The organism is Nocardioides sp. S5 (assembly GCF_017310035.1).
GTDB lineage: Bacteria > Actinomycetota > Actinomycetes > Propionibacteriales > Nocardioidaceae > Nocardioides.
In genome coordinates this window covers 2,321,096-2,546,038 of record NZ_CP022296.1, presented here as the reverse complement: position 1 = coordinate 2,546,038, position 224,943 = coordinate 2,321,096, and the positions used below count along the sequence as shown (strand labels likewise).

Genomic DNA, 224,943 nt, shown 5'->3' with positions numbered 1-224,943 from the left:
GGGCGCAGGCGAGACCGCCGGGGAAACCGTCGGACTTGCGATGAACAACAGCGCGGCCACAGCGACGAGTTGGTTGGCACCGTGCTGCGGGAGGCGAAACCCGGGAAGCGACGGAGTCGGCACTCCGCGTATGAAGGCGGCGGCTTCGACGACCACGGAGACTGCGACCACGATCCATGCCGTCCAGGCGGACACTGCGATGACGGTGAGGGCGAGGGTGCCGTCGTCCGGACGGGACAGCAGCAGGTTCAGCTCACTGAGCTCGGTGTCCCACGTGTGGGCGCCGATCGCAATCAGCAGGAGCGGCATGCCGATCACGAGGAACAGGATGACGAGCGTGGCAGCGAGTCCCTGGAGTCTCTGGCGGAGGGTGGGCGGAGTCATTGTTCGCTCCCTGCGACGGTGCGGATCAGTCGTGCCGAGGCCTCACCCGTGACGGGCAAGTCGCCGAGGCCGATGATGCTCAGGAACTTGGGGCGATAGGTGTCGGTGACGTTGACGGTGATGGTGGTGCCGTCCGTCACGGAAACGGTCCCGTTCACGCCCGCGGCGGAGAGATAGTCCTGGGCTGCGGTGCGCGCGGCCGCGACGTTGATGGCGACGTAGCGTCCCTGGACTGCCGGTGCTGCCTGGACCTCCTGGCCTCCGGCGCGCGCGGCCTGACCGGCGACATTGTGGGCGCGCTGTTGGGCGTGGACCTGCCCGCCGAGGTCGACGGCGAGCCCGACGACCATCATCATCGCGAAGCTCGCGGTGGCCATCCACAGCGTGATCGAGCCATGTTCGTCGCGGGTCATGAGCGCTCCCGCCACGTGTCGAGCGAGCTGCTCGCCCTGGCCTGGACACTGCGCCTGCCTGGTACTCCCGGCACAGCGAGATCCTCGAGGTCCAGCAGGCAGCCGACGGTGACGTGCACGGCAGCGTTCTGGCCTACTGCTGCGGTGAAGGCGTCGGTGTCGACGTGGACGGTGACCTTCACACAGGCCACGTCCTGATTCGCCAGGCTGCTCGTGGCGGCTGCGGTGGCGGCGGTCTCGGCGGTGGACCGGGTTCGTGCCAGCGACGCGGATCGGGCGGCGTCGACAGCCGCCGACTCGACCGCCTGGTGGGCAACCGTCGTACGGCCACCGAAGATGATCAGGCCCACAAACAGCGCGAAGGCGGGCAGGGCAATCGCTGCCTCGACCGATGCGGATCCACGCTCGCTGCCGTCCCTGCTGACTCGCGGGCCGATCAGCGATCTCATGGCGCAGTCACTCTCTCCACGGGCATGCTGGCGCGTTGTCGCACGACGGGGTTCCACCCGGGCACGACGCTAAGGCTGCGTCCGGTCACGATGACGACCGCGGTGGCGGCGGAGCGGCTCGCCGTGACGGTGGCGCCGGCCAGGACGTCGTCACCGCCGGCATCGGCGACGAATGACGTGGCGGCCGTGGTGCCGGCGGCTTCGCTGCCGCCTTCGCCTGCGGCTGTGCGAGCCCCCTCCTGGGCGGCGGCGATGGCCACCTCGCGCGCGTGGTGGTAGAGCGCGGCCTGAACTCCGATGAACATGACCGCGAACAGTGCGGGCAGCAGGATGACCAGCTCGATGGTGGCCGAGCCGCGGTCGCTGCGCCTACTGGATGTTGCCGGCCTGCGTCGTGACATAGGTCCTCACCGCCGCGACGACGATGGCCACGATCCCGATGACGGCCACGGCCCACAAGACGTGCTCGGTGGTGACCGAGCCACGCTCGTCGGGGCCTGCCCGGGCAGTCAGCTCGACCTTGAGTCTGACCAATGCTGTGCAGATCTGGAGCATCGCTTTGTTCCCTTCCTTCTAGTCGTTCTGATTTAGGTGTTGCTGAACATCCGGAGCAGCGACGGGGCGACGAGCAGCGCCATGAAGATGACGCCCAGCAATGAGCCGGGGATGGTCATCCGCTCGCCAACTGCGTTGGCCTGGGCGAGCTCGTCGTTGAGCATCGCGGTGCGCATCGCTGCGGAGCGGGCACGCAGGTTGGCGTAGACGCTTGCGCCTTCCTCACCAGACAGGCGCATGATGTCGGCGAAGTCGTCCAGCTCGGGGAGTCCGAGCTCGTCGGCCAGGGTGTGCAGGGCCTCCCAGGGTGGGAGCCCTGACCATCGGGAGCGCGTCAGCTCTTCGTTGAGGCGTTGGAAGACCCAGGAGTCCCCGATCTCGGCCGCTGCCTCCATGGCCTGGCGTACACCCGAGCCGTTGTTGCGCTCCAGAGCGACGAGCTCGATGTAGGCACCGAGGGCGCGGGTGAACTCGAGACGTGCCTTCTTCGCCTCATCGATGGCGTTGTAGTTGGGCAGGAAGAACATCACCACGGCCAGCCCCAGGGACGCGAAGGCGGGGATCGTCAGCGGGAGCCCGAGGTCGAGGAACTCGAGGAAGGCGGCGAGGAGGGGTGGGATGAGCAATCCGAAGAACGCGAAGACGATCTTGTCCCCGTAGAACCGTGCGAGCGGGAGGCGCAGTAGCGCCAACTCCCGTGTGGGTGTGCGGACCCACACGCCGGGAGGGAGTGCGCGGATCGCCCAGACCCCGATGCGTTCCTTGCCTGCGGCCGCAGGTCCTGACGTCTCTGTCCGCGGCGCGCGGGTCGGCGTCAGGCGGCGGAGGGCGTCGGCGAGGTCGGGTTCGGCCGGCTTCAGTCGGGCCGTCAGGAGGACGAGCCCCAGCCCGACCATGGCTCCGGCGAGCAGCGCGAGCTGCAGCCCGGTCGTCATCGGTTCGCTCCCGGCTGGTGGTCGAGGAAGCGGGGAAGTGGGCGACCGATCGCCATCTGCCGCATCCACACGAGTGTGGCGACGTAGGCCGAGAGCAGGACCGCGAGGATGATCTGACCGAACGGGCTGCGGTACGGCTCGACGTAGGTCCCCGAAACCGCGAGGATCACGAGGACCCCGACGCTGATGATGGTGACCCACCGTGCCGTCGAGCGGGGCTTGGCTCGGTCGGCCTCGACCTGGCGGCGCGCGCGTACGTCGGCTGCGACCGACTCGGCCAGTCCTTCCAGCACGGCTCCCAGCCCTGCGCCGCGTCTGCGAGCACCGAGGATCAGATTCGCTGCTACGAGGTCGCCGGTGGCGTCGTTGAGCTCGTCGGCGAAGGCACGGATTGCGTCCTCGGTGACCCAGCGAGCGCGGAGCCGAGCCACCAGGCGAGTGACCTCCGGTGCGATCGCGTCCGGGGTCGAGCGCAACGTGGCCACGAGGGCCTGCTCGAGACCGACGCCGACCGTCAGTACGCCGGACAAGGCGCGGGTCCATTCCTCCATCGCCTCCAGCCGGCGGATGCGAGCAGATGCGGGCGGCGAGGAGAGCAGGGTCGGCAGACCGAGGACAGCGACCGGGAGGGTGACGAGGGCGAGGGCCCACCCGGTAATAAGGAATGCCACCAGCCCGGACACCACACCCGCGGCCAGAAGGATCCGCGTTCGCCGGGACACACCACCGAGCCGTACCCAGCGCGCCCTCGATGGCTTGGTTGCGGGCATCTCCACGCGTCGTAGCCCGGCGACGAGTCCAAGGATCCCGGCCACGAGCAGCGCGCCACTAAGTGCAGGGACGAGGACGATCATGAGCGTGCGTCCTGCTGGGCGAGGAAGCCGGAGAGATCGAAGCCGTCCGCGGCAAGACTCCGGTAGGCGTCGGGCAGCACCGCTGGCGCGGCCCTACCGTTGCGGTCGGGGGTAAAGACGTGCGTGGTGGCGTAGCCGGTGTCGCGTTCACCCGGTTCGATGGCGATGATCTCGGCGATCTGACGATGCCGATGGGAGGCCCCGTCGGAGGCCGTCGTGCGCAGGTCGAGGTGCACGATCAGGTCGATCGTGGCGGCGAGCTTGCTGGTCGCCAAGCCGTGGGTGACGTGGGGCCCGGCCTCCATCGCGCAGGTGACGAGCTTGCGGACTGCTGCCACCGCGTCGGAGGCGTGGGTGGTGGAGATGGAGCCGGTCCCGGACTCCATCGCCTTGATCATCGCCCAGATCTCCCTGCCTCGGACCTCGCCGACGATTTGGCGCGACAGGTTGAAGCGGAAGGAGTCGACCAGCGCCTCGTCGAGGGTGAACTCCCCGGCCTGCCTGCCGTCGAGGCTTCGCTCGCCGGAGCCTGGTCGGGCTTCCCAGGCGTGGACGACCTCGTGGCGATCGAGCTCGTGGAGGTGTAGCTCGTACTCGGTCTCGAAGGTTCCGATGGCCTCGAGCGGGTCGATCTCTGCACACAAGGCGCGCACGAGGGTGGTCTTGCCGGCTCCCTGACTGCCGGACACGACGATGCTCTTGCGAGCACGTACGGCGGCGCGGAGGAAGGAGGCCGCGACCGGTGACAGCATGTCCCTGTCGACGAGCTCATCGAGGGTGATGCTCATGAGGCGGTGGCGGCGTATCACGACCGACGGTCGAGGTGTCACCCACGCGGCGGCGGCGAGCCTCGCACCGCCGTCGAGGCGTAGGTGCAACTTCGGTTGGGCCTCGGAGAAGCCGCGGGCGTTGACCTCGCTGCGGGAGGCGAGGAAGACCAGGAAGTCGATGAGCTCCTCGTCGGAGTCCGCGACCGCTGTTCCTCGGGTCAGGGAACCATCGATGAGCTCGAGCATGACTCGGTCGTGCCCGGTGATGATGATGTTCTCAACCCGGTCGTCGTCCACGAGTGGCTGGAGACGACCGAGCCGGAACAGTGCGTCGAAGACCGCACGGGCCATGGCGTCCTGATGGGCGATCGTCCAGGCCATGCCACCGGCGTTGACCTCGTCGGCCAGTGCGCTGTCGATCAGTTCCAGCACGATGGAGCGGCCGAGCTCCTGCTGCGATGCCGGACCAAGACGAGCACGATCGGCAGCGATCGACTGGCTCAGCTGCTCGGACGCTTGAGCACGCAGTGCGGCCACCAAACCCCAGTCGAGGTTCGGTGCTTCTGACGGATCCGGGGGGCTAAGGCCTACCGGCTCACGTCCAACCACGGGGCCTTCAAGCGGCGGGATGGGTTGCGCGAACAGCGGCAGCTTGGCGACGTCGGCCGCCTCGACGGGGGTGTCGATCTCAGCCCGGCTGATCATCGAGTGGCCTCCGCCAGCTCGCCGCGCTTGCTGGCGATGCGTGCCTGGATCGCCTCGATTGCCGCACGCAGACTCCGTACGAGCGGACCGGTATCGAAGCGGCGTGGGGGAGCGGCTCCACGGTGGTAGACAGCGGCGGCGTCCCTGTCGTCGGCGACAGCACCCACCACCGGCAGCCCCAGCACGGACGCCACTTCCTTGCGGGAGTAGGGCTGGCCCTCACCCACGAGCAGGACGCATGCATCACGCCATGCGGCGGCCTTGCGCACCGTCTCAGACCACGATCGCGCCGCAGCCAGGGCTGGGAGTGTGGTCCGGGCGACAAGGAGAGACACGTCTGCGTTCGCGAGCAGCGGTTCGGGCGCCCCGACCAGACCGAGACGTCCGGCGTCGACGATCACGTCCTGACCAGTGGCGTCGAGATCGGCCAACGCTCCCGCCAGTGGCTGCCACAGGTCGCGCAGGCCCGCGGACTGAGCGTGCGAACGGGTGCCAGCGATGAACCCCGCCGCTAAGCCTTCAATCCGCTGGACCACCCCCGGTAGCGCGTCGGTGATGTCGTGCGACGACAAGGCGAGCTCGATCAGTCCTGAGTCGTACTCCCGTGAGCCGCGGAAGAAGCCGGCTAGAACCCCCGAGCCCCCCGTCGGATCGGCCTCGACCAGCAACACAGGTCGCGGCCAGAGGAGCGACAGGCCCAGCGCGGTCGTGGTGACACCCGGCGACCCGGACGCCGAGGTGAGCGCGATGACGGCCACGACCTCACCTCTCCCGGGAATCAAGGATGAGCGCGACGTTGCCGGTGGCGGCACGTGCGGCGAGCACCGTGGCGTCTGCATGCGGGACCAGGACGTCGACGACCAAGACGCCGCTCTCGGAGTCGTAGTTGACCTCCACGACCTCGGCATCGTTGAACGCCGGAGGTCCTGACGACTGCTCACCACCGGGGGGTGGGGTGACCACGACCCGGACGCGGTCTCCGGCCTGCAGCGCCATTCCCGGTGACTGGGCTGGCGAGAGGGCAACCCCGACGATCGAAGCCCCGTCCTCGGGAATCGTCTCCGTGGTGGTGGCCCCAGCAGTGATCAGCGCGCCTTCAGCGATGTCGAGCGCGGCCCGCTTCCCGACAAGGTCATCGAACGCGGAGGCAGCCACGGGGGACAGGGCTGGATCAGCACTGATCCGGACCTGCGCTAGGTCGTCTTCCGTGATCAGTGAGCCGCGCTCGATGGTGGACCGCGCGACCAGGACCTCCTGCGTGTTCGTGGTCGACGTCCACGCCCAGGCAGCGAGCAGTGCCCCGAGACAAATAGCGGCGACGGCCCCCGCCACCAAGGCTGGCCTGCGACGGAGCTTGGGAGGCGGGACCGGCGGAGGGGAGGTCGGTGTCGACCCACGCTCGACGCTCCTACCGTTCCTCGTGGTGGTGCTGGTCATGCTCGATACCTCTCCGGTCGCGGTGCGCGCTACTGCACGAGCACCTGCGCTTCACCGACTGCGATCGCGACCGATCGCCGTAGTCCGTTCAGTCGGATGACTCCTGACTGCCCTGCTCCTGTCCACTCCACGACCCAGTCCGAACTGGCAGTGACGGTGAACTTGGAGTCCGCCTCCTGCGAGCTAGACGACGTGTAGACGTGGCCACAGTCGGGCGATTCCTGCTTGCCGTACTCCGGCCGGTAGGGCGTGCCCCGGTTTCGACACACCACTCGGGTGCCGTCACCCATGTCCCACGTGATCCTGTGCACCTTGGCCGTGGCGGTGATCGTGATCCCGCCGGCCGAGGCGCTTGCTGTGATCGGACCGAACGTGTGGTCGTCCGGGCTTGCCGCCCACATCCACACCGGCATGCCGACCAGGCCGACATTGTCCGGGCCTGGTTCGGGGGCAAGCCCGATGTTGATCGCCTTGAGCTCCATGTCCTCGATCGCGAGCTGGGCGACCTCGCCAGGTGTTGCCGTGGTGCCCGAGTCGGGCGGCGGATCCTGTGACCAGAGGTAGACCAGGATCCCGGTCTGAGGTTGGTAGCAGTGATAAACGGCGCCGTCGCCTGGTTCGTGTCCCTGCCATGCGGGGTCGCCAGCTGGTGGCACGGGCGTCGCCAGCTGGATGTAGCAGTTCAAGCCGTTGGACCAGTAGCCCGCATCCGATGAACACGGCACCGGACCTGGCGGGGGCTGCGTGATGCCCAGAGCCGCGCCATCCCAGACGCAGCCCTGGCCGGCGCCCGTTTGCTCCGGAACGTCATCGCCTTCTTCGCCTGGGGTGCCTGGAGTGCCAGGCACCTCCACCCAGACGAGGCAGACACCCGTCTGCGGGTCATTGACCTGACACTCGGTGTCAGCGAAGACCGGAGCTGGGCCGAGCAGTAACAGAGGTGCCACGACCATGGCGGGAATGAGGACTCGCGTTATGCAGGATCGCACGGCGGACGCTCGAGATTCTGGCTGGAGGCGACACGCCACGAACCGCTCGGGTTCGCCTCAAAGTTGTAGTTGGAGACCAGGTAGCGAATCCACCCGGTGTCGGGTCGGTCGTCACTGACGACCGACCTTCCGTTGCTGTCGAGGATGTCGACGCCCAGAACGTCGTAGCACACGTCGACCTGGACTGTGGGTACGCGACCACCATCGGGATCGGAGTTGTCCAGCACGACTCCTTCAACCGTGAGCTCGGCGATCCTTGTCCGGCCGGTCTGGTGAAGGCCCTGTTCGCGCTCTCTGGTGAATAGGGACCGCTGAGCAGAGAGTTCCCCGCCGATGGCGACGCTACGGAGCGTGGTGAGCTTCACCGTCGGGTCCGTGCGGAGCTCGTCGCGAACGGCATAGAAGGACCGCACCAATGCCGACGCGTCAGCGGCGGCTGCCTCACTGTCTGTTGTGGGCGTCGCCTCTGAGGTCGCCGGTGTTGAGACTGAGTCGGTGGTGCTCGGCCGCTCGCCTGCGGGTGGGTCCGCCTCGTCGCCGGCGCAGGCACTCACCGCGGCCAGCAGGAGTGCTGCTGCCGCTAGTGCGTGTGCTCCCCGCGAAATCGTCATCGCCGAGTTCCTGACTTCCCTCACGAGGGCGCCCCGAGAAGGAACTGGCGGAGAACTTCGTAGCTCCCGGATTGAACTCCGTCAGAACCAATTGACGCACTGACCACCTGCCCCACGCAACTGTCTCCCATGATTCCCCTCGATCCTTTCGATCTGCTCCCTCTCACTCAGGTGTCGACGCCGGTCCACATCCGCCCGTCCTCGCCCTGCAGGTCGTCCTTCTCGACATACACCGTTTGCAGATCGAGGGGGGTTCTGTGGGACGGCGGCTGTGGAGAACTGGTGGTTTGGGCCGCTTGTGGACCTGCGTCGGCACCTGCATGCCGAGGAGGTGTGTGTCGGTGACCGTCTCGATGCGGGTGATGTCGGCTGGCAGGGGATACGACTACCTGCTCAAGAGCGTGGTCCGTGGCGATCGCGAGATGGGCGGGTCGACCGCGCTGACCAGGTACTACACCGAGGAGGGCACGCCGCCCGGTCGCTGGCTGGGCTCGGGGCTCCACGCCTTCGGCAACGGTCGGATCAGGCAGGGCGACGGGGTGACGCCCCAGCAGCTTGCGCTGCTTCTCGGCTCAGGCCGGGACCCCGTGACCGGTGAGCCACTGGGTCGTGCGTTTCCGGAGTACGAGGGAGTGAGGTCGCGAGTCGCGGCTCGAGTAGCCAAGCTGCCCAATGACCTCACCGACGAGCAGCGGCACGAGGCCGCCGCAATGATTACGCACGAAGAAGTGGCGACCGGCACGCGACGGGCAGTCGCGGGTTACGACTTCACGTTCAGCGCCCCCAAGTCGGTCTCTACGCTCTGGGGCGTTGCGGACGCGGGAACCCAGGCACTCATCCTCGAGGCTCACCACCGGGCCCTCGACGAAGTAGTCGCGTTCCTCGAGCGCGAGGTCGCCACGACCCGCAGGGGAGTCGCAGCCGGCGACGGCGCCGTGGCGCAGGCCGACATCGTCGGCATCGTAGCGACGGCGTACGACCATTGGGATTCGCGTCATGGTGACCCGCAGCTCCACACGCACGTGGTCATCTCCAACAAGGTCAAGACCGCAGAGGACGGGCGGTGGCGCAGCCTGGACGGACGGCCGCTCCATGCGGCTGTGGTGGCGCTGTCGGCGCACTACAACGCGGTACTTGCTGACCGCATGACCCGCACCTTCGGGATCGAGTGGGAGCAGCGCGACAGAGGCAAGAACCACAATGTTGCCTGGGAACTGGAGCCCGTCCCGGAGTCGCTCATCCACGCATTTTCAGGTCGCTCTCGGATGGTCGATGAGGAGACCGACCGTCTGATCGAGGAATACGTCGCCCGGCACGGGTGCCGCCCCTCCGCGACGCGGATCATCGAGTTGCGAGCAAAGGCGACCCTGGCTACCCGTCCCGAGAAGGTCATCCGGTCCCTCTTCGATCTCACCACCGAATGGAGGAAACGGGCGCAGACGATCCTCGGGGCGAGCGCACTCGGGTGGGCACGCAGAACCACCGCGGGTCCTTTCGCCCGCCCGACCCTTCGGGCCGACGACATCCCGCTCGACGTCGTCGCTGACGTGGGCGCCTCGGTGGTCGGGTCGGTCAGCGAGGGGCGGTCGACGTGGCGGCACTGGAACCTCTGGGCCGAGGCGTCCCGGCAGACGATGGGGTGGCGCTTCGCCAGTGTCGAGGACCGCGAAGCCGTGATCGGGATGGTCGTCGATGCTGCGAAGCGGGAGTCCGTGTCCCTGACCCCGCTGGAGCTGGCAATCAGCCCCGAGGTCTTCCAGCGGAAGGACGGGTCCACAGTGTTCCGGCCGCGGCACTCGGTGGTCTTTACGGCTGAGGGGCTGCTCGCGGCCGAGGACCGGTTACTGGCTCGAACGACCAACCTCACAGCTCCGTCAGTCAGTCTTGATCTCCTCGAGCGCGTGGCCCTCAGGCAACACGGCCTGAGTGCTGAGCAGGTCGAGACGCTCGCGCGGATTGCCGTGTCCGGGCGGCAGGTCGACCTTCTCGTCGGTCCGGCCGGCGCGGGCAAGACCACCGCCATGCACGCTCTGAAGACAGCCTGGACGATCCAACACGGGAAGGGCAGCGTCGTCGGGCTCGCTCCGAGCGCTGTCGCCGCCCAAGTGCTCGCCGAAGACCTCGGCATCGGGTGTGAAAACACCGCCAAGTGGCTGCACGAGCACGACCGCGGGCGGGCGAAGTTCGAGACAGGACAGCTCGTGATTGTCGATGAAGCCACACTGGCCGGCACCTTGGCTCTCGACCGACTCGCCGCTCTAGCTTCAGAGGCCGGGGCGAAGGTGCTGCTGGTGGGGGACTGGGCGCAGCTCCAGTCGGTCGAGGCAGGAGGGGCGTTCACGCTCCTGGCGTCCGCCCGTCCCGACACTCCGGAGCTCACCGAGGTCCATCGCTTCACCAACGAATGGGAGAAGGCCGCGTCGCTCGACCTGCGCTTCGGCCGCGTCGAAGTCGTCGGCACGTACGCCCAACGCGACCGGGTCCGTGAGGGCACCACCGACGACATGGTGGACGCTGCCTACCTCGCCTGGAGGGATGACGTCCAGGCTGGTCGCGCCGCGATCCTCATAGCAGACGCGACCGAGACCGTGAGGTACCTCAACACGCGAGCCCGCGCCGACCGCATCGCCGGTGGCGATCCGGCGGGAAGCATCGAGGTAAACCTCGCCGACAGCACCCGAACGTCGATCGGTGACCTTGTCATCACCCGCAGAAACGACCGCCGTCTCCCGACGACGCGTGGCGGATGGGTCCGCAACGGTGACCGCTGGCGCGTCACGGGAGTGGGTAAGGACGGCTCGGTGACCGTCCAGCGTCTCGACGTGAAGGGGGAGAGCGTGACGCTGCCAGCGGCGTACGTCGCAGTGCACGTCGAGCTCGGGTACGCCGTGACGGCTCACCGCGCCCAAGGCATCACCGTCGACACCTCACACGTCGTCGTCTCACGCGCCACCACCCGCGAGAACCTATACGTCTCGATGACACGGGGGAGAGAGGTGAACATCGCGTACGTCGCTCTCGACAAGCCAGACGAGATTCACGCCCCGCCAGAGCCCGACGAAGTGAACGGTCGGACTGTCTTGTACGGGGTCCTGAAGCACTCTGGCGCGGACCTGTCTGCCCACCAGATGATCGTGGAGGAGCAAGAGAGGTGGTCATCCATCGCGCAGCTCGCGGCGGAGTATGAAACCATCGCGGCCGTTGCCCAGCGGGACCGCTGGGTCGGCCTGGTGGGGAATTGCGGCTTGACCGACGACCAGGTCGACCTAGTTCTCGGGTCCGACTCGTTCGGTCCGCTCACTGCCGAGTTGCGACGTGCCGAAGCGAACGGTCATGACGTCGGCCGAGTCCTGCCGGCGCTCGTGGCACAGCGATCACTTGAGGACGCTCAGGACGTAGGAGCTGTGTTGATCAGCCGACTCCGCAAGAAGGCACTCCCCGAGCGTGGCAGGAGAGCTGCTCACCATGGACACATTGCCGGTTTGATCCCGGCGGCCAGGGGGCCGATGAGTCCCGAGATGATGACCGCGCTCGCAGAACGACACAGGCTGATGGAGTCGCGGGCCGCCGTATTGGCCCTCAACGCAGTCGGGGCCGACGCGTCCTGGCTCAAGCGCCTTGGGACGCCACCTGTGAGCGACGCAGACCGCAGACGCTGGCTCAACGAGGTCAGGACTGTCGCCGCCTATCGCGATCGCTACCAGGTTGACGGTCCGAGCGCTCTCGGAGAGGTCCGACACACAGTGCAGAACTTCGATGTCGCCCGAGCGCAGCAGGCAATCCGGCGGGCGCGGGCAATCGCTGACGACGCGGACCGCACGCAGAACGGCGGTGACCTCAGCATCGATCGACAAAGACGGGCGCTCGTCTAACCGGGTTCACAACACTGTCGTACGGGACTTGTCCACAGGACCGGCACGCCCGCGCCCGTCCCTTCGAATCTGGTGTGCAAGGTGCGGTGAAACCGTCTCGCGAGGGAGGCCTCCATGCTTGCACTGCTGTGGAACGCCAGCGCTTGCGTGCGCAGCTACCTGCGTTCGCACATGCCCACCAACCGTCTCGTCGACTGGCTCCGCACCCCGGGCGGCACGAGGTGGGCAGTCCCCGTTGCCGTGGTCGCGATTCCGACCTACCTCTTCGCCATGAGCATCTGCGCCACGCTCGTTGAGCGAGGCGGTCCTCGCCTTCTCAACTGTCTGGTGGCGGTCTTCGCTTGGAATTCCATCAAGTTTGCCGTTCTGGGGCTGTGGGCACCAGTGCGTACCTTGACCCGGTGGCTCGCGAAATGTGGCGACCTCGACGTGTGAACCATGTGGCCCCACGCCCGGAGGGTTCGCCGGTTCAGGAAGCCGGTCGCAGGCGGATGTTCGTCTGGTGGTGGAGCCCCCGGCGCCACCCGCTTTCACAACCATCGGCTGAAACATGAACGACATGCCCTGGCATGCGCGAGCGTCGATGTCGGATGCGGCGGCTGCCGGCTTCGCGGCAGTCGTCGCGGACGTCGAGATGTTGGCGACGCGGTGTGTGCAGAGGCACTCATGTGGGGCCGCTGACGTCGGGGACCAACCAATCCGAGCCCCACAGCGCACCGAACATCTTCTGACTTCAGACGTTCCACGGGAAGGCCTTGCACATGCGCAGGACCGCGATGGCGATCGGCGTCGGACTCGTCCTAGCGATCTCCGGTGGGATCGGCGTCGCGACGACGTCCGACGAACCGGCAGAGCGGCCAGCTCCTGCCGTGGCCCGCGTGGTGCCGGACTCCGGACAAGACCTGGAGGCCGCCATCATCTCGCTCCAAGACACCCTGCGCCGAGTGCCGAAGGATCATGCGTCCTGGGCCAACCTCGCGGTCGCCTACGTCGAGCAAGCCCGCCTCACCGGCTTGGCGTCCTACTACGAGATGGCAGAAGAAGCCGCCTCGCGGTCGTTCAGCATCGAGCCCGACGAGAACTTCACTGCCTTGGCTGCCCGCGCGGCGATCGAGTCGGCCAAGCACGACTTCGATGCGGCACTCGCGAGCGCGGAGGAGGCGCTCGGCATCAATCCGTACGACGTGGGCAGCCTCGCGATCCGCATTGACACGCTCACCGAACTCGGCAGGTACGACGACCAGCTACGGGCGCTCAGGATCGCCGATCGGCGTCGGCCGAGCACCGCAATCGCAGCTCGCTACGCCTACGCGTACGAGCTTCGGGGCGAGCTCGACCGGGCCGGCGACATCCTGCGCGACGCAGCAGCGAACGGTGGCGGTGCGGACCGCGGGTACCTGCTCACCCTGCGCGCCGACATCCTGCGCAAGCAAGGGCGTCTTGAAGGTGCGGGACGTGACCTCGAGACCGCGCAGCAAGTAGCGCCGAAGCTCCTCCTGTCGCTCGTCTCCACTGCGCGCCTGCAGACAGCGCGCGGGGACCTTGACGGAGCGGTCGAGACGTGGCAGGCCGTCACTGCCCGACAGCCGCTGCCTGAATACATCACCGAGCTGGGGGAGCTCCTCGATCACTTGGGCCGAACGGAGGAGGCTGAGGCGCAGTACGACGTGGTCCGGGCGACGATCGACCTCCTCGACGCCAGCGGTGTGGGGAGTGACCTGGAGACTGCGATCTTCGAGTCAGACCACGGGTCCGTCGAGCAAGCACTCATTCAGGCCCAGGCAGAGTATTCGCGGCGCACGAGTGTCCACGTCGCTGATGCGTACGCGTGGGCTCTGCACCGCGCCGGTCGTGACGCTCAAGCGCTCCCGATCGCGCGTGCGGCCACGCGCCTCGGCACGCCCGAAGCCAGGTTCTGGATCCACCGCGGCACCATCGAGGCCGCCCTCGGGATGACCGGCGCCGCACGTACGCACCTGCGGCGGGGACTGGCCACCGACCCGGGACTGTCGCCGTGGCAGCGAGACGAAGCCCTCGCGACGCTCTCCAGGGTCCGCAGCGACCGCTGAGGTCCGCCTCAGGTCCGCCGCTCGCCGCTGGGGCGGGTGCGTGCTGGGTGGTCAGCCAGACCGGGTTGCGGGGATCGACCGCTCCTCGGAGGAGACCCGGACGCAACCGATGGCGGGGGAGTGAGCCTGCACGGCTGGAACCTGACCCGAACATCCGTTGGTGCCAGGGATCGGTGCCGGAGGCGGCGCAAGCGGCGTCAGGTCTGCTGAGATTCGCCGCCGAGGCGTTCGCAGTCGCGTTGCGGTGAGTCACCCGACTGGATCGAGGATGCCAGCCGTCCCCTGCACGGCAAGGCCACCATCTGGCGTTCGCCGGGCGCTCAATGTCCCGGTGACGATGGAGGGGAACCGGTAGCTCACGGCGGCGGGAGCGCCGAGCCGCGACGTCGTCCAGAGCCGGTCGGTGAAGTCCATCTGGCCGCGGAACTGGTGGTTCTCGAGCACCAGCTGGCGACGAGTGGCCTGGCCCAGGATGTACGACGCCTCTCCGCGGTAGAACAGGGAGCCGTGCGCTACCTGCATGATGCCGTCCCGGATGTTGACCGACTGGTCATGGACCTCGCCGCAGAGATAGACGTCGACGCCGCCATCGACCATCGCCTTCCACAGCGGGGAGCTCGTCCCGCGCTCGTAGCGGAGCCGGCTCGAGTTGCGGTGACGGACCGGCCCCGTGATCGGGGTGTGGCCCTGGACGACGACCCAAGGAACTCGTGCCTCCCGCGCCCCTCGCAGCACCTGCCGCAACCATCGCAGCTGTGCCGCATCGACTCGCATCCGGACGTCGTCCTTCGAGCGTGTGAACGGATCGATGGTGACGAGCAGCAGGTTGGGGTCCAGGCGGGTCGCATAGGCCGTCCGTCGAGCCTGCCCTGAGCTCGGACGGTCGGGCCATCGCCAGGCGCCATCACGTGTCCGGAGCAAGTGATCGGAGTACAGCTTTTTGAGCTCGTCCACGTGGTCGAGCTTGAAGTCGATCCACTCGTCGCCCCTCTTGACCCATGGATTGTCCCCGATCTCGTGGTCACCTAGCGCCGGAAAGGGCGTCAGCCCGTGTCGAGCGAGACGTCGGGCCCACGACCGGTAGTACACGTCCGCTGCCGCGCGCGCGGCGTTGAACCGCTGGGACGGCGTCTCGATCGGGCCGAAGACGCCGGCGCCGGAGTCGTCGCGACCCCATCGACCCTCCACGAGGTCACCTGCCACGAGGACGTCGCGCGCACCCTGGGATCGCATCTCGTCGAGCATCTTGAGCAGGGCGTCCTCGTAGGACGCACTGGTCGAGTTGGCGACGCGGCCTGAGGTCGGGTCGGGCACTGGTCGGCCACCCCGGTCGGTCAGGTCCGCTACGTCCTGGTTGAGGAAGTCGGGCGCAGAGATGAAGCGGTACGCGCGGGGGAGCCGAGGCGCAGGAGGTACCGCCGGGCGACCCCTGGGGTCGTCCGGTGCCCAGTCGTGGTCCGGTGAGCGGTCGCCACGTGGTGTCTCGTCCTCGGCTGGGGGGACCCCCGCCGAGCCGTCGTCCACCACCTCCGGGGACTGGAAGGCCGGGGCCGCCAGAACCACCGCGCCGACGACAACCGCTGCGACCAGGAGCGCCGCTCGTTTCGTCGCCCGGCGCGATCGCTCGCCTCGCAATGTCACCAAGTCGCCTCGTCGCACGCCTTCGACGCACGAGACTCGACCTGGAGGGTCGCGTGCTCGATCTGGTGCTTCACACGCATCACGCCTCGAGCCTCTTCCAGCACGGCCTGGGCCGACTCGGTGTCGGCCACCACGAGATGGGCAGTAGCGACGTACATTCCCGAGGTGAGTGTCCAGACGTGGAGGTCGTGCACGTCGACCACACCTCGGGTGGACTCCAGGTCCTGGACGATCTGGTCCAGCTCCATGCCCTGCGGGACGTGCTGACCCAGGACGGCGAGCACCTCCCGGCCCAGCACGACGGCACGGACGGCGACGAAGACTCCGATCGCCAAGGCCACGAGAGTGTCCCACCAGCCTCGCCCGGTAGCCGCGACGAGGATGCCTGCGGTGATGACGCCGACGCTGCCGGCGGCATCTGCCACCACCTCGTAGTACGCCCCCTTGATGTTGAGCGACTCGTCGGCGCCGCCGCGCAGCAGCACGATGGACACCACGTTGATGAGCAGACCGATGGCCCCGACCACCAGGACGGGGCCTGCCTGGACCTCCACGTCCTGTCCCAGGCGCGCCAACGCTTCGACTACGACGTACGCCGACACGCCGAGCATGATGAGCACGGTGAAACCCGAGGCGAAGATCTCGGCGCGGTACGAGCCGTAGCTGCGCCGTCCCGACCGGTCGGGACGGGCCGCGAGCTTTGTCGCAGCGAGCGCCGCTCCCAGCGCTACCACGTCGGCGGCCATGTGTCCGGCGTCAGAGATGAGCGCCAACGATCCGGAGATCAGACCGACCGCGAGCTCCACGGCGAAGAACGACCCGACGAGGCCGAAGGCGACCACCAGGCGCCACCGGTGTCGCGCACCGGCGTGGCCCGTCCCGTGTCCATGCCCGGCGCCCATCAGCTGCCCTTCCTGTTCTGCTTGTCGTCGTGGAGTCGGTGCACCAATGCCACCTGTTCGGAATGATCTGCGTGGTCGGCGTGGAACAACGCCTCGTCCAGCAGCCGGTGCACGTGCTCGTCGGCCGCCGTGTAGTAGGCGAAGGTTCCTTCCCGCCTCACCTGCACCAAGCCCGCCAGGCGCAACTTTGCGAGGTGCTGGCTGACTGCGGAGGAGCTCGCGCCCACGCGCTCAGCCAGCTCGTTCACGGATGACTCACCGTGCAACAGGGCCCACAGGATCCTGATGCGCTTGCGATCGGCCAGCATCCTGAACGCCTCGACCGCGAGGTCGACCTGATCGTCCGTCGGCATCTCCATGCGCTCGCTCCGCTTATCCATGAGAGCCACCATATCTGCAAAGACACGCATATACGCAATCAGTTTGCTTCCAGCGAGTTGGCCCGGCCGACCTGTCGTCCATACTATGGCCGATAGTAGGACCTCGGCGAGTGTGCTTCGGGGGAGCGCTCAGATCGTCAGGTCCATCGTCGACACCCATGGCAACATGCGAACCAACAGGAGGCGGAGTGGCGCGCTCTCGACGGACGGCCAAGCACGCGCGGCGGCGGGAGCGATCGCTTCCGCGTGCGGCTTTCGTTGCTGGCCCCGTCGCGATCGTCGCGACTGGCGTGGTGGTCGGACTCGGGGTGCAGAACGTCCCGGTGCCGGCGCCTGACGTTGCGGCGACAGACGCACCGTCGCCACAGGTCTCGGCGACAGAATCACCGCGCGAAGCTACGGCCTTGACGCGCGACCCTCTCGTGTCGCGAAGCGAGCGCCGGCCCGCGCGTCCCGCCGCTGGGGCAGCCGCCAGTCCCGCGAACGCAGCCACGCTGACCCCGGCTGCGAAGATGATGCGCCCAGCGGCGATCAGGCGAGCAGTCGAGTCGGCAGACACCACTCAGTGGACGACCGCGGATCTCAACCTCTGGACCGCGCCAGGCGAGAAGGCGCAGCAGGTCGGCCTGCTGGACGCATCGTTCAAGGTCTTGCTGACCGGCCGTGAGTTCGGGGGGCGCCAGGAAGTCGTGGTCGACGGGAAGGCGCGTTGGGTGACGGCCGGATACCTCAGCGTGGAGAAGCCTTCACCGGAGCGCGGACTGAGCGGACGATGTGACAACGGCACCTCGGTGCCGGCCGGCGTGAGCTCGAACATCCGAGCGGTCCATCAAGCGGTGTGCTCCAACTTCCCGGAGATCACGACGTACGGCACCCTGCGGAGCGACGGCGAGCACGCGCAAGGCATCGCCGTCGACATCATGGTGTCGGGTGCCCGGGGGTGGGAAGTTGCGGAGTTCATCCGTGCGAACAGTTCGGCGCTTGGTGTGAGCTATGCGATCCACGCAAGGAACATCTGGTCCGTGCAGCGCTCGGCCGAAGGCTGGCGGGGGATGGAGGACCGCGGTTCAGTGACCGCCAACCACTACGACCACGTCCACGTGACGACCTTCTGAGGTCAGCGCTCCTCGATAATGACCGACTCGATGAACAATCGTTCCGCGTAGTCCTCGCCGCCCATCCCAACCCGGTCCAGCGAGGTGAGGGTGTCGATGACACCCATTCCGCTCTGCACGCGCCCGAGCACGGTCTGGGTCCGCTGGGTCTCGAAGCCGGCGTCGAACGCTTCGCCGTAGGCGATGTAGAAGTCGCTCCCCGCGGTGTAGGGGCCTTCGCTCGTGGTGGTCACCGTTCCGACGGGGTAACCCCTGCGCTTCGCGAAGGCGAGCTCGTCCGGCAGCCGGTAGCCGATGTCCCATCCGACCGTGTTGTCACCGCTGCCCGCCTGCGCAGCTGTGACCCCTCCGAAGTCACGGAAGAAGAGGAGGCCGTCGTAGAAGCCCTCCCGGGCAAGGAAGACGAACGAGTTGACCGCGACAGGGGCGTGCTTCTCCAACAGGTCGATGGTGATCGGGCCGCAGGAGGTCTCGACTCGTGCGACGTAGTCGATCCCCTCGCGAAGCACCTTCGCGGGACCACCGGGATAGCGGGGGCGGGTGGCCCGCGCATTCGCCGGTGCTCTTCCCGCACACGCCACCGGGCGATCGTCGGGCGGTGGCTTCAGCTCGCTGCGGACCGGGGTGCCGGCTGGGACGGTGTAGTCCTCGGCTATGGCGTCACCGGCTTCGATCGCCTGGTTGACTTCGGCGGCCTGGGCCTCGCGAGCCGCTTCTTCCGGGATCAGCTTCGCCGGCTCACTGGCGGATTCCCCGACCGTCTGCGGCGGAGCGTCGCGACCGGTGGAGATGACTGCCGCTACGACGGCGAGCGTCAGGGTGAGCACCGCTGCTGCGGCCATGAGCAGCACATTGCGACGGCGGCGCTGGGCCAGCTGAAGCTGGTCGCGTTCCCACTGCGCGTGTTCTGCCCTCTGGCGGGCCTTCCGCTGCTTGCTGCTGCTCACGTCTCTCTCCTCGAGGGGCGCCGTGCGGACACATGCGGCCTCGCTCGTGCGGGAGCGGCCTTCTGGTTCAGGGTAACGGGGAGCGCCCGGCGCTGAGCGCCGCGGCCAGTTCCGTGGCTCGACGAGAGCTGAGGAGCCAGTACGGCGCGGGGTCCGTGGGATCGTCGATGGTGATGCGGACCCCGGTGGCGATGTACGGCCTGAGCAGCAGATAGGCGCGGGCATTGGCGTCGCGTCCTGCTGCTAGCCGCATCTGAGGCGCACTCAGTGATGTCGCAGGCCCGAGGAACGACCGTCGGATACGAGCTCGACCGGCGTAGAGCCACTCGTCCGTGACCACGATCTGTGGTGCTCCGAATGAGCCCAACAAGGCGATGAGAAGGAGGAAGAGCAGCCCTGTCACCGACCACGCGAGCGTCTCCGGGACGGCGACCGCCATCGCGAGCCAGAAACTGGCGACCAGGAGCGATCCCAGCGCCCACCAGCGGGTCGGAACTCTGAGCCGCTCGGCGTACACCGGCGCTGTGCTGTCGTTCTCGTTCCGATCCACAAGCCTTCGACGACGCAAGGCGGCTCCTTCGACGGGTCTTGCTGTCCGCCCGCCGCGGCGTGCGCGGGCGCTCCCAAGACGTACTAGGCAGAATAGTAGACGTCGGGACGACCCGGATCCTGCGTGCGTCGCCGGCGACAACCTGCGCTGGGCGCCTGGCCGTCCGCCTGCCGTGGACGGGCCAGGCCGAGCGTCAGGCGTCTCTACTATGCACGATAGTATGTAGTCGATGGACGTCGCACAGCAGGACCACGCGCTTGAGTCGGAGGACGCCTCCGGGTCTGCGATCAGCGATCCCGCGTCCCCCGTTCGACCGCGTCCCACCGAGCTTGCGGGCTGGGCGCGCTGGGCGTGGCGCCGACTTACCTCGATGCGGACAGCCATCGTGCTGTTGGTGCTGCTGGCCCTCACTGCGGTTCCGGGCTCTCTCCTGCCGCAGAGAGGTGTCGCGAGCGACCCCGCGGCGGTGGCGAACTTCTACCGCCAGCACCCCGACCTGTCCCCTTGGCTGGATCGCCTGTCCCTGTTCAACGTCTACAGCGCTCCGTGGTTCGCGGCGGTCTACGTGCTGCTACTGGTCTCCATGACTGGCTGCGTGGTGCCGAGGTGCGCCCAGCTGTGGCGTGACTACAGAGCCGCACCGCCTTCGGCTCCGCGACGCCTGTCACGCGAGACGGGTCATCGACGTGGTGAGGTCGCGGCAACGACCGACCCGCTGAACGCTGCGGCTGCCTACCTGCGTGCCCGCAGGTTCAGGGTCACCAGCACAGGCCACGAGGTGCGAGCCGAGAAGGGGCGCTCGCGCGAGCTCGGCAACCTCGCGTTCCACCTCTCGTTGCTGGTGCTGCTCTTCGGTGTGGCCGGCGGCAAGCTCTTCGGCTACGAAGGTCGCGTCGCACTTGTCGAAGGCACCACGTTCGCCAATGTCGCCTCCTCGTACGACGCCCTGACGCCCGCGCCATGGGCGGACGTGAACGGGCTCGAACCGCTGGAGGTGACTCTCGATGACTTCGAGGCGGAGTTCGAGACTGAGGGCGCCCGGTTCGGCGAGCCGCGCTCGTTCGAGGCGGCGGTCTCCTACGAGGGCGACGAGGAGAACGGCACCTTCACGGTTCGCCCGAACCGGCCCCTCGAAATCAACGGCACGAAGTTCTTCCTGACCGGTCACGGCTATGCGCCTGAGCTGACCGTGCGGGACGGCAACGGGGACGTCGCAGCCTCGGGGCCCACCATCTTCCTGCCCGTGGACCAAGCGTTCACCTCCGACGGTGTGGTGAAGGTGCCCGACGCCCGCCCGGCCCCGCTGGCGCTGCAGGGCCTCTTCCTTCCCACGGCGGTCGAGGGGCCAGACGGCATGGGCGTCTCCGCGTTCCCGGACCAGGTCAATCCGATCGTCCAGCTGATGGCCTTCACCGGCGACCTCGGTCTGGATGACGGGACCACGCAATCGGTCTACGAGCTGGACTTCACCGACCTCGAACAGGTGCGTGATGGAGAGGGGAAGCCGTGGCGGGTGAGGCTGGCTCCGGGGGAGACGGTGCAGCTGCCCGACGGGCTCGGCTCCGTGACCTTCGACGGTTTGTCGCGCTTCGCCAACTTCCAGGTGGCTCGCGACCCGGGCAAGGAGGTTTCGCTGGTCGCGGCGATCCTGCTGATGCTCGGTCTGACGGCGTCGCTCGCTGTGCCTCGCCGACGGATCTGGGTCCGACGCAACGACGACGGGACTGTCGAACTCGCCGCACGGTCGCTCTCTCGACGGCCAGTGCCGCCCGTTGAGCTCCACGCCCTGGCATCTGCGATCGGCCTGTCGCCCGCAGATGCCCGCCAACACAAGGAGGAAGAATGACGTCATTCGACGCAGCGGCACTCTCTGATGCATTCGTGACGTCGGCTCTGGCGGTCTTCTCGCTCGCCCTCGTCGTGTTGGCCCTCGCGGCGGCCCTGTCTCGCACCCGGACCCGGACGGCGCCCCTGTCCGTCCCGGTCCCTGCCCTCGAAGGACCCAGAGACGCACCGGTGCTGCGGTCGGCGCCGACGCACGGCTCGACCCGACTGGCTGGAGCCGGTCAGGCCGGAGTGGTGCTCGGCACGATCCTTGTGTGCCTGGCAGTCGTGGCGCGCGGGGTGGCGGCAGCCAGAGCCCCGTGGGGGAACATGTACGAGTTCGGACTGACAGGGTCCGCAGCGGTCGCAGTGGCCTTCCTGATCTACAGCCGCCGACGGCCTGTTGGAGGTCTCGCGCCGTGGACGGTCGCGCTCGTGCTGGTGCTCCTGGGGGTGTCGGTCACCTCGCTCTACACCCCGGTCGACGACCTGGTGCCGGTCCTGAACTCACGGTGGCTCGTGGTCCATGTCGCGGCGGCCATCGCAGCAGGAGCCCTGTTCACCGTCGGCGCGTTGGCGACCGTCGCCCAGCTCGTCCGCCAACGCCGCGGCGGGAACGACCAGGAGGACCACTTCGGGGCACTCGCCCACACGGTCCACCTCGTTGCGTTTCCCATCTGGACGTTCGCCGTCATCGCTGGTGCAGTGTGGGCCGAGAACGCCTGGGGGCGCTACTGGGGCTGGGACCCGAAGGAGACGTGGGCATTCATCACGTGGGTCTTCTATGCCGCGCACCTGCACGCACTCTCGACCGTCGGGTGGCGACGTCGGGCCGGCCTTCTCGCGATCGCCGGGTTCCTCGCCTTCCTCTTCAACTTCTTCGGGGTCAACCTCTGGATCCCCGGCCTCCACTCGTACGCAGGAGTGTGACCCATGGACGGCAATGCGATCTCCACCATCATCCTCGGTCTGATTGCCGCGATCGGCACGGGCGTCGTGCTCTACCTGGTGTCGAGGGCGAACTGGTGAGCCCCGTCAGAAGGGCCCTCGCCATCCTGATCGCTGCGTTCACCCTCGCCGGTTCCTCCGCAGGACTGGTGATGTTGCCGGCGAACGCGCACACCGATCTAGTCGATTCGGTCCCGTCGGACGGGGCCGTGCTCGATGAGGTCCCACGCGAGGTGCGGCTGCAGTTCTCGGAGGAGATGGACGCGAGGCTCAGCACGGTCAACCTGCGCGCCAGCGACGGGGCGATCGTGACTCTCGAGCTCCGCGGCGGGGCAACCCCCAGCACCCTCGTGGCACTCCTTCCGAGGTCGTTGCGGCCGAACGCCCGTTCGGCGACCAGGTGGAGAACGACCTTCCGGGTCGTCTCCGCCGACGGTCACCCGGTGGTAGGAGCGGTCGACTTCGTCCTACGGGCCGGTGGCGGCCTGCAGCCCGAGGACCCGCAGCCCAAGGACCCACGCCGTGGCGCGACCACTTCGGACGTCGAGACGGATGCGACGCCGACTCCTGCCCGGGATCGTGGGGACTCTTGGCCGCTTGCGGTGCTCGGCGGCGGGGTGCTGGTGCTCTTGGCCCTTTCTGTCTGGACCGTCATGCGGTTGGCGCGCCGCAACCCGGCCGAATGAGATGGGCGCGCCGGGCCGGGGTGCCTTGGCTGGTGATTGCGCCTGTCATGACGGTGATGATGGCGCTCGTCGCCGCGGGTCTGTCGGGCGGGCTGTCGCCGCTCGGCATCGAGGGCCTGCCTGATCCGGGTGCTCTCACCCGCGTGGGCTTGCCCGTGGTCCAGGCGATCCGTGACCTGGCTGCCATGGTGACGGTGGGGGTGCTGGTCGTCGCTGCCGTGTGCGTACCGCCCTCTGACGGCGACACGAAATCGCGCCTTGGGCCGGCGCAGCTGCGCCTGGTGGGATGCGCGCAGCTGGCGGCCACGACGTGGTCCGTGTCGGGGCTCGTCCTGCTGGCGCTGGTCTACTCCGATTCCGCCGGAAGCGCCATCGGGGTGCCCGGATTCGCCAGCCAGGCCGCTTTCTTCGCCTTGGAGTTCGAGCTCGGTCGCTACGGACTCTGGGGCGTCGGCGCGGCCGGTGCGGTGGCGGTGGCATGCACCCTGGTCCGTCGGATCGGGGGCGCGGGCATCGCCGCGTTCATGGGTCTCATGGCCCTCTGGCCGATGGCCCTGACCGGGCACGCAGCCAGCAGCCTCAACCACGACGAAGCCGTCAACCTCCAGTTCTTCCACCTCGTCGGCACCAGCGTCTGGCTCGGCGGGCTCGTCGCGCTGGTGCTGGTGCGGCGACTGCTGGACGACTCGCTGCTCGACTCGGTGCGCCGCTACTCGAGTCTGGCCGGATGGTGCCTGGGCATCGTGACGATCTCGGGAGCCTTCGGAGCGTGGCTACGCCTGCCGTCGGCGGCATCATTGCTGTCCTCCTACGGGGTGATCCTCGGGGCAAAGCTCGCCGCTGTCACGATGCTGGCGGCGGCCGGCTGGTGGCACCGTCGCCGCACCTTCGACGCCGTGGCACGCGGCGCGGACCTCGCATTCTGGCGACTCGCCGGCGTCGAGCTGGCAGTCCTGGCGGGCGCAGCCGGACTGGGCGTCGCGCTCGCCCGCACGGCCCCACCTGTTCCGCAGGAGCCGCCGCGCCCCCTCACCGCAGCCGAGTCCCTGTTGGGGAGGCCGCTGCCCGTGCCGCTCGATGCCTCGCAATGGATCACCGCGTGGAACGTCGACGCGCTCTTCCTCCCGCTCGGGGTCGCCGCGATCGCCTGGTACCTGCTGGCTGCCCGACGCCTGCGACGGCGAGGGGATACGTGGTCGTGGTTGCGCACCGCGTCGTGGCTGGTCGGGTGCTTGCTCTTCCTGTGGGCCACCAACGGTGCGCCGGGGACGTACGGCCGCGTGCTGTTCAGCATGCACATGGTCCAGCACATGACCGTTGCGACCGCGGTTCCGGTCTTCCTGGTTCTGGGGACACCGATCACGCTCGCGTTGCGGTCGCTGGCGCGCCGCGGTGACGGATCGAGGGGACCGCGGGAGTGGGTGGTGAGCGTGAGCCGCTCCCTACCTGTTCACGTGCTCGGGCACCCCGTCGTGGCTGCAGGGATGTTCGTCGTCTCCATGGTGGCGTTCTACTACACCTCGGCCTTCGAGACGTCGCTGGAGTCCCACACAGCGCACGTGGTGATGACCGTGCACTTCCTGCTCACCGGCTACCTCTTCGCCGAGAGCGTGGTCGGCTCCGACCCTGCACCCCGACGTACGCCGTATCCACTCCGCGTGCTCCTCATCTTGGTCACGTTCGGCTTCCATGCTCTTTTCGCCGTCAGCCTGATGTCGAGCTCCACGGTGCTGGCAGCTGGCTGGTTCGAGGCCCTCGGCCGACCGTGGGGTCGGTCGCTGCTCGACGACCAGTACGTCGGCGCTTCGATCGGCTGGGTGATGGGGGAGTACCCGATCCTCATCATGGCTGTCGCCCTGATCGCAGGTTGGGTGAGAGCCGATCGTCGTGAGCGCCGACGCTACGACCGCCAGGAGGAGCGAGGAGGCGACAAGGAGCTGACGGCGTACAACACCTACCTGGGCCAGCTGGCCCAGGCGGACCTGACACACAGACGCCTGCCTCCTACGATGGAAGCTCGTAGCAAGGATCGGGAGAAGGGGCAACGCAGGTGAGGCAGCTGGGTCAGCTCGAAGCCATGGTGATGCAGCACCTGTGGAGAGTGGGGAATCCCGTGTCCGTGAGAGAGATGCGAGAGACGCTCACAGAAGAGCGTGAGCTCGCGTACACCACGGTGATGACCGTCATGGACAACCTTCACTCGAAGGGCCTCGTGACGCGGCAGAAGCACGGCAAGGCCTACCTCTACTCACCTGCCTCCTCGCGGGACGAGCACACCGCGGCCGTCCTGCACGAAGTTCTCGCCGACAGTCAGGACCGCACTGCCGCCCTCCTCCACCTGGTCGGGAAGATGGACCGCGACGAGGCCGCAGACCTGTTGTCGGCGTTATCGGAGCGAGTGGACGACGCGACGTGACCGCCGCACTCCTGCTGGTCGCCTTCGCGTGTCTCGCGTCCTCGCTCGGACGGTGGCTGTTGAGTCGATCATGGGCAGCACGCTCTCCCCGGGTGGCAGTCATCGGCTGGCAAGCACTGTCGACGTCGGTGGTGGCGTCCATCCTGCTGGCCGCGATAGCCCTGGCGCTCCCGTTCCTTCCGCTGAGGTTCTCGTTGGCCTACCTCATGGGCGCCCACACGCTCACGATCGTCGAGCACTACGAGACGCCTCTCGGTAGCTGGCCCGGCGTCCTGGGCCTCGCCATGGTCGCGTGCCTCACGGCGATGCTCGTCACCACGACGGTCCGCAGCTTCGCGCGGACACGCAGGGTGCGTCGATCACAGCTCGATGCACTGGCTCTCATCGGTCGGCGCGATCCGGGTGGCTTCACCGTGATCGAGCACGAGGTTCCCGTCGCCTACTGCCTGCCGGGCAGTGGGGAAGGGACTGTGGTGCTGTCTTCGGCGGCGATCGCCCTCCTGGGCGATCGTGAGCGCGAGCTGGTCCTGGGCCACGAGCGTCGTCACCTACGAGCGCGACACGACCTGGCGCTGGCCTACTCGGGGGCGCTGGCCAAGACCTTCCCGTGGGTCCCGCTCTTCGGGGATGCGCACGAGCAGACCGCCGTGCTCCTCGAGATGGCAGCAGACGACGCCGCCATCAGTCCAGCCGACCGTCGTTCGCTCGCCGCTGCCATCGTGGCACTGGGAACGGGCGCCCGTCCGGAGGCAGCTCTCGCCGCAAGCGACACCGCTGCTCTGGCGCGCGTACGACGACTCACCTCGCCGGCCGGGTCTCCCGTCAGAGGGCTTGGTGCGCTGGCAGGGACTGCCGTGGCGCTGGTGCTCGCGCTGCCGCTCGGGCTTGCGCTCGCCCCCGCAGTGGAGGCCGCCACGATGGATTGCTGCACAGTTGCCGACGTAGCTGCGCACGACTGACAATCCCTCCGGCTCGGCGCTCCAGTCCGAGTCGCCCTCACTGCGCGTCTTCCACGAGGCCGATGAGCGTGGCGGCGTCGATCTGCCCGATCACCCGAGCCGCGACGGTGCCCTCGGCGTCGATCACCACCGTGCTCGGCACCGCAGCCGCAGTCAGCACGCCCCCGAACGCCAGGATGGCGGTGGCGCTGTCATCAGGATGGATGCTGGGATAAGGGATGTCGAAGGCTCGCTCGAACGCTCGGGCGGCGTCAGGACTGTCCCGCACGTTGATCCCGTAGAAGGCAGCGCTGGGACCGAGCTTCCGGGCCGCCTCGACGAGCTCTGGAGCCTCGGCCCGGCACGGACCGCACCACGACCCCCAGACGTTGACGACCGTCACTGTCCCGCGCAGGCTGTCGCTGCTCAGGCGAGAGCCGTCGAGCAGTTCGGCATCGAAGGACCCGACGGTGGTCCGCTCGCCCGTTTCGTACTGCTGCACTACGTCGCGAGCGCCTGAGGAACGGCTCGGGGAAGTCTGATCTGCCGCCATGGACTGCGCGAACACGACCCAGCAGACGATGCCGGTCACGACGACCGTCGAGATGAAGAAGAGGCTCCTGCGTGGACGAGTGTTCACAGCGGGGCCTGCCAACCGAGGACGAGCACCTGCATGGCAGCGATTCCCTGCGACCACAGCCCCGTCGCCTGCAGAAGTCCCACGACGACGAGGAGGACCCCGCCCCCACGAGTGATGAGCGCCGAGCGCTCACGGACCCAAGCGAAGACCCGCATGGAACGCGTGAGCGACATCGCCGCGAGCAGGAAAGGGAGGCCGAGCCCGATTGCGTAACCAAGTGACAGGAGCGCTCCGCGCCCGGCAGTCGCCGTCGTGGTGGCGAGGGTGAGCACCGCTGCGAGCGCAGGCCCGATGCACGGCGTCCAGCCGACGGCGAAGACGGCGCCCAGCAGCGGCGCGCCGGCGAGCCCGACACGAGGGACGATCCGCACGCGCACAGTGCTACCCAGGACGGGGAGTCGCCCGGCGACGCCGGCGAAGAGAATTCCCAGGGCGATGGTCAGCACTCCAGCGAAGCGCACGACCAGCTCCTGATGGACCAGGAGCCGGGCGCCGAGCGATCCGAAAGCCACGCCGTAGCTGGTGAAGACGACAGCGAAACCGAGCACGAACAGCGCTGCGCCGAGCACCGTGCGAGAGCGACCGCTCGGCGCGCCACCACCGAGCTCGCGGGTGACCTGCGACTCGCTGCCGGCCATGCCTGCGACGTAGGACAGGTAGCCCGGTACCAACGGCAGCGAGCAGGGTGTGAAGAACGACAGCAGTCCCGCGGTGAAGGCGATCGGCAACGCGATGAGCATCGAGCCGTCGAGTATCGCGCCCTGGGCGCCGCCGATCACGCTCGCACCCTCACAGGAGCGTGGACCAGTAGGACCAGAACCGCTCGCCGACCAACCCGAGCAGGACGAGGAATGGCACGAGAAGGATCGGCGCGTGCCATTCCGCCGACACCACGGACGCGCGGCTGCGCCGCAGCTTCTCGCCGAACGCTCCGCCAGCCAGGTTGCGCAGAGTGACGTACCAGAACATCGGGATCACGACCGCCCACACGACCATGCAGTAGGGGCACAAGGCACCGATGCGGTAGATGCTCTGGAACGCCAACCAGGCCACGAACGCCAACGCTGCGGTGACGCCGACCTGGAGCCCGAGCCAGTACCAGCGTGCCAGCCGGGCGCCGGCCAGGACGGCCACCCCGGTGGTCACGACGACCGGGAACGCGGCGACGCCGATGATCGGGTTGGGAAATCCCAGCAACGACGCCTGCGCGGTCTCCATCACCGACCCGCAGCTCAGCACGGGGTTGAGGCTGCAGGTGGGCACGTAGTCGCTGTCCTGTGCGAGCCTGATGCGTTCGACGAGGAGCACCGCAGCAGCGATGAAGCCGACGACCCCGCCAGCGGTCAGCCCCCAGGCCAGGCGACGGTCACTGCTCACTCGGCCAGGGCCTCATCGATCACCGCGGTGAAGTCCTCGACGGTGCGCGGCTGGAAGAGCTCGCCGTCGACGAAGAACGTCGGAGTTCCTGACACACCCAGCGACTCACCATCAGCCACGTCGCGGGCGACCCGGTCGGCGACGTCCTCGGAAGCGACGTCGGCGTCGTACTGGTCCATGTCGAGACCCAGGTCCTCGGCGTACGTCCTGAACAGCTCGTCCTTCGGCTCCTGCGACTCGCCCCACTCTGCCTGGGTCTCGTACATCTTGCTGTACATCGCCTCGAGCTCGCCCTGGCGCGCGGCCGACTCCACCGCGCGCGCGGCCGCACCAGAGTTGACGTGCCCGGGGAGCGGGAAGTACCGGATCACGAAGGTGACCTCGCCGGCGTACTTCTCCCGAAGGTCTTCCACGATGGGGTAAGCGGCGCCGCACGCCTCGCACTCGAAGTCGAGGAACTCGACGAAGGTCACGTCGCTGGAGCCCTCCTCTCCCAGCACGTGGCTGTCGTCCCGAACGATCGCTCCGTCGGCGATCGCGCGTGAGACCTCAGCGGATGCCGGCTCGTCGCCTCCTCGCACCTGGTTCACCACGAACACACCGACGATCGCGATCACCACGACCGCGGCGACGGTCAGGGCCGCCTGGCTTTGCTTGCGCACGTCTGTCACCTTCCACGGGGTCTACTATTCGAGATAGTAACAAGGGCGGGAAGCCGTCCTGGTCCGCGGCCACCCACCTACGAGTCGACAAGCCAGTGCGAGAGGATCGGTCCGTGAACGACCTCCTCGTCAGTCCCGTCCTGCGGGCAGCACGGGGAGCGGTGACGGCTGTCGTGGCTGGCGGCCTCGGAGTCGCGGCTCACGTCGCGGGCGGGGGAAATCTCCCGCCTGCGGCCTGGATGACCGCGATCGTGCTGGCGCTGGGCTCGATCTGCATCGCGTCGATGGGTCGCCCGGCGGACTTGCTCCGCCTCGTGGTCCTGGTCGGTGGGGGACAGTTCGCCACCCATCTGGTGCTCACTGCTTCTGCGGGTCACGGCGGAGGCCATCCTTCTCGTGGCCCGGCCTTGGTGCAGTCGATGCCATCGACAGACGTCGGCGCAGGTCGCAGCGGGTCACTCCGGGAGTTGACGGAGGTCCGTGTCGAGCCGGATGCCGGCGGCGACCTCGTCGCACCTCACTGGTTCACCCACGTCGTCAGTGACCTCACCGGCCCCAACGCCGCAATGGCCCTCGCTCACCTGGCGGCGGCGGGCGTCGTCGCGTGGTGGCTCGCGCAGGGCGAACGCGCGCTCTGGACCGTACTGGTGCTAGTGGGCTGGTCCGTGGCCCATGCACTTCTCCGGGTCACTGTCCGGAGTGACTGTGCGGCCGTGGTGGAGCCCGAAGTGGGCCCATGGAGCGTCGGCGCCCAGCGGCCGAGTCGGCTGCGCAACCCCCTCGCCGGTGGCCTCGGGCGACGCGGGCCTCCGTTGACTGCGATCTGACCCACGACTTCTTGCGCACGTACGCCGCGGAGCGGCGTCCGTAGGCGTGCCCTGCCCCGTCACGATCCAGGAGATTTGCTATGTCCACACTCGTCCGTTCCACGAAGACCCTTGCGGCACTCGTCGCTGCCACGACCGTCCTCGCTGCGTGCTCCAGCAGCGAGCCAACCAGTGAGCCGACCACTGAGCCGACCTCGTCCGCCACGCCGTCGATCACCCCAACCCCCACGCCGAGTGACACGGCGACGGCGGAAGAGGAGCCCACGCCGGCCGCACCCGAGCTGCTCGTGAGGATCGATGGCCCGAACGTCCAGCCGAACGCGCAGGAGATCGAGCTGGAGACGGGGGAGAAGCTCATGATCGAGATCCAGTCCGACCGTGCCGGGGAGCTGCACGTCCACTCGACGCCGGAGCAGTACGTCGAGTTCGACGCCGGACGGACCAGCGCACAGCTGGTGATCGAGACTCCGGGCAGCGTCGAGGTCGAGGAGCACGACACCAGTGCTGTGGTCGCCCTGATCGAGGCACGCTGAATGAACCAGTTCATCCTGCCCATGCACGGTCTGGGCGGCGGTTCCGACCTGCCGATCCCGGCCCCGATGGCCATCGCCGCCGGCACCGCGGCGCTGACCCTGTCCTTCGTCGTCCTCCTGCTCGCTTGGCGGACACCGCGCTTCGCCGGCGGCCCAGACCGCCGAGTGCCGATCGTGCTGGTGCGGATCTTCGACACTGCCGGTTGGTCGCTCCTGCTGCGTGCGCTCGGGCTGCTCTTCTTCTGCTTCATGCTGTGGCCCACGCTCTTCGGGCCCGACACCCTCATCAACCCGATCTTCGGTGTGGTCTACGTCTGGCTGTGGGTGGGCCTGGTGCCTGCGTCGTTGTTGTTCGGTCGGTTCTATCGGGCCGTGAGCCCTGTCCGGACGCTTCACCTGCTGGTGTCCAGGGCAACGGGCCAACCACCCTCGCGCGGGCTCCGGGACTACCCGGCACGTCTCGGCTACTGGCCCGCAGCCATCGGGCTGTTCGCCTTCGTGTGGCTCGAGCTGGTCTCTCCGGACTCGACGTACCTGGGCCCGCTCAGGCTGTCCATCGCCATCTACGTGGCGGTGATGGTGGTCGGCAGCGCTGTCTACGGCGATCGCTGGCTCGAACGGGCCGACCCGTTCGAGGTCTACTCCACGCTGCTGGCCCACCTGTCCCCTTGGGGACGGGACGCCCGCGGCCACCTGGTGTGGGTCAGTCCGCTGCGGCACCTGTCCCGCATCCCCGCTGAGGGCGGGCTCGTCGCCGTCGTTGCGGTGTTGCTCGGGAGCACCGCGTACGACAGCTGGCGAGACACCGCGACATGGATCCGTTTCCTACAGGGCAGCAACATCAGCTCGACCGTGTGGGGGACGATCGGGCTCCTGGTCGCTGTCGCCATCGTCGGCGTGACGTTCGCTGCCGCTTCCATGGCCACCGGTGTGGGTGGCGTCGACCGCAGGCAGCTGCCTCGCCGTCTGGCGCACTCCGTCGTCCCGATCATCGTCGGCTACATGGTCGCCCACTACCTCAGCTTCTTCATCCAGACCGGGCAGCTGACGCTGATCCAGCTGAGCGACCCGATGGGGGTCGGAGCAGACCTGTTCGGTACGGCTGACTGGGAGGTGAACTACTGGCTCGCCCAGCACCCGACCTTCCTTGCCACGACCAAGGTCCTGGCCATCGTGGCCGGACACGTGCTCGGGGTGATCGCGGCCCACGACCGTGCGTTGGAGGTCCTGCCCAAGAAACACCAGGTCACGGGTCAGCTCCCACTGCTCCTCGCGATGGTGCTCTACACCTTCATGGGCCTGTTCCTGCTGTTCGGCGCCTGAGAGGCACGCTCGAAAGGCCACCGGTCCGCGGCTCTACCGGTCACGACGCATGCTCGATCACGAGCATGGGAACACTGTTCAGTCGCAGGCCCGAGGCTTCGTCAGACGTCCAAGTCCGGGTAGGAACCGGCCCACGGAGGCCGCGTACGACTCGTAGCTTGTGGCGTGGGTGCGCAGGAGGTAGGGCTCCTCGACGACTCGCACCTGCAGCTGCAGTGCCACGACGAGCAGGACGAACCCGAGCATTGCCACCAGGTTGGGGACCATGAGCCCCAAGCCGAGCCCGGTGGTGGCCATGGCGGTGAAGATGGGGTTGCGAGCCAGCGCGAACGGGCCAGTAGTGACGAGCTCGGTGATCTCGGTGTCGTCAACGCCGATACGCCAGCTGGTGCCCATTGCGAGCTGGGTGGCGAAGGTGGCAAGCACGCCGGCGAACGCCAGGGCGGCGCCCATCAAATGGGTGGTCGCTCCGTCAAGGACCGCGACCGGCTCGAGTCCGAGGAGTGCGGTGATGGGCCCGAGTACGCCGGCTACGAGCGCGACGGTGAACAGGACTCCAGCCCACCACTCGGGGGAGCCGAAGCGGCCGGAGATGCCTCGCCAGCCGGTGTCGCCGGTGCGGCGCCACTGCACCCAGGTGCGCAGCCCGAACCCGACGCCCAGGTAGAGCGCGTAGACGGCCAGTGCGGCCACGGCGACCGCGTCGTTGTCCAGCTCAGTCATCATTCTCGTCCTGCTCGTCGTCGTCCTCGACGAGTTCGCCTTCCCACGCCTCGCGACCCTCGTGGATGGCAAACGCGGCGATGACGAACCCGGCCACCGGGTCCAGCCATGCGGCGCCGGTGAGGGCGTACAGGCCCAGCCCGATGAGCGTGGAAATGCTGAGCAGGACGCAGATGCGGGTCTCTGCGGCGTCGGCCAGGATGAGCGGGTCTCCGCCGAGCTGTTCTCCGACGCGGCGCTTGGCCCGCGCGAGCAGCGGCATCACCACCACCGACGCGGCGAGCAGCACGATGCCGACCATCGAGTTCTCCGGCGGCTCACCCTCGAGCAGCGACCGGATGCCCTCGAACACGACGTACGCGGCCAGCACGAAGAACGTGACCGCGACGGCCTTCAGGGTCCGTCGCTCCTTGGCCTCGTCAGCTTCACCGTGGCGTAGACGTGCCGCGAGCCGCAATCCCACCAGGACCGAGGCAGCGGACTCGATGCCGGAGTCCAACCCGAAGCCGACCAGGGAGACGAGGCCCGCCATCAGGCCGACGGTGATGGCCACCGCACCTTCGACGACGTTGTAGGCGACCGTGAACTGCGCCAGCCGGAGCCCGCGACGCGTGAGCCGCTCGGTCTCTGCGTCGGTCAGCGCAGCAGGCCCGGGAAGGTGGTTCGTGGGTCGCGACATCAGCGCCGCCGGTCGATCTGGAACACCTCGACAGCAGACGTCGTCTGGTCAGTGGGCGTGCAGCAGCCGTCGGTGCAGGTCCCACCGCTGCAGCAACCGTCGGCGGCGTCGTCTGCGCCGAGGCCGACGGGCCCGCAGCCACAGTTCTCCCCACGCCACGCCTCGCGGCCCTCCTTCGCCGCGACCGCGGCGATGATGAGGCCGGCGACGGGGTCGGCCCAGGACCAACCGAGCGTGGCGTTGAGGACCAGCCCGACGAGCAGCACGGCCGACAGGTAGGTGCACAGCAGCGTCTGCGTGGAGTCCGCGACCACCGAGTTGGAGCCGAGTGCCCTGCCGGTGCGCCGCTGGGCCCAAGACAGGAACGGCATGATGACCAGCGACGCCGCAGCCAACGCGATGCCGACTGTCGAGGTGTCGGGATCGTGGTCGCTGAGCAGCGCACGGACTGACTCGAAGGTGACGTAGGCGGCGAGCGCGAAGAACGACAGCGCCATCAGACGCAGCGCCTGTTGTTCGCGGGACTCGGGCAGGCGGTGGCGGAACTGCCACAAGATGATGAGCCCGCTGGAGACCTCGACGATCGAGTCCAGACCGAACCCAACGAGCGCGACCGATCCCGCAACGAGCCCCGCCGCGATGGCGACAACGGCCTCGATCCCGTTGTAGGCCACCGACGCCCCGGCCAGCAGCTGCGCCCGACGGCCCAGACGGCTGCGGTCATCGGGAGAGAGGTCTGCTGCGCGGGAGCGGGCGGTGTCGGGCGAGCTCATCGGACGTCCTTGGTGTCGTCGGGGGAGAGAAGGCTGGCGGTGCCGTAGTTCGGGCAGAGCGTCACCGCCTCACCTGTGGCGGCGAGAAGCCGTTCGGCAGCGACCCACAGGTCCGTCAGGACCTCCGCGTGGTTGAGCGTGTACACGGTGGCGCGGCCCTCGGGCCGGGACGTGACCAAGCCGCAGTCGCGCAAGCACGCGAGATGCTTGGAGACCGTCGACTGGGCCAACCCGAGGTGCGCGGTCAGGTCCACCACCCGGTGCTCGCCCGACGCGAGATGGCGCAGGATCGCGATCCGGGACGGGTCGCTGAACCCGTGGAAGAGACACGCTGCCGCAGCGAGCCCGTTGACTGCTGCCTCGTTGCGCAGCGATTGACCGCTGGGTGCCTTTGTCATCGTCATGTGGCGATGGTGTCGCATGAGTTGCCGTTCGTCAAGACAACCCAGCTCAGCGAGCCGGTCCGATGCGGCCTGCTGCTAGCGCATCGCCGCTTGGCAGGTGGAATGACCGGCGCCATCGGCTCGGCGAGCGTGGCTCCCGTGGCGAACGACCTTGGTGAGAGCGCCCGTGCCGCCGATCGTGGAAGCGCAGATCCTCGCGTCCGGCGCCCCGACGAGTGCCGCGCGGGACTCGACAAGTCTCCACTTACTCTCCAGAAACCATCGCCAAACGTCCCGAGATGATCCCATGTAATCTGGACCAGCAAGTCGCACAAGCCCTTGAAATCACGAGGGAACCCGCAAGAACTCCGGAGTCAGAGGCCTTGAAAAAGAGGGCCTGATCCCTCCAGGGGGTCGCAGGTTCAAATCCTGTCAGCCCGACCAATGTGATGTCGCAAGACATCACGGACACCCGAACCCACGGAAACGTGGGTTCGGGTGTTCTTCATTTCGGGGTTCTGCGTTGGTAGTCGTGGTCGGGGTCGATGGTGAGCTCGCGGAGGAGTTCGCCGGTGATGGCGTTGATGACGCGCACCTGTAGGTCCTGGATGAGCAGGATGACGTGGGTTCGGGTGTGGGTTCGTCCGACGCCGATGTGGCGCAGTTGGCCGGCGATGCGCAGGGTGACGGTGCCGGACTTGTCGACGATGTCGTGTCGGATGCGGTCGTGGGTGTCGGTGTCGCGGCTGGGGCCGGGGACGGCTTTGGGGATGGTGTCGTAGAGCGCTGCGGGGGTGGCCTTGTGTGGTAGCGAGCGGTGGGGCCGGGTGGTGTTGTACTCGCGGCGGAACCGGTCCAGCAGGGCCTGTAGCTCGTCGATGGTGGCGGGCTGTGCGGGTTGGGCGCGTAGCCAGTTCTTCATCGTCTGCTGGAACCTCTCCACTTTCCCGCAGGTGGTGGGGTGGTTGGGCCGGGAGTTCTTCTGGATGACGTGCCAGTCGCGGAGCTGGTGCTCGAATCCGTTGCGGCCGCCGCGGTGTCCGATGCTGGCCAGGCGGACGGTGTAGACCATGCCGTTGTCGGTCAGCGTGGATGCGGGGATGCCGTGCTGACCTGCGGCTTTGCGGAAGGTGGCCGTCACGATCGTGGTGGTGATCGCCCGGTGGGCGGACACGTGGAGTGCGTAGCGGGTGCAGTCGTCGAGCCAGGTGATGATCTCGACACCTTTGGGGAACGTCGCGGTGTCGGTGAGGGGGTAGTGGGTGAAGTCGGACTGCCAGCACTCGTTGGGCATCGCGGCCTGGAACCGGATGTAGGACGACCGGGGTCGTTTCCTCGGTTCGGGGGTGACGGCGTCGTGGCGGGTCAGGATGCGGTGGATCGTGGCACGTGAGAGCTGTACGTCGTGGTGCTGGGCCAGGTGCCAGGCGATGGTGTCGGCGCCGGCGTCGTGGCCGGCCTCGAGGAGTTGTTTGCGCAGGGTGAGGACCAGGTCGACAGTCGCGGGCGGGGTGGCTCGCGGTGAGGTCTTCGGGGCCTTGGAGCGGGGTTCGAAGGCGGCCTCGCCCTCGTCTCGGTAACGGGCCAGCAGTTCGTAGAGCCAGGAACGGGACACCCCGTACGCGGCGGTGACCTCGTCGACTGTTCTTTTCTCGACCACGACAGCGGTGATGACCAGGCGTGCCTTCGACATGGCTGAGCATCAGCGCGGTGTCGCGTATGTCTTGAGACATCTGTCCGGGATGTCGTGAGACAGGTGTCCGGGATGTCCTGAGCCAGCACACTGTCAGCCCGACCAATAAACCGCCTCTGACCTGCGGAAACGCGGGTCAGAGGCGGTTTCGGTTTTTGACGTGGATCCTCAGAATGGTCGTTTACTAGTCGTAAACGCTTTCGAGGCCTACGAATCTGAGCTCGCGTCGTCGCGCTCAGCGAGCCGCTCGAGGAGCTCGGAGAGGTCGGCTGAGACCGGCGGTTTGGCGATGTAGTGGTCCCGAGTGACCTGGCTCGAGGAGTGGCCGAGCTGGCGCGAGGCGAGCTCTGACGTTGTGGCCTCCGAGATCAGCGTCGCCACCGTCTTGCGGAACGTGTGCGGGGTCACCCACTCAAAGCCGGTGTCCTTGCGGATCTGCCGCCACCGCCGCTCGATGTTGACGACCTGGTGCCACGTGCCGTTGCGGGTGGCAAAGACGGCGGCGTTCTCGTTGGGTGTCGCGAACTCCCGGCGCACGCGTAGCAGCTCGGCCGCGAACCGGGGTAGCACCACGGTTCGCCGGCTGGTGTCCGTTTTCGGTGTGGACTTCCGATAGGTGCCCTTTCCGGTCTCGGTCTTGATCGTGCCCGACACCGTGAGGACGGGCAGGTCCCCATCGAGATCCAGGTCGCTCCAGCGCAGGGCAAGGACCTCGCCGATGCGGCACCCGGTGGCGAGCATCAGGTCGATGATGTCGGCCATGTCACCCGTGGCCCTGGGTCCAGGGCGGTCCGCGTTGACCCACCGGCGTACGGCTGCGCGGATCTCGATCAGGTCCTCGACCCGGAGAGCCTTGGTCTCCTGCCTGGGACGGTGGACCCGGGTCGTCCCGCGGGCCGGGTTCGTCGGGATCGCGTCGTGTCTGACAGCGAGGTCCAGCATGGCCCCGAGGACGACCTTGGCCTTGCGTTGCCGGTTCACGCTCTGATCGCGCAACCGCAGCAGGAGCCGGTCCAGGCGCCCCGTGGTGGCCTCGCGGAGCTTCAGCCCGCCGACACTGGGCAGCACCAGGTTGTCCAGCACCCGGCGGTACTCGTTGATGGTGGTCTGCTCGATCCGTCCTTCGGCCTCAAGACCAGTGATCCACTGATTGGCGAGGTCGATCAGCCGGGTCTCTGCTGTGAGGAGTTCTCCTGCTGGCGCGGTGCGCGTGCTCAGGACGTCTCGAAGCGCTCGCTCCGCAGCCGCCTTGCTCGGACCCGTCGCAGTGACACGACGAGTGTTGCCGTCGGTGTCACGGAACCGGGTCAGTGCGCGGTAGCTTCCGTCGCGGATCCTTTCCGTGGTGATGGTTCCCCAGGTGCCGAGGGGGAGTGGCGGCCTGGCCATGGCCCTACTCGCCTGCTGCGGGCTCGAGGTGCTCGACGATCCAGGCGTCGAGGTCCGCGCGGCGGTAGCGCAGGCAACCGCCCATCTTCACGGCGCGTGGTCCAAACCCGGCCCGGCGAGTCCGCCATGTGTACAGCGTCGCCTTCGGGATCGCCAGGTAGGCCGCCGCGTCGTCGATGGTGAGGATCATGCTCCCGTGGCTGGTGTCGACGGTGGTACTCATCGTGTGCTCCTTCGTCGTTACGAGGACAGGTTTGCCCTCGTAACTGAAGGTGTGCAGCCCTCACCGCGCGGCCTGTGGAGAATGGACCCCTAATCGAGCTTCTGGAGCGATCGCAGGTGCATCGCCGGGCAAACGGTGTCCTGGAGCCCGACCTGCAAGACCTCGCGGGGAGCCTCTGCTACTCCGAGACGGCGGTTGTCGGGTTGCGATCGAGCTTGCTGTGTTTTGCGCTCTTAGCCAGAGGGTTTCGGTTCAAATCGGAGCCGCCAAGACCGGCTCTTCATGAATTGCCAGTTCACGCCCCTCACCCGGCCGGTCAACGCCGGAGAGGTCGGTAAGGCCTGGTGCCGGCCTCGAGGTGGCGTGAGTGCCTGGGGTGGGGGACCCGAGGTGGTGCGGGGCCCCTATCGGGCACGCGACCTGATCGCCGGCCCGCCTCCGGGTATCCGCCACATGAATGCAATGAACAGGAAGAACACGTCTATGCCGACCCCAACTCGGGCTCGCTCTGACGGGTGCCTAGCTGCTCGGCGTCGGGGGCGTAGACAGGCACCTACTCAGCGAGGGCCGAGCACGTGCTGCCGCTGTACGCCGAGGTTGTCGACGCCGAGCTCCATCACGTCGCCGGGCTTGAGGAACACCGGAGGCTTGAAGCCCATCCCCACTCCGGGCGGTGTGCCGGTGTTGATGAGGTCTCCCGGCTCGAGAACCATGAACTGACTGAGGTGGTACACGATGAAGTAGGGGTCGAAGACCATGGTCGCGGTCGAGCCGGTCTGGCGCCGCTCACCGTTGACGTCGAGCCACATGTTCAGCGACATGACATTGTCGATTTCCTCCGGGGTCGCCACCCAAGGGCCCGCCGGATTAAACGTTTCCGCCGACTTTCCCTTGGACCACTGGCCCGAGCGCTCCAGTTGAAAGGCGCGCTCACTGATGTCGTTCACGAGGACGAAGCCGGCGATATGTTCACGGGCGTGTTCAGGGCTGTCGAGGTAGCTCGCCCGCCTAGCGACGACGACGCCAAGCTCCACCTCCCAGTCGGTCTTCTCCCCACCACGCGGGAGCCGGACGTCGTCATTGGGTCCAACGATCGTGTTGGGCGACTTGGTGAACAGGATCGGCTCTCCAGGCACGTCCATCCCGGTCTCGGCGGCGTGGTCGCTGTAGTTCAGGCCGATGCACAGGATCTGGTGGGGGCGCGCGATCGGCGCCCCGACTCGCACGTCCTCGAACTGACGCACCTGACCGCTGTCGATACGCCGCGTCACGAGATCTTGGAGCTTGGTGTGACCCTGGGCGAAGAACTCTGCGTTGTAGTCATCGACGACGTCCGAGACGTCGACGTAGCTGTCGTCGTCCACCCGGACGGCTGGCTTCTCCTGGCCGGGCGGGCCGAGTCTCATGAGCTGCACGGGTCTGGTTCTTCCTGTTGTTTCTGGGCTCGATGGGCGCGGAACTACTGGGAGTGGCGTGGCGCGTCTCTCATCCGCCGAGCGGCTCTTGGGTCAATATCAAATCGACGCGCGTGTGAACTCGCCGTCGACTCGACGCAGCACACCGAGCGGGTTGGCGTCCTGCAGTGCAGGAGGCAGCAGCGCGGCTGGGTAGTCCTGGTACACGACGGGGCGGAGGAAGCGACGGATGGCCGAGCCGCCGACGGAGGTGAAGGCGGCGTGGTTCGTGGCGGGGAACGGGCCGCCGTGGTGCATGGCCCGGCTCACGGCGACGCCGGTCGGCCATCCGTTCCAGACCAGTCGACCGGCCCGGTCCCGGAGCAGCTGCACGAGTGGTGCGACCTCAGCCGTCTCGCCCTCCTCGGCGTGGATCGTCGCGGTCAGCGTGCCCTGGAGCGCGGAAGCGGCTGCGAGCGCGCCTTGGGGGCCGTCGTACTCCACCAGGACCGACGTGGGCCCGAAGCATTCGGAGAGCAGTGCGTCACGATGCTCGAGCAGCGTGTCCAGGTCCGTCGCCACCAGCAGTGGACCGCCGAACAGCTCGGCGTCTGCTTCGGTGGCGACAGCGGCGATGGTCCGGACCCCGGGCACCTGGGAGAGCGCGGCCTGGCCCTCGCGGTTCGCCTCGGCGATCCGGGCCACGAGCATGCGCGCGGGCTCGACCTCGGTGACGGCCGCGGCGAGCCGTTCGTCGAGATCGTGTCCGCGTGGGACGAAGAGCAGACCGGGCTTGGTGCAGAACTGGCCGACCCCGAGGGTGAACGAGCTCACGTAGCCGGCGACGATCGCATCCCCGCGGGCGGCCAGTGCTCCCGGGGTCACGAACACCGGGTTGAGACTGCCCATCTCGGCGTAGAAGGGGACCGGCACCTCGCGGTCGGCGGCGATGCGGGCGAGCGCCGTCCCGCCGCTCTCGGAGCCGGTGAACGCGCCCGCCGCGATCGCCGGGTGCTCGAGCGCAGTGACGCCGGCCTGCTGGCCTTCGACCAAGGCGAAGGAGCCCGCGGGCATGCCGGCGCCCTCCCAGGCGTCCACGACGATCTCGGCCGTACGCCGCGATGTCGCCGAGTGGCCCGGATGCGCCTTGACGACCACGGGGCACCCAGCCGCCAGCGCCGAGGCCGTGTCGCCACCCGCGACGGAGAAGGCGAACGGGAAGTTGCTCGCGGCGAAGACCACCACCGGTCCTGCCGCGACCTGCATCCGGCGCAGGTCCGGCCGGGGCAGCGGCTTCGCGTCGGGGTCAGCCGTGTCGATGACGACGTCGAGCCAGCTGCCCTCCTCCAGCTCCCCGGCGAAGAGCCGCAGCTGACCGGTGGTCCGCGCGACCTCGCCGGTCAGCCGGGGAACGGGGAGGCCGGTCTCGTCGTGAGCCAGGGAGACCAGCTCGTCGACGCTCGCGTCGAGGGCGTCGGCCACCGCGGTCAACGCCTGGGCGCGTGCCATCGGACTGCTGCTCGCCAACGCAGGTGCCGCGGCGGCCAGTGCGTCGATGGTGGCGGTCAGCTCGCCCGGGTCGGTCTCGGGGGACGAGTCGGTGATCGCGGTCATCAGGACCTCTCTCTGCGGGACGGGTCGTCGGCGGCGGCCGCGAGCCAGTCGATAGTGGTGGACACTGCGGCCTGGTTGGTGAGGGTGCCGATCTCGTCGATGGTGATCTCCACGACGTCGCCGGGGCACAGCGTGAAGTCGAGGTCGGGGACGATGCCGGTGCCGGTCGCGAGCACCGCGCCGTCCGGGAGCGTGAGGGCCCGGCACAGGTGCTCGACGAGGTCGTCGAGCCGACGGTGCATGCGCGCGGTGCTCGTCCGTTCGTCCATCAGGGTCCGGTCATCGCGCCGCACCACGAGGCGGACCCCGAGCGCCTGGGCGTCGGGCACCTCCCATGCCGGCCGGACGAGCGCGGCGATCGCGCACGAGCCGTCGTAGATCTTGGCCTGCGGCAGATAGAGCGGGTTCACGCCCTCGATGTCGCGGGAGGACACGTCGTCGCAGATCGTGTAGCCCAGGACCTCGCCGTGCGTCGTGACGAGCATCGCGAGCTCCGGCTCGGGCACGGTGACGGTCGCGTCAGGGCGAACGCCGATCGGCTCGCCACCGGTCACCGTGCGCCAGGCCGGGGCCTTGAAGAACAGCTCAGGTCGCTCGGCGTCGTAGACCCGCGCGTAGACATCCTGCGACGCCGTCGTCTCCTCGATCCGGGCATCCATCGACCGCTCGTAGGTCACCCCGGCGGCCCACACCTCGGTGCGGCCGTCGACCGGCGGGAGCAGCAGGACGTCGGCGAGCGCGCAGGCCTCGGTCGCGAGCGGTCGGGCGACCAGGTCCCGGATCTCGGACAGCGGCCGTCGGAGCAGCTCGGCGAAGCCCGACACGTCCGGCAGCGGGAGCAACTCTCCGTCGTCGAGCACGCCGACCCGCTCGCGCCACGTGGAGCGCTCGGCGTACCGGATCAGGTGCATGGGAACTGTCCTTCCGTCACTGGCTGGTCGAAGGGGTGTCGTCGAGCCAGGCGCGAACGGCAGCGTCGTGCTCGCCGAGCAGCGGCGGATGGCGGTGGCTGGCCCGACCGGCCGGCTCCCCGTCGGGGGTCTCGAACCGGAGCGGGGGACCGGGCAGCTGGACGCGTCCGAGGGTCGGGTGGTCCACGTCGATCAGGAGCCCTTGGCTGAGGGTCTGGTCCCACGTGTAGACCTCGTCGAGCGTGCGGATCCTCCCGGACGGGACACCGGCCTCGTCGAGGCGCGCGAGCCAGGTGTCCGCCGGTGCCGTCGCGAGCCGTTCCTCGATCGCATCGATCAGCTCGGGGCGGTGGTCGACGCGAAGCCGCGGAGTCGTGAACCGGAGGTCCTCCGGGTCCAGTCCTAGGCACACAGCGAAGACCCGCCACTGCTGATCGTTGCCGACGGCGGCCTGGATCATGCCGTCGGCGGCCCGGAACGACCCGTACGGCGCGATCGCCGGGTGGTGGTTGCCGCTGGCCCGCGGCACCTCGGCCGCCACGGTCCAGCGGGTCCCCTGGAAGGCATGGACGCCGACGATCGCCGCCAGCAGCGAGGTTCGGACCACGGTGCCTCGGCCGGTCCGCTCCCGCGAAGCGAGGGCAGTGGCTACGCCGAACGCGCCGTTCATCCCGGCGAGGAGGTCCGCGATGGGAACGCCGACCTTCGTGGGGTGTTCCGGGTCCGGGCCGGTGAGGGACATCAGCCCGCCCTCGCCCTGGGCGATCTGGTCGTATCCGGCGCGGCCCCCCTCGGGACCGTCGTGCCCGAACCCGCTGATCGACAGCACCACGAGTCGCGGGTTGATCTCGGCCAGGCGGCTGACCGGGAAGCCGAGCCGGTCGAGCACCCCGGGCCGGAAGTTCTCGATGAGCACGTCGGCCCTGGTGACCAGCGCCGCCAGCGTCGCGCTGTCGGCCTCGGTCTTGAGGTCGAGCCGGATGGACTCCTTGTTGCGGTTCGCCGAGAGGTAGTAGGTCGACACCGGGTCGTCCTCTGGCCCGACGAACGGAGGTCCCCAGCCTCGCGACTCATCGCCCGTGGGGGTTTCCACCTTGATCACGCGGGCCCCCATGTCGGCGAGCATCATGGCGGCGTGCGGCCCGGCGAGGGCCCGCGACAGGTCGAGCACCACGGTGCCGTCCAGCGGACCGCGGACCTCGTTGGTCATCGGCCCTGCCATGTGACCTGCTCCTTGGTGGCGAAGGCAGCGACGGCGCGCCGGAAGTCCTCGCTGCCGAAGGCCCGGGTCACGATGTCGTCGCCGTCCGGGATGGTCATCCGACGGAACCTGCGCACCGCCTCCTTGGCCGCCCACATCGAGATGGGGGCGTGGCCGAGCAGCGTCTGCACGACGCCGTCCGTGGCGGCCTCCAGGTCGTCCTCGCCGCACAGCTCGGCCACGAACCCCGAGGCGTGGGCCTCTTCGCCCGTGAACAGTCGCGCCCGCAGCAGCATGTCGAGGGCGACCGACTGCCCCACCTGCTGGATGAGGATGGAGTAGCCGTTCATCGACAGGCAGTTGCCCAGCGTCCGGGCGATGGGCAGCCCGAACCGAGCCGACGGGGTGGCGATCCTGAGGTCGCAGACGCTCGCCAGACCCAGGCCGCCACCGACGCAGAAGCCCCGGATCGCAGCCACGGTCGGGACGTCCACGTCCTCCAGCCGGTTCGTGATGCGGGCGATCTTCTCCTCGTACGCGACGCCCTCCTCACCGTGGGTGAAGTCGGCGAACTGGCTGATGTCGGTGCCGGCGATGAACGCCTTGTCGCTGCTGCTGCGAAGCACCATGACCCTGATCTCCTCGTCGGCGTCGGCGCGTTCGCAGGCGTCGAACAGCCCTTCGTACATCTCCCACGTCATCGCGTTGCGCTGGCGCGCACGGTTGAACGTGATCGTGAGGACGGCACCGTCCTGCTCGACGAGCAGCTGGGGGGCGTTGGTCATGTCGGGGGTACCTCCGAGGTTGGTCATGCGACGGGTTCCTTGGCTGCCGCACGGCGACCACGGAGCAGACGGGAGAAGATGGCCGGTGCGACCACCTGCATGAGCGCCAGGCCGAGCACGACCATGACGATCGGCCGTTCGAAGATGAGGGCGAGGCTGCCGTCACCCATGGCGGAGGTCTGCACCAGCGCCTTCTCGAACAGCGGGCCGAGTACCAGGCCGAGCACCAACGGAGCCATCGGCAGGTCCAGCCGTTTCATGAAGTAGCCGATGATGCCGAAGACGAGCACGACCCAGACGCTGAACATGCTGTTGGTGACCGAGTACGCGCCGACGAAGCTGGTGAGCAGGATCAGCGGGAACATGTAGCCGTAGGGGACGCGCAGGATCTGCGCGAAGACCGGCGCCAGGGGAAGGTTGAGCAGCAGCAGGATCACGTTGCCGATGAAGAACGAGGCGATCAGGCCCCACACCAGTTCCGGTTGCTCGTCGAAGAGCAGTGGCCCGGGTCTGATGCCGTTCATGAGGAACGCACCGAGCAGCACGGCGGTGGTGGCACCGCCGGGGATGCCAAGGGTGAGTGTCGGCACGAAGTTGGCGTTCGCCGCGGCGTTGTTGGCGGCTTCGGGAGCGGCGACGCCTTCGATCGCGCCCTTGCCGAACTCGGCCTTGTTCTTCGACACGTTCTTCTCGATGCCGTAGGCCATGAACGAGGCGAGCGTCGAGCCGGCACCCGGGAGGACACCGAACGCGAAGCCCAGGAAGCTGCCGCGGAGGATGGCACCACGGGAACGCATGATGTCGGCCTTCGTGATCATCAGCTCCTTGAAGCCGGCCCTGATCGGCTTCGCTGCTCCTTGGTGGATCTGGTTCAGCACCTCCCCGACCGCGAAGAGACCGATCATCACCTCCACGAACGGGATGCCTGAGAGCAGGTAGATCGAGTCGAACGTGTAGCGGGGGGTACCGCTGCCGGTGTCGACGCCTACGCAGGCGATGAGGAGTCCCACGAGCGCCATCAGCAGGCCGAGCGTGCGGTTGTCTCCCGCGAAGCTGATGATCGTCGCGAGGCCCAGGACCATCACCGCCATCATCTCCGGCGGACCGAACTGCAACGCCCACTGCGCGAACGGCGGCGCGAGCAGGATGAGCAGCAGGAGGGAGATGATCGCCGCGACGAACGAACCGATCGCCGCGATGGCCAGCGCTGCTCCTGCCCGCCCTTGTTTCGCCATCTGGTAGCCGTCGATGGTGGTTACCACGCTCGAGGCCTCGCCCGGTGTGGAGATGAGGACGGACGTGATCGTCCCGCCGTACTGCGAGCCGTAGTAGATCCCGGCGAGCATGATCAGTGCGGTGACCGGCTCGAAGGCCAGGGTCAGCGGCAGCAGCACCGCCACGCCCGTGGTGGATCCCAGTCCTGGGAGCACGCCGATGACAGTGCCGACGAAGACGCCTACGAAGCACCAGAGCAGGTTCTCCGGGGTGAACGCGGTTTGGAAGCCCAGCATGAGGTTGTCGAGCATCTGCTAACCACCGATCCCTAGTGCGCCAGTCGGCAGGGGGACTTCGAGGAAGACCGAGAACACCAGGTAGATCACCGTGATGGACACTCCCGTGATGAGCACGGAGGAGAGCCAGGGCCGGCGCTCGACCACGATCGAGGCGAACAGGCAGAACAACGCCAGGGCTCCCAGCAGTCCGACGAGGGGGACGAGCAGGAGGGCGACGATCAGAGCGACCGTCACCATCTGCAATTGTCGCATCCGTTGCGCCGCCGTCCGACCGAAGATGTCGACGTCACCGTCAGCCTCGCCGTCCGGGTCTGCGGTCTCCGCAGACCCGGACCCGACGAGGTTGTCGGGAGCCACGGACTGGGCGACCTCGGCCAGGCCGTGGTCGTGCCGCGCCCGGTGCCCGGTTAGGGTCATTGCCAGCAGTACAGCCGAGATCACCGCGATCAGGCCGCCGAAGATGGCGGGCAGGAGGCCCGGCCCAATCCGGTTCCCCTCGTTGAAGATCGGGTAGTCGAAGGCGTTGATGAACGCGTAGCCTCCGACCGCGGTGAGGAAGCCGTACGCGACGGCCTCCTCGACCGCGATCCGGCGTACTGGCACGTTCACTCGCCCATGACCTCTTGCAGGGCGGCGTTGTTCTCCTCGAGGTAGGCGGAGAAGTCGTCGCCAGCAGCCGTGTTGGGCTGGAGGAAGTTGTCCTCGATGTAGGTGTCGTACTCGTCGGTCTCGACGGCCGCCTCCATCTGCTCGACCCAGTAGTCCTTGGCCGAGTCGCTGATGTCGCCGGGGGCGAGGACACCGCGGAACTGGGCGAAGGACACGTCGATGCCCTGCTCGCTTGCGGTCGGGATGTCCTTGAGCTCTTCGTACTCGTAGCGCTCGTCGGAGTAGGCACACAGGGCCTTGATGTCGCCGGACTCCAGTTGCCCGATCACCTCGCCCGGGTTGAGGGAGGCGATGTCGATCTGCTCTCCGAGCAGCGCGGCGGTGAGCTCGCCACCGGACTCGAACGAGACCCGGTCGAACTCCACGTCGGTCTGCTGCTCGGTGAGGGTGAACACCACGTTGTCGAGGCCCGTGGCGCCGCTGATCCCGGCCACGATCCGGTCGCTCTTCGCCGCCTCGACGACATCGGCGCAGGTCTCGTAGGGGGCATCCGCGCGGGTGACCATCAGCGTGAAGTCATCGGCGACCTTCATGATCGGAGTGAAGTCCTCATAGGTCCAGTCCACGACGCCGCTGAGCGGAAGCGCGAGCAGCGCGGTCTCCGTGGCGAGAAGATACTGGCCGTTGCCGGCCTCACCCTGGAGCTGGGCGTACCCGACGGCGCCCGATCCACCGTCGATGTTCTCCACGTTGATGTTGAGATCCTCGTTGGCCGCCTCCATGGCAGCCGCGGTGGCGCGGCCGGCCAGGTCGCTGCCGCCGCCCGCGGCGAACGGGATCAGCATGGTGACGTCGCCGTCGAGGGTGAACTCCCCGTCGTCCTCGCCTCCGCTGGCACCGCCGCAGCCGGCGAGCAGGGTGAGCGCGGCGGTGGCCGCAAAGGTCGTGCGAATGGTGCGCGTCACGTAGAACTCCTTTTGGTGGGTGGTGCGGAGAGGGTTGGGGTTGTTCAGCCGAGCTGTGAGGTCTTCTGGGCGAGGCGGTCTTCGAAGCCGGGGACGTCGATGATGAAGCGCTCGTGCGTCCCCGACCCGATCTCCTCCACGTCATCGACGACGTTGATCGAGAACACGACGCGGCGACGGTCGACCTCGGTGACCGTGGCGGTCGCGGTCACGGTCTGACCGAGCAGTGTCGCCGCGGTGTGGGCGACCTCGACCTTGGTGCCGACGCTGGCCTGGTCCTCGCGCAGGTACGGCGCGAGCGCCTCGATCGCCGCCTCCTCGAGGAGGAGCACGAGGTTGGGGGTGGAGAAGATGTCGTAGTCGCCGCGCCTGGTGGTGTGCTGCGCTTCGACGGTGCGCTCCAGGACGCCTTCGGTGCCGGGGGCAAGCTCTGTCATCGGGTGGTTCTCCTCGTGTGGGTCCGCGGGTGGGCGCGGGTGGGGTGGTCGGTGCAGGTCATCAGTCGGTCGGCGGCTGCGGGGAGCCGGCCGACCGGTGCGGTGGTGGTCCGGGGTGCTGGGGGTCGGCGACCACGCCGGCCGCGGCCAGCGCGTCGACCTCGTCGGGTGAGAACCCGGCCACGTCTTCCAGTGCGGCGCGGGTGTCCTGGCCGAGGAGCGGGCCGGCGTTGCCGCGGCGCACCGGCGTCCGGGAGAGACGCATCGGCGACCCGAGCTGCCGGACCGGCCCCATGACCGGGTGTTCGGCGTCCCAGAAGTAGCCGCGCTGGTTGAGGTGGTCGTCGTTGAAGACCTGCTCGTAGTTGGCGATCGGCGCGCAGGGCACGCCCGCCGCGTCGAGCCGCTCGATGACCTCGTCGGTGGTGAACGTGGTGGTGACGGCCTCGATCGCCGGGATCAGGGTGGGTCGGTGAGCGTGCCGACTGGACGCGTCGGCGTAGCGTTCGTCGTCGAGCAGCTCGGCCAGGTCGAGCGCCAGGCAGAACGCCTCCCACGTCTTGGAGGTGACTGCGCCGACCGTGACGTGGCCGTCGGCGGTGCGGACCGCCTGGTAGGGGGCGGTGCTCTGGTGGGCCGACCCCAGGGGGGCGCCGACCTCACCGGTGGCGAAGTACTTCCCGGCCTCCCAGATCGCGAAGGAGACGCCGGCCTCGAGGAGTGAGACGTCGAGGTGCTGGCCCTCGCCGTCGAGGTCGCGCTGCCTGAGGGCAGCGAGCACGGCCATCGAGACGTACATGGCACACACCAGGTCACAGATCGGCACCCCGATCTTGACCGGGTCGCCGTCGGCGGTGCCCGTGATGCTCATCAGGCCGCCGCGGGCCTGCGCCATGATGTCGAGCCCCGGCAGCATGGCCAGGGGACCGTCCTGCCCCCACCCTGATGCGGAGGCGTAGATAAGACGCGGGTTGAGCTGGCGGAGCTCCTCGTAGCCGAGACCGAGGCGGCGCATCGTGCCCGGACGCAGGTTCTCCACCAGGACGTCGGCGTGCTCGACCAGCCGTCGGAAGGCCTCCAGTCCCTCGGGGTGCTTGAGGTCGAGGCCCACCGATTCCTTGTTGCGGTTGAGCCGCGCGAACGGCGAGCTCTCCCCCTCGACGAAGGGCCCGGTGGCGCGCACCGGGTCTCCGCCGGTGGCCGGGTTCTCCACCTTCAGGACCCGGGCACCGAGGTCGGCGAGGTGCATCGTGGCGAACGGCGCCGCCATGAAGGCACCCACCTCGAGGACGACGATGCCGTCGAGGGGTCCAGGACGCTCCGTGGTGGGCGTGGTGGATGTGGGCATCGGTTGATCCGGCTCCTCGTGGGTGCGGTGGTTCTCGGGTTCGGTCGGTGAGGCAATTTGCTCGAGGCACTTGCCCTGTCGACCGGCGACGGAATACTGTCTACAGAATACGAGGCGCTGTGGCAAGGGTCACAACAGAAGAACCTCGGAAACGCGTGGCAGCACTTGGCCCAACCGGGGGTGGGAGTTGCGGCATGCGGTCGGAGTCCGGCCCGCGCGGCGGATCGTGCGAGAGAGTGAGTCATGAGTTCACCTGAGGGGCGAGCGGGCATGAACCGCCGCATCGCCACGCCACCCACCATGTCCGTGCTCGCTGCGGAGGCGCTCCGCTCGATGATCCTGAGCGGCGAGCTGCTGCCCGGCGACCGACTCCCGGAGAACAACCTGACCGCCCAGTTGGGCGTGAGCCGGTCGCCGCTGCGCGAGGCGATGGCGGTGCTTGAGCAGGAGGGGCTGATCGTCCAGGCGCCCCGGCGCGGTGCCATCGTCGCCCCGCTCACCGCCCACGACATCTACGAGATCTACACGCTGCGGGCGCAGCTCGAGGAGCTTGCCGTCCGGCTCGGGGTCCCGGTGATCGACGAGACCCGTCTGGACCGGTTGCGGGCGGCGTTCGCCGACCTCGAGGCCGCGACCGGTGACGACCAGAACGAGCACACCCGGCTGGCGTTCGCGTTCCACCTCGCCTTGGTCGGGCTGGCCGGCCACCAGCGGCTCGAGGACTCCTACCGGTCGCTCTCGCTGCAGATGCAGCTGTGCATGGCCATGAACCGTCGTGCGCGTGCCGGCCTGGAGTCGATGCGCGAGGACGCCGATCGGCACCGTCCGCTGCTCGACCTGGCGGTGGCCGGTGACCGCGACGGGCTGCTCGTGGCGGTGCGCGACCACGGACAGCGCACCTTCCTCCTCGATGCCGAGGAGCGCGTCGACGGTCACTCGCCCCAGTCGCGGGCCTGGTTCGCCGAGGTCCGGTCGCAACTGGAGCGTTCCGGGGAGGCGGACGCATGACGGCCAGCCACGAGGCGACGGCGCCGCCGCCGGGTGACACCCCGGCGCTCGCCCGGCTCCGGGAGGCCGTGGGCTGGAAGGGGCCCGAGCGGGTCGACGTCGTCGAGCGCCGTCACCTCGCCGACTACCGCCGCACCCTCGGCCTCGAGCCGGAGGGTGAGGAGGTCCCGCTGGCGATCTGTGCCTGCTTCCTGTCCGAGCCCCCGCCGATGCCAGCAGCCGAGGGCTACGGCCTGGGCTGGATCAACGGCGGCGACCGGTTCGAGTACGTCGGACCGCGGCTCACCCTGGGCGATGAGCTGCGGTCGCAGGTGACGTTCATCGGGGTGAGCGAGAAGCAGGGCCGGAGCGGGTCGCTGGCCGTGCTCACCTTCGAGACCGTGTTCGTCCGCCCGGACGGGACGCCCGCCGTCCGCCACATCGGGACGAGGATCCGCCGATGACCCACGCACCCCCGGAGCGCCTCGAGCGCACCCACGCCGCCACGCTGCGCACCCTGGTCCAGTACGCCGGGGCCAGCGGGGACTTCTACGAGATGCACTACGACCTGCCGTTCGCACGCGAGCGCGGCCACGCCGAGCTGTCCGTCCACGGCCTGCTGAAGGCGGCCTGGCTCGGACAGCTGGTGGACGAGTGGTTCGCGGGCCGGGGCCGTGTCGCCTCGTTCGAGGTCTCCTACCGCGGCATGGACTTCCGCGACCAACCCGTCACGTGCGGCGGTGAGGTGACACGCCGGGAGGGCTCGATCGTCGAGCTCGCCCTCTGGACGAAGAACGCCGACGGCGACACCACGACAACGGGTGCGGCCGTGATCGAGCTCGACGACCCCTCAGGGAGTGACGGATGACCTTGGACGAGATCAGGACGCTCGTGGCCCGGCTCGGGCACCCGGTGGTGACCGGGGAGCCGGAGTCGACGGCCCGGTTCCCGGACGGACGCAGGTACCGCGTCGAGATCCCGAGCTGCGAGGGCCCGGTGGTGATGCGCGCCGTGCTCGACGAGGCCAGCACCCGTGGGGTGTCGATCGACCGTGTGTCCCAGGGCAGCGGCATCATGATGCTCACCGACGACGAGATCGCCACCATGGTCGGGCTCGGCCGCGAGCACGATGTGGAGGTCTGCCTCTTCCTCGGGCCGCGCGGTGCGTGGGACATCGGTGGCCAGGCCAAGGTCTCGGCCGCGGTCGGTGGTGCCGCCCGCGGCAACTCGGCGGTGGCCGCCTCGCTGGCCGACGCCGTCCGTGCTTGCGACCTGGGGGTGCGGAGCCTGCTCATCGGTGACCTCGGGGTCCTGGAGCTGCTCGGGCGGATGAAGGGCGAGGGGCGCCTGCCCGCGGACTTGGTCCTCAAGACCTCCGTCCTGATGCCGCTGGGCAACGGGCCGACTGCCGCGCTGTACGAGCGCGTCGGCGCCACCAGCCTCAACGTGTCCACCGACCTCACGATCCCGCAGCTCGCCGAGATCCGGGCGGCGACGCAGTCGCCGATCGACATGTACATCGAGGTCCCGGACGACCAGGGCGGCAGCGTCCGGATGTACGACGTGGTCGAGGTCGTCCGGGTGGCCGCGCCGGTCTATCTCAAGCTGGGCGTGCGCAACGCGCCGAACATCTACCCCGTCGGGGCGCACGTCGCGAGCGTGGCGGCCAACCTGGGCCGGGAGCGGGTCCGCAGGGCGGAGCTGGTCCTGCGGCTGCTGGCGGAGCTGGCGCCGGAACTGGTCGAGCCCAGCAGCCCGATCCCGACGCACGCCGGTGCGACCGCATGAGAGCCGGCCCGCTGCTGGTCCCGCTGCGCGGCGTCGCGCCGGTCGTCGAACCAGGTGCCTGGCTCGCGCCCAACGCTGTGCTCGTGGGCAGGGTGACCGTCCGTGCCGGCGCCAGCGTCTGGTTCGGCGTCGTGATCCGGGCCGAGCAGGGCACGATCGAAGTCGGGCCGGACGCCAACATCCAGGACAACTCCGTCCTCCACACCGACGACGGCTTGCACCTCAGCGTGGGCCGCAACACCTCGGTCGGGCACGGTGTCGTGCTGCACGGATGCACGATCGGCGACGACGTGGTGGTCGGCATGGGCTCTCGGGTGCTCAACGGGGCCCGCGTCGGATCCGAGTCGCTCCTTGCCGCTGGAGCGGTCGTGCTCGAGGGCAGGGAAGCGCCTCCGCGGTCGCTCCTCGCCGGCGTCCCGGCCAAGGTGCGCGGCGAGCTGGACGAGGAGAAGGTCGAGTCCCTTCGGGAGAACGGTCGGATCTACCAGCGGCTCCGAGACGAGTACCAACTGGCCCAGCCGTGGAAGGACGCCACGTGATCGAGAACGCTCTCGACGAGCTCCTGGCCACGTTGCCCGCGGACGCGGTGGTCGTCGACCCGGCCACCGTCGAGAACCACCGACGCGACCGGGCGGACCTGTGTCCGGCCGGGTCGCCGCTCGCTCTGGTGCGGCCGCGGACGACCGAGCAGGTCCAGGTCGTCATGCGGTGGGCGACCAGGCACCGGGTGCCCGTCGTGCCGCAGGGCGCGCGCACCGGGCTCTCGGGGGGAGCGAACGCGGTGGACGGCTGCCTGCTGCTCTCCCTGGCCCGGATGGACGCCATCATCGAGGTCGACCCCCTCGACCAGGTGGCGGTCGTCGAGCCCGGCGTCGTCAACGCGGTGCTGTCGCGGGCCGCCCTGGAGGCAGGGCTGTACTACCCGCCCGACCCGTCGTCCTGGGAGGAGTCGACGATCGGCGGGAACATCGCCACGAACGCCGGCGGCCTGTGCTGCGTGAAGTACGGCGTCACCGGAGACTTCGTGCGCGGCCTCGAGGTCGTGCTCGCCGACGGCGAGGTCATCCGCGCCGGCCGCCGGACGGTCAAGGGCGTCGCCGGCTACGAGCTGACCAAGCTGCTCGTGGGCTCGGAGGGCACGCTCGGCGTCATCACCCAGGCCACCCTGTCGCTGCGGCCGGCTCCCGAGGAGGCACTGACGATTGTGGCGCTCTTCGACGCAGTGCCACCCGCGCTCGAGGCCGCCATGCAGATCATGTCGTCCGGTGTCCGCCCCTCACTGCTCGAGTTCCTCGACGGGCCCTCCATTGCCGCCATCCAGGACTACCGCGACATGGGCCTGTCCGAATCAGCGCAGGCGATGCTGCTCATGCAGTCCGACCGGGGTCCGCTCGCCGCCGACGACGTCGCAGCGATGGGGGAGCTGTGCGAGCGGCTCGGGGCCGTCGAGGTGGCGGTCGCGGGCGACCGGGAGGAGTCGGAGCTCCTGCTCGCCGCGCGACGGATGATCAACCCCGCGGTCGAAAAGGTCGGCGCGAGCTTCGTCGACGACGTCGCCGTGCCACGAGCCCGGCTCGTCGACCTGCTCGACGGCATCGCGAGGATCGCCGCCGACCACGACGTCAAGATCCTGTGCCCCGGACACATCGGCGACGTCAACATGCACCCGCACGTGGTGTTCGACCGCGGCGACGACGCGGCGGCCGTCCGGGCCGAGGCCGCCTTCGGAGCGATCATGCAGCTGGCAATCGGGCTCGGCGGCACCATCACCGGCGAGCACGGTGTGGGGACGCTGAAGCGGCCGTGGCTCGAGCAGGAGATCGGTGGCGTGGGGCTGCGCCTGCAGCAGCGGGTCAAGGCCGCGTTCGACCCGCTCGGCATCCTCAACCCCGGCAAGGTCGTGTGACCCGTACGTCAACCCGCGTGGCGCGATCGACGCAGCCACGCCACACATCAACCCACCACCTCACAGGAGACGACGCATGAGTGAGCCCATGAACGTCCTAGCCCCCGAGCACCGGCGGCTCCGGATCGGCGACACCTGGCGCGACGCCGCCGGCGGGGCCACCTTCCACGTCGAGGACCCGGCCACCGGCAAGATCATCGCCGAGGTGGCCGACGCCAGCCCCGAGGACGGGCTCGCCGCCCTGGACGCGGCCAGCGATGCCATGGCCGCGTGGGCCGCGACCCCGCCGCGGAAGAGGTCAGAGCTGTTGACCGCGACCTACCGGGCGCTCACCGAGCGGTCCGAGGAGGTCGCCCGGCTGATCACCCTCGAGATGGGCAAGCCCCTCGCCGAGGCTCGGGGGGAGGTGGCCTACGGCGCCGAGTTCTTCCGCTGGTTCGCGGAGGAAGCAGTACGCGTCGAGGGGCGCTACAACGTCGCTCCCGCAGGGGGCTACCGCATCCTCACCGTGCCGAAGCCCGTTGGGCCGTGCGTCTTCGTGACGCCCTGGAACTTCCCGTTGGCCATGGGCGCACGCAAGATCGCGCCTGCGCTGGCGGCAGGCTGCACGACGATCACCAAGCCAGCTGGCCAGACGCCACTCACCATGCTGCTCCTGGCCCGGATCATGGAGGAGGTCGGGGTGCCCCCGGGCGTCGTCAACGTCGTGACGACCGAGCGTTCCGGCGAGGTCGTCTCGGCACTGCTGGCCGACCCTCGGACCCGCAAGCTGTCGTTCACCGGATCGACCGAGGTCGGCCGGGTGCTGCTCCGCCAAGCGGCCGACAACGTGCTCCGCACCTCCATGGAGCTCGGTGGCAACGCGGCCCTGATCGTGTGCGCTGATGCGGACCTCGACGTCGCGGTCGCCGGCGCGATGGTGGCCAAGATGCGCAACATCGGGGAGTCCTGCATCGCGGCGAACCGGATCTATGTCGAGGAGCCGGTGCGCGAGGAGTTCACGGCGCGCTTCGCCGAGCGGATGGGCGCACTGTCAGTGGGCCACGGCCTGGAGGACGGTGTCGAGGTCGGGGCGTTGATCGACGAGGCATCGGTCACCAAGATCGACGAGCTCGTCACCGATGCGGTCGAGCGTGGTGCCCGTGTCTTGGTGGGCGGCGAGCGTCCGGTCGGCCCCGGCTACTTCTATCCGCCGACGGTCCTCGTTGACGTGCCCGACGACGCTCGGATGCTCGAGGCGGAGATCTTCGGCCCGGTGGCGCCGATCATCTCGTTCACGTCCGACGACGAGGTGATCGCGAAGGCCAACGACACCGAGCACGGCCTGGTCGGCTACGTCTTCACCCGTGACCTCCAGCGTGCGCTCCGGTTCACCGAAGGGCTCGAGACCGGGATGCTCGGCATCAACCGTGGTCTGATCTCGGACCCGTCGGCTCCGTTCGGTGGGGTGAAGCAGTCCGGGATCGGCAAGGAGGGGTCGCACGAGGGCATTCTCGAGTACCTCGACGTCACCTACGCGGCGATCGACCTGCCGTGACCGATCTGCTCCGGGTGTCGGTCGAGGAGCACCTCGCCGTGTCCACGAACGTCCTGACCGGCCTGGGGGTTCCGGAGGGGCCGGCGCGTGACCAGGCTGAGCTGCTGCTGGAGGGGGACCTGCGCGGCCACGCCTCCCACGGCATCCGCCGCCTCGACATGCTCGCCCAGCGGCTGCGCAGCGGAGCCGTGCACGCGGCGGCGCGGCCGACGAGCACCTGGACCACGGCCTCGGTCCTCGTGGTCGACGGTGACGGCGGCCTCGGACCGCCGGTCGCCCGGCAGGCCGTCGAGGAGCTGGTCGCCAAGGTCGCAGAGACCGGGGTGGCGGTCGCCGCCGTCCGCAACGCGAACCACCTCGGCATGCTGGCTCCGTACGTCGAGTCGATGGCCTCCGCAGGGGTCATCGGCATCGCACTGACCACGAGCGAGGCACTGGTCCACCCCTGGGGTGGGACGCGGGCCATGGTCGGCACGAACCCGTTGGCCGTCGCAGTGCCGGTGCCCGGGGAGGAGCCGGTCGTCCTCGACATGGCGACCGGTCAGGTGTCCCGGGGCAAGGTGCTCGACCACGCCGCTCGGGGGCTGCCGCTGGCACCCGGCGACGCTGTCGACGCCGCCGGCGTTCCCACCACGGATGCCGCGGCGGCGGTCGACGGAGCGATCAGCCCCTTCGGCGGCCCGAAGGGCTACGCCCTCGGGCTCATCCTCGAGGTGCTTGTCGCGACCCTGACCCGCACCTCGCTCGGCGAAAACGTCCGCGGGACCCTCGACCCGACCGATCCGTCCACCAAGGGCGACCTCTTCATCGCGATCGACCCGACGGCGTTCGGATCCGGCGCCGCCGCAGTCGCCTCCTACCTCGCCGCCCTCCGGGCCACCCCGCCAGCCCCCGGACACGGCCGTGTCCTCGTCCCCGGAGACCGCGCCCGAGCCACCCGCGCCACCAACCTTGCCGACGGCGTCCCGGTCTCCCAGCGGACTTGGACGCGCGCCCGACAGATCGCCGCCGACGTTCCAGAAAGGCACTGACATGCTCGAGACCGTCCGTGGACCACGCCAGCTGATGGTGGGCGAAGGAGTCGCCGAGAACATCCCGCGCGTGGTGGCCGAGTGCGGCCTGCGGGTCCTCATCGTGACCGACCGGGTGCTCCTCGGTCAGCCGAGGGTGGCCGAGCTCATCGCCGCCGTGCAGGACAACGTCGCGGCCGTGGGGGTGTTCGCCGACGCGACACCCGACGTACCTCTCACAGACGTCGATCTGGCCGTCTCCGCCGCCGCAGACGTCGACGCCGACGTGCTGCTCGCCATCGGGGGTGGAACGGTGATCGACCTCGCCAAGATCGTCGGCGTCATCCGGCGGTACGGGGGGACCCCGCGCGACTACTACGGCGAGTCGAAGGTGCCGGGGCCGACGATGCCCCTCGTGGCCGTGCCGACGACGTCGGGCACGGGCTCCGAGCTCACACCCGTCTCGGTGCTCACCGACCCGGAGCGGGAGCTGAAGGTGGGGGTCTCCAGCGTCCACATCGTGCCCGACTTCGCGATCGTCGACCCCGAGCTCACCTACACCTGCCCCGCCACCGTCACCGCCCACTCCGGCATCGACGCCTTCTGCCACGCGGTCGAGAGCTACACCTCGGCCCCCCGCGCCCACGAACCACGCGACCTGGTCGAGCAAGTCTTCCTCGGCCGCAACCCGATCACCGACCACTACTCCCTCCAGGCCGCCGAGCGCATCGCCCGGAGCCTGCGCCGGGCCGTGCGCGACGGCGGGGACGCGCAGGCGCGCGCGGACATGTCCTACGGGTCGGTGCTCGCAGGGCTCGCGTTCTCCCACGCCGGCAACGGCGCCCCGCACGCCCTGCAATACCCGATCGGCGCGGCCACCCACACCCCCCACGGCCTAGGAGTCGGGCTGCTGCTGCCCTACGCGCTGATCGCGGCGCGAGCCGCGATCGAGGACCGGCTGGCCGTCCTAGCGGGCGTGTGCGGGCTCGACGTGTCCGGCGCCTCGGAGTCGGAGGCGGCGAGTGAGTTCCTGGACTGGCTCGTGGGGCTGCTGGCCGACATCGGCATCCCCGCCACCCTGGGGGACATCGGCGTCGATCGCGCCGACCTCCCGCGCTTCGCAGAGATGGCCAGCGGCGTCACCCGCCTCATCCAGAATCACCCCGGCCCGACGGACACCGTCGCGCTGACCGCGATCCTCGAGGCCGCCTGGGCAGGGGACACGTCCGCGCGATGAAGGGATGAGGACACGATGATCCGAGTGCTCGTCGCCCCCGACAAGTTCAAGGGCTCCCTGGCCGCAGCCGACGTTGCCGACGCCGTCAGCCGCGGGATCGTGGCGTACGCCCCGGAGACGGACGTGCGCTGCATGCCGGTGGCCGACGGCGGGGACGGCACCCTGGACGCCGCCGTCGGCGCCGGCTTCGAGCGCGTCCAGGTGACCGCGACGGGACCGACCGGTGAGCCGGTGCGCACGGCGTACGCGGTCAAGGACGGGACGGCAGTCGTGGAGATGGCCGACGTCTCCGGGCTGGCCCGGTTGCCCGGAGGCACGCCGGCACCGTTGACGGCCACCAGCCGGGGGACCGGCGAGGTCATAGCGCGGGCCCTCGACCACGGGGTCACCCGCATCGTCCTCGCCATCGGTGGCAGCGCCTGCACCGACGGCGGGGCCGGCCTGCTGCAGGCGCTTGGCGCCACCCTGCGTGACGAGGACGGCGGGGAACTGGGATCGGGGGGCGCGTGCCTGGGACAGGTCGCCGAGATCGACCTGAGCAGCCTGCACCCTCAGCTCCCCGGGGTCGAGATCGTGGTCGCCTGCGACGTGGACAACCCCCTGACGGGGCGCATGGGCGCCGCGGCGGTTTACGGCCCGCAGAAGGGTGCGACCGACCAGGACGTGGAGCGGCTGGACGCGCACCTGTCCCACTGGGCCGACGCCGTCGCGCGGTGCACGGGCGCCGACCACCGTGACCGGCCGGGGGCAGGCGCCGCGGGCGGCGTCGGGTTCGCCGCGATGGCAGCGCTGGGCGCGACGCTGCGCCCGGGGATCGACCTGATGCTCGACATGCTCGGGTTCGACGAGGCGGTCGGGGGCACCGATCTTGTCGTGGTCGGCGAGGGCTCCTTGGACGAGCAGACCCTTCACGGCAAGGCGCCGCTGGGTGTGGTGCGGCGAGCGCGTGCCGCCGGGGTGAGGGTCGTAGCCGTCTGCGGACGCACGACGCTGGACGACGAGCAGCTGCACGGTGCCGGGATCGAGGCGGCATACGCCTGCGCCGACCTCGAGCCCGACGTCGAGAGGTGCATGGCCGAGGCTGCGGCGCTGCTCGAGCAGCTCGGCTGCCGGCTCGCCCGGGAGCAGCTCCCGGCCGACGTCCGCGCCGCGATTCGCGCCGGTCGCGCAGCCACCGGTCGCCGGATCGCCGTCCTCGACGACGATCCGACCGGGTCGCAGACGGTGCACGGCGTCGGCGTCGTCACGGTGCTGGACCCGGCGGAGTACGCCGCAGCGCTGGCCGAGCCGGGGTCGACGGCCTTCGTCCTCACCAACACCCGCAGCCTGCCGGGGGACGAAGCGGCCGGGCTGACGCGCAGCGTCGCGGAGGCACTCTTTCGGTTCGCGGAGGAGCGCGGACTCCCGGTCGACGTCGTCTCCCGCAGCGACTCCACGCTCCGTGGTCACGTCATCGCCGAGGTCCGCGCGATCGACGCCGCCAGGCGGGCGGTCACCGGTCGCGGCTACGACGGCGTGCTGCTGGCTCCCGGCTACTTCGAGGCCGGCCGTTTCACCTGCGGCGACGTGCACCGGGCCACGGTGGGGGGCACGGTGGTCCCGGTCGGCGAGAGCGAGTTCGCCCGCGACGCGTCCTTCGGCTACGCATCCTCCGATCTCAAGGACTTCGTGGCCGAGGCCAGCGGCGGTGCTGTGTCTGCGGCCGACGTCGTCTCGATCTCGCTCGACGACATCAGGACCGGAGGGCCCGACCGAGTCGCGGAGATCCTCGGCAGTGTGACCGACGGCGGGTTCGTGGTGGTGAACGCGACCGACTACGCCGACTACGAGGTCGTCGTCCTCGCGCTCCAGCGGGTCGAGGCGACCGGCCGGTCGTTCCTCTGTCGCACCGGACCGTCATTCGTGCGGGCGCTGGCCGGTATCGAGCCCCGGGAGCCGCTGACCCGGTCCGACATCTGGCCGGAGAAGCGCCCGCACGGCCACGGCCTCGTGGTCGTCGGCTCCCACGTGGGGCTGACCAGCCGGCAGGTCGTCGTGGCCCAGCAGCGCGGCGGCGTCGCCGAGGTCGAGCTGGACGTGCCGACCCTGACCGACCCCCACTCGCGCGACGCGCACGTCGCGGCGGTTGGGGTGCTGGTCGCGGAGACGCTGGCCACCTCCGACGTCCTGCTGTTCACGAGCCGCGCGCTCGTGCGCGGCGGGGGCGGCGACGACAGCCTCGCGATCTCGCGCGCCGTCTCGACCGCCGTAGTCGAGGTGACCCGGGCCGCACTCGCCGGTCGACCCGCGTGGGTCGTGGCGAAGGGCGGCATCACCTCGCACGACGTCGCCGTCCGCGGCCTCGGCATCCGGCGCGCGGAGGTCCTCGGGCAGCTCTTCCCGGGAATCGTGTCGGTCCTGCGGCCCATCGAGGCTGCGCCCGAGGCCGTCGGGGTCCCGTACGTGGTCTTCGCTGGCAACGTCGGCGACGAGAACACCCTGGCCGAGGTCATCGGTACCTTCGCGCCCGGACCTGGCGCGTGAACCCGTGACGAGAGGCGGCACCGAGATGGCACGAGTGGGATGGATCGGACTGGGAGCCATGGGCGGCCCGATGTCGGCCGTGGTGGCGCGGGCGGGGCACGCGGTAAAGGCCTTCGACACCAACCCCGCAGCGGTGGCCGAGGCCGCCCGCGACGGCATCGTCGCCGCGACCGACGCTACCGATGCGGCCCGCGAGGTCGACGTGCTGGCGCTCATGGTGGCCACGCCGGACCAGGCAGAGTCGGTGCTCTTCGGCGACTACGGGGCGGCGTCCGGGCTCCGGTCTGGTGCGGTCGTGCTGGTGATGGCCACCGTCGGCCCGGGGCCTGTGCTCGCGTGGGCCGAGCGGCTGGCTCCGCTGGGCGTCGCGCTGGTCGATGCGCCGGTGTCGGGGGGCGTGGCCCGGGCGGCGGACGGCGACCTGCTGATGATGGTCTCCGGCAGCACCGACGCCCTCGCCACCGCCCAGCCGCTCTTGGACTCGATGGCGCGCATGGCGCCGGTCGTCGGCCCCGTACCCGGCGACGGCCAGAGGGTGAAGCTCGTCAACCAGCTGCTCTGCGGGGTCCACATCGCCGTCGCCGCGGAAGCCCTGGCATTCGCGGAGGCCCTGGGGCTCGACGCCGGCAGCACGTGGGAGGTGCTCCGCCACGGTGCCGCGGCCTCGTTCATGCTCGGCGACCGTGGCGCGCGGATGGTGGACGACGCCTCGGACGAGGTTCGCAGTGCCCTCGACATCTTCGTCAAGGACATGGGGCTGGTCCTCGGCGCGGCCCGTGACCACGCTTACCCGGCACCGTTGGCCTCCGCAGCCGAGCAGCTGTACCTCGCCGGTCGCCGAGCGGGCCTCGGCCGTCTCGACGACTCCTCGCTCATCGACATCCTCCGCGGACGAGCCGTGGTCGCATAGGCACGTGGCGCCACTTTGACCGACCGCGCCGCCGCTTGCCGGTCCTGGCTCTGATGACCCGGTCTGGGGGAGAGCGCGGAAGCGGCTCCGTCGTCGTGCCGACTGCGGCCAGCACCGGGCCGGGAGTCCTACAACCTGTGGGTAAATCCAGCGCTGATCCCTGCCAGCGATCCGGCCCGGATCGGAGGCGCCTCGGTGAGGTCCTCGAGGGGAGCTGTCGGATGCTCGTGGATGTCAGACTGCTGACATGACCGACGGCGACGTGGATCCGCGCTACTCATTGGCCAATGAGCGGACCTTCTTGGCCTGGATCCGCACCTCGCTCGGCATGCTGGCGGCGGCCGCCGGTCTGGTCGCTCTTGACCTGCCCTGGCCGGCGTTCGCTGAACGCGGTCTCGCGGTTTGTCTCGCGGGGGCGGCGGCAACGTCTGGCTTCATCGCGTGGGATCGCTGGCGGAAGGTCGAGGCGGCGATCATGGAAGGTCGCCCCGCGCCACCGCCTCGAGCCCATGTCTTCCTTGTTGTCGTCGTCGGACTTGTTTCGACAGCGGTCGTCGTCTTGGTCCTCGTCTGAACCGGCAGCCGGGAAACTGGACATTTTCGGTCGACGTCCATGCCTTAACGAACTCGACAACACGACTGCATGCACCGGCGCCGCGATAGGCGGGGGGTTGGCGGTCCAGGGCGAGACGGTCCTCAAGGATGGTCCGCCTGTCGGCACCGACCGGCTCACCGGCAGCGGCCTCATCTGATCCGCGCTTCTCCCTATTCGATGGCTCCATGCCCATAGGGTTCAAGCGTTCCTCCCAACCGGGTGGCCTGATACGTGGCGCCGGTAGAACCGGCGGCAATTCCGAAGAAGCGACGGGGCACTCGCGTGATGCACTTCCGATGCGGATACTCGCGGGTTGCGGAGTGAAGGCGGCGGGCCTAGTGCCGGAACCATGAGGCCCGCCGCGCTGGCTCTTTACTAGTCGTAAACCCCGGCAATGTCGGGCCTGTTTGCGCTACACCGAGCAAGATGGCGCACCCGCCCTGCTGGTGTTCCTGCAGGTCAGGAGGTGTCTCGGCGCCCAAACGCAAGGAGGGGCCAAGTGCCTGCTCAACGTCAGGGGGTCGCAGGTTCAAATCCTGTCAGCCCGACCGATAAATTCAGGGCCCTGATCTGCAAAACCGCAGGTCAGGGCCCTGTCGCATCCACAGCCCAGGAGCGCAGTCGAGCTCCGAGCATGTGACGTCGGGGCAGAGTGGGGGCAGCTTCCGCCTCGTCGTGCGTCGTCTTGACCGCCACGGGGATGGGCGCTCGCACTGGGGTCGGGGTCATTCCCGCGGACCTGCGCGTCGGTCGCCCGAGCGCTGCCGCACGACGATTGCGATCGCGAGCACCGGGCCGGCGACCAGGAGGGCGACGTCGGCCAGCGCCAGGAGCGTCGATGCCTCGAGCACGTCGGCGGGGCGGGCCGCATAGCCCTCCTCGAGTCCCAGGGCGATGTGCAGGTTCACGACGACGATGGTCGCGACGAGCAGCCCCGCGAGCGCCGCGAACGCGTATGCCAGTGCCGCGCCCGGGCGTGGTGCTCTCCTCGACATCGGCGATCTCCTGACGGGGTGGGGCCGTGTGATGGGACCCACCGCAGGGGTGTGCGCGGACCGACAACTTTGTGGGTTCGGGGGGCGTCACTGACAGTAGTACCGCATCCGCTCAGACGAACGTTGCTGCCCGCGGCAACCAGGAAGGCTGAATTCGTGTCGAGATCGTTGGTCCTGCTGTCCCTGTGCCTGGTGCTGGGGGCCCCGCTCTCGGCGGTGCCCTCCGCGACGGCAGCCGATGCCGCGAGCAGTGGGGCGGTGGCGGCCGCGCAGCCGCGTACGGTCGCTGCGACCTCGGTGGCGGCGAAGGTGGACCGCAAGCGGTGGAAGGCGCCGCAGGGCCCGTTCTTCAACGATCCGCGCCGCAAGAAGGGCTGGTTCCGCATCGAGCGGAAGGTCATCGACACGATCAAGCACACGCGCAAGGGATCGACGATCCGGATCGCGGTCTACTCCTTCGACCGCATGCCGGTCGCGAAGGCGCTCATCGCCGCTCACCGGCGAGGCGTGAAGGTGCAGATGATCCTCAACGACCACCAGTACACGCGGGCGATGCGAGCGGTCCGCAGGGAGATCGGTGCCAAGCGCTACCGCTCGAGCTTCATCTACCGGTGCACCGCCGGGTGCCGCAGCAAGCAGAACCAGTACAACAACATGCACACGAAGTTCTACTCGTTCTCCCGGGCGGGCCGGTCGAAGGACGTGCTGGCCGTCGGGTCGGCCAACCTGATGCTCAACGCCGACAAGCACCAGTGGAACGACCTCTACTTCACCTCCGGCGACCACGAGCTGTTCCGGCAGTTCGTCGGACTCTTCAACGACATGCGCAAGGACTACGACACGCGGCAGCCCCCGCAGTTCTTCTGCGGCACGCCCGCCAACGGTGTTGCGTGCGACGACTCGGTCGACAAGCACACGGTCTGGGCCTACCCCAAGCCGTCGGGACCGCGGAACGACCTCGTGCTCGACACGCTCGGCAAGGTGCAGTGCCTGACCCCGGACGGTTCCGGCGGCCAGACGCGCAGCCGCATCGCGGTGTCGATGCACACCATGCGCGGCAACCGCGGTGACTACCTCGCCGAGGCCATCCGGCAGAAGTGGGCCGAGGGATGCAAGGTGCGCGTGATGTACGGGCTGATCGGCTACCACACCAAGCGGGTCATCGGCGCTCCGACGGCGCGCGGGCGGATCCCGCTGCGGTCGACCGGTCTGGACTTCAACCCCGACGACGACTACGACCTCAACAAGGACGGCAAGGACGACCTGATCCTGTCTGTCTACAGTCACCAGAAGTACATCGCGATCCAGGGCAACTACAACGGCAGGCCCGACACGCACATGGTCGTGACGGGTTCGGCGAACTGGGCCAGCCTCAGCCCCGGCAACGACGAGGTCCGGATGACGATCCGCGGCAGGACGCTGACCCGCAAGTACGTCAGGAACTTCAACTACCAGTGGAGGAACAAGCGCAACTCGCGCAACGCCTACACCACGACGTACGTGAACTTCCGGGTCGCGCGACAGGTGCGCGACGAGGACGGCTCCACGCGCACCGTCTGGCGTACGGTCCGCCGCCCCGTGGTGACCATCGAGCCGGACCCCTACCGCCCGGGGCCGTACTGGGAGAACGACTGAGGCTGTGCCTCACGCCAACGAGGTGAGGTCGGTGTTGGCGCCGCACACCACGACGGCCACCCGTTCGCCGGGAGCCGGCACGTAGGCGCCCGAGAGCAGCGCCGCCAGCGCTGCGGCGGCGCCGTGCTCGGAGGCGATGCGGTAGCGCTGCCAGAGGTGGTCGCGCGCGGCGACGATGTCACCGTCGTCCACCAGCACCGACACCGGGGCCTCGAGCCGCGTCGCAGCGAGCGCCAGCTCCCCGACGCGCCGGGCGCCCAGCGAGTCGGCCGCGACGCCGGAGACCTCGACGTCGACGGGTCGACCGGCCGCGATGGCGTCGTGGAGCGTCGGGATCCGTCGCGGCTCGACGGCGACGACCCGCGCCCGTCCCCGCACCGAGGCGGCGACGCCGGCGTAGAGCCCGCCGCCGCCGACCGCCACCACGATGGTGTCGATGCCCGGCTCTTCGTCGAGGACCTCCTCGGCGAGGGTGCCGGCGCCGGCAGCGACCTCGGGCTGGTCGTAGGCGTGGGCGTACGCCGCTCCGGCCTCCCGGGCGAACGCCAGCGCGGCCTGCTGCGCCTCGGCGTACTCCGTGCCGGCCAGGCGTACGTCCGCGCCGTAGCGCCGGATGCGCTCGACCTTCACCACCGGTGCGGTCTCCGGGACGAACACCGTCGCGCGGACGCCGAGCTCCCGGGCGGCGTACGCCTGGGCCAGGCCGGCGTTGCCCCCGGACGCCACCACCACGCCGGCGTCGCCGAGCTCGCCGCGCTCGATCGCCGCGAGCTGGCGGTTGAACGCCCCGCGGGTCTTGAAGACTCCGCAGTGCTGGAGGAACTCGCACTTGAGCCACAGGCCATCGGAGTCCGACGGTGCCAGCAGGGGAGTGCGGCGCACGCGGCCGGCGATCCGCTCGCGGGCGCCCAGGACGTCGTCGCGGGTGATCGTCACAGCACCAGTATCCGGGTCGTCACCGGATCGGATCAGGAGGACGGGGCGGGCACGGGTCCGAAGACCTGGTTGCAGGTCCAGCCCGCGCAACCGACCAGGTCGGTGCGCCTCAGCTCGAGCGCGGCCCGGGCCCCGGCGTAGTCCGGGTCGTCGACGAGGTTCACCGTCTCGTCGGGGTCGAGCAGCCGGTCGTAGAGGAACGCGTCCACGCCGTCGGTGCCGTAGAGGTAGCGCTCGGTGCGTACGCCGCGGTGCGACCACCCGTCCCCGAGGGTGCGGCCGGTCTGGATGAGGGTGGTGTCGCGGAAGGTCTGTTCCTCCCCGCGCAGCGTCGGCGCGAGCGAGGTGCCGTCGACGAGCCACTGCGGGGCCACGTCGGTCAGCGCGGCGAAGGTGGCAGGCAGGTCGACGAGGGTCACCGGCAACGAGGAGGTGGAGCCGGACTCGATGCCGGGCCCGCGCACGAGCAGCGGCACCTGGAGGGCCTCGTCGGTGAGCACGTCCTTGCCGACGAAGCGGTGCTCGCCGAGCGAGTAGCCGTTGTCGGAGGTGAACACGACGTAGGTGTCGTCGAGGACGCCCTGCTCCTCGAGGGTCCGCACCAGGGATCCGACGGCGCGGTCCACGGACTGGAGCGAGCGGAGCCGGGCCGTGTTCTCCTCGGCGACCTCTGCGCGGGAGACCGGGGCGAGCCGACGCAGGTAGGCCGGCTGGTCGCTCACGTCGGTCTCGTTGAAGGCGGGGGAGTCGAAGGCCGAGGGCCGCTGGTCGGTGAACAGGTCGCGGTCCTGGGGCTCGGCGGGTGGCAGGCCGCGCCCCCCTTCGGCGGCGATCCGGTAGTGGGGGGCCAGGTGCCAGGCGTAGACGACGAACGGGTCGCCGCTGGCGGCGAACTCCCGGATGTCGGAGTTGGTGCGCTCCTCGATGACCGAGGTGACGTAGCTGTCGGTGAACCGCTCGGGGTCGCCGTCGCCACTCATCGTGAAGTCGACGTAGTCGTAGACGCCGCGGGTGAGGGCGTTCCAGTGGGTCCAACCGGCCGGGCGGGCGTCACCGGGGTGGTAGCCGTTGAGGAACTTGCCCACGAACCCGGTGCGGTAACCGCTGTCGCGGAACCACGAGCTGGCCTCCTGCGTGGGGTCGAGCGCGCTGAACCCGCCGTGCACGCCGCGGTTGTGCTGCACGCCGTTGTTCTGCGCGTACTGCCCGGTGGCCAGCTGCGCCCGCGCCGGGCAGCACAGCGGGTGCGGCGAGATGGCGTCGGTGAACTCCATGCCCTGGTCCGCGAGGAGGCGGCGCGTGATCGGCATGTGGTCGAGGTCGTCGTCGCGCATGTCGTCGGTGAGGACGAACACGATGTTGGGGCGTGCGACGGCACCGGGCGCCTGCGTCGTCTGGACCATGCGCACCGACTCGGAGCCGCGCGCGTCGCCGTCGGAGGCCGTCACGGTCGCGAGGGTGGCGACGAGCACCACGAGGAGTGCAGCCGTCACCGACTGTGCCCACGAACGCATCTGTGTCATTCCCCCGCCGGGACCGTCTCGGTCCTGTGTCTCGCCCCAGGTGTGGGGGCCAGACTAGGGCGGGCGGGGGTGCGTCCCCAAAGCGACACGACGACTGGGGCGCAGCCGGTTCCGGCCGCTAGTCTGAGGACTCGCCGACGCCGATGCCACTGCCCCGAAGGAACCCACGCGCCGACCATGGACGACAGTCAAAGTCCCCGCACGACCGCACTGAACGACCGGTGCGCGTCGTGACCCCCCTCCTCCTGCTCCTGCTGTCGCTGGCCCTGGTGGCCGCCTGCGGTCTCTTCGTCGCCGCGGAGTTCTCCTTCGTCACCGTCGACCGACCCAGCGTCGAGCGCGCCGCTGCCGAGGGCGACGAGGGCGCACGTGGCGTGCAGCTGGCCCTGCGGTCGCTGTCGACCCAGCTCTCCGGCGCCCAGGTCGGCATCACGGTCACCAACCTCGCGATCGGCTTCCTGGCCGAGCCCGCGATCTCCGACCTCATCGACGGCCCGCTCGCCGCCGCCGGCACGCCCGACTCGGTGGTGACGCCGCTGTCGCTGGCACTCGGCCTCGCGCTCGGCACGGTCGTGACGATGATCTTCGGCGAGATGGTGCCCAAGAACATCGCCATCGCCCGTCCGCTGCAGACCGCCCGCACGACGCAGGGCTTCATGCGCGGCTTCACCGCCCTCACCAAGCGCCCGATCCGGGTGCTGAACGGCTCCGCGAACTCCATCGTGCGGCGCCTCGGCATCGAGCCGCAGGAGGAGCTGCGCTCCGCACGCAGCTCCCAGGAGCTCGCGTCCCTCGTGCAGCGATCGGCCGACCAGGGCACGCTCGACGCCGACACCGCCGAGCTCATGGAGCGTTCGGTCGAGTTCGGCACCCGCACCGCGGGCGAGATCATGACGCCCCGGGTGCGCACCACCACGGTGGAGGACGGGGACCGGGTGTCCTCGATCATCGAGCTGGCGCGCCAGACCGGCCACTCCCGCTTCCCGGTGCTCGACGCCGAGGACGTCGTGGTCGGGACGGTGCACGTCAAGCACGCGGTCGCGGTGCCCGTCCACGAGCGGGCCACGACACGGATCAAGCACGTCATGGTCCGTCCCGTCGTCGTGCCCGACAGCCTTCGTCTCGACCCGCTGCTGGCGCTGCTGCGCCAGGACGGGTTCCAGATGGCGGTCGTGCTGGACGAGTACGGCGGCCACGCCGGGATCGTGACCCTCGAGGACGTCGTCGAGGAGATCGTCGGGGACATCTCCGACGAGCACGACCGCCTCGGCGCGCGCATCCGCCAGCGGCGCGACGGCAGCTGGACACTGTCCGGACTGCTGCGTCCCGACGAGGTCGAGGACGTCACCGACGTCGAGCTGCCCGACCACGAGGACTACGACACGGTCGCGGGCCTGGTGATGCGCGAGCTCGGCAAGATCCCCGCGCCCGGCGACCGCGTCGAGCTGCCCGTGCCCGACCGCAGCGAGCCGCACGAGCCGCGGGAGCGCCTGGTGACGCTCACCGTCGAGCGGATGGACGGCCTGCGCATCGACCGCATCGAGCTCCGCGTCGTCCAGACCGCGGAGCTGGCGAGCCAGCAGGGGGCCTCCGATGAACAGTGACCTCTTCGGCGTCGGCCTGGCCGCCGTCCTGCTCGGCCTCAACGCCTTCTTCGTCGGTGCCGAGTTCGCGCTGCTCGCCGCGCGCCGCAGCCAGATCGAGCCGCTGGCGCAGGAGGGCTCGCGTGCGGCACGCACCACGCTCCGCGCGATGGAGAACGTCTCGCTCGTCATGGCCGGCGCCCAGCTCGGCATCACCGTCTGCTCGCTGGGTCTCGGCGCCATCGGCGAGCCGGCCGTCGCCCACCTGCTGGAGCCCCTGTTCCACGCGGCACGGGTGCCTGACGACCTGCTCCACCCGGTCTCCTTCGTGGTGGCGATGTCGATCGTGGTCTACCTCCACGTGGTCCTGGGCGAGATGGTCCCGAAGAACATCGCCCTCGCCGGTGCCGACCGCGCCGCGATGGTGCTGAGCCCGCCGATGATGGTGATCGTCACGGTGCTCCGACCGGTCATCGCCGGGATGAACATGGTCGCCAACGCGGTGCTGCGTCTGCTGCGCATCGAGCCCAAGGACGAGGTCCACTCGAGCTTCACGCGCGAGGAGGTCGCGGCGCTGGTAGAGGAGTCGCGCGGCGAGGGCATGATCGAGGCAGACGAGTACGACCGCCTCGCGGGCGCGCTCGGCTTCACCGAGAAGTCGGTGGCCTCGATCGTCATGACGCCCGACGGCCTCGCGACCGTGGCGCCCGGCTCGACGGTCGCCGATGTCGAGGCCCTGTGCGCCGCGACCGGTTTCAGCCGTTTCCCGGTCGCCGCAGCGGACGGCACGCTGCTGGGCTACCTCCACATCAAGGACGCGCTCGAGTCCGACGACGACAAGCGTTCGCGGGTCATCGAGGACAAGTGGATCCGCCCCTTCGCGTCGGTGCACCCCGACGACCTGCTCCACGACGCGCTCGAGAGCCTGCAGGCCAAGGGCGCCCACATGGCGCGCGTGGTGCAGCGCGACGGTGAGGTCATCGGGCTCGTCACGCTCGAGGACGTCCTCGAGGAGCTGGTCGGCGAGATCCGTGACGCCGCGCACCACGACGTGTCCACCGTCGACGCCACCTGAGTGCTGGATAGGGTCTGAGCGTGTCCGAGGAAGCGTCGCGCGTCTGGACCGTGCCCAACATCGTCAGTGTGGTGCGGCTCGCCGGTGTGCCCCTCTTCCTCTGGCTCGTGCTCGGGCCGGAGGCGGACGCGATCGCGCTGGTCGTGCTGATGGTGGCCGGCTTCACCGACTTCCTCGACGGGTGGCTGGCGCGCCGGCTGAACCAGTACTCCCGGCTCGGCGAGATCCTCGACCCGGTCGCGGACCGGCTCTACATCCTCGCCGTCGTCATCGGGCTCTACCTGCGCGACATCATCCCGTGGTGGGTGGCGCTCGCGCTCCCGCTGCGCGACCTCCTCCTGTGGGGACTGGTGCCGATCCTGCGCACCCGGGGGTTCTCCGCGCTGCCGGTGCACTTCCTCGGCAAGGCAGCCACGTTCAACCTGCTCTACGCCTTCCCCCTGCTCCTCCTCGGTGAGGGCGACGGCGTCGTCGCCACCCTCGCGCGCAACTTCGGCTGGGCCTTCGCGTGGTGGGGGATCGGCCTCTACTGGTGGGCCGGGGTGCTCTACGTCTGGCAGGTGCGCACGCTCCTGCGCGACACTCCACGACGTACGTCTCCGGCGACCGACCATGGCTGAGCCGCGACCGCACAGCGGGCGGACCACCCAGGAGGCCGCGCGGCCGCTGCCCGACCACGTCACCACGCCGCTGCTCTCCCTGATCACCGCGCGGTCGATGGACGAGGACTACGCCCACGTCGCGCAGAAGCGCGCGGCCGCCGGCCTCGAGCCGGCTCCGGGCCCCCCGCGCCCGCACTGGACGAGCATCGCGGCCGTCGCGCTGCTCGGCGTGATGGCCGCTGTCGTCGCGGCGCAGACCGACCGGCAGGCGCCCGTCAACGAGCTCAGCCGCGCGGCCCTGGTGGAGCAGATCGAGCGTCGCAGCGACACCCTCGAGGCGCTCCAGGGCCAGGTGGGAGAGCTGACGCAGTCCAACGCCGAGACGGCCGTCACCAGCACCCGCACCCAGGGCCAGCTCGACGACATCCAGACGCGGCTGCGTCGCATCGAGCTGGTCACCGGGTTCTCGGCAGCCCGCGGCCCCGGGGTGCGCCTCACGGTGGAGAACCGACCCGACGTCGACGTCAACGACGAGATCCGCGACGAGGACCTGGCGTTCCTCGTCGACGGGCTCTTCGAGGCCGGCGCGGAGGCGGTCGCCGTCAACGACCAGCGGATCAACCTCCTGGGCGGGATCCGCAACACCCTTCGAGCCATCCACGTCAACGGTCGCCCGATCAACCCGCCGTACGTCATCTCGGCCATCGGCGACCCGCAGACCCTGCAGGCGCGCCTGCTCCAGACGAGCCAGGGGCAGGAGTGGTTCAACCGCGTCAACTTCTACGGATTCGTCTACGACGCCGAGAATGTCGACGACATCCGCCTGCCCGCTGCGCGTGAGCGCGTGCTGCGTGATGTGATCGAGCTCAACGCCGACCCGGACGGCGTCCAGGATGGAGGGGGGAGCGCGCCGTGATAGCCGCCCTTGGCCTGCTCATCGGCATCCTCGCGGGGCTGGTGTTCGCCCCCGACGTGCCGCTGAGCCTGCAGAACTACCTCCCCATCGCGGTGGTGGCTGCGCTCGACGCCGTCTTCGGTGGGCTGCGGGCCTATCTCGACGGGATCTTCGACGACAAGGTCTTCGTGGTCTCGTTCGTCAGCAACGTGGTGATCGCGGCCGCGATCGTCTACCTCGGCGACCAGCTCGGCGTCGGCGCCCAGCTGACCACGGGCGTGGTCGTCGTGCTCGGCATCCGCATCTTCTCCAACGTCGCCGCCATCCGGAGGCACGTCTTCCATGCCTGAGCAGGAGCCCGTCCCGACGCGCAAGGACGTCGACCCTGACCCGGGGCGCGACCGGCTGCGAGGTGCGCTGACCCGTCCCTCGCGGCGTCAGGCGGTGGTGGCGGTGCTGCTCGCCGTGCTCGGGTTCGCCGTCGTGGTGCAGGTGAGGGACACCCAGGCCAACGACACCTACGCCGGGCTCCGCGAGAGCGAGCTGATCCAGGTGCTCGACGGCCTGACCGGCACCGCGGAGCGGGCCCGCCGGGAGGTCGAGCGTCTCGAGAGCCGCCGCGACGAGCTGCGCGACGAGAGCACCCGGCGCTCCGCGGCGCTCGACGAGGCCGAGCAACGGGTGCGCACCCTCAACATCATCGCCGGGCTGGTGCCGGTCACCGGGCCGGGCGTGCGGGTGACGATCACGGAGTCGACGACCCGGGTGAGCGTGGGCTCCCTGCTCGACACCGTGCAGGAGCTGCGTACGGCGGGCGCGGAGGCGATGGAGATGAACGACTCCATCCGGCTCGGCGCCGACAGCTCCTTCGAGGACGCGATCGGCGGCATCGAGCTCGACGACCAGGTGCTCGAGCCGCCCTACGTCCTCGAGGTGATCGGCGACGCCCCCAACCTGCGCACCGCGCTGACGTTCTCCTCGGGCCCGGTGGAGACGTTGCAGACCCTCGACGGCGCGACGGTGCGCATCGAGGAGCTCGAGAAGATCGAGATCATGAGCGTCCGCGAACCCACCCGACCTGACTATGCGGAGTTCAGCGCGGACCAGTAGCCTGCCGGGCAGTCCGCCGCAGCACCCCGACCGGCATCCAGCACCAGACAGCTCGAGGAGTCCCACGTGTATCCGGAGAACCTGAAGTACACCAGCGAGCACGAGTGGGTGCGCACGCCCGGCGACGCCGAGGGCTCGGTGCGCGTCGGCATCACGGACTTCGCGCAGGACGCGCTCGGCGACATCGTCTACGTCTCGCTGCCGCAGGTCGGCGACGCGGTGACGGCGGGGGAGACCTGCGGAGAGCTCGAGTCGACCAAGTCGGTCAGCGACATCTACGCACCGGTCACCGGCGAGGTCGTCGCCGTGAACTCCTCGCTCGACTCCACCCCCGAGCTGGTCAACAGCGACCCCTACGAGGCCGGCTGGCTGTTCGAGGTGAGCGTCGGTGACGCCTCCCAGGTCGACGGCCTGATGGACTCCGCCACCTACCAGTCCAGCCTCGCAGGCTGAGTCGTCCGCCGATCCACCGCCGCTGCCCCTGATCGTTCCTGCGCCCCATCGCGGGGCTGATAGGTTCGGAACAACCGTCAACCTCAACCCTCGGCTGAGGGTTGGGTGTCGATCCGCCGAGGAGCCCCCCATGCCGTTCTGCACCGCCTGTGGCAAGCAGAACCCTGACGACGCCCGCTTCTGTGCCCAGTGCGGCACCAAGCTGCTCGTCGGGGAAGACACCGGGTCCAGCCCGGTCGAGTCCACTGCGACGATCACCTTCGGCGTACCGGACCAGCGCGAGTCGTCGGACCGCCAGCTGAGCCCGGTGGACGCCGCAGCCGTCGACGCCCTCCCCGAGGGCCACGCGCTGCTGGTCGTGCAGCGCGGACCGAGCGCCGGAAGCCGTTTCCTCCTCGACACCGACGTGGTCGGTGCGGGTCGTCACCCGGACAGCGAGATCTTCCTCGACGACGTGACCGTGTCCCGCCGGCACGCGGAGTTCCGCCGCTCCGGCGCCGGCTACAGCGTCAGCGACGTGGGCAGCCTCAACGGCACCTACGTCAACCGCGACCGCATCGACTCCGTCGAGCTCAACGACGGCGACGAGGTCCAGATCGGCAAGTACCGCCTGGTGTTCTTCTCCTCCCACCCGAACAGCTGATCCGTGAGTGCCCCGACGCCCTCGGCATCGAGTCGCGGCGCCCGCTTCAACATCGGGCAGGTCCTCGACCAGCTCCGACCCGACTTCCCCGGGGTGACGATCCCCAAGATCCGCTTCCTGGAGGACCAGGGCCTGGTCAAGCCGGAACGCACGGCCGCCGGCTATCGGAAGTTCTCCGGCGATGACGTCGCCCGGCTGCGCTACATCCTGCTGATGCAGCGCGACCACTACCTCCCGTTGAAGGTCATCGGCGACCATCTCGACGCGATCGACCGGGGGCTCGAGCCGCCGGCCATCGAGTCCGTCGTCCCGACGGTGCCGAAGGTGGCGCTCAGCTCCGACGGCCTGCCCAGCCCGGAGTCGTTCCGGCGCACCAGCGACCTGCGGCTCTCGCGCCGGGAGCTGCTGAAGGTCGCCGACATCTCCGAGGACCTGCTCTCACAGCTCGAGCAGTACGGCCTGGTGAGCGCGCGCACCGGAACGGGCCACTTCGACAGCGACGCCCTCGTGGTGGCGCAGACCGCTCGCGAGCTCGCCGACTTCGGCTTCGAGCCGCGGCACCTACGGGCCTTCAAGACCGCCGCCGACCGCGAGGTGGGCCTGGTGCAGCAGGTCGTCGCACCCCTGGCCCGGGGTCGCGACGCAGCAGCGCGCGGGCGCGCCGAGGACGCGACGTCCGAGATCGCGGCGCTCTCCGTACGCCTCCACGCCACGCTGGTGAAGGTCGGTCTCGACCGCGGTTGATCCCGCCCGGGCCGGGTCAGGGGACCTGAGTAGGGTGGGGGACATGCGCGAAATGGACGTCGTCGGAGTCCGCGTCGAGATGCCCTCCAACCAGCCGATCGTGCTCCTGCGCGAGGTGACGGGGGAGCGGTACCTCCCGATCTGGATCGGAGCCGTCGAGGCCACGGCCATCGCCTTCGCGCAGCAGGGCGTCACGCCGCCGCGCCCCTTGACGCACGACCTGATGCGCGACGTGCTGGAGGCGACGGGCCAGCGCCTCGAGGAGGTCCGCATCGTCGACATGCAGGACGGCATCTTCTTCGCCCAGCTCGTCTTCGACGGCGGGGCGGAGGTCGGGGCCCGTCCCTCGGACTCGATCGCACTGGCGCTGCGCACCGGGACCCGGATCGTGTGCGCCGAGGCCGTGCTGGAGGAAGCCGGCCTCGCGGTGCCCGCCGAGCAGGAGGACGAGGTCGAGCGGTTCCGCGAGTTCCTCGACCACGTGTCACCCGACGACTTCGAGGAAGCGCCCTGACGGGCGGCCCGCCGACGCCTCAACACTGACCCTCAGCCTCAGGTTGAGGGTTGCGACACGCCGCTCGATGGATGGACAAGCCGTACTCCCGGGCTTACCTTGAACTGTCTCTGTTGTAACTCCACCGTTGTGGTTGTCGGCCCTGGCCGACTCCGGGCGGGCCCTTCCCCCAGGAGTTACCGCTCAGCGGAGGAACTGACCTGGAGGGTCACTGTGGCTAGCAACGAGAACGAGCAGGGCGCCGACGCCGCCAGGATCAAGGCTGCCGCCGAGGCCGCAGAGGCTGCCGAGGAGCAGGGACTGCTCTTCAGCGACGACGTCTCGCCGCTGCCGAGCGACACCGGCTACCGCGGCCCCACCGCCTGCAACGCCGCCGGGATCACCTACCGCCAGCTCGACTACTGGGCCCGCACCGGCCTCGTCGAGCCGAGCGTGCGCGGTGCGGCCGGCTCCGGCTCCCAGCGCCTCTACTCCTTCCGCGACATCTTGATCCTCAAGGTCGTCAAGCGCCTGCTCGACGCCGGGATCTCGCTGCAGCAGATCCGTACGGCGACCGCGCACCTGCGCGAGCGCGGCACCGACGACCTGACCCGCGTCACCCTGATGAGCGACGGCGCCTCGGTCTACGAGTGCACCAGCAACGACGAGGTCATCGACCTGCTCCAGGGCGGTCAGGGCGTCTTCGGCATCGCCATCGGCGGCGTCTGGCGCGAGATCGAGGGCACGCTCGCCGAGCTGCCCAGCGAGCGCACCGCCGGTGAGCCTGCCGCGCCGGTCGCGGGCGACGAGCTCGCCGCGCGTCGTGCCGCCCGCCAGACCGGCTGACCCCGCACCCCACGACCCTCCGACTAGGCCGCCCGGACCTCCGGGCGGCCTCGCTCGTCCAGCCCACCTGCGGCATGGGTGTGTCGGTGCACCGGGTTAGACTGCTGCTCGCCGACATCCCGTGCGGGAGAGTCACCACGGCTGGTCCACGGACCGACCGGTGTGCGCCGAAGGGGCAATTCCTCCCCGGAACCTCTCAGGCACCCGGACCGCACGGGTTGGCACTCTGGAGGCCACCGGGCCGACAGAGGGGGAGGCCCCACTGAAGCGACCTCAGGGAGCCCCCGTGCCGGACGCCACCCCCTCCACCAGCGACGCGATCTCCCTCGGTGAGTTCGTCGCCCGTCACATCGGTCCCGACGACACGGCGGTCTCGCACATGCTCGAGGCCATCGGCCGCGAGTCGCTCGAGGCCCTGATGACGTCCGCGGTCCCCGGTGGGATCCGCACCGCCGCCTCGCTCGGCCTGCCGGACCCCCTCGACGAGGAGGCGACAGCGCGGGCGCTGCGCACCCTCGCCTCGCAGAACCGTCCTGCCGAGGCCATGATCGGCCTGGGCTACCACGCGACCATCACCCCGGCGGTGATCCGGCGCAACGTGCTCGAGGACCCGTCCTGGTACACCGCCTACACGCCCTACCAGCCCGAGATCTCCCAGGGGCGCCTCGAGGCACTGCTCAACTTCCAGACCGTGGTCGCGGACCTCACCGGCCTGCCGACGGCCAACGCGTCACTGCTCGACGAGGGCACCGCGGCGGCCGAGGCCATGACGCTCGTCCGCCGTGCGCAGCGCAACGCCACCGGCCCCTTCGTCGTGGACGCCGACGCCCTTCCGCAGACCATCGACGTCGTGCGGACCCGCGCTGAGGGGATGGGCATCGAGGTCGTCGTCGCCGACCTCGCCGACGGCCTGCCCGAGGGCCCGGTCAGCGGCGTCCTCGTGCAGTACCCCGGCGCGTCCGGCGCGGTGGTGGACCCCCGACCGGTGATCGACGCCGTGCACGAGCGTGGCGGCCTGGCCGTGGTGGCGGCCGACATCCTGTCGCTGGCCCTGCTCGAGGCGCCCGGGACCATGGGCGCGGACGTGGTCGTGGGGTCGTCGCAGCGCTTCGGCGTCCCCCTCTTCTACGGCGGTCCGCACGCCGGCTTCATGTCCGTGTCCGCGGGTCTCGAGCGCCACCTGCCCGGGCGCCTTGTCGGCGTCTCGGTCGACGCCGAGGGCCGACGGGCCTACCGCCTCGCCCTCCAGACCCGTGAGCAGCACATCCGGCGTGACAAGGCCACCTCCAACATCTGCACCGCCCAGGTGCTGCTCGCGGTCGTGGCGTCGATGTACGCCGTCTACCACGGCCCCGAGGGTTTGCGCCGGATCGCCCAGCGCACCCACGACCACGCCGACCGGATCGCCGGTGCCCTGCGCGCGGGCGGCGTCGAGATCGTCAACGACACGTGGTTCGACACGCTCACCGTGGCCGTGCCGGGCCGGGCCAACGAGGTCGTCGCGGCGGCTCGGACGGTGGGCCTGCACCTGCGGCTCATCGACGCCGACCACGTCGGTGTCTCCACCTCGGAGCGCACCAGCCCGTCGACGGTGTCCGCCGTGCTGCGCGCCTTCGGTGTCGCCGCGAGCGGTGACGAGACGGTCGAGGGGCTGCCGGGCGGCCTGCACCGCACCACCGAGTTCCTCACCCACGAGGTCTTCAACTCCCACCACAGCGAGACGCAGATGCTGCGCTACCTCGCCCGGCTGTCGGGGCGCGACTACGCGCTGGACCGCGGCATGATCCCGCTGGGGTCCTGCACGATGAAGCTCAACGCGACGACCGAGATGGAGCCGGTGAGCCTGCCCGGCTTCGCCGACCTGCACCCCTTCGCCCCGGCGCAGGACGCCACCGGCTACCGCGAGCTCGTCGACGACGTCGAGGGCTGGCTGGCCGAGGTCACCGGCTACGACAAGGTCTCGGTGCAGCCCAACGCCGGCTCGCAGGGCGAGCTGGCCGGGCTGCTCGCGATCCGCGGCTACCACCTCGCCAACGGTGACACCGGTCGCAACATCTGCCTGATCCCGTCGTCGGCGCACGGCACCAACGCCGCGTCGGCGGTGATGGCCGGGATGAAGGTCGTGGTCGTCAAGGCCTCCGACGACGGTTCGGTCGACCTCGACGACCTGCTCGCCAAGTGCGAGCAGCACGCTGAGACGCTGGCTGCGATCATGGTCACCTACCCCTCGACCCACGGGGCCTACGAGGACTCGATCACCGACCTGTGCAAGATCGTGCACGACCACGGGGGCCAGGTCTACGTCGACGGAGCGAACCTCAACGCCCTGCTCGGCTACGCGCGGCCCGGCGAGTTCGGCGGGGACGTGTCGCACCTCAACCTCCACAAGACCTTCTGCATCCCGCACGGGGGCGGTGGCCCCGGCGTCGGCCCCGTCGCCGTACGCGCCCACCTCGCCCCCTACCTGCCCTCCCACGCGTGGCACCCCGAGTCAGCCAAGCGCGAGGGCATCGGCCCGATCAGCGCGGCGCCCTACGGCTCGGCCGGCATCCTGCCGATCACCTGGGCCTACATCCGGATGATGGGCGCCGAGGGCCTGACCCGTGCGACGGCCGTGGCCGTGCTGTCGGCCAACTACATCGCGCACCGGCTGAACGACCACTTCCCTGTGCTCTACCGCGGGCACGGCGACCTCGTCGCGCACGAGTGCATCCTCGACCTGCGCGGCATCACCAAGGCCAGCGGCGTCACGGTGGACGACGTGGCCAAGCGCCTCGTCGACTACGGCTTCCACGCCCCGACCATGTCGTTCCCGGTCGCCGGCACGCTGATGGTCGAGCCCACCGAGTCCGAGGACCTCGCCGAGATCGACCGCTTCTGCGACGCGATGATCGCGATCCGCGGCGAGATCGCCCGTGTGGAGGCGGGGGAGTGGACGCCGGAGGACTCGCCGCTGCGGCACGCCCCGCACACGGCGCGCGCGCTCGTCGGGGAGTGGGACCGCAGCTACTCACGCGAGGTCGCGGTCTTCCCGCAGGGCATCGACCCCGACAAGTACTGGCCGCCCGTCGCCCGCATCGACCAGGCCTACGGCGACCGCAACCTCGTGTGCGCCTGCCCGCCGCCGGAGGCGTTCGAGCAGGACTGAGCCGGACGCGAGCCGCACGTCGTAGGGTCGGCGTCGTGAGCGATCAGCGGCAGCGCCTCCTCGACGTCGCGCAGGCCGAGGGTCGCCTGACCTCGGTGGTCGGCGCCGTCTTCGACCGCTACGGCGCGGTGTGGGCCGGGGGTGCCGGGGACGCGCCCGGCCTCGACGGGCAGTACCGGATCGGCTCCATCACCAAGACGATGACGGCCGTGCTGGTCCTGCAGGCACGCGACGCCGGGGTGCTGCACCTCGACGACCGGTTGGGTGACCACCTCGGAGACGTCGGCTACGGCGAGGTGACCCTCCGCGATGCGCTGGCGCACACGTCCGGCATGCAGAGCGAGCCTCGGGGCCCGTGGTGGGAGCGCACCCGCGGCACCGACTTCCTCGCGCTCGCCGCCGCCAACGACGGCGGTGGCCGGGTCGCCGGTGCGGGGGAGTGGTTCCACTACTCCAACCTCGGCTACGGGCTGCTCGGTGAGGTGGTGGCCCGCCGCCTCGGAGCCCCGTGGCGGGTGCTCGTCGCTGAGAAGCTCCTCCGTCCGTTGGCCATGCGGGCGACGTCGTACCTCCCGCGTCCGGGCGCGCAGCCGGGATGGAGCGTCGACCACTTCACCGGCATCCGGGTCCACGAGCCGCTGACCGACACCGGCGCGATGGCCCCGGCCGGCCAGCTGTGGTCGACCCTGGCCGACCTCGTCACCTGGGGCCAGCTGCTGGGCGGGGGACGCCCGGACGTCCTTGCCGAGGTGTCGCTGGCGGAGATGCAGCGGCCCGTGACCGACGACTACGGCCTCGGTCTGATGCTGGGGCTGCACCCCGGCGGGCGCCTCGTGGGGCACAACGGCTCGATGCCGGGCTTCATGGCGGCGCTGCACGTCGACCCCGACAGCGGCATCGGCGCGGTCGTGCTGACGAATGCCACGACGGGCATCGACCCGCGTGAGCTCGCCGTCTCGCTGATCGCGGGCGACCCCGACGCCGAGGAGACCCGACCGGCGCCGTGGCGTCCCACCCGTTCACTGCCGGGCACCGTGCAGGGCGTGCCGGGGGTGTGGTTCTGGGGCAACACGGCGTACGACGTGCGCTGGCACAACGACGGCCTCGAGCTGCGGGCGATGGCGCGCGGAAACGTCGTCACCGACCGCTTCGAGGTCGTCGACGGCATGCTCGTCGGCGTCACGGGCTACCACCGCGGCGAGCGGCTCGACGTCGTACGCCGTCCCGACGGCACGATCCGCAACCTCGAGTGCGCGACCTTCGTCTACACCCGGGTGCCCTACGACCCCGAGGTGGAGATCCCCGGCGGCCACCCGCGACGGTGACGTCAGACGCCCTGCGACACGCTCGACATGTTGAAGTCCGGGATCCGCAGGGCCGGGGTGGCGGTGCGCGAGAAGTAGTCGTCGCCCCACTCGCGGCTGAAGCTGAGGCTCGACTCGGTGGCGGCGCTGAAGCGGTTGAGCAGGTCGATCGGGCTCTCGTTCCAGCGGAAGTTGTTGGCGGCACCGACGATCTCGCCGTCCTCGACGACGTAGACCCCGTCGCGGGTGAGGCCGGTGAGGAGCATGGTCTGGGGGTCGACCTCGCGGATGTACCACAGGCAGGTGAGCAGCAGTCCCCGCCGCACGCCCGCCACCATGTCGTCCACAGTGCCTGCGCCATCGCCGACCTCGAGCACGAGATTGTCGATCATGGGGGTGACGGGCTGGCCGGTCATGGCGGCCGAGTGGCGGGTCTGGAGCAGACCGGTGAGGAGCCCGTCGCGGATCCAGTCGGTGCGCTCGAGGAGCAGGCCGTTGTCGAAGACCGAGTCGGTGTTGTCGGAGGCGCCCGCGATGACGAACGGCGCACACTCCAACCCGGGGTGGGTGGGGTCGGAGAACAGGCTGACCCCCGGGGCGGCCACCTTGTCACCGATGCGGGTGCCGCCGCCACGGCGGCTGTAGACGGACTCGCCCTCGTGGGCCACGCGGGCGCCGGCGCCCCAGTAGGCGTCGATCATCAGGTCGGCCACCGAGGACGGCGGCAGGATCGTGTCGTAGCGCCCGGCGGGCAGGTCGATGCGTCGCTCGGCCCACCGCAGGCGCTGCGCGACCGTCGCGGCCATCGCGGCTGCATCGACGTCGCGGAAGTCGCGGGTCGCACCACCCGTCCAGGCGCTGCGGGTCAGGGACGTGTCCTTGCCGGTGCAGGCGTAGTGGCCGGTGGGCTGCACGTGGCGCAGCCGCAGTCCCCGGGTGGAGCCGAGGTAGGTCGTGGCGACGTCGTGGTTGACGAAGCCGTAGAGCAGGCGGTCCTCCGCGCTGGCCTCGCGGAACGCCTCGCCCAGGGCGGGTGCGAAGGCGTCGTAGACGCCGATGTCGGTGGTCTCCGGCTCGAGGTCCCACAGGGGGGAGGTCAGGTCGGCGACGAGCTCGCCGGCGTCCTCGGCGGGCGAGCCCGCCCGCGCCGCGGCGTCGGCCCCCTCCACCAGCGCGGTGACCTGGTCGGTGGTGGAGGCGCTGCCGGAGACCGAGCCGGTCGCGATGCCGCCGGCGACCGAGGCGAAGCTGATCACGGTCACCGAGACCTCGGTCATCACGCCGTTGGTGGTCAGCGTGTTGTTGGCCCAGCGCAGGTTGGCGCTGGTGACGTCGCGGACGATGGCGATGCAGTCGTCGGCGGTCGAGGTCGCGAGCGCGTGCTCGACGAGCTCCTGGGCGGTGGTCCTCATCAGTGGCCTGCCTCGTCGATGGTGTTCAGGATGTTGACCCCGCGGAACAGTGCCGACGGGCAGCCGTGGCTCACTGCCGCCACCTGGCCGGGCTGGGCCTTGCCACAGTTGAACGCACCGCCCAGCACCCACGTGTCCGGCCCGCCGACCGCCTCCATGGAGCCCCAGAAGTCAGTCGTCGTGGCCTGGTAGGCGACGTCGCGGAGCATGCCGTCGAGCCGGCCGTCGGTGATCTTGTAGAACCGCTGGCCGGTGAACTGGAAGTTGAAGCGCTGCATGTCGATCGACCACGACTTGTCGCCGACGACGTAGATGCCGCGCTCGACGCGCGAGACGAGGTCGTCGGTGGTGAGGTCGTCGGTGCCCGGCATCAGTGACACGTTGGCCATCCGCTGGATCGGGATGTGGCCGGGGGAGTCGGCGTAGGCGCAGCCGTTGGAGCGGCCCTGCCCCGAGTCGAGCCCCGAGAGCTCGGGCTTGAGGTGAGCCATGGCGCGGTCGAGCTGGTAGCCCACGAGGACGCCGTCGCGGACGATGTCCCACGCCTGGGTCTGCACGCCCTCGTCGTCGTAGCCGACGGTCGCCAGACCGTGCTCCTGGGTCCGGTCGCCGCGGACGTTCATCACCTCCGAGCCGTACTGGAGCGTCCCGAGCTTGTCGTAGGTGGCGAACGAGGTGCCGGCGTAGTTGGCCTCGTAGCCCAGTGCGCGGTCGAGCTCGGTCGCGTGGCCGATGGACTCGTGGATCGTGAGCCACAGGTTGGACGGATCGACCACGAGGTCGTACGAGCCGGCCTCGACGCTGGGTGCCCGGAGCTTCTCGGCAAGAAGGTCGGGGACCTCGGCCAGCTCGGCGTCCCAGTCCCAGTGGGCGCCGGAGAGGTACTCCCAGCCGCGGCCGACCGGCGGGGCGATGGAGGCCATCGAGTCGAAGATCCCGGTCTCCGCGTCCTCGCCGGTGGCCTCGAAGCCCGGCTGGAGGCGTACGCGCTGCTGCGTGGTGCGGGTGCCGGACAGGTCGGCGTAGTACTTGTTCTCCTGCACCTGCTGGAGGAAGGCGGTCGCATGGGCGACCGTGCTGCTCGCGCGCAGGCGCTCGGTCCAGTCGACGAGCAGGTCGGCCTTCTCGCGGGTGGGGACGTCGAGCGGGTTCACGTCGTAGCCGGAGATCCAGGTGACGTCGTCGTGCACCGGCTCGGGGGCCAGCTCGACGGGGGTCGTGGTCATCGCCGCGGCCACGCGTGCCACGGCGACGGCCGTGTCGGCCAGCCGTCGTGCCTCGTCGTCGGTCAGCACCACGCCGGAGGCGAAGCCCCAGGCGCCGCCGTGGACCACACGGACCGCGAACCCGAGGTCCTCGGCATCGCTGGCGGTCTGGAGGTTGCCGTCACGCGCACCGAGGTACTGGTAGCGGTTGCGCTCGAAGCGGAAGTCCGCGTGGGTCGCACCGAGCTCCTGGGCCCTGGCCAGGGCGACGTCACCGAGGCGGCGGTGCGGCAGTTCGCTGAAGGTCGGGTCGAGCCCGGGCGCACTCATGGGAGCGAACCTATCCGAGCCCCGACCGGCGCGACGACCACCTCCGGAGGGCGAGTCCTGACAGGATCCGGGTGGGGGTGGCTCAGGCCAGCTCAAGCGTCGTACGGCTGCCGGTGCGGCCGCGGTGCACGCGCAGCTGGGTGGGGATCCGGGTCTGGAGCTCGGGCACGTGGCTGACCACGCCGACCACCCGACCGCCGTCGCGGAGGGTGTCGAGGGTGTCCATGACGTCCTCCAGCGTCTCGGAGTCGAGCGAGCCGAAGCCCTCGTCGACGAAGAGGGTCTCCAGGTCGGTGCCGCCGGCCTCCTCGGTGATCACGTCGGCCAGGCCGAGCGCGAGGGCGAGCGAGACCACGAAGGTCTCACCCCCGGACAGCGTCGCGGGGTCGCGGTCGTCGCCGGTCCAGTCGTCGCGCACGACCAGGCTCAGTCCGCCCCGTGTCTCACCCGCCCCGCGCTGCCCGGTGTGGACGAGGGAGTAGCGCTGGTCGCTCATCGTGGAGAGCCGGAGGTTGGCGGCCTCGACGACCTGGCTGAGGCGGTGGGCGAGGACGTAGGCCGAGAGCCGCATCTGGAGACGGTTGTCGGGGTGCTTGCCCTCGACCATCGCCGCCAGGTCGGTGACCAGCTCGAGGTCGTCGCGCACGGGGGTCCACGCCGCGAGGGCCGCCTCCACCTCGTCGGCGAGGCCGCGCAGACGCCGGCCGCGGTCGCGCAGGCTCATGTCGCGGTGGCGTGCCGCGGCGGCCGCCTCCTTGGCGCGGTGGTGAGCCTGGGCCAGCGCCTCCAGGTCGGGCGGGTCGGCCGTCGCGGAGCGCACGAGGTCCTCGTCGGCCAGGAGCTCGGCGACCCGGGCCGCCTCGCGCTCGTGGCGCTCGATGAGGCGCTGGAGCTCGGCGACGTCGTCGTCGGACAGCCAGGACGCGGCGGCGGCGGCCGAGGAGTCGAAGCCGGCGCGCCCCGCCAGCTCGTCGGCCGCCTGCTGCGTGCTGGTGGCGGTGGCGTCGGCGCGGGACAGCTCGGCGGTGAGGTCGCAGATGCGCTGGGCCAGCGACTCCACCTGCTGGTGGAAGGCGGTGAGGGCGTCGAGGTCGACCTGGCCCTGCTCGCGGGCGTCGTCGGCGTCAGGCACGACGGCGGCGACCTGCTCCCGCAGCGCCTCGAGCCGGGAGGCCAGGACTGCGGCCTCCGTGTCGTGCTGCGCGGTGGCGGCGACGAGCTCGTCACGGTCGGCCGCGAGCGCGTCCAACTCGGCACGCAGGGAGTCGACGCGTGCCTGGAGGGAGGGGAGGAGCGCGGCGTCGGCACGCGCACGGTCCAGGCGCGCCAGCGTGGACTCCTCCTCGACCAGCAGCTGCTCGACGGAGTCACCCGACTCCGCCAGCGCGGCGGCGAGCTGGGACTCCAGGCCCCGAACCTGCTGGGCGTGGGCCTCGACGACGACCTCGAGGTCGTCGACCTCGCGCCGGACCTCGCGCTCGGCCGCCTCATCGGGAGCACCGGGGGCGGGCGAGGCGAGGGACGGATGCTCGGCCGAGCCGCACACAGGGCAGCAAGCGCCGACGGCCAGCTTGCCGGCGATCTCGGCAGCCATGCCGTCGAGGCGCTGCTCGCGGAGCTCGACGAGGGTCTCGCGGGCGAGGAGTCGGGCCTGGGTGGCCTCGGCGAGGGCGAACCCAGCCGTGGCGAGCTGGGCGCCGATCGCCTCCGCCGAACGAGCGGCGCGGACCCGGACGCGGAGCACCTCGAGGTCACGGGTGAGGGCCTCGGCGGTGACCACCGACTCCTGGGCGGCAGTCAGCGGCACGATCGCCTGCTCGAGCGCGGCGGGCACCTCGTCGGCACGCTCCTGGACCTGTCGTAGCCGGGCCGCAGACTCCTCACGCACCCGCTCCACCCGGGCCAGGTGCCGGGCGACGTCCACGGCCTGGCGCTGGAGGGGACGGACGCGGGCGATGTCGGTCAGGGCCTGGGTCGCTGCCCGCCGATGGTCCGCGACCTGCTGGTCGTCGAGGGACTCCTCCTCCAGCAGCGCGCGCAGGCGTCCACGCGCCGCAGCGGACTGCTGCTCGAGGTCGTCGACGTCGCGACGTGCCTGCTGCGCAAGGTCGTGGAGGGGCCGGACCGCGCCGGCGCGCTGCGCCTTGTCGACGCGGCGCTTGCGGCTCGCGTGCTCCGGTGCGGCCGCCTCGACGGCGGCGTGGGCGCGGCGGGCGGCGGCGTACGTCGCGCGGAGTCCCGCCAGCTCGATGCCGGCGGCGGACGCCTGGGACGCGGCCACCTCCTCCGCGGAGGCGTTCTCCACTGCGATCGCCTGCTCGACGGACGCAGTGACTGCGGCCTGGCTCAGGTCCCGGATCCAGGCCTGGACCGTGGTGGGGTCGGCCGACCAGTCGGCGGGCGCCTCGTGGTGGGCGACCTCGCTCACCCGGCTGACGAGGTCCGCGACCGCGCGGTGGTGCAGGTCGCCGGCGCGGCGCAGCTCGATGCGCCGATCGCGCAACCAGCGCTCGGTGCGGTCGAACCGTCCGGTCTGAAAGACCTGCTGGAGGAGGGCGTGGCGCTCCTCCGAGCGCGCCCGCAGGAAGGCCTGGAACCTGCCTTGCGGCAGCAGTGCGACCTGGCAGAACTGGGGGAGCGTCATGCCGACGAGGCGGGTCACCAGGTGTCCGGTCTCGTCGAGGCGGGTGCTGAGCGGGTGCCAGGCATCGGCCCCGTCGTCGCCTGCCCGGCGCTCTGAGATGACGACGCGGGCCTGCTCGGTGGTGGTGCCCTTGCCCCGGCGCTTGGGGCGCGTCCAGGCGGGGGAGCGGTCGATCCTGAAGCGGCGACCCGACAGCGTCGCCTCGAGCACGACCCGGGGGGCGACGTCGGCGGCGGCGTGGTCGGAACGCAGCCGCTTGGCGGCGGACCGGTCGCCGGGCACGTCGCCGTAGAGCGCGAAGCAGACAGCGTCGAGGATGCTGGACTTGCCGGCGCCCGTGGGACCGCTCAGCAGGAACAGTCCGGCGTCGGAGAGCGCGTCGAAGTCGACGCGGGACGCCTCCGCGAACGGGCCGAACGCGACCACTTCGAGGTGGTGCAGCCTCATGCGGGCCCACCCCCGTCGGTGGCGCCGCCGGCGCTCGCGCCCACGAGGACGTCGAGCTCGGGGTCGTGGCAGCAGGCGTCGAAGGCGTCCTGGAGCAGTGCGGACTCAGCGGGAGTGGCTTCCACGCCGCGCACGTGGCGGATGAAGTCGAGCGAGATGGCGTGGTCGCTGGTGCCGGGAGCAGGACGACCGGGGGCCTGCACGTCGCTGACCGGGGCGGGGAACTGGAGCACGAGCGTGTGAGGGAAGCGTCGCCGCAGCTGCTCCATCGCGCGAGCCGGGCGCGGCGCGTCGGTGAGGGTGGCCTGGACCCAGTCCTGCTCGCGGTCGGCCAGCGAGCGGTCCGCGAGCAGCTCGGCGAGCGAGCCGCTGATGCGTGAGAGCCGGCGCGGGACCGGGGCGTCGATCCACCGCGCCGAGGCGAAGCCCTTCGCGTTGAGCTCGACGAGCCAGCTGCCCTTGACCTGGTCGGCCTCGGAGAAGGAGTAGGCCAGTGGCGAGCCGGAGTAGCGCAGCGCGTCGGACAGCACGTGTGGGCCGTGGAGGTGCCCCAGCGCGGTGTAGTCGATGCCGTCGAAGGTGCTCGTCGAGACCCGGGAGACACCGCCCACGCTGATGTCACGCTCGGACTCCGACGGGGCGGCGCCTGCCACGAACGCGTGCGCCATCACCACCGAGCGGGTCTTCGTGCGCGCCGCCAGGTCGCGGCGGACGCGGGTCATCGCCTCGGACAGCGCCGCCTCGTGGCTGCGGTGGCCCAGCGACCAGGGCTCGAGGAGGGCGGACGGGTCGAGGAAGGGGATCGCGTGGATCGCGACGTCGCCGTGGCGGTCCCTGAGCACGACGGGGCTGCCGACCGAGGCGGCGCTGGTGCGGACGAACACGCCTGCGGCGTCCATCAGGCGGGAGCCGAAGCCCAGGCGCTGGGCGCTGTCGTGGTTGCCACTGCTGACGACGACCTTGGCGCGGGACGCGGCGAGCCGCGCGAAGGTCTCGTCCGCGAGCGCGACGGCGTCGACGTGGGGGAGCGCGCGGTCGTAGACGTCGCCGGAGACCACCACGACGTCGACCTTCTCCGCGTCCACCACCTCGAGCAGGTGGTCGACGAACGCACCCTGGTGCCCGAGGAGGTCCTCGCGGTGGAAGGACCTCCCGAGGTGCCAGTCGGAGGTGTGGAGGATGCGCACGTGACGACCGTAGAACGCCGCACCGACAGCGGCGGGCCACCACGCCGCGCGAGGGTGCTCAGCAGTAGCGGACCGAGCGTCCCGGGGAGGTGAATCCCCACAGGTCGATGCCGGCGTCCTGGGCCAGGCGGGCAGCGAGGCTGGTGGGGGCGCCGACGGCGACGATGGAGCCGATGCCGCTGGCGGCGGCCTTCTGGACCAGCTCGAAGCCGACCCGTCCGCTGAGCACGAGGCACGCAGCGGCCGCGGGCTCGCCGGCCAGCACCCTGGCGCCCACGACCTTGTCGACCGCGTTGTGGCGCCCCACGTCCTCGCGCACCACCAGCAGCGTGCCGTCGGCGTCGGCGAGCCCCGCCGCGTGGACGCCGCCGGTTCGCTCGAAGAGGGTCTGGCGCTCCCGCAGCGCGTCGGGCAGGCGTCGTACGACGTCCGCGTCGGGGCGCGATCCGGACCACGGAGTCGCCGTCCGGGCGGTGAGCGCGTCCTCGACGCTGTCCTTGCCGCAGACCCCGCAGGCCGATGACCCGGCGGAGGCTGAGACGTGCCGGTGCGGGAGGTCCGCGGCATCGGTCAGCGTCACGGTGACGACGTTGAACTCCTGCTCGGGAGCCAGGTCGGTGTCGGTGCAGTAGGCCACCTGGGTGAGCGCACCGGGGTCGGCGACCCCCTCGTGCACCAGCCAGCCGGCCGCGAGCTCGAAGTCGTGGCCGGGGGTGCGCATCGTGACCCAGGCGCGGCGCGGCGGCAGCGCCCTGGCACGTACACGGATCTCGAGCGGCTCCTCGGTGATCAGCCGGTCCTCACGGGGGACCTCGCGCTCGGCGAAGTGCTCCACGACCCGGGTCCGGACCGAGGGGCCGGGACGTCTCACGCGCTCACTCACCACTCGACGACCCTAGCCGCCGGGCGGTCACGGACCAGGGGTCGGCGGGTGGTCGAGATCACCCTGTCAACGATGCAGCGCCGAGCCTGCGGGCTCACTAGGATGTAAGAGCCGCGATAGCGCGAGCACACCTTACATTCACTGCTCATCACGTGGAGGGCCGGATGCCCTCGGAAGGAAGATCCCCATGATCTCGCAGCTGCACCTCGCCCTGAGCCTCGTCGATGCACGGGCCCACTCGGTCGAGGACCAAGCCCTCCTGCGGAGCGTGGAGATCGCTCGACGTGAGGAGCGCCGCGCCCGTCGCGCCGTGCGTCGCGCACCACGCTGACCCGGCGCCAGAGCCCCCTCTGGCAGGGTGTCCTGCATGACGGACGAGACCCTGCGCAGCGTCGACATCACCCGCATCGGCCCGGCCCGCTTCAAGGCCACCAACGCCCGTGGCGGGGAGACCTTCTTCGGCACCGGGGGAGATGACCCCGACTTCACGCCGGTCGAGCTCCTCCTGGCCGCGATCGCCGGTTGCAGCGCGCTCGACGTCGAGGCGATCACGCACAAGCGCACGACGAGCACCCGCTTCGACGTACGAGCCGAGGGGGAGAAGGTGCGCGACGCGCACGGCAACCACCTGACCGGGCTGCGGGTGTCCTTCGAGGTGGAGTTCCCCGAGGGACCCGACGGCGACGCCGCACGCGACAGGGTGCAGTCGGCCATCGCGATGTCGCGCGACCGCCTGTGCACGGTCTCGCGGACCGTGCAGCTGGGTGAGGACGTCGTCTACGACGACCTCGGTCCCGAGGAGCCCGTCAGCCGACCGTGACGGACTCGATGGTGACGTCCTCGTTGGGCGCACCGCCGCCGGCAGGGTTGGCGTTGTCGTTGCCGACCGCGGCGATCTCGTCGAGCACCTCGAGGCCTGCGGCGTCGATCGTGCCGAACACGTTGTAGCTCGGCGGGAACTGCGAGTCGCGGAAGACCAGGAAGAACTGCGAGCCGTTGGTGTCGGGCCCGGCGTTGGCCATGGCCAGGGTGCCGGCGGGGTAGGTCTCGTCACCGCTCAGCTCGTCGGCGAAGGAGTACCCCGCGCCACCCGCCCCGGTGCCGGTCGGGTCGCCGCACTGGAGGATGCCGAAGCCCTCCATGTCGCCGATGCGCGGGCACGGCGTGTCGTCGTAGAACCCCTGCTCGGCGAGCGAGACGAACGAGTTGACCGTGCACGGCGCGCTCGCGGCGTCCAACGTGAGGCCGATGTCGCCGAAGTTGGTCGTGATGGTCGCGGCGATCGTGCCCTCTGCCTGCGCCTCGGCGTCCGGCACCTCGACCTCGCGCGCGGCCTCGCGGCCGTCCTCGGGGTAGTCGCACGTCGTGGTCTCGCCGGAGGCCGTGGTCTCCGAGGACGACTCCGAGCTGCTCGCGGGGTCCGACGCGGTGTCGTCGCCGTTGTCACCGCACCCGGCGAGGACGAGGACGGACAGGCACGCCAGGACGGCGGCAGGACGCTTCAGTGCGGGTCGCTTCGACATGCGGGCGATCGTAACGAGCCGCGCCTCACATCTCCTCGTGGGTGTCGGGGTCGCCACCGAACAGGCGCCCGTCGTCCTCGCCGAGCGCGGTGATGGCCGACATCTCCTCGGCGGTGAGCTCGAAGCCGAAGACGTCGAGGTTCTGCGCCTGGCGTCCGGCGTCGGCCGACTTGGGGATCGGCAGCGACCCGAGCTGGACGTGCCAGCGCAGGATGACCTGGCCGGGGGAGACGTCGTGGGCTCGTGCGGCCGACGTCACGGCGTCCTCGTCGAGCGGGGCGCGACGCTTGCCCATCGGGCTCCACGCCTCGGTGCGGATGCCGAGCCGCTCGTGGACCTCGCGCATCCGGGCCTGCGGGAAGCGGGGGTGCAGCTCGACCTGGTTGACCGCCGGCGTGACGCCGGTGTCGTCGATGACGCGGCCGAGGTGCTCCTCGGTGAAGTTCGAGACACCGATCGAGCGGACCAGGCCGTCCTTCTGCAGCTGCACCAGCGCGCGCCACGCCTCGACGTACTTGCCCTGGCTGGGGTTGGGCCAGTGGATGAGGTGCAGGTCGGTGTGGTCGACGCCCAGGCGCTCCAGCGAGCCACGGACCGAAGCGATGGCGTCGTCGTAGCCGTGGTGGCGACCGGGGATCTTGCTGGCCACGAGCACCTCGTCACGCGCGAGCCCGGAGCGACGCAGCGCCTCGCCGACCTCGAACTCGTTGTCGTAGTTCACCGCGGTGTCGAGCAGCCGGTAGCCGGCCTCGAGCGCGCTGAGGATCGCGCCGGTGCCGGCCTCGCCGCGCAACGGGTAGGTGCCGAAGCCGATCGCCGGGATCGTGGTGCCGTCGTTGAGGGCGTACGTCGGGATGTCAGCCATGCGTCCACCGTAGCGACGTCCGACACCGGTGTAGTTCGTGGAGGGGAGGCTCGACCTGCACTATCTGACATAATATCAGTTATCGGCGATATATTCACGCGCTGATCCCACCGGTGGCTGCTCTCAGGGTGTCAGCGCTCCGGACAGCAGTTCGATCGAGCGTGACTCGACCTCGTCGTGCGTGTTGCGGTGCCACAGAGTTCTCAGGAGGACCTCTGCCGGGGCTACGACGTCGACCGGATCACCGTCGCCGATCACGATGCTCTCGTCGAGGTCCGATGGCGTGAGCCGGACGGCGGTCGTCCGAGCTGTCGTACGCCCCAGCCGTACCTGACGCGGGTACAGGATGTGGACGACCTCCGCCACGCCGTCCCAGCGAGCGCCGGCTCGATCGGCTGCGCCATGCCCAGGGCGTGCTCGGCGTCCCAGAGGTGCATCGTGACCTCGTGGACCTGGCGCCGCCGCCAGAAGCCAGCGGTCCTGTCGTCGCGATCCAGGGTCCACGCGGGCGCCTCCGCTGGTCGAGCCGTGAGGACGTCGACGAGGGTCGTGGCGTACCGGCGGTACCAGGCGGCCAGTCCGGCGGCGCCTGCAGGCGGTGCCGGCTCGGGCTCGAGGCTCGGGTCGCCCTCGACGACAGCGTGGGCGGCCCACTGGTGCACGCCGCCGAGGTGGTCGGTCAGGTCACGCAGCGTCCACCCCGGGCACGAGATGACCTCCCGGGCTGGGTCGCCGTGCTCGACGACCTGGGCGAACCGCTCGGCCTGCGTGCGCAGCAGGTCGAGCCAACTGCGGTCGGGCGCCGGGGTCACGCGAACTTCCCGTACTTCTTGTGCATGGCCTGCTTGCTGACGCCCAGCATGGTTCCGATCTCCGCCCAGCTGTAGCCGTGGATCCGGGCGCGGCGGACGGCCACCGCCTCGGCTGCGGCGAGCTCGTGCTTGGCACGTGCGATCCGCATCAGCTCCCCCAAGGGGCTCTCCTCCCCCGAGTCCTCGGCATCCACGGCTGTTCTCATATCGTCAATCTTGATTGACGACCGACGATCTGTCAACCCACGTTGACGGTTTGGTCCTTGGTCAGGTGCAGCAACCACTGCGTGCCTTTGGTGTGGATCAGCGCATAGCGGCGTACGCCGTCACGTCCGTGCAGCGAGAACACGAGCCGACGTTCGTCGCGGTCGTGCTCCTCCCAGGTGCCGGTGTCCGCGACGGACTTGTGCTCGTCCTCGAAGTCGACGTGGCCCAGCGCGTGGTCGTCGACGGCGATGGCCAGCCGGTCCCGCGCCGGGTCGTCCGGCAGCCCCTTGGGCACCGCCCAGCTGCGCAGCACACCGTCCTCCTCGAGCCGGAGGTCGAAGTGCGGCGACGGCTTGCGGTGGTCGTGGAGGACGAAGCGGGCCGGTGTCGGCATGCGGACGACCCTGCCACGGGAACCCTTGTGACGCACGGTGCGTTGGACACTCGCCCGTCGTACGTCGAGAGGAACCCATGCTGCCCAGTCCCACCGTCCAGGCCGACCGACTCATCTCTCTCGGTGTGCACGAGCACGCCGGCATTGCTGCCGACCAGCTGCGAGCCGCCGCCGCGACAAGTCAGGACGGACTCCTCGTCACCGCGGCACCGGCCTCCGTCCTGGCCGCGCTGATGACCCGGGGCGAGCGGACCGGCTTCGTGGTCGAGGACATGACGGACGTGGACTCCTTCGACGCCACCGACGCCGCTCCCCTGCCTTCGGCGCCGTACGTCGTGGGCGGCCTCGACCGCGGCGACGAGCACGCGAACCGGAGCCCCGAGGAGTGCCTGCCGAAGATCCTGGCGGCGGGCCGGTCGCCGCTCACCCTCGTCGAGGGCGTGCACTGGGTGCTTCAGGGCCCGGACGTGCTCGAGCGCAACCGGTGCTTCATGACCATCGGGTCGAGGTTGCGCAAGGCCAACGGGACCTACGACGCCCGCACGCCGGCGCTGTGGATCAGCAACGGCACCGGTCGTGACGGGCGCGAGCGCAAGGACGCACCCAAGGTCGGTTGGTGCTGGTGGGGCAACCGGCACACGTGGCTCGGGATGGCGTCGTGCTCCGGGCGGACTCCCCTCGGCTGAGCGTGCCGCGCTAGCGCGGCTCCCAGGCCAGCACCGCGTCGCGCAGCTCGTCCGGAGGTGCGGCGCTGTCGAGCGTCAGCACGGGCCGTCCCACCTCGGCGAGCCACTCCTCGTGCGCCCAGAGGCTGCGGCCGGTGAACTCCGGGTCGTCGTAGCCGCTCGCCCAGGTGAGGAACTCCTCCCAGGCGTCCGGGTCGACCGTGCGTCCCTCCCGGCGCAGCTCCTCGCGGGCGTGCAGCCGGCGCATCCGCTCGGCCGGGTCGAGCCGCAGGAACACCACCGCGTCGCACTCCGCGACGACCTCCTCCCCCCAGCCCAGCATCGAGCCCGACAGCACCCACGCCTCGCGCGGGACGAACACCTGTCGCATGAGGGCCATCCGGTCAGGCTCCGGCCGCTTCTCGGCGTACGGCGGGTCGGTGGGCACCCAGAAATAGTCGTCGGCGTCCGCGTGCGGGACCGACCACCACGACGCGAGCGTGCGCGCGAGCGTCGTCGTGCCCGACCCGCTCGCGCCCATCACGTGCAGCCTGCAGCGCCGCATCAGAACCGCCGCAGCTGGTAGGTCCCGACCGTCGTGGCGACGACCGCGCCCTGCGCATCGGTGATCGTCGCCTCCAGCACGAACTCCCCCTTGCCGGTCGCGAGCGCGTCGTCGCGCACCCGCGCCACCTCGTCCTCGGACAGGCTCGTCGAGGCGCGTACGACGCCCAGCGCGGGCCGCCGGAAGCGGATGCTCGCCTCCTTGACGAGCGGCACGAAGCCCGCGAGCTCACCGTCCGCGTCGAGGTCGAAGGTCGCCAGGCTCAGCACGCCGCCGAGCATCTCGGCAACGCTGAAGAGGGAGCCGGCGTAGGTGACGCCGAAGTGGTTGACGTTGGGCTCGGCCGGCAGGTCGGCGACCGCGCGGCCCGGGCCCACGTCGACGAGACGGATGCCCATCGCCTGGAGGATGGGCATCGAGGCGACGGCGTCGGCGAACCGGTCGGACACGTCAGGCCTCCAGCGTCGTGCGCAGGGCCGTGACGTCCTCGGGCCCGACGCGGCAGCACCCGCCGACGAGCCGGGCGCCCGAGACCACCCACGCGTCGACGTCCTGGGCGGTGAAGGCCGAGCGCCCCTCCCACTCGCGGGTCACGGCGTTCCACGACTGGCCGGAGTTCGGGTAGACCACGACGGGGCCGTAGGGGCCGGCGAGCTGGACGGCGTCGCGGGCGTCGGCCGGTGTCGTGCAGTTGACCCCGACCGCCAGCACCTCGGCCACGTCGGCCGCCATCGCGAACGCCTCCTCGAGCGGCTCCCCCGCCCGGGTGCGTCCGTGCGCGGCCGAGAGGGACAACCACGCCGGGACGCCGGTGCCGTCGACCTCGGCCAGCACGGCCTCGACCTCCGCCAGGCACGGGATCGTCTCCACCGCCAGCACGTCGGCGCCTGCCCCCACGGTCGAGGCCAGCACGTCGAGCCGGGGTCGGTGGAAGGCCCGCAGCCCGTCGACGTCGAGGTCGTAGTCGCCGCGGTACTCCGAGCCGTCGGCGAGCACGGCGCCGTACGGCCCCACGGACGCGGCGACCCAGCCTTCCGGGGCTGCAGCGTCACGGGCGGCGGCGGCCAGCGCGACGCTGCGGCGCAGGATGGTCTCGACCTCGTCACGGTCGGCACCCGCGGCGCCGAAGCCCTCGAAGGAGACCTGGTAGGACGCGGTCGTCGCCACCTCGGCACCCGCGGCGAAGAACTCCCGGTGGGCCGCCTCGATCGCGGCCGGGTCGTCGCGCAGCAGGCGCGCGGACCACAGGTCGCTCGACAGGTCGTGACCGTGCTGCTCGAGCAACGTCGCGAGCCCCCCGTCGAGGACGACGGGGCGGGAGGCGATGGTCTCGCGGAGGCTGTGCGGGCTCATGTCCCCCATGCTCGCAGGTGCAGGCGAGCCGTCCGGTTGGACCCGTCGGTCACGATCGCGGAGTGCCAGAGGGACACACCATCCACCGACTCGCCCGCCGCCATGCCAGGCTGCTGGTCGGCCAGCGCGTCGCGGCCGACAGCCCGCAGGGACGCTTCGACGACGGCGCGCGGCTGCTCGACGGCCGGGTGCTCGACGCGACCGACGCGTGGGGCAAGCACCTGTTCCACCGCTACGACGACCTCTGGCTGCACGTGCACCTCGGCCTCTACGGCAAGTTCCGCGACGGCGTCCTGCCCGCGCCGGAGCCCCGGGGCGCGCTGCGGCTGCGGCTGGTCGGTGCAGAACACTGGCTGGAGCTGCGCGGACCGACCGCCTGCGAGGTGATGACCGACGCCGAGCGCGCGACGGTCCTGGCTCGCCTCGGTCCCGACCCCCTGCGCCGCCGACCGGACGCCGAGGCGTTCGTGGCCCGCGTGCTGCGCAGCCGGGCGCCGATCGCCACCCTGCTGATGGACCAGTCGGTCGTCGCGGGCGTGGGCAACGTCTACCGCGCCGAGGTCCTCTTCCGCCAACGCCTCGACCCCTACCGCCCGGGTCGCGAGCACGACGCCGGGACCCTGCGGCTGCTCTGGGACGACCTCGTCGTGCTCCTGCGCGCAGGGGTGCGCGCCGGACGCATCGTGACGACCCTGCCGGACGACCGGGAGCGTCCGGCGGGCCGGCCGCGGAGGGTCGACTCGCACTACGTCTACGGCCGCGCCCAGCTTCCGTGCCGGCTCTGCGGGACCCCGGTGCTCGACGCACAGATCGCCGCGCGGCGCCTGTTCTGGTGCCCGGTCTGCCAGGCCTGAGCCGCCCGTGACCTCACGCGCCGACGTACGCCGCGAGGTGCTTGCCGGTCAGGGTCGGCATCCGAGCCGCCACCATCTCGGAGGGCGGTCCCTCGAAGACGATGGTGCCGCCGTCGTGCCCGGCGCCCGGGCCGAGGTCGATGATCCAGTCGGCGTGGGCCATCACGGCCTGGTGGTGCTCGATGACGATGACGGACTTCCCGGAGTCGACGAGGCGGTCCAGCAGGCCGAGCAGGTTGGCCACGTCGGCGAGGTGGAGTCCGGTGGTCGGCTCGTCGAGGATGTAGACGTCGCCCTTCTCCCCCATCTGCGTGGCGAGCTTCAGCCGCTGGCGCTCGCCGCCCGACAGCGTCGTCAACGGCTGGCCGAGCGTGACGTAGCCCAGCCCGACGTCGGCGAGGCGTTCGAGGATCTTCACCGCGGCCGGGATCCTCGCCTCCCCCTCGCTGAAGTGCTCCAGCGCGGCGACCACCGACATCTCGTGCACCTCGGCGATGTCCTGGCCGCCGAGCGTGTGCTCGAGCACCTCGGCGCGGAACCGCCGGCCCTCGCACTCCTCGCACGGCGACTCGACCGTCGCCATCGGACCGAGCTCGGTGAAGATCACGCCCGCGCCGTTGCAGGTCGCGCAGGCTCCCTCGGAGTTGGCGCTGAAGAGCGCCGGCTTCACGCCGTTGGCCTTGGCGAAGGCCTTGCGGATGGGCTCGAGAAGACCGGTGTACGTCGCCGGGTTGCTGCGTCGCGAGCCCTTGATGGCGCCCTGGTCGATCACGATGACCTCGTCGCGGCCGGCCAGCGAGCCGTGGATCAGTGAGCTCTTCCCGGACCCGGCCACCCCCGTGACGACGGTCAGCACGCCCAGGGGCACGTCGACGTCGACGTCGCGGAGGTTGTGCGTCGAGGCGCCCCGGACCTCCATCACCGCGGTCGCCTCGCGGACGGACTCCTTGAGCCGGGCCCGGTCGTCGAGGTGCCGGCCGGTGACGGTGTCGCTGCGGCGCAGCCCGTCCACGTCGCCCTCGAAGCAGATCGCCCCTCCGGCAGCGCCCGCGGCCGGCCCGATGTCGACGACGTGGTCGGCGATCGCGATGGTCTCGGGCTTGTGCTCCACCACGAGCACGGTGTTGCCCTTGTCGCGCAGCTGGAGCAGGAGGTTGTTCATCCGCTCGATGTCGTGCGGGTGCAGGCCGATGGTGGGCTCGTCGAAGACGTAGGTGACGTCGGTGAGCGAGGAGCCGAGGTGCCGGATCATCTTCGTGCGCTGCGCCTCGCCGCCCGACAGCGTGCCGGCCGGGCGGTCGAGCGAGAGGTAGCCCAGGCCGATCTCGGAGAAGGAGTCGAGCAGGTGCTGCAGGCCCTTGAGCAGCGGGGTGACCGACGGCTCGTCGAGCGCGCGGACCCACTCGGCGAGGTCGCTGATCTGCATCTCGCACAGGTCCGCGATCGACTTCCCGCCGATCTTCGATCGCCGCGCCTCGGGGGTGAGCCGCGTGCCCTCGCAGTCCGGGCAGGTCTGGAAGGTCACCGCGCGGTCCACGAAGCGGCGTACGTGCGGCTGCATGGCCTCGGGGTCCTTGGACAGCATCGACTTCTGGATCTGCGGGATGATGCCGTTGAAGGTGAGGTTGACGCCCTCGACCTTGATCTTGGTCGGCTCCGACCACAGCATCGTCTCGAGCTGCTTCTTCGTGAAGGACCTGATCGGCTTGTCCATCGGCAGGCCCATGCCCTCGAAGAGCCGGCCGTACCACCCGTCCATCGAGTAGCCCGGCACGGTGAGCGCCCCGTCGGCGAGCGACTTGTCGGCGTCGTAGAGCGCGGTCAGGTCGATGTCGTTGACCTTGCCCATGCCCTCGCAGCGCGGGCACATGCCGCCGAGGTAGACCTCCTGCTTGGCGACCTTGCGCTCGGTTCGCCCACCCTTCTCCGTGGTCATCATCCCGCTCGCCTTGCGGGTCGGGACGTTGAAGGAGTACGCCGTCGGCGGGCCGACGTAGGGGTGGCCGAGCCGGCTGAAGAGGATCCGCAGCATCGCGTTGGCGTCGGTCGCGGTGCCGACGGTCGATCGAGGGTTGGCGCCCATCCGCTCCTGGTCGACGATGATCGCGGTCGTCAGGCCCTCGAGGTGGTCGACGTCCGGCCGGGCCAGGGACGGCATGAAGCCCTGCACGAAGGCGCTGTAGGTCTCGTTGATCAGCCGCTGCGACTCCGCAGCGATCGTGGCGAAGACGAGCGAGCTCTTGCCCGAGCCGGAGATGCCGGTGAAGACCGTCAGGCGACGCTTGGGCAGCTCGACGGTGACGTCCTTGAGGTTGTTCTCGCGCGCTCCCTCGACCCGGATCAGGTCGTGGTCGTCGGCCGGGTGCGTGGTGCTCATGCGTCCTGCTCTCCCCTGTGTGCGCGCCCCGGGCTCCCGCCCGGCGGCTGCCGGTCATCCTGCCAGTACGACGGCCCGCGTGGCAGGGATGTGACAGCGCACGCCCCGCAGGATGAGGCCCGCCCCTGGGGTGGCGTGCCATCGTCGTGGCATGACCTCACACGACGACCAGCTCGAGACCGTCGCCCGGATCATGGAGGACACCCGGATCGCGGTGCTGACCTACGTGAGCCCCCAGGGCGCGCTCGTGTCCACGCCGATGGGGACGCAGGACTTCGAGCACCCCGGCACCACCTGGTTCCTCACCGAGCGCGACACCGACAAGGTCCGCGCCATCGAGGCCGACCCGCGTGTCAACGTGTCCTACTCCAGCGACGCCGGCTGGGTCTCCCTCTCGGGCACCGCGCGCGTCAGTGACGACCGCGCCAAGCTCCAGGAGCTGTGGGACGCCTCCGCCGGCGCGTTCATGTCCGGCGGCCCCGAGGACGCCTCCAACGTGCTCCTCGAGATCGACGGCGCGACCGCTGAGTACTGGGAGTCGCCGGGCAAGGTGAAGGCCGCCGTCGAGCTCGCCAAGGGCCTCGTCGGCAAGCACACGCCCGACATGGGCGACAACGACACCGTCAGTCTCTGATCCCGTGCTGGTCGACGCGCACGGTCCCGCCGGCGCCGGCGAGGCATGGCGGCTCTTCACCACACCCGACCTGTGGCCGACCTGGGCCCCGCAGATCAGCTCGGTCGAGGCCTCCGACACCGTCCTGACGACCGGCACGACCGGTCGCGTCCACGGCCCGGCCGGGCTGGCGGTCGACTTCACGGTCACCCACGTCGACCACGCCGAGCGCTCGTGGTCCTGGCAGGTCGGACGCGGACCCCTCGAGGTGGGCATGGACCACCACGTGCTGTCGGCTCCCGACGGCTGCCGCGCGGTGCTGCGCGTCCCGGGCCGCTCGGCCGCCGTGGCGCAGCCCTACCGCGTCCCTGCGGCGATCGCCCTGCGCCGGCTGGTGGCCGGCGCTCCTGGCGGCAGCGACGGGGACCCCGTGGAGGAGGTCGAGGCCTTCGACTTCGCCTTCGCTCCGTCGTACGCCGTCGCCGGTCGCGCCTTCGGCATCACCCCGCGGACGACGACCGTCGAGGTCGGGCCCGAGTGGCTCTTCGTCCGCTACGGCCCGTGGCGCCTGGTCACCCCGCGCAGCAACATCGCCTCCGCCGAGGTCACCGGCGGGTTCTCCTGGGTGAAGACCGCCGGGCCTCCGCACCTGTCGCTCAGCGACCGCGGGATCTCGATGACCACCAACGGCGACCGCGCGCTGTGCCTGTCCTTCCACGAGCCGGTGCCGTCGATCGACCCGACCGCCTCGATCGCGCACCCCGGCGCGACGCTCTCGGTGGCCGATCCCGACGGCCTCGCCGCCGCGCTGGGCCTCGGCGCCTGACGGGCCTGCGTCAGGCTCGGACGACCTCGAGCGCGAGCCACTCCCCCAGCGCCTCGATCTCGGCGTCCACCCGGGCCCGACGGCCGGCCGACCAGTCGTCGTCCTCGTGCACTGCGTCCACGGCGAGCACGCCGGCCTCGCGGTCGGCGGTCGCGTCGACCTTGCCGACCAGCTCGTCGCCGTCGAGCACGGGCATGGCCCAGTAGCCCCAGCGCCGCGCCTCGACCGGCTTGTACATCTCGAGCTGGTAGTCGAAGCCGAAGAGGTCCGCCATCCGCTTGCGGTCGAACACCAGCCGGTCGAGCGGCGACAGGATCGCCGTACGCCCCTCGAAGCCGTCGCCGTCGCCGTCGTCGAGCAGCGCCGGGTCGACCCGCCACTGGCCGCGGGTGCCCTCGACACGCGCGGGCTCGCCGACGTCGCGGACGGCGTACGGCTCGTGCCAGGCCTCCAGCGCCCGAGGACGTGCGAGCCCGAGGGCACGCAGCCGGCGTCCGGCGAGGATGCGGTGGGCCTCCTCGGCAGGCACGGCCGGGTCACCCGGGTGGACCCGCTCGGCGAGGTCCCACCGGCGCTCGCGGCCCTCGCGGGACGCGACCGCGACCTCCCCGCGCGCCTCGAGGCACTCGAGGAGCTTCATGACGTTCTTGTTGTCGGTCCAGCCGGTCGAGCGCCATGGCACCTCGCACGTGTCGGGCAGGTCGCGGGCGGGCGTCGGACCCTCCGCCCTCAGGTGCGCCAGGACGTCGCGACGGCACCCGTCGTTGGCCGCCACCCAGTCCGCGAGGTCTTCCTGCCACGGCCTGACCGGCGGCTCCCCCGGCCACGCGTCCATGTCGGCGCGCAGGAGCGCGACGTCCTCGCCCGGGCGGAGCAGGCCCTGCACCTCGACGACGGCGCCGTTGCCGACCAGCTCGTCGAGGTGGTCGGTGTCGTAGCCGGCCCCCAGGCGGGTCCACAGCACGAGGTCGGCGTGCTGGGCGACCACCGAGGTGAGGTCGACCTGGAGGAAGCCGAGGTGGCGGATCGTGTCGAGGACGTCGGTCGGGCGGTGCGCGTCGAGCAGCTGGGCGCGTACGACGACGCGCCGGGCCTGCTGCCTCGTCAGCTCGTGCACCCCACCCATGGCGTGATCCTAGGGCGCGCGGACCGCTGCTCCTCGCGCGTGGCCGGGCCACCCGCGCATGGCCCGATCGGGTCATTCGGGTGCCAGATCGGGTAAACCGGCGGGTGTTGGGCCCCGAACGGCGTCATCCGGTGACACTCTCGACGTCACAAGGACGAGGGGCAACCGATGTCCCCGCCACCCCGAAGCGGGACGGAGCCAGACCATGTGGGACACCGTCGAGACCACCACGGACCACCTGTCGCACGACCTGCCCTGCACGGGGTGCGGGCACGGGCGCCACACCTACCTGCCGTGCTCCGACACGTGCAGCTGCGCCGAGGGGCGCGACCGGCTCCTCAGCACCGTCTGACCGGCGCGGTCAGGGCGCCCTCAGCGCTGCTTGACCCGGTCGACGACCTTCGCCCGCAGCCGCCGCTTCATCCCGCGCCGGAACCGCTGGTGGACGCGCTCGTGCACGGGCGGGCGACCGTGCTCGTCGAGGGCGTAGCTCGCGACCTTGGCCAGCCGGGGGCGCTCGTGGTCGTCGATCACCTCGCCGGTGACCCACCACATGCGCAGGCTGGGGCCGTCGAGCTGGAGGCACGCGAGGTTGTTGTCGAACCACGGCCCCTCGGCATAGCGCCAGGTGAGCGGCGCGTCCGGCACCCGGGCCGACCTCGAGGCCAGCCGGCCTACCGGGCCAGCGACGCCGTAGGACAGCACCGCGGTGGCGAAGCGCATGTTGCGCGACAGCGGGTTGCGGATGGGTGAGCAGACCGCCTGGAGGATCGTCGAACGCATCGGCGGGCCGTGCCGGAGTGGCTTGGCCTCGCTGACGTAGCTGTGGTGCACGTCGCCGGACAGGAAGGTCACCGTCGACGGCGCGGGACCGCGCTCGCCCGCGGCCACTTCCATCACCTGGTGCGCCACCTCCTGGAAGCTCTTCTGGAAGGCGCCCCAGTGCTCGAGGTCGACGAGCTGGCGCAGCCACTCCCCTGCGCGACCGCCGCGCTCGCCCCACGCGCCGTCGGCGAGGGCCTCGCTGAAGGCCTCGAGGTGGTGCAGCCCGCGCGCGAGCATGAAGGGCAGCGACGTGCCGACGAGCAGGTGGTCGACGCCACCGCGGAGCTGCTCGTCGAGCCAGGCCGCCTCGTCGGGGTCGAGCAGCGCACGGGCCTCGGGCTCGAGCTCGCGGGCGGCCCGCGAGTCGACGACGACGAGGCGCGCCTGGGTGTCGAACTCGCGCACGTAGCTCCAGCGGTAGGTGCGCGGCTGCTGGTCGACGCGCTCGGCGAAGGCGTCGAGCACCTGTCCGAGGTCCATCTCGTCGTCGCCGGAGTGTGCGAGCACCTGGGCCCAGACCTCGTCCTGCGCGCGCTCCTGCGGCGACATGTTGCCGAGGTGCTGGTAGACCCAGTAGGACCCGAGGCCGGCGACGATGCGCCCGTGCCACCACGAGGTGGCCTCCATCTCGCGCCGCCACTCCTGCGAGGTGTTCCAGTCGTCGCGGATGTCGTGGTCGTCGAAGATCATCGCGCTCGGCACGGTCGACAGCAGCCACCGGTTCGCCGGGTCGGACCATGCGAGCGCGTAGAGGTGGGCGTACTCCTCGTAGTCCTGGAGCTCGGTCCACGGCGCCTGCTCGATGTCGCGTCGCGCGCTGATGAACTCGCGCATCGCCTGGGTCGTCTCGTCGGCGTAGACCTGGTCGCCGAGGAAGAGCACCAGGTCGGGCAGCCGGGTCGGGTCGAGGTCCTCGTCGTCGGGATCCATCGGCGCGACCTGGCCGGCGAGCTCGAGGGCCCACGCGCGCATGGCGTCGACGCCGTGGGTGCGGTTGCCCTTCTCGTCGTGGGAGACCGACGTGCGGCACGAGCCGAACGCCAGCCGCAGCGGCCGTCCGGCCTCCAGCGTCGCGATGACGGAGGCCGGGAACGGCGAGGACGGCTCGGGCCAGACCGGGTGCCCGTCGATGTCGACGGAGTAGGTCCCGGTGCTGCCCGGCTCGAGGCCCTCGAGGCAGACGAGGGCGTAGTGGTGCCCGTGGACGGTGAAGGTCGGCGCGCTGGCCGATGCGGTGCCGCGGGTGACGGTGACCGTCCCGCGATCGCGGGTCTCCACCCACACTGCTGCGGAGGTCTCGTCGACGTGGCGCAGGAGCGGGCCGAGGAGCAGGAGGTCGTCCGAGGTGCTCACGGCTGGAGGAGGACCTTGGTCGCGCGGCGCTCGTCCATGGCGCGGTAGCCCTCGGCCGCCTCCGCCACGGGCAGCGTCAGGTCGAAGACACGTCCGGGGTCGATGGCGCCCGACAGGACGCGCTCGAGCAGGTCCGGCAGGTAGCGGCGCACGGGTGCCATGCCGCCGGCGAGTCCGACGTTCTTCTGGAACATCCGCCGCACCGGCAGCTCGACGCCGTGCGGCACGCCGACGAAGCCGACCGTCGAGCCGGGCCGAGCCACGGCGAACGCCGTCTTCATCGCACCGTCAGTGCCCACGCACTCCAGCACCGCGTCGGCGCCGACACCCCGGGTGAGCTCGGCGATGATCGCCTCGCCCTCCTCGCCGCGCTCGGCCACGACGTCGCTGGCCCCGAAGGCGCGCGCGATCTCCTGGCGCGACTCGTGGCGCGACATGGCGATGACACGTCCGGCGCCCATCTGCGAGGCCGCGAGCACGCCGCACAGGCCCACGGCCCCGTCGCCGACCACGACCGCGGTGCCACCGGGGCGTACGCCGGCGGCGACCGCCGCGTGCCAGCCGGTGGCCATCACGTCGGTGAGGGCGAGCAGGGACGGGATGAGCTTCTCGTCGGGCATGCCGTCGGTCACGACGAGGCTGCCGTCGGCCTGGGTCACCCGGGCGTACTCCCCCTGCCCGCTGGTGGTGAAGCCGAGCTGGGTGCACGCCGACTGCACGCCGGCGCGGCAGTGGACGCAGGTGTTGTCGCTGTGGCAGAACGGGACGACGACGAAGTCCCCGACGCGCACGTCCGTCACGTCCGCGCCGACCTCCTCCACCACGCCCACGCACTCATGGCCGATGGTGGAGCCCGCGTCGATGTCGTTGTGGCCGCGGTAGGGCCAGAGGTCGGAGCCGCAGATGCAGCCGGCGACCACCTTGACGATCGCGTCGGTCGGCGCCTCGATCCGGGGGTCGGGCACCTCCTCGAAGCGGATGTCGCCGGGGGCGTGGATGGTGGTTGCTCGCATGGCGGCGATCCTGCCACGCAGGCCCACACCCGCCCACACCCGCGCGGGGCCCGTCGGAGTGGCGTTATCTCATATCTGAGATACCGTTGTCGCCATGGCTGACTACAAGGGTCGCATCGGCAACCTCATCCGTGACGCGCGCAAGCACCGGGGCCTCACCCAGCACCAGCTGGCCGAGCTGCTCGGCACCAGCCAGAGCGCGATCAACCGGATCGAGAAGGGCCACCAGAACCTCTCCCTCGAGATGCTCGCGCGCATCGGCGCGGCGCTCGACTCCGAGATCGTCGCGCTCGGCGCCGGCCCCACGCACCTGCGCGTGGACGGCCCCACCACGCTGTCCGGCTCGATCGACGTGAAGACCTCGAAGAACGCCGGCGTGGCGCTGTTGTGTGCCTCCCTGCTCAACAAGGGACGTACGACGCTGCGCAAGGTCGCGCGCATCGAGGAGGTCAACCGGCTGCTCGAGGTCCTCAACTCGCTCGGTGTCGCGACCCGCTGGCTCAACGACGACAACGACCTCGAGATCATCCCGCCGGCCGAGCTCAACCTCGCCGCCATCGACGAGACCGCCGCACGCCGCACCCGCTCGGTGATCATGTTCCTCGGCCCGCTGCTGCACCGCTACGACGAGTTCGACCTGCCCTACGCCGGAGGTTGCAACCTCGGCGAGCGCACCGTCGAACCGCACATGTCCGCCCTGCGCCCCTTCGGCCTCGACGTGAAGGCCAGCGACGGCAGCTACCACGCCAGCGTCAACCGGACCATCGAGCCCGAGCGCCCGATCGTGCTCACCGAGCGCGGCGACACGGTGACCGAGAACGCGCTCATGGCCGCCGCGCTCCACCCGGGCACGACGGTGATCCGCAACGCCTCGTCCAACTACATGGTCCAGGACCTCTGCTTCTACCTGCGCAAGCTCGGCGTCGAGGTCGACGGCATCGGCACCACCACGCTCCGCATCACCGGCCGGACCTCGATCGACGTCGACGTCGACTACTCCCCCTCCGAGGACCCGATCGAGGCGATGTCCCTGCTCGCGGCTGCCATCGTGACGAAGTCCGAGATCACCATCCGACGGGTGCCGATCGAGTTCCTCGAGATCGAGCTGGCGACCCTCGAGGAGATGGGCTTCCGCTACGACCGCTCGGAGGAGTACGTCGCCAACAACGGCGAGACCCGCCTGGTCGACCTCACGACCCACGCCTCCGACCTCCGCGCGCCGCTCGACAAGATCCACCCGATGCCCTTCCCGGGCCTCAACATCGACAACCTGCCGTTCTTCGCCGTCATCGCGGCCGTCGCGGACGGGCAGACGCTGCTGCACGACTGGGTCTACGAGAATCGCGCCATCTACCTCACCGAGCTCAACAAGCTCGGAGCGCAGGTCAAGCTCCTCGACCCCCACCGGGTGCTCGTGGAGGGCCCGACGCACTTCTCCGGCGCCGAGATCGTCTGCCCGCCGGCCCTGCGCCCCGCCGTCGTGCTGCTGATCGCGATGCTCGCGTCCAAGGGCCGCAGCGTGCTGCGCTCGACGTACGTCATCCACCGCGGCTACGAGGACCTCGCCGAGCGGCTCAACGAGCTCGGCGCGAACATCGAGACCTTCCGGGATATCTGAGGCCGGGCTGGCCCATTCTCCATCGGTGGTCGAGTAGCCGAGCGAGGGACGAGCGAGGCGTATCGAGACCTGGCGAGGTTCGGATCTCGATACGGCCTTGCGCGGCTTCGTTCCTCAGCCGCGGGCCTACTCGATCTGCTCTCGCGACGCCGACCGCTCGTTCCTCGCGGTCGACTGCTCAAGCAAACAGTGTCTCCACCCAGGCCCGCGACTGCTTGCCGACCGACGGCGGGGCGGTCATGTCGGCGGTGATCCGCGGCATCGGGGCCGTGTGCTGACCGGCGTTGCGGTGCCAGTCGGTCTCGGCCTCCACCAGCACGCCGAGGTCGGCGCGCGAGAGGAAGACGCCGTGCCCCTCGGGGCACTGGTGGACGGTGGCCTCGCCGAGGGTGCGCTCGTCCATCTCGGCATCGCATCGAGGACAGGTCATGCTCTCCATCCCTCGACGGTACTCCCGAACCCCATACTTACGCCGTGACCGTGCCGCGCACGCCCGAACCGGGCTACCTCGACTCGCCCCGACCGCTCGCCTTCGCCCACCGCGGGGGCGCCTACCACCCCGAGATCGAGGGGCTGGAGAACACGCTCGCGGCCTTCCGGCACGCGGTGGCGCTCGGCTACACCTACCTCGAGACCGACGTCCACGTGACCAGTGACGGCGTGCTGCTCGCCTTCCACGACACGGTGCTCGACCGGGTCACGGACCGCACCGGCAGCATCGCCACCTCGACGTACGCCGAGGTGCAGCGCGCGTTGATCGGTGGCTCGGAGCCGGTCCCGACGCTGGGTGAGCTCTTCGACGCCTTCCCCGACGCGAGGTTCAACATCGACCTCAAGTCCGAGGGCGCGGTGGAGGCGCTGGCCGCGTTCATCGAGGAGCGCGACGCCTGGGACCGGATCCTGGTGGGCTCCTTCTCGGTCAGGCGGATGGAGGCGTTCCGGCGCCGCACCGCGCGACGGGTCGCCACGTCGGCGCACCCGCTCGAGGTGGCCGCCTTCGTGCTCTCTCCCAGCGCCCGGCTGGCGCGGCTGCTCACCCGCGGGCGCCCGGTGGCCCTGCAGGTCCCGCACCGGCAGGGGCGGCTCCTGGTGGCCTCCGCCGGGCTCGTACGCCGTGCGCACGCCGCCGGAGTCCAGGTGCACGTGTGGACGATCGACGACCCAGTTGAGATGAACACCCTCCTCGACCGTGGTGTCGACGGCATCATGACCGATCGCACGGACATACTCAGGGACGTGCTCCGCGCCCGCGGACAGTGGAACGCACCACGTGGAGGATGAGGCATGAGCAACGTAGGCGGCGTCGCCAACCTGGAGCCGTTGGCGCAGGCCAAGGAGCAGAGGGCCTGGTACTTCTACGACTGGGCCAACAGCGCCTTCGCCACCACGGTGTCCGGCGTGCTCTTCGGGCCCTACCTGATCGCCATCGCCGAGGAGGCGGCGGTCGACGACCGCGTCTCGGCGCTCGGCCTCTCGATCGCGCCCGGCGCGCTGCCGGCGTACGTCATCACCTTCTCGACGTTGATCTCCGCCCTCGTCCTGCCGTTGCTGGGCGCTGTGGCCGACCGCACCGCGCGCAAGAAGGACCTGCTGGCGGGCTTCGCGTGGTCGGGCGCGTTCTTCGCCGCGCTGCTCTTCTTCATGACGGGCGACAACTGGCAGCTCGGCGCGATCACGTTCATCCTCGCCAACCTCTGCTTCGCGGCGTCCGCGGTCGTCAACGACTCGATCCTGCCGATCATCTCGAGCGAGTCCGACCGCGACCGCGTCTCCTCCCGTGGCTGGGCGTACGGCTACGCCGGCGGCGGCCTGCTGCTGGCCCTGAACTTCGTGCTGGTGAGCTTCCACGACACGTTCGGTCTCACCGAGGGCATGGCGGTGCGCATCTCGCTGCTGTCCGCAGCCGTGTGGTGGGCGGCGTTCACCTTCATCCCGTTCCGCGGGCTCCGCAACCATCCGCCGGCCGACGTCGAGCACGTCGAGGGCGGGGTGCTGCAGCGCAGCTTCGGCCAGCTCTGGATCACGCTGAAGGAGCTGCGCAACTATCCGGTGGCCCTCACCTTCCTGCTCGCCTACCTGTTCTTCAACGACGGGATCCAGACGGTCATCAGCCAGGCCTCGGTCTACGGCGTGGAGGAGCTCGGCTTCGACCAGGGCACGATGCTGGGCGTCTACCTGCTGGTGCAGTTCGTGGCGGTCGGCGGAGCGCTGCTGTTCGGGCGCATCGCGGCCACCCGCGGGGCCAAGAACACGATCCTCGGCGGCCTGGTCATCTGGATGATGATCGTGACCGCCGGGCTGTTCATCCCGGAGAAGTCGCTGCTCCCGCTGCTGCTGCTCGGCGCTGCCATCGGCCTCGTGCTGGGCGGGACCCAGGCGCTGGCGCGCTCGTACTTCTCGCTGCTGATCCCACGGGGCAAGGAGGCCGAGTTCTTCAGCTTCTACCACGCGATGGAGCGGGGGACGTCGTGGTTCGGGACGCTGGTCTTCGGCCTCGTCTACACCTTCACCGGGTCCTACCGGCCGGCGATCTTCGCGCTGATCATCTTCTTCGTCATCGGCGGGCTGCTGCTGATGCGCGTCGACACCGCCAAGGGGATCCGCGACGCCGGGAACGACGTGCCGGCCGTGATCTGACGTCACCGAAAGCCCGGATCTGCGCGTAACCGTGACCACCTCCACCCCTGAGGGTGAAGTGGCTCACGCGTGAGCGTGGGTTCCGACACCATGAATCCACGGAATTGTGGCGACCCCGCTACGGTTGAAAGATCACAGAGGGGCGAGCCCCGTCGCCAAGAGCGGCGTCACGGATTGCGGTCCTGCTCGTCCCCCTACCAGCCCGGCACACAAGTCAACGGGTGTCAGCAACCCAACTGGAGGTGGTCACGGTGGCGGAGCGCACACTGCGTGGCGCGAGGCTCGGCGGCCAGAGTTTCGAGGACGAGCGCGGGATCGAGTTCGCGGCTCGGCAGCAGGTCGGCTATGCATGCAAGCAGGGCCACGAGTTCGAGGTCACGATGTCGGTCGAGGCCGACATCCCGGCCGTGTGGGAGTGCCCGCGCTGCGGCGCCGAGGCGCTCAGCACGGCGGGCATCCTCCCCGAGGAGAAGGTCGAGAAGCCGGCTCGCACGCACTGGGACATGCTTCTCGAGCGTCGCTCGGAGAAGGAGCTCGAGGACATCCTCAAGGAGCGGCTCGACCTGCTCCGCGGCGGAGAGATCGGCCCGGCGCACCTGCACCGCGCCAACCGCAAGAAGCGGGTCTCCTAGGCCGCACGCCAGCTAGTCGACCACGTCGCCCCGGACCACCGGCCCCTCGGCCCCCGGCCCGGGGCGTCGTGCGTCCCAGCCAGGTGCGCCGGGGAATCCCCCGAGGCCTGCACCCGGTACGACGACCAGGCGGCGCTCCACGACCGAGGTCAGCAGCCGGCGCGCGACGGGTCGGGTGAACGGCAGGATGAGAAGGATCCCGAGCAGGTCGAGCAGGAAGCCCGGGCTCAGCATGAGGGTGCCGCCGATGAGGATCAGTGCACCGTCGGCGATCTCGCGGGCCGGCATCCGCCCGCCCTGCAGCGCCTCGCGCAGCGCCAGCCAGGCACGCCCGCCCTCGCGCTTGATCAGCCACGCACCCACCATGCTGTCGAGCACCAGCAGCACGATCGTCCACCAGGGGCCGACCAGCTGGCCGACCTGGAGGATCGCCCAGATCTCGGCCAGCGGGACGACGACGAACGCGAGCGCCAGCACGGGGCGCAGCCACCGGCGGCGGGCGGTGCGGGGGCCCAGGGGTTGGCTCATGCGTCGACCTTGGTCCGGTGCAGGCGGGCACGACGCTCGGACAGGCCCCAGCGGGTGATCTTCTTCAGCGACTCGCTGGCCACCTGGCCGCTCATCTTGGAGTCACCGCGCACGCGCTCGATGAACTCGATCGGCACCTCGGTGACCCGGAGGCCACGCGAGACGGTGCGGTAGGCGAGGTCGGTCTGGAACACGTATCCAGTAGACAGCACCGACTCAAGGTCGATCGCCTCGAGCGTGGTGCGCCGGAAGAGCCGGAAGCCGGCGGTCGCGTCCTTGACGCGCATGCCGAGCAGGAGCCGGACGTAGAGGTTGCCGCCTCGCGAGAGCAGCAGGCGCTGGAGGGGCCAGTTGACCACGGAGCCGCCGGGCACGTAGCGCGAGCCGATCACCAGGTCCGCGGTGTGCAGCGCATCGATGAGCCGGTGCAGCTGCTCCGGCTGGTGGGAGCCGTCGGCATCCATCTCGCCGATGACGTCGTAGCCGGCCCGCAGCGCGACGTCGAACCCGTTGAGGTAGGCCGCGCCGAGCCCGGCCTTCTCCGTGCGGTGCACCACGCTGATCGCGGGGTCGCGGCTGGCGAGGGCGTCGGCGATGTCACCGGTGCCGTCGGGGCTGTTGTCGTCGACGACCATCACGTCCACACCCGGCTGGGCACGACGCAGTCGCTCGATGATCCACTCGATGTTCTCCGACTCGTTGTAGGTCGGGATGACCATCACGACCCTGCCGAGCCCTTCGACACTCACGCCCGCTGACCTCGTCCCGGTGACGGTGCGACGGCGCGGTCGCTCCGTCGGCCACGACGATAGGCGATCAGGACGGCGAGCGTGTGCACGACGAGGAAGACGAGGGTGAACCTCGCCGGCCACACCCCCAGGCGTACGGCCGGGGTGATCGTCGTGCTGAGCCCCACGGTCTCCACCAGCACCTCCTGGGTGCGCGCGGGCGCCGAGGCGACGACCGACCCGTCGGGGCGCACGACGCCCGACACGCCGTTGATCGCGGCCACGACGACCCAACGTCCGGTCTCGAGCGCACGCAGCCGGCTGATCTCGAACTGCTGGTCGAGCTGGGCGGTCTTGCTGAAGAGCACGTTGCTCGTCTGCACCGTCACCATCCGGGCCCCCCGGGCGACCTGTCCGGAGATCACGTCGTCATAAGCGACGTCGAAGCAGATCGCGTCGGCCACCAGCAGGTCGCCGACCCTGATCGGGACGAGGCTGGTGCCGCGGACCATGTCGCGCGGCACCAGCCGGAGCTGGCCGTAGGTGTCGGGGATCAGGCTGCCCCGGAAGGGGATGTACTCGCCGTACGGCACGGGGTTCCGCTTGGTGTAGCGGTCGCCGCCGCCGAGCCCGGGGCGGAAGACGATGCCCTGGTTGAGGACCTGTGTGTCGTCGAGCGGGTCGTCGGCGATGGCGCCCACCAGGATGGGCACGCCGACCGCATCGGAGGCGGCGACGATGCCCTGGTTGGCGCGCGCGTCGGTGAACGGGTCGACGGCCGTGGAGTTCTCCGGCCACACGACGAAGTCGGGCGCGGGGACCAGCCCGGCGGCCACGTCCTCGGCGAGCTGCTGGGTGGCCCGCACGTGGTTGTCGGTGACCTCGCGGTTGACCGCGACGATGTCGGTCCCGTCGCCGGGGATGTTGCCCTGCACCGCGGCGACGGTCGCCGTGCCGGTCTCCTCCAGGGGGACGGTGACGACCACGGGCGCGAACGTCACCACGGCCAGCGCGCCGACCGCGGCGTACGTCGTGCGCGTGGGCGCGCGCAGACCGAGCAGCAGCCAGGCGAGCACCGTCCCGGTGAGGGCGACGAGGAAGCTCACCGCGGTCATCCCGATCCACGGGATCGCGTCGGCCCAGGGCGTGTCCGCGGTCGCGTAGACGAGGCGCCCGAAGGGCATGCCGCTGAACGGGAAGCCGCTGCGCCAGGTCTCGATGCCGACCCACCACAGGGCCGCCCAGACGGGCCACCCGCGCTGCCGGAGGCTCCAGGACAGCCCGATGCCCAGCGGCACGAAGAACGACGCCTCCAGGGCGCACATGGCGATCCAGGCGTCGGTGCCGACCGACCGCATCCACACCATCACCGCATAGGTGAACGTGATGCCGAACAGCAGGCTCGGGAGCCATGCCCGCCGCGCACGCAGGCCACGCACGGAGAAGACCAGCGACGCGATCGCCGGCGGCATGAGCCACGACCAGCCGATCGGCTCGAAGGCCGCTGCCAGCACGAGGCCGCCCACGAGGGCGAGGAGGCAGCGCTGCAGCACGCCCAGACCGTAGCCGACGGCTGCGCACCTGCAGCGGAGCGGGAGGGACGCAGGGGCTTCGGACCAACACGCGACCGGCTGGCTGGCGATCGCGCGAAGTTGTCTAAGGCCCCGTGGTCCCTCCCGCATCCGGCCCCCGCGGGGCGCTGTCGACGGGACGCCGGACGGAAGGCATCGCTGGCTTCGCGTACCCCACGTCGGACCTCCCGGTGTCGAAGGCGCCACCCACGAGCTGCACAGGCGGACCCCGAGACCCTCCCTCCACGGCTGCGGAGTGTCAACACGCGCCTGACCTGCCAGAACGCGCGTTGTCGCAGGTCAGCGACGTGCGGTCGCCGAGAACTCGCGGCGAAAATTTCACCTGGATCGGCGTGTCGTGATGTGACACGCCGAGGACTACTGCGGTGCGGGAGGTACGACGACAGTGCCGGTGGCAGTGGTCGCCACGACCGGCGGATCGAGCACCGTGGCGGCGCCGGGTGCGGCCTCGCTCGGCGCGCCGCGTCCGACCACGTGCACGGCGAAGTCCATCACCCGGCTGCGGGTCCCCTCCCTGACGAGGGTCGCGGTGATCTCGAGGACGTCACCGGCGCGCACCGGGGCCTTGAACTGGACGTCGGAGTAGGAGGCGAAGAGGCCCTCGTCGCCGTCGAGGACGATGCACAGCTCGGTGGCGACGTCGCCGAACAGCCCGAGGCTGTAGGCCCCGTCGACGAGGTTCCCGGCGTAGTGGGCGTGGGAGTAGGGGACGTAGCGGCGGTGGGTGACGACCGTGCCGACGCGGTCCTCGGACGGGCGGGTGTCGCTCATGAGGCCTTCTCCTGGGTGGGGGTGCGCGGGCCGGTGAGGCGGTGCACGATGAAGGACGCGACCTCGCCGGGCGTCGTGCCCCGGCTGAAGACGCGGTCCACGCCGAGCTCGTCTGCCATGGTCTCGTCGAAGCGGGGGCCGCCCACGACCAGCAGCGGCCGTCGCGCCGCGGGGTAGGCCTCGCGGAAGGCAGCCGACATCTCGCGGGTGTTGAGCAGGTGCGCGTCGCGCTGGGTGACGACCTGCGAGACGAGGACCGCGTCGGCCTTCTCCTCACGCGCGGCCTCGACGAGCTGTGGGACGGAGACCTGCGCGCCGAGGTTCACGACCTTCAGCTCGCGGTAGTACTCCAGGCCCTTCTCCCCCGCGAACCCCTTGATGTTGAGGATCGCGTCGATGCCGACGGTGTGGGCGTCGGTGCCGATGCAGGCACCCACCACGGTGAGCCGGCGCCTCAGCGAGCGCTTGATCGAGGCGTTGGCCTCCTTCGGCGTGAGCAGCGGGTAGTCGCGCTCCACGACCTCGACCGTGCTGGGGTCGACCAGGTGGTTGACCCGGCCGTAGACGACGAAGAAGGTGAAGCCCTCCCCCATCGGCTTGGCGTGCACGACCAGCGCGGGGTCCATGCCCATCTTGTTGGCGAGCTGGACCGCGGCGCCCTCGGCGACCTTGGAGTGCTCGATCGGCAGCGTGAACGACAGCTGCACCATCCCGTCGCCGGTGGTGTCGCCGTAGGGCCTGATCAGGCTCATGGACGTACTCGCTTCGCTCCGTGCGCCCATGAAGCACGGGGGGCGCTGTGCTGACTGGTTCGCTCGCTGCGCTCGTTCACTTCTCCTCCTCGAGGATCTCGGTCGCCGGGTTGTAGTAGTCGCGGGTCTTCCTGGCCACGCCGTCGAGGCCCCTGCCCTTGTCGGCGGGCCGCTTCATCAGGCCGAACGTCCCGTCGGCGATCGCGGCGAGCAGCGGCGGGTCGCCCGCTGCGTCGGTGTCGTCCTTGATCTCCTGGAGCAGCCCGATCGCCTCGCCGAGCACCTCGCGGGCCCGGTGGGCGATGAAGCCGTCGGGAGCGGGCCGGAAGTCCTCGTGGAGCTTGCCCGCGGCGTTCATGACGTAGCGGACGTTCTGCAGGGCGAGGTCGCGGTCGGAGATCCAGGGCGTGACGACGGCCTCGGTCATCATCCCGACCAGCAGGATGCCCTGGCCGGTGAGCGCCCCGACGAGGTTGAAGAAGCCGTCGAGGAGGTAGCCCTTGAAGATGTCTCCGGTCATGTGGCGGGTGGGCGGCATCCACTTGAGCGGAGCATCCGGGAACAGCTCGCGGGCGAGCATCGCGTGAGCCAGCTCGAGACGGAACGAGTCGGGCACCTCGGGGTCGATCTCGAAGGCGTGGCCCAGACCGAGCTGCCAGTCCGCGAGCCCGGCCTCCTTGGCGAAGTACTCGTTGAGCAGCTGGCTGGTGGTCACCGTGTGTGCGGCCTCGACGGCGTCGGCGGTGGTGAGGTAGTTGTCCTCGCCGGTGTTGATGATGATGCCGGCGCGGGCGTGGACCTGGCGGCTGAACCGCTGGTCGACGAAGGTCCGGATCGGGTTGATGTCGCGGAAGAGGATGCCGTACATCGAGTCGTTGAGCATCATGTCGAGGCGCTCGAGCCCGGCGAGCGCTGCGATCTCCGGCATGCACAGGCCCGAGGCGTAGTTGGTGAGCCGGACGTAGCGGCCGAGCTCCCTCGACGTCTCGTCGAGCGCCGCGCGCATGAGGCGGAAGTTCTCCTGGGTGGCGTAGGTGCCGGCGAAGCCCTCGCGGGTGGCGCCCTCGGGCACGAAGTCGAGCAGCGACTGGCCCGTCGAGCGGATCACCGCGATCACGTCGGCGCCCTCGCGGGCCGCGGCCTGCGCCTGCGGGATGTCCTCGTGGATGTCGCCGGTGGCGACGATGAGGTAGATCCACGGCTTGCTGGGGGCGTCACCGACCTTCGCGATCATCTTCTCGCGAGCGGCGCGCTGACGGTCGATCTGCTTGATGCCGGCGCCGACCGCCTTGCGCGAGGCGGTCCGCGCGCGGGTGGCGTCCTTGCCGTCGGGGACGCGGAAGGTCACCGACCCCGCGGCTGCCTTCTGGGCGAGGGTGAGGAGGTCGTCGCCGTCCCCGCGGAGCAACGCGTCCCACACGGGCAGGCTGACACCGTGCTCGAGCCCGACGTCGGCCCGGACGGCGTCGGTGAGCCGGTTGACCCACGGGGTGCCGTCGGGGTCCGCGCCGCCGAGGCCGGCCAGGCGCAGCGTCGCTCGCTCCACCGACACGGTGGTGTGGCGGGTGGCGAGGTCTACGATCGGCTTGCCGACCTGGCGCGCGAGCGTGCGCGCGCGGCGTACGTCCGCGCGGTCGATGCCGAGCTGGCTGGCGGGCCTGCGGGTCGCCATCACAGCCTCCGCTCGAACAGCGCGCGGACGCCGGCGTCGGCACGCAGCAGCTCCATGGCGTACGCCGCGTGGCCGGGGACGTAGCCGTTGCCGACGAGCATGCGCACGTCGGCGGCCAGGCCCTCCGCGCCGAGGGCAGCGGCGCTGAAGCTGGTGGCCATGGAGAAGAAGATCACGGTGCCGGACTCGGCGGTCGCCAGGATCGCGCCGCCCTCGCAGCCGGGGACGTCGACGCAGACGACCGTGACGTCGGCCGGGCCGCCGGCAGCGGTGACCGCCTCGCGCAGCGCGATCGGGTCGCGGGCGTCGGCGACCGCCACGGCGTCGGCCAGCCCGGCACCGGTCAGCAGGTCGTGCTCACCCTGGTGGGGCACCACGCCGATGGTGCGGGCCGCGCCGGCGGCGCGTGCGGCGGCCAGGCTGAGCGAGCCCGACTTGCCTGCTCCGCCGATGACGGCGACGACCGGGGCGCTTGTCCCTCTGAGCGTGGCGCGGGCGGCGTACTCCTCCACGACGTGGGCGGTCAGGGCGGGCGCGCCGCACACGTCCATCACGCTCAGCGAGAGGGCGGGGTCGAGGTCGTCGGGGATCACGGCCGCGATGGAGCGGCCGAAGAGGATCGCGTAGCCGTCGCACGGCACCTGCTCGCTGCGACCGTCCCAGGCGGCGAGGCCGTCCTCGATCACGAGCGGGGTCAGCGTCAGGCTGACCAGGGTGGCGACGCGGTCGCCGACCACCAGGCCCAGGGGCGACTCGGGGCCGACCTCCTCGACCGTGCCGACGAGCATCCCGCCGGACCCGGTGACCGGGTTCTGCATCTTGCCGCGCGTGGCGACGATGTCGAGCACCTCGGCGCGCACGCCGTCGCCGCTGGTCTCGCCGTACGTGGTGTGCGCCCGCTCGAGCTGACGGAACGACGCGGCGTCGAGGTTGAGGCGCTCGACCCGCACGCGGACCTCGTCGGGCCACAGCTCGCGCCGGGTGTCGAGGCGCTGGGCGGCCTGCGGCAGCACGACGGCGTCGTCGAGGACGCGGTGCAGGCCGGTCGGATCGCCGGCGCGCAGGCCGGTCTGGAGGTCCGAGGTGGGGGTCATGCGGTGCATCCTTCTATGTTCCAGCAGTTCGGCCGCAAATCTTGCGGCGTGGCATTGGACTCGCCGCAGGTTCTCCGCGTAGTCTCCCAGATGTGTCGCCGGCCACACAACCGGCGCGCCGCACGGCCACACCACGACCCGCTCGGGTCGGCATCAAGGAGATCTCATGAGCATCGAGACCGCCACCCACCTCGGGCCAGGCCTCGCCAACGGACAGCCCTACCCCTACCAGCGCGTCGAGCTCGTCGAGCCCGACTGGACGCGGTTCCCGGGCTGGGTGGGCGTCACCGCCGAGGAGTGGGCGTCGGTCCAGTGGCAGCGCGCCCACTGCATCAAGAACGTCAAGCAGCTGCGCGAGCTGATGGGCGACCTGGTCGACGACCGGTTCTACGCCGACCTCCAGCGCGACCAGGCCGAGCGGGCCACGATGTCGATGCTCGTGCCGCCGCAGATGATGAACACGATGGTCCCGACCGCGTCGCCGGCCGGTCCCGGGTCGCTGACCGAGGCGTTCTACGCCGACCCGATCCGTCACTACATGATCCCGGTGTTCAGCGACCGGCGCACGGACTGGCCCTCGCACCCGCACGCCGCCCGCGACTCGCTCCACGAGCACGACATGTGGGCCACCGAGGGCCTCACCCACCGCTACCCCACCAAGGTGCTGGCCGAGCTGCTGCCGACCTGCCCGCAGTACTGCGGCCACTGCACCCGCATGGACCTCGTCGGCAACTCGACGCCTGCCATCGCGAAGCTGAAGTTCGCCGGCAAGCCCAACGACCGCCTCGGCGACATGCTCGACTACCTGCGGCGCACGCCGTCGGTGCGCGACGTCGTCGTGTCCGGTGGCGACGTGGCCAACATGCCGTGGCCCCGCCTCGAGGCGTTCCTGATGTCGGTCATGGAGGTCGACAACATCCGCGACATCCGCCTCGCCACCAAGGCGCTGATCGGCCTGCCGCAGCACTGGCTCCAGCCCGACGTGGTCGAGGGCGTCTCCCGAGTGGCCGGCGTGGCGCGCTCGCGCGGCGTCTCGCTCGCGATGCACACCCACGCCAACCACGCGGCCTCCGTCACGCCGATCGTCGCCGAGGCGACCCGGGCGATGCTCGACGCCGGCCTGCGCGACGTACGCAACCAGGGCGTGCTGCTCAACGGCGTCAACGCCGACCCGCACGCGCTCCTCGACCTGTGCTTCCGCCTGCTCGACGGCGCGCAGATCATGCCCTACTACTTCTACATGTGCGACATGATCCCGTTCTCGGAGCACTGGCGGGTCTCCCTCGCTGACGCCCAGCGGCTCCAGCACCACATCATGGGCTACCTGCCGGGCTTCGCGACGCCGCGCATCGTGTGCGACGTGCCGTTCGTCGGCAAGCGCTGGGTGCACCAGAACGCCGACTACGACACCGAGCACGGCATCTCCTTCTGGACCAAGAACTACCGCACCTCGATCGAGGCCGACGATGCCGAGGCGCTCTCGCGCTTCTACGAGTACTACGACCCGATCCACACGCTGCCCGAGTCCGGCCAGCAGTGGTGGGAGGAGCACGGGCGCCTCGACGAGGCCTCGCTGAAGGCTGCGGAGATGGCCGAGGCGTCGCGGCGTACGGCGGCGCTGCAGGCTTGGTGAGGGTCGGGGGTTCCTGCACCCGTCTCGGGATCCCCGGCTGGCCGGGGATCCCCTACGTTGTCGGCCTATCCAAAGCCTGACAACCTGCGGGAGTCCCTGACAACCGTGCGGTGGCTGGTCCGCGCTTGACCAGCTTCGCCCGTCTGGTGGTGGGCCACCGACCGTCCACAGGCTGCGCTGATCGCCGTTCCTCCACATGCAGAGCGCTCGTCGGCGGCGAGCTGTCGGCGTGAGCGACAAGCCTGTGTGCATGGAACCTCGACTTCGCGCACTCATCGCCGCGAACGGTGTCTTCACACGCAAGGACGCCAACGCGCTCGGCTACCACGACGCCGCTATCGCTGCCCACGTCAGGTCAGGAGCGTGGATCCGGATCCGGCGCGGTGCCTATGTGCTCGGACCCGAATGGTCCGACCTGGGTGCCAAGCAGCGCTATGCGACCCTGTGCCGAGCTGTCGTCCACCAGGCCCAGACCCGGGTCGTGCTCAGTCACCTCAGCTCGGCGAACGAGCACGGCGCGCCGCTGTGGGACTGCGACCTGGCTGCGGTGCACCTGACGCGTCCCGACGGGCGAGCCGGGCGAGCCGAGGCCGGCGTGGTCCAGCACCGAGGTGCGATCGAGAAGGACGACGTCGTACGCCGTCGCGGGCTCGAGGTCATGAGCGCGACGCGAACCGCGCTGGAGTTGACCATGCTCCTGGACGCCGAGCATGCGCTGGTCGAGATCGACCACCTGCTTCACCACAACCTCACCACCATCCCAGAACTGCGCAAGCGCTACGAGGCAATGACCTTCTGGCCGCGAACGCTCACGACTGAGCACGTGCTTCGTCTTGCCGACTCACGGTCGGAGTCCGTGGGCGAGACCCGGGCCCGCTACCTGTGCTGGAGCGAGCGCCTTCCGGCACCCGTGCCCAACTACCCCGTCCTGGACAACAGGGGCGTCGAGATAGCGCGAGTCGACCTCGCGTGGCCCGAGCTCGGCGTGTTCCTGGAGTTCGACGGGAAGGTGAAGTACGAGGAGCACCGGCGTGAGGGCGAGTCAGTGATCGACTGCGTGCTGCGGGAGAAGCGGCGTGAGTCGCTGATCTGCGAGCTCACCGGCTGGCGGTGCATCCGCATCGTGTGGGCCGACCTCTACAAGCCGGCTGAGACTGCGGCTCGCATCCGCCGGCTCTTCTGCATCAGCGCCGCCTGACCCCCGCGGGTTGTCAGGGCCCTCCGCAGGTTGTCGGCCTCTGCGCGGCCTGACAACCTGCGGGATCCCCGGATGACCGGGGATCCCGAGAACGGGCTGAGCCCCAGCAGCACGACGATGTCCCTCAGTCGACCGTCCGGTTCTCGTACGGCGTGGAGAGCACGATCGTCGTCCGCGTCGAGACGCTGGCGGCGCCGCGGATCCGGGCGAGCAGCTCCTCGAGCGCGAGGGGGGTGGCGACGCGGATCTTGAGGATGTAGGACTCCTCCCCCGCGACCGACCAGCACGACTCGATCTCCTTGATGCCCACCAGCCGCTCGGGGTAGTCGTCGGGCTGCGAGGGGTCGATCGGCGTGATCGAGATGAAGGCAGTGAGGGGGCGCCCGAGCTGGTCGTGGTCGACGGTCGCGCCGTAGCCCTTGATCAACCCACGCTGCTCGAGGCGCTTGACGCGCTGGTGCACCGCCGAGGTGGACAGGTCGGTCGCCTTGCCGAGGTCGGTGAACGACATGCGGCCGTCAGCGGCCAGCAGGGCCAGGATCTGGCGGTCCTTGGACTCGACCTCGGGGGGGCTCACGCCGTTCACCCTAGTGCGAGCCGGACATGGCCTCCACCAGGCGCACGGCTGACGAGCCCAGGCCCCACTGCTCGTCCAGCGCCACCAACGCTGCGTGGTCGACCGGGGTGCGCGGGCGGGTGAGGTCCGGGGATCCGAGATCGAGGTCGCGACGTACGGCGACCACCTGGGGTGCCACGGCCAGGTAGTCGGAGGCGGCCTTGATCTTGCCGCGCGGTCCGGGGCCCATGTCGGAGTCGGGGTCGTGGGCGGCCGCGAGGATCGACCCGACGTCGCCGAACCGCCCCAGCAGGGTGGCAGCGGTCTTGTCCCCCACCCCGGCGACTCCGGGGAGGCCGTCGGAGGCGTCGCCGCGCAGCGTGGCGAGGTCGGCGTACTGGTGGGCGTCGACGCCGTACTTGGCGCGGACCCACGCGTTGTCGACGCGCTCGTGCTTGCTGACCCCGCGGGCGACGTAGAGCACGCGGACCCCGGCATCGTCGTCGACGAGCTGGAAGAGGTCGCGGTCACCGGTGACGATGTCGACCGCCATGCCGGCGTCGGTGGCCAGGGTGCCGATGACGTCGTCGGCCTCCATCTCGGGGTGTCCCACCACCGGGATGCCGTAGGCCTCCAGGACCGAGATGATGATCGGGATCTGCGCCTCGAGCGGGTCGGGCACCTCCTCGACGTCCGGCCGCGGTCCGGGGACCTCGGCCACGACGCGGTGGGCCTTGTAGGACGGGATGAGGTCGACGCGCCACTGCGGGCGCCAGTCGTCGTCCCAGCAGCAGGCGAGGTGCGTGGGGTCGTACTCCCCCACCAGCCGGCTGATGAAGTCCATCAGGCCACGCACCGCGTTCACCGGTGTCCCGTCGGGCGCCTTCACCGAGTCCGGCACCCCGAAGAACGCGCGGAAGTAGAGGGAGGCAGTGTCGAGGAGCAGGAGGCGGTCGCCGGTGGCCATGGCGAGAGCCTTCCACACACGTCCGACGGCTACGGGATGTCGGTGAGCTGCAGCGTCACGCTGCCGGACGCGCTCGGCGCGAAGGTGAGCTGGAGCTCGTGAGGTGCAGCGCTGAAGAAGTAGCCGTCAGCCGTCAACGCGTCAGGGCCTGCTGACAGGCCCGGGTACATGCAATCCCGCGGGCAGAAGACCGGCGGCACCCACGTCTGCCACCTACCGGTGGTCGACACGTCGGTGGCACTCAGGCGCACGGCGCCGACCGCTGGGACCGGTATCGCCGCGAAGAAGCGGGTGCCCGGCTCCACGGACGAGAACGTGACCGGCGGCCCTCCCACCACGAGGTCCGGGACACGCACCGTGCGCCGCATCCGCACCTGCAGGGCCTCGGGTCCGGCTCCCTCGGGGTCACTGGCGACGATCGTCCGACGCAGCGTCGGGTCGTCGGGATCGGCGCATCCGGTGTAGGTCCGCCACGGCCACCACGTCGGGTCGTCGATGTCTCCCGCGTTCTCCGGGATGCCGAGCGGGAGGACGTAGGGACGATCCTCGGCGGTGGCGGCGTAGACCAGCACGTGCTCGCGGCCGGGCTCCGCCGGCAGCGTCAGGGCCGGTCCGTCGAGCTCCACGCGGTGCTCCCGCGCCCGCAGGGACTCCGCGTAGCCCTTGGCAGGAGCGACGAGTCCGACGCGCATTCCTGTTCTGAGCTGCGGGCCACGGAGCGGGAGGAGGATCCGCTGGCCGGCCTCGACCGAGACCGAGCCGACGAGGGAGTCGCGGAACACCCGGTCGCCGACGACGACCCTGCTCCTCTGCACCCGCTGGACGGTGCCGTCACTGGTCCGGAGGGTCAGCGTGTCCCGTCCGTCGCGGGCGACGCGGACCCACGCCACGTCGAGGTAGCCCGGTCGCTCACCGCGCACGGCGGTGCGGTCGTCGCGGGCCACCTCGCGGCTGCGGACCTTGACCAGCCGGACGCTGACCGGGTGCGGATCCCTGCCCGCGTCGAACCCGCACGCTCCGCGGAAGCGCAGCTCGACACGACCGGTGCTGCGCACCCGCATGATCCGTGCGGACGTGGAGTAGTCGACCCTGGCGGTCCGACGGCCTCGCGCGTCCGCGATCGTCTGGGTGAAGGAGCAGGGAGCGAAGCGATCTCGGCGACTGCGCACCTCGATCATCACCTCGTCGCCGCGCCGGGCACGGAACCCGATGTCGAGGCCCTGTCGCGGTGCGAGGCGCACGGCTCCGGCACCGTACGAGCGCTCGACGTGCTTCACGCGCGGAGTCGGTGCCGTCTCGGGGGCCGCCACGGCGGGCTGCTCGACGACGACGCCCAGCAGTGGCAACAGCAGTGCCGCAACGACGCCGGCGATGAATCTCCGCATGAAGCCTCCTGATGTCCCACGTTCCTGCGAGGGGAGACGCTCCGGGCGACCATCTGGTTGCCGCGTGGTCTCCCGGGTCACTCCGCCAGCACGCTGTAGGCGATGACGCCGCGCTTCAGCAGCTTGGCCGTGGCCCGGGCCGTGGAGCGCAGGTCGGTGTCCCCGGCCGCGTCGGCGACCTGGCCGCAGAGGTCGAGCAGCTGCTTCATCCAGCGCACGAAGTCTCCGGCCGAGAGGCCAGTGACCATCAGGACGTCGTCGAGGTCGTCGCCCTCCGCCCAGCGCCACGCCGCCCACGCGAACCCCATGTCGGGCTCCCGGAGGAAGTCGAGCTTGTGGTCGCGCTCGAGAGCGTCGAGCTGGCCCCAGAGGCGTACGACCTCGGCCAGCACCGGACGCACCTGGCCACCCGGCATCTTGGGCGAGGTGGCGTCGTCGGCCCGTCGCGCCTCGAAGACCAGCGCCGACAGCACCGCGGCGAGCTCCGAGGGCGCCAGCTCGTCGAGCGCTCCGGCCCGGATCGCCTCGGCGGCGACGAGGTCCATGTCGGTGTAGATCCGGCGCAGGTGCGAGCCCCGCTCGGTCACCTTGTCGCCATCGAGGTAGCCGAGGGCGGTGAGGACGTCGCAGACCCGGTCGAAGGTGCGCGCGACGGTGTTGGTGCGGTTGTCGACGCGACGCTTGAGCGTCTCGGTGTCGCGCTCGAGCTTGAAGTAGCGCTCGGCCCACCGCGAGTGGTCCTCGCGCTCGGGGCACTGGTGGCACGGGTGGGACTTCAGCTCGGCGCGCAGCCGCCCGATCTCGCGGTCGGTGGGCGAGTCGCTGAAGGACTCCTGCTTCGTACGCCGTGGGCCGGGCGCGTCGAAGGAGTCGGCGCGCGAGCGCAGCGCGTTGGCGAGCTCGCGGCGCTGGGCCGGGTTGCGGCCGTTGAACGACTTGGGGATCCGGAGCCGGCCGATCGACTGCACCGGCACGGGGAAGTCCATCATCGCCAGCCGACGCGCCTGGCGGTCGGCGGTCACGACGTAGGGCCGCGGCTCGTCACCGGAGGTCCCGGGGTCGACGACGACGGCGAGCCCGCTGAACTTGCCGGCCGGCACCTGGATCACGTCGCCGGGCCGCAGCTTGCCCAGGGACGCAGCCGCCTCGCCGCGGCGGTCCTGCCGGCGCTCGCGGGAGGCGCCCTTCTCGAGGTCGGAGATGAGGCGGCGCAGTCCGGCGTACTCCATGAAGTCACCGACGTGGCACGTCGCGGCCTCGCGGTAGCCCTCGAGCGCCTCCTCAGCCTTGTGCACCTGCCGCGCGAGACCGACCACGGCCTTGTCGGCCTGGAACTGGGCGAAGGACTGCTCGAGCAGCTCGCGCGAGCGCGCCCGGCCGAACTGGTGCACGAGGTTGACGGCCATGTTGTAGGACGGCCGGAACGACGAGCGGAGCGGATACGTACGCGTGGAGGCGAGGCCGGCGACCTCGCCCGGGTTCATGCCGGGCTGGTAGAGCACGACGCCGTGGCCCTCGATGTCGAGCCCGCGCCGACCGGCGCGACCCGTGAGCTGGGTGTACTCCCCCGGCGTCAGGTTGGCGTGGCTCTCGCCGTTCCACTTGGAGAGCTTCTCGATGACCACCGTGCGGGCGGGCATGTTGATGCCCAGGGCAAGGGTCTCGGTGGCGAAGACCACCTTCACCAGCCCTTCCTGGAACAGCTCCTCGACCACCTGCTTGAACGCCGGCAGCAGGCCGGCGTGGTGGGCGGCGATGCCGCGGGTGAGGCCGTCGAGGAACTCGTGGTAGCCCAGGACGTGGAGGTCCTCCTCGGGCAGCGAGCGCGAGGCCTCCTCCACCCGGGCGAAGATCTCGTCGCGCTCGGCCGCCGTGGTGAGCCGCGTGTTGGCCTGGACGAGCTGGCTGACCGCCGCGTCGCACCCGGCGCGGCTGAAGATGAACATGATCGCCGGGAGCAGCCCCTCCCGGTCCAGCCGCTCCACGACGTCCACCCGGCTCGGGATCCAGACGCGGCGCCCGTTGCCGACCGACCGCGGGTTCTTCGACGAGCCCGGCTTGCCCTTGCGGGGAGAGCGGCGGTCGCGCATGAGGCGGGTGCTGGCCCAGTCGTCGCGGGCGATGCGGGTGAGCTCCTCGTTGACCGGGGCGCCCTCCTTGACGAAGCCGGCGCTCGCGTCGACGTCGGAGGAGGCGAAGAGGTCGAGCAGCCGGCGCCCCACCATGACGTGCTGGAACAGCGGCACCGGCCGCTTCTCCTCCAGGATCGTGGTGGTCTCACCGCGCACGGTCGCCAGCCACTCGCCGAACTCCTCGGCGTTGGACACCGTCGCCGACAGCGACACCAGGGTCACCGACTCCGGCAGGTGGATGATGACCTCCTCCCAGACCGCGCCCCGCATCCGGTCGGCGAGGTAGTGCACCTCGTCCATGACCACGTAGCCCAGTCCCAGCAGGGTCCGCGAGCTCGCGTAGAGCATGTTGCGCAGCACCTCCGTGGTCATCACGACCACGGGCGCCTCACCGTTGATGACGTTGTCGCCGGTCAGCAGACCCACGTTGTCGGCGCCGTAGCGCTTGACCAGGTCGTGGTACTTCTGGTTCGACAGTGCCTTGATGGGCGTGGTGTAGAACGCCTTGCGACCGGTCTGCAGGGCGAGGTGGATGGCGAACTCGCCGACGATGGTCTTGCCGGAGCCGGTGGGCGCCGCGACCAGCACCCCGCGCCCCTGCTCGATCTCCTGGCAGGCCCGCACCTGGAAGTCGTCGAGCTCGAAGCCGTAGAGGCCCGAGAAGTCCTTCAGCATCGGGAAGGACTGCTCGCGCCGGAACGCTGCGTAGCGCTCGGCGGGCGTCTGCTGGTCCTCGGACGGGGTGCTGGACGGGGTGCTCATGCGATGACCTCCAGGGCGCCGGGGACGCACTCGACGGTGAGGGGCAGCGGGCCGAAGCGCTCGCCGTCGGCGTACGACACGATGCCGGGGGCGGCGACGGTGACCGAGCGGACCCGCCGGTGGACGTACTCCGCGACGCCGTCGATGCGCCCGGTGAACAGCCGCGGGTAGGACCGCACCAGCTTGGACTTGCTCATCTGGGTGATGACCACGACGTCCAGCATGCCGTCGTCGAGCAACGCGCCCTCGGTGATGCGCAGTCCACCACCGAAGGACGGGCCGTTGCCGACCGCCACGAGCATGGCGTCGTGCTCGACGGTCTCGCCGTCGAGCTGCAGGACGTAGTGGATCGGCCGGAAGGTGCGCAGCTCGGCCAGCGTGGCGAGGTTGTAGCGCATCTGGCCGTGCGGCCACGTCATGGCGTTGGCGCGCTCGTTGACGATGGCGTCGAAGCCGGCCGCCAGCACGGTGACGAACCAGCGGTCGCCGCTGCGGGCGAGGTCGATGGTGCGCGTGCGGGAGGCGATGATGCGGTCCGCCGCAGCCACCGGATCGGTGCGCGGGAGGGCGAGGTAGCGCGCGACGTCGTTGCCGGTCCCGCTGGGGATCAGGCCGAGGGGTACGCCGGTCCCGGCCACCGCCTGGACACCGAGGTGCACCAGTCCGTCGCCGCCGCACACCACGAGCGCCTCGACCCCGTCGGCCACGCAGCCGGCCGCGAGGTCGGCCGCCTCGTCGGCGTCACGGCCCTGGAGGTTGCGCACCACGAACCCGCTCTCCCGCAGGCGGGCGAGCGCGACGTCACGGTGCCGGGCGCCTCGGCCCCGGCCCGACGTGGGATTCGTCAGCAGCGCGATCTCGCGGCCCCGGACCGAGTCGGGTGCTGAGGGGTCGTGCATGAGCGCGACCCTATCCCCCGGTGCTACGCCCCGAGCCGCAGCAGGGCGGCGTAGCGATCGGCGTGTGCGCCCACGGCGCGAGCCAGGCGTCCGAGTGCCTCGAGCACGAGGTCGGGACCGAAGCGGGTGCCGGGGACCGCGAGGACGAGTCGGGAGTCGATCTCGCCGATGACGACCTGGCCGTGCCGCCAGGCCTGGTGCACGCGGAGCCGGCCCGCGTCGTCGACGACGGGCTCGGGGTAGGCCTCGTCGACGGCCAGCAGGTCGCAGGCGATCTCGAGCGCCTCGTCGCTGTCCGCCTTCAGTCGACCGCGGACCAGGTGACCGGTCCGCAGGCCCTGGTCCGCGCGCCACACCACGTCGTGGGTGCCCAGCCAGTCGGGCAGGTCGAACGGGTCGACATCGGTGATCGCGGCCTGCATGGGACCAGCCTCTCAGAGCCGGATCAGATGGCAGACAGCTCGTCGGGGCCCAGCCCGGCGTTGGGGGCCTTGCGGGCGCGCCGACGGTCGTTGAACCGGGCGATGGCCTCCGAGAGGAAGAACAGCACCACCATCGGCACGGCCATCAGGGTCATCGTGAAGGGGTCCGCGGACGGCGTCGCCACCGCGGCGAAGATGAAGGTGCCGATGACGATCCAGGGCCTGTACGCCTTGAGCGACGCGCCCTTCACCACCCCGGCGAAGTTGAGCAGCACGACGAAGACCGGGATGTTGAAGGCAAGGCCGAAGACGAACAGCGTCCGGGTGAAGAACTGGAGGTAGTCGTTGAAGTCGATGAGGTTGGTGACGTTGTCAGGGTTGAACCCGATCAACACCTCCAGCGCGACCTGCAACGTGACGTAGCCGAGGACCACGCCGGAGATGAAGAGCGGGCCGGCGACTCCGGCGAAGATGCGGCTCATCCGGCGCTCCTGCGCGTACAGCCCGGGCAGCACGAACGCCCAGATCTGGTAGAGCCAGTAGGGCGCCGTCACGATGCCGGCGGCGAAGCCGCACAGCGTGAGCCAGAGCAGCAGCCCGCCTCCGGCCCCACGCGTGGTGGCGTTGGTGGTGCCCTCCGGGAGGGTGGCCTGCGCGGCTTCGTAAGGGCCGACGACGAGGTCGAGCAGAGCGTGCCGGAACACCAGGGCGACCACGAGCGCGACCGTGAAGACGAGCATGACCCGCAGCAGGCGCGCGCGGAACTCGCGGAAGTGGTCCGAGAGCGCCATCCGACCGTCCGGGCCGACGGCCTCTGGCGACGGTCCCTTGAACAGACCGATGAGGCCGGAGATCCTCACCCGGGTCAGGCGGTGGTGTCGTCGCGCCGCTCGCGCAGCACCTCGCCCGAGGCCTCGTTGTGTGCCGTGGCCTGCGTCTGGTCACGGTGCTCGATCTCGAGCTGCTCGGGCGTCTTCTGCTCGTCGGCGTCGTCCTTGTCGTCGCGCAGGCCCTTGGTCTCGGTCTTGAAGATGCGCAGCGCCTGACCGGAGCTGCGGGCGAGGTCGGGGAGCTTGGCCGCGCCGAAGACGAGCACGACGATCGCGAGGATCACCAGCCACTCCAGACCCTGCGGCATGCCGACCATGGGGTTGATCATGAGGTCACTCCGTCGTTCTCGGGGTCGTTCTCGGTCTCGTGCGGACGCATCGTAGCCACGTCAGGAGAAGTCTACGCCGTTCGCCTCATAGTGGCGGAGCGCCGCACGTGCGGACGCCGAGATCGTTGCGGCCAGGTCGGTGGGGGCCAGCACGGTGGCGTGGGGCGCCAGGCGCAGGAGCAGCGACCGCACCCACTGCTCGCTCGCGACCTCGAGGTCGACGTCGACCGTGTCGTCGGGACCGGGGCGTTGCGCGCGCACCTGGTAGTACTCGATCACCCAGCGCGCCGGCGGGGCCAGGCGCAGCGTGACGGTGGTGGTCTCGGCGTCGCTGAACCAACCGCCGGTCAGGTCCCGCGCGCGGGCACCGGGATCGGCGACCGGGGTGTCGAGCTCGGTGGCGGCGAGGATGCGGTCCACCCGGAAGGCCCGGTCCCCCTGCGCGGTGTGGCACCACGCGTCGAGGTAGAGCAGGTCCTCGACGCGGGCGAGCCCCCGCGGGTCGACGACACGACGTGACTCCTCGTCCCGCGAGGCGACGTGGTAGGTGATCTCGACCTGGCGTCCGTGGCGCACGGCGGACTCGAGCACCGGCACGACCGCGCTGGTCTCCAGCGGCGTGGGCGCCACGTGGAGCCGGAGCAGCCCCTCGCCGTCCTGGCCGGCGGCCTGCTCGAGCTTGGCCAGGGTGCGCTCGATGACGTCGCGGGCCTCGTCGGGCGCCGCCTCGACCATCGTGCGCAGCGCCACCACGAGTGCGGTGGCCTCGGCCGGCGAGAAGCGCACCGGACGAGCGAGGTAGTCGGCGTTGTCGACGCGGATGACCCGGTCACCCTCGAGCGCGTCGAGGTCGACCTCGATGAGGTCCCCGGGGAGGCCCGGCGAGAGGCCGGTCATGAACAGCAGCCGCAGGTCGCGCTCGATCTGGTCGGCGTCGGTGCCGAAGTGGGTGGCGGCGTCGTCGAGGCGCACCTCACCGCGTGCGAGCAGGTAGGGGACCAGGGCGAGCAGCCGGGCGACCTGGTCCGGTGCGGTGTCGCCGGCCTGGACGCTCATCGGGCCTCCCCCGCCACTGCGCGCAGACGGGCCACCACGTCGGCGCGCAGCGCCTCGGGTCCCTGGACGACGACGTCAGCGCCGTAGGTCAGCACCTCGTCGGAGAGCTCGTGGACCGGTCCCTCCACCACGAGCAGGTCCCACCCTGGACGGTCCGTCTCCGCGGTGACGCTCTCCGCGCGCCGTCGCAGTCCCACGCCGGTGCCCTGCCGCAGGAGGACCTCGGCCCGCACCGACGGGAACGACGGGGACAGCCGCCGGGCGACAGCGCGTACGTCGGTGCCGGCCGGGACGTCGTACGCCCCGGACTTGCCGGTGGCGCGGACCGGACCCACGATGCGCGAGAGGCGGAAGACCCGCTCAGCACCGCGGTCGACGTCGAGGCCGACGACGTACCAGCGTCCCGAGGAGCGCGCGAGGCCCCACGGCTGGATCCTGCGGGTGGTGGGCTCGGTCTCGTCGGCACGCCGGTAGGGGAAGCTCACCTGGCGGCGCTTGCCGACCGCGTCCCAGAGCGGCTCGAACGCCGGCTCGTCGGCGGCGATCGCCGGGGCGACCACCTCCAGGCGGGACGGGTCGATCTCGACGCCCTGGCCCTTGAGCTTGGCCAGCGCGCGACCGGTCGCCTTCGCCAGGGTCGCCTGCTGCCAGACCTGCGCGGCGAGGCCCAGCACCGCGGCCTCGTCGGACTCGAAGCGGATCTCGGGCAACGAGGTCTGCTCGGTCGGAATGCGGTAGCCGATCTCGTCGTCGAAGAACGCGTCGGCGCTGCCGACCTCGATCACGGCCCCGATCTGGCGCAGGGCGTCCTTGTCGCGCTCGAAGGCTCGCTCGAACGCCTCGTCACCGGCCGGTCCGCGGGCGTGCTCGGGGTAGCACGCCTCGCGGATCGCGTCCTTGCTGATGAAGCGTCGCGCGCCCAGCAGCAGGATGTGCAGGTTCATCAAGCGCTCGGCCCGAGGCTGCGCCATCCGCTGCTCCCCCTCTGTCCGCTGGCGGTGTGTGGACCCGGAGGTCGGTCAGGAGACGCCGAGGATGTCGACGACGAAGAAGAGCGTGTCGGTCTTCTCGATGCCCGCGTCGGGATTGCCCTCGGGGTAGCCCTTGGCCGGCGGGATCTCGAGGATCACGCGGGAGCCGACCGTGCGGCCCACCAGGCGCTCGTCCCAGCCGGCGATGACCTGGCCGACGCCGATCGGGAACTCGGCCGGCTGGGCGCTGTAGGACTCGTCGAAGGGCTCCTCGGCGTTGTAGACCTGGCCGAGGTAGTCGACGGTCAGGGTGTCGCCGGCCTTGACCTTCGCACCGTCACCCTTGATGAGGGTGGTGGCGATCAGCTCGCCGGTCGGCTCGTGGGCGGTGCTGAAGTCCAGGCCGGTGACGACGCCACCCTCCTCGATCAGCGTGGGCGCCCAACCGGCGGGCTTCTTCTCCTCGCCCTGGGGGCCGTCGAGCGCGGGCTCCGGCGGCACGGTCTCGGAGCGGCCGAGGATGTCGACGACGGCGAGGACGGCGTCCTTGTTGCCGATGCCGATGCTGGGGTTGCCGAGCTCGCCGAAGGCCTGCTCGGCGGAGGTGAGCAGCACGATGCGGTCACCGACGGTGCTGCCGATCATCGTCTCGCGCAGGAAGGGCAGCACGTCCTCGGAGAGCTCGACCTCCTGGGTGCCCTGCTCGAAGGTGCTCTGGGCCTCCTCCTGCGTGAAGCCGTTGCCGATCCACCAGTTGGCCTCGACGGTGTCGCCGTCGGCGACGGTCTCGCCGTCACCCTCGACGAGGACCTCCTTCTCCTCCTCGGAGCCGTCGAGGCGACCGTCGAAGGTCACCTTCGGGGCCTTGCCCTGCTTGCCCTCGATGGTCACCGAGCTCAGCGGGGCGCCTCCCTCCTGGGCGTCACTGGAGTCGGAGCCGCACGCGGCGAGGCCGAGCATGCTGAGGACGAGGACACCGCTGACGGCAGCGGAACGTACACGAGACACAGGTTCACCTAATCGATCGGTCGGCGTTGCCCGGACACCCTATCCAGCAGGTCCCACCCGCGGTGGGGCCGGACCGCGGCTGTGCACGACCCGTGCGGTTCACATGCCGTCGATGAGCCTCTGGACCCGTTCGTCGTACGCCTTGAAGGGGTCCTTGCACAGCACGGTCCGTTGCGCCTGGTCGTTGAGCTTGAGGTGCACCCAGTCGACCGTGAAGTCGCGGCGGCGCTCCTGCGCCTTGCGGATGAACTCGCCCCGGAGCCGCGCGCGCGTGTTCTGCGGCGGGACGCTCTTGGCCTCGAACACCTTGAGGTCGGTGGTCACGCGCGCCACCGCGCCCCGCTTCTCGAGCAGGTAGTAGAGGCCGCGGCCGCGGTGGATGTCGTGGTAGGCGAGGTCGAGCTGCGCGATGCGTGCGTCGCCCAGCGAGAGCCCGTGCTTGGCGCGGTAGCGCTCGATCAGCTTGTACTTGATGACCCAGTCGATCTCCCGGTCCACCAGGCCGAGGTCATCGGACTCCACCGCCTTGAGGCCTCGCTCCCACAGGTCGAGCGCGCGCTCGATCGTCGGCGTCGAGATCTGGCGCCGGTCGACGAAGTCGCGGGCCTTGCCGAGGTACTCGGCCTGGATCTCCAGGGCGCTCGCCTCACGGCCGTTGGCCAGGCGCACCTTGCGCCGGCCGGTCGGGTCGTGGCTGATCTCGCGGATCGCGCGGATCGGGTTCTCCATCGTGAGGTCGCGCATCACCACGCCCTCCTCGATCATCCGCAGCACCAGGTCACAGGAGGCGACCTTGAGCATGGTGGTGGTCTCGCTCATGTTGGAGTCGCCCACGATGACGTGCAGGCGGCGGAACCGCTCGGCGTCGGCGTGCGGCTCGTCGCGGGTGTTGATGATGGGCCGACTGCGGGTGGTGGCGCTGCTGACGCCCTCCCAGATGTGCTCGGCGCGCTGGCTCACGCTGTACGACGCCCCGCGCGGGGTCATCACGACCTTGCCCGCCCCGACGACGATCTGGCGGGTGACGAGGAACGGGATGAGGATGTCAGCGAGCCGGCTGAACTCCCCCGCCCTCCCGACGAGGTAGTTCTCGTGGCAGCCGTAGGAGTTGCCGGCGGAGTCGGTGTTGTTCTTGAACAGGTAGATGTCGCCGGCGATGCCCTCTTCGTGCAGCCGGTTCTCGGCGTCGAGCAGCAGGCCCTCGAGGATGCGCTCCCCGGCCTTGTCGTGGGTGACGAGGTCGACGATGTCGTCGCACTCCGGGGTGGCGTACTCCGGGTGGCTGCCGACGTCGAGGTAGAGCCGGGAACCGTTGCGCAGGAAGACGTTCGACGAGCGGCCCCAGCTGACCACCTTGCGGAAGAGGTAGCGCGCGACCTCGTCAGGACTCAGCCGGCGCTGCCCCTTGAACGTGCACGTGACGCCGTACTCGTTCTCGATGCCGAAGATGCGCCGGTCCATGCGCCCACCCTAGGACCGTGCACCACGTCCGGTGCGTCATCCGGCGCCGAATCCCACCGGCGCGCCGCCCTTGACGCCAGCCTTGACTCGGTGGCCCCGGCCGGGTGAGCGTTCCTCCATGGGACCCCGCCACCTCGTCGCGACCGTCCTGGTCGAGCCCGGCACCGTCGAGGACCTCGAGCTCCGGGTGATGACCGACGACCTGTGGCTGTGGCCCGTGCGGACGGCGCCCGTGGTCGTCGACGGTGTCAGGCTGGAGAGCCAGGTCCGTCGCCGCCTGGTCGAGCAGCGGCGCGGTGAGTGGGACGACGCGGCGGCCTGGACCCCGGCCTGGGTGGGCTTCGGTCCTGCATGGCACGAGTTCGGCCCGCACGGCGACGTACGGCCTCCCGGCCCGCTGCCCTGGGCCGCGCACCAGAGGCTGTGGGCCGCGCTGGACGAGTTCGGATCGCTCGTGCGCTACCGGCGACGGCTCACCGGCATCCCGACCGTCGCGACGGCAGAGTGGCCGGGCCTCTACCTCCGCTGAGCCGCTGCTCGGTCAGACCTGACCCGGCCCCGTCGGCGGGGTGCCGGTCGACCCGGGTGCACCCGGGCTGTCGGGCGGGGCCACGGGCGGCGCGACCGGGGGCTCCCCCGTCACCGGGTCCTCCAGGGGCGGCGTCGCCCCCGAGACCTGGTCGGTCGGGTCGGCGGGGTCGTCCTGGCCGGAGTGGCGCGGACCGGACCCGGCCAGCGCGTCCTCGGGCGAGGCCCCGTCGGGCTCCTCGGCGCCGCGACGGCCGAGCACCTCGACGAGACGGGTCTCGCGCAGCCGGAGGAACTTGCGCGGCTGGGTGCGGGTGCGGTCGAGCACGGCGACCTCGAGGTCCCCGGTCGGGATCACGCGGTCGTCGCTCTCGCTGTGGCCGAGGGCAGCCACGGCGACGCGGATGGCGTCGTCGAGCGAGGCGCCGGCGGTGTAGTGCTCCTCGAGGTGGCCCGCGACGACGTCGGCGGCACCGCCCATCACCGCGAAGCCGTGCTCGTCGGCGACCTGACCGTCGTAGGTGAGGCGGTAGAGCTGGTCGTCCGCCGCCGAATCGCCGATCTCGGCGACGAAGATCTCAACCTCGTAGGGCTTCTCGCCGCCGGAGGAGAAGATCGTGCCGAGCGTCTGGGCGTAGGCGTTGGCCAGGCCTCGGCCGGTCACGTCACGTCGGTCGTAGGCGTAGCCGCGCATGTCGGCGAGGCGTACGCCGGCGATGCGGAGGTTCTCGAACTCGTTGTAGCGACCGACCGCCGCGAAGGCGATGCGGTCGTAGATCTCGCTGACCTTGTGCAGGGCCTGTGACGGGTTCTCCGACACGAACAGCACACCGTCGGCGTACTGCAGGGCGACGACCGAGCGCCCGCGGGCGATGCCCTTGCGGGCGAAGTCGGCGCGGTCCTTCATCATCTGCTCGGGCGAGACGTAGAACGGCATGCTCATGGGTGGGATGACTCCTACGTCGAATCAGGTGAGCGCCGCGGCGGGGCCGTCGGGGCGCTGCATGCGGGAGGCCAGGATGCGGTCGGCGATCACGGACACCTCGTCGTCGGGCATCCGGCGCCCGCCGTCGGGGGTGATCACGTGGACCACCGGGAAGATCCGGCGGGTGATGTCGGGGCCGCCGGTGGCGGAGTCGTCGTCGGCGGCGTCGTAGAGCGCCTGGATGACGGCGGTGACGGCCTCCTCGGCGTTGAAGTCGTCGCGGTAGAGCTTCTTGAGCGAGCCGCGGGCGAACAGCGATCCCGAGCCGACGGAGTGGAAGGCGGTCTCCTCGTAGCGGCCGCCGGTCACGTCGTAGCTGAAGATGCGGCCCTGATCGGCGGCGAGGTCGTAGCCGGCGAAGAGCGGCACCACGGCGAGGCCCTGCATGGCCATGCCGAGGTTGGCGCGGATCAGCGCGGCGAGCCGGTTGGCCTTGCCGTCCATCGACAGCGTGCTGCCCTCGATCTTCTCGTAGTGCTCGAGCTCGGTCTGGAACAGCCGCACCATCTCGACCGCGAGCCCGGCCGTGCCGGCGATGCCGACCACGGAGTACTCGTCGGCGGGGAAGACCTTCTGGATGTCGCGCTGGGCGATGATGTTGCCCATCGTGGCCCGGCGGTCACCGGCCATCACCACGCCGTCGTCGAAGGTCGCAGCCACGATCGTGGTGCCGTGGGGCGCGAGGTCGGCGGCGTTGCCCGCGGGGACGGCGCGGCGCGACGGCAGGAGGTCGGGGGCCTCGATGCCGAGGAAGTCGGCGAAGCTCGAGGTGCCCGGGGTCATGAAGGACGCGGGCAGGCGGGAGTCGGTCACTGTCCGCCCTTCTGGATGAACGACTTCACGAAGTCCTCGGCGTTGGACTCCAGGACCTCGTCGATCTCGTCGAGGATCGCGTCGACGTCCTCGTCGATCATCTCCTTGCGCTCGGCGACGTCCGTCTCGGCGACCTCCTCGGTCGTCGTCTCGTCCTGGGAGGACCTGCGGGGTTGCTTCTGCTCCTGGGCCATGACTCGACCCTATCCACTCGCACCGACGCCACAAGGACGTTCGCCCTCGGAGGACCCGCGCGAGTCGCCCGCGCGGTCACACGAGGCCCTCAGCGGGTGATCGCAGCCACCAGCGCCTGCGCGGTGTCGCTGCGGTCGATCAGCTCCCCGACGTGGGCACGGGTGCCACGGAGCGGGTCGATCGTCGGCACCCGCTGGAGCGACTCGCGGCCCGGGAGGTCGAAGATGACCGAGTCCCACGACGCGGCGGCCACCGAGTCGGCGTACTTGTCGAGGCAGCGGCCGCGGAAGTAGGCGCGGGTGTCGACCGGCGGGTCGTGCATGGCGGCCTCGATCGTCGCGTCGTCGAGCAGGCGCCGGATGCGGCCCGAGGCCGCGAGGCGGTGGTAGAGCCCCTTGTCGGGACGTACGTCGGCGTACTGGAGGTCGATGAGGTGCAGCTTGGCGTCGTCCCAGTCGAGCTGGTCGCGGTCGCGGTACTGCTGGAGCAGCTTGAGCTTGGCCACCCAGTCGAGCTCCTCGGCGCACTCCATCGGGTCGCGCTCGAGGCGGTCGAGGACGGACTCCCAGCGGGCCAGCACGTCGACCGTCTGGTCGTCGGCGTCCGCGCCGTGGCGGTCCTCGACGTACTTGCGGGCCAGCTCGAGGTACTCCATCTGCAGCTGCACGGCCGTGAGCCGCCGACCGTCGCGCAGGGTGAGGAGGTGCTTGAGGGTGGGGTCGTGCGAGACCTCGCGCAGCGAGCGGACCGCGCCCTCCACGCTGAGGTCGCGGTCGATGAACCCGTCCTCGATCATCGCCAGGACCAGCGAGGTGGTGCCGACCTTGAGGTAGATGGAGATCTCGGCGAGGTTGGCGTCGCCGAGGATGACGTGGAGGCGGCGGTAGACCGCGGGGTCGGCGTGCGGCTCGTCGCGGGTGTTGATGATGGGACGCTTGAGCGTGGTCTCGAGCCCCACCTCGACCTCGAAGTAGTCCGAGCGCTGGCTGACCTGGAAGCCCCGCTCCGGCGTCGTGTCGCGCCCGTCCTGACCGATGCCGACGCGGCCCGCTCCGGTCACGACCTGGCGGGAGACGAAGAACGGCGTCAGGTGCCGGACGATCTCGGCGAACGGCGTCGAGCGCCGCATCAGGTAGTTCTCGTGGGCGCCGTAGGAGGCTCCCTTGTTGTCGGTGTTGTTCTTGTAGAGCAGGATCGGTGCGGTGCCGGGGACCTGGGCTGCCATCCGGGAGGCGTCCAGCATCACCTGCTCCCCCGCCTTCTCCCAGCGCACCACGTCGAGCGGCGTGGTCACCTCGGGCGAGGAGTACTCGGGGTGCGCGTGGTCGACGTAGAGGCGCGCGCCGTTGGTGAGGATGACGTTGGCCAGCCCCAGGTCCTCGTCGGTGAGCTGCGTGGGGTCGGCGATCTGGCGGGCCATGTCGAACCCGCGGGCGTCGCGCAACGGCGACTCCTCCTCGAAGTCCCACCGGGCCCGCCGTGCCTTCGCCGTCGAGCTCGCGTAGGCGTTGACGACCTGTGAGGAGGCCACCATCGGGTTGGCCGTGGGCTGGCCCTGGACCGAGATGCCGTACTCGACCTCCGTGCCCATCACGCGTCGTACGCTCATGCCCATGAGCCTACGGGTCTGGGACGAGCGTGTGGTGCCGCGGCTGACGGACTGGAGCCTGCGCGGTCACGAGGTCGGCGAGCTCCGCGAGGTCGCCTGCGCGGGCCTGTCCGGGCGTGTCCTGGAGATCGGCTTCGGGAGCGGGCTCAACATCCGGTGGTACCCGCCCGGGGTCACCTCGGTCACCGCCGTCGAGCCGTCCGACGTCGGCTGGGAGATCTCCGCGCGCCGACGCGACCGCACGGACGCACGGATCGAGCGCGCCGGCCTCGACGGGCAGCACCTCGACCTCGCGGACGACTCGCACGACCACGCGCTCGTCACGTTCAGCCTGTGCACGATCCCGGACCCGCTGCTCGCCCTGCGGGAGGCGCGTCGCGTGGTGCGCCAGGGTGGCCGGCTCCACGCGCTCGAGCACGGGCTGGCGCCGGACGAGTCCGTACGCCGCTGGCAGCGCCGGCTGGAGCCGGTGCAGCGGGCTGTGGCCGGGGGGTGCCACCTGACGCGCGACATCCCGGCCCTCGTGGAGGGCGCGGGATGGCACGTCGAGGAGGTCGAGCAGCAGTACCTGCCCGGGCCGGGCGTGTCCCGGCCGTGGACCTACGGCTACCGGCTGGTCGCCGGTTGAGCCCCGAACGGGGCTCGGCCGAGGCGGGTGGGTCAGCGACCGCGACGCAGGAAGCCGACGAGGAAGAGGACGATGAGGACGACGACGACGATGATCAGAATGGTTCGCATCTGGCCAACCTAGCGCCAGCGAGCCCCGTGGCACCCCCTCCCGAGGGGTGTCGGGGCGGCGTGTCGCGCTGCCGTCAGTCGCGGTCGCGCCGGCCGTTCATGGCGGAGGCGTGCGCGGCGTTGACCGCGGCGATGCCCAGCCAGGCGACCGCGACGGCGGGGAGGCCGTTGTCGGTGGCGACCATCGGGACGATGGTGACCGGCACGCCGACCCCGAGCGAGATGACACCGAGGACGAACTGCCGCAGCCTTCCGCCGTCCGCACCCGCCGTACGCCGCTGGCGCAGCGCGACCTCGTCGGAGACCCGCCGCTCGACCGCGCGCTCGATGCGCTCGGCGAAGCCGTCGACGAGCTCGGCGTCATAGCGGGCGCCGAGCTCGCGGCGGGCGGCGAGTGCGGCCTCGATGTCGCCGCGGCCGAGGTCGTCCTCGCGGCTCACCCAGGGCTCACAGGTACTGGCCGGTGTTGGCGACCGTGTCGATCGACCGCCCCGGCTCGGTGCCCTGCTTGCCGGTGATGAGCGTGCGGATGAAGACGATGCGCTCGCCCTTCTTGCCCGAGATCCGCGCCCAGTCGTCCGGGTTCGTGGTGTTGGGCAGGTCCTCGTTCTCCTTGAACTCGTCCACGCACGCCTGGAGCATGTGCTGGACGCGCAGGCCCCGCTGGGCAAGGTTGAGGTCGCTGTCGAGGAAGTCCTTGATCGCCATCTTCTTGGCCCGGTCGACGATGTTCTGGATCATCGCGCCGGAGTTGAAGTCCTTGAAGTAGAGGACCTCCTTGTCGCCGTTGGCGTAGGTGACCTCCAGGAAGCGGTTCTCGTCGGTCTCGGTGTACATCCGCTCCACCGTCGCGCGGATCATCGCGTTGACGGTCGCGGTGCGGTCCTGGCCGAACTCCGCGAGGTCGTCGGCGTGGAGCGGCAACGTCGGGGTGAGGTACTTGGAGAAGATGTCGCGCGCCGACTCCGCGTCCGGGCGCTCGATCTTGATCTTCACGTCGAGCCGGCCCGGCCGCAGGATCGCGGGGTCGATCATGTCCTCACGGTTGGAGGCACCGATCACCAGGACGTTCTCCAAGGCCTCGACACCGTCGATCTCGCTCAGCAGCTGCGGGACGATCGTGTTCTCGACGTCGGAGGAGACGCCCGAGCCGCGGGTGCGGAAGAGCGAGTCCATCTCGTCGAAGAACACGATGACGGGCGTGCCGAGGGAGGCCTTCTCCCGCGCCCGCTGGAAGACCAGCCGGATGTGGCGCTCGGTCTCGCCGACGTACTTGTTGAGCAGCTCGGGACCCTTGATGTTGAGGAAGTAGGACTTGCCCGACGCGCCGGTGCGCTCGGCGACCTTCTTGGCCAGGGAGTTCGCCACCGCCTTGGCGATCAGCGTCTTTCCGCACCCGGGCGGACCGTAGAGCAGCACGCCCTTCGGCGGCTTCAGCTCGTGGTCCTTGAAGAGCTCGGGGTGGAGGTAGGGCAGCTCGACGGCGTCGCGGATGGCGTCGATCTGGGTGGTGAGGCCGCCGATCTGCGTGTAGTCGATGTCGGGCACCTCCTCCAGCACCAGCTCCTCGACCTCCGACTTCGGCACGACCTCGTAGACGTAGCCGGCGCGGGTGTCGAGCAGCAGCGAGTCGCCGGCGCGGATGGTGACGTCCTCGGCGCGCAGCGGCTCGGCGAGGCGGACGACCCGCTCCTCGTCGGCGTTGGCGATCACCAGGGCGCGCTCGCCGTCGGCGAGGATCTCCTTGAGCATCACGACCTCGCCGACCTGCTCGAAGTCGAGCGCCGCGACGACGTTGAGCGCCTCGTTGAGCATGACCTCCTGGCCGCGCACGAGACCGTCCAGCTCGACCGCCGGGCTGACGCTGACGCGCAGCTTGCGGCCGCCGGTGAAGACGTCGACGGAGTCGTCGTCGTTGCGGCCGAGGAAGGTGCCGAAGCCCGCCGGCGGCTGCGCGAGCCGGTCGACCTCCTCCTTCAGCGTGGTGATCTGGTCGCGGGCGTCGCGCAGCGTCTGCGCGAGGCGCTCGTTCTGGCTGGACACCGCCGCGAGGGATCGCTGGGCGTCGGCCAGGCGGCTCTCGAGACCTCGGGACTGCCCCGGTGCGTCCTCGACGCGACGGCGCAGGTCCATGACCTCGGCCTCCAGGTAGCGCACCTGCGTGGCCAGCTGCTCTCGGGTGGGCTCGGACATCTCGCACCTCCTGTCCAGTGACACTACCCACTGACCGATGGGACGGAAGTGAATGTCTCGCCGTGTTGGTCGCAGGTTTGCCGGGGCGGGCCCGGCCACCCGTGGCTCAACCCCCGTTGAGCAGCCGGATGGCGAGGAGCTCCTCGTCGCTGAAGCGTCCCGAGGCCTCCAGCACCTGCTGGAGCACGGCCGACTTGCCGGCGATGTAGGTGTCGATGTCCATGTCCGGGTCCTCGGCCAGCGCGAGCTTCGCGGCGGCGTACGCCTCGCGCAGGTCGGCCCGCGAGCGCAGCACGTCGCGCACCGCGAGGTGGTTGCGCACGCTGGCGGTGCCTGCGGTGCAGACGTAGACGTTGCGGCGCGGCGGTCCCGGGGCGTGGAACGCCTCGCGGCCGGGCACGCCGAGGTCACCGCGGTGGACGTGTCCGACGGACTCCAGCGCGGCGACGGCAGCATCCACGTCGGTCGCGTCCACGATCACGTCGACGTCGAGGATCGGCTTGGCGGCCAGGCCCGGGACCGACGTCGACCCGACGTGCTCGACGACGGCGGACCGGACGTCGGCCAGCGCCTCGCGCAGGACGGCGGCGACCTCCTCGAAGTCCTCCGCCCACCGGGGCGAGTGCTCGACGACCTCGACCCCGCTCATGCCTCGCTGTCGGCGTCGGTGCCCGTGTCCATGTCCCGGCCGACCTCGACCGGCGGGATGTCGGCGGGGCGCGGCCCGGTGTAGTCGGGGCCGTACGCCCCGGGCGCGGGCCGGCGGGTCTTGCGCGGGGGCCGCTCTCCCGGTGCCATCCGCCGAGCGGTGACCAGGAAGGCGGTGTGGCCGATCATCTTGTGGCCCGGTCGCACCGCGAGCCCCTCGACGTGCCAGTCGCGCACCAGCGACTCCCACGGCTGCGGCTCGGTGAAGCCGCCGTGCACGCGCAGGGTCTCGACCACCCGCGAGAGCTGGGTGGTGGTGGCGACGTAGGCGCAGACGATGCCGCCCGGCACGAGCGCGTCGGCCACCGCGTCGACGCAGTTCCACGGGTCGAGCATGTCGAGGATGATCCGGTCGACCTGGGCGCCGAGCCCGGGCAGGCCCTCCTTGAGGTCACCGAGGCGGAGGTCCCACGCCGGGTGGGTCCGGCCGTCGGGGGCGGAGAAGAACTGGTTGACGTTGCGCCGGGCGACGTCGGCGAACTCCTCGCGCAGCTCGTAGGACGTCACGCGGCCCCACGGACCGACGGCGCGCAGGAGCGAGCAGGTGAGGGCACCCGATCCGGCGCCCGCCTCGACCACGCGCGCGCCGGGATAGATGTCGGCCAGCGCGATGATCTGCGCGGCGTCCTTGGGGTAGACCACGGCCGCGCCGCGCGGCATGGAGACGACGAACTCGTTGAGGAGCGGACGGAAGACGAGGTACTGCCCACCGGCCGACGAGGTGAGGGTGAAGCCCTCCTCGCGCCCGATCATCTCGTCGTGGTCGAGGTGGCCCTTGTTGGAGAAGAAGCGCTTGCCGGCGACCAGCTCGAAGTTGTGCTTGCGCCCCTTCTGGTCGGTCAGCCGCACCCACTCCCCCTCGCGCAGGGGACCGCGGTGGACGCCGGACCAGGCCTCGGCAGGGACGTCGGGAGAGGTCTCGGGCATGGCGCGCAGACTAGTGCGCGAGGGCCCGATCCACCCACCCGGCGACGTCGTCCACCTGACCTGAGCGGCAGGCTCAGCGACGGGCGTTCTCGCGGAAGGCGCGGTCGACGTCGGCGGTCGACAGCACGCCGTAGATGTGACCGTCCTCCTCGACGAGGAGGTACTCCTCGGCCGGTCGCCTGCTGATCGCCAGGATCAGGTCCTCGCCCGCGACGGTGGCGGGGAGCGTGAGCCCGTCCTCCAGGGCCCGGGCGACGGTCGAGACCGGCACCCAGGGCCGGCGGTCCTCCGGCATGGCCGTCACCGCGGCCTCGCTCACGATGCCCATCGGGCTCCCGTCGCTGCCCACGGTGACGATGCTGCCCGCCTGCGCGTCCTGCGCACGGCGTACGGCCTCGGCGAGCGGGAGGTCGGCGGGGACGGTGAGCGTACGCCGGGCGAGCGGGCGTGCGACCAGGGCGGGCAGTCGCTCGCGGAGCCGGGCGTGCGCCATCGCGGCGGTGGCGCCGGTCCAGAGGAACAGGCCCAGGATGAAGACCAGGACGACGTCGAGGATGGTGGGCGACTCACCCGTCAGCGGCTCCATCACGACCGGCCAGGCGAGCAGGGCCAGCGCGGTGAGGCGGCCGCCCCAGCCCGCGACGATCGTGGCGCGGTGCTGGTTGCCCGAGGCGCCCCAGACTGCCGCCTTGAGGACCCGGCCGCCGTCGAGCGGCAGACCGGGCACGAGGTTGAGGACGCCGATGATCAGGTTGGCACCGGCCAGGCCCTGGACGGCGGCGCGCACCAGGCCATCGGGGACCACGAACCACAGCGCCGCGGCGGCGATCCCGACCCCGATGGAGGTCAGCGGGCCCACGACGGCGATCCAGAACTCGTGGCGGGGCCGGCGCGACTGCCCGTCGATCTCGGTCATGCCGCCGAGGAAGTGCAGGGTGATGGAGTTGACGCCGTAGCCCAGCCGCTTCGCGACGACTGCGTGGGAGGCCTCGTGGAGCAGGACGGAGAGGTAGAGCACGACGGCGAAGACGAAGCCGGCGACGTACTTCCAGAAGCCCAGGCCGGGCTGCACCTGCTCGATGCGCGGGGCGAAGGTCAGCGAGATCAGCAGCGCGACGATGAGCCACGAGCTGGTGATGAGCACGTCGATGCCGACGATCGACCCGATCCGCCACGTGCCCGGAGGGCGCGGCGCGGGGCGCGAGGACCCCTGGGGCGGGGCCGGATCGGTCGGTTCGGGCACACCACGACCCTAGCCAACGCCGCCCACGGCGCTGCGCGCGACGGGAGGGGTGTCGTACGCCTCGCCTAGGGTGAGCCGCGCCATGACGATCCCCGCCACCGACTCCCCCGCCGAGCGCGTCTCCACCCCCGTGGACGGCGTCGAGGTCCTCGGAGCGCTGTCGCCCAGCCGGGCCGGCGACTTCATGGCCTGCCCGTTGATGTACCGGTTCCGCACCATCGACCGACTCCCGGAGGAGCCCTCGCCCGACGCGGTGCGGGGCACCGTGGTCCACAAGGTGCTCGAGGACCTCTTCGACCTGCCGGCTGCCGGTCGGACCGCCGAGGCGGCCGCGGACATGCTCGAGCCGACGTGGGAGGCGCTGCTGGAGGCGGAGCCGGCGCTGGCGGCGATGTTCGGCGACGAGGGTCCCGACCTGACCGCGTGGCTGTCGTCGTGCCGCACCGTCCTGGCTCGCTACTTCGACCTCGAGGACCCGCGGCGCCTCGAGCCGGCCGAGCGCGAGCTCTACGTCGAGGCACTCCTCGACTCCCGGCTGCTCCTGCGCGGGTTCGTCGACCGTGTCGACGTCGCGCCCGACGGCCGGATCCGGATCACGGACTACAAGTCCGGACGGAGCCCGGCCGTCGGCTTCGAGGCCAAGGCGCTGTTCCAGATGAAGTTCTACGCCCTGGTCATCTGGCGCCTGCGCGGCGTGGTGCCGTCGGTGCTCCAGCTGGTCTACCTCGGCAACGGCGAGATCCTGCGCTACGAGCCCGACGAGGACGACCTGCGCGCCACCGAGCGCAAGGTCGAGGCGCTCTGGACCGCGATCCAGCTGGCCCACGAGACCGGCGACTGGCAGCCCAGCCCGTCGCGGTTGTGCGACTGGTGCTCCTACCACCAGTTCTGCCCGACCAAGGGCGGCACGGTCCCGCCTCTGCCGCAGCGCGACGCTCCGGATCCGTCCTGCGATGTCGAGGCGGACGGGATCGTCCCGACGTCGCTGCCCTGAACGTCCTGGGTCAGGGCACGGGCGGACCGTCGGGTGCGAGGAAGGCCGAGTCCGCCTCTCGGGGGCGCGCGTCAGCGGACCTGGGGTCGACCAGCTCGGCCGCCACCTCGTGCGGCTGGAGTTCTCCGCGGGCGATCTCCTCGGCCCAGTGGCACGCGGCACGGTGTCCGGCACTCGTGCCCGCGACGTCGACGACGCGCAGCAACGGGCGCTCGCTGTCGCAGCGTGTCGGCTGCTTCCACGGGCACCGGGTGTGGAAGCGGCACCCGGTCGGGGGGTTCGCCGGAGAGGGCAGGTCGCCGGTGAGCAGGATCTGCTCGCGCGAGTCCTCGACCTCCGGGTCAGGCACGGGGACGGCCGACATGAGGGCGCGCGTGTAGGGGTGGAGCGGGACGTCGTACAGCTCGCCGGCCTCGGACTCCTCGACCAGCCCGCCGAGGTACATGACACCGATCCGGTCGCTGATGTGGCGCACGACGGCGAGGTCGTGGGCGACGACGAGGTAGGTGAGCCCGAGCTCCTCCTGGAGGTCCTGGAGCAGGTTGATCACCTGTGCCTGGATCGAGACGTCGAGCGCGCTCACCGGCTCGTCGGCCACGATGAGCTCGGGGCCCACGGACAGGGCCCGGGCGATGCCGATGCGTTGGCGCTGTCCGCCGGAGAACTCGTGGGGGTACTTCCTGAGCCCCGCCGGCGGCAGCCCCACGGCCGACATCAGCTCCCGCAGCCGAACCTGGGTCGCTGACGTGTCCGTGTCCAGCCCGTGCGCCCGCATGCCTTCGAGCAGCAGCGCCTCGACCGTCTGGCGTGGGTCCAGGCTCGACATGGGGTCCTGGAACACCATCTGGAACCGCTTGCGCTGGGTGCGCAGCTCCTCGCCCTTGAGCGAGGCGATGTCCACGCCGTCGAAGCTGACCGAGCCCGCGGTCGGTGTCTCGAGGTTGAGGATCGCCTTCCCGAGGGTTGACTTGCCGCAGCCCGACTCCCCCACCAGCCCGTACGTCTCCCCCCGGTGGATCCTGAGGTCGACCCCGTCGACCGCCCGCACGTGACCAACGGTCCTGTCGAAGATCACGCCCCGCTTGATCGGGAAGTGGACCTCGAGGCCGCGGACGTCCACCAGGACCTCGGGCCGGCCGTCGGGCCGGGTGCCGGGGTGCAGGTCGGACCGGGTCGCACCGGTCATCGGGTCACTCCCATCGGGTTGAAGCACCGCAGGCCGACCACGTCGTCGCCGTCCCACTCGGGCGTCTTCTGCACGCACACGTCCAGCTGGTTGGGACACCGCGGCGCGAAGGCGCACGCCGAGTCCCACGGCAGGTTGTCCGCCACGGAGCCCGGGATGGGAGAGAGCGCCTCGCCCCTCGGCGCGTCGAGGCGCGGGATCGAGTTGAGGAGGCCGACCGTGTAGGGGTGGCGGGGCCTCGCGAACAGCGTGTGGCGGTCGCCGCGCTCGACGATCTTGCCGCCGTAGAGCACGTTCACCTCGTCACACAGCCCGGCCACGACGCCCAGGTCGTGGGTGATCATCACCAGGGCCGTGCCGGTGTCGACCACCAGCTCCTTCAGGAGCGCCAGGATCTGCGCCTGGATCGTCACGTCGAGCGCGGTGGTGGGCTCGTCGGCGATGAGCAGCCGGGGCTGACAGGCCAGCGCCATCGCGATCAGGGCGCGCTGGCGCATCCCACCGCTGAGCTGGTGGGGGTAGTTTGCCAGGCGTGCCCTGGGGTCGGGGATGCCGACGCGCTCCAGCAGGTCGGCCGCCTTCGGCATGGCCTGCTTGCGGCTCAGGCCCTGGTGTCGCTCCATCACCTCGGTGACCTGCCGACCGATCTGGACGACCGGGTTCAGCGACGACAGCGGGTCCTGGAAGATCATCGCGATGTCGCGGCCGCGACGATCGCGCATCTGCGAGCGCGACAGTGACAGCAGGTCCTCGCCGTCGAAGATCGCTGCGCCCTCGACGGTGTTGCCGCGGGTGGGCAGCAGGCCCATGACGGCGAGCGAGGTCACGGACTTCCCGCAGCCGGACTCCCCCACCAGGCCCACCGTCTGCCCCGGACGTACGTCGAAGCTGATGCCGTCCACGGCTCGGAAGGGTTCCTCCCCGCGGCGTCCGAACGTCACGCGCAGGTCGCGCACCGCGAGGAGCGGCTCTGCCGATCGGGCAGCAGGATGGACCGGTTGCGTGCTCATCGCACTCACCTCCGCGTCTTGGGGTCGAGGGCCTCGCGCAGCGACTCGCCCATCAGCGTGAAGCCGAGGGCCACGACGATGATGCATGCGGCCGGGTAGAACGCGAGATGGGGCTCCTGCCCGAGGTACTGCTGGGCCGCGCCGAGCATCTGGCCCCACTCGGGCCGGCGGTCGTCGGGATTGCCGAGCCCGAGGAAGGACAGGGCAGCGGCGTCGATGATCGCCACCGCCAGGACGAGCGTGGCCTGCACGATCACCGGACCGAGAGCGTTGGGGAGCATGTGGCGGAAGACGATGGCGTGCGGCTTCACCCCCAGTGACCGCGCCGCGAGGACGTGATCGCTGGCGCGCTGCGCCAGCATCGAGCCCCGCAGGAGACGCGCGAAGATCGGCACCTGCACCGTGGCGATCGCGATGATGAGCGTCCACTGGCTCGGCCTGCTGGCCAACGCCGCGATCGAGAAGGCGAGCAGCAGGGACGGGATGGAGAGCATGACGTCGACGATCCGCATCACCAGGGAGTCGATCCAGCCGGCGAATGCTCCCGCGAGGGTGCCGAGCGTGACACCACCCACGAGTCCGAAGAAGGTCGCGAGGACGCCGACCAGCAACGTCTGCTGGCTGCCGACCAGGAGCCGTGACAGCAGGTCGCGGCCCTTGTCGTCACCACCGAGCGGGTGGCCTGCCTCAGGCCCCGGGACGGGGTTGGACTGAGGCCGGATGTCGTCGAGCAGGGGACGCGCCGCCGGATCCCACGGTGCCAGCCACGGCGAGACGACCGCCAGGACGAGGAAGGCGACCGTGATGGCGAGACCGACGAGGAACACCGGGTTGCGGCGCAGCCGGCGCCACGCGCTGAGGATCAGGGAGACGCCCCCTTCCTCGTCGGCCGACGCGGCGGCCAGGGCGTCGACGCGTTGCTTGCGCCGGTCGGCGTACGACGTCCGCTCGGGCGGCAGCTGGGGAGTCTGGCTCGGGGGCACGGCGTTCACCTCGTCCTGATCCGGGGGTCGATGAGGGCGTAGGTGATGTCCACCAGGAGGTTGACGAAGACGTAGATGGCTGCCGCCGCCATGATCAGCACCTGCAGCACCGGGTAGTCCTTCTGCGAGAAACCTTCGTACAGCGCCTGACCGACACCGCGCCAGGAGAACACGGTCTCGGTGAGCACCGCCCCGGACAGCAGCGCGCCCACCTGGAGACCGACAGTGGTCACCACCGGCAGCATCGCGTTGCGCAGCACGTGGCGACCGCGGATGACCTGGGCGGTGAGCCCCTTGGCCTCGGCCGTGCGGACGTAGTCCTCGTCGACGACGTCGAGCACCGACGCCCGGGTGATGCGGAAGACGACGGCGAACGGGATCGTGGCCAGGGCCAGGGACGGCAGCACGAGGTGCTTGAGGGCGTCCCACGCGGCATCCCACTCCCGGGTGAGGATCCCGTCCAGGACGAACATGCCCGTGACCCTGGTGGCGTCGAGCCCGATGCTCTGCCGGCCGGAGACCGGGAGCAGGTTCCACTCCACGGCGACGAAGTACTTCAGGAGGAACGCCGTGAAGAACACCGGAACGGCCACTCCCACCAGCGAGAAGATCACCGTGGCCGTGTCGAGCGGCGTCCCCTTGCGCCGGGCCGCCATGTAGCCCAGGGGAATGCCGAGGGCGACCGCCAGCACCAGCGCGAAGAACGACAGCTCGATGGTCGCGGGGAGGCGTGAGAGGAAGATGTCGAGCGCGTCCTCCCCCGGCAGCACCTGCGTCGAGACGCCGAAGTCGCCCTGCGCCGCGCGCTGCATGTAGCGCCAGTACTGCACCGGCAGGGGCTGGTCGAGCCCCAGGGCCTTCTCCAGCGCCTCTCGGCGCTCGGGGGTGCCGCGTTCTCCCAGCAGGGCCGACACCGGTCCCCCGGGCAGCGACCTCAGCCAGACGAAGACCAGCACGGACAGGACCAGGAGCACGCCCGCCATCTGGATCAGACGGCGCACGATGAAACGAAGCATGGCTCTCCTCAGACACCAGCGTGGGCCAGGGGATCATCCGACGGACGACCCCCTGGCTCACTCAGGACGCATCACACGAAGGCGGCAGAGCCTCACTCACCACTGACGGTGACCGTGTCGAACTCCTCGGCGGTCAGCGGGCTGGGGATGACGCCCTCGACACCCGGGCCCACGACGAGGGCCGGCGGCGAGTGGCTGATCGGCAGGCCGGGGAGGTACTCCTCCATGATCTGCGCGTTGATCTCCTCGAAGGCCGCCGCTCGCTCCTCGTCGTCGACGATCGCGTCGGCCGACTTGAGGTCGTCGGCGAGCTGCTTGCCCCACGGCATGGCTTCGGTGCCGAAGTCGTTCTCCTTCAGGTTGCCGAAGAACGTGCCGATGAAGTTGTAGGGCGAGTCGTAGTCACCGGTCCAGCCCAGGATGTAGGCGTCGTACTTGCCGGCGGTCACGTTGTCGAGGTAGCCGCCGTTCCAGGAGGCGGTCTTGACGTCGACCTTGATGCCTGCGGCCTCGAGGTCGGTGCGCAGCGCCTCGTAGAGCTTCTGCGGGTCGGGCATGTAGGGCCGGCTGACCTCGGTCGGGTAGGCGAAGGTCAAGGTCATGCCCTCGGCCCCGGCCTCTGCCAGCAGCTGCTTGGCCTTCTCCGTGTCGTACTCGGGAGCCTGGAGCTCGGTGTTGTAGCCACTGACGGTCTTCGGCATGAACTGCGTCGCCACCTCGGCGCCCTCGGGCAGCTGCGTCTGGACCAGCTGCTCGCGGTTGATCGCGTGGTTGAGCGCCTGACGGACCTTGAGGTCCTTGAGCTGCGGGTTCGCCTCCGGGTTGAGACCGAGGTAGAGGATGTTGAACGCGTCGCGGATCTCGACGCTGTTGCCCGAGTCCTCCAGCGCCGCCCAGTCGACCGGGTTCGGCAGGTCGTAGCCGTTGATGCTGCCCGCCTCGAGCTCCTGGCGACGCGTGCTCTCGTCAGGAATCACCCGGAAGACCAGCTCGCTGACCTTGGCTGCATCGCCCCAGTAGTCGTCGTTGCGGTCCAGGCTGATCGTGCCGTTCGCCTCGTCGTACTCGCCGAAGGTGAAGGGGCCGGTGCCGACGGGGTTGTTCGCGTAGTCGGGGAACGAGAAGCCTTCGCCCTCGGCTGCGATGCCGTTGGCGTCACCCTCCTCGAGCGCCTTCGGCGACTGCATCGACAGCGACTCGAGGGTCAGCATCGTCGGGAAGCCGGAGGTGGGGCCGCTGGTGGTGATCACGGCCTCGAACTCGTCGGTGGCCTCACAGCCCTGGTAGAGCGAGCTCTCGGCATCGTTGGAGAACGCGCCCATGACGTAGCCCCAGTACTCGCCCGCGACCTGGCCGGCTTCGTTCTGGTCGAACATCCGCTCGAAGTTGTAGCAGACGGCGTCGGCGTTGAACGGCTCACCGTCGTGGAAGGTGACGTCGTCACGAAGCGTGAACGTCCACTCGGTGCCGTCCTCGTTGGGCGTCCACTCGGTCGCGAGCTCCGGCACCACCTCGGCGCTGCCGGGCTCGATGCCGAGGAGGCCCTCGAACATCTGGCGGGTGACGCGGAAGGTCTCGCCGTCGGTGGCGTAGAAGGGGTCGAACATCTCGGGGGCGCCGGCGGCTCCGAAGACGAACGTCCCGTCGTCACCACCACCTCCCCCGTCGCCGGCGTCGCGCTCGCTCTCCGCACAGCTTGCAAGGGTGGCGGCTGCGAGCAGTGCCGCGGTGAGTGACGCCATGGTGCGCTTCGGGGTCATCCGAGGGCCTTCCGTCCGATATGCGTTCTGGGGATGCGCAGAACCCTAGACCGCCGGACGTGACCCGGGCCACACCGCCAGGGTCACGGTCGTGTCACGGCTGCCTTGACGGGTCGGTCGGCCGCTGCAGCGAGGGAATCGGTGTCCAGGCCGTCCAGCGTCTCGACGAAGACCCTGCGCTCCCCCTCCTGCATCGGGACGTGGTTGGGGACGCAGACGACGGTGCAGCCGGCCGCAGCCGCGGACGTCGCCCCGGTGTTGGAGTCCTCGATGGCCACGCAGTCCTCGGGCGCCAGGCCCAGGTCGGCCGCAGCCTTGAGGTAGGGCTCGGGATGCGGCTTGCCGTGCTCCACCCGGTCGCCGGTCACGACGCTGGCGAACGTGCCCGCCGGCAGCTGGGCGAGGATCGGGTCGACGAAGCGCTGCCACGACATCGTCACCAGCGCGCACGGCACACCGCGGCGCACGAGGTCCGCCAGGAGCTCCTGCGCACCGGGACGCCACGGCACGCTCTCCTCGACCCGCGCGACGACACCGTCCAGGAGCTCGTCGACGATCTCCTCGCGGGTGCGGTCGATGCCCATGTGCGCGCGGATGTAGTCCGCCGAGTCCAGGAGCGCGTTGCCGACGAGGTTCATGGCGTGCTCGTGCGACCAGGCGCCGCCGTACTTCGCGGCCATCGCGAACTCGGTCTCGACCCAGTAGGGCTCGGTGTCGACGAGGGTCCCGTCCATGTCCCAGAGCACAGCCTCCACGTGACTCAGTCCTCCGGGTCGTAGCCGAGGTTGGGCGAGAGCCACCGCTCGGCCTCGGCGAGGGTCCAGCCCTTGCGCTCGGCGTAGTCGGCGACCTGGTCGCGACCGACGCGGCCCACGACGAAGTACTGCGACTGCGGGTGGGAGTAGTAGAAGCCGCTCACCGACGCGCCGGGCCACATCGCCATCGACTCGGTGAGCTGGATGCCGGTGTGCTCCTCGACGTCGAGGAGCTCCCACAGCGTCTGCTTCTCGGTGTGCTCGGGGCACGCCGGGTAGCCGGGCGCGGGGCGGATGCCGTCGTACTGCTCCTTGATGAGCCCGACGTTGTCGAGCTGCTCGTCGGGCGCGTAGCCCCACATCTCCTTGCGCACCTGCTCGTGCAGCTGCTCCGCGAATGCCTCGGCCAGCCGGTCGGCGAGCGACTCGAGCAGGATCGCGTTGTAGTCGTCGAGCTCGGCGCGGAAGGCCGCCACCCGCTCCGTCACGCCGTCGCCAGCGGTCACCGCGAAGGCACCGACGTGGTCCGGCAGCCCGCTCTCCTTCGGTGCCACGAAGTCGGCCAGCGAGCGGTTGGGCACGCCGTCACGGTGCTGGCCCTGCTGGCGCAGGTGGTGCAGTCGTGCGTGCACCTGGGTCCGGTCGTCGTCGAGGTAGAGCTCGACGTCGTCGCCCACCGAGCTGGCCGGGAAGAAGCCGATGACGCCGTGGGCGCGGACCCACCTCTCCTCGATCATCTGGTCGAGCATCGCCTGCGCGTCGTCGTACAGCTTGCGTGCGGCCGGGCCTGAGCTGGGGTTGTTGAGTATGTCGGGGAAGGCGCCCTTCATCTCCCAGGCGTTGAAGAACGGCTGCCAGTCGATGTAACGGCGCAGCACCGACAGGTCCTGGTCCCGCAGCACCCGCACGTGCTGGCCCTCGTGCTGCAGCTGGCGCGGGCGCGGCGGCTCGTAGTCCGTCCAGTCGATCGGCGTCGCGTTGGCGCGCGCCTGGTCGAAGGTGACCATGGGTCGGTCGTTCTTGGCTGAGTGACGCTTGCGCAGGGAGTCGAAGTCGGCCTTCACGTCGGCCATCAGCTTCCCGCGGCCGGTCTCGTGCAGCAGCGCGGCGGCAGTGGGCACCGAGCGCGAGGCGTCCTTGACCCACACGACCGGACCGTCGTACTTCGGGTCGACCTTGACCGCGGTGTGGGCGCGCGAGGTGGTGGCCCCGCCGATCAGCAGCGGGATGGTGAGCCCCTGGCGCTGCATCTCGGTCGCGAAGTTCACCATCTCGTCGAGCGAGGGCGTGATGAGGCCGGAGAGTCCGATGATGTCGGCACCGACCTCGGTGGCCGTGTCGAGGATCTTCTGCGCGGGCACCATCACCCCGAGGTCGATGACCTCGTAGTTGTTGCACTGGAGCACCACGCCGACGATGTTCTTGCCGATGTCGTGCACGTCGCCCTTGACGGTGGCCATGACGATCGTGCCGTTGGTGTCCTTGGCGGTGGCGAGCGCGGGGTTGTCGAGCTTCTCCTGCTCGATGAAGGGGATGAGGTAGGCCACGGCCTTCTTCATCACCCGGGCGCTCTTGACGACCTGCGGCAGGAACATCTTGCCGGCACCGAAGAGGTCGCCGACGACGTTCATGCCGTCCATCAGCGGTCCCTCGATCACCTCGATCGGGCGGCCTCCGCGCGCAGCGATCTCCTGACGCAGGATCTCGGTGTCCGACTCGACGTGCGCGTCGATGCCCTTCACCAGGGCATGGGTGATCCGCTCTCCGATCGGAAGCGCGCGCCACTCGTCCTCGGCCACGTCCTCGGCGTCCGCCGAGCGGTTGTGGGCCTCCGCGATCTCGAGGAGCCGCTCGGCTGCGTCCGGGCGGCGGTTGAGCACGACGTCCTCGATGCGCTCGCGCAGCTCGGCGTCGACCTCGTCGTAGACCACGAGCGCGCCGGCGTTGACGATGCCCATGTCGAGCCCCGCGCGGATCGCGTGGAAGAGGAAGACCGCGTGGATCGCCTCGCGGACCGGGTTGTTGCCGCGGAAGGAGAAGGACACGTTGGAGATGCCGCCGCTGACCTTGGCGCCGGGCAGATTCTGCTTGATCCAGCGCGTGGCCTCGATGAAGTCCTGGCCGTAGGTGGCGTGCTCCTCGATGCCCGTCGCGACCGCGAAGACGTTGGGGTCGAAGATGATGTCCTCGGGCGGGAAGCCGACCTCGTCGACGAGGATCCGGTAGGCCCGCTCGCAGATCGCCTTGCGGCGCTCCAGGTTGTCGGCCTGTCCGTCCTCGTCGAAGGCCATGACCACGACCGCGGCGCCGTACTTGCGGCACAGGCGGGCCTGGCTGCGGAAGGCCTCCTCGCCCTCCTTCATCGAGATCGAGTTGACGATGGCCTTGCCCTGGACGCACTTGAGGCCGGCCTCGATGACCTCCCACTTCGAGGAGTCGACCATCACCGGGACGCGGCTGATGTCGGGCTCGGAGGCGACCAGCTTGAGGAAGCGGTCCATCGCGGCGACGCCGTCGATCATGCCCTCGTCCATGTTGACGTCGATCACCTGCGCGCCGGCCTCGACCTGCTGCGCCGCGACGCTGACGGCGGTGTCGTAGTCGCCGTCCTTGATGAGCTTGCGGAAGCGTGCCGAGCCCGTGATGTTGGTGCGCTCACCGACGTTGACGAAGAGGCTCTCGTCGGTGATGGTCAGCGGCTCGAGACCGGACAGCCGCATCACCGGCTCGTGCGGCACCGGCTCGCGCCGCTCCTTGCCGTCCACCACCCCCGCGATGGCGGCGATGTGGTCCGGCGTGGTGCCGCAGCAGCCGCCGACGAGGTTGAGGAACCCGGCCTCGGCGAACTCGGCCAGGACCGATGCCGTCTGGTCGGGCGTCTCGTCGTACTCGCCGAAGGCGTTGGGCAGCCCGGCGTTGGGGTAGACCGAGACGAACGAGTCAGCCAGGCGCGAGAGCTCGGCGACGTAGGGGCGCATGTCGCGCGCACCGAGGGCACAGTTGAGGCCGACCGCCAGCGGACGCGCGTGGCGTACGGAGTCCCAGAACGCCTCGGTGACCTGGCCCGAGAGCGTACGACCGGACGCGTCGGTGATCGTGCCGGAGATGATGACCGGCCAGCGGCGCCCCTGCTCCTCGAACAGCGTCTCGACGGCGAAGATCGCCGCCTTGGCGTTGAGGGTGTCGAAGATCGTCTCGATCATCAGCAGGTCCGAGCCGCCGTCGACGAGGCCGCGGGCGGCGACGAGGTAGGCCTCGGCGAGCTGGTCGAAGCTGACGTTGCGCGCGCCCGGGTCGTTGACGTCGGGAGAGATCGACGCCGTACGCGTCGTGGGGCCGAGCGCGCCGGCGACCCAGCGCGGGCGCTCGTCAGTGGCGACCGCGTCGGCTGCCGCGCGGGCCAGGCGCGCGGACTCGAGGTTGAGCTCGTAGGCCAGGTCCTCGAGGCCGTAGTCGGCCAGTGAGACCGCGTTGGCGTTGAACGTGTTGGTCTCGATGATGTCGGCGCCCGCGCGGAGGTACTCCTCGTGGATCGTGCGGATGATGTGCGGCTGGGTGAGCGTGAGCAGGTCGTTGTTGCCGACCAGGTCGCTCGGGTGCTCGGCGAAGCGCTCGCCGCGGTAGCCGGCCTCGTCGGGCCGGTCCCGCTGGATGGCCGTGCCCATCGCTCCGTCCAGCACCATGATCCGCTTGCTCAGGATCGCCGTGAGGGCGTCGGTGGCATCAGGGCGGTGCTGCGGGTTCACGTGGAGCCTTCCTCTTGCCGGCGAACGACCAGCCTAGGAAGGTCGTCCGACACGCGGACGGTGTTCCCACATGGTGGCACTCGGCGACACGGCCGGCGAAATCACGACGGCAGGCTGGGCGGCGCGCCCTAGGCTGGGGCGGTGATCGAGTTCGACGACGTGCAGGACCTGGTCTCCCCCGTGGTGATCGCCGCCTTCGAGGGGTGGAACGACGCGGCCGACGCGGCGTCCGGTCTGGTCGACCACCTCATCGAGGAGTGGAAGGCCGAGGTCATCGGGGCGATCGACCCCGAGGAGTTCTACGACTTCCAGGTCAACCGCCCGATCATCGCCACCGACCACAACGGTCACCGCCGGCTCACCTGGCCCACGACCCGCATCGCGGTCGCCCGCCCGGCCGAGCTGGACCGCGACGTCATCCTCGTGCGCGGCATCGAGCCCAACATGAAGTGGCGCCAGTTCTGCGCCGAGCTGCTCGCCGCCTGCGACGACCTCGGCGCCGAGCTCGTGGTCACCCTCGGTGCACTGCTCGCCGACAGCCCCCACACGCGTCCGATCCCCGTCAGCGGCACCGCGACCGAGCCCGAGCTGGTCGACCGGCTCAACGTCGAGCAGTCGAGCTACGAGGGCCCCACCGGGATCGTCGGCGTCTTCAACGACGCGTGCAGCCAGCTCGACATCCCGGCCGTGTCCTACTGGGCCGCGGTCCCCCACTACGTCGCCCAGCCGCCCTGCCCCAAGGCCACCCTCGCGCTGCTCGGCCAGCTCGAGGAGCTGCTGGAGGCTCCGATGCCCCTCGGCGACCTCGTCGAGGACGCCAAGGCCTGGGAACGCGGTGTCGACGAGCTCGCGGCTGAGGACGAGGACGTGGCCGACTACGTCCGCGCGCTCGAGGAGACCCGCGACACCGCCGAGCTCCCCGAGGCCAGCGGCGAGGCGATCGCCCGGGAGTTCGAGCGCTACCTCAAGCGTCGCGACACCGACTGAGCTCCCGCCTCGAGCGGTGGGTGACGCAGGTTCCTTCGCCTCGGAAGGTGTCTCACGCACCGCCCGAGCGGGAGGCGTACGTCAGAGCGAGAGGCCCAGCGCCGCGTCGAGGAGCCGGTGGATGGTCGCGGCCGCCTCACGGTCGGAGGTCTCGGCGAGCCCGGTGGTGCCGAGGGTGGCCTCGACCCACTCCTGGACGGCCGCCACCGCGGTGGGGGCGTCGAGGTCGTCGGCGAGAGCGGAGAGGACGCGATCCACGACCGGAGCGGCTTGCGCGCCCGCGCCCAGGGCCAGCGCACGCCGCCAGGTGGCGAGGGTGTCGACGGCGTCCCACAGCTGGTCGTCGGTCCACTCCCAGTCACTGCGGTAGTGGTGGCGCAGCAGCACGAGCCGGATGGCCATCGGGTCGACCTCGCTCATCCGCAGCGCGGACACGAAGACGAGGTTGCCCTTGGACTTCGACATCTTCTCGCCGTCGTAGGCGACCATGCCGGCGTGGGCGTACGCCTGCGCGAACCGCTCGCCGGGGTGCGCGACCTGGCCGTGGCCGGCCGACATCTCGTGGTGCGGGAAGACCAGGTCGCTCCCACCCCCCTGGACGTCGAAGGCGGTGCCGAGGTGGTCGAGGGCGATCGCGGTGCACTCGATGTGCCAGCCGGGACGCCCCGGACCCCACGGGCTGTCCCACGCGGGCTCGCCCGGACGCTCGGCACGCCACAGCAGGCAGTCCAGCGGGTCCTTCTTGCCTGCGCGGTCAGGGTCGCCGCCTCGCTCGGCGAAGATCTGCAGCATGGTCTCGCGGTCCATGTGTGAGACCGACCCGAAGTCCGCGTCGGCGGTCACGGAGAAGTAGAGGTCGTCGTCGACGCGGTAGACCGCACCCGCCTGGTCGAGGCGCTCGATGAGCGTGATCACCTGCGGGATCGACTCGACGGCGCCGATGTAGTGCGCCGGCGGCAGGACGCGCAGGGCCTCCATGTCGTCGCGGAAGAGCTGCGTCTCGCGCTCGGCCAGCTCGACCCAGTCGACCTTGACCTTCGCGGCCCGCTCGAGCAGCGGGTCGTCCACGTCGGTGACGTTCTGGACGTAGGTCACGTCGTGGCCGGCGTTGCGCCACGCGCGGTGGAGCAGGTCGAAGCCGACGTAGGTCGCGGCGTGGCCCATGTGGGTCGCGTCGTAGGGCGTGATGCCGCAGACGTAGAGGCGGGCCGGGCCCTCGGGACGGGTCTCGACGAGGGAGCCGGCGGCGGTGTCGTGCACGCGAACCACCGGGCCCGTCACGGGCAGTCGGGGAACGTCGGGGGACGACCAGGCACGCATGGCTGGCAGCCTATCGGCCGGTCGTGAAGGTCTCGTGGCCACGGGGCGCGTCTCGATCTCGATGGGCCCTTGCGCGGCTTCGTTCCTCAGCCGCGGGGCTACTCGATCTGGCCCGGCCCACGCCGCCGGCTCGTGCCTCGGTCGACGCTGCCGGTCTCAGAACGGCGGCCAGGGGATGACGGGGTACGACGAGGTGGCGGGACCCGGGAACTCGCCACGCGCCAGCATCCGCTCGACGCGCGCCACGGTCATCGCCACCTCGGCCTCGGCCAGCAGGTCGGTGAGCGTGGTGCCGAGCGGTCCCTCGAGCGCGGCGGCGAGGCGCCGGAGCCCGGAGGCCTCGTCGTCGGTGATCGGCTCGCCCACCCAGCCCCACAGCACCGTGCGCAGCTTGTGCTCGAGGTGGAAGGTCAGCCCGTGGTCCACGCCGTGGCGGTGGCCGTCGGGCATCGGCAGGACGTGGCCACCCTTGCGGTCGGCGTTGTTGACCACCACGTCGAAGAGCGCCATCCGCCGCAGCGCGGGAGTGTCCTCGTGGACCAGCGCGACGGGCTGGTCGTGGGCGTCGAGGCCGTCGAAGACGTGGCGGTAGCCCGGGGGCAGCTCGCCCTCGGCGACGATGTCCACCGGCGCCTGGTCCTCGTCCTCCTCGCGCCACAGCTGCACCATGCCGGGCCCGTGCGGGCCGTCGCCGAGGACCGTGGGCGGCACGATGTCCCAGCCGAGCGCCTCGGAGACGGCGTACGACGCCACCTCACGCCCGGCCAGGGTGTGGTCGGGGAAGTCCCACAGGGGTCGCTCCCCCGCGACCGGCTTGTAGACCACGCGCACCCCGCCGAGCTCACCGACGAAGGTCGCGTTGGAGGCCGGCAGGACGCGCCCGTGGAGCGTCAGCTCCCCGGTCGGGAAGCCCTCGGGAAGGTCAGGGGTCACGGCGCCGGAAGCCGTTGGCGCGCACGCACAGGTGGCCGTCGGGGTCCACGGGCTCGCCGCAGAACGGGCAGTCCGGCCGGCCCGCGCCGATCACCGAGCGGGACCGCTCGACGAAGGAACGGGCGGCAGCGGCGGTGATGCGGACGAGGAAGATCTCCTCCGGCTCCGGCTCGAGCAGGTCCTCGAGGTCCTCCTGGAGCTGCTCGGGCGACACGACGGCGGCCTCGGTGAAGGGGAACACCTCGATGACCACGCGCTCGTCGGTGCCGTCCCACGAGAGCGTCATGGTGCCGGCGCGGAACTCCTCCTCGATCGGCTGCTCCAGCGGCTGGCCGTCCACCATGTCGCGCGGGGCGATCGCGGGGATCAGGAGCTCGCCGCCGGCCGCGCGCATGAGCTCGTCGAGGAGCTGGTCGATGCGCTCGGCGAGAGCCGCCACCTGCTGCTTCTCCAGCGACACGCTGACCAGCCGGGTGCCCTCGCGGGCCTGGAGGAAGAAGGTGCGCTGGCCGGGCTCGCCAACGGTGCCGGCGACGAAGCGCTCGGGCGGGTCGAAGCGGTGCACGACGGGCATGTCACTCACCCTAGGACGTCGCTGTCTGGGTCTCGGGGGTGGCCTGCGGGCCCGCACCGCCGCCGACTGCGGCGTCGCTGCTGCGACGACGGCGGGACTTCTTCGGCGGGGTCAGCCACGACAGGTCACCTGCGTGGGTGTTGGTGCCGAGCACGAAGGGGCGCGAGTCGGTGTAGCGCACGATCGACACCGACGCCGGGTCGACGTGGATGCGCTGGAAGAGGTCGAGGTGGGTCCCCAGCGCGTCGGCGAGGATCGACTTGATGACGTCACCGTGACTCACGGCCAGCCACACCGCGTCGTCACCGTGCTCGGCCGAGATCCGCGCGTCGTGGCGTCGGATCGCCGCGACCGCGCGGTCCTGCATGGCGCGCATCGACTCCCCGCCGGGGAAGGTCGCGGCCGACGGCTGCGTCTGGACGGTCTTCCAGAGCTTCTCCTTGGCCAGGTCCTTCAGTGCCCGGCCCTGCCAGTCGCCGTAGTCGCACTCGGAGAGCTGCTTGTCGGTGCTGGCTCGGAGCGGCGTCACCTGGGGCCGGGTGACCTCGCGGCACGTCTCGCGGCAGCGCTCGAGCGGGCTCGTGACGGCTGCGGAGAGGCGTACGCCTGCCAGCCGCTCGCCCACCGCGACGGCCTGCTTCACGCCGGCGTCGTCGAGGTGCACGCCGGGCAGGCGTCCGGCCAGGACGCCGGTCGCGTTGGCGGTCGAACGACCGTGTCGGACGAGGATGACGGTAGCCACGCCAGCGACCCTAGCCAAGACGGGGTAGGACTAGCCTGACCGCGTGATCGTGGACAACGCCCTCTACCACCGGGGCAAGCGGGTGCCCCTCGGCGAGGGCGACCAGAGCCTGGGCCACGCGCGCGTCCCGTGCGCGCCCGGCGACTTCCAGTGGATCGGCATCCACGACCCGAGCCCCGACGAGCTCCAGCTCATCGCGGACACCTTCGACCTGCACCCGCTCGCGGTCGAGGACGCCGGCGACTCCCACCAGCGCCCGAAGCTCGAGCACTACGGCGACACGCTCTTCCTGGTCCTCAAGACGCTCTGGTACGTCGACGAGGAGGACGCGGTCGAGACCGGCGAGATCAACATGTTCGTCGGCGCCGACTTCGTGGTGACCGTGCGCCACGGCGAGGGCATCGACCTCGCCGACTCCCGCAAGGACCTCGAGGAGCGCGCGCAGGTGCTCGAGCACGGCCCGATGGGGGTCATGTACGCCATCTGCGACCGCGTCGTCGACGAGTACGAGCGCGTCGGCGCCGCCCTCGAGGAGGACGTCGACGAGGTGGAGGAGTCGGTCTTCTCCCCCGCCCGCACCGACGACTCGACCCGCATCTACGTCCTCAAGCGCGAGATCGCCGAGGTGCGTCGCGCGGTGGGACCGCTGCGCGAGCCGATGCGGAAGTTCTCGATGCACTCCGACACCGTGCCGACGATCCGCACGCCCATCCCGATCACGGCCGAGACCGCGACCTACTTCCGTGACGTCTCCGACCACCTCCAGCGGGTCTCGGAGGTGATCGACAGCCTCGACATCCTGCTGTCGACGGCCTTCGACGGCCACCTGGCACGGATCTCGGTGCAGCAGAACGAGGACATGCGCAAGATCTCCGCGGGCGCCGCCCTCGTCGTGGTGCCGACGCTGATCGCCGGGATCTACGGCATGAACTTCGACCACATGCCCGAGCTGCACTGGACCTACGGCTACCCCTTCGCGATGGCGCTGATGGCCGGGGTCGCGGCCGGGCTGTTCGCGCTGTTCAAGAAGTCCGGGTGGCTGTGACGCCTCCGTCCCCGACGGCCTGGCGTGTGGTGTGGTGGTTCGGCTTCGTCAGCCTGGCCGCCGACATGGTCTACGAGGGCGCCCGCTCGGTCTACGGACCGCTGCTGGCGGCGCTGGGGGCCTCGGCGGTCGTCGTCGGGCTCGTCACGGGGGCGGGCGAGGCGGTGGCGCTCGTGCTGCGGCTGGCCTTCGGCCCGATCGCGGACCGCACCAGGCGCTACTGGACGCTGACGATCGTCGGCTACGGGCTGACCGCGATCTGCGTGCCGCTGCTCGCGATAGCCCCACGGCTCGGCGTTGCCGGACTCGGCTTCGCCACGACCATGATCCTGCTCGAACGCTTCGGCAAGGCCGTCCGCTCGCCCTCGAAGTCGGCGCTGCTGGCGCAGGCGGCGAGCGGGGTCGGCCGCGGACGCGGGTTCGGCGTCCACAAGGCGCTCGACCAGGTCGGCGCGTTCGCCGGTCCCCTGGTGGTCGCGGGCGTGGTGGCCATCAGCTCGCTCTGGGCGGGGATGGCGGTCCTCGCCGTGCCGGGGGCGATCGCGATGGTCCTGCTCCTGGCGCTGAGGCGTCGGGTGCCGGACCCGGGGGTGTACGACGTCGCGCCCGCCCCACCGCGTCCGGGCGCCGGCGAGCGACGAGGGTGGTGGGCCGAGGCCGTCGGGGCCGGTCTCTCGGGCGACTTCTTCCGCTATGCCGTCGCCGCGTCCTTGACGACCGGGGCGCTCGTCACCTTCGGCATCATCGGCTACCACCTGACGGTGGAGGGGCTCGTGCCGGTCGCCGCCGTCCCGGTCCTCTACGCCGCCGCGATGGGGGTCGAGGCCGTCGCGGCACTGGTCGTCGGCGCGGTGTACGACCGTGCTGGCCCCCGCGTGCTGCTCCTCGTGCCGTTTCTCGTGGCCCTGGTCCCCGCCCTGGCGCTCGGCTCGGCGCTGGCGGCGGTGCTCGCGGGCGTCCTCGCGTGGGGCATCGCCCAGGGCGTGCAGGACTCGACGGTCAAGGCCGTGGTGGCCGACCTGGTCGAGGCGCCGCGCCGCGCGACGGCGTACGGCGTCTTCGCGGGGATCCAGGGGCTCCTGGCCATCGTCGGCGGGGTGGGCGCGGGCTGGCTCTACGAGCGCTCGCTGGTGGCACTGGTCGTCGTCGTGGCGCTCACCCAGCTGGTGGCGCTGGGGCTGCTGCTCGACACGTTCAGGCGCTCAGCACGCCTGCACCGAGCAGGATGAGCGTGCCGGCGCCCAGGAGGATCCGGTAGACGACGAACGGCGTGTAGGAGCGGGTGCTGACGTAGCGCAGCAGCCAGGCGATGGCGGCGTACCCCACGACGAAGGAGACGACGGTGGCGGTGATCGTCGGGCCCCAGCCGTAGGTGTTGTCGCCGTTCGGGATCTCCTTGAGCTCGAACAGGCCCGCACCCACGACCGCCGGGATCGCCAGCAGGAAGGCGAAGCGCGTGGCGGCCTCGCGCTCGAAGCCGAGGAAGCGGCCCATCGAGATCGTGGCGCCCGAGCGCGAGACGCCGGGGATGAGGGCCATCGCCTGGGCGGCGCCCATCAGCACCGCGTCCCTCATCGTGAGCTTGCCGAGCGGGCGGTCGGTGCGGCCGACGCGGTCGGCGATGCCCAGCACGACACCCATCACGATCAGCGTGGTGCCGATGATCCAGAGGTTGCGGAAGTCGTCCTCGATGATGTCCTTCAGCAGCACTCCGAGCACCACGATCGGCAGCGAGCCGACGATGATGTACCACCCCATCCGGGCGTCGAGCGTGCCGCGGTACTCCGGCTGGAAGAGCGAACGCACCCACGCGCTGCCGATGCGCCAGATGTCCTTGCGGAAGTAGATGAGCACCGCGAGCTCGGTGCCGATCTGGATGACGGCGGTGAAGGCCGCTCCCGGGTCGCCCCAGCCGAACAGCTCGGGGAAGATCCGCAGGTGGGCGCTGCTCGAGATCGGCAGGAACTCGGTCAGCCCCTGGATGATGCCGAGGACCACTGCCTTGAGGAGATCGATCACAGGGGGTGAGCCTACGGGCGCGTCACCGCCCGTCGGTGCAGGCCCCGTGGCTACCCTCACCTCCATGCAGCAGCGATCCGTCGGCGCCACCGGGCTCAAGGTCTCCCGTCTCGGCCTCGGCACCATGACCTGGGGTCGCGACACCGACGAGCACGAGGCGCGCGACCAGCTCATCGCCTTCACCGAGGCCGGCGGGACCCTGCTCGACACCGCGGCCGGCTACGGCGACGGCGCGAGCGAGGAGCTGATCGGCACGCTGATCGGCGACGTGGTCTCCCGCGACGAGGTCGTGCTGGCCACGAAGGCCGGCATCTCGCGGCGTACGGGCGAGCGGGTCACCGACACCTCGCGCGGCACCCTGCTGACCACGCTCGACGCGTCGCTCGCGCGTCTCCGCGTCGACCACGTCGACCTGTGGCAGGTGCACGTGTGGACCGACGAGACGCCGGTCGAGGAGACCCTCTCCGCGCTCGAGCTGGCCGTGTCGTCGGGCCGGGCGTCCTACGTCGGCATCTCCAACTACAGCGGGTGGCAGACCGCGCAGGCTGCGACGTGGCAGCGCGCCTTCCCCGGGCGTACGCCGCTCGCGTCCACCCAGGTCGAGTACTCCCTGCTGAACCGCCAGGTCGAGCACGAGGTGCTGCCCGCCGCGCAGGCGCTCGGCCTCGGCGTGCTTCCGTGGTCGCCGCTCGGTCGTGGCGTGCTCACCGGGAAGTACCGCACCGGCACGCCCTCGGACTCCCGTGCGGCCAGCGAGCACTTCGCGAGGTTCGTCGGCGCCTACCTCGACGACCGCGGTCGCGGCATCGTCGAGGCCGTCGCCCGCGCCGCGGACGGCCTCGGGTGGTCGCCGCTCGAGGTGTCACTGGCGTGGGTGCGCGACCGCCCCGGCGTCACCGCGCCGATCGTCGGCGCCCGCACCGCCGCCCAGCTCGACGGCGTGCTCGGGGTGGAGGAGCTGACGCTGCCGCCCGAGATCGTCTCCGCCCTCGACGACGTGTCCGCCGACTGACCGATCCCCCGACCAGACGGAAGAAGACCATGGCCAGGATCCAGCGCCGTCCCCCCGGGCGGGGCATCGAGTGGGAGTACGAGACGCTCGTGCTCCCGAAGGACTTCTCGCGCAACGTCGTCACGCGCCTGCTCGTCGATCGCGCCGAGCACGGCGGCTGGGAGCTCGACCGCCTGCGGATCGGCCACGACGGCAAGCGCCGCGTGGTGCTGCGCCGCAAGATCATCCGCCAGCGGTTGACCCTCTTCGCCGGCTGAGAGGCCGTCCATGGGGTCCGGACCCCATGTCGTCCCCCGCCGACGCGTGCTCGACTCGAGGAACGGGACCGGACGGTCCCACTGAGGGGGCACTGGCATGGCACGACGCAACCGCAACCGGCCCGAGCTGGCGATCGTGGAGCTCGCCGTCGACCCGGTCGACGTGGACCGGCAGACCTACCCCGTGCGGATCCGGCTCACGCGCCCGATGACGGCGTACGAGGCCGAGGGTCTGGCCGTGATGGAGCCGGGGCTGCGCACCGAGGGTGATGCGATCGTCGTGCCGGACGCGCGGCTCGACGACGTGGCGCGCGAGTGCGACACCTGGGCCCACCGTCTCGAGCGCGTGCAGTCACGCGCCGACGAGCTCGAGGGCGAGGCCCTGGTCGCGGAGAGTCGGCGGATCGACGAGCAGTCGCGCCACGGCTCCCACCTGCGGAGCCAGCAGGCCGACGACCGCGGGCTCCATTGATCCCACCGCGCACTCACCAGCCGGAGGTGCCGGGTGCTCCCTTGAAGGGGCCGGTCACCCGCGAGGTGATCCAGCCGCCGTAGAAGTGCCCGGGCTGCGGCTCGACGACCTCCCCGTCGACGGTGCACCGATCGACGCGTCCCGGGTAGAGCGCGACGTGGTCGAGGAGCTGCTCGAAGCCCTTCGACGGCGTCGGGTAGGTCCACGCGATGGCGGCCAGCACCTCGTCGCCGACGACGACGTCGAGGTAGTCGGCCTGCCCCTTCCACTCGCACCAGGAGGCACCCTCGCCCGGGCGCAGCACGCCGTCAGCGAACGCGTCGCGCGGGAGGTAGTAGGTCGGCGGGTGGCTGGTCTCCAGCACGCGCAGGCTGGCGCGGGTCTCGGCGATCACGACACCGCCGTGCGTCACGACGACGTGCTCGGCGCTCGGTTCGACGCGGGGCGGGCGGGGGTAGTCCCAGACGGACTCGGTCTCGACGGCGCTCATGCGACCAACCTACGGAGTGGGAGGTCGGCTCGTGAGCCACGCCTGACCACGCCTGGCCGAGGCCTGGGCGAGCCACGCCTCCTCCACGAGCTCGACCAGCTCGTCGCGGTCCACCTCGCCGACGCGCGAGGCCCTCAGCAGCACCGACGGGTGCCCGTCGAAGTGCGGGGTGGTGAAGAACGGCAACCGGTCGTCCTGGAGCAGCGCCTGCTTGTCGCCTTCCGAGGCGACCCACAGGACGATCACGTCGTCGTAGCGCTCCCCCGTGTCCGGGTCGACCGCATCGGGGCGTGGAGTCCGGAAGAAGACGAAGGACTTGCTCCCGACCTGGTAGACGGGATTGCTCTCGGGCCTGAAGACGGTGACGTGGGGCATCGCCTGCGCGGTGGCGTGGATGTCGTCGACCGTCGCCGGACGGGTCACGGAGCTGCTGCCTCGGCCTTCGCCCTGAGCTCGCGCACCATCGCGTCCGGGTCGTCGGCGGAGTAGACGGCCGATCCCGCGACGAACACGTCTGCGCCGGCCTCAGCGCAGCGCTCGATGGTCTCCAGCGAGACCCCGCCGTCGACCTGCAGCCAGGTCTCGAGGCCGTGCTTGCGCACCAGCTCGCGGGCGGTGCGGATCTTCGGCAGGCACAGGTCGAGGAACTTCTGGCCGCCGAAGCCGGGCTCCACTGTCATGATCAGCACCATGTCGAGCTCGGGCAGCAACGCCTCGTAGGGCTCGATCGGGGTGGCCGGCTTGAGCGCCATCGACGCGCGGGCACCCTGCGCGCGGATCTCGCGAGCCAGCCGAACCGGCGCCCTCGCCGCCTCGGCGTGGAACGTGACCGACCCGCAGCCCGCCTCGGCGTACGCCGGCGCCCACCGGTCGGCGTCCTCGATCATCAGGTGCACGTCGAGCGGCTGGGTGGCGTGCTTGCTGAGCGCCTCGATCACCGGCAGCCCGAGCGTGAGGTTGGGGACGAAGTGGTTGTCCATCACGTCGACGTGCACCCAGTCGGCGCTCGGGATCCGGGCGACTTCGTCGGCGAGGTGCGACAGGTCGGCGTTGAGGATGCTCGGAGTGATCTGGATGCCCACGGGGACGATCCTAGGGACCTGGCACGTCGTCCGCCCGGGCGGCTCGGCCCGGGCGGCCCGCGTCGGGTCTACGCCTCGTCCGGCTCCGGCGGCGCGGCAGCGCCCGCGGCCTCGTCGCGGTCCGCCCACTCCAGCAGCGGCGCGATGTCGAAGGGGTGCGCGTCGATGTCGGCGTGCAGGTCTCCGATCCGCGCAAAGCGCTCGGGCATCGTGAAGATCGTGAAGTCGTCGGGCTCGCAGTCGTCGACCTCGTCCCAGCGGATCGGCGCCGAGACGCGCGCCTCGGGCACCCCACGCACCGAGTAGGCCGCGGCGATCGTGTGGTCGCGGGCGTTCTGGTTGTAGTCGACGAACAGCTGCGCGGGGTCGCGGTCCTTGCGCCACCACGCCGTGGTCACCTCTCCCCCGGCCCGCCGCTCGACCTCGCGCGCGAACGCCAGCGCCCCTCGGCGTACGTCCTGGAAGCCGTGGTCGGGCGGGATCCGGACGTAGACGTGCAGCCCCGACCCGCCGCTGGTCTTGGGGAAGCCGGTGGCGCCGAGCTCGTCGAGCACCTCGTGGGCGACGTGCGCCACGCGCTGCACCGTGGCCCAGTCGCAGTCGGGTCCCGGGTCGAGGTCGATGCGCCACTCGTCGGGCTTCTCGGTGTCGGCGCGGCGGCTGTTCCACGGGTGGAACTCGACCGTCGACATCTGCACCGCCCAGATGACGCTGCCGAGCTCGGTCACGCACAGCTCGTCGGCGGTGCGCTTCCAGCGTGGGAAGAAGAGCTCGACGGTCTCGACCCAGTCGGGCGCACCGGCGGGCAGCCGCTTCTGGTGGACCTTGTCGCCGGCGAGGCCCTTGGGGAAGCGGTGCAGCATGCACGGGCGCTCGAAGAGCGCGTTGACGATCCCGTCGCCGACGGCGAGGTAGTAGTCGACGAGGTCGAGCTTGGTCGCCCCCGGCCCACCGTCGACGGGTGGGAAGTAGACCCGGTCGGGGTTGGTGACCTTGACGACGCGACCGTCGACCTCGACCTCGGTGAACGGCGACGGCATACCTCGACCCTAGCCGCGCGGTCGCGCTACTGCCCGGCGCCGTCCGTGGGCGTGGCGGGCTGCGCGACGGTGACGGTCACCGGCTCGGACCAGCCCTCGTCGGCGTACTGGCTCTGCGGGCGGTGCCAGCGCAGTTCGGTCGTCTCGGTGAGGGGTACGTCGACCCGGGCGAGACCGTCGGGTCCGGACAGGACGGGCTCGCCGACGGGCGCCCACTCCCCGCCGGGCCGGCGCGACTCCAGCACGAGCGTGTCGCCCGTGGCGCGTCCACCGCCCTCGGTGACCCGGCCGGTCACGGCCACGGACTCGCCGGCAGGGACCTGGGGTCGGTCGACCGCGACCGTGGTGGTGAGGGTGACGCCCTCGAAGTCGAAGGTGCTGCCCGATGCCGTCACGGCGTCGACGTTGAAGGCCCGGCCGTCGCAGCCGAAGCCCGTCACCACGAAGCCGGGCCCGTCGCCGTGACGGGCGGCGAGCTCGCCGGTCGTGGCGCGGCCCTCCTGGGCCAGGGGCGCCTGCGTGGTGAGGTCGACCAGCGTCCAGTCGTAGGCCAGCGACGAGGTGGCCACGGTCGTCCAGGAGCCCGCCTCGACGTCGACGTCGGCGCGCCCGCTCCAGGCGGTGCCGGGCGGGCTGTCGGGCGTCACGGCCATCACGTAGGACACGCCGCGGGTGCCGCCGGTCGCAGCGACGGACACCGACGCCTCGACGCCGTTGAGCGAGTCGAACGCGGCGTAGGGACCGGAGGCGGTGCCCGTGCCCGTCGGCACGATGCCGAGGGACCGGCGTCCCAGGGGCGCTGAGTAGGGACCGAGGTTCAGTCGGGATCCCGGCGCAGAAGTGGTGCCGTCGAGCGAGTCGCAGCCGACATAGGTCATGAAGACGTCGGCATCTCCGGTGACCGGACCGGTCAGGGTGCGCGACCCGTCGGCGTACGCCGTGCTCGTCCCCGCGGCAGCCAGCGCCGCCATCGTCACGACGGCTGTCGCCCTGCTCCGCACTCGCATCCGTTCCTGCTCCCCGTCGCCCGCCGCACCCCTCCGGTGCGCCGCACTGCGACCATCATGGTGGGGTTCGGAACGGATGTGAACAGGTGGTGCGCAGATGTCCCCCGAATGTCACCTGTCGGGGTGGATGTCGGCGCGGCTGGCTAGGTTGGCGCCATGTCGTTCAGGGGCGTCGACGTCCCGCGCCACCCGGTGCGTCGCGTCGAGCCGCGCTGTGACCGCGGTGCCGTGGTCCTACCTGCGGCACCTCGAGGGCGACTGAGGCGCGAGCCGTCGGCTCAGCGGCGGCGCAGGGTCGCCGCGAACATCGCGTCCGTGCCCTCGCGGTGAGGCCACAGCTGGAAGCGGTCGACCTCCTCGGTGTCGTCGCGACGGCCCAGCACGGCCGTCACGACGTCGGTGGTCTCGGCGACCACGGGCGAGCAGGTCGCGTAGACCACGACACCGCCCGGGCGCACCGACTCCAGCGCCACGTCGAGCAGCACCTGCTGCAGGGCCGTCAGCAGGAGGATGTCGTCGGGGGTGCGCCGCCAGCGCGACTCGGGCCGTCGCCGAAGCGCGCCGAGGCCCGTGCACGGGGCGTCGACCAGGACGCGGTCGAAGGTGCCGGGCAGCCACGCGGGACGCGCGCCGTCGCCGGCCAGCACGTCGAACGACCCGGCCGGAAGGGCGCGCATGGCCGAGGCGACCAGGGCGGCGCGGTGGGGCTGCCGCTCGTGCGCGACCAGCCGGGCACCTCGCTGGGCGGCCAGCGCGGCGAGCAGCGCCGCCTTGCCGCCGGGACCGGCGCACAGGTCCAGCCAGCGCTCGTCGCGTCCCTCGAGCGGGGCGTCGGCCATCGCCAGGGCGACGAGCTGCGAGCCCTCGTCCTGCACGCCGGCACGGCCCTCCGACACGGCCGGGACGCCCGACGGGTCGCCGCCCTCGAGCACGACGCCGTACGGCGAGAGGCGGGTGCGGGTGCCACTCACGGCCTCGAGCTCCTCGACCGACGCCAGACCGGGGCGGGCGACCAGCGTGACCCGCGGCGCCGCGTTGTCGGCCGCCAGCAGGTCCGCGAGCTCGTCGTCGTCCCCCAGTGCCTCCGCGAGGGCGTCGACGACCCAGCGCGGGTGCGACTGGGCCACCGCGAGGTGACCCCGACGATCCGTCTCGGCGTCAGGCGCGACCTGGCTCACCCAGTCGGCGAGGTCGCGCCGGCTGATGGCGCGCAGCACCGCGTTGACGAGCCCGGCGGGGCCCTGTCCGACGCTCGCGCGGACCAGGTCGACGCTGGTCGAGATCGCCGCGTGGTCCGGCACCCGCATCGACAGCAGCTGGTGGGCGCCCAGGCGCAGCACGTCGCGCACCTCGGCCTGCAGCTTCGGTCGCGTCAGGCAGGCGTCGATGATCGGGTCGTAGAGGCCCTGCATGCGAATGGCGCCGGAGGAGAGCTCGGTGGCGAGCCCGGCGTCACGACCCTCGAGCCGGTGCTTGCGCAGCACCTGCGGCAGCACGAGGTTGGCGTAGGCGTCGTCGACCCGCACGGCGGTGAGGACGTCGAGCGCTGCCCGGCGCGGCCGGTCGACCGGACGTCGGCGACGCTCACTCACCGAGGTGCTCCCGGACGAGCGCGCGCGGGGCCTTCGCCGCCCACGCGTCGGTGATCACCTCGGCGAGCTCGGCGCGACCGATCTCGTCGAGGCGGGACTGCTGGACCAGGACGGCGTTGTAGCCCTTGAAGTGGTCGATGGTGAAGAACGGCGTCGACGCGTCCTCGACGAGGGCGTGCTTCTCGACCTCCGTCGGCGTCATGATGACCACGAGGTCGTCGTACATCTCCCCGGTCTCCGGGTCGATCGCCGTCCTGCCCGGGGCGCGGTAGAGCACGAAGCCCTTGCCCTTGTCCCCGCGCGGCACCTTCCACGTGGGTCGGTCACCCCACGAGGTGCCGAGCTCGGTCTCGGGCAGCGACGCGCAGATCTCGTCGATGTCCTCCGGGCGTGCGGGCCGGTCCTCGGGGGTGCTCACCCGGTCGGCTCCTCGGCGCCGAGGCGCACCCCGGACTCCAGGCGTACGCCACGGGCCCAGTCCGCGGCGGCCATCTCCTTCTTGCCGAACGCCTTGACCTGCCCCAGCCGGACGGGCGTGGTGCCGGTGCCGACGTGGACCGCGTTCTTGGTGACCTCGATGACGCCGGGCTCGAGCTGCGGGTGGTCGGTCGGGGTGACGGGACCGATCTTCATCCGCTCGCCGGCGTACGTCGTCCACGCACCGGGCGCGGGCGTGCAGGCCCGGACCTGTCGGTCGATGCCGACCGCCGGGTGGGTCCAGTCGACGCGGGCGTCGTCGACCAGGATCTTCGGGGCGAAGGACACCCCCTCGGCCTGCTGCTCGCGGGCCTCCAGGCTGCCGTCCTCGATGCCGTCGAGGGTCTGCACGAGCAGGCCGGCGCCGCCCTCGGCGAGCCGCTCGAGCAGGTCACCCGCTGTGTCGCCGGGACGGATCCTCTCGGTCATGACCCCGAAGACCGGACCGGCGTCGAGCGCCTTGACGATGCGGAAGGTCGTGGCGCCGGTGACCGCGTCGCCGGCCCACAGCGAGTGCTGGACCGGTGCGGCGCCCCGCCACGACGGCAGGACCGAGAAGTGCAGGTTGATCCAGCCGTGCGGCACCAGGTCGAGGGCCGACTGCGGCAGCAGCGCGCCGTAGGCGACGACCGGGCAGGCGTCGGGACGCAGGTCGGCGAGGGCTGCCTGGAAGTCCGGGTCGCGCGGGTGCTCGGGCTTGAGGACCGGTACGCCGAGCTCCTCGGCACGCTGGGCCACCGGGCTGGCGACCAGCCGGCGCCCGCGACCGCTGGGGGCGTCGGGGCGGGTGACCACGCCGACGAGCTCGTGGCGGCTCGCGGCGACGGCCTCGAGCGCGGGGACGGCGACCTCGGGGGTGCCGGCGAAGACGACGCGCATCAGTCCTGCTTCCTGGTGGGGCGGGTTCGGGTCACGGGGTCGGTGGTGCTCAGCGGGCGAACCCGTGGGTCGGGTGCGGGCTGACCCGGACGGTGGGCCTCTCGAGGCCGAACCACTCGGACTCGCGGATCTCCTTCATCGCCGCCTTGCGGGCGTCGGTGTCGAGCTTGTCGATGAAGAGGATGCCGTCGAGGTGGTCGGTTTCGTGCTGCATCGCGCGGGCGAGCAGCTCCGAGGCCTCGATGCGCACCGGCTCCCCGTGCACGTCGAAGCCCGTGGCCACGACCGAGAGCGCGCGCAGGCAGTCGTAGGTCAGCTCCGGCAGGGACAGGCACCCCTCAGCGCCGTCCTGCGTCTCGTCGGAGAGCTGGAGCGTCGGGTTCACCAGGTGGCCGACCTCGCCGTGCACGTTCCAGGTGAAGACCCGCAGCCCCACGCCGATCTGCGGCGCAGCGAGGCCGGCCCCGGGCGCGGCCAGCATCGTGTCGGTGAGGTCGGTGACGAGCTGGCGCAGCTCGCGGTCGAAGCTGTCGACCTCGATCGCGCGCTGGCGCAGCACGGGATCGCCGAAGAGGCGGATGGGCTGGACGGCCACGGAACTCCTTGGGACCTGGGGACTGCTGGGCTCGGAAGGCACCCAAGTCTAGGGACGGAGCCGCAGCGGGTCCCATCGGCGCTAGAGGCTGAGCGGATCGACCTGGATGCGCACCGCCTCCAGCTTGCGGGCCGAGCGCAGTCGCTGCAGGTCGCCGAGCGCCTCCGACAGGGCCGTCGCCCGCGACCGTGGCACCCGCAGCACCACGCGGTGCTCCCCGGGGTCGTGCTCGAGCGGCACCGGGCCCAGCACCTCGGCCCCGTCGGGCAGGTCCAACAGGTGGAGCACGTCGTCGAGCGCTCCCAGCTCGCCGGTGACGGTCGCGATCCTCGCCGCCGGCGGCAGGTGGGCGGCGGCGCGCTCCTCGCCCTCGCGCCGCGCGAAACCGGCCGGGTCCCAGCGCACGAGTGCCTGGAGCGCCGGGTGGGCCGGGTCGCCGACCGCCACCACGTGGCCGCCGGCGCGGACGAGGACCGCGGCGTTGAGCCAGCGGCGCAGGGCCTCCTCCCCCGCCCTGAGGTCGTCGCGGGCCAGCGTCAGCCAGGTGTCGAGCAGCAGCACGGCGGCGTAGCCCTCCTCCGCCACCGGCTCCGCGCCGACCGTGGCGACGACGATGTCGTGCGCGGGTCCGACCTGGTCGAGCACCCGCTCGCCGCTGGAGCTGCGCACCGTCGTGCCGGGGAACATCCGGCCCAGCTCCTCGGCAGTGCGCGCCTCGCCCCGGACCGGGGCCCGCAGGCCGCGGCCGCGGCAGGTCGGGCAGGACCACGCGGACTCGACGTGCCCGCACCACCGGCACTGCGGCGGCACCGCCGGTCCGGGGATCGTCAGCGGTCCCGTGCAGGCCGTGCAGCGCGCCGGCGTACGGCACGTGTCGCACGCCAGGGACGCGGCGTAGCCGGCCCGCGGGGTCTGCACGAGCACCGGACCCGACTCCAGCCCGGCGCGGAGCGCGTCGTAGGCGGCGCGCGGGACGCGGGTGCCGATCGAGCGGTCCTCGCCCGGCACGGCCTCGACGCGGACCCGGCGCCGGAGGTCCGGGCGCGGCACGGACAGCTCGTGGACCCACCCGGAGGCCACCAGCTGCTGCACCTCGGGGGTGCGGGCCACCCCGGCGAGCAGGACGGCCGTCGACTGCTGCGCAGCGCGGGTGAGCAGCACGTCGCGGGTGTGGGGGTAGGGGGCGCGCGGCTCGGCGTGGAGGTCGTCGCCGTCGTCCCAGACCACGACCAGGCCGAGGTGGTGGACGGGCGCGAAGGCCGCGGCTCGGGTGCCGACGACCACGCGGCGGGCCCCACGCGAGACCGCGAGGAACTCGCGGTAGCGCGCGGACGGGCCCGCGTCGGCGGTGAGGCACACGTGGTGGCCAGGACCGAGCTGTGCGTCGAGCGCTGCGCCGACCCTGGCCACGTCCCGGGCGTCGGGCACGCACACCAGCGCGCCCTGACCCGCGGCGTACGCCGTCGCGACGACCTCGGCCAGCATCGCGGGCCAGTCGTCCGCGGGCGCGGCCGACCACGCAGCGCGGGGCGACTCCCCCGCAGCCAGGCGGCGCAGCAAGGCGTCGGCGTGCTCGACACCCGACCATCGGGACGGGCCGGTCGGCGCGACGGGCGTCGGAGCCGGCTCAGAGGCGGCCTTCTCCGCGGTCGCGTGCCGTGGCGGCACGGCGAGCCGGAGCACGTCGGAGCGGGCTCCGGCGTAGCGGTGGGCGAGCGTCCGGCTCAGCTCCGCGACCTCGGGGGCGAGGACGGGCTCGGGGCTGACCACGCGCCGCAGCGGCTGGAGGGTGCCGGTGTGGTCGGTCCGGCTGGAGCGCTCCACGACGAAGCCGTCGACGTCCTGGCCGGCGAAGCGCACCTTCACCCGCGCTCCGGGGACGGCCGTGTCGGCCATCGCGCGCGGGACGGCGTAGTCGAAGGGGCGGTCGAGGTGGGCCAGCGCGATGTCGACGAGGACCCGCGCCACCGGGTCGGTCTCGGCCGGTTCCCACGACGCGGCCTTGCTGCGTCGGGTGGCGGCCGCCTTGGCGCGGGCGTCGTCGACGGCAGCACGAAGCCCCGGGAGCATGTCTGCTTCCGGGGCCTCGTGATCGCTCATGCGGTGGATTGTGTCAGCGACGTACGACGGTCCGACCGCCGCCGCCTCGCCCGCTCGGGGTTGTCAGGCTCTCGCTGAGGTTGTCGGCCCGTGCACGGCCTGACATCTTCAGCGATCCCCGGCCAGCCGGGGATCCCGAGCAGCAGGGCCTCAGATCCCCGCAGCAGCCTTCAGCTTCTCGGCGCGGTCCGTCGACTCCCAGGTGAACTCCGGCAGCTCGCGGCCGAAGTGGCCGTAGGCCGAGGTCTGGGCGTAGATCGGGCGGAGCAGGTCGAGGTCGCGGATGATCGCGGCCGGGCGCAGGTCGAAGACCTCGAGGACCGCGTCCTGGATCTGCTCGTCGCTCACGACACCGGTGCCGAAGGTCTCGATGAAGACGCCGACGGGAGCCGCCTTGCCGATCGCGTAGGCCACCTGCGCCTCGCAGCGGCGGGCGAGGCCGGCCGCGACGACGTTCTTGGCGACCCAGCGCATCGCGTAGGCCGCGGAGCGGTCCACCTTCGACGGATCCTTGCCGGAGAAGGCGCCGCCGCCGTGACGGGCCATGCCGCCGTAGGTGTCGACGATGATCTTGCGACCGGTCAGGCCCGCGTCGCCCATCGGACCGCCGATGACGAAGGTGCCGGTCGGGTTGACCAGCATCCGGTAGCCCTCGGAGGGGATGTCGAAGGACGCGAGGACCGGGTCGATGACGTGCTGCTTGATGTCGGCCTCGAGCTGGGCGTGCTCGATGTCGGGGCCGTGCTGGGTCGACAGCACGACGGTGTCGATGCGCACCGGGCGGTCGTCCTCGTCGTACTCGATGGTGACCTGGGTCTTGCCGTCGGGACGCAGGTAGTCGAGTACCCCGTCCTTGCGGACCTGGGTCAGGCGCTGGGCGAGACGCTGCGCGATCGTGATCGGCAGCGGCATCAGCTCGGGCGTGTCGTCGCAGGCGTAGCCGAACATCAGGCCCTGGTCACCGGCTCCGCGCATGTCCAGCTCGTCCTCGCTGGAGCCGACGCGCGACTCGTGGCCGGCGTCGACGCCCGCGGCGATGTCGCTCGACTGGGCGCCGATGGCGACCTGCACGCCGCAGGTGGTGCCGTCGAAGCCCTTGTCCGAGGAGTCGTAGCCGATCTCGAGGATCGCCTTGCGGACGATGTCCGCGACCGGGGCGTACGCCGTCGTGCGGACCTCGCCGGCGACGACGACCAGGCCGGTGGTGAGCAGTGTCTCCACCGCGACGCGGAGGTTGGCGCGGTCGGGGTCCTCGGCCATCAGGTGGTCGAGGACCGAGTCGCTGATCCGGTCGGCGATCTTGTCCGGGTGACCCTCGGTCACGGACTCGGAGGTGAAGAGGCGTCCAGCCACAGTGCTCTCAATTCTCGTGTGGAAAAGTCGGGTCAAACCTACCTGCTGCCCAGCATCCGGGACGCATGTCTCACCCGGCGAATCGCCGGAGGACCTCGTCCCAGATCACGTGCGCGAGGGCGTTCTTGCTGCCGTGGGGCACCTCGACGACGCCGCCGTCGCCACCGAGGATCACGGCCTCGTTGTCGCTGCTGCCGAAGACCGCCCCGCCGCTCACGTCGTTGACGACGAGGAGGTCGCAGCCCTTGCGGGCGAGCTTGGCGCGGCCGAGCTCGAGCACCGACCCGGTCGCGTCGCCCGTCTCCGCGGCGAAGCCGACCACGACCGCTCCCGCGCGCGCCCGCTCGTGGGAGATCTCGGCGAGGATGTCGGGGTTCTGGACCAAAGCGATCGACGGTGCCGAGCCGTCCTCGGCCTTCTTGATCTTCGCGTCGCTGACCGTCGTGGGACGGAAGTCCGCAGGCGCGGCGGCCATGACGACGGCGTCCGCGGTGGCTGTCGCGGCGACCACGGCGTCCCGCAGCTCGTCGGTCGTCTCGACCCGTACGACGCTCACGCCGGCCGGGTCGGGCAGGGACACGTTGGCGCTGACCAGCGTGACGTGGGCGCCGCGCGACGCCGCCGCACGGGCGAGGGCGTAGCCCTGGAGGCCCGAGGAGCGGTTGCCGAGGAAGCGCACGGGGTCGAGGTACTCCCGGGTGCCACCGGCCGAGACGACGACCTTCAGCCCGGAGAGGTCCGGTGCGCCGACGCCGCGCTCGAGCACGCCACGAGCGAGCTCGAAGATCTCCGCGGGGTCAGGCAGGCGCCCCTTGCCGGTGTCGGCGCCGGTGAGCCGGCCCTCGGCCGGCTCGATGACGACGACACCGCGCTGGCGCAGCGTGGCCACGTTGGCCTGGGTGGCCGGGTGCTCCCACATCTCGGTGTGCATCGCCGGGGCGAGGACGACCGGGCAGCGCGCCGTGAGGAGCGTGTTGGTGAGCAGGTCGTCGGCCAGGCCGTGGGCCGCCTTGGCGATCAGGTCGGCGGTCGCCGGGGCGACCACGACCACGTCGGCGGCCTGCCCGATCTTCACGTGCGGCACCGCGTGCACGTCGGTCCACACCTCGGTGGACACCGGCTTGCCCGACAGCGCCGCCCAGGTGGGCGCCCCGACGAACTCCAGCGCCGCAGCCGTGGGCACGACGGTGACGTCGTGCCCCGACTCGGTGAACCGGCGCAGCAGCTCGCAGGCCTTGTAGGCCGCGATCCCGCCGGAGACGCCCAGGACGACCTGTGCGGTCATCGAGAGGCTCGCGTCACTCCGTGGCGTCGCCGGCGGCAGCGGCCTCGGCGGCGGCGGCCTCAGCGGCGGGGTCGATGTCCTCGCAGGTCAGGAGGTCGTCATTGATCTCGCGGAGCGCGATCGAGAGCGGCTTCTCCTGCACGTGGGTGTCGACGAGCGGGCCGACGTACTCCAGCAGGCCCTCGCCGAGCTGGGAGTAGTAGGCGTTGATCTGGCGGGCGCGCTGGGCGCTGTAGAGCACCAGCTTGTACTTGCTGTCGGTCTTGGTGAGCAGGTCGTCGATCGAGGGGTTGGTGACGCCCTCGGCGGCGATGGTGGGAGATGCCACGGTGTTGGTGCCTCGCTAGTCAGATCGGGCGGTGCGGATCGGGTCCAACCATCAAGGCTACCAACTCGTCGGCAGCAGCGTGAACTTCGTGGTTCACGATGGTCACGTCGAACTCGCTCTCGGCGGCCAGCTCGGCACGCGCGGTCTCCAGACGGCGCTCGCGCTCCGCCTCGGTCTCGGTGCCGCGGCCGACGAGACGGCGTACGAGCTCGTCCCACGACGGCGGCTTGAGGAAGACGAAGAGCGCCTCGGGCATCGTCTCGCGCACCTGGCGCGCGCCCTGCAGGTCGATCTCAAGCATGGCGGGCTGGCCGGAGGCCAGGGCGAGGTCGACCGGACCACGGGGCGTGCCGTAGCGCGCGGCCTTGTGGACCACCGCCCACTCCAGCAGGTCGCCCTTCTCGATCATGGCGTCGAACTCCTCGTCGGAGACGAACCAGTAGTGGACGCCGTTCTCCTCGCCGGGGCGCGGCGGGCGTGTGGTGGCGGAGACCGACAGCCAGACCTCGGGGTGGGTCTCGCGCACGGCGGCGGCGACGGTGCCCTTGCCGACGGCGGTGGGACCGGCCAGGACGATCAGGCGCGAACGACGGGTGGGGGTGGCGGGAGCTGCTTCGGTCACGACGCGTCGGGGCCGAACTCGCGCTCGAGCGCGGCGACCTGCTTGACCCCGAGCCCGCGCACGCGGCGGCTCTCGGCGATCCCGAGGCGCTCCATCACCTGTCGCGCCCGCACCCGGCCCAGGCCGGGCACCGACTGCAGGAGCTCGACCACCCGCATCTTCCCGATGACCTCGTTGGTCTGGCCCTCCTTGAGCACGTCGAGGATGGAGCCACCGGAGTTCTTCAGGCGGTTCTTCACCTCGGCCCGCTCGCGTCGGGAGGCCGCAGCCTTGTCCAGGGCTGCCTGGCGCTGCTCGGGCGTCAGAGGGGGCAAGGCCACGAAAGCTGTCCTTCAGGGTCGCGAGGAATGGGTCCGGCGGGAGGTTCGGCTCAATCTAGTCAGGTCCCGACGAGGCAGGCAATCGAGCCGGCAGGATCGCGACCGCGAGGTGACGTGCGCGACAGGCGCGACCCGCCTCAGCGCGACAGCGGCGTGCCGCAGACGTCGAGCGCGTGCTGCTCGACCGCGGCCATCGCGGTCACCGTCCGCTCCGAGCCCACCGCGCGTGCGGCGGCCTCGATCTCGTCCCGGGCCGCGTCGTCGAGGCCGGCGGGCGGCTCGTCCGCGGAGTACGTCGAGGCGTCGACGTCGTGCTCGCCGAGCACGTCCTCGAGGGCGTGGAGCGGGTCGACCACGGCGTCCCAGTCGTCCACGACGTCGCGTGGCGCATGCTCGGCCAGGTCGTCGTAGGCGTCGAGGGCGTCGAAGATCGCCGCCATGTCCTCGGACGCGGCCACCTCGGACAGCGTCGCCTGGTGCCCCTCGACCCGCTCGCAGTAGTCCGCCTGCGGGTCGCCGGAACATGCCGCGGCGAGCGGGAGCAGGAGGAGCACGGCGAGCAGTCTCACGCCCCCAACCCTCGCACGGCGTCGTTGCCACGCAGTGCGGCGTCGCGGAGCGCGGAGACGTCGGGTCCGGCGGCCAGCACCTCGCGCGAGGAGCTGGGCAGCGCCCACCTCGCGGAGTCGCCGAAGATCCGGAGCAGGTCGGCGACCGTGCCGCCCTGGGCGCCGTAGCCCGGCACGAGGAAGGGGCCGTTGATGTCGAGGTCCTCGTCGGTCGCACCGATGGTGGCGCCGACGACCGCGCCGAAGGAGCCCACCGGCTGCACGCCCGCGTTGAGCGCCCGGAGGTGGTCCAGGACGGTCCCGGCCACGGTGCGCCCACCGGAGCGAGCGTGCTGGACCTCGGGACCCTCCTTGTTGGAGGTCAGGGCCAGGACGAACAGCCCGCCGCCGTGGCGGTGGCACGCCTCGACCATGGGGTCGAGCGACCCGAAGCCGAGGTAGGGGCTGGCGGTGATCGCGTCGGAGCCGAGCGGCGAGGCCGGGTCGAGATAGGCATCGGCGTAGGCCTGGCTGGTCGAGCCGATGTCGCCGCGCTTGACGTCGAGCAGCACCAGCGCGCCGGCGTCACGGGACTCGGCGATGACGCGTTCGAGCACCGCGATCCCGCGGCTGCCGAAGCGCTCGTAGAACGCGCTCTGCGGCTTGACCACGCTGACCAGCGGGGCCACCGCCTCGACGACGCTCAGCGCGAAGCGCTCCAGCGAGGCGACGTCGTCGGACAGGCCCCACTGCTCGAGCAGCGCCGCGTGCGGGTCGATGCCGACGCAGAAGCGGCCGCGCTCGTCGATCGCGCGGGCGAGGCGGGTGCCGAACGGTGTCATGCGTCCTCCTGGTGGTGGGCTGCGAGGTCCGCGCGCAGCCGGGCGACGGTGGTCGGGTCGTGGAGCAGGGCGGTGCCGACCTGCACGGCGGTGGCGCCTGCAGCGAGGTAGGTGCGGGCGGAGGCGAGGTCGCGTACGCCGCCGCAGGCGATGACGGGCACGGCGGGCAGCGACCGGTGCACCTCCGCGACGCAGCGCAGCGCGATGGCCCCGACGGCGGGGCCGCTGAGGCCGCCAGCACGTCCGTCGAGGAACGCGGCGGGCACGGCGTTGCCGACGACCACGGCGGTGGCGCCCGCCTCGTGGCAGGACCGCGCTCCCTCCACGATCCGGGAGACGTCGGGCCGCAGCTTGGCGAGCACCGGCCGGTCGGAGGGGAACTCGCGTCGCACAGCCGCGATGACACTGGCCGCGTGGTAGGGCTCGCGCACCTCGAAGAGCCCGGCCCCGACCTCGTCCGGAGCGCCGACGTTGACCTCGAGGCCGGCCACCCCGGGGGCGCGGCTCAGGCGCCGCGCCAGGTCGGCGTACTCCCCCATCGTCGCGCCCGCGATCGACACCAGGACCCGCGCGCCGGCCCGCACCAGCCACGGCAGCTCGGTGGCCAGGAAGTGTTCGAGGCCGGGGTTGGGCAGGCCGACGGCGTTGATCAGCCCGCCCGGGACCTCGACGAGACGCGGGCCGGCGCCGCCCGCGCGCGGGTCGAGCGTCAGCGAGCGGGTGACGAAGTCGAGACCGGCCAGGCCGTCAGGACCTGCGAAGGGCTCGAGCTCACGACCGGTGCCACCGCAGCCGGCCGCGACCATGACCGGTCCGGGGACGTAGGCGCTCACAGGTCGTCCCACCGCACGCGGTCGCCCCGGACGACGGGACCCTCGGTGCACGCGCGCACGACGCGGTCGACGCCATCCTCGCCGACCACCGGGAGCGGGCACCCGTGGCACAGCCCGGTGCCGCACGGCGTCGGGACCTCCAGCCCGACCTGGCTCCACGCACCCGCCCGCTCGGCGGCCGCGGCGCAGGCGCGGAGCACGTCGGCGGGCCCGGCGGCGTAGACGACGTCGGCGTCGGCGCGCCGAAGCAGGTCGTCGACGTGGTCGGCGACCCCGCCGCGCTGTCCGACCGAGCCGTCCGCGGTGAGGACGGTGACGGACCTGACCGCGCGGCGTGCCTCCAGGGCCGACAGCAGGTGGGACTCATCCGGTGCCGAGACCACGAGGGACACCGCACATCCCCGCTCGCGGAGGCGCTCGGCGAGGGGAAAGAGTGGCGCCGCGGCGTAGCCCTCGCCGACGAGCAGGCAGGAGACCGCCTCCTTCGGCAGCGCGAACGCGCGACCCAGTGGGCCGGTGATCGACACCCGCGTCCCGACGGGCTGTGCGGCCAGCCAGGAGGTGCCCTCCCCGCGGGGCTCGAGCACCACGTCGAGGGTCGGGCCGAAGGCGCTCGAGGCGCGCACGCGGTGGATCCACAGCGGACGGCGCGCGACGTGGCCCGGGACGGTGACCGCGACGAAGTTGCCCGCCCGGAACCGCTCGGGCACGCCCGGCGCCGTGAGGGTCAGGTGGCGGTGGGCGCCGACGCGCTTGGTCGCCACCACCTCCCCCTCGACGTGGACGGGAGTCCTCACCTCAGCCACGGGCATCAGGCATCCGAGGCGAGTCCCCGCACGATCCGGCGCGGCCACAGCGGGCCCTCGTAGACGAAGGCGGTGTAGGCCTGCAGCAGGTCGGCGCCTGCGTCGAGGCGTCGCCGGGCGTCGTCCACGGTCGTGATGCCGCCGACACCGATCAGCGTCAGGTCGCGGCCCACGCGCCCGCGCAGGAGGCGTACGACGTCCTCGGAGCGCTGCGTCAGCGGCCGGCCGCTCAGCCCGCCGGCGCCGACCCGTTCGACGTCGGCCGCGCTGCTCGCGAGGCCGTCGCGGCTGATCGTGGTGTTGGTGGCGATGATGCCGTCGAGGCAGCTGGCGAGCGCGAGGTCGGCGACCGCGAGGACGTCGTCGTCGCTGAGGTCGGGCGCGATCTTCACCAGCAGCGGCACCCGCCGCGCGGGGCTGACCTCGTCGGCGCGACGGCGTACGGCGGCGAGCAGGGGCTCGAGCTTCTCCACGGCCTGGAGGTCGCGCAGTCCGGGCGTGTTGGGCGAGGAGACGTTGACGACGAGGTAGTCGGCGTGGGGTGCGAGCAGGCCGGCCGACTTCTCGTAGTCGGCGACGGCCTCGTCCTCGGGCACGACCTTGGTCTTGCCGATGTTGACGCCCAGAACGGGCGGACCGAGGAACGAGGCCCGGCCGTGATGCGAAGCAGCCTCAGCCACCGCGGGGTTGCTCGACCGCCACGCCTGCAGTCGCCGCGCGACGACCTCGGCACCGTCGTTGTTGAAGCCCATCCGGTTGACGATCGCGCGGTCGGCGGTGAGCCGGAACAGGCGCGGCTGCGGGTTGCCCGGCTGCGCCTCCCCGGTGACCGTGCCGACCTCGACGTGGCCGAAGCCGAGCGCGGCCAGCCCGTCGATGCCCACCGCGTTCTTGTCGAACCCTGCCGCGAGGCCGAGGGCGTGCGGAAAGGTGATCCCCATCGCCTGCACCTGCGCAGGTGCGCCGCCTCGACCCTCCGGGCGGGCTCCGAGGAGCCTGCTCGTCACGGGCTGGGCCGCCCGGATCGCCCGGAAGGCTGCGTGGTGGATGCGCTCGGCGTCGAAGCGGGTCAGGCCCCGCTCGAAGAGCACGTCGTAGGGACGCACCCTCACGCCTCCCCGGCCGGGGTCGACGGGCGCAGCTGCGCGGCCCAGTCCTGAAGGGAGCGCACGCCGATGTCGCCGCGCCGCATCGCCTCCAGACCCTGCACGGCTGCCCCGAGGCCCTGGATCGTGGTGATGCAGGGGATGTCGGTCGAGACCGCGGCGGTGCGGATGTCGTAGCCGTCCATGCGCGGGGAGCCGCCGCTGGTCGCGCCGTGGGGCGTGTTGATGACGAGGTCGACCTCGCGGGCCCAGATGCGACCCACGATGGTCGGCTCGCCGTCGGGGCCCTCGCCCTCGGAGTGCTTGCGCACGACCGTGGCGGTGACGCCGTTGCGCCGCAGCACCTCGGCGGTCCCGGCGGTGGCGAGGATCTCGAAGCCCATGTCGGCGATCTGCTTGACCGGGAAGATCATGTGGCGCTTGTCGCGGTTGGCGACCGACACGAACACCTTGCCCGACAGCGGCAGCGAGCCGTATGCCGCGGCCTGGGCCTTGGCGAAGGCGGTGCCGAAGAACGCGTCGAAGCCCATCACCTCGCCGGTCGAGCGCATCTCCGGCCCGAGCAGCGCGTCGACGGTGCGACCGTCGGCGGTCTTGAAGCGGTCGAAGGGCATGACCGCCTCCTTGACCGCGATGGGCGAGCCGTCGGGCAGGTGCCCGCCGTCGCCGGTGGCCGGCAGGACGCCGATCGCGCGCAGGTCGGCGATCGACTCCCCCAGCATCACGCGGGCCGCGGCCTTGGCGAGCGGGGTCGCGGTCGCCTTGGACACGAACGGCACCGTCCGCGACGCCCGCGGGTTGGCCTCGAGGACGTAGAGCACGTCGGAAGCCAGCGCGAACTGGATGTTGAGCAGGCCGCGGACGTCGAGCCCGCGGGCGATCGCCTCGGTCGAGCGGCGGATCCGGTCGATCTCCTCACGCCCCAGCGTGATCGGCGGGAGCGCGCAGGACGAGTCGCCGGAGTGGATGCCGGCCTCCTCGATGTGCTCCATCACGCCACCGAGGAAGAGCTCCTCGCCGTCGAAGAGCGCGTCGACGTCGATCTCGACCGCGTCGTCGAGGAAGCGGTCGACCAGCACCGGCTGGCGCTCGTTGATGAGCCCGTTGGCGACGTACTTCTCCAGGTAGGCCTCGAGCGCGGCGTCGTCGTAGACGATCTCCATGCCGCGCCCGCCGAGGACGTAGGAGGGGCGCACCAGCACGGGGTAGCCGATCTCGTGCGCGATGCGCTGCGCCTGGGGGTACGACGTCGCGGTGCCGTGCTTGGGCGCCGGCAGGTTGGCGTCGGCCAGGACGCGGCCGAAGGCGCCGCGCTCCTCGGCGAGGTGGATCGACTCCGGCGAGGTGCCGACGATCTTCACGCCCGCGTCGGCCAGGCCCTGGGCGAGCCCGAGGGGCGTCTGGCCACCGAGCTGGCACACCACGCCGGCCACCGGGCCGGCCTGCTGCTCGGCGTGCACGATCTCGAGGACGTCCTCGAGCGTCAGGGGCTCGAAGTAGAGCCGGTCGGAGGTGTCGTAGTCGGTGCTCACGGTCTCCGGGTTGCAGTTCACCATGATCGTCTCGTAGCCGGCCTCGGCGAGCGCGAGCGAGGCGTGCACGCAGCTGTAGTCGAACTCGATGCCCTGCCCGATGCGGTTGGGCCCGGAGCCCAGGATGATCACGGCCTCCTTGCCCTCCGCGCGCGGCTGCACCTCGCTCTCCTCGTCGTAGGACGAGTAGTGGTAGGGCGTGCGGGCGGCGAACTCGGCGGCGCAGGTGTCGACGGTCTTGAAGACCGGCCGGATGCCGAGCGCGTGGCGCACACCACGCACGACGTCGGCGCTCAGCCCGCGGATGCGGCCGACCTGCTCGTCGGAGAAGCCATGGCGCTTGGCCAGGCGCAGCAGGTCGGGCGTGAGCTCGGGGGCGTCGATGAGCTGCACGGCGACCTCGTTGATGAGCGCGAGCTGGTCGACGAACCACGGGTCGATCGCGGTCGCGTCGAAGATCTCCTCCGCCGTCGCGCCGGCACGGATCGCGTCCATGACCTTCTTGAGCCGGCCGTCGTGCGGGACGCTGATCTCCTCGAGCAGCGCCGTCTTGGTCGTCTCCGAGGCGAGGTCGTCGTCGAAGTGCTTGTGCCAGTCGAAGGGCGCGTGCTTGCTCTCCAGCGAGCGCAGCGCCTTCTGCAGGGCCTCGGTGAAGTTGCGCCCGATCGCCATCGCCTCGCCGACCGACTTCATGTGCGTGGTCAGCGTCGGGTCGGCCTCGGGGAACTTCTCGAAGGCGAAGCGCGGGACCTTCACCACGACGTAGTCGAGCGCGGGCTCGAAGGAGGCGGGGGTGCTCTGCCCGTCCTCGCGCGCGGTGATGTCGTTGCGGATCTCGTCGAGGGTGTAGCCGATGGCGACCTTGGCCGCGATCTTGGCGATCGGGAAGCCCGTCGCCTTGGAGGCCAGCGCCGAGGAGCGCGAGACGCGGGGGTTCATCTCGATGACGATCAGGCGACCGTCGGCGGGGTTCACGGCGTACTGGATGTTGCAGCCACCCGTGTCGACGCCCACCGCGCGGATGATGCCGATCGCGAGGTCGCGCATCTTCTGGTACTCGCGGTCGGTCAGCGTCATCGCCGGCGCGACCGTGATCGAGTCGCCGGTGTGCACGCCCATCGGGTCGAGGTTCTCGATCGAGCAGACGATGACGGTGTTGTCCGCGCTGTCGCGCATCACCTCGAGCTCGTACTCCTTCCAGCCGAGGATCGACTCCTCGAGGAGCACCTCGGTGGTCGGGCTGGCCGCCAGGCCGGACCCACCGATGCGGCGCAGGTCCCTCTCGTCGTAGGCCATGCCCGAGCCGGTGCCGCCCATGGTGAAGGACGGGCGTACGACCATGGGGTAGCCGAGGTCGTCGGCCGCGGCCAGCAGGTCGTCCATCGAGTGGCAGATCACGCTGCGGGCGGACTCGCCGCCGAGCTGCTCGACGATCTTCTTGAACTGCTGCCGGTTCTCGCCGCGCTCGATCGCCTCGATCGAGGCGCCGATCAGCTCGACGCCGTACTTCTCCAGGATGCCGGCCTTGTCGAGGGCCATCGCGCAGTTGAGCGCGGTCTGGCCGCCGAGGGTGGCCAGGAGCGCGTCGGGGCGCTCCTTGGCGATGACCTTCTCGACGTACTCCGGCGTGATCGGCTCGACGTAGGTGGCGTCGGCGAACTCGGGGTCGGTCATGATCGTGGCCGGGTTGGAGTTGACCAGGACGACCCGCAGGCCCTCCTGGCGCAGCACCCGGCACGCCTGGGTGCCGGAGTAGTCGAACTCGCAGGCCTGGCCGATGATGATCGGTCCGGAGCCGATGACCAGGACGCTCGTGATGTCGGTGCGCTTGGGCATGTCAGGCGTCCTTCCGCTCGGTGCGCTGATCGGTCATGAGGTCGCAGAAGCGGTCGAAGAGGTACGCCGCGTCGTGCGGGCCGGCCGCTGCCTCCGGGTGGTACTGCACGGAGAAGGACGTCAGCTCGCCGGAGGCGCCGCGGAGCTCGAGGCCCTCGACGACGTCGTCGTTGAGGCAGACGTGGCTCACCGTGGCCTCGCCGAACTCGGTGGTGGTCGCACCCTCCAGGGGAGCGTCGACCGCGAAGCCGTGGTTGTGCGCGGTGACCTCGACCTTGCCGGTGGTGCGGTCCATCACCGGCTGGTTGATGCCGCGGTGCCCGTACTTCAGCTTGTAGGTGCCGAAGCCGAGCGCGCGGCCGAAGAGCTGGTTGCCGAAGCAGATCCCGAAGTAGGGGATGCCGGCGCGCAGGGCGCCCTGGAGCAGCTCGACCTGCGCGGTCGTGGCTGCCGGGTCACCGGGGCCGTTGGAGAAGAAGAGACCGTCGGGGGCGACCGCCTGCACCTCGGCGAGGCTCGCCGTCGCGGGCAGCACGTGCACCTCGATGCCGCGCTCGCTCATCATCCGCGGGGTGTTGGCCTTGATGCCGAGGTCGACCGCCGCGACGGTGAAGCGCTTGGGGCCCTGCGCCGGGACGACGTACGCCTCGGCGGTGGAGACCGACTCGCTCAGGTTCAGGCCGGTCATCTCCCCCGACGCGCGCACCCGCTCGAGCAGGCGCTCGGGGTCGGTCTCGGTCGTGGAGATGCCCACCCGCATCGCACCGCGCTCGCGCAGGTGCCGGGTGAGCGCACGGGTGTCGACACCGCTGATCCCGACCACGCCCTGCTCACGCAGGTCGTCGTCGAGGGTGCGCTGGCTGCGCCAGTTCGACGGCACCCGGGCGGGGTCGCGGACGACGTAGCCGGCGACCCAGATGCGCGAGGACTCGCGGTCCTCGTCGTTCATCCCGGTGTTGCCGACGTGCGGAGCCGTCATGACGACGACCTGGCGGTGGTAGCTGGGATCGGTGAGCGTCTCCTGGTAACCGGTCATGCCGGTGGAGAAGACCGCTTCGCCGAAGGTCTCGCCCTCGGCACCGAAGGACTCACCGCGGAAGGTGCGCCCGTCCTCGAGGACCAGGAGCGCTGCGGTCTGATTCCTGTTCTGATTCCTGGCAGGCAGAGCCATGCCGTACCTCCTTCTCCGCCTCACGGGACGGATCGTTAAAGGATGTTCGAGCCGCCGCCGACCCTACCAGCGCGACGACGTCACGACGGCATCGTGTCCACGCCCGCGAGGCGTCCGGCGAGGGCGCCCGACCCCGGTGTCAACGCCAGCTCCGGTCCCTCCCAGCGCCGGCGCAGCCAGCGGTCGTGCGAGGCCACGACGATCCCGCCCGGAGAGGTCGCCAGCGCCTGCTCGAGCTCGCCGGCCAGGGCCAGCGACACGTGGTTGGTCGGCTCGTCGAGCAGCAGCAGGTCCGGTGCGGCGGCGATCGCGACGGCCAGCGCGAGCCGGCGCCGCTGGCCCACGGACAGGTGGCCGACGGGGGTGCGGTGGTCGCGCGGGTGGAGCAGCCCGAGCTCGCGCAGGGGCGGCGGGTCGGCGAGCGCGCGCACCGCGTCGTCGTACGCCGCCAACGCGGAGCGCGCCGGGTCGGCGACCGGCGGGTCCTGGGTCAGCTCGCGCACGGTGCAGGCGGCCACCTCGACCGAGCCTGCCGTCGCCGCGAGGCGGCCGGACAGCACACCGAGCAGGGTGGACTTGCCCGATCCGTTGGCGCCCGTGACGAGCAGGTGCTCCCCGGCCGCCAGGTCGACACGGTCGACCCAGAGCCGTCCGGCCACCTCCACGCCGCGCACGTGCACGAGGGCTCCGGTGGCGCCGGTCGTCAGGTCGCCTCGGAAGACCAGCAGTGCCGGCGGCCTGCGGACCTGGTCGCGCTCGGCCTCCTCCAGGCGGCGGCGCGCGTCCTTCCTGCGACGCGCCAGGGTCCGGTCGACCCGTCCGCCCTTGAAGGAGTAGATGAACTTGTCGCCATCGCTCGGTCCGCGGTCGTGAGCGATCGCGTCGGAGCCGATCCGGGTGCCGGCACGGAGCCGGTGCAGCTCTTCCTGCTGGGCGGCGTACGTCTGCTCCCACCGGCGGCGGGCGTCGGCGCGGGCGGCCTCGTAGGCGCTCCAGCCACCACCGAAGCGTCGTCCACCGGCGCCGTCGGTGCCCAGCGCGCCCGCGTCGAGGTCGACGAGGTCGGTGCACACGTCGTCGAGCAGCACGCGGTCGTGGCTGGCCAGCACGACCACCCCGGGCAGGTCGCGGAGGAAGGCGGTGAGCACGTCGACGGCGTCGTCGTCGAGGTGGTTGGTCGGCTCGTCGAGCAGCAGACAGGCAGGACGGGTCGTCATGATCGTGGCGAGTGCCAGGCGGGTGCGTTGGCCGCCGGACAAGGTCCGGACCGGACGCGCGGGATCGAGGCCGTCGAGCCCGAGGCGGGCTGCGGCCTGCGCCGCCCGTCGGTCGGCGTCCCACGCGTCGTGGGCCAGCGCCAGCTCGAGCGCCCGGTCGTAGGCCCGGGTGCCCTCGACCGTCGTGACGCCGGCGGCGAGTCGCTCGACGTCGACCACGGCCCGGCGCAACGGGGCGAGCGTCATCGCGAGGACCTGCTCCACCGTCGCCGAGCCACGGAACGGCGCCTCCTGGCCGAGCAGCACGAGATCGTCGGGCGCGGTGACGGTGCCGGAGACCCGCGCGGGGGTGGGCAGCCGTCCCGCGACGGCGCGCAGCAGGGTCGACTTGCCGACGCCGTTCTCACCGACGAGGCCGATCCGCCGACCGGGTTGGGCGACGAGGTCGATCCCGGACAGCACCGTGCGATCGGGGTAGGTCACCGACAGTCCGGTGACGACGAGGGGGGCGAGCGGGGCGGTGGCAGGCATGCGGACGACCTTCGACAGGAGGGTGACTCGCCGGGCTCGGGCGCACTGGTGCGCCGCCGCGGACGCGAGTCGGGTCAGTCCTGGATCCACATGATGACCAAGAGCCTAGGACGGACGGGCCGGACGGCCCACCGATTTCCTGCCGCTTGCTGGCACGCTGGGCCCATGCGCGTCGTCGAGATCGACCAGGCCGTCCGTGAGGTGCGCGAGCACTGCGCCACCCTCCCCCACTCCCCGCGGGTGGTCACCAGCGGCAACTTCGCCACGCCGGTGACCGTGCTCGCCCCCCTTCTGACCGAGCTGCCGGAAGCCCGCCTGCACGCCCTCAACGCCCAACGGGACCTGCCGATGCACGACGGGATCGTCCCGGAGACGACCTTCGTGGGGCCGGGGTTCCGCCGCCACCCGCGCCTGGCCTACGTGCCCTGCCGGCTGTCCATGGTGCCGCGCCTGTTCCACGGGCCTCTCGCACCCGACGTCGTGGTCGTGCACACGACGCTGCCGCACAACGGCCGGGTCTCCCTGGGCCTGGAGGTCAACGTGCTTCCGGCGGCCATCGAGGCCGCCCGCGAGCGCGGCGCCGTGGTCGTCGCCCAGCTCAACCCGCGGATGCCGTGGACCTTCGGCGACGCGGAGATCTCGATCGACGACGTGGACCTCGGGGTCGAGGTCGACGCCCCGCTCACCACCCACGTCGCCCGTGCCCCCAGCGACGACGCCCGGCTCATCGGGTCACGCGTCGCCGCGGAGATCGGTGACGGCGCCACGCTCCAGGCCGGGATCGGGGAGGTCCCGGACGCCACCATCGCCGGCGTCCTCGACCGCCGCGACCTCCGGATCTGGACCGAGATGTTCAGCGACGGGGTCCTCACCCTCGAGAAGGCCGGCGCGCTCGACCGCGGCACCCCGGTGCGTACGTCCTTCGTCTTCGGCAGCCAGGAGCTCTACGACTGGGTCGACGACAACCCTCGGGTGCGGATGCTGCGCACCGAGACCACCAACTCCCCGGCCGCCATCGCCCAGCAGCCCGCGATGACCTCGATCAACACCGCGCTGCAGGTCGACCTCTTCGACCAGGCCAACGCCTCACGGATCGGGGCCCGGATCTACAGCGGCTTCGGCGGGCAGACCGACTTCACCGTCGGCGCCAGCCACTCCCCCGGCGGCCGGGCCTTCATGGCGCTGCGCAGCTGGCACCCGCGCGCCGACGTCTCGACGATCGTGCCGCTGGTCGACGAGCCGGTGACGTCCTTCCAGCACGGAGCCGTTGTGACCGAGCAGGGCGTGGCGTGGATGTGGGGCCGGAGCGAGCGCGAGCAGGCGCACAACCTCATCGAGCACGCCGCGCACCCGAGCGTGCGCGACGACCTCTGGGAGGAGGCGCGGGAGCTGGGCCTGGTGTGAGGCTCAGGTCCAGCGGGCGCGGATCACGTCGTAGGGTCCCGCCGGCCCGTCCTGGTCGTCCTGACCTTCGGGGACGACGTTGCGCATGACCATCCCGACGGTCGGCGCGTCGAGCACCACGTCGATCTCCCAGCGCCACCCCGGCGCGTAGTCGTAGCCGACGGTGGTCACCGACCCGCGCGTCGCGCCGGTCAGCAGGGTCAGGTCGCGCTGGTGCCAGGTGTCGGTCCACGCGGCGCTCACCGCGCCGTCCGCCGCGGGGGCGCCGAGGAGCAGGCTGCCGGCCTGCTCGCCGTCGTCGGGGTGCAGCCAGGTGTAGGTCAGCAGCTGCGCACCGCCTGCCGCGGCGCCGACGGCGAGGGTGGACGGCGCGGCGACGAGGTCGTCGGTCGGCATCAACCGGAAGGCGCAGGTACCGGTGAGCGCGCGGCGCGGCATGTCCGCGGGCGGCGGCGCCACGAAGACGCAGAAGACGTGACCGGCGGGGCTGGCGTAGGCCCGCAGCGGCTCGTCGGGGTCGTCGGTGCGGTCGAGGCGGAGCTCACCGCCCAGCCCCAGGACCCGCTCGTGGGCGGTGTCGAGCTCCAGGCGGGTCGCCACGGTCGTGTCGAGGTGGCTCACCGACGGGTGCCCCGGCTCCGGCCAGCGGGTAGGCGTCAGCGCCTCGACCTCCTGGACCGCCAGCCCGCGCCCGCCTGCTTCATCGACCAGCACCAGCCAGTCGGCGTCGTCGCTGCCGTCGGGCGCCTCGTCGCCGGGTCGGTAGGTGAGACCCAGAAGCCCTCGCCAGAACTCCGCCTCCGCGCGCACGTCGACGGCGTCGAGGACGGTGTGGAGCAGGCGTGGGACGTCACTCATCTCGTGACTGTACGACGTGTGGGGATCGGCGCAGGGTGCCCTGCGGGCAGGTCTACTGCCTCACCGACCGGGATCCCTCGACGGGGATGGTGCAGCCGCGGGTGTGACCCGACCCACGCTCCCGGGTGTCGTCATGCGTACCCTCAGTATGTAACTCTCGTTTGCACGAACCCCGACCCGGACGAGGACCCCGTGACCCGAACGCCCGGCGCCCTGCGCCTCCTGCTCCTGGCCCCGCTCCTCCTCATGGCGCCGACCCTCGCCGCCTCGCCTGCGCAGGCGGTCGGCCTGGCGCTCCCCGTGCAGTGCGAGGTCGGCGAGGAGACGGTGCTGGCCTGGGACGACGTCGCCTACGACCTCCGCGGCACGTGCGGCGTCGTACGCGTCACCGCGGACGGCGCCACGGTCACCATGCCGTCGGCCACCCGCCTGGTCGTCGAGGGCGCCGGCAACGCCATCACCGCCAAGCCGCTGGCCGACCTCGAGGTCCTGGGCGGCGGCACCACGGTCACCACGCCCAGCGTGCAGCACCTGACGGTGTCCGGGACCGGGTCGAGCATCGAGGTGGCCGGCCTCGTCGAGCACGCCGACCTGGCGGGCACCTCCTCCGCCCTCTCCGCGGACACGATCAACGTCCTGCGGCTGCGGGGGTACGACACGGTCAGCGCCCGCAAGGCGTTCCGCACGCGCATCACCGGGTCGGACAACGTGCTGCGCCTGACGCGGTCCGACCGGCTCGTGCTCACCGGCGACCGCAACGCGGTCACCGTCGCGCGAGGGCGTACGACGCTGCGCGACCGCGGCGAGGACAACGTCCTCGACCTGCGGCCGCGGCGCCGACGCTGACGTCAGGCCAGGCGGCCGTCGCGGACGGTGACCCGACCGCCGAAGACGGTGTGCACCACCCGTGACGTCAGGCTGCGACCGTGCCACGGGTTGTTGCGCGACAGCGACGCCGACGCGTCCCGGTCGACGGCGACCTCGACGTCGGGCTCGACCAGGACCACGTGTGCAGGAGCACCCGGCGCCAGCGCCTGGCCCTGGTCGGCCAGGCCGGCGATCTGCGCCGGCGTGGTCGACATGACCCTGGCGATGTCGGCCCACGTCAGGTCAGGCATCGCCGTGCGCACGACCGCCAGCGCCGTCTCGAGCCCGACCATGCCGAAGGCGGCGTCGACGAAGGCGTGCTCCTTGTCGTGGCGCGCGTGCGGCGCGTGGTCGGTGGCGACGGCGTCGATCGTGCCGTCGGCCAGGGCCGCGCGCAGCGCCTCGACGTCCTCCTGCGGGCGCAGCGGCGGGTTGACCTTGAAGGTCGGGTCGTAGCCGGCGAGCAGGTCGGTGGTCAGCAGCAGGTGGTGCGGCGTGACCTCGGCGGTCACCTCGATCCCCTGGTCCTTCGCCCAGCGGAGCACCTCGACCGAGCCCGCGGTCGACACGTGCGCGACGTGGACGCGCGAGCCGGTGTGGCGCGCCAGCATCACGTCGCGGGCCACGATGACCTCCTCGGCGATCCCGGGCCAGCCCGGCAGCCCGAGCCGACCGGACAGCTCGCCCTCGTGGCAGCAGGCGGCCGGTCCGGCCAGGGCCGGGTCCTGCGAGTGCTGCGACACCACGCCTCCGAATGCCTTGACGTACTCCAGCGCACGCCGCATCACGCGGGCGTCGTGGACGCACTTCCCGTCGTCGGAGAAGACCGTGACACCCGCGCGGGAGCGGTGCATGAGACCGAGCTCGGCGAGCTCCTCGCCAGCCAGTCCGCGCGTCACCGCGCCGACGGGCTGCACGTGGACGAGGCCGGCCTCGCGCCCGAGCTCCCAGACCCGGGTGGCGGCCTCGGCGGTGTCGGTCACCGGCGAGGTGTTGGCCATCGCCAGGACGGCGGTGTAGCCGCCCAGTGCCGCGGCCTGCGAGCCGGTGAGGATCGTCTCGGCGTCCTCGCGTCCGGGCTCGCGCAGGTGGGTGTGGAGGTCGACGAGCCCGGGCAGCGCGACGAGCCCGTCGGCGTCGATCACCTCGGCGCCGTCCGGCGCGGAGTCGACGAGTCGGCCGGCGTCGTCGACGTACAGGTCCGTGGTCTGCTCGCCGAGCAGCGAGGCCCCCTTGATCACCAGCGACATCAGGCAATGCCTCCTTCGGACTCTCCTGCGAGCAGGTGGTAGAGCACGGCCATCCGGATCGCCAGGCCGCTGGAGACCTGCTCCAGCACGGCCGACTGGGCCGCGTCGGCGGCGTCGGCGGCGATCTCGAGGCCGCGGTTCATCGGACCGGGGTGGCAGATCGGGACGTCGGGCCCGAGCAGGGCGAGCCGGTTGCGGGTGAGTCCGTAGCCGACGGTGTACTCCCGCGCGCTCGGGAAGAACGCGCCCGACATCCGCTCGCGCTGGACCCGCAGCATCATCACTGCGTCCGCCTCCGGCAGCACGGCGTCGACGTCGTACGACGTCTCGAAGCCCGCCGCGTCCGACCAGGCCCCGATGCCACTGGGCATCAGCGTCGGCGGGGCAACGGCCGTGACGCGCGCACCGAGCTTGGTCAGGCACTGCACGTTGGAGCGGAAGACCCGGCTGTGGGTCAGGTCGCCGATGATCGCGACGTGTCGTCCCTCGAGGGACCCGAGCCGGCGCTGCAGCGTGTAGGCATCGAGCAGGGCCTGCGTCGGGTGCTCGTGCATGCCGTCGCCGGCGTTGACCACCGACGCGTCGACCCACTCGCTGACCTGGAGCGCCGCACCGCTGGCGGGGTGACGGATGACCAAACCGTCGACACCCATGGCGCAGACCGTGAGCACCGTGTCGCGCAGGCTCTCGCCCTTGGACGCGCTCGACCCCTTCGCGCTGACGTTGATGACGTCGGCGGAGAGCCACTTGCCGGCGATCTCGAACGACGACCGCGTGCGGGTGGAGTCCTCGAAGAACATGTTGACGACCGTGCGCCCGCGCAGTGCGGGCAGCTTCTTGACCTCGCGGTTCTGCACGTCGTGCATGTCGGCCGCGGTGGCGAAGAGCATGTCGATGTCGTCGCGCGACAGGTCGTCGACGGAGAGCAGGTGCTTCACGAGATCGTCACCTCGTCGGTCCCGTCGACCTCGCTGAGGTGCACGCTCACGCGCTCGGCCAGCGCGCTGGGCAGGTTCTTGCCGACGTGGTCGGCGCGGATCGGCAGCTCGCGGTGGCCGCGGTCGACGAGCACCGCCAGGCGTACGGCAGAGGGCCGTCCGAGGTCGGCGAGGGCGTCGAGCGCGGCGCGGATCGTGCGTCCGGAGAACAGCACGTCGTCGACCAGCACGACAACCTTGCGGTCGATGCCGCCAGGCGGCAGCGCGGTCTTGTGGGCGCGACGCGTGGGCTGCGAGCGCAGGTCGTCGCGGTACATCGTCACGTCGAGCTCGCCGACGGCCACCGGGGTGCCCTCGACCGCGGCGATCTTGTCCGCGATGCGGCGGGCCAGCGGCACGCCGCGGGTGTGGAGCCCGAGGAGCACCAGGTCGTTGGCGCCCTTGTTGCGCTCGAGCAGCTCGTGGGAGATGCGCGTGAGCGCCCGGGAGATGTCACGGGCGTCGAGGACGGTGCGATCCGCCCTCTCGGGACTGGTGTCGCGGGCCGGGTGGTCGGCCTTGTCGGGGGCAGGCATCTGCGCGCCGGACCTCCTTCTCCGCCTCACGGGACGGCTCGTTAAAGGATGTCGATCGGCTCAGACCCTAGCAGCCGGAAGCAGCGCATCGGCTGCGGCGGGAGTACCGTCGAGAGGGAGCGGTACTTTCCGTCTCACGCAGGTCAGGAACTGAACATGGGCATCGGCTACGCCACCGCATACCGCACGGGGATCATCCCCTGGGAGAAGGCAGGCCGTGCCGGCCGCCCCACCCTCGAACGACTCCTCGACCGCGAGGAGGCCGCCCGCCCCGACGGCATCCGCCGGGCCATCGACCTCGGCTGCGGCCGCGGCGCGCACACCAAGCTGCTGCTCGACCGCGGCTGGGACGCGATCGGTGTCGACGACGTACGCCAGGCCGTGGACGTCGCGGTCCACCGCAACGGACTCGACGACGCGCGCTTCGTGATCGGCGACGTGCGGCACCTGGTCCACTCCGGGGTCGGCTCCGGCTTCGACCTCTTCCTCGACGTCGGCTGCTTCCAGGGCCTCGACGACGCGGGCCGCACGCTCATGGCCGGTGGTGTCACGGCGCTCGCGCTGCCCGGCGCCACCGTGCTGGTGCACGCCGCCCCGCCGCGGCCGTGGCCGCTGAAGACGCGGGGGGCCACCCAGCACGACCTCGAGCGCGCGTTCCGCGGCTGGACGGTCGCCGTCGTGCCGGACGACCCGGCGACCCCCGACGGCTCGAACACGCACGGCCGCACGAGCACCTGGTTCCGGCTCACCCGCTAGGTGCTCCGTGGCGGAAGGAAGCGCCCGCTCAGCGCTCGAGGATCGCGACGACGCCCTGCCCGCCGGCGGCGCAGATCGAGATCAGCGCACGGCCCTTGCCCTTCTGCGCGAGCAGCTTCGCGGCGACCGGCAGGATCCGGCCACCGGTGGCGGCGAACGGGTGCGCGGCGGCCAGCGACGAGCCGGTGACGTTGAGCTTCTCGCGGTCGATCGACCCCAGGGGTGCGTCGAGGCCGAGACGCTCCTTGCAGAACACCGGGTCCTCCCACGCCGCCAGTGTGGAGAGCACCTGCGAGGCGAAGGCCTCGTGGATCTCGTAGTAGTCGAAGTCCTGGAGCGTCAGGCCGTTGCGCTCCAGCATCCGCGGGACGGCGTACGCCGGCGCCATCAGCAGGCCCTCGTGGCCGTTGACGTAGTCGACGGCAGCCGTCTCGGCGTCGACGAGGTGCGCCAGCACCGGCAGGCCGCGCTGCTCGGCCCACTCGTCGCTCGCGAGCAGCACCGCCGAAGCGCCGTCGGACAGCGGCGTGCTGTTGCCCGCGGTCATCGTCGCCGCGGCCCCCTTGCCGAAGACCGGCTTGAGGGTGGCGAGCTTCTCGACCGAGGAGTCGGGGCGCAGGTTGTTGTCGCGCTCGACACCGCGGAAGGCGGTGATGAGGTCGTGCTGGAAGCCCTCGTCGTAGGACCGGGCGAGGTTGTGGTGCGAGCGCGCGGCGAGCTCGTCCTGCGCCTCGCGGGTGATGCGCCACTCCAGCGCCGTCAGCGCCGCGTGCTCGCCCATCGACAGGCGGGTGCGGGGCTCGCCGTTCTGCGGGATGTCGAGCCCGATGTCGCCGGGCCGGATCGCGCCGAGGGCCTTGAGCCGGCTGACGGTGTCCTTGGCCGAGTTGACCCGCATCAGCTTCTTGCGCAGCTTGTCGCTGATCGCGACCGGCGCGTCCGAGGTGGTGTCCGTGCCTCCGGCGATGCCCGCGTCGATGACGCCGAGTGCGATCTTGTTGGCGACCTGGATGGCAGCCTGGAGACCGGTGCCGCACGCCTGCTGGATGTCGGTGGCCGGCGTCTCCGGGGCGAGCGCCGATCCGAGCACCGCCTCGCGGGTCAGGTTGAAGTCGCGCGAGTGCTTCAGCACCGCGCCGGCGACGACCTCGCCCAGGCGCTCGCCTCGCAGGTCGAACCGGTCCACGAGCCCGTCCAGGGCGGCCGTCAGCATCTCCTGGTTGGAGACGCCGGCGTAGACGGTGTTGGAGCGGGCGAAGGGGATGCGGTTGCCGCCGACGACGGCGACGGGGCGCGTGGAGGTCTGCATGTCCATATCCTTGCCGGTGCGGCCCTCCGCGCCAACCACGTGAGGGCCACGTCACGAAAAGTGGACGACGAGTTGCACACCCAGTTACATGTCGTCTGTCCACCCGAGCACCCGCACCCAGCGAAGAGGGATCCCGCCACCATGAGCGACCGTTACCAAGGCTTCGTGTCCACCTCGATCGGCCAGCTGTTCGTCAAGAACCTCGGGCTGCCGAACCCGACCGCGCTGGAGCGCTGGAGCGACGGCGACGCCCTCGTCGACGGGCTCGTAGTGCTGGGAGGGCAGGGACGCCTGACCGAGGTGCTCCCCACCACCCTCGACGGCCTGGGCATCGCCTCGGCAGCCGACCTCGCCGAGGGTGCGCGCGCCAAGGCGCTCGTCTTCGACGCCACCGGCATCACCGACACCACCGGACTGCTCGCGCTCCAGGAGTTCTTCACCCCCCTGATGCGCCGCCTCGAGTCGTGCCCCCGCGTGGTCGTGCTCGGTACGCCGCCGGAGCTGGTGTCCGGCTCCGAGCGCGTCGCACAGCGCGCGCTGGAGGGCTTCACCCGCTCGCTCGGCAAGGAGATCGGCCGCGGCGGGACCGTCCAGCTCGTCTACGTCGCTCCGGCCGCCGACGGCGCGATCAGCTCCACGCTCGCCTTCCTGCTGTCGCCCAAGTCGGCGTACGTCTCGGGCCAGGTCGTGCGGATCGGCGCCCACGGCGCCACCGCGGCCTCGAGCGACCAGGTGGACGACTGGACGCAGCCGCTGGCCGGGAAGGTCGCGCTCGTCACCGGCGCCAGCCGCGGCATCGGCGAGGAGATCGCCCGCGTGCTGCGCCGCGACGGCGCCACGGTCGTCGGCGTCGACGTGCCGCAGGCCGCGAGCGAGCTGCAGACCCTGATGGCCGAGCTCGACGGGGACCACCTCGTCCTCGACATCACCGCCAAGGACGCACCCCAGCGCATCGCCCACCACCTGCGCGAGCACCACGGCGGCGTCGACGTCGTCGTGCACAACGCCGGCATCACCCGCGACAAGAAGCTGGCCAACATGGCCGAGGACCGCTGGAGCAGCGTCGTCGCGGTCAACCTCACCGCCCCCGAGCTGATCACCCGCGAGCTCCTCGACACGGGCGTGCTCAACGACGGCGGTCGCATCATCGGCGTCGCCTCGATCGCCGGCATCGCGGGCAACGTCGGCCAGACCAACTACGCCACGTCCAAGGCGGGCGTGATCGGCCTCGTGGAGAGCCTGCGCGACGAGCTCGACCGCGGCATCACCGTCAACGCGGTCGCCCCCGGCTTCATCATCACGCAGATGACCGCGGCCGTGCCGTTCGCGACCCGCGAGGTCGGCCAGCGCCTCAACGCCATGTCGCAGGGCGGCCTGCCGGTCGACGTCGCCGAGACGATCGCATGGTTCGCCAGCACCGGCTCGGGTGCGGTCAACGGCAACGTGGTCCGCGTCTGCGGCCAGATGATGCTGGGCGCCTGATGGTCGCCGCCAAGGAGCTCACCGGCGAGCCCGGTCGCCTCGGCACGCTGCTGCGCGCGGCGCTGCCCGTCGTTCCGGGCGCCAACCTGCTGCCCGGCGTGCGCAAGGCGCCCGCCGCCGACTTCACCGGGCTGGCCTACCGGCGCGAGGGCGTCGTCGCCGAGCGCGCCCGCGTCGACGCGTACGCCGCCGTGTGCGGCTTCCCGCGCAAGGACGTCGTGCCGCTGACCTTCCCCCACATGCTCGCCTTCCCGCTGCACATGGCGATCATGAGCGATGCGGCGTTCCCCTACCCCGCCATCGGCATGGTCCACGTCGAGAACGCGATCACCGCCCACCGAGCCATCGGCGTCGGCGAGGCGCTCGACGTCACCACCGAGGTCGGGGCCCCGCGGCCGCACGCCAAGGGCGTGCTCCTCGACTTCGTCACCACCGCCTCGGTCGACGGGAGCGCAGTGTGGGAGTCGACGTCGACCTACCTGCGCCGCGGCCGCGCCGTGGACGGCGACGCGGCGCCCGGCCTGGTCGTCACCGACCCGCCCGCCGGTGGCATCGAGTGGCGCCTGCCAGCCGACCTGGGCCGCACCTACGCCGCGGTCTCGGGCGACGCGAACCCCATCCACCTCTACCCGCTGACGGCGAAGGCGCTCGGCTTCCCGCGACAGATCGCCCACGGCATGTGGACGCTGGCGCGCAGCGTGGCGGCCATCGAGAACCGGCTTCCCGACGCGGTCACGGTCGAGGTGGCCTTCAAGAAGCCGGTCTTCCTGCCGGGCACCGTCACGTTCGCGGCACGGCAGGACGAGGCCGGCTGGACCTTCGCCCTGACCAGCCCGCGGGACGGCTCGCCGCACCTGGTGGGGCGTGCGACCCCGCCCTGATAACCGGAGACGCCGTCAGCGGTCGTCGCGCAGGCGGATGAGGCCCTCCTGGGCCACCGTCGCCACCAGCTCGCCTGACTGCGTGAAGACCCGGGCGAGCGCCAGACCGCGGGCGCCACCGGCGAACGGGGAGAACTGGTCGTAGAGCCACCACTCGTCGGCCCGGAACGGCTTGTGGAACCAGATCGTGTGGTCGAGCGAGGCCGGCTGGAGGCGGGGCGAGGCGATGTGGATGCCGTGCGGCACCAGTGCTGCGCCCAACAGCGTCAGGTCGCTGGCGTAGGTGAACGCAGCCGTCTGCGTGGTCGGGTCGCCGGAGAGCGCGCCGTCGACCTTGATCCACAGGCGCGCCCGCGCGGGGGCCTCGGGGTCGTCGGGGATCCCGTGGCCGGTGATGCCGACGTGGCGGATGTCGAGCGCCGACCACTCGCGCTCCCAGTGCGTCGCCGCCTCGTCGCCGCGCTGGCGCGCCAGTTCGACCAGCGGCATCCCCTCGTCCGGGCCGGCGACCTCGGGCATCCGGTCCTGGTGCTCGAGGCCGGGCTCGGGGATCTGGAAGTTGGCCGTCATGTAGTAGATCGGACGACCGTGCTGGCGCGCGGAGACCCGGCGAGTGGCGAAGGAGCGCCCGTCGCGGATCCGCTCGACGTCGTAGACGATCGGCACGGTGGGGTCGCCGGGGCGCAGGAAGTAGGAGTGGAGCGAGTGCAGCACGAACTCGCCCTCGACGCTGCGGGTCGCGGCGACCACGGCCTGCGCTGCGACCTGTCCCCCGAAGACGCGCTGGCGCTCGGTGCGCGCCTGGGCGCCCCGGAAGAGGTCGACCTCGAGCTGCTCGAGCTCCAGGAGCTTCACGAGCTCCTCGGCACTGCCGGCCATCAGCGGTCCTCCCATCCGGTGGCAGGTCCGTCGCCGTCGTCCTTGGGCCGGTCGTCGAGCTCGGCGAGGAACGCCTCGAAGTCGCGGCCGATCTCCTCACCCGTCGGCAGCGGCTCGTCGCCGGCCAGCAGGGAGGTGCCGGCGGCCTCGGCCTCGCGGAAGGAGTCGTACTGCTGCTCCAGGCCGCGTACGACGTCGCCCACCTCGTCGTGGCTGGAGAGGTAGCGGTCGACCTCGGTCTCGGTGATCTCCGCAGCCTCGCGGAGATCGCTGAGGTCGACGGTCAGCCGACCGCCGATCTCGACGTGCTCCAGCAGCACCAGCGCGGCCTGGGGGTACTCCATCTGCGCGAGGTAGTGGGGGATGTGCGCCACGAAGCCGAGTGCGTCGAGCCCCCACTCCCCCAGCCGGATCTCGAGCAGCGCCTGGGCGCTGGCCGGGACCCGGAGCTCGCCCTGCCACGGGCTCTCACCGGGCACCAGGTCGGGCCGGTTGGCGTGCGGGGTGATGGCGATCGGGCGGGTGTGCGGCACCGCCATCGGCACCGCACCCAGGGTGACCACGCGGGACACGCCGAAGTGGTCGACCACCTCGCGCACGGCGCGCGCGAAGGCCTCCCACCGGATGTCGGGCTCGGGACCGGTGAGCAGCAGGAAGGGCGTGCCGCCGGTGTCGCGCAGCGCGCGCACCACCAGTCGCGGCGCCTCGTAGTCGGTGTAGTGGTCCCGCACGAACGACACGGGCGGGCGCCGGGCGCGGTAGTCGTGGAGCGAGTCGACGTCGAAGGTCGCCACGACCTTGCCGTCGGACAGCTCGGCGAGGTGTCGCGCCGCGAGCTCGGCCGACTTGCCCGCGTCGAGGAACCCGGTGAGGACGCAGACCATGGTCAGGTCCTCACCCGACACCTCGGCGTCGTCGACGATGTGCACGAGTCGTTCGGCCATGGGGGGAAGCCTAGTGACACCGGACCAGTGACCCGACACACACCCGCCCCTGTGGGCAGGCGTTGTTACTCAGGGGTAACCTGACCACGCCCTGTCCCCCTCCACCTGGGAGTAGCCAGTGTCCCGTCCACAGCGTGAGGTCGTCTTCGTCGACGGCGTACGCACCCCGTTCGGCAAGGCCAAGGGCCAGTACGCCGAGACGCGTGCCGACGACCTCGTCATCAAGTGCATCCGTGAGCTGATGCGCCGCAACCCCTCCCTCCCGCCCGAGCGGGTCGACGAGGTCGCGGTCGCCGCCACCACCCAGATCGGCGACCAGGGCCTGACCATCGGCCGCACCGCCGCCCTCCTCGCCGGACTGCCCCAGAGCGTCCCCGGCTACTCCATCGACCGCATGTGCGCCGGCGCGATGACCGCGGTGACCAACACCGCGTCCGGCATCGCCTTCGGCGCCTACGACGTCGCCATCGCCGGCGGTGTCGAGCACATGGGACGCCACCCCATGGGGGAGGGCGTCGACCCCAACCCGCGCATCCTGTCCGAGCGGATCGTCAACCCCGACGCCCTCGTGATGGGCAAGACCGCGGAGAACCTCCACGACCGCTACCCCACGATCACCAAGCAGCGCGTGGACGAGTACGCCGTCCGCAGCCAGCAGAAGACGCAGGCCGCCTACGACGCCGGCAAGATCCAGCCCGACCTCGTGCCGGTCGCGACCCGCTCGGCCGAGGCCGGCTGGGGCCTGGCGACCACCGACGAGCCGATGCGCCCGGAGACGACGCTGGAGTCCCTCGCGGGCCTCAAGACGCCGTTCCGCTCGCACGGCAACGTCACCGCCGGCAACGCCGCCGGCATCAACGACGGTGCCACCGCCGCGCTGCTCGCCGACGAGGAGACCGCGCGCGAGCTCGGCCTGCCCGTCAAGATGCGCCTGGTGACCTACTCCTTCGTGGGCGTCGAGCCCGAGGTGATGGGTGCCGGCCCGATCCCGGCCACGGAGAAGGCGCTGAGGCTCGCCGGCCTCACCATCGACGACATCGAGGCCTTCGAGGTCAATGAGGCCTTCGCCGTGCAGGTGCTGGCCTTCCTCGAGCACTTCGGCATCGCCGACGACGACACCCGGGTGAACCCCTACGGCGGCGCGATCGCGATGGGCCACCCGCTGGCCTCGTCCGGCGTACGCCTGATGAACCAGCTCGCGCGCCAGTTCGAGGAGCGCCCCGAGGTCCGCTACGGCCTCACCACCATGTGCATCGGCATCGGCATGGGCGGCACGGTCATTTGGGAGAACCCCCACTGGCGGGGCTCGACGAACGAGGGAGACAGCAAGTGAGCACCATCCCCGACTCCAGCATCTTCGAGCGCGCGCAGGCGATCGTGTCCGACGCCGAGCGCGTGACGCAGGCGCACCTGCGCACCGTCTCGCTCCCCGGGGCGACGATCGGCCTGATCACCCTCGACAACGGCGAGGACCACACCAAGCCCAACACGTTCGGCCCGGGCTCGCTGCTCGCGCTCAACACGGCGATCGACGCGGCGCTCGCCGACGACTCCATCGACGCCATCGCGGTGACCGGCAAGCCGTTCATCCTCGCGGCGGGCGCCGACCTCACCTCGATCCAGGGCGGCGGCCCCGACGCCGTACGCACCGTGGCCGAGCTCGGTCACGCGGTCTTCCGCAAGCTCGGCGAGGGCGGCAAGCCGTCGTTCGGCCTCATCAACGGCCTCGCCCTCGGCGGGGGCCTCGAGGTGGCGCTGCACTGCACCTACCGCACCGTCATGGACTCCGCGCCCGCGCTGGGCCTGCCCGAGGTCATGCTCGGCCTCGTGCCCGGCTGGGGCGGCGCGTGGCTCGTGCCGAACCTCGTCGGCGCCGACAAGGCCGTCACGCTGATCCTCGAGAACCCGCTCAACCAGGGCAAGACGCTCGGCGGGCAGGCGGCCTACGACTTCGGCCTGGCCGACGCCGTCTTCGGCGGTGCCGACTTCCTCGAGCAGTCGCTGCTCTGGGCGGCGTCGGTGCTGCGCGGCGAGACCGTCGTCGAGCGCCCCGAGGTCGACCGCGGGGACGCCTGGGACGCCGCGATCAAGCGCGCCGAGGGCCTCGTCGCGGCCAAGACCGGTGGCGCCTCACCGGCCGCCGCGAAGGCGGTCGAGCTGATCGCCGCGGCGCGTGACTCGGACCGCGACGCCGGCTTCGCCGCCGAGGACGACGCCCTCGAGGCGATGTCCCAGACGGCCGAGCTGCTGGCCTCGCTGTACTCGTTCGACCTGGTGCAGAAGCGGGCGAAGCGTCCTGCCGGTGCCCCCGACAAGTCGCTGGCCCGCCCGGTGACCAAGGTCGGCATCGTGGGCGCCGGCCTGATGGCCAGCCAGCTCGCGCTGCTCTTCGTACGCCGCCTCGAGGTGCCGGTCGTGCTGACCGACCTCGACCAGGAGCGTGCCGACAAGGGCGTGGCCTACGTCCACGCCGAGATCGACAAGCTGCTCGCCAAGGGCCGGATCAACCAGGACAAGGCCAACCGCCACAAGGCGCTGGTGTCCGGCGAGACCGACAAGCAGGTCGCCTTCGGCGACGCCGACTTCGTCATCGAGGCCGTCTTCGAGGAGATGTCGGTCAAGAAGACCGTCTTCGCCGACGTCGAGAAGGTCGTCAGCGCCGAGTGCGTGCTGGCCACCAACACCTCGTCGCTGTCGATCACCGAGATGGCCGCCGACCTCGAGCACCCCGAGCGGGTCGTCGGCTTCCACTTCTTCAACCCCGTCGCGGTGATGCCGCTGCTGGAGATCGTCAAGGGCGACGCCACCGACGACGCGGCGCTCGCCACGGCGTTCGCCACCGGCAAGGCGCTGAAGAAGACCTCGATCCTGGTCAAGGACAGCCCGTCCTTCATCGTGAACCGCCTGCTGGGGCGCTTCATGAGCGAGGTCGGCCGCATCGTCGACAAGGGCACCCCGGTCTCCGTGGCCGACAACGCCTTCGCCGGCATCGCGCCGATGCCGCCGTTCGTGCTGCTGTCGCTGGTCGGCCCGGCCATCGCGCTGCACAACAACGAGACACTGAAGGGCGCGTTCCCCGACCGCTTCTACGTCTCCCCCGCCCTGGAGCGGATCGTCGAGGCGCGGAAGTCCGCCTACTACGGCCCCGACGGCAACCTCGACCCCGAGGTCGAGGCCATGCTGGAGAAGCCGGCCTCGCCGGTGGTCCTCACCGCCGAGGAGGTCCGCGACCAGACGCTGGCCGGCCTCGCCGCGGAGGCCCGCCTGATGCTCGACGAGGGTGTCGTCGCCGCGCCGCAGGACATCGACCTGGCCATGATCACCGGCGCCGGGTTCTCCTTCTGGAACGGCGGGCTGACCTTCATGCTGGACGTGAAGGGCATCTCGGAGAAGGCGACCGGCAAGCGGTTCCACTGATCCCGCCTGAGCGGTGAGTGACGCAGGTTCGCAGCCTCCAGAACCTGTCTCACTCACCGCTCGACGGGGCGTTTCGCACGCCCGACGAACCAGAACGCATGGTGGGATCGTCGGTAGGGGTGACCCACTCCCATCCACGAGGAGCACCCGATGACCCGACGCGACCCGGCGGCCTTCGCCGAGTTCGTGGCTGCGCGGTCCGCGGCGCTGCACCGCACGGCGTACCTGATGGTCGGCGAACGCCAGCTGGCCCAGGACCTGTTGCAGGAGGCGCTGACCAAGACGTACGTCGCCTGGCCGCGGCTGCGCGACCCCGCGAACGCCGAGGCCTACACCCGCAAGGCGATCACGACGACCGCCATCACGTGGTACCGCCGGCGCAGCTGGGGCGAGCGCCCGACTGACGTGGTGCCCGAGCAGCACCGCGCCGACCACGTCGAGGACCTCACCACCCGCGAGCTCCTCTGGGAGGCGCTGCAGTCGCTGCCACCGCGGCAGCGGGCCGCGATCGTGCTCCGCTTCTATGAGGACCTCTCGGAGGCCCGCACCGCCGAGCTCCTCGGCTGCGCCCCCGGCACCGTCACGAGCCAGGTGCACGCCGGGCTCCGCAAGCTCCGTGACCACCTGGGCGAGCGCGCCGACGACGCCGGCCTGCCCCTGCACCTGCTGGAGGTGTCCCGATGACCGGGCTCCTGACCGACCTCATGCACGACCGCGCCGACCACCTCGACGCCCCCGACCTCGACCTGGCCCGCATCACCCGCGACGGGGACCGGCGCGTACGGCGTCGGCGTACGGCGCTCGTGGGCGGCGTCGCGGCATCGGTCGCCATCGGCGTCATCGCCGTCCCGTCCCTCACCGGCGACGGCGACGGCGCCGCGCGGGACCTCGTGGCCGACGGCACCGCGGCAGCGCCCGTGCCCCTGTCCTGGACCACCGGCAGCACGCTCCGGCGTGCCGGCGCACCCGACGTCGACCTGGGAGTCGACGTACGCGCCTGGGTGTGGGTCGGCGACGCCATCGCCCTCACCGACGACGAGCGCCGGGTCCTGCTCTGGACCGACGGCGTGCTCGAGGAGGTGGGCACGGCGGCGAAACCGGACCCCGACGACGCCGAGCTCGTCGCCGACGGCGCACGCGTGGCGTGGGTCGACCCGGACCGACGACTGGTGCTTCTCGACACGACCGCCGGCGAGACGACCACGCAGGACGTCCCGGGCGCGGGTGACGTCCGCATCACGGCGCTGGACGGTGACATCGTCTACGCCGTCGGCGGCGACGGCGTGCTGGCCTGGGACATCCGCACCGGGGAGATCGAGGTCCTCGACCCCTCCGGCGAGGGCATCGTCATCGACGCCGAGGACGGCACGCTGCTGCGCGCCCTGCCGGGACGCAGGGCGCGGGTCGAGGGCCCCGGACGCGACCTCACCCTGACCACGGACAGCTTCGCCAACCTCTCACCCGGTGGCGCCCACGTGGTCGCGGAGAGCAACGACGAGGGCATCCTCCTCGACACCTCGACCGGCGAGCGGGTGCCGCTGGCGACGGGCTACGACTGGGCGTTGCCCTTCCAGTGGCTGGACGGCGACGCGGTGGCCGTCCTCGCGTTCTCGTTCGGCGAGGACTCCGAAGAGACGTTCCTCGTGAGGTGCGTCGTGTCCACGGGGGCGTGCGACGAGGGCGAGCCGCTCGAGCCGGGCTTCCAGCTGCCGGCGGGACTCCACTTCGGGGGGTGACCGGCGTGGGCGGCGACGCGGAACCCGGCAGGTCTCTGACATGCTGGCCCCTCCGACGTCGTCGTCTGCCAGGAGGCACCATGAGCCAGGTCGTCGAACACTCCGAGGAGCACCGCGGGGCGTTCAGCTCGCGGAAGGTCTTCATCCTCGCCGCCATCGGATCCGCCGTCGGTCTCGGCAACATCTGGCGTTTCCCCTACGTCGCCTACGAGAACGGTGGCGGGGCGTTCCTGATCCCCTACCTCGTCGCGCTGCTGACCGCGGGCCTGCCGTTCCTGCTGCTCGACTACGGCCTCGGCCACCGCTACCGCGGCTCTGCCCCGCTGGCCTTCCGTCGGGTCCACCGGGCGGCCGAGGGGCTGGGCTGGTGGCAGGTGGGGATCTGCTTCGTCATCGCGGTCTACTACGCCGCCGTCATCGCGTGGGCGGCGCGCTACGCGTTCTTCTCCTTCGACAAGGCCTGGGGCGACGACCCCGAGGGCTTCCTCTTCGGCACCTACCTGCAGGCCGGCGACCCGGGCATCGGGCTCGACTTCGTCAGCGGCGTGACCATCCCGCTGGTGCTCGTCTGGGTGGCCGTGCTCGCGATCATGGCCCTCGGCGTCCAGAAGGGCATCGGCGCCGCCTCGGTCGTGTTCATCCCCGTGCTCTTCATCGCGTTCATCGCGCTCGTGGTGGTCGCCCTGACCCTGGACGGCGCCTCCGCCGGCCTCGACGCGCTCTTCACGCCCAACTGGAGCGCCCTGGGCGAGACCAGCGTGTGGATCGCTGCCTACGGGCAGATCTTCTTCTCGCTGTCGGTCGGCTTCGGCATCATGATCACCTACGCCTCCTACGTCGGTCGGCGCAGCGACATGACCGGATCCGGGCTGGTCGTCGGCTTCGCCAACTCCGGCTTCGAGCTGCTCGCCGGCATCGGCGTCTTCGCGGCGCTGGGCTTCATGGCCACGGCCGCCGGGGTGCCGGTCGACGAGGTGGCGACCGACGGCCTCGGCCTGGCGTTCATCGCCTTCCCCGCGATCATCAGCGAGGCGCCGGCAGGAGCGCTGATCGGGGTGCTGTTCTTCGGCTCGCTCGTCGTGGCGGGGGTCACCTCCCTGGTCAGCGTCATCGAGGTCGTCATCTCCGCGGTGCGCGACAAGTTCGAGATGTCGCGGGTGGGCGCCTCGATGGCCGTCGGCGTCCCGGCCGCCCTGATCAGCATCGTGCTGCTCGGCACCACCACCGGCGTCTACGTCCTCGACATCATCGACCACTTCATCAACCGCTTCGGCATCCTGCTGGTCGCGGTGGTGAGCATGCTGGCGCTGTCGTGGGCCTTCCGGAAGACGGGCCTGCTGCGCGAGCACCTCAACCGCGACGGCTCGGTGCAGATCGGGCGCTGGTGGGAACTGCTGATCGGGGTCGTCGCCCCGGCGGCGCTGACCTTCATCCTCGTCAACGAGCTCATCGACAACTTCCGCGAGCCCTACGAGGGCTACCCGACGTGGATGCTCACCACACTGGGCTGGGGCCTGGCCGTGGCCGTGATCCTGATCGGTTTCCTGGCCGCCCGGCTCCCCTGGCGCGACCGCACCTTCCTGGGCGATCCCGAGATCAAGGCCCAGCAGGACGAGAGGAGCAACTGATGTCCACCTCGGCCATCGTCATGATGCTGGTCGCGATGCTCGTCCTCTGGGGAGGCCTGGCGCTCGCGATCTGGAACATCAACCGCTACACCGGCGAGGAGCCGGGGCAGGTCAACCGCGACCTCTGACGGCGTACGCCGCCCTCGCCGGCGGCGGACGGGTCAGGCGGGGTGCTCGACCTCGACCAGCGTGAGGCCCTGCTCCAGCGCGGTGACGTCCTCGACGATCGTGCGAGCGATCGTCTGCGCGTCGAGGCCGATGCGGGCGAGGATCACGTCGCGCTTGGCGTGGTCGAGGAACTCCTGCGGGATGCCGTGGAGGCGGAAGGGCGTGCGCACGCCGGCGTCGTTGAGCGTCTGCAGCAGCACCGCGCCGCAGCCGCCGACGCGTCCGTTGTCCTCGACGCTGACCACGAGGCGGTGCTCCCGGGAGAGCTCGATGATCGCCGGGTCGACAGGCTTGACCCAGCGCGGGTCGACCACGGTCACGCCGATGCCCTGGGCCGTCAGGCGTGACGCGACCTCGACGGCCGTGGTGGCCATCGACCCGACGGCCACGATCAGGACGTCCTGCTCGCCCTCGCGCACCAGCACGTCGGCGCCGCCGGCGCGGTCGATGGCGGGCACGTCCGCCGGCGGCGGTCCCTTCGGGAACCGGAGCACGGTCGGTGCGTCGTCGACCTCCACCGCCTCGTCGAGCAGCTCGTGGAGCCGGGCCACGTCACGCGGCGCGGCCAGGCGCAGGCCCGGCACGACCTGGAGGATCGACATGTCCCACATGCCGTTGTGGCTGGCGCCGTCGTCTCCGGTGACGCCGGACCGGTCGAGCACGAAGGTCACCCCGCACCGGTGCAGCGCCACGTCCATCAGGACCTGGTCGAAGGCGCGGTTGAGGAAGGTCGCGTAGACGGCGAACACCGGGTGCAGCCCGCCCATGGCCAGGCCTGCGGCGGAGGTGACGGCGTGCTGCTCGGCGATGCCGACGTCGAAGGTGCGCTCGGGGAACTTCCGGGCGAAGGCGTCGAGCCCGACCGGGTGCATCATCGCGGCGGTGATGGCCACGACGTCCTCGCGGCGCTCGCCGAGCTCGACGACCGCCTCGGAGAAGTGGTCGGTCCAGATCTTGCCCTTCGGCTTCTCCGCGCCCGTCTGGACGTCGAAGGGTCCGGGGGCGTGGAACTGGTCGGCCTCGTGGCGCAGCGCGGGGTCGTAGCCCTGGCCCTTGCGGGTCAGCGCGTGCACGATGACCGGCCCGCCGAAGCGCTTCGCCTGGGCCAGCGCGTGCTCCATCGCGACCCGGTCGTGCCCGTCGACCGGCCCGACGTACTTCAGGCCCAGGTCCTCGAAGAGACCCTGCGGTGCCAGGGCGTCCTTCATGCCCTTCTTCACCGCGTGGAGCGCGTCGTAGGCCGCATGGCCGACCCCCGGCACCTGGTTGAGGCGCTTCTTGACCAGGTCCAGGACCTGCTCGTAGCGCGGGTTCGTTCGCAGCGAGGTCAGGGCGGTCGCGAGGCCGCCGATGGTCGGGGTGTAGGAGCGCTCGTTGTCGTTGACCACGATCACGAGGCGGCTCGACCGGGCGATGGCGATGTTGTTGAGCGCCTCCCACGCCATCCCGCCGGTCAGGGCGCCGTCACCGATGACGGCGACCACGTGGCGGTCGTCGCCGCGGATGGCGTACGCCTTGGCGAGGCCGTCGGCGTAGGACAGCGAGGTGGAGGCGTGGGAGTTCTCCACGATGTCGTGGTCGGACTCGGCCTGGCTCGGGTAGCCGCTCACGCCGCCCTCCTTGCGGAGCGTGGAGAAGTCGGCGTAGCGGCCGGTGACGAGCTTGTGCACGTAGGACTGGTGGCCGGTGTCGAAGACCACGCGGTCGTGCGGGGACTCGAAGACGCGGTGGATCGCGAGCGTCAGCTCGACCACGCCGAGGTTCGGGCCGAGGTGTCCGGAGTTGGTCGCGACCGTGCGGATCATCACGTCGCGGATCTCCGCGGCGAGCTCGTCGAGCTGCTCCGACGAGAGTCCACGGAGGTCGCGCGGGGAGCCGATCGAGTCGAGGAGTGCCATGGGGCCTGAGTCTATTTCATGGCAGGTCGAGGACCGCCACCGACGGCTCGTGCAGGCTCCCCACCCACACCTTCCCGTCGTGCTCCCGCACCCCCGTGACCATGTGGTAGCCGGGCCCGCTGGCGGGTGGCCGGAGGTCGAGGTCGTGCACGAGGCGGCCGTCGTCGTCGTAGGCCTGGACCCGGATCGTCTGCTTCGGCTTCGGCTGGAGCGCCGCCGGGATCCGCGTGACCGCCTTGCGCAGCACCATCGGCGCCGAGCCGAGGCGCTCGACGAGCGGGTCGACCGGGCTGGCCACGGCCACCCAGATGAGGCCGTCGCTGCCGCGGCTGATGTTGTCGGGGTAGCCGGGCAGGTCGGTGACCAGGTGGTCGCGCTCCCCCGCGCGCGGGCCGGTCAGCCAAAGGCGTACGACGGTGCGCCCGCGGCACTCGGCGACCGCGACGAAGGACTCGTCGGCCGCCAGCGCAACCCCGTTGGCGAACCGCAGGCCCTCGAGCACCACGGTGAGGGTGCCGTCGGGGTCGAGCCGCAGGAGGCGGCCGGTGGCGGTGTCCTGGACGAAGTCGTCCTTCCACTGCGCGACGCCGTAGTGCAGGGACGAGTCGCTGAACCAGACGGTGCCGTCGCTCGCCACGGCCGCGTTGTTGCAGAACCTCATCGGCCTGCCGTCGACCCGGTCGAGCAGCAGCTCCACCTCTCCGGTCGACCGCGAGACGCGGAGCACGCCGCGCTCGGCGTCGCAGACGAGGAGGTGGTCGTTGCCCAGGAGCTCGAGGCCCAGCGGGCGTCCTCCGGTGTCCGCGACGCGCCGCACAGCGCCCGTCGCGGGGGCGAGCGCCCAGATCGCTCCGTCCTCGGTGCCGGTCCAGACGGTGCCGTCGGGTGCGACGACCACGTCCTCGGCACCCATCGACGGGACGGGGTGGACGGTGAGGACCGGTTGCGGGGTCATGGCGCCATCGTGGCGTAGAGAGCGCTGTCGAGGAAGGCCGGGACGATGTCGGTGGCGGCGGAGGTGAGGTCGAGCCCGCGCGCGACCTCGGGGTCGACGAAGACGATCTGGCGTCCCTCGCGGCAGTCGATGTCGGCGTCGGTGAGGTCGGTCGCGGCGACGAAGACCTGCATCCGGTCCCAGGTGCCGTAGGCCTCGCGGTGGTCGACGACGAACTCGCCGAGGAGCTCGAGCGCGCCGGGCTCCAGGCGTACGCCGGTCTCCTCCTCCAGCTCGCGGAAGGCGGCGGGCTCGAAGTCCTCGCCCGGGTCGAGATGACCGCCGGCCAGGCCCCACTTCTCCGGGTCGATGCGCGGGTGCTCGTCACGCTCCTGGAGCAGGATCCAGCCGCGCCGGTCGACCAGGATCACGCCGGCGAAGCGGTGCTGCTCCGCGGCCGGGACGAAGGGGTGCGCCTCGGCCCAGGTGGCCAGCACCGGCGCGACCATGGCCGTGGACGGGACGAGGTCCACGTCCGGCAGTGGATCAGGGTCGACGAACACCATCTGACGACCCTCGTGGCACTCCACGTCGCGGTCGCTCAGCGTCGTACGCGCGGCGAAGGCGTGGAACCAGAAGGTGCCGCGGTCCTCGGTGACCAGCTCGAAGCGACCCAGGTCGGTCAGGTCCTCGGGAGCGAGCACCACGCCCGTCTCCTCCGCCAGCTCACGGACGGCACCGTCGACGGGCTCCTCGCCCTCCTCGAGGCCGCCACCAGGGAAGCACCACATGTCCGGCCAGACCGGCGCGTGCTCGTCGCGCTCCTGCATCAGCACGCGCCCGCGCGGGTCGACCAGGGTCACCTGGACGAAGTCGGTGCGGACCGCCGTCGCCCGCCACGCCAGGACCTCGTCGAGCGTGAGCTCGAGGGCGCGGTGGAGTGGACGTCCCGCGAGGTCGTGCGGGTCGACGAACACCATCTGCCGTCCCTCGCCGCACACCACGTCGTCGTCGCCGACCGCCATCCGGACGGCGAAGAGCTCGAACTCGTCGTCCCCGCCGCACCCCTCGCTGCGGAAGCGCCGCACGCCGAGGGAGTCGAGGCGCTCCGGGGCGACGACCAGCCCGGTCTCCTCCCGGAGCTCGCGAACCGTGGCGGCGCGGAAGTCCTCGCCGGGCTCGAGGTCACCACCGGGATAACCCCAGCGGCCCGGCTCGTGGAGCGCGTCGTCCCCCCGCTCCTGCACCAACAGGCGACCGCGCGGGTCGATGACGGCGACAGCCCCGAAGCGATGCATCGTGCGACCCTAGCCAGCCCTCACATCCGCGCCCGGTAGCGACGCCCGCGCAGCGCGTCCTCGACCAGGCCGACCTCGCGGCGTACGCCCTGGAGCCGGGCGTCCTCGAGCTGGAAGGTCTGCACGGCCGCGAGGACGACGGCCTCGTCGGCCACGTCCTTGAGGTCGCCGCGGATCTCGCTCAGCCCGCGACTCGTGGCGAGCTGCTGCGCCTCGACGTGGAGCACCGCGAAGCGGGCCAGGACGACGACGTGGCGCCGCAGGCCCGGGAAGCGGCGGTAGTCCGGCGGGCACAGGTCGAGCAGCCAGCTCGCCGCGGTCGCCTCCCAGTCGGGAGCGTCCGGTGGTCGCACCTGCCGCGGCCAGCCCGGCGGGGCCACCCCGCGGTGGCCCGGTGGCGGCGTGGGCCGCTGGCGGGGCTGCGGAGCGGGGAACATGTCCTTACTCTATCGAACGCCTGTTCGACCGTCCTGGGCTCCGACGCCATCGGCGCGCGACAATGGATAGGGCGGGCCGGTCACCCCTCCAGGAACGACCAGCGCACCTCGCGCTCGGCGTTGTCGACGTTGAGGTCGACCAGGCAGATGCTCTGCCACGTGCCGAGGGCGAGCACCCCGTCGAGCACCGGAACGGTGCAGTGCGGCGGCACGATCGCCGGCATCACGTGGGAGCGGCCGTGGCCGGGCGAGCCGTGGCGGTGACGCCAGCGGTCGTCGGCCGGCAGCAGGTCCTGCAGCGCGGACAGCAGGTCGTCGTCGGAGCCGGCCCCGGTCTCGATGATCGCGATGCCCGCGGTCGCGTGCGGGACGAAGACCTGGAGCAGCCCGTCGCCCCGACCGGCCACGAAGTCCGCGGCGTCGCGGGTCAGGTCGAGCACCACCTCGTCACCTCCGGTGCGGTAGGTCCGGACCTCACTCTCCATCGCGCAGCACCTCCTCGATCCGCTCGACCTTGGCGGTGAGCTGCCCGTCGTAGCCGGGGCGGATGTCGGCCTTGAGCACCAGGCCGACGCGGGGGGAGACCTCGGCGACGACGTCGACGGCCCGCTTGACCACGGCCATCACCTCGTCCCACTCCCCCTCGATGGTGGTGAACATCGCGTTGGTCTCGTGGGGCAGGCCCGACTCGCGAACGACGCGTACGGCGGCGGCGACCGCCTCGGTGACCGACCCGCTGGGGTCCTGGGCGACGGGTGAGATGGAGAAGGCGACGAGCATGCGGGCCACGCTAGGACATCGCCGTGCAGCGGCGTCCCCCGGTCGAGCTTCCGAGTCTTCTCCTTCGCTGGTCGAGTTGCCGAGCGAGGTACGAGCGAGGCGACGGTCCTATGCCGCGTCAAGTGGTCATGAGGTCTGTTCGGAGGGCTCTGTAGACGCTGCGGGCGAGGTGGCGTTTGAGGCAGCGGATGATCTCGGGGGTGGATAGTCCTTCGGCGCGCCGTCGCTCGACGTAGGCGCGGGTTTCCTCGTGGCGGCCCATCCGTCCGACGGTGATCATGTAGAGCGCGGAGTTGGCTTGGCGGTCGCCCCCGGGATTGAGTCGGTGGCGGCGGGTCTTGCCGGAAGAGGCGGGAAGCGGAGCAACCCCGACGAGCTTGGCGAAGCTGGCTTCGGACCGCATCCGGTCGATGTTCTCGCCAGTGCTGATCGCCAACTGGGCGGCGGTCTGGACTCCGACCTGGGCCATGGCAAGCAAGGACGGGCAGGCCTGTTGCACGAGGGTCGCCAGGTGCTTGTCGGCCTCAGCGATCTCGCCGTCGAGGTAGGCGATGCGTCGCGCCAGCGCTCGTAGTGCATGGCGCACCGCGTGGTCGGGATCAGCGACCCGGCTCGGGTCGGGGCGCATGGCCAGGACTTTGGCTACCCGCTTCTTCCCGCTCAGCCCGATCAGGTCGTCGTGAAGGCGCCCGGATGCAGCGGTGATCAGGTCACGCAGCTGGCTGTACGCGGCGGTGCGGTTCTTGACCGCCGCATCGCGGGGGACCTTGATCACGCGGATCGCCTCCACGATCCCGGTCTTGACCTTCGGCCGACCGCTCGCGCGCCCGGCCAGGACCTGCTCGGCTGCCGAGTAGGCGTCGAGCGGGTCGGACTTGCCGTGTCTGACCCGGGTGGCCCTTTCCGGCCGGTTGACCTCGAACACCTCGAACGCACCCGCCCCGTGAGTGAGCAGGTGGCGGGTCAGCCCCGCACCGTAGGAACCGGTCGACTCCACTCCGACCGCGAGGACCGGACCGTAGGTCGCGGCCCACGACACCAGTTCGCCAAAGCCAGCCCTGGTCGCGGGGAACTCACGATCTGCCAGCCGGCCGAAACGAGCGTCGATCACGGCCGCGACATGGACCAGTTGGTGGGTGTCAACACCCACCACCACGCCGGCCCCATCAAGAACTTGTTCTTCAACAGACACATCACTCATGCTGGAAATGTCTCCTTCACCATCGTGTGAAAGATGACCTTCCAGGTCGGGCGGACAGTACAGCGACGGGAACTTCTTCAGGGTCCTATGAGGTCACGCCCGCCCGGCCTGGCCACCAGAACAGACAAGCCCTGCCGGGGCCGACACGTCGCACTTCAAGGCAGCCACACCAAGCAGCGCCAGTATCGAGATAGGTCAGACCCCGACCGGGTAACCCATCCTCCCTGTATCGAGACCCAGCTACCGAAGATCGGTCTCGACACGCCCGCTCGCTGGCGCTCGCGACCTACTCGACCACCGAGGGCTGGGGATCAGGCGTTGGCACCCTGGCCGGGCAGCGCCCCCTGCGGGTCGGGCGTACCGCCCTGGCAGCTCGCACCGAACTCCGGCGCGGTGTGCCCGTCGCCGTACTCCTCGAGGAAGAGCCCGAGCCGCTCGTCGTCGGCGCCGTCGAGCGCGAGCTGGGCCTCCCAGACCGTGACGACCACCGCGGACGGCAGGTCCTCGTGCGGCGACATGATGCCGTTGTCGGGAAGCTGTGCGGCGAGCGCGTCGAGGTCGGACTGCGGCAGCTCCGGGTCGTGGGTGATCCAGACCGTGCCGTGCTCGAGGTCGTGGACGGCGTTCTCGTCACGCACCGGCTCGTCGTAGACGCCGCACGCCAGCCAGATGGGGGCGTGGGCTCCCCCGGCCGGAGGCGTCTGGGAGTAGGTCACGTCGCCGCTGGTGTGGGCGCGGTCGTCGATGACGAAGGTCTCGACCGCGCTGAGGTCCATCGCCCGCTGGTCCGCCTCGTCCCCGCGGATCGCCCGGTCGACGAGGGGTGCGGCGAGGGCCGCGCCCATCACCAGGGCGGCGGCGACGCTGGCGAGCACGAGCGGCAGGCGGCTCGGACCGGACGTGACCACCTCTGTCGCGGGCGGCGGCACGTCGTACGAGGTGTCGGGGTCGCTCACGGCGTCAGGCTACCGACGTACGCCCAGCGCCTCGGCGTCGTCGCCCGCGGGCAGCGCCTGCCTCAACCGTGCGATCCCGTCGCGGGCCTGCGACTTCACCGTCCCCGGCGCGATCCCGAGCGCCGAGGCGATCTCCGCCTCGGAGAGCCCCTCGTAGTAGCGCAGCACCAGCACGGCCCGCTGGCGGGGCGCGAGGGCGGCCAGCGCATCGCGTACGGCCAGCAGCTCGGCGTGGTCCGGGTCCTGCGCCAACACCTCGGGCAGCTCGTCGGTGGTGTGCTCGCGCCAGCGCCTGCGGCGCCAGCGCGAGATGTTCTCGTTGACCATCACCCGGCGGACGTAGGGCTCCGGGTTGTCGCTGATCCGCCGCCACTGAGGGACGACCTTGACCAGCGCCACCTGCACGAGGTCCTCGGCGTCCTGGGCGTGCCCGGTCAGGAGGTACGCCGTCCGCAGCAGCGCCGCCTGTCGGGCGAGGACGAACTCGCTGAAGCCCTCAGGCGTCGCCACGTCGCCTCCTGACCCGTACGACAAGACGCCACGCCACGAACGAGCCGACGAGGAGCGCCAGCCCCACCACGCGAGGGTCGGGCGCGAACGGTGCGTCGGGGGCGGGCACGACCTCGGCTGCCCACGCCTCGGCTGCGACCTGCGGGGTGTTGCCGGAGAACTCCAGAAGGTCGGTGCGCTCGCCCGTCGTGACGTCGACCGTCGAGGCGCGCAGCGCTCGCCGCGGACGGCCCTCCTCCACGTCGGCGAGAGAGGCCAGGACGACCTTGCTCGACGACCGCCACCCCGCGACGCTCTGGGCGTCGATCCCATCCACCGGCGCCAGCGGGATCACACCGCCTCCGATCGGACCGACGAGCAGGGACAGCTGGGCATCGTCGAACGTTCCGTAGACGGGTTGGAGCAGCGTCGCCAGTCGCTTCCCGTCGGTGCTGACGGCGAGGTCCATGACTCCGGCCGACGCGGGAGTGCCTGCCGGGAGCTGCAGGCGACGCGTCCTCGAGTCCTTCCCCGACACCAGGACGACCCGTCGCGCGCCACGCTGCTCGACGAAGCCCCCGGGCGCGTCGCCCGTCGAGTTCCCGCTCACCCCCTGCGCGCCGCTCGGGGAGTCGTCGCGCTCGCCCGTCGACACGTCCCAGGTGCGGGCGACGACGCCCGACGCTCTCACCCCGGTTTCGCCGGCGGGCGAGATGGGCCCTGCCGTCCACCACAGCACGTCGCCCGCCCAGGCCAGGCCGCTCGTCGCCAGCCCGTGGTCCGACTCGACGGTCCACACGTCCCGGGAGCCGATGCGCAGGTCAAGCACCGCCACACCGACCGCCGGAGCCGCGTCCTCGTCGGACGGTCCACCCATTGTCAGGGGATCCCCGGGCACCTCCCCGGTCACCCAGTACGCCAGCCGCCACCCGTCCGCCGAGAGCGCCGGGACGTCGAACACGTCCGCTGCGCCGGGCAGCTCGAGGAAGCGCGACTCCCCCGTCGACGCCGAGACCCCCCACCAGCCGTTGCGGGACCCCCAGAGTCCTTCCCTGACCCCGCTGCCCACCGCCGAGAGTCGTCCCGGGTTGCCTGGGAAGGCCGGCTCCCAGCCTCCCGGCTGCCGGAGCACGTCCGGGAGCACCATTCGTTCGTCGGTGCGCGCAGGCTCGACCTGCTGAGCGCGCTCCACCAGCAGCGGGGTCGTCGTGGCCCCGATGAGACCGACGACCACGAGCACGGCCGCGACAGCGCCGGCCCGCACACGCTGCCGGCGTCGCCCGCGCGTCCACAGACGGTCGGGGTCGACACCTCCGCCGGGCGCACCCGCCGCGAGTCGTTGGAGCCTGTCGACGACGTCGGTGGGCGGTGCGGACATGGGTGCTCCTCGGATGGACGGTCAGCCTCACACGACTGCACGCCACGAGGACGCGGTCCGGAGGGGTCGCGTCCCGGAACTTTCCGGGCATCTGGGGACGTTCTGGCTAGCGAATCAGCCAATCGACCCACCAAATCGTCCCCAGATACCCGGGCTGCGACCGTCGAGGAAGAGATCAGGCCAGTGCGGCGCGGACCACCTCGGCCCGCGCGGCGAGCTCCTCGAGAGGAGTCGGGGGGAGCATGTCGGCCCAGACCGGCAGGTTGGACCCCCGGAGCTGGAGCACGCCGAGGGGGCGGGCCAGCAGGGTCACCGACAGGTGGCCGGCGCCGTTCTCCCACTTGTTGATGTGCACGCTGCCGACCCCCTCGAGCGCGCGGAGGGCGGCGTACGTGCGGCCGAGGAGGCGGCCGAGCTCGACGTGCCCGTCGTCGTCGAGTTCGTCGAGCACCTCGTGGGTGCGGGACACCACGTTGGCGACGAACGGCAGGGAGGTGCCGCCCGGGCGGATCACGGCGAGCCGTTCCCCCATGTGCAGCACCAGGTCGTCACGGCCGAGCGCTGTGCACGTCTTGCAGTCCTCCGGCGCCTTGCGACGGTCGGGCTCGGGGTCGGCGTAGTCGACGAGCGGGCGCGGCCGCAGGCCCTCGCGCTCGAACGGGAAGACCTCCCAGTCGGCCATCGGACCGAGCGGCAGGCGACCGCCGTCCCCACCGGTGGTGGTGGGGTCGACGGCCGCCTGTGCCCTCGTGAGGAACTCGCGCAAGGGGTCAGCCCTTGAGCAGGTTCCGCAGGACGTACTGCATGATCCCGCCGTTGCGGTAGTAGTTCGCCTCGCCGGGGGTGTCGATCCGGACCGTCGCCTCGAACTCGCTGGTCTCGCCGTGCGCCTGGTCGGTGCCGGGAGCCGGCTCGACCTTGACGGTGACGGTCTTCGGCGTGGTGCCGTCGTTGAGCTCGGTGATGCCGGAGATCGAGATGATCTCGGCACCGGTGAGGCCGAGGTCGTCGGCCGTCTTGCCCGCGGGGAACTGCAGCGGGATGACGCCCATCCCGATGAGGTTCGAGCGGTGGATGCGCTCGTAGGACTCGGCGATGACGGCCTTGACGCCCAGCAGGGCCGTGCCCTTGGCCGCCCAGTCGCGCGACGAGCCCGAGCCGTACTCCTTGCCCGCCAGCACGACCAGCGGCGTGCCGGCCTCCTGGTAGCTCGCGCTCGCCTCGTAGACACTGGTGACCTCGCCGTCCTTCGTGAAGTCCTTGGTCACACCGCCCTCGGTGCCGGGCGCCAGCTGGTTGCGCAGGCGGATGTTGGCGAACGTGCCGCGGATCATGACCTCGTGGTTGCCGCGACGCGAGCCGTAGGAGTTGAAGTCACGCTGCTCGACGCCGTGCTCGGCGAGGTAGTGACCCGCGGGGCTGTCCTTCTTGATCGCACCGGCCGGGCTGATGTGGTCGGTCGTGACCGAGTCACCCAGCTTGAGCAGCACGCGGGCCCCGACGATGTCGGTGACCGCCTCCGGCTCGTCCGGCATGCCGTCGAAGTAAGGAGGACGGCGGACGTAGGTCGAGTCCTCGTCCCACTCGAAGGTGTTGCCCTCCGGGGTGGGGAGCGACTGCCAGCGCTCGTCGCCCTTGAAGACGTCGGCGTAGGACTCGCCGAACATGTCGGAGGTGATCGCGCTGGCGATCGTCTCCTCGATCTCCTGCGGGCTCGGCCAGATGTCCTCGAGGAACACGTCGTTGCCGTCCTGGTCCTGGCCCAGCGGGTCGCCGAACAGGTCGACGTCCATCGAGCCGGCGAGGGCATAGGCCACGACGAGCGGCGGGGACGCGAGGTAGTTCATCTTCACGTCGGGGTTGATCCGACCCTCGAAGTTGCGGTTGCCCGACAGCACCGATACGACCGCGAGGTCGGCCTCGTTGACGGCTGCGGACACCTCGGGGATGAGGGGGCCGGAGTTGCCGATGCAGGTCGTGCAGCCGTAGCCGACGAGGTTGAAGCCGAGCTTGTCGAGGTACGGCGTGAGCCCGGAGCGGTCGTAGTAGTCCGAGACGACCTTGGAGCCCGGCGCGAGCGAGGTCTTGACCCACGGCTTGCGGGTCAGGCCCTTCTCGACGGCCTTCTTGGCCAGCAGCGCGGCGCCGATCATCACGCTCGGGTTGGAGGTGTTGGTGCACGAGGTGATCGCGGCGATCACGACGGCGCCGTGGTCGATCTCGACCTCCTGGCCGTCGAGCGAGACCTTCGTCTTCTTCGTGGGTCGACCGGCGTCGTGCGGCGCGTGCACGTGTGCGGGCTTGCCGTTGCCGCCCTCGTGGCTCGGCGAGTCGGAGGCCGGGAAGGACTCCTCGACCGCCTCGTCGTAGCCGGTCGCCTCGGCGGCGTCGTCCGGACCGGTGTCCTGCGGGGCGGTCTCGCCCTCGTCGACGTAGTCGGCCAGCGCGGCGCGGAAGGAGTCCTTCGCCGCCGAGACCTCGACGCGGTCCTGCGGGCGCTTCGGGCCGGCGAGCGACGGCACCACGGTGGAGACGTCGAGCTCGAGCCGCTCGCTGTAGCGGGGCTCGGCGGCCGGGTCGTGCCACAGCCCCTGCTCCTTGGCGTACGCCTCGACGAGCGCGAGCTGCTCGTCGGTGCGGCCGGTGAGGCGGAGGTAGTCGATCGTCTGGTCGTCGATCGGGAAGACGGCGATCGTCGAGCCGAACTCCGGGCTCATGTTGCCGATCGTGGCGCGGTTGGCGAGCGGCAGCGCGGAGACGCCCTCGCCGTAGAACTCGACGAACTTGCCGACCACACCGTGCTCGCGGAGCATCTCGGTGATGGTGAGCACCAGGTCGGTGGCGGTCGAGCCGGCGGGCAGCTCGCCGGACAGCTTGAAGCCGACCACGCGCGGGATGAGCATGGAGACCGGCTGGCCGAGCATCGCGGCCTCGGCCTCGATGCCGCCGACGCCCCAGCCGACCACGCCGATGCCGTTGACCATCGTGGTGTGGGAGTCGGTGCCGACGCAGGTGTCGGGGTAGGCGACGCCGTCGCGCACCATGACCACGCGGGCGAGGTGCTCGATGTTGACCTGGTGCACGATGCCGGTGCCGGGCGGGACGACCTTGAAGTCGTCGAAGGCACCCTGGCCCCAGCGCAGGAACTGGTAGCGCTCACGGTTGCGCTCGTACTCGATCTCGACGTTGCGCTCGAACGCCTGCGGCGTGCCGAAGACGTCGGCGATGACGGAGTGGTCGATGACCATCTCGGCCGGGGCGAGCGGGTTGATCTTCGTGGCGTCGCCACCGAGCTCGGCCATCGCCTCGCGCATGGTGGCGAGGTCGACGACGCAGGGCACGCCGGTGAAGTCCTGCATGATCACGCGCGCCGGCGTGAACTGGATCTCCTGGTCGGGCGCGGCGCTGGCGTCCCAGCCGGCGATCGCCTTGATGTGGTCGGCGGTGATGTCGGCGCCGTCCTCGGTGCGGAGCAGGTTCTCCAGCAGCACCTTGAGCGAGAAGGGCAGGCTCTCGACGTCGAGACCCTCACCCTTCACCGCGTCGAGGCGGTAGATCTCGTAGGACTGTCCGTCCACGTCCAGGGTGCTCTTGGCACCGAAGCTGTCCTGACTGGCCATCAGCCACATCTCCTCGGGAGTTCGCGGGTCTGCGTCCATCTTGCCGTCGCACCCTGAGGTGCGGGAAGGAAGGCGACCCTTAGTTCTGACGTCGCAATATCTTGACGTCAAGATATCACAGCCGGTCTAGCCTCTGCCCGTGCCCACGCTCCTCCACCTCAACGGACCCTCCGGGGTCGGCAAGTCCACCCTCGCGCGCGCCTGGGCCGACCGCCACCCCGGGACGCTGCTGTGCGACATCGACGAGCTGCGGTCATGGGTGTCGGGCTGGGAGTCCGACTTCGTCGGCACCGGTGAGGCCGTCCGCCAGACCGCACTGGCGATGATGACGGCCTACCTCCGCACCGGTCGGGACGTGGTCCTCCCCCAGCTCATCGTCACGCCTGCCCAGGTGGAGAGGTTCGAGGCGGCCGCTGCCGAGGCCGGAGCGGCGTACGTCGGTGTGGTGCTCACGGTCGAGCCGGAGGTCCTGCTCCCCCGGTTGCACTCGCGTGCCGTCACGCCCGTGAACACGGTCGTCTCCCGCATCATCGAGGAGCGCGGCGGCGACCCGCTGGTCCTCGAGGGGCGCCAGCAGCTGCTCGACCTGGCAACGGTCCACGGGTGGACGGTCGTGGACGCGACCGACGAGGAGTCGGCGCTGGCTGCGATGTCGCACGCCGTCCGATCGTGAGCCGAGCGGCGGGTCAGTCGGTGCGGGCCACCTCGTCGAGGCGTTGCAGCAGGTCGTGGGCAGCCAGCTCGACCGCCTTGTGCCGCCACTCCGAGGCCCGGTAGACACACGCGATCAGCCCGCTGCGGTGGACCCGCCGCAGGTCCCCGTAGACGAACGCGTACCGAGCCTTGGTGTGCTCGTTGGTGCCCTCGGTCAGGCCGAGGTGCCAGGCGGCGTAGTCGTCCCACGAGTGGCGTTCGAGGTAGGCGTTCTCCGCCTCGGCCCTCGGCTGGACCTCGGCCCAGTCGCTGTCCAGGACGTACTGCCTGCCGTCGATGAGCCTGCGGGCGTGGGTGACAGCGGCGTCGTTGACGGCGTACCTGGCCATGGCGCCACCCTGCCAGACTCGGACGCGCCCGCCCGACTCCAGTTCGGGGTCACTGTCCTGCCCGGAGGTCTGCCGCACTCGACGTGGCGCGTCGTCAGGATCAGGCTGGACCCGTGGTCACCGAGAACCCTGCCGTCCAGTTCTTCGCCGGGCGTCCCGACGGCTCGGCCGTGGCCGCCGAGGTCTCGCGGGTGGTCAGCGCCCTCGGACCCCACGACGTGCGGGTCTCCCGCAGCCAGGTCGCCTTCCGCCGACGCACCGGGTTCGCCTACCTGTGGCGTCCCGGGCAGTACGTCGCCAGCGACGTCCCCGCCGTGCTGTCGATCGCCCTCCCGCGCGAGGTCGCGAGCCCGCGGTGGAAGGAGGTCGTCCACCCCTCCGCCCGTGCCTGGATGCACCACCTCGAGCTCAGGACCCCCTGCGAGGTGGACGCCGAGGTGCGCGACTGGCTCGGCGAGGCGTACGACGCGGCCGGGTGAGGGCTCAGCGCGCCCGCGGGGCGAAGCTGCGCACCCAGACCCGGGAGGAGTCCGGGTCGGTCTCGTCGCCGGCGTTCCACAGCACGAGCGCACCACCGTCCGGCGCGATCACAGGCGCACCGAGGAAGCCGTCGACGCCTCCGGCGGACAGCCGCGCGACACGGCCCCAGGTCCCGTCCCGGCGGCGGACGGCCGCCTCGATCGGGTGGTCGTCCCCCATGACCGAGTCCCAGACCGCCACCGCCTCTCCGGACGGGTTGGCCACCACCTGCATGCCGTAGTAGACCGACACCTCGGGGAGCAGCCGCGTGCGCGTCACCAGGCCCGAGCGCGAGACCGATGCGGCCCAGGCGGCGTCACGGCGGTCGGTGTAGGCGACGACCGCGTCCGTGCGGCCCAGCCCGACGTCGACCCAGCTCGCGATCCGCGCTCCCCTGATCCGCGCAGGGGACGACCAGCGTGGCCCGGACGAACCGTGGCGCACGGCGATGCCCTGCGCCTCCTCCGAACGGAACGCGTAGGCCACCGCCACCCGGCCGGACGGGAGTCCCGCCAGGTGCGGCACGCCGGCGCGCTCGCCCTCGGCGCTCAACCGCTCGCCGGTCCCCCAGTCCTCGCCGGCGGGTCGCGAGGCGGCGCGCACGGACCACGCGCGACCGTCGCGCTCGCCCCACGCCGCGGTCATCCGTCCGGAGCGGGCGACGACGACCTCGGGCCGGATCCCGGGCACCCCCTCGGAGGACAGGGTCAGCGCGGGGCTCCAGGGTCCGCCCGCGTCACGAGCGACCACCTGCGCGACCGGTTCGGCGTACGGCGGGGCCTCGTCGTCGTCCATGGTCTCCCAGGCCACGACCGTGGCGCCGGTGGCGTTGACGGCGAGCCGCAGGTAGGCCGGACGCGTCCCCAGCGGTCCACCGGGAGTGCGGTGCAGGACGACGGGTCGACTGGTGGAGCCGTCGGTCCGCAACCTCGCGGTCAGCACCCGCCGGCCCACCGTCCACGCCAGCCGAACCCGCCCGCGCGCGTCCGCGGCGACCTCCGCCTCGACGACCTGCCCGGTGCCCGGGAGCACGCCCGGGCGTGACCAGCTGCCGTCACGTCGCTGTCGCGCGACCAGCAGCCGGGTGCGATCGTCCGTCCAGTGCACCCAGGTGGCCATGCCGCTGCCCTCGACCAGGCTCAGCTCGAGGTCCCAGACGTCGGCGCCGCTGCGGGTGAGCGGTACGGCCGCCTCCCAGCCGTCGGCAGCGGTACCGGCAGCGGGTGCGACCAGCGCACCTGCCGCCAAGGCCAGCGAGGCCACGGCGATCTCGACGGCTCTCATCATGCCCTCCCCGACGACGTGCGGACACTCCCAGTGGAGCCGTCGGCACCTCGATGTGGCAAGGGTCGAAGGACCCGTACGGGCTCAGCGGCGGCGCGGCTCCAGCAGGGCCACGCACTCGACGTGGTGCGTCATCGGGAACAGGTCGAAGGCCCGGACCGCGGTGAGCTCGTAGCCGTGCTCGGCGAAGATCGCCACGTCGCGCCCGAGCGCGGCGGGGTCGCACGCGACGTACGCCACCGCGCGGGGACGGCGGTCGACGACCTGCTCGACCACGGCCCGCTTGGCGCCCTCCCTGGGAGGGTCGAGGACGACGAGGTCGAACGGCTCGTCGAAGCCGTCGCGCAGGACCTTGTCGGTGGGGCCGCACTCGACCGCCGCGGCCTCCAGGGCGGAGAGGTTTCCGCGCGCGTGCTGGCACGCAGCGCGGTCACCCTCGACGGCCACCACGCGGGCTCCGGTCGCCTCGCCGACGAAGCGCGCGAAGAGACCGACACCGGAGTAGAGGTCGAGCGCCCGCTCCCCCGACTGCGGCGCGAGCAGGTCGAGCACTGCCTCGACGAGCACGCGGGGCGCCTCGGGATGGACCTGCCAGAAGCCGTCGGCAGCGGCGGTGAACGAATGGGACCGCCCGGCGGCGCTCACCTCGTGGTGGACGAGCCCGGGCACAGATCCCTCCGCCCCCCCAGGGACCTCCACGGCGTCACCCGGACGCGCGCCCTCGGCGGCGATGAGGCAGTCGTCGATCGCGACGAGCTCGTGGGAGCGGTGCGCGCGCATCGCCGGGCGACCGTCGGGGAGCGCGGCGTAGCGCTGGCGGGTGCGCCACCGCAAGCCGTCGTCGGGGCGACCCGGCACCGGCACGGACTCCACCCGGAGGTCGGTGACGAGCGGAGACGACGCGTCGAGACGGCCCAGGCGCACGAGCTGCTCGCGGACCACGGCGGTCTTCAGGTCGCGCTGGGCCGGCACCGCGACGTGCTGGAAGTCGCAGCCGCCGCACAGCCCGGGACCGGCGTACGGGCACGGCGCCTCGACCCGGTCGGGCGAGGGCGAGAGGACCGACACGGCGTCGCCGCGCCAGAAGCGGTCACCGTCGGTTCCCTCGGTGATCTCGACGACCACGCGTTCCCCGGGGATCGCGTGGCGCACGAAGACGACCCGCGAGTCGGGCTCCGGCAGCCGGGCGACGCAGTGGCCTCCGTGGGCCACCGGACCGACCTCGGCCTCGAAGCGCTCCCCCACCCGCGAGCGCCCGCGGGGCTTGCGGGGGCGGTAGGAGCCGCGGCTCACCGGTCGTCCCGGATGTCGGAGGGACGATCGGAGGCCACCCGGCCGCGGCGGAGGTCACCGGCGTGGATGCGTACCTCGTCGCGTTCCTCGCGCTCGCGAGCCGCGAGCGAGGAGCGGAGCTGGTAGGGCACCGAGATGACCATGACTCCGGGGGTGAAGAGCAGGCGGCCCTTGAGGCGCAGGGCGGTCTGGTTGTGGAGCAGCTGCTCCCACCAGCGCCCCACGACGTACTCCGGGATGTAGACCGCGACCACGCCGCGCGGGCTGGCCCGCCGGATCTCCTGCGTGTATTCCACGATCGGGCGCACCACCTCGCGGTAGGGCGAGTGCAGCACCTTGAGCGGGATGTCGAGGTGGCGCTCGTCCCACTCCTCGAGGAGCCGGTTGGTGGCCTTGGCGTCGATGCTCACGTAGATCGCCTCGAGCACGTTGGGGCGTGTCGCGCGGGCGAAGGCCAGCGCCCGCAGCGTGGGCTTGTGCAGCTTGGAGGCAAGCACGATCGCGTGCACGCGCGTCGGCATCACCTTGTCCTGCTCGTCGGCGGCGAGCTCGAGCTCCACGCGGTCGTAGTGGCGACCGATCGCCCGCATGACCAGGAAGAAGAAGCCCATCGCCAGGATGGCGATCCAGGCGCCGGCGAGGAACTTCGTGATGATGACGATGACCAGCACGACGGCGGTCATGCCGAGGCCGAAGGTGTTGATCGCCCGCGAGCGCATCATCCGACGGCGCGCCGTCGGGTCAGTCTCGGTCCTCAGGTGGCGCGTCCAGTGGCGGATCATGCCGAGCTGGCTGAGGTTGAAGGAGACGAAGACGCCGACGATGTAGAGCTGGATCAGCTTCGTCACCTCGGCGTCGAAGACCCAGATCAGCAGCATCGACATGGCGGCGAGGAAGACGATGCCGTTGCTGTAGGCCAGCCGGTCGCCCCGCGAGCCGAGCGAGCGCGGCGCGAGCCCGTCCTGGGCCAGGATCGACCCGAGCACCGGGAAGCCGTTGAAGGCGGTGTTGGCGGCGAGCACGAGGATGATGCCGGTGACGGTGACCACGAAGTAGAAGCCCGGCTGGAACTGGTCGAAGACTCCGGCCGCGATCTGGGAGATCACCGGGTGCTGCTCGTAGCCGCTCGGGAGCGCGTCGCCCGACGCCGTCCGCAGCCGGTCGAGCTCGTGCGGGTCGACGTAGCGGATGGCCATCTGGTTGGCGAGGACGATGACGCTCATCATCATGGAGATGGCGATGAGGCCCAGCATGAGCAAGGTGGTGGCCGCGTTGCGGCTCTTGGGCTTGCGGAAGGCGGGTACGCCGTTGCTGATCGCCTCGACGCCGGTGAGCGCAGCACAGCCGGACGAGAAGGCGCGCGCCAGCAGGAACATCAGGCCGATCTGGGTCAACGGCTCGTCCCAGCCGGGCTGCGCCTCGATCAGGAGGCCGGCGCTCTCCGCCTGCGGGAGGTCGCCCGACAGCAGCCGGAGCAGGCCGTAGGCGCACATGCCGAGGATGGCCACCATGAAGAGGTAGGTCGGCAACGCGAAGACGGACCCCGACTCACGCACACCGCGCAGGTTCATCGCCGAGAGCAGTGCCACGGCGACCACGCCGACGGTCGCCTCGTGCCCGATCAGCGCCGGGATCGCGCCCGCGGCGTACTGCGACGCCGACGAGATCGACACCGCGACGGTCAGCACGTAGTCGACGAGCAGCGCGCTGGCCACCGTGAGGCCGGCGTTGCGACCGAGGTTGACCGACGCCACCTCGTAGTCGCCGCCGCCGGAGGGGTAGGCGTGGACGGTCTGGCGATAGCTCGCGATGACCGTGAGCATCACGACGGCGACAGCGAGGCCGATCTTCCACGACCAGACGTAGGAGGACGCGCCGGCCACGGCCAGCATGATGAAGATCTCGTCGGGTGCGTAGGCCACCGACGACAACGCGTCGCTGGCGAAGACGGGCAGCGCGATCCGCTTGGGCAGCAGGGTCTCCCCCAGCTGGCTGCTGCGCAGCTTGCGACCCAGCAGGATCCGCTTGGACACGTCGCCGACACTCACAGGCCGGAAGCCTAGACCCGCAACCGCCGATGTCCCCGCTGGGATACGGTTCCCGTGTGCACGTCGTGATCATGGGCTGTGGCCGCGTCGGTTCGACGCTCGCCCGCAGCCTCGAGGACCGCAACCACACCGTGTCGATCATCGACAGCGAGCCGGACGCGTTCCGGCGCCTGGGTCCGGAGTTCAACGGCGACAAGATCACCGGCTACGGCTTCGACCAGCAGGTGCTCGAGAAGGCCGGCATCCGTCGCGCCGACGCGTTCGCCGCGGTGTCCAGCGGCGACAACTCCAACATCATCGCCGCTCGGGTGGCCCGCGAGACCTTCGGTCTCCAGCAGGTCGTGGCCCGCATCTACGACCCGGGCCGCGCCGAGGTCTACCAGCGTCTGGGCATCACGACGGTCGCCACGGTCAAGTGGACCGCCGACCAGGTGCTGCGCCGGATCCTGCCCGCCGGCGCCGAGCCCGACTTCCGCGACCCCTCGGGCACCATCCGCGTCGACCACGTGCCGATCCCGGAGGCGTGGATCGGCAGCCGGACGGTCGAGTTCCAGATGCAGTCGCGCAGCCGCATCGCGTGGATCGACCGGCTCGGCGAGGGCATGCTGCCCACCCGCGAGACCGTGCTGCAGGAGGGCGACATGCTCCACCTGGTGATGCGCGAGGAGCACGCGGCGCACGCCTACGCCGTGCTCGAAGCCGGCCCCGAAGCCGACTGACCCGACCCCCGACTGAAGCAGGAGCACCACACATGCGCGTCGCCATCGCCGGAGCCGGAGCCGTGGGTCGCTCGATCGCCCGGGAGCTGATCGAGAACGGACACCAGGTCCTGCTCATCGACAAGAGCTCGTCGGCGATCCGCCCCGAACGGGTCCCGCACGCGGAGTGGCTGCTGGCCGACTCCTGCGAGCTGTCCTCCCTCGCCGAGGCGCAGCTGGGCAAGTGCGACGTCGTGATCGCCGCGACCGGCGACGACAAGGCCAACCTGGTGACCTCGCTGCTCGCCAAGACCGAGTTCGGCGTGCCGCGCACGGTGGGGCGGGTCAACCACCCCAACAACGAGTGGCTCTTCACCGAGGCGTGGGGCGTCGACGTCAACGTCTCCACCCCCCGCATCATGTCGGCCCTGGTCGAGGAGGCCGTCTCCATCGGCGACCTCGTGCGCCTGTTCACCTTCCGCCAGGGCAACGCCAACCTGGTCGAGCTCACCCTGTCGGCCGACTCCCCCTACGTCGGGACCCCGAGCGGGCTGGTGCCCTTCCCCGACAACTGCGCGCTGGTGACGATCCTGCGCGACGGGCAGGTCTACACCCCCGACGCCGAGCAGCCGCTGGAGTCCGGCGACGAGCTGCTCTTCGTGGTCCCGACCGAGGTCGAGACCGAGCTCGAGCAGCTGCTCTCCCCCGGCCACCGCTGAGCGCAGCGGCGTACGCCGTCAGGAGGACGTGCGCCGTCAGGCAGGCGTCGCGTCGCCGGCAGCCGGCGTGACCGGTGTCCGGTTGCGCGAGAGCAGCCACACCATGGTGCCCAGCGCGGCCAGCTGGAGCGGCCAGCCCAGCGCGATCTTGAGCACGCCGAGCGCCGCGACGGCGGCGTCGGGGTCGATCGACCCGGAGCTGCCGGCGAGCCAGATCGGCGCCTGGATGACCACGCGGAGCACGCAGGGGGCGACCAGCAGCCACGTGAGGCGGCTGCAGAGCTTCACGACCTGCCGGTCGGAGTGCCAGGCCGTCGGGTCGCCGGTGATGCTGCCGACCATGAAGCCGACCAGTGGCCACCCGATGATGCACGTGAATCCCAGCACCAGGGCGTAGCCGCCGTTGTAGAGGATGCCGGGCAGGAAGTAGGCCAGCGCCTGGTCCTGCTCGGAGCCGCCGGCCGCGGCGGATCGGTGCACGAAGTACCACCCGATCGCGATGCCGAACAGCGCGTTGACCACGAACTGCACGGTCGAGCGCTGCACGAGCCGGATCACGAGCAGCACCAGCGCCGCGCCGACACTGACGTAGATCGCGGTGTCGAGGTCGCGCATCGTGAGCCAGACGAGCGTGAACAGGATCGTCGGGACGGCCGCCTCGGCCATGCCCCGGCGCCCACCGAGGGCCCTGGAGAGCTGATGGCGCACCACGGCCTCGACCGTGTCGGTGTCGGCCGTGGCGGCGGTCTTCTGCGTCGGCTCGCTCACGGGCGCAGCTCGTAACGGGGGTTGAACATGATCGGCACACCGCTCTGGCGACCGATGCACCCGGCCACGGTCATCGCCCGGCCGGGGCCGATGCCGGAGATCCGGCGTCGCCCGAGCCACACGACGGTGATGACCCCGGAGCCGTCGTCGAGCTCGGCCTCCA

General features: G+C 70.9%; 223 protein-coding genes and 1 riboswitch (2 of these 224 only partly in view). Of the genes, 76 read left to right on the top strand and 147 right to left on the bottom strand.

All coding sequences use genetic code 11. The annotated features are described in order from the left end of the window. From CFI00_RS12575 to CFI00_RS12520, 12 genes are all read right to left on the bottom strand, one after another. A protein-coding gene (locus CFI00_RS12575) for a LysM peptidoglycan-binding domain-containing protein (protein WP_207081495.1) crosses the window boundary here: on the bottom strand, positions 1-384 show its start. 2,718 nt of this gene lie to the left of the window's left edge; 384 of the gene's 3,102 nt are visible here — the first part of the coding sequence; the start codon lies at positions 382-384; the stop codon falls past the left edge of the window. Further along, positions 381-797, bottom strand: a complete 417-nt coding sequence (locus CFI00_RS12570) for a pilus assembly protein TadG-related protein (protein ID WP_207081494.1) — start codon at positions 795-797, stop codon at positions 381-383. Before CFI00_RS12570 ends, CFI00_RS12575 begins: the two co-directional genes overlap by 4 nt. Continuing rightward, positions 794-1,246 (bottom strand): TadE family protein, encoded by a 453-nt coding sequence (locus CFI00_RS12565; protein ID WP_207081493.1) that lies wholly within the window; start codon positions 1,244-1,246, stop codon positions 794-796. Before CFI00_RS12565 ends, CFI00_RS12570 begins: the two co-directional genes overlap by 4 nt. Further along, positions 1,243-1,647: a TadE/TadG family type IV pilus assembly protein gene (locus CFI00_RS12560; protein ID WP_207081492.1), complete on the bottom strand. Its 405-nt coding sequence runs from the start codon at positions 1,645-1,647 to the stop codon at positions 1,243-1,245. Before CFI00_RS12560 ends, CFI00_RS12565 begins: the two co-directional genes overlap by 4 nt. Beyond that, complete coding sequence (locus CFI00_RS12555) at positions 1,616-1,801, bottom strand: hypothetical protein (protein ID WP_207081491.1); 186 nt, start codon at positions 1,799-1,801, stop codon at positions 1,616-1,618. The genes CFI00_RS12560 and CFI00_RS12555 overlap by 32 nt, the downstream gene beginning before the upstream one ends. Before the next feature lie 32 nt (positions 1,802-1,833). Then, positions 1,834-2,736 (bottom strand): type II secretion system F family protein, encoded by a 903-nt coding sequence (locus CFI00_RS12550; RefSeq protein ID WP_207081490.1) that lies wholly within the window; start codon positions 2,734-2,736, stop codon positions 1,834-1,836. Continuing rightward, positions 2,733-3,590: a type II secretion system F family protein gene (locus CFI00_RS12545; RefSeq protein ID WP_207081489.1), complete on the bottom strand. Its 858-nt coding sequence runs from the start codon at positions 3,588-3,590 to the stop codon at positions 2,733-2,735. Before CFI00_RS12545 ends, CFI00_RS12550 begins: the two co-directional genes overlap by 4 nt. Beyond that, entirely contained in the window at positions 3,587-4,897 is a 1,311-nt protein-coding gene (locus CFI00_RS12540; protein WP_242532364.1) for an ATPase, T2SS/T4P/T4SS family, read from the bottom strand. Before CFI00_RS12540 ends, CFI00_RS12545 begins: the two co-directional genes overlap by 4 nt. 164 nt (positions 4,898-5,061) lie before the next feature. Then, positions 5,062-5,823, bottom strand: a complete 762-nt coding sequence (locus tag CFI00_RS12535; protein ID WP_207081487.1) for a hypothetical protein — start codon at positions 5,821-5,823, stop codon at positions 5,062-5,064. A 4-nt stretch (positions 5,824-5,827) separates the two neighbouring features. Next, positions 5,828-6,502 carry an SAF domain-containing protein gene (locus CFI00_RS12530; protein WP_207081486.1) on the bottom strand — a complete coding sequence of 225 codons (675 nt, stop codon included), beginning with the start codon at positions 6,500-6,502 and terminating at the stop codon, positions 5,828-5,830. A gap of 29 nt (positions 6,503-6,531) precedes the next feature. Continuing rightward, a complete protein-coding gene (locus CFI00_RS12525) occupies positions 6,532-7,455 on the bottom strand; it encodes a hypothetical protein (protein ID WP_242532363.1) in 924 nt (307 codons plus the stop codon). A gap of 20 nt (positions 7,456-7,475) precedes the next feature. Next, the gene (locus CFI00_RS12520) at positions 7,476-8,102 is read right to left on the bottom strand and encodes a hypothetical protein (RefSeq protein ID WP_207081484.1); all 627 of its coding nucleotides are present in this window, start codon (positions 8,100-8,102) and stop codon (positions 7,476-7,478) included. Positions 8,103-8,443: 341 nt separating this feature from the next. Here CFI00_RS12520 and mobF point away from each other — a divergent pair, with 341 nt between their 5' ends. From mobF to CFI00_RS12505, 3 genes are all read left to right on the top strand, one after another. Beyond that, positions 8,444-11,974 (top strand): MobF family relaxase, encoded by a 3,531-nt coding sequence (gene mobF, locus CFI00_RS12515; protein WP_207081483.1) that lies wholly within the window; start codon positions 8,444-8,446, stop codon positions 11,972-11,974. Positions 11,975-12,088: 114 nt separating this feature from the next. Further along, complete coding sequence (locus CFI00_RS12510) at positions 12,089-12,409, top strand: hypothetical protein (protein ID WP_207081482.1); 321 nt, start codon at positions 12,089-12,091, stop codon at positions 12,407-12,409. Positions 12,410-12,735: 326 nt separating this feature from the next. Beyond that, entirely contained in the window at positions 12,736-14,043 is a 1,308-nt protein-coding gene (locus CFI00_RS12505; protein ID WP_207081481.1) for a tetratricopeptide repeat protein, read from the top strand. A gap of 249 nt (positions 14,044-14,292) precedes the next feature. On the opposite strand, the gene CFI00_RS12500 is transcribed toward CFI00_RS12505, so the two are convergent. The 3 genes from CFI00_RS12500 to CFI00_RS12490 form a co-directional block, all read right to left on the bottom strand. Next, on the bottom strand, positions 14,293-15,357 hold the full coding sequence (locus CFI00_RS12500) for a metallophosphoesterase (protein ID WP_347401858.1): 1,065 nt from the start codon (positions 15,355-15,357) through the stop codon (positions 14,293-14,295). Between the two features lie 323 nt (positions 15,358-15,680). Then, the gene (locus CFI00_RS12495; protein WP_207081479.1) at positions 15,681-16,586 is read right to left on the bottom strand and encodes a cation diffusion facilitator family transporter; all 906 of its coding nucleotides are present in this window, start codon (positions 16,584-16,586) and stop codon (positions 15,681-15,683) included. After that, on the bottom strand, positions 16,586-16,966 hold the full coding sequence (locus CFI00_RS12490) for a metalloregulator ArsR/SmtB family transcription factor (RefSeq protein ID WP_207081478.1): 381 nt from the start codon (positions 16,964-16,966) through the stop codon (positions 16,586-16,588). The genes CFI00_RS12495 and CFI00_RS12490 overlap by 1 nt, the downstream gene beginning before the upstream one ends. A gap of 404 nt (positions 16,967-17,370) precedes the next feature. On the opposite strand from CFI00_RS12490, the gene CFI00_RS12485 reads away from it, so the two are divergent. Then, a complete protein-coding gene (locus CFI00_RS12485) occupies positions 17,371-18,081 on the top strand; it encodes an SH3 domain-containing protein (RefSeq protein WP_207081477.1) in 711 nt (236 codons plus the stop codon). 2 nt (positions 18,082-18,083) lie between these two features. Here the strand turns inward: CFI00_RS12485 and CFI00_RS12480 are convergent, their stop codons facing one another. Then, positions 18,084-19,028 (bottom strand): peptidylprolyl isomerase, encoded by a 945-nt coding sequence (locus CFI00_RS12480; protein ID WP_207081476.1) that lies wholly within the window; start codon positions 19,026-19,028, stop codon positions 18,084-18,086. A 67-nt stretch (positions 19,029-19,095) separates the two neighbouring features. Then, positions 19,096-19,545: a DUF3093 domain-containing protein gene (locus tag CFI00_RS23615; RefSeq protein ID WP_242532362.1), complete on the bottom strand. Its 450-nt coding sequence runs from the start codon at positions 19,543-19,545 to the stop codon at positions 19,096-19,098. A gap of 262 nt (positions 19,546-19,807) precedes the next feature. Between CFI00_RS23615 and CFI00_RS12470 the strand changes: the two genes are divergently transcribed. The 6 genes from CFI00_RS12470 (at position 19,808) to CFI00_RS12445 (ending at position 26,411) form a co-directional block, all read left to right on the top strand. Further along, positions 19,808-21,424: a cytochrome c biogenesis protein ResB gene (locus CFI00_RS12470; RefSeq protein ID WP_242532361.1), complete on the top strand. Its 1,617-nt coding sequence runs from the start codon at positions 19,808-19,810 to the stop codon at positions 21,422-21,424. Further along, entirely contained in the window at positions 21,421-22,332 is a 912-nt protein-coding gene (ccsA, locus tag CFI00_RS12465; protein ID WP_207081473.1) for a cytochrome c biogenesis protein CcsA, read from the top strand. Before CFI00_RS12470 ends, ccsA begins: the two co-directional genes overlap by 4 nt. A 95-nt stretch (positions 22,333-22,427) precedes the next feature. Next, positions 22,428-23,036 carry a copper resistance CopC family protein gene (locus CFI00_RS12460; protein WP_207081472.1) on the top strand — a complete coding sequence of 203 codons (609 nt, stop codon included), beginning with the start codon at positions 22,428-22,430 and terminating at the stop codon, positions 23,034-23,036. A 32-nt stretch (positions 23,037-23,068) separates the two neighbouring features. After that, the gene (locus tag CFI00_RS12455; RefSeq protein WP_207081471.1) at positions 23,069-25,090 is read left to right on the top strand and encodes a cytochrome c oxidase assembly protein; all 2,022 of its coding nucleotides are present in this window, start codon (positions 23,069-23,071) and stop codon (positions 25,088-25,090) included. Then, positions 25,087-25,452, top strand: a complete 366-nt coding sequence (locus tag CFI00_RS12450) for a BlaI/MecI/CopY family transcriptional regulator (RefSeq protein WP_207081470.1) — start codon at positions 25,087-25,089, stop codon at positions 25,450-25,452. The genes CFI00_RS12455 and CFI00_RS12450 overlap by 4 nt, the downstream gene beginning before the upstream one ends. A 92-nt stretch (positions 25,453-25,544) precedes the next feature. Then, positions 25,545-26,411, top strand: a complete 867-nt coding sequence (locus CFI00_RS12445) for a M56 family metallopeptidase (RefSeq protein WP_207081469.1) — start codon at positions 25,545-25,547, stop codon at positions 26,409-26,411. Positions 26,412-26,448: 37 nt separating this feature from the next. Here the strand turns inward: CFI00_RS12445 and CFI00_RS12440 are convergent, their stop codons facing one another. From CFI00_RS12440 to CFI00_RS12425, 4 genes are read right to left on the bottom strand one after another with little or no spacing between them, the layout of a single operon-like run. Beyond that, on the bottom strand, positions 26,449-26,982 hold the full coding sequence (locus tag CFI00_RS12440; protein WP_207081468.1) for a TlpA disulfide reductase family protein: 534 nt from the start codon (positions 26,980-26,982) through the stop codon (positions 26,449-26,451). A gap of 44 nt (positions 26,983-27,026) precedes the next feature. Further along, a complete protein-coding gene (locus CFI00_RS12435; protein ID WP_347401857.1) occupies positions 27,027-27,809 on the bottom strand; it encodes a cytochrome c biogenesis protein CcdA in 783 nt (260 codons plus the stop codon). A 10-nt stretch (positions 27,810-27,819) separates the two neighbouring features. Continuing rightward, positions 27,820-28,407 carry a vitamin K epoxide reductase family protein gene (locus tag CFI00_RS12430; RefSeq protein ID WP_207081467.1) on the bottom strand — a complete coding sequence of 196 codons (588 nt, stop codon included), beginning with the start codon at positions 28,405-28,407 and terminating at the stop codon, positions 27,820-27,822. After that, entirely contained in the window at positions 28,404-29,069 is a 666-nt protein-coding gene (locus CFI00_RS12425) for a thioredoxin domain-containing protein (protein ID WP_207081466.1), read from the bottom strand. The genes CFI00_RS12430 and CFI00_RS12425 overlap by 4 nt, the downstream gene beginning before the upstream one ends. A gap of 239 nt (positions 29,070-29,308) precedes the next feature. On the opposite strand from CFI00_RS12425, the gene CFI00_RS12420 reads away from it, so the two are divergent. From CFI00_RS12420 to CFI00_RS12410, 3 genes are all read left to right on the top strand, one after another. Further along, positions 29,309-29,896, top strand: a complete 588-nt coding sequence (locus tag CFI00_RS12420) for a hypothetical protein (RefSeq protein WP_207081465.1) — start codon at positions 29,309-29,311, stop codon at positions 29,894-29,896. Positions 29,897-29,976: 80 nt separating this feature from the next. Beyond that, positions 29,977-30,429, top strand: coding sequence for a hypothetical protein (locus tag CFI00_RS12415; protein ID WP_207081464.1), 453 nt, complete (start codon positions 29,977-29,979; stop codon positions 30,427-30,429). Next, entirely contained in the window at positions 30,430-31,752 is a 1,323-nt protein-coding gene (locus CFI00_RS12410) for a hypothetical protein (RefSeq protein ID WP_207081463.1), read from the top strand. Positions 31,753-31,830: 78 nt separating this feature from the next. Here CFI00_RS12410 and CFI00_RS12405 read toward each other — a convergent pair whose 3' ends face one another. The 17 genes from CFI00_RS12405 to CFI00_RS12325 all read right to left on the bottom strand — a co-directional run bounded on the left by CFI00_RS12405 (position 31,831) and on the right by CFI00_RS12325 (position 48,393). Continuing rightward, positions 31,831-32,478: an isoprenylcysteine carboxylmethyltransferase family protein gene (locus CFI00_RS12405; RefSeq protein WP_242532360.1), complete on the bottom strand. Its 648-nt coding sequence runs from the start codon at positions 32,476-32,478 to the stop codon at positions 31,831-31,833. Beyond that, positions 32,468-33,154: a cation transporter gene (locus tag CFI00_RS12400; protein WP_207081462.1), complete on the bottom strand. Its 687-nt coding sequence runs from the start codon at positions 33,152-33,154 to the stop codon at positions 32,468-32,470. The genes CFI00_RS12405 and CFI00_RS12400 overlap by 11 nt, the downstream gene beginning before the upstream one ends. After that, positions 33,154-33,927: a cation transporter gene (locus CFI00_RS12395; protein WP_207081461.1), complete on the bottom strand. Its 774-nt coding sequence runs from the start codon at positions 33,925-33,927 to the stop codon at positions 33,154-33,156. Before CFI00_RS12395 ends, CFI00_RS12400 begins: the two co-directional genes overlap by 1 nt. Next, positions 33,924-34,325: a metalloregulator ArsR/SmtB family transcription factor gene (locus CFI00_RS12390; RefSeq protein WP_207085496.1), complete on the bottom strand. Its 402-nt coding sequence runs from the start codon at positions 34,323-34,325 to the stop codon at positions 33,924-33,926. The genes CFI00_RS12395 and CFI00_RS12390 overlap by 4 nt, the downstream gene beginning before the upstream one ends. 490 nt (positions 34,326-34,815) lie before the next feature. Next, positions 34,816-36,003 (bottom strand): IS481 family transposase, encoded by a 1,188-nt coding sequence (locus CFI00_RS12385; RefSeq protein ID WP_207081460.1) that lies wholly within the window; start codon positions 36,001-36,003, stop codon positions 34,816-34,818. 207 nt (positions 36,004-36,210) lie between these two features. Beyond that, a complete protein-coding gene (locus CFI00_RS12380; RefSeq protein WP_207081459.1) occupies positions 36,211-37,392 on the bottom strand; it encodes a site-specific integrase in 1,182 nt (393 codons plus the stop codon). Between the two features lie 4 nt (positions 37,393-37,396). Next, positions 37,397-37,615, bottom strand: a complete 219-nt coding sequence (locus CFI00_RS12375) for a helix-turn-helix domain-containing protein (protein WP_207081458.1) — start codon at positions 37,613-37,615, stop codon at positions 37,397-37,399. Positions 37,616-38,172: 557 nt separating this feature from the next. After that, on the bottom strand, positions 38,173-38,979 hold the full coding sequence (locus tag CFI00_RS12370) for a fumarylacetoacetate hydrolase family protein (protein ID WP_242532359.1): 807 nt from the start codon (positions 38,977-38,979) through the stop codon (positions 38,173-38,175). A gap of 150 nt (positions 38,980-39,129) precedes the next feature. Next, a complete protein-coding gene (locus tag CFI00_RS12365) occupies positions 39,130-40,623 on the bottom strand; it encodes an aldehyde dehydrogenase (NADP(+)) (RefSeq protein WP_207081456.1) in 1,494 nt (497 codons plus the stop codon). After that, complete coding sequence (locus tag CFI00_RS12360) at positions 40,623-41,534, bottom strand: fumarylacetoacetate hydrolase family protein (protein WP_207081455.1); 912 nt, start codon at positions 41,532-41,534, stop codon at positions 40,623-40,625. The genes CFI00_RS12365 and CFI00_RS12360 overlap by 1 nt, the downstream gene beginning before the upstream one ends. Positions 41,535-41,550: 16 nt before the next feature. Then, the gene (locus CFI00_RS12355) at positions 41,551-42,756 is read right to left on the bottom strand and encodes a CoA transferase (RefSeq protein ID WP_242532358.1); all 1,206 of its coding nucleotides are present in this window, start codon (positions 42,754-42,756) and stop codon (positions 41,551-41,553) included. Continuing rightward, entirely contained in the window at positions 42,741-43,547 is an 807-nt protein-coding gene (locus CFI00_RS12350; protein ID WP_207081454.1) for an enoyl-CoA hydratase/isomerase family protein, read from the bottom strand. Before CFI00_RS12350 ends, CFI00_RS12355 begins: the two co-directional genes overlap by 16 nt. Then, positions 43,544-45,046, bottom strand: a complete 1,503-nt coding sequence (locus CFI00_RS12345) for a tripartite tricarboxylate transporter permease (protein WP_207081453.1) — start codon at positions 45,044-45,046, stop codon at positions 43,544-43,546. Before CFI00_RS12345 ends, CFI00_RS12350 begins: the two co-directional genes overlap by 4 nt. 3 nt (positions 45,047-45,049) lie before the next feature. Next, complete coding sequence (locus CFI00_RS12340) at positions 45,050-45,637, bottom strand: tripartite tricarboxylate transporter TctB family protein (RefSeq protein ID WP_207081452.1); 588 nt, start codon at positions 45,635-45,637, stop codon at positions 45,050-45,052. 2 nt (positions 45,638-45,639) lie between these two features. After that, positions 45,640-46,608 (bottom strand): tripartite tricarboxylate transporter substrate binding protein, encoded by a 969-nt coding sequence (locus CFI00_RS12335; protein WP_207081451.1) that lies wholly within the window; start codon positions 46,606-46,608, stop codon positions 45,640-45,642. 44 nt (positions 46,609-46,652) lie between these two features. Continuing rightward, positions 46,653-47,045 (bottom strand): hotdog domain-containing protein, encoded by a 393-nt coding sequence (locus tag CFI00_RS12330; protein ID WP_207081450.1) that lies wholly within the window; start codon positions 47,043-47,045, stop codon positions 46,653-46,655. Positions 47,046-47,106: 61 nt separating this feature from the next. Further along, entirely contained in the window at positions 47,107-48,393 is a 1,287-nt protein-coding gene (locus tag CFI00_RS12325) for a CoA transferase (protein ID WP_207081449.1), read from the bottom strand. A gap of 243 nt (positions 48,394-48,636) precedes the next feature. Here CFI00_RS12325 and CFI00_RS12320 point away from each other — a divergent pair, with 243 nt between their 5' ends. The 12 genes from CFI00_RS12320 to CFI00_RS12265 all read left to right on the top strand — a co-directional run bounded on the left by CFI00_RS12320 (position 48,637) and on the right by CFI00_RS12265 (position 60,865). Next, positions 48,637-49,401: a GntR family transcriptional regulator gene (locus CFI00_RS12320; RefSeq protein ID WP_242532357.1), complete on the top strand. Its 765-nt coding sequence runs from the start codon at positions 48,637-48,639 to the stop codon at positions 49,399-49,401. Continuing rightward, positions 49,398-49,844: a MaoC family dehydratase N-terminal domain-containing protein gene (locus CFI00_RS12315; RefSeq protein WP_207081448.1), complete on the top strand. Its 447-nt coding sequence runs from the start codon at positions 49,398-49,400 to the stop codon at positions 49,842-49,844. The genes CFI00_RS12320 and CFI00_RS12315 overlap by 4 nt, the downstream gene beginning before the upstream one ends. Beyond that, positions 49,841-50,248, top strand: coding sequence for a MaoC/PaaZ C-terminal domain-containing protein (locus tag CFI00_RS12310; protein WP_207081447.1), 408 nt, complete (start codon positions 49,841-49,843; stop codon positions 50,246-50,248). The genes CFI00_RS12315 and CFI00_RS12310 overlap by 4 nt, the downstream gene beginning before the upstream one ends. After that, a complete protein-coding gene (locus CFI00_RS12305; RefSeq protein ID WP_207081446.1) occupies positions 50,245-51,168 on the top strand; it encodes a U32 family peptidase in 924 nt (307 codons plus the stop codon). Before CFI00_RS12310 ends, CFI00_RS12305 begins: the two co-directional genes overlap by 4 nt. After that, positions 51,165-51,707, top strand: a complete 543-nt coding sequence (locus tag CFI00_RS12300) for a gamma carbonic anhydrase family protein (RefSeq protein WP_207081445.1) — start codon at positions 51,165-51,167, stop codon at positions 51,705-51,707. Before CFI00_RS12305 ends, CFI00_RS12300 begins: the two co-directional genes overlap by 4 nt. Further along, positions 51,704-53,074: an FAD-linked oxidase C-terminal domain-containing protein gene (locus CFI00_RS12295; protein WP_242532356.1), complete on the top strand. Its 1,371-nt coding sequence runs from the start codon at positions 51,704-51,706 to the stop codon at positions 53,072-53,074. Before CFI00_RS12300 ends, CFI00_RS12295 begins: the two co-directional genes overlap by 4 nt. 76 nt (positions 53,075-53,150) lie before the next feature. Next, the gene (locus tag CFI00_RS12290) at positions 53,151-54,611 is read left to right on the top strand and encodes an NAD-dependent succinate-semialdehyde dehydrogenase (protein ID WP_242532355.1); all 1,461 of its coding nucleotides are present in this window, start codon (positions 53,151-53,153) and stop codon (positions 54,609-54,611) included. Next, positions 54,608-55,642: an Ldh family oxidoreductase gene (locus CFI00_RS12285; protein WP_207081444.1), complete on the top strand. Its 1,035-nt coding sequence runs from the start codon at positions 54,608-54,610 to the stop codon at positions 55,640-55,642. The genes CFI00_RS12290 and CFI00_RS12285 overlap by 4 nt, the downstream gene beginning before the upstream one ends. 1 nt (position 55,643) lies before the next feature. Beyond that, positions 55,644-56,858, top strand: coding sequence for an iron-containing alcohol dehydrogenase (locus tag CFI00_RS12280; RefSeq protein WP_207081443.1), 1,215 nt, complete (start codon positions 55,644-55,646; stop codon positions 56,856-56,858). Positions 56,859-56,873: 15 nt separating this feature from the next. Next, complete coding sequence (locus CFI00_RS12275) at positions 56,874-59,381, top strand: glycerate kinase (RefSeq protein WP_207081442.1); 2,508 nt, start codon at positions 56,874-56,876, stop codon at positions 59,379-59,381. Positions 59,382-59,406: 25 nt separating this feature from the next. Further along, positions 59,407-60,291 (top strand): NAD(P)-dependent oxidoreductase, encoded by an 885-nt coding sequence (locus CFI00_RS12270; RefSeq protein WP_207081441.1) that lies wholly within the window; start codon positions 59,407-59,409, stop codon positions 60,289-60,291. Positions 60,292-60,538: 247 nt separating this feature from the next. Further along, complete coding sequence (locus CFI00_RS12265; protein WP_207081440.1) at positions 60,539-60,865, top strand: DUF202 domain-containing protein; 327 nt, start codon at positions 60,539-60,541, stop codon at positions 60,863-60,865. A 746-nt stretch (positions 60,866-61,611) separates the two neighbouring features. Here CFI00_RS12265 and CFI00_RS12260 read toward each other — a convergent pair. Further along, entirely contained in the window at positions 61,612-61,881 is a 270-nt protein-coding gene (locus CFI00_RS12260) for a hypothetical protein (protein ID WP_207081439.1), read from the bottom strand. Positions 61,882-62,037: 156 nt separating this feature from the next. Here CFI00_RS12260 and CFI00_RS12255 point away from each other — a divergent pair, with 156 nt between their 5' ends. Beyond that, the gene (locus CFI00_RS12255; RefSeq protein ID WP_207081438.1) at positions 62,038-63,516 is read left to right on the top strand and encodes a phospholipase D-like domain-containing protein; all 1,479 of its coding nucleotides are present in this window, start codon (positions 62,038-62,040) and stop codon (positions 63,514-63,516) included. A gap of 9 nt (positions 63,517-63,525) precedes the next feature. On the opposite strand, the gene CFI00_RS12250 is transcribed toward CFI00_RS12255, so the two are convergent. Next, positions 63,526-64,452 (bottom strand): threonine/serine dehydratase, encoded by a 927-nt coding sequence (locus CFI00_RS12250; RefSeq protein ID WP_207081437.1) that lies wholly within the window; start codon positions 64,450-64,452, stop codon positions 63,526-63,528. A gap of 32 nt (positions 64,453-64,484) precedes the next feature. Further along, a complete protein-coding gene (locus CFI00_RS12245) occupies positions 64,485-65,966 on the bottom strand; it encodes a sulfatase (RefSeq protein WP_207081436.1) in 1,482 nt (493 codons plus the stop codon). 239 nt (positions 65,967-66,205) lie between these two features. Here CFI00_RS12245 and CFI00_RS12240 point away from each other — a divergent pair, with 239 nt between their 5' ends. The 13 genes from CFI00_RS12240 to CFI00_RS12180 all read left to right on the top strand — a co-directional run bounded on the left by CFI00_RS12240 (position 66,206) and on the right by CFI00_RS12180 (position 78,892). After that, complete coding sequence (locus CFI00_RS12240; protein WP_207081435.1) at positions 66,206-67,579, top strand: hemolysin family protein; 1,374 nt, start codon at positions 66,206-66,208, stop codon at positions 67,577-67,579. Next, positions 67,569-68,633: a hemolysin family protein gene (locus tag CFI00_RS12235; RefSeq protein ID WP_207081434.1), complete on the top strand. Its 1,065-nt coding sequence runs from the start codon at positions 67,569-67,571 to the stop codon at positions 68,631-68,633. Before CFI00_RS12240 ends, CFI00_RS12235 begins: the two co-directional genes overlap by 11 nt. Positions 68,634-68,647: 14 nt before the next feature. Further along, positions 68,648-69,253, top strand: a complete 606-nt coding sequence (locus CFI00_RS12230; protein ID WP_207085491.1) for a CDP-alcohol phosphatidyltransferase family protein — start codon at positions 68,648-68,650, stop codon at positions 69,251-69,253. Continuing rightward, a complete protein-coding gene (locus tag CFI00_RS12225) occupies positions 69,246-70,151 on the top strand; it encodes a DUF881 domain-containing protein (protein WP_207081433.1) in 906 nt (301 codons plus the stop codon). The genes CFI00_RS12230 and CFI00_RS12225 overlap by 8 nt, the downstream gene beginning before the upstream one ends. After that, the gene (locus tag CFI00_RS12220; protein ID WP_207081432.1) at positions 70,148-70,480 is read left to right on the top strand and encodes a DUF1290 domain-containing protein; all 333 of its coding nucleotides are present in this window, start codon (positions 70,148-70,150) and stop codon (positions 70,478-70,480) included. The genes CFI00_RS12225 and CFI00_RS12220 overlap by 4 nt, the downstream gene beginning before the upstream one ends. Then, positions 70,473-71,240, top strand: coding sequence for a DUF881 domain-containing protein (locus tag CFI00_RS12215; protein WP_207081431.1), 768 nt, complete (start codon positions 70,473-70,475; stop codon positions 71,238-71,240). The genes CFI00_RS12220 and CFI00_RS12215 overlap by 8 nt, the downstream gene beginning before the upstream one ends. Positions 71,241-71,306: 66 nt before the next feature. Next, a complete protein-coding gene (gcvH, locus tag CFI00_RS12210; RefSeq protein ID WP_207081430.1) occupies positions 71,307-71,693 on the top strand; it encodes a glycine cleavage system protein GcvH in 387 nt (128 codons plus the stop codon). 130 nt (positions 71,694-71,823) lie between these two features. Further along, entirely contained in the window at positions 71,824-72,336 is a 513-nt protein-coding gene (locus tag CFI00_RS12205; protein ID WP_207081429.1) for an FHA domain-containing protein, read from the top strand. 3 nt (positions 72,337-72,339) lie between these two features. Then, positions 72,340-73,080, top strand: coding sequence for a MerR family transcriptional regulator (locus tag CFI00_RS12200; protein ID WP_207081428.1), 741 nt, complete (start codon positions 72,340-72,342; stop codon positions 73,078-73,080). A gap of 43 nt (positions 73,081-73,123) precedes the next feature. Continuing rightward, entirely contained in the window at positions 73,124-73,594 is a 471-nt protein-coding gene (locus CFI00_RS12195; protein WP_207081427.1) for a bifunctional nuclease family protein, read from the top strand. Between the two features lie 255 nt (positions 73,595-73,849). Further along, complete coding sequence (locus CFI00_RS12190; protein ID WP_277988378.1) at positions 73,850-74,419, top strand: MerR family transcriptional regulator; 570 nt, start codon at positions 73,850-73,852, stop codon at positions 74,417-74,419. A 114-nt stretch (positions 74,420-74,533) separates the two neighbouring features. Next, positions 74,534-74,641, top strand: a riboswitch (glycine riboswitch). Between the two features lie 64 nt (positions 74,642-74,705). Beyond that, positions 74,706-77,567, top strand: coding sequence for an aminomethyl-transferring glycine dehydrogenase (gcvP, locus tag CFI00_RS12185; RefSeq protein WP_277988298.1), 2,862 nt, complete (start codon positions 74,706-74,708; stop codon positions 77,565-77,567). Positions 77,568-77,602: 35 nt separating this feature from the next. After that, positions 77,603-78,892 (top strand): serine hydrolase domain-containing protein, encoded by a 1,290-nt coding sequence (locus tag CFI00_RS12180; RefSeq protein ID WP_207081425.1) that lies wholly within the window; start codon positions 77,603-77,605, stop codon positions 78,890-78,892. A 2-nt stretch (positions 78,893-78,894) separates the two neighbouring features. On the opposite strand, the gene CFI00_RS12175 is transcribed toward CFI00_RS12180, so the two are convergent. From CFI00_RS12175 to CFI00_RS12155, 5 genes are all read right to left on the bottom strand, one after another. Then, on the bottom strand, positions 78,895-80,283 hold the full coding sequence (locus tag CFI00_RS12175; protein WP_207081424.1) for a metallopeptidase TldD-related protein: 1,389 nt from the start codon (positions 80,281-80,283) through the stop codon (positions 78,895-78,897). Further along, positions 80,283-81,818 carry a TldD/PmbA family protein gene (locus CFI00_RS12170; RefSeq protein ID WP_207081423.1) on the bottom strand — a complete coding sequence of 512 codons (1,536 nt, stop codon included), beginning with the start codon at positions 81,816-81,818 and terminating at the stop codon, positions 80,283-80,285. The genes CFI00_RS12175 and CFI00_RS12170 overlap by 1 nt, the downstream gene beginning before the upstream one ends. Before the next feature lie 82 nt (positions 81,819-81,900). Continuing rightward, a complete protein-coding gene (locus CFI00_RS12165; RefSeq protein WP_207081422.1) occupies positions 81,901-84,909 on the bottom strand; it encodes an SMC family ATPase in 3,009 nt (1,002 codons plus the stop codon). Beyond that, positions 84,906-86,096 (bottom strand): exonuclease SbcCD subunit D, encoded by a 1,191-nt coding sequence (locus tag CFI00_RS12160; protein WP_207081421.1) that lies wholly within the window; start codon positions 86,094-86,096, stop codon positions 84,906-84,908. The genes CFI00_RS12165 and CFI00_RS12160 overlap by 4 nt, the downstream gene beginning before the upstream one ends. A gap of 58 nt (positions 86,097-86,154) precedes the next feature. Further along, a complete protein-coding gene (locus CFI00_RS12155; protein ID WP_242532354.1) occupies positions 86,155-86,979 on the bottom strand; it encodes a formate dehydrogenase accessory sulfurtransferase FdhD in 825 nt (274 codons plus the stop codon). 187 nt (positions 86,980-87,166) lie between these two features. Here CFI00_RS12155 and CFI00_RS12150 point away from each other — a divergent pair, with 187 nt between their 5' ends. Both CFI00_RS12150 and CFI00_RS12145 read left to right on the top strand, forming a co-directional pair. Then, positions 87,167-87,310 (top strand): hypothetical protein, encoded by a 144-nt coding sequence (locus CFI00_RS12150; protein WP_207081420.1) that lies wholly within the window; start codon positions 87,167-87,169, stop codon positions 87,308-87,310. A gap of 36 nt (positions 87,311-87,346) precedes the next feature. Next, positions 87,347-87,799, top strand: a complete 453-nt coding sequence (locus tag CFI00_RS12145; protein ID WP_207081419.1) for an OsmC family protein — start codon at positions 87,347-87,349, stop codon at positions 87,797-87,799. Here the strand turns inward: CFI00_RS12145 and CFI00_RS12140 are convergent. From CFI00_RS12140 to CFI00_RS12120, 5 genes are all read right to left on the bottom strand, one after another. Continuing rightward, a complete protein-coding gene (locus CFI00_RS12140) occupies positions 87,786-88,502 on the bottom strand; it encodes a peptidylprolyl isomerase (RefSeq protein ID WP_207081418.1) in 717 nt (238 codons plus the stop codon). The genes CFI00_RS12145 and CFI00_RS12140 overlap by 14 nt on opposite strands. A 25-nt stretch (positions 88,503-88,527) precedes the next feature. Continuing rightward, positions 88,528-89,367: an aldo/keto reductase gene (locus tag CFI00_RS12135; protein ID WP_207081417.1), complete on the bottom strand. Its 840-nt coding sequence runs from the start codon at positions 89,365-89,367 to the stop codon at positions 88,528-88,530. A gap of 254 nt (positions 89,368-89,621) precedes the next feature. After that, entirely contained in the window at positions 89,622-90,179 is a 558-nt protein-coding gene (locus CFI00_RS12130; RefSeq protein ID WP_207081416.1) for a maleylpyruvate isomerase family mycothiol-dependent enzyme, read from the bottom strand. After that, positions 90,176-90,373 (bottom strand): sigma factor-like helix-turn-helix DNA-binding protein, encoded by a 198-nt coding sequence (locus CFI00_RS12125; RefSeq protein ID WP_242532353.1) that lies wholly within the window; start codon positions 90,371-90,373, stop codon positions 90,176-90,178. Before CFI00_RS12125 ends, CFI00_RS12130 begins: the two co-directional genes overlap by 4 nt. A 44-nt stretch (positions 90,374-90,417) precedes the next feature. Continuing rightward, a complete protein-coding gene (locus CFI00_RS12120; protein WP_207081415.1) occupies positions 90,418-90,780 on the bottom strand; it encodes a DNA polymerase ligase N-terminal domain-containing protein in 363 nt (120 codons plus the stop codon). 77 nt (positions 90,781-90,857) lie between these two features. Here CFI00_RS12120 and CFI00_RS12115 point away from each other — a divergent pair, with 77 nt between their 5' ends. Continuing rightward, entirely contained in the window at positions 90,858-91,466 is a 609-nt protein-coding gene (locus CFI00_RS12115) for a DUF5701 family protein (protein ID WP_207081414.1), read from the top strand. Positions 91,467-91,476: 10 nt separating this feature from the next. On the opposite strand, the gene CFI00_RS12110 is transcribed toward CFI00_RS12115, so the two are convergent. From CFI00_RS12110 to mmuM, 3 genes are read right to left on the bottom strand one after another with little or no spacing between them, the layout of a single operon-like run. Beyond that, on the bottom strand, positions 91,477-92,010 hold the full coding sequence (locus tag CFI00_RS12110; RefSeq protein ID WP_207081413.1) for an AAA family ATPase: 534 nt from the start codon (positions 92,008-92,010) through the stop codon (positions 91,477-91,479). Continuing rightward, positions 92,010-92,459 carry a YiiD C-terminal domain-containing protein gene (locus CFI00_RS12105; RefSeq protein ID WP_207081412.1) on the bottom strand — a complete coding sequence of 150 codons (450 nt, stop codon included), beginning with the start codon at positions 92,457-92,459 and terminating at the stop codon, positions 92,010-92,012. Before CFI00_RS12105 ends, CFI00_RS12110 begins: the two co-directional genes overlap by 1 nt. 1 nt (position 92,460) lies before the next feature. After that, the gene (gene mmuM / locus CFI00_RS12100; RefSeq protein ID WP_207081411.1) at positions 92,461-93,363 is read right to left on the bottom strand and encodes a homocysteine S-methyltransferase; all 903 of its coding nucleotides are present in this window, start codon (positions 93,361-93,363) and stop codon (positions 92,461-92,463) included. A gap of 62 nt (positions 93,364-93,425) precedes the next feature. Between mmuM and CFI00_RS12095 the strand changes: the two genes are divergently transcribed. Next, the gene (locus tag CFI00_RS12095) at positions 93,426-94,217 is read left to right on the top strand and encodes an Fpg/Nei family DNA glycosylase (protein WP_207081410.1); all 792 of its coding nucleotides are present in this window, start codon (positions 93,426-93,428) and stop codon (positions 94,215-94,217) included. Between the two features lie 13 nt (positions 94,218-94,230). On the opposite strand, the gene CFI00_RS12090 is transcribed toward CFI00_RS12095, so the two are convergent. Then, positions 94,231-96,594, bottom strand: a complete 2,364-nt coding sequence (locus CFI00_RS12090; protein WP_207081409.1) for an excinuclease ABC subunit UvrA — start codon at positions 96,592-96,594, stop codon at positions 94,231-94,233. Positions 96,595-96,745: 151 nt separating this feature from the next. Between CFI00_RS12090 and CFI00_RS12085 the strand changes: the two genes are divergently transcribed. Together CFI00_RS12085 and CFI00_RS12080 are read left to right on the top strand one after the other, a co-directional pair. Continuing rightward, positions 96,746-97,228, top strand: a complete 483-nt coding sequence (locus CFI00_RS12085; RefSeq protein WP_207081408.1) for a pyridoxamine 5'-phosphate oxidase family protein — start codon at positions 96,746-96,748, stop codon at positions 97,226-97,228. Positions 97,229-97,232: 4 nt separating this feature from the next. Beyond that, entirely contained in the window at positions 97,233-98,033 is an 801-nt protein-coding gene (locus CFI00_RS12080) for an SRPBCC family protein (protein WP_207081407.1), read from the top strand. A 10-nt stretch (positions 98,034-98,043) separates the two neighbouring features. On the opposite strand, the gene CFI00_RS12075 is transcribed toward CFI00_RS12080, so the two are convergent. Beyond that, positions 98,044-99,159 carry a crosslink repair DNA glycosylase YcaQ family protein gene (locus CFI00_RS12075; protein ID WP_207081406.1) on the bottom strand — a complete coding sequence of 372 codons (1,116 nt, stop codon included), beginning with the start codon at positions 99,157-99,159 and terminating at the stop codon, positions 98,044-98,046. 205 nt (positions 99,160-99,364) lie between these two features. Between CFI00_RS12075 and CFI00_RS12070 the strand changes: the two genes are divergently transcribed. After that, positions 99,365-99,511, top strand: coding sequence for a hypothetical protein (locus CFI00_RS12070; RefSeq protein WP_207081405.1), 147 nt, complete (start codon positions 99,365-99,367; stop codon positions 99,509-99,511). Positions 99,512-99,531: 20 nt separating this feature from the next. Here CFI00_RS12070 and CFI00_RS12065 read toward each other — a convergent pair whose 3' ends face one another. Together CFI00_RS12065 and CFI00_RS12060 are read right to left on the bottom strand one after the other, a co-directional pair. Then, complete coding sequence (locus tag CFI00_RS12065; RefSeq protein ID WP_207081404.1) at positions 99,532-101,337, bottom strand: alkaline phosphatase D family protein; 1,806 nt, start codon at positions 101,335-101,337, stop codon at positions 99,532-99,534. Then, entirely contained in the window at positions 101,334-102,350 is a 1,017-nt protein-coding gene (locus tag CFI00_RS12060; protein WP_207081403.1) for a zinc-dependent alcohol dehydrogenase family protein, read from the bottom strand. The genes CFI00_RS12065 and CFI00_RS12060 overlap by 4 nt, the downstream gene beginning before the upstream one ends. Positions 102,351-102,444: 94 nt before the next feature. Between CFI00_RS12060 and CFI00_RS12055 the strand changes: the two genes are divergently transcribed. Beyond that, positions 102,445-103,968, top strand: coding sequence for a UDP-N-acetylglucosamine 1-carboxyvinyltransferase (locus CFI00_RS12055; RefSeq protein WP_207081402.1), 1,524 nt, complete (start codon positions 102,445-102,447; stop codon positions 103,966-103,968). A gap of 178 nt (positions 103,969-104,146) precedes the next feature. Here the strand turns inward: CFI00_RS12055 and CFI00_RS12050 are convergent, their stop codons facing one another. After that, the gene (locus CFI00_RS12050; protein WP_224273701.1) at positions 104,147-104,398 is read right to left on the bottom strand and encodes a zf-TFIIB domain-containing protein; all 252 of its coding nucleotides are present in this window, start codon (positions 104,396-104,398) and stop codon (positions 104,147-104,149) included. Positions 104,399-104,442: 44 nt separating this feature from the next. Here CFI00_RS12050 and CFI00_RS12045 point away from each other — a divergent pair, with 44 nt between their 5' ends. The 3 genes from CFI00_RS12045 to CFI00_RS12035 all read left to right on the top strand — a co-directional run bounded on the left by CFI00_RS12045 (position 104,443) and on the right by CFI00_RS12035 (position 107,237). After that, on the top strand, positions 104,443-105,249 hold the full coding sequence (locus tag CFI00_RS12045; RefSeq protein WP_242532352.1) for a glycerophosphodiester phosphodiesterase: 807 nt from the start codon (positions 104,443-104,445) through the stop codon (positions 105,247-105,249). A 3-nt stretch (positions 105,250-105,252) separates the two neighbouring features. Then, a complete protein-coding gene (locus tag CFI00_RS12040; protein ID WP_207081400.1) occupies positions 105,253-106,605 on the top strand; it encodes an MFS transporter in 1,353 nt (450 codons plus the stop codon). Positions 106,606-106,856: 251 nt separating this feature from the next. Continuing rightward, positions 106,857-107,237 (top strand): RNA polymerase-binding protein RbpA, encoded by a 381-nt coding sequence (locus tag CFI00_RS12035; protein ID WP_207081399.1) that lies wholly within the window; start codon positions 106,857-106,859, stop codon positions 107,235-107,237. Between the two features lie 12 nt (positions 107,238-107,249). On the opposite strand, the gene CFI00_RS12030 is transcribed toward CFI00_RS12035, so the two are convergent. The 7 genes from CFI00_RS12030 to CFI00_RS12000 all read right to left on the bottom strand — a co-directional run bounded on the left by CFI00_RS12030 (position 107,250) and on the right by CFI00_RS12000 (position 114,374). Then, positions 107,250-107,765, bottom strand: coding sequence for an FxsA family protein (locus CFI00_RS12030; protein ID WP_207081398.1), 516 nt, complete (start codon positions 107,763-107,765; stop codon positions 107,250-107,252). Beyond that, on the bottom strand, positions 107,762-108,484 hold the full coding sequence (locus CFI00_RS12025; protein WP_207085486.1) for a polyprenol monophosphomannose synthase: 723 nt from the start codon (positions 108,482-108,484) through the stop codon (positions 107,762-107,764). The genes CFI00_RS12030 and CFI00_RS12025 overlap by 4 nt, the downstream gene beginning before the upstream one ends. Positions 108,485-108,510: 26 nt before the next feature. Next, on the bottom strand, positions 108,511-110,046 hold the full coding sequence (lnt, locus tag CFI00_RS12020) for an apolipoprotein N-acyltransferase (RefSeq protein ID WP_207081397.1): 1,536 nt from the start codon (positions 110,044-110,046) through the stop codon (positions 108,511-108,513). Positions 110,047-110,442: 396 nt separating this feature from the next. Beyond that, entirely contained in the window at positions 110,443-110,856 is a 414-nt protein-coding gene (locus CFI00_RS12015; protein ID WP_207081396.1) for a hotdog domain-containing protein, read from the bottom strand. Beyond that, complete coding sequence (locus CFI00_RS12010; RefSeq protein WP_207081395.1) at positions 110,853-111,608, bottom strand: OAM dimerization domain-containing protein; 756 nt, start codon at positions 111,606-111,608, stop codon at positions 110,853-110,855. The genes CFI00_RS12015 and CFI00_RS12010 overlap by 4 nt, the downstream gene beginning before the upstream one ends. Before the next feature lie 76 nt (positions 111,609-111,684). Further along, on the bottom strand, positions 111,685-113,280 hold the full coding sequence (locus tag CFI00_RS12005; RefSeq protein ID WP_207081394.1) for a lysine 5,6-aminomutase subunit alpha: 1,596 nt from the start codon (positions 113,278-113,280) through the stop codon (positions 111,685-111,687). Further along, positions 113,280-114,374: an L-erythro-3,5-diaminohexanoate dehydrogenase gene (locus CFI00_RS12000; protein ID WP_207081393.1), complete on the bottom strand. Its 1,095-nt coding sequence runs from the start codon at positions 114,372-114,374 to the stop codon at positions 113,280-113,282. Before CFI00_RS12000 ends, CFI00_RS12005 begins: the two co-directional genes overlap by 1 nt. Before the next feature lie 166 nt (positions 114,375-114,540). On the opposite strand from CFI00_RS12000, the gene CFI00_RS11995 reads away from it, so the two are divergent. Together CFI00_RS11995 and CFI00_RS11990 are read left to right on the top strand one after the other, a co-directional pair. Then, positions 114,541-116,007 (top strand): lysine 2,3-aminomutase, encoded by a 1,467-nt coding sequence (locus CFI00_RS11995; RefSeq protein ID WP_207081392.1) that lies wholly within the window; start codon positions 114,541-114,543, stop codon positions 116,005-116,007. A gap of 250 nt (positions 116,008-116,257) precedes the next feature. Continuing rightward, complete coding sequence (locus tag CFI00_RS11990; protein ID WP_207081391.1) at positions 116,258-117,205, top strand: type IV toxin-antitoxin system AbiEi family antitoxin domain-containing protein; 948 nt, start codon at positions 116,258-116,260, stop codon at positions 117,203-117,205. 124 nt (positions 117,206-117,329) lie between these two features. On the opposite strand, the gene CFI00_RS11985 is transcribed toward CFI00_RS11990, so the two are convergent. The 12 genes from CFI00_RS11985 to pafA all read right to left on the bottom strand — a co-directional run bounded on the left by CFI00_RS11985 (position 117,330) and on the right by pafA (position 129,983). Beyond that, complete coding sequence (locus CFI00_RS11985) at positions 117,330-117,782, bottom strand: Lrp/AsnC family transcriptional regulator (RefSeq protein ID WP_207081390.1); 453 nt, start codon at positions 117,780-117,782, stop codon at positions 117,330-117,332. Between the two features lie 10 nt (positions 117,783-117,792). Then, positions 117,793-118,728 (bottom strand): 5'-3' exonuclease, encoded by a 936-nt coding sequence (locus CFI00_RS11980; RefSeq protein ID WP_242532351.1) that lies wholly within the window; start codon positions 118,726-118,728, stop codon positions 117,793-117,795. Between the two features lie 29 nt (positions 118,729-118,757). Continuing rightward, positions 118,758-120,113, bottom strand: a complete 1,356-nt coding sequence (locus CFI00_RS11975) for a hypothetical protein (RefSeq protein ID WP_207081389.1) — start codon at positions 120,111-120,113, stop codon at positions 118,758-118,760. A 77-nt stretch (positions 120,114-120,190) separates the two neighbouring features. Continuing rightward, positions 120,191-123,007, bottom strand: coding sequence for a DEAD/DEAH box helicase (locus CFI00_RS11970; protein WP_207081388.1), 2,817 nt, complete (start codon positions 123,005-123,007; stop codon positions 120,191-120,193). Continuing rightward, a complete protein-coding gene (locus CFI00_RS11965) occupies positions 123,004-123,906 on the bottom strand; it encodes a diacylglycerol kinase (protein WP_207081387.1) in 903 nt (300 codons plus the stop codon). The genes CFI00_RS11970 and CFI00_RS11965 overlap by 4 nt, the downstream gene beginning before the upstream one ends. 23 nt (positions 123,907-123,929) lie before the next feature. After that, entirely contained in the window at positions 123,930-124,328 is a 399-nt protein-coding gene (locus CFI00_RS11960; RefSeq protein ID WP_207081386.1) for a hypothetical protein, read from the bottom strand. 23 nt (positions 124,329-124,351) lie between these two features. Next, positions 124,352-125,188, bottom strand: coding sequence for a twin-arginine translocase subunit TatC (gene tatC / locus CFI00_RS11955; protein ID WP_242532350.1), 837 nt, complete (start codon positions 125,186-125,188; stop codon positions 124,352-124,354). Positions 125,189-125,193: 5 nt separating this feature from the next. Beyond that, positions 125,194-125,487 carry a Sec-independent protein translocase subunit TatA gene (gene tatA, locus CFI00_RS11950; RefSeq protein ID WP_207081385.1) on the bottom strand — a complete coding sequence of 98 codons (294 nt, stop codon included), beginning with the start codon at positions 125,485-125,487 and terminating at the stop codon, positions 125,194-125,196. 60 nt (positions 125,488-125,547) lie between these two features. Next, complete coding sequence (locus tag CFI00_RS11945; RefSeq protein ID WP_207081384.1) at positions 125,548-126,543, bottom strand: WYL domain-containing protein; 996 nt, start codon at positions 126,541-126,543, stop codon at positions 125,548-125,550. Next, positions 126,540-127,514: a WYL domain-containing protein gene (locus CFI00_RS11940; RefSeq protein WP_207081383.1), complete on the bottom strand. Its 975-nt coding sequence runs from the start codon at positions 127,512-127,514 to the stop codon at positions 126,540-126,542. The genes CFI00_RS11945 and CFI00_RS11940 overlap by 4 nt, the downstream gene beginning before the upstream one ends. A gap of 48 nt (positions 127,515-127,562) precedes the next feature. After that, a complete protein-coding gene (locus CFI00_RS11935) occupies positions 127,563-128,522 on the bottom strand; it encodes an FKBP-type peptidyl-prolyl cis-trans isomerase (protein WP_207081382.1) in 960 nt (319 codons plus the stop codon). A gap of 99 nt (positions 128,523-128,621) precedes the next feature. Then, positions 128,622-129,983 (bottom strand): Pup--protein ligase, encoded by a 1,362-nt coding sequence (pafA, locus tag CFI00_RS11930; RefSeq protein WP_207081381.1) that lies wholly within the window; start codon positions 129,981-129,983, stop codon positions 128,622-128,624. 118 nt (positions 129,984-130,101) lie between these two features. Between pafA and CFI00_RS11925 the strand changes: the two genes are divergently transcribed. Next, positions 130,102-130,512, top strand: a complete 411-nt coding sequence (locus CFI00_RS11925; protein ID WP_207081380.1) for a hypothetical protein — start codon at positions 130,102-130,104, stop codon at positions 130,510-130,512. 12 nt (positions 130,513-130,524) lie between these two features. On the opposite strand, the gene prcA is transcribed toward CFI00_RS11925, so the two are convergent. The 4 genes from prcA to dop all read right to left on the bottom strand — a co-directional run bounded on the left by prcA (position 130,525) and on the right by dop (position 134,113). Next, complete coding sequence (prcA, locus tag CFI00_RS11920) at positions 130,525-131,454, bottom strand: proteasome subunit alpha (protein ID WP_207081379.1); 930 nt, start codon at positions 131,452-131,454, stop codon at positions 130,525-130,527. 24 nt (positions 131,455-131,478) lie between these two features. After that, complete coding sequence (prcB, locus tag CFI00_RS11915; RefSeq protein WP_224273734.1) at positions 131,479-132,309, bottom strand: proteasome subunit beta; 831 nt, start codon at positions 132,307-132,309, stop codon at positions 131,479-131,481. Further along, complete coding sequence (locus CFI00_RS11910) at positions 132,306-132,503, bottom strand: ubiquitin-like protein Pup (protein WP_207081378.1); 198 nt, start codon at positions 132,501-132,503, stop codon at positions 132,306-132,308. The genes prcB and CFI00_RS11910 overlap by 4 nt, the downstream gene beginning before the upstream one ends. Positions 132,504-132,592: 89 nt before the next feature. Continuing rightward, positions 132,593-134,113, bottom strand: coding sequence for a depupylase/deamidase Dop (gene dop, locus CFI00_RS11905; RefSeq protein ID WP_207081377.1), 1,521 nt, complete (start codon positions 134,111-134,113; stop codon positions 132,593-132,595). 4 nt (positions 134,114-134,117) lie between these two features. Here dop and CFI00_RS11900 point away from each other — a divergent pair, with 4 nt between their 5' ends. Beyond that, positions 134,118-134,741 (top strand): class I SAM-dependent methyltransferase, encoded by a 624-nt coding sequence (locus tag CFI00_RS11900; RefSeq protein ID WP_207081376.1) that lies wholly within the window; start codon positions 134,118-134,120, stop codon positions 134,739-134,741. A 184-nt stretch (positions 134,742-134,925) separates the two neighbouring features. On the opposite strand, the gene CFI00_RS11895 is transcribed toward CFI00_RS11900, so the two are convergent. From CFI00_RS11895 to CFI00_RS11875, 5 genes are all read right to left on the bottom strand, one after another. Continuing rightward, complete coding sequence (locus CFI00_RS11895; protein WP_207081375.1) at positions 134,926-135,291, bottom strand: hypothetical protein; 366 nt, start codon at positions 135,289-135,291, stop codon at positions 134,926-134,928. Positions 135,292-135,298: 7 nt separating this feature from the next. Then, entirely contained in the window at positions 135,299-137,044 is a 1,746-nt protein-coding gene (gene arc / locus CFI00_RS11890; RefSeq protein WP_207081374.1) for a proteasome ATPase, read from the bottom strand. A gap of 106 nt (positions 137,045-137,150) precedes the next feature. Next, positions 137,151-137,693, bottom strand: a complete 543-nt coding sequence (locus tag CFI00_RS11885) for a GrpB family protein (RefSeq protein ID WP_207081373.1) — start codon at positions 137,691-137,693, stop codon at positions 137,151-137,153. Then, complete coding sequence (locus CFI00_RS11880) at positions 137,690-138,679, bottom strand: tRNA (adenine-N1)-methyltransferase (protein ID WP_207081372.1); 990 nt, start codon at positions 138,677-138,679, stop codon at positions 137,690-137,692. The genes CFI00_RS11885 and CFI00_RS11880 overlap by 4 nt, the downstream gene beginning before the upstream one ends. Before the next feature lie 73 nt (positions 138,680-138,752). Then, positions 138,753-139,922, bottom strand: coding sequence for a site-2 protease family protein (locus CFI00_RS11875; RefSeq protein WP_207081371.1), 1,170 nt, complete (start codon positions 139,920-139,922; stop codon positions 138,753-138,755). Between the two features lie 82 nt (positions 139,923-140,004). Here CFI00_RS11875 and CFI00_RS11870 point away from each other — a divergent pair, with 82 nt between their 5' ends. Continuing rightward, the gene (locus tag CFI00_RS11870) at positions 140,005-140,916 is read left to right on the top strand and encodes a PD-(D/E)XK nuclease family protein (protein WP_207081370.1); all 912 of its coding nucleotides are present in this window, start codon (positions 140,005-140,007) and stop codon (positions 140,914-140,916) included. A 10-nt stretch (positions 140,917-140,926) separates the two neighbouring features. Here CFI00_RS11870 and CFI00_RS11865 read toward each other — a convergent pair whose 3' ends face one another. The 7 genes from CFI00_RS11865 to metH all read right to left on the bottom strand — a co-directional run bounded on the left by CFI00_RS11865 (position 140,927) and on the right by metH (position 151,372). Next, complete coding sequence (locus CFI00_RS11865; RefSeq protein WP_207081369.1) at positions 140,927-142,102, bottom strand: oligopeptide/dipeptide ABC transporter ATP-binding protein; 1,176 nt, start codon at positions 142,100-142,102, stop codon at positions 140,927-140,929. Further along, positions 142,099-143,112, bottom strand: a complete 1,014-nt coding sequence (locus CFI00_RS11860; RefSeq protein WP_207081368.1) for an ABC transporter ATP-binding protein — start codon at positions 143,110-143,112, stop codon at positions 142,099-142,101. Before CFI00_RS11860 ends, CFI00_RS11865 begins: the two co-directional genes overlap by 4 nt. A gap of 5 nt (positions 143,113-143,117) precedes the next feature. Continuing rightward, the gene (locus tag CFI00_RS11855; RefSeq protein ID WP_242532349.1) at positions 143,118-144,095 is read right to left on the bottom strand and encodes an ABC transporter permease; all 978 of its coding nucleotides are present in this window, start codon (positions 144,093-144,095) and stop codon (positions 143,118-143,120) included. A 5-nt stretch (positions 144,096-144,100) separates the two neighbouring features. Then, entirely contained in the window at positions 144,101-145,111 is a 1,011-nt protein-coding gene (locus CFI00_RS11850) for an ABC transporter permease (RefSeq protein ID WP_207081367.1), read from the bottom strand. Positions 145,112-145,203: 92 nt separating this feature from the next. Further along, positions 145,204-146,871: an ABC transporter substrate-binding protein gene (locus CFI00_RS11845; RefSeq protein WP_207081366.1), complete on the bottom strand. Its 1,668-nt coding sequence runs from the start codon at positions 146,869-146,871 to the stop codon at positions 145,204-145,206. Between the two features lie 83 nt (positions 146,872-146,954). After that, positions 146,955-147,626, bottom strand: a complete 672-nt coding sequence (locus CFI00_RS11840) for an HAD family phosphatase (protein WP_242532348.1) — start codon at positions 147,624-147,626, stop codon at positions 146,955-146,957. Between the two features lie 5 nt (positions 147,627-147,631). Beyond that, the gene (gene metH / locus CFI00_RS11835; RefSeq protein ID WP_207081365.1) at positions 147,632-151,372 is read right to left on the bottom strand and encodes a methionine synthase; all 3,741 of its coding nucleotides are present in this window, start codon (positions 151,370-151,372) and stop codon (positions 147,632-147,634) included. Positions 151,373-151,513: 141 nt separating this feature from the next. On the opposite strand from metH, the gene CFI00_RS11830 reads away from it, so the two are divergent. Beyond that, entirely contained in the window at positions 151,514-152,359 is an 846-nt protein-coding gene (locus CFI00_RS11830) for a PAC2 family protein (RefSeq protein WP_207081364.1), read from the top strand. Between the two features lie 81 nt (positions 152,360-152,440). On the opposite strand, the gene mshC is transcribed toward CFI00_RS11830, so the two are convergent. The 4 genes from mshC to CFI00_RS11810 form a co-directional block, all read right to left on the bottom strand. Next, a complete protein-coding gene (gene mshC / locus CFI00_RS11825) occupies positions 152,441-153,679 on the bottom strand; it encodes a cysteine--1-D-myo-inosityl 2-amino-2-deoxy-alpha-D-glucopyranoside ligase (protein WP_207081363.1) in 1,239 nt (412 codons plus the stop codon). Between the two features lie 156 nt (positions 153,680-153,835). Continuing rightward, complete coding sequence (locus CFI00_RS11820) at positions 153,836-154,612, bottom strand: SCO1664 family protein (protein WP_207081362.1); 777 nt, start codon at positions 154,610-154,612, stop codon at positions 153,836-153,838. Then, complete coding sequence (locus tag CFI00_RS11815; RefSeq protein WP_207081361.1) at positions 154,602-155,186, bottom strand: DUF3090 domain-containing protein; 585 nt, start codon at positions 155,184-155,186, stop codon at positions 154,602-154,604. Before CFI00_RS11815 ends, CFI00_RS11820 begins: the two co-directional genes overlap by 11 nt. A gap of 10 nt (positions 155,187-155,196) precedes the next feature. Beyond that, on the bottom strand, positions 155,197-155,928 hold the full coding sequence (locus tag CFI00_RS11810) for a histidine phosphatase family protein (RefSeq protein ID WP_207081360.1): 732 nt from the start codon (positions 155,926-155,928) through the stop codon (positions 155,197-155,199). Positions 155,929-155,971: 43 nt separating this feature from the next. Here CFI00_RS11810 and corA point away from each other — a divergent pair, with 43 nt between their 5' ends. Both corA and CFI00_RS11800 read left to right on the top strand, forming a co-directional pair. After that, on the top strand, positions 155,972-156,973 hold the full coding sequence (gene corA / locus CFI00_RS11805; protein WP_207081359.1) for a magnesium/cobalt transporter CorA: 1,002 nt from the start codon (positions 155,972-155,974) through the stop codon (positions 156,971-156,973). Next, a complete protein-coding gene (locus tag CFI00_RS11800; protein WP_242532347.1) occupies positions 156,964-158,202 on the top strand; it encodes an MFS transporter in 1,239 nt (412 codons plus the stop codon). Before corA ends, CFI00_RS11800 begins: the two co-directional genes overlap by 10 nt. On the opposite strand, the gene CFI00_RS11795 is transcribed toward CFI00_RS11800, so the two are convergent. Further along, positions 158,168-158,992, bottom strand: a complete 825-nt coding sequence (locus CFI00_RS11795; RefSeq protein WP_242532346.1) for an undecaprenyl-diphosphate phosphatase — start codon at positions 158,990-158,992, stop codon at positions 158,168-158,170. The genes CFI00_RS11800 and CFI00_RS11795 overlap by 35 nt on opposite strands. A gap of 64 nt (positions 158,993-159,056) precedes the next feature. Here CFI00_RS11795 and CFI00_RS11790 point away from each other — a divergent pair, with 64 nt between their 5' ends. The 3 genes from CFI00_RS11790 to CFI00_RS11780 all read left to right on the top strand — a co-directional run bounded on the left by CFI00_RS11790 (position 159,057) and on the right by CFI00_RS11780 (position 160,733). Beyond that, positions 159,057-160,004 carry an aldo/keto reductase gene (locus tag CFI00_RS11790; RefSeq protein ID WP_207081358.1) on the top strand — a complete coding sequence of 316 codons (948 nt, stop codon included), beginning with the start codon at positions 159,057-159,059 and terminating at the stop codon, positions 160,002-160,004. 29 nt (positions 160,005-160,033) lie between these two features. Continuing rightward, positions 160,034-160,261, top strand: a complete 228-nt coding sequence (locus CFI00_RS11785) for a DUF5703 family protein (protein WP_207081357.1) — start codon at positions 160,034-160,036, stop codon at positions 160,259-160,261. Between the two features lie 97 nt (positions 160,262-160,358). Further along, positions 160,359-160,733, top strand: a complete 375-nt coding sequence (locus CFI00_RS11780) for a hypothetical protein (protein WP_207081356.1) — start codon at positions 160,359-160,361, stop codon at positions 160,731-160,733. A gap of 13 nt (positions 160,734-160,746) precedes the next feature. Here CFI00_RS11780 and CFI00_RS11775 read toward each other — a convergent pair whose 3' ends face one another. The 23 genes from CFI00_RS11775 to CFI00_RS11665 form a co-directional block, all read right to left on the bottom strand. Then, positions 160,747-161,223 carry a DUF427 domain-containing protein gene (locus CFI00_RS11775; protein WP_207081355.1) on the bottom strand — a complete coding sequence of 159 codons (477 nt, stop codon included), beginning with the start codon at positions 161,221-161,223 and terminating at the stop codon, positions 160,747-160,749. Between the two features lie 9 nt (positions 161,224-161,232). Further along, the gene (locus CFI00_RS11770; RefSeq protein WP_242532345.1) at positions 161,233-161,646 is read right to left on the bottom strand and encodes an MmcQ/YjbR family DNA-binding protein; all 414 of its coding nucleotides are present in this window, start codon (positions 161,644-161,646) and stop codon (positions 161,233-161,235) included. Then, positions 161,643-162,305: a ribulose-phosphate 3-epimerase gene (rpe, locus tag CFI00_RS11765; protein ID WP_207081354.1), complete on the bottom strand. Its 663-nt coding sequence runs from the start codon at positions 162,303-162,305 to the stop codon at positions 161,643-161,645. Before rpe ends, CFI00_RS11770 begins: the two co-directional genes overlap by 4 nt. A gap of 68 nt (positions 162,306-162,373) precedes the next feature. After that, positions 162,374-163,345, bottom strand: coding sequence for a non-homologous end-joining DNA ligase (gene ligD, locus CFI00_RS11760; protein WP_207081353.1), 972 nt, complete (start codon positions 163,343-163,345; stop codon positions 162,374-162,376). A gap of 26 nt (positions 163,346-163,371) precedes the next feature. Next, complete coding sequence (locus tag CFI00_RS11755; RefSeq protein WP_207081352.1) at positions 163,372-164,352, bottom strand: hypothetical protein; 981 nt, start codon at positions 164,350-164,352, stop codon at positions 163,372-163,374. A gap of 278 nt (positions 164,353-164,630) precedes the next feature. After that, positions 164,631-165,944: a transcription antitermination factor NusB gene (locus CFI00_RS11750; RefSeq protein WP_207081351.1), complete on the bottom strand. Its 1,314-nt coding sequence runs from the start codon at positions 165,942-165,944 to the stop codon at positions 164,631-164,633. Beyond that, positions 165,937-166,362: an MmcQ/YjbR family DNA-binding protein gene (locus CFI00_RS11745; protein WP_207081350.1), complete on the bottom strand. Its 426-nt coding sequence runs from the start codon at positions 166,360-166,362 to the stop codon at positions 165,937-165,939. Before CFI00_RS11745 ends, CFI00_RS11750 begins: the two co-directional genes overlap by 8 nt. After that, the gene (gene fmt / locus CFI00_RS11740; protein WP_207081349.1) at positions 166,359-167,300 is read right to left on the bottom strand and encodes a methionyl-tRNA formyltransferase; all 942 of its coding nucleotides are present in this window, start codon (positions 167,298-167,300) and stop codon (positions 166,359-166,361) included. The genes CFI00_RS11745 and fmt overlap by 4 nt, the downstream gene beginning before the upstream one ends. Positions 167,301-167,349: 49 nt before the next feature. After that, complete coding sequence (gene def / locus CFI00_RS11735; protein ID WP_207081348.1) at positions 167,350-167,895, bottom strand: peptide deformylase; 546 nt, start codon at positions 167,893-167,895, stop codon at positions 167,350-167,352. Between the two features lie 81 nt (positions 167,896-167,976). Then, positions 167,977-169,995 (bottom strand): primosomal protein N', encoded by a 2,019-nt coding sequence (locus CFI00_RS11730; protein ID WP_207081347.1) that lies wholly within the window; start codon positions 169,993-169,995, stop codon positions 167,977-167,979. Positions 169,996-170,145: 150 nt separating this feature from the next. Beyond that, complete coding sequence (gene metK, locus CFI00_RS11725; protein ID WP_207085297.1) at positions 170,146-171,348, bottom strand: methionine adenosyltransferase; 1,203 nt, start codon at positions 171,346-171,348, stop codon at positions 170,146-170,148. Positions 171,349-171,418: 70 nt separating this feature from the next. Next, positions 171,419-172,633 (bottom strand): bifunctional phosphopantothenoylcysteine decarboxylase/phosphopantothenate--cysteine ligase CoaBC, encoded by a 1,215-nt coding sequence (gene coaBC / locus CFI00_RS11720; RefSeq protein WP_207085296.1) that lies wholly within the window; start codon positions 172,631-172,633, stop codon positions 171,419-171,421. A gap of 13 nt (positions 172,634-172,646) precedes the next feature. Then, a complete protein-coding gene (gene rpoZ, locus CFI00_RS11715; protein WP_207085295.1) occupies positions 172,647-172,961 on the bottom strand; it encodes a DNA-directed RNA polymerase subunit omega in 315 nt (104 codons plus the stop codon). 19 nt (positions 172,962-172,980) lie between these two features. Beyond that, entirely contained in the window at positions 172,981-173,583 is a 603-nt protein-coding gene (gene gmk, locus CFI00_RS11710; RefSeq protein ID WP_207085294.1) for a guanylate kinase, read from the bottom strand. Continuing rightward, positions 173,580-173,903 (bottom strand): integration host factor, actinobacterial type, encoded by a 324-nt coding sequence (gene mihF, locus CFI00_RS11705; RefSeq protein ID WP_207085293.1) that lies wholly within the window; start codon positions 173,901-173,903, stop codon positions 173,580-173,582. Before mihF ends, gmk begins: the two co-directional genes overlap by 4 nt. A 137-nt stretch (positions 173,904-174,040) precedes the next feature. Then, positions 174,041-174,472 carry a hypothetical protein gene (locus CFI00_RS11700; RefSeq protein ID WP_207085292.1) on the bottom strand — a complete coding sequence of 144 codons (432 nt, stop codon included), beginning with the start codon at positions 174,470-174,472 and terminating at the stop codon, positions 174,041-174,043. After that, positions 174,469-175,293: an orotidine-5'-phosphate decarboxylase gene (gene pyrF / locus CFI00_RS11695; protein WP_207085291.1), complete on the bottom strand. Its 825-nt coding sequence runs from the start codon at positions 175,291-175,293 to the stop codon at positions 174,469-174,471. The genes CFI00_RS11700 and pyrF overlap by 4 nt, the downstream gene beginning before the upstream one ends. Further along, on the bottom strand, positions 175,290-176,126 hold the full coding sequence (locus CFI00_RS11690; RefSeq protein ID WP_207085290.1) for a tRNA-dihydrouridine synthase: 837 nt from the start codon (positions 176,124-176,126) through the stop codon (positions 175,290-175,292). The genes pyrF and CFI00_RS11690 overlap by 4 nt, the downstream gene beginning before the upstream one ends. Beyond that, positions 176,123-176,938 carry a hypothetical protein gene (locus tag CFI00_RS11685; RefSeq protein ID WP_207085289.1) on the bottom strand — a complete coding sequence of 272 codons (816 nt, stop codon included), beginning with the start codon at positions 176,936-176,938 and terminating at the stop codon, positions 176,123-176,125. Before CFI00_RS11685 ends, CFI00_RS11690 begins: the two co-directional genes overlap by 4 nt. Beyond that, positions 176,938-178,038 carry a quinone-dependent dihydroorotate dehydrogenase gene (locus CFI00_RS11680; RefSeq protein ID WP_242532819.1) on the bottom strand — a complete coding sequence of 367 codons (1,101 nt, stop codon included), beginning with the start codon at positions 178,036-178,038 and terminating at the stop codon, positions 176,938-176,940. Before CFI00_RS11680 ends, CFI00_RS11685 begins: the two co-directional genes overlap by 1 nt. 2 nt (positions 178,039-178,040) lie before the next feature. Next, a complete protein-coding gene (carB, locus tag CFI00_RS11675; protein ID WP_207085287.1) occupies positions 178,041-181,406 on the bottom strand; it encodes a carbamoyl-phosphate synthase large subunit in 3,366 nt (1,121 codons plus the stop codon). Position 181,407: 1 nt separating this feature from the next. Further along, positions 181,408-182,577: a glutamine-hydrolyzing carbamoyl-phosphate synthase small subunit gene (gene carA / locus CFI00_RS11670; protein ID WP_207085286.1), complete on the bottom strand. Its 1,170-nt coding sequence runs from the start codon at positions 182,575-182,577 to the stop codon at positions 181,408-181,410. Between the two features lie 80 nt (positions 182,578-182,657). Then, entirely contained in the window at positions 182,658-184,325 is a 1,668-nt protein-coding gene (locus tag CFI00_RS11665) for an ATP-binding cassette domain-containing protein (RefSeq protein ID WP_207085285.1), read from the bottom strand. A gap of 240 nt (positions 184,326-184,565) precedes the next feature. Here CFI00_RS11665 and CFI00_RS11660 point away from each other — a divergent pair, with 240 nt between their 5' ends. Beyond that, on the top strand, positions 184,566-185,729 hold the full coding sequence (locus CFI00_RS11660; RefSeq protein WP_242532874.1) for an acetyl-CoA hydrolase/transferase C-terminal domain-containing protein: 1,164 nt from the start codon (positions 184,566-184,568) through the stop codon (positions 185,727-185,729). A gap of 3 nt (positions 185,730-185,732) precedes the next feature. On the opposite strand, the gene CFI00_RS11655 is transcribed toward CFI00_RS11660, so the two are convergent. Then, entirely contained in the window at positions 185,733-186,587 is an 855-nt protein-coding gene (locus CFI00_RS11655) for a VOC family protein (RefSeq protein WP_207085283.1), read from the bottom strand. A gap of 192 nt (positions 186,588-186,779) precedes the next feature. On the opposite strand from CFI00_RS11655, the gene CFI00_RS11650 reads away from it, so the two are divergent. Further along, entirely contained in the window at positions 186,780-187,433 is a 654-nt protein-coding gene (locus CFI00_RS11650; RefSeq protein WP_207085282.1) for a hypothetical protein, read from the top strand. A 2-nt stretch (positions 187,434-187,435) separates the two neighbouring features. Here the strand turns inward: CFI00_RS11650 and CFI00_RS11645 are convergent, their stop codons facing one another. The 3 genes from CFI00_RS11645 to pyrR are packed head-to-tail and all read right to left on the bottom strand — an operon-like array spanning position 187,436 to position 190,217. Next, positions 187,436-188,704, bottom strand: a complete 1,269-nt coding sequence (locus CFI00_RS11645; RefSeq protein ID WP_242532818.1) for a dihydroorotase — start codon at positions 188,702-188,704, stop codon at positions 187,436-187,438. Continuing rightward, complete coding sequence (locus CFI00_RS11640; RefSeq protein WP_207085281.1) at positions 188,704-189,642, bottom strand: aspartate carbamoyltransferase catalytic subunit; 939 nt, start codon at positions 189,640-189,642, stop codon at positions 188,704-188,706. The genes CFI00_RS11645 and CFI00_RS11640 overlap by 1 nt, the downstream gene beginning before the upstream one ends. Next, complete coding sequence (gene pyrR / locus CFI00_RS11635) at positions 189,639-190,217, bottom strand: bifunctional pyr operon transcriptional regulator/uracil phosphoribosyltransferase PyrR (RefSeq protein WP_207085280.1); 579 nt, start codon at positions 190,215-190,217, stop codon at positions 189,639-189,641. Before pyrR ends, CFI00_RS11640 begins: the two co-directional genes overlap by 4 nt. A 156-nt stretch (positions 190,218-190,373) precedes the next feature. On the opposite strand from pyrR, the gene CFI00_RS11630 reads away from it, so the two are divergent. Beyond that, complete coding sequence (locus CFI00_RS11630; protein WP_207085279.1) at positions 190,374-190,973, top strand: methyltransferase domain-containing protein; 600 nt, start codon at positions 190,374-190,376, stop codon at positions 190,971-190,973. A gap of 28 nt (positions 190,974-191,001) precedes the next feature. Here CFI00_RS11630 and CFI00_RS11625 read toward each other — a convergent pair whose 3' ends face one another. Beyond that, on the bottom strand, positions 191,002-192,288 hold the full coding sequence (locus tag CFI00_RS11625) for an acetyl-CoA C-acetyltransferase (RefSeq protein ID WP_347401898.1): 1,287 nt from the start codon (positions 192,286-192,288) through the stop codon (positions 191,002-191,004). Positions 192,289-192,423: 135 nt separating this feature from the next. Here CFI00_RS11625 and CFI00_RS11620 point away from each other — a divergent pair, with 135 nt between their 5' ends. Continuing rightward, positions 192,424-193,764: a 3-oxoacyl-ACP reductase gene (locus CFI00_RS11620; RefSeq protein ID WP_207085277.1), complete on the top strand. Its 1,341-nt coding sequence runs from the start codon at positions 192,424-192,426 to the stop codon at positions 193,762-193,764. Beyond that, positions 193,764-194,645, top strand: coding sequence for a MaoC/PaaZ C-terminal domain-containing protein (locus CFI00_RS11615; RefSeq protein WP_207085276.1), 882 nt, complete (start codon positions 193,764-193,766; stop codon positions 194,643-194,645). The genes CFI00_RS11620 and CFI00_RS11615 overlap by 1 nt, the downstream gene beginning before the upstream one ends. 15 nt (positions 194,646-194,660) lie before the next feature. Here the strand turns inward: CFI00_RS11615 and CFI00_RS11610 are convergent, their stop codons facing one another. Together CFI00_RS11610 and CFI00_RS11605 are read right to left on the bottom strand one after the other, a co-directional pair. Continuing rightward, a complete protein-coding gene (locus tag CFI00_RS11610) occupies positions 194,661-195,524 on the bottom strand; it encodes an acyl-CoA thioesterase II (protein WP_207085275.1) in 864 nt (287 codons plus the stop codon). Next, positions 195,524-196,468, bottom strand: a complete 945-nt coding sequence (locus CFI00_RS11605) for a PAC2 family protein (protein ID WP_207085274.1) — start codon at positions 196,466-196,468, stop codon at positions 195,524-195,526. The genes CFI00_RS11610 and CFI00_RS11605 overlap by 1 nt, the downstream gene beginning before the upstream one ends. A gap of 118 nt (positions 196,469-196,586) precedes the next feature. Between CFI00_RS11605 and CFI00_RS11600 the strand changes: the two genes are divergently transcribed. The 6 genes from CFI00_RS11600 (at position 196,587) to CFI00_RS11575 (ending at position 203,377) form a co-directional block, all read left to right on the top strand. Then, positions 196,587-197,801 carry a thiolase family protein gene (locus CFI00_RS11600; protein ID WP_207085273.1) on the top strand — a complete coding sequence of 405 codons (1,215 nt, stop codon included), beginning with the start codon at positions 196,587-196,589 and terminating at the stop codon, positions 197,799-197,801. Further along, positions 197,798-199,885 carry a 3-hydroxyacyl-CoA dehydrogenase NAD-binding domain-containing protein gene (locus CFI00_RS11595; RefSeq protein ID WP_242532817.1) on the top strand — a complete coding sequence of 696 codons (2,088 nt, stop codon included), beginning with the start codon at positions 197,798-197,800 and terminating at the stop codon, positions 199,883-199,885. Before CFI00_RS11600 ends, CFI00_RS11595 begins: the two co-directional genes overlap by 4 nt. A 150-nt stretch (positions 199,886-200,035) precedes the next feature. After that, a complete protein-coding gene (locus tag CFI00_RS11590; protein WP_207085272.1) occupies positions 200,036-200,569 on the top strand; it encodes a SigE family RNA polymerase sigma factor in 534 nt (177 codons plus the stop codon). Then, on the top strand, positions 200,566-201,621 hold the full coding sequence (locus CFI00_RS11585) for a hypothetical protein (protein ID WP_207085271.1): 1,056 nt from the start codon (positions 200,566-200,568) through the stop codon (positions 201,619-201,621). The genes CFI00_RS11590 and CFI00_RS11585 overlap by 4 nt, the downstream gene beginning before the upstream one ends. An 80-nt stretch (positions 201,622-201,701) precedes the next feature. Further along, the gene (locus tag CFI00_RS11580) at positions 201,702-203,249 is read left to right on the top strand and encodes a sodium-dependent transporter (protein ID WP_207085270.1); all 1,548 of its coding nucleotides are present in this window, start codon (positions 201,702-201,704) and stop codon (positions 203,247-203,249) included. Then, entirely contained in the window at positions 203,249-203,377 is a 129-nt protein-coding gene (locus CFI00_RS11575; protein ID WP_207085269.1) for a methionine/alanine import family NSS transporter small subunit, read from the top strand. The genes CFI00_RS11580 and CFI00_RS11575 overlap by 1 nt, the downstream gene beginning before the upstream one ends. Before the next feature lie 33 nt (positions 203,378-203,410). Here CFI00_RS11575 and dxs read toward each other — a convergent pair whose 3' ends face one another. The 12 genes from dxs to CFI00_RS11510 all read right to left on the bottom strand — a co-directional run bounded on the left by dxs (position 203,411) and on the right by CFI00_RS11510 (position 216,408). Next, positions 203,411-205,315 (bottom strand): 1-deoxy-D-xylulose-5-phosphate synthase, encoded by a 1,905-nt coding sequence (gene dxs, locus CFI00_RS11570; protein WP_207085268.1) that lies wholly within the window; start codon positions 205,313-205,315, stop codon positions 203,411-203,413. A 16-nt stretch (positions 205,316-205,331) separates the two neighbouring features. Further along, complete coding sequence (locus tag CFI00_RS11565) at positions 205,332-206,270, bottom strand: SMP-30/gluconolactonase/LRE family protein (RefSeq protein ID WP_207085267.1); 939 nt, start codon at positions 206,268-206,270, stop codon at positions 205,332-205,334. Then, positions 206,267-207,547, bottom strand: a complete 1,281-nt coding sequence (locus tag CFI00_RS23610; RefSeq protein ID WP_242532815.1) for an NUDIX domain-containing protein — start codon at positions 207,545-207,547, stop codon at positions 206,267-206,269. Before CFI00_RS23610 ends, CFI00_RS11565 begins: the two co-directional genes overlap by 4 nt. Before the next feature lie 20 nt (positions 207,548-207,567). Further along, positions 207,568-207,984 (bottom strand): hypothetical protein, encoded by a 417-nt coding sequence (locus CFI00_RS11545; RefSeq protein WP_207085266.1) that lies wholly within the window; start codon positions 207,982-207,984, stop codon positions 207,568-207,570. Between the two features lie 80 nt (positions 207,985-208,064). After that, on the bottom strand, positions 208,065-208,469 hold the full coding sequence (locus tag CFI00_RS11540; protein WP_207085265.1) for a YjbQ family protein: 405 nt from the start codon (positions 208,467-208,469) through the stop codon (positions 208,065-208,067). Continuing rightward, on the bottom strand, positions 208,459-208,764 hold the full coding sequence (locus tag CFI00_RS11535; RefSeq protein ID WP_207085264.1) for a thiamine-binding protein: 306 nt from the start codon (positions 208,762-208,764) through the stop codon (positions 208,459-208,461). Before CFI00_RS11535 ends, CFI00_RS11540 begins: the two co-directional genes overlap by 11 nt. Positions 208,765-208,882: 118 nt before the next feature. Continuing rightward, the gene (locus CFI00_RS11530; RefSeq protein ID WP_207081523.1) at positions 208,883-209,965 is read right to left on the bottom strand and encodes an IS110 family transposase; all 1,083 of its coding nucleotides are present in this window, start codon (positions 209,963-209,965) and stop codon (positions 208,883-208,885) included. 311 nt (positions 209,966-210,276) lie between these two features. Beyond that, the gene (locus CFI00_RS11525) at positions 210,277-210,921 is read right to left on the bottom strand and encodes a DUF3105 domain-containing protein (protein WP_207085263.1); all 645 of its coding nucleotides are present in this window, start codon (positions 210,919-210,921) and stop codon (positions 210,277-210,279) included. A 9-nt stretch (positions 210,922-210,930) separates the two neighbouring features. Next, on the bottom strand, positions 210,931-211,431 hold the full coding sequence (locus tag CFI00_RS23605; protein ID WP_242532812.1) for a SigE family RNA polymerase sigma factor: 501 nt from the start codon (positions 211,429-211,431) through the stop codon (positions 210,931-210,933). Continuing rightward, the gene (locus tag CFI00_RS23600; protein WP_242532811.1) at positions 211,418-212,788 is read right to left on the bottom strand and encodes a hypothetical protein; all 1,371 of its coding nucleotides are present in this window, start codon (positions 212,786-212,788) and stop codon (positions 211,418-211,420) included. Before CFI00_RS23600 ends, CFI00_RS23605 begins: the two co-directional genes overlap by 14 nt. Before the next feature lie 175 nt (positions 212,789-212,963). After that, entirely contained in the window at positions 212,964-213,554 is a 591-nt protein-coding gene (locus tag CFI00_RS11515; protein ID WP_207085261.1) for a hypothetical protein, read from the bottom strand. Between the two features lie 4 nt (positions 213,555-213,558). Continuing rightward, the gene (locus tag CFI00_RS11510; protein ID WP_207085260.1) at positions 213,559-216,408 is read right to left on the bottom strand and encodes an aconitate hydratase; all 2,850 of its coding nucleotides are present in this window, start codon (positions 216,406-216,408) and stop codon (positions 213,559-213,561) included. Between the two features lie 139 nt (positions 216,409-216,547). Between CFI00_RS11510 and CFI00_RS11505 the strand changes: the two genes are divergently transcribed. Continuing rightward, positions 216,548-217,081 (top strand): AAA family ATPase, encoded by a 534-nt coding sequence (locus CFI00_RS11505; RefSeq protein WP_207085259.1) that lies wholly within the window; start codon positions 216,548-216,550, stop codon positions 217,079-217,081. 13 nt (positions 217,082-217,094) lie between these two features. On the opposite strand, the gene CFI00_RS11500 is transcribed toward CFI00_RS11505, so the two are convergent. After that, positions 217,095-217,451, bottom strand: a complete 357-nt coding sequence (locus tag CFI00_RS11500) for a hypothetical protein (protein ID WP_207085258.1) — start codon at positions 217,449-217,451, stop codon at positions 217,095-217,097. Between the two features lie 113 nt (positions 217,452-217,564). Between CFI00_RS11500 and CFI00_RS11495 the strand changes: the two genes are divergently transcribed. Continuing rightward, on the top strand, positions 217,565-217,930 hold the full coding sequence (locus tag CFI00_RS11495; protein ID WP_207085257.1) for a DUF5655 domain-containing protein: 366 nt from the start codon (positions 217,565-217,567) through the stop codon (positions 217,928-217,930). Positions 217,931-217,934: 4 nt separating this feature from the next. Here the strand turns inward: CFI00_RS11495 and CFI00_RS11490 are convergent, their stop codons facing one another. From CFI00_RS11490 to CFI00_RS11480, 3 genes are all read right to left on the bottom strand, one after another. Further along, a complete protein-coding gene (locus tag CFI00_RS11490) occupies positions 217,935-219,254 on the bottom strand; it encodes a hypothetical protein (protein ID WP_207085256.1) in 1,320 nt (439 codons plus the stop codon). Between the two features lie 84 nt (positions 219,255-219,338). Continuing rightward, positions 219,339-220,547, bottom strand: coding sequence for a TRAM domain-containing protein (locus tag CFI00_RS11485; protein WP_207085255.1), 1,209 nt, complete (start codon positions 220,545-220,547; stop codon positions 219,339-219,341). Then, complete coding sequence (locus tag CFI00_RS11480; RefSeq protein ID WP_207085254.1) at positions 220,544-222,595, bottom strand: APC family permease; 2,052 nt, start codon at positions 222,593-222,595, stop codon at positions 220,544-220,546. Before CFI00_RS11480 ends, CFI00_RS11485 begins: the two co-directional genes overlap by 4 nt. A gap of 56 nt (positions 222,596-222,651) precedes the next feature. Between CFI00_RS11480 and CFI00_RS11475 the strand changes: the two genes are divergently transcribed. Together CFI00_RS11475 and CFI00_RS11470 are read left to right on the top strand one after the other, a co-directional pair. Continuing rightward, positions 222,652-223,314, top strand: a complete 663-nt coding sequence (locus CFI00_RS11475; protein WP_207085253.1) for a TrkA family potassium uptake protein — start codon at positions 222,652-222,654, stop codon at positions 223,312-223,314. A 32-nt stretch (positions 223,315-223,346) separates the two neighbouring features. Continuing rightward, entirely contained in the window at positions 223,347-224,012 is a 666-nt protein-coding gene (locus CFI00_RS11470) for a TrkA family potassium uptake protein (RefSeq protein WP_207085252.1), read from the top strand. 36 nt (positions 224,013-224,048) lie between these two features. Here the strand turns inward: CFI00_RS11470 and CFI00_RS11465 are convergent, their stop codons facing one another. Further along, complete coding sequence (locus CFI00_RS11465) at positions 224,049-224,780, bottom strand: DUF3159 domain-containing protein (RefSeq protein WP_242532809.1); 732 nt, start codon at positions 224,778-224,780, stop codon at positions 224,049-224,051. Continuing rightward, positions 224,777-224,943, bottom strand: the 3' end of a protein-coding gene (locus tag CFI00_RS11460; RefSeq protein ID WP_207085251.1) for an OB-fold nucleic acid binding domain-containing protein. Its footprint extends 196 nt past the window's final position; 167 of the gene's 363 nt are visible here — the last part of the coding sequence; its start codon lies off the right edge, out of view; its stop codon occupies positions 224,777-224,779. The genes CFI00_RS11465 and CFI00_RS11460 overlap by 4 nt, the downstream gene beginning before the upstream one ends.

Coding starts and splice junctions, on each gene's coding strand:
- CFI00_RS12570 (WP_207081494.1), bottom strand. CDS start 797: ATGACCCGCGACGAACATGGCTCGATCACGCTGTGGATGGCCACCGCG.
- CFI00_RS12565 (WP_207081493.1), bottom strand. CDS start 1,246: ATGAGATCGCTGATCGGCCCGCGAGTCAGCAGGGACGGCAGCGAGCGT.
- CFI00_RS12560 (WP_207081492.1), bottom strand. CDS start 1,647: ATGTCACGACGCAGGCCGGCAACATCCAGTAGGCGCAGCGACCGCGGC.
- CFI00_RS12555 (WP_207081491.1), bottom strand. CDS start 1,801: ATGCTCCAGATCTGCACAGCATTGGTCAGACTCAAGGTCGAGCTGACT.
- CFI00_RS12550 (WP_207081490.1), bottom strand. CDS start 2,736: ATGACGACCGGGCTGCAGCTCGCGCTGCTCGCCGGAGCCATGGTCGGG.
- CFI00_RS12545 (WP_207081489.1), bottom strand. CDS start 3,590: ATGATCGTCCTCGTCCCTGCACTTAGTGGCGCGCTGCTCGTGGCCGGG.
- CFI00_RS12530 (WP_207081486.1), bottom strand. CDS start 6,502: ATGACCAGCACCACCACGAGGAACGGTAGGAGCGTCGAGCGTGGGTCG.
- CFI00_RS12525 (WP_242532363.1), bottom strand. CDS start 7,455: ATGGTCGTGGCACCTCTGTTACTGCTCGGCCCAGCTCCGGTCTTCGCT.
- CFI00_RS12520 (WP_207081484.1), bottom strand. CDS start 8,102: ATGACGATTTCGCGGGGAGCACACGCACTAGCGGCAGCAGCACTCCTG.
- CFI00_RS12510 (WP_207081482.1), top strand. CDS start 12,089: ATGCTTGCACTGCTGTGGAACGCCAGCGCTTGCGTGCGCAGCTACCTG.
- CFI00_RS12505 (WP_207081481.1), top strand. CDS start 12,736: ATGCGCAGGACCGCGATGGCGATCGGCGTCGGACTCGTCCTAGCGATC.
- CFI00_RS12495 (WP_207081479.1), bottom strand. CDS start 16,586: ATGGGCGCCGGGCATGGACACGGGACGGGCCACGCCGGTGCGCGACAC.
- CFI00_RS12490 (WP_207081478.1), bottom strand. CDS start 16,966: ATGGATAAGCGGAGCGAGCGCATGGAGATGCCGACGGACGATCAGGTC.
- CFI00_RS12470 (WP_242532361.1), top strand. CDS start 19,808: ATGGACGTCGCACAGCAGGACCACGCGCTTGAGTCGGAGGACGCCTCC.
- ccsA (WP_207081473.1), top strand. CDS start 21,421: ATGACGTCATTCGACGCAGCGGCACTCTCTGATGCATTCGTGACGTCG.
- CFI00_RS12420 (WP_207081465.1), top strand. CDS start 29,309: ATGACCGCGATCGTGCTGGCGCTGGGCTCGATCTGCATCGCGTCGATG.
- CFI00_RS12415 (WP_207081464.1), top strand. CDS start 29,977: ATGTCCACACTCGTCCGTTCCACGAAGACCCTTGCGGCACTCGTCGCT.
- CFI00_RS12410 (WP_207081463.1), top strand. CDS start 30,430: ATGAACCAGTTCATCCTGCCCATGCACGGTCTGGGCGGCGGTTCCGAC.
- CFI00_RS12405 (WP_242532360.1), bottom strand. CDS start 32,478: ATGATGACTGAGCTGGACAACGACGCGGTCGCCGTGGCCGCACTGGCC.
- CFI00_RS12400 (WP_207081462.1), bottom strand. CDS start 33,154: ATGTCGCGACCCACGAACCACCTTCCCGGGCCTGCTGCGCTGACCGAC.
- CFI00_RS12395 (WP_207081461.1), bottom strand. CDS start 33,927: ATGAGCTCGCCCGACACCGCCCGCTCCCGCGCAGCAGACCTCTCTCCC.
- CFI00_RS12390 (WP_207085496.1), bottom strand. CDS start 34,325: ATGACAAAGGCACCCAGCGGTCAATCGCTGCGCAACGAGGCAGCAGTC.
- CFI00_RS12385 (WP_207081460.1), bottom strand. CDS start 36,003: ATGTCGAAGGCACGCCTGGTCATCACCGCTGTCGTGGTCGAGAAAAGA.
- CFI00_RS12380 (WP_207081459.1), bottom strand. CDS start 37,392: ATGGCCAGGCCGCCACTCCCCCTCGGCACCTGGGGAACCATCACCACG.
- CFI00_RS12375 (WP_207081458.1), bottom strand. CDS start 37,615: ATGAGTACCACCGTCGACACCAGCCACGGGAGCATGATCCTCACCATC.
- CFI00_RS12365 (WP_207081456.1), bottom strand. CDS start 40,623: ATGACCGCGATCACCGACTCGTCCCCCGAGACCGACCCGGGCGAGCTG.
- CFI00_RS12360 (WP_207081455.1), bottom strand. CDS start 41,534: ATGCACCTGATCCGGTACGCCGAGCGCTCCACGTGGCGCGAGCGGGTC.
- CFI00_RS12355 (WP_242532358.1), bottom strand. CDS start 42,756: ATGGCAGGGCCGATGACCAACGAGGTCCGCGGTCCGCTGGACGGCACC.
- CFI00_RS12350 (WP_207081454.1), bottom strand. CDS start 43,547: ATGACCAACCTCGGAGGTACCCCCGACATGACCAACGCCCCCCAGCTG.
- CFI00_RS12345 (WP_207081453.1), bottom strand. CDS start 45,046: ATGCTCGACAACCTCATGCTGGGCTTCCAAACCGCGTTCACCCCGGAG.
- CFI00_RS12330 (WP_207081450.1), bottom strand. CDS start 47,045: ATGACAGAGCTTGCCCCCGGCACCGAAGGCGTCCTGGAGCGCACCGTC.
- CFI00_RS12325 (WP_207081449.1), bottom strand. CDS start 48,393: ATGCCCACATCCACCACGCCCACCACGGAGCGTCCTGGACCCCTCGAC.
- CFI00_RS12320 (WP_242532357.1), top strand. CDS start 48,637: ATGAGTTCACCTGAGGGGCGAGCGGGCATGAACCGCCGCATCGCCACG.
- CFI00_RS12315 (WP_207081448.1), top strand. CDS start 49,398: ATGACGGCCAGCCACGAGGCGACGGCGCCGCCGCCGGGTGACACCCCG.
- CFI00_RS12310 (WP_207081447.1), top strand. CDS start 49,841: ATGACCCACGCACCCCCGGAGCGCCTCGAGCGCACCCACGCCGCCACG.
- CFI00_RS12305 (WP_207081446.1), top strand. CDS start 50,245: ATGACCTTGGACGAGATCAGGACGCTCGTGGCCCGGCTCGGGCACCCG.
- CFI00_RS12300 (WP_207081445.1), top strand. CDS start 51,165: ATGAGAGCCGGCCCGCTGCTGGTCCCGCTGCGCGGCGTCGCGCCGGTC.
- CFI00_RS12290 (WP_242532355.1), top strand. CDS start 53,151: ATGAGTGAGCCCATGAACGTCCTAGCCCCCGAGCACCGGCGGCTCCGG.
- CFI00_RS12280 (WP_207081443.1), top strand. CDS start 55,644: ATGCTCGAGACCGTCCGTGGACCACGCCAGCTGATGGTGGGCGAAGGA.
- CFI00_RS12275 (WP_207081442.1), top strand. CDS start 56,874: ATGATCCGAGTGCTCGTCGCCCCCGACAAGTTCAAGGGCTCCCTGGCC.
- CFI00_RS12270 (WP_207081441.1), top strand. CDS start 59,407: ATGGCACGAGTGGGATGGATCGGACTGGGAGCCATGGGCGGCCCGATG.
- CFI00_RS12265 (WP_207081440.1), top strand. CDS start 60,539: ATGACCGACGGCGACGTGGATCCGCGCTACTCATTGGCCAATGAGCGG.
- CFI00_RS12260 (WP_207081439.1), bottom strand. CDS start 61,881: ATGTCGAGGAGAGCACCACGCCCGGGCGCGGCACTGGCATACGCGTTC.
- CFI00_RS12245 (WP_207081436.1), bottom strand. CDS start 65,966: ATGCGTTCGTGGGCACAGTCGGTGACGGCTGCACTCCTCGTGGTGCTC.
- CFI00_RS12235 (WP_207081434.1), top strand. CDS start 67,569: ATGAACAGTGACCTCTTCGGCGTCGGCCTGGCCGCCGTCCTGCTCGGC.
- CFI00_RS12225 (WP_207081433.1), top strand. CDS start 69,246: ATGGCTGAGCCGCGACCGCACAGCGGGCGGACCACCCAGGAGGCCGCG.
- CFI00_RS12215 (WP_207081431.1), top strand. CDS start 70,473: ATGCCTGAGCAGGAGCCCGTCCCGACGCGCAAGGACGTCGACCCTGAC.
- CFI00_RS12205 (WP_207081429.1), top strand. CDS start 71,824: ATGCCGTTCTGCACCGCCTGTGGCAAGCAGAACCCTGACGACGCCCGC.
- CFI00_RS12195 (WP_207081427.1), top strand. CDS start 73,124: ATGCGCGAAATGGACGTCGTCGGAGTCCGCGTCGAGATGCCCTCCAAC.
- CFI00_RS12175 (WP_207081424.1), bottom strand. CDS start 80,283: ATGAGGACCACCGCCCAGGAGCTCGTCGAGCACGCGCTCGCGACCTCG.
- CFI00_RS12170 (WP_207081423.1), bottom strand. CDS start 81,818: ATGAGTGCGCCCGGGCTCGACCCGACCTTCAGCGAACTGCCGCACCGC.
- CFI00_RS12165 (WP_207081422.1), bottom strand. CDS start 84,909: ATGAGGCTGCACCACCTCGAAGTGGTCGCGTTCGGCCCGTTCGCGGAG.
- CFI00_RS12150 (WP_207081420.1), top strand. CDS start 87,167: ATGATCTCGCAGCTGCACCTCGCCCTGAGCCTCGTCGATGCACGGGCC.
- CFI00_RS12145 (WP_207081419.1), top strand. CDS start 87,347: ATGACGGACGAGACCCTGCGCAGCGTCGACATCACCCGCATCGGCCCG.
- CFI00_RS12140 (WP_207081418.1), bottom strand. CDS start 88,502: ATGTCGAAGCGACCCGCACTGAAGCGTCCTGCCGCCGTCCTGGCGTGC.
- CFI00_RS12135 (WP_207081417.1), bottom strand. CDS start 89,367: ATGGCTGACATCCCGACGTACGCCCTCAACGACGGCACCACGATCCCG.
- CFI00_RS12120 (WP_207081415.1), bottom strand. CDS start 90,780: ATGCCGACACCGGCCCGCTTCGTCCTCCACGACCACCGCAAGCCGTCG.
- CFI00_RS12115 (WP_207081414.1), top strand. CDS start 90,858: ATGCTGCCCAGTCCCACCGTCCAGGCCGACCGACTCATCTCTCTCGGT.
- CFI00_RS12110 (WP_207081413.1), bottom strand. CDS start 92,010: ATGCGGCGCTGCAGGCTGCACGTGATGGGCGCGAGCGGGTCGGGCACG.
- mmuM (WP_207081411.1), bottom strand. CDS start 93,363: ATGAGCCCGCACAGCCTCCGCGAGACCATCGCCTCCCGCCCCGTCGTC.
- CFI00_RS12090 (WP_207081409.1), bottom strand. CDS start 96,594: ATGAGCACCACGCACCCGGCCGACGACCACGACCTGATCCGGGTCGAG.
- CFI00_RS12085 (WP_207081408.1), top strand. CDS start 96,746: ATGACCTCACACGACGACCAGCTCGAGACCGTCGCCCGGATCATGGAG.
- CFI00_RS12075 (WP_207081406.1), bottom strand. CDS start 99,159: ATGGGTGGGGTGCACGAGCTGACGAGGCAGCAGGCCCGGCGCGTCGTC.
- CFI00_RS12070 (WP_207081405.1), top strand. CDS start 99,365: ATGTGGGACACCGTCGAGACCACCACGGACCACCTGTCGCACGACCTG.
- CFI00_RS12060 (WP_207081403.1), bottom strand. CDS start 102,350: ATGCGAGCAACCACCATCCACGCCCCCGGCGACATCCGCTTCGAGGAG.
- CFI00_RS12055 (WP_207081402.1), top strand. CDS start 102,445: ATGGCTGACTACAAGGGTCGCATCGGCAACCTCATCCGTGACGCGCGC.
- CFI00_RS12050 (WP_224273701.1), bottom strand. CDS start 104,398: ATGACCTGTCCTCGATGCGATGCCGAGATGGACGAGCGCACCCTCGGC.
- CFI00_RS12040 (WP_207081400.1), top strand. CDS start 105,253: ATGAGCAACGTAGGCGGCGTCGCCAACCTGGAGCCGTTGGCGCAGGCC.
- CFI00_RS12030 (WP_207081398.1), bottom strand. CDS start 107,765: ATGAGCCAACCCCTGGGCCCCCGCACCGCCCGCCGCCGGTGGCTGCGC.
- CFI00_RS12025 (WP_207085486.1), bottom strand. CDS start 108,484: ATGGTCATCCCGACCTACAACGAGTCGGAGAACATCGAGTGGATCATC.
- CFI00_RS12015 (WP_207081396.1), bottom strand. CDS start 110,856: ATGAGCGACACCCGCCCGTCCGAGGACCGCGTCGGCACGGTCGTCACC.
- CFI00_RS12010 (WP_207081395.1), bottom strand. CDS start 111,608: ATGAGCCTGATCAGGCCCTACGGCGACACCACCGGCGACGGGATGGTG.
- CFI00_RS12005 (WP_207081394.1), bottom strand. CDS start 113,280: ATGGCGACCCGCAGGCCCGCCAGCCAGCTCGGCATCGACCGCGCGGAC.
- CFI00_RS12000 (WP_207081393.1), bottom strand. CDS start 114,374: ATGACCCCCACCTCGGACCTCCAGACCGGCCTGCGCGCCGGCGATCCG.
- CFI00_RS11995 (WP_207081392.1), top strand. CDS start 114,541: ATGAGCATCGAGACCGCCACCCACCTCGGGCCAGGCCTCGCCAACGGA.
- CFI00_RS11990 (WP_207081391.1), top strand. CDS start 116,258: ATGGAACCTCGACTTCGCGCACTCATCGCCGCGAACGGTGTCTTCACA.
- CFI00_RS11980 (WP_242532351.1), bottom strand. CDS start 118,728: ATGGCCACCGGCGACCGCCTCCTGCTCCTCGACACTGCCTCCCTCTAC.
- CFI00_RS11975 (WP_207081389.1), bottom strand. CDS start 120,113: ATGCGGAGATTCATCGCCGGCGTCGTTGCGGCACTGCTGTTGCCACTG.
- CFI00_RS11970 (WP_207081388.1), bottom strand. CDS start 123,007: ATGAGCACCCCGTCCAGCACCCCGTCCGAGGACCAGCAGACGCCCGCC.
- CFI00_RS11965 (WP_207081387.1), bottom strand. CDS start 123,906: ATGCACGACCCCTCAGCACCCGACTCGGTCCGGGGCCGCGAGATCGCG.
- CFI00_RS11960 (WP_207081386.1), bottom strand. CDS start 124,328: ATGCAGGCCGCGATCACCGATGTCGACCCGTTCGACCTGCCCGACTGG.
- tatA (WP_207081385.1), bottom strand. CDS start 125,487: ATGATCAACCCCATGGTCGGCATGCCGCAGGGTCTGGAGTGGCTGGTG.
- CFI00_RS11945 (WP_207081384.1), bottom strand. CDS start 126,543: ATGAGCGTCCAGGCCGGCGACACCGCACCGGACCAGGTCGCCCGGCTG.
- CFI00_RS11940 (WP_207081383.1), bottom strand. CDS start 127,514: ATGGCGCAGCCTCGGGCCGAGCGCTTGATGAACCTGCACATCCTGCTG.
- pafA (WP_207081381.1), bottom strand. CDS start 129,983: ATGGACCGGCGCATCTTCGGCATCGAGAACGAGTACGGCGTCACGTGC.
- CFI00_RS11925 (WP_207081380.1), top strand. CDS start 130,102: ATGGGACCCCGCCACCTCGTCGCGACCGTCCTGGTCGAGCCCGGCACC.
- prcA (WP_207081379.1), bottom strand. CDS start 131,454: ATGAGCATGCCGTTCTACGTCTCGCCCGAGCAGATGATGAAGGACCGC.
- CFI00_RS11910 (WP_207081378.1), bottom strand. CDS start 132,503: ATGGCCCAGGAGCAGAAGCAACCCCGCAGGTCCTCCCAGGACGAGACG.
- dop (WP_207081377.1), bottom strand. CDS start 134,113: ATGAGCGTACGACGCGTGATGGGCACGGAGGTCGAGTACGGCATCTCG.
- CFI00_RS11900 (WP_207081376.1), top strand. CDS start 134,118: ATGAGCCTACGGGTCTGGGACGAGCGTGTGGTGCCGCGGCTGACGGAC.
- arc (WP_207081374.1), bottom strand. CDS start 137,044: ATGTCCGAGCCCACCCGAGAGCAGCTGGCCACGCAGGTGCGCTACCTG.
- CFI00_RS11885 (WP_207081373.1), bottom strand. CDS start 137,693: ATGAGCGGGGTCGAGGTCGTCGAGCACTCGCCCCGGTGGGCGGAGGAC.
- CFI00_RS11880 (WP_207081372.1), bottom strand. CDS start 138,679: ATGCCCGAGACCTCTCCCGACGTCCCTGCCGAGGCCTGGTCCGGCGTC.
- CFI00_RS11870 (WP_207081370.1), top strand. CDS start 140,005: ATGACGATCCCCGCCACCGACTCCCCCGCCGAGCGCGTCTCCACCCCC.
- CFI00_RS11865 (WP_207081369.1), bottom strand. CDS start 142,102: ATGACCGGTGCGACCCGGTCCGACCTGCACCCCGGCACCCGGCCCGAC.
- CFI00_RS11860 (WP_207081368.1), bottom strand. CDS start 143,112: ATGAGCACGCAACCGGTCCATCCTGCTGCCCGATCGGCAGAGCCGCTC.
- CFI00_RS11850 (WP_207081367.1), bottom strand. CDS start 145,111: ATGCTTCGTTTCATCGTGCGCCGTCTGATCCAGATGGCGGGCGTGCTC.
- CFI00_RS11845 (WP_207081366.1), bottom strand. CDS start 146,871: ATGACCCCGAAGCGCACCATGGCGTCACTCACCGCGGCACTGCTCGCA.
- mshC (WP_207081363.1), bottom strand. CDS start 153,679: ATGCGTGCCTGGTCGTCCCCCGACGTTCCCCGACTGCCCGTGACGGGC.
- CFI00_RS11815 (WP_207081361.1), bottom strand. CDS start 155,186: ATGCCCGTCGTGCACCGCTTCGACCCGCCCGAGCGCTTCGTCGCCGGC.
- CFI00_RS11790 (WP_207081358.1), top strand. CDS start 159,057: ATGCAGCAGCGATCCGTCGGCGCCACCGGGCTCAAGGTCTCCCGTCTC.
- CFI00_RS11785 (WP_207081357.1), top strand. CDS start 160,034: ATGGCCAGGATCCAGCGCCGTCCCCCCGGGCGGGGCATCGAGTGGGAG.
- CFI00_RS11780 (WP_207081356.1), top strand. CDS start 160,359: ATGGCACGACGCAACCGCAACCGGCCCGAGCTGGCGATCGTGGAGCTC.
- CFI00_RS11775 (WP_207081355.1), bottom strand. CDS start 161,223: ATGAGCGCCGTCGAGACCGAGTCCGTCTGGGACTACCCCCGCCCGCCC.
- ligD (WP_207081353.1), bottom strand. CDS start 163,345: ATGCCGTCGCCGTTCACCGAGGTCGAGGTCGACGGTCGCGTCGTCAAG.
- CFI00_RS11755 (WP_207081352.1), bottom strand. CDS start 164,352: ATGCGAGTGCGGAGCAGGGCGACAGCCGTCGTGACGATGGCGGCGCTG.
- fmt (WP_207081349.1), bottom strand. CDS start 167,300: ATGCGCGTCGTCTTCGCCGGCACCCCCGAGGTCGCCGTCCCCGCGCTC.
- CFI00_RS11730 (WP_207081347.1), bottom strand. CDS start 169,995: ATGAGCGATCACGAGGCCCCGGAAGCAGACATGCTCCCGGGGCTTCGT.
- coaBC (WP_207085296.1), bottom strand. CDS start 172,633: ATGACCGCACAGGTCGTCCTGGGCGTCTCCGGCGGGATCGCGGCCTAC.
- pyrF (WP_207085291.1), bottom strand. CDS start 175,293: ATGACACCGTTCGGCACCCGCCTCGCCCGCGCGATCGACGAGCGCGGC.
- CFI00_RS11685 (WP_207085289.1), bottom strand. CDS start 176,938: ATGCCCGTGGCTGAGGTGAGGACTCCCGTCCACGTCGAGGGGGAGGTG.
- carB (WP_207085287.1), bottom strand. CDS start 181,406: ATGCCCAAGCGCACCGACATCACGAGCGTCCTGGTCATCGGCTCCGGA.
- carA (WP_207085286.1), bottom strand. CDS start 182,577: ATGGCTCTGCCTGCCAGGAATCAGAACAGGAATCAGACCGCAGCGCTC.
- CFI00_RS11665 (WP_207085285.1), bottom strand. CDS start 184,325: ATGCCTGCCACCGCCCCGCTCGCCCCCCTCGTCGTCACCGGACTGTCG.
- CFI00_RS11655 (WP_207085283.1), bottom strand. CDS start 186,587: ATGAGTGACGTCCCACGCCTGCTCCACACCGTCCTCGACGCCGTCGAC.
- CFI00_RS11645 (WP_242532818.1), bottom strand. CDS start 188,704: ATGTCGCTGGTGATCAAGGGGGCCTCGCTGCTCGGCGAGCAGACCACG.
- pyrR (WP_207085280.1), bottom strand. CDS start 190,217: ATGCCTGCCCCCGACAAGGCCGACCACCCGGCCCGCGACACCAGTCCC.
- CFI00_RS11630 (WP_207085279.1), top strand. CDS start 190,374: ATGGGCATCGGCTACGCCACCGCATACCGCACGGGGATCATCCCCTGG.
- CFI00_RS11625 (WP_347401898.1), bottom strand. CDS start 192,288: ATGGACATGCAGACCTCCACGCGCCCCGTCGCCGTCGTCGGCGGCAAC.
- CFI00_RS11620 (WP_207085277.1), top strand. CDS start 192,424: ATGAGCGACCGTTACCAAGGCTTCGTGTCCACCTCGATCGGCCAGCTG.
- CFI00_RS11615 (WP_207085276.1), top strand. CDS start 193,764: ATGGTCGCCGCCAAGGAGCTCACCGGCGAGCCCGGTCGCCTCGGCACG.
- CFI00_RS11610 (WP_207085275.1), bottom strand. CDS start 195,524: ATGGCCGGCAGTGCCGAGGAGCTCGTGAAGCTCCTGGAGCTCGAGCAG.
- CFI00_RS11605 (WP_207085274.1), bottom strand. CDS start 196,468: ATGGCCGAACGACTCGTGCACATCGTCGACGACGCCGAGGTGTCGGGT.
- CFI00_RS11590 (WP_207085272.1), top strand. CDS start 200,036: ATGACCCGACGCGACCCGGCGGCCTTCGCCGAGTTCGTGGCTGCGCGG.
- CFI00_RS11585 (WP_207085271.1), top strand. CDS start 200,566: ATGACCGGGCTCCTGACCGACCTCATGCACGACCGCGCCGACCACCTC.
- CFI00_RS11580 (WP_207085270.1), top strand. CDS start 201,702: ATGAGCCAGGTCGTCGAACACTCCGAGGAGCACCGCGGGGCGTTCAGC.
- CFI00_RS11575 (WP_207085269.1), top strand. CDS start 203,249: ATGTCCACCTCGGCCATCGTCATGATGCTGGTCGCGATGCTCGTCCTC.
- dxs (WP_207085268.1), bottom strand. CDS start 205,315: ATGGCACTCCTCGACTCGATCGGCTCCCCGCGCGACCTCCGTGGACTC.
- CFI00_RS11565 (WP_207085267.1), bottom strand. CDS start 206,270: ATGACCCCGCAACCGGTCCTCACCGTCCACCCCGTCCCGTCGATGGGT.
- CFI00_RS23610 (WP_242532815.1), bottom strand. CDS start 207,547: ATGCATCGCTTCGGGGCTGTCGCCGTCATCGACCCGCGCGGTCGCCTG.
- CFI00_RS11545 (WP_207085266.1), bottom strand. CDS start 207,984: ATGTTCCCCGCTCCGCAGCCCCGCCAGCGGCCCACGCCGCCACCGGGC.
- CFI00_RS11540 (WP_207085265.1), bottom strand. CDS start 208,469: ATGGAGAGTGAGGTCCGGACCTACCGCACCGGAGGTGACGAGGTGGTG.
- CFI00_RS11535 (WP_207085264.1), bottom strand. CDS start 208,764: ATGCTCGTCGCCTTCTCCATCTCACCCGTCGCCCAGGACCCCAGCGGG.
- CFI00_RS11530 (WP_207081523.1), bottom strand. CDS start 209,965: ATGAGTGATGTGTCTGTTGAAGAACAAGTTCTTGATGGGGCCGGCGTG.
- CFI00_RS23600 (WP_242532811.1), bottom strand. CDS start 212,788: ATGTCCGCACCGCCCACCGACGTCGTCGACAGGCTCCAACGACTCGCG.
- CFI00_RS11510 (WP_207085260.1), bottom strand. CDS start 216,408: ATGGCCAGTCAGGACAGCTTCGGTGCCAAGAGCACCCTGGACGTGGAC.
- CFI00_RS11500 (WP_207085258.1), bottom strand. CDS start 217,451: ATGGCCAGGTACGCCGTCAACGACGCCGCTGTCACCCACGCCCGCAGG.
- CFI00_RS11490 (WP_207085256.1), bottom strand. CDS start 219,254: ATGAGAGCCGTCGAGATCGCCGTGGCCTCGCTGGCCTTGGCGGCAGGT.
- CFI00_RS11470 (WP_207085252.1), top strand. CDS start 223,347: ATGCGCGTCGCCATCGCCGGAGCCGGAGCCGTGGGTCGCTCGATCGCC.